Origin of the sequence: Bacteroides sp. D20 (assembly GCF_003436255.1) — a bacterium.
GTDB lineage: Bacteria > Bacteroidota > Bacteroidia > Bacteroidales > Bacteroidaceae > Bacteroides > Bacteroides uniformis.
In genome coordinates, this window is record NZ_QSOO01000004.1 from 130,835 (window position 1) to 318,955 (window position 188,121).

Annotated in this window: 178 protein-coding genes, 3 tRNA genes and 8 pseudogenes (1 of these 189 running past the window's edge); 79 read left to right on the forward strand and 110 right to left on the reverse strand. The window is 45.0% G+C overall.

Annotated features, from left to right (window positions below):
• The 18 genes from DXD78_RS05530 to DXD78_RS05615 form a co-directional block, all read right to left on the reverse strand.
• Positions 1–886, reverse strand: partial view of a 3-oxoacyl-ACP synthase III family protein gene (locus DXD78_RS05530; protein WP_117652565.1) — the 5' portion only. 173 nt of this gene lie to the left of the window's left edge; the window shows 886 of its 1,059 coding nt (coding positions 1–886); its start codon is at positions 884–886; its stop codon lies beyond the left edge, outside the window.
• An 18-nt stretch (positions 887–904) separates the two neighbouring features.
• Complete coding sequence (locus tag DXD78_RS05535) at positions 905–1,648, reverse strand: SDR family NAD(P)-dependent oxidoreductase (RefSeq protein WP_117652566.1); 744 nt, start codon at positions 1,646–1,648, stop codon at positions 905–907.
• A gap of 1 nt (position 1,649) precedes the next feature.
• Complete coding sequence (locus DXD78_RS05540) at positions 1,650–1,883, reverse strand: acyl carrier protein (protein WP_117652567.1); 234 nt, start codon at positions 1,881–1,883, stop codon at positions 1,650–1,652.
• Positions 1,884–1,900: 17 nt separating this feature from the next.
• On the reverse strand, positions 1,901–2,542 hold the full coding sequence (locus DXD78_RS05545) for a serine acetyltransferase (RefSeq protein WP_117652568.1): 642 nt from the start codon (positions 2,540–2,542) through the stop codon (positions 1,901–1,903).
• A gap of 10 nt (positions 2,543–2,552) precedes the next feature.
• The gene (locus tag DXD78_RS05550) at positions 2,553–3,161 is read right to left on the reverse strand and encodes a sugar transferase (protein ID WP_117652569.1); all 609 of its coding nucleotides are present in this window, start codon (positions 3,159–3,161) and stop codon (positions 2,553–2,555) included.
• Between the two features lie 133 nt (positions 3,162–3,294).
• Entirely contained in the window at positions 3,295–3,444 is a 150-nt protein-coding gene (locus tag DXD78_RS21265) for a putative toxin-antitoxin system toxin component, PIN family (RefSeq protein WP_227741035.1), read from the reverse strand.
• A gap of 176 nt (positions 3,445–3,620) precedes the next feature.
• A complete protein-coding gene (locus DXD78_RS05560; RefSeq protein WP_117652607.1) occupies positions 3,621–4,778 on the reverse strand; it encodes a glycosyltransferase family 4 protein in 1,158 nt (385 codons plus the stop codon).
• A 29-nt stretch (positions 4,779–4,807) separates the two neighbouring features.
• Complete coding sequence (locus DXD78_RS21460) at positions 4,808–4,984, reverse strand: DapH/DapD/GlmU-related protein (protein WP_317126636.1); 177 nt, start codon at positions 4,982–4,984, stop codon at positions 4,808–4,810.
• A 312-nt stretch (positions 4,985–5,296) separates the two neighbouring features.
• Positions 5,297–6,472 (reverse strand): glycosyltransferase, encoded by a 1,176-nt coding sequence (locus DXD78_RS05570; RefSeq protein ID WP_117652570.1) that lies wholly within the window; start codon positions 6,470–6,472, stop codon positions 5,297–5,299.
• Between the two features lie 12 nt (positions 6,473–6,484).
• Positions 6,485–7,567, reverse strand: a complete 1,083-nt coding sequence (locus DXD78_RS05575) for a glycosyltransferase (protein WP_117652571.1) — start codon at positions 7,565–7,567, stop codon at positions 6,485–6,487.
• Positions 7,568–7,575: 8 nt separating this feature from the next.
• Positions 7,576–8,805 (reverse strand): EpsG family protein, encoded by a 1,230-nt coding sequence (locus tag DXD78_RS05580; RefSeq protein WP_117652608.1) that lies wholly within the window; start codon positions 8,803–8,805, stop codon positions 7,576–7,578.
• A 347-nt stretch (positions 8,806–9,152) separates the two neighbouring features.
• Positions 9,153–9,854, reverse strand: a complete 702-nt coding sequence (locus tag DXD78_RS05585) for an acyltransferase family protein (protein WP_117652572.1) — start codon at positions 9,852–9,854, stop codon at positions 9,153–9,155.
• Positions 9,851–10,417 (reverse strand): DapH/DapD/GlmU-related protein, encoded by a 567-nt coding sequence (locus tag DXD78_RS05590; protein WP_117652573.1) that lies wholly within the window; start codon positions 10,415–10,417, stop codon positions 9,851–9,853. The genes DXD78_RS05585 and DXD78_RS05590 overlap by 4 nt, the downstream gene beginning before the upstream one ends.
• A 4-nt stretch (positions 10,418–10,421) precedes the next feature.
• Complete coding sequence (locus DXD78_RS05595; RefSeq protein WP_117652574.1) at positions 10,422–11,666, reverse strand: oligosaccharide flippase family protein; 1,245 nt, start codon at positions 11,664–11,666, stop codon at positions 10,422–10,424.
• Between the two features lie 27 nt (positions 11,667–11,693).
• Entirely contained in the window at positions 11,694–12,959 is a 1,266-nt protein-coding gene (locus DXD78_RS05600) for a nucleotide sugar dehydrogenase (RefSeq protein WP_117652575.1), read from the reverse strand.
• 33 nt (positions 12,960–12,992) lie between these two features.
• Positions 12,993–13,964 carry an SDR family oxidoreductase gene (locus DXD78_RS05605; protein ID WP_117652576.1) on the reverse strand — a complete coding sequence of 324 codons (972 nt, stop codon included), beginning with the start codon at positions 13,962–13,964 and terminating at the stop codon, positions 12,993–12,995.
• Positions 13,965–13,983: 19 nt separating this feature from the next.
• Positions 13,984–14,469, reverse strand: coding sequence for a UpxZ family transcription anti-terminator antagonist (locus tag DXD78_RS05610; RefSeq protein WP_117652577.1), 486 nt, complete (start codon positions 14,467–14,469; stop codon positions 13,984–13,986).
• A 45-nt stretch (positions 14,470–14,514) separates the two neighbouring features.
• Complete coding sequence (locus DXD78_RS05615) at positions 14,515–15,048, reverse strand: UpxY family transcription antiterminator (RefSeq protein ID WP_117652578.1); 534 nt, start codon at positions 15,046–15,048, stop codon at positions 14,515–14,517.
• Positions 15,049–16,445: 1,397 nt separating this feature from the next.
• Here DXD78_RS05615 and DXD78_RS05625 point away from each other — a divergent pair.
• The 3 genes from DXD78_RS05625 to DXD78_RS05635 all read left to right on the forward strand — a co-directional run bounded on the left by DXD78_RS05625 (position 16,446) and on the right by DXD78_RS05635 (position 18,696).
• A complete protein-coding gene (locus tag DXD78_RS05625) occupies positions 16,446–16,910 on the forward strand; it encodes a DUF4494 domain-containing protein (protein ID WP_005831367.1) in 465 nt (154 codons plus the stop codon).
• A 124-nt stretch (positions 16,911–17,034) separates the two neighbouring features.
• A complete protein-coding gene (locus DXD78_RS05630) occupies positions 17,035–17,700 on the forward strand; it encodes a YggS family pyridoxal phosphate-dependent enzyme (protein WP_117652579.1) in 666 nt (221 codons plus the stop codon).
• Between the two features lie 18 nt (positions 17,701–17,718).
• The gene (locus DXD78_RS05635; RefSeq protein WP_117652580.1) at positions 17,719–18,696 is read left to right on the forward strand and encodes a dihydroorotate dehydrogenase-like protein; all 978 of its coding nucleotides are present in this window, start codon (positions 17,719–17,721) and stop codon (positions 18,694–18,696) included.
• Between the two features lie 94 nt (positions 18,697–18,790).
• Here the strand turns inward: DXD78_RS05635 and DXD78_RS05640 are convergent, their stop codons facing one another.
• Both DXD78_RS05640 and DXD78_RS05645 read right to left on the reverse strand, forming a co-directional pair.
• On the reverse strand, positions 18,791–20,695 hold the full coding sequence (locus DXD78_RS05640) for a nucleoside-diphosphate sugar epimerase/dehydratase (protein ID WP_005831372.1): 1,905 nt from the start codon (positions 20,693–20,695) through the stop codon (positions 18,791–18,793).
• Between the two features lie 184 nt (positions 20,696–20,879).
• On the reverse strand, positions 20,880–22,205 hold the full coding sequence (locus DXD78_RS05645; RefSeq protein WP_117652581.1) for a PhoH family protein: 1,326 nt from the start codon (positions 22,203–22,205) through the stop codon (positions 20,880–20,882).
• Between the two features lie 168 nt (positions 22,206–22,373).
• Here DXD78_RS05645 and DXD78_RS05650 point away from each other — a divergent pair, with 168 nt between their 5' ends.
• Positions 22,374–23,627, forward strand: coding sequence for a folylpolyglutamate synthase/dihydrofolate synthase family protein (locus DXD78_RS05650; RefSeq protein ID WP_035448828.1), 1,254 nt, complete (start codon positions 22,374–22,376; stop codon positions 23,625–23,627).
• Here the strand turns inward: DXD78_RS05650 and DXD78_RS05655 are convergent.
• The 7 genes from DXD78_RS05655 to dnaN form a co-directional block, all read right to left on the reverse strand.
• Positions 23,595–23,969: a RidA family protein gene (locus tag DXD78_RS05655; RefSeq protein WP_005831379.1), complete on the reverse strand. Its 375-nt coding sequence runs from the start codon at positions 23,967–23,969 to the stop codon at positions 23,595–23,597. The genes DXD78_RS05650 and DXD78_RS05655 overlap by 33 nt on opposite strands.
• Positions 23,970–24,195: 226 nt before the next feature.
• Positions 24,196–25,899, reverse strand: coding sequence for a serine protease (locus DXD78_RS05660; RefSeq protein WP_009038216.1), 1,704 nt, complete (start codon positions 25,897–25,899; stop codon positions 24,196–24,198).
• 3 nt (positions 25,900–25,902) lie between these two features.
• Positions 25,903–26,643 (reverse strand): 23S rRNA (guanosine(2251)-2'-O)-methyltransferase RlmB, encoded by a 741-nt coding sequence (gene rlmB / locus DXD78_RS05665; RefSeq protein ID WP_005831382.1) that lies wholly within the window; start codon positions 26,641–26,643, stop codon positions 25,903–25,905.
• Between the two features lie 28 nt (positions 26,644–26,671).
• Positions 26,672–28,342 (reverse strand): DNA repair protein RecN, encoded by a 1,671-nt coding sequence (gene recN / locus DXD78_RS05670; protein WP_009038215.1) that lies wholly within the window; start codon positions 28,340–28,342, stop codon positions 26,672–26,674.
• A gap of 26 nt (positions 28,343–28,368) precedes the next feature.
• Complete coding sequence (coaBC, locus tag DXD78_RS05675) at positions 28,369–29,598, reverse strand: bifunctional phosphopantothenoylcysteine decarboxylase/phosphopantothenate--cysteine ligase CoaBC (protein ID WP_005832361.1); 1,230 nt, start codon at positions 29,596–29,598, stop codon at positions 28,369–28,371.
• Positions 29,599–30,369, reverse strand: coding sequence for a 3'-5' exonuclease (locus DXD78_RS05680; protein ID WP_005831385.1), 771 nt, complete (start codon positions 30,367–30,369; stop codon positions 29,599–29,601). It abuts the gene before it with no gap.
• A 138-nt stretch (positions 30,370–30,507) separates the two neighbouring features.
• Positions 30,508–31,632 (reverse strand): DNA polymerase III subunit beta, encoded by a 1,125-nt coding sequence (gene dnaN, locus DXD78_RS05685; protein WP_005831387.1) that lies wholly within the window; start codon positions 31,630–31,632, stop codon positions 30,508–30,510.
• Positions 31,633–31,819: 187 nt separating this feature from the next.
• On the opposite strand from dnaN, the gene DXD78_RS05690 reads away from it, so the two are divergent.
• Positions 31,820–32,188 carry a DUF3127 domain-containing protein gene (locus tag DXD78_RS05690; protein ID WP_005831391.1) on the forward strand — a complete coding sequence of 123 codons (369 nt, stop codon included), beginning with the start codon at positions 31,820–31,822 and terminating at the stop codon, positions 32,186–32,188.
• A 167-nt stretch (positions 32,189–32,355) separates the two neighbouring features.
• Here DXD78_RS05690 and DXD78_RS05695 read toward each other — a convergent pair whose 3' ends face one another.
• From DXD78_RS05695 to DXD78_RS05715, 5 genes are all read right to left on the reverse strand, one after another.
• Positions 32,356–33,990, reverse strand: a complete 1,635-nt coding sequence (locus DXD78_RS05695; protein ID WP_005831393.1) for a DUF3352 domain-containing protein — start codon at positions 33,988–33,990, stop codon at positions 32,356–32,358.
• Positions 33,991–34,062: 72 nt separating this feature from the next.
• Complete coding sequence (locus DXD78_RS05700; protein WP_034529604.1) at positions 34,063–34,830, reverse strand: MBL fold metallo-hydrolase; 768 nt, start codon at positions 34,828–34,830, stop codon at positions 34,063–34,065.
• Between the two features lie 70 nt (positions 34,831–34,900).
• Positions 34,901–35,887 (reverse strand): UDP-N-acetylmuramate dehydrogenase, encoded by a 987-nt coding sequence (gene murB, locus DXD78_RS05705; RefSeq protein WP_009038213.1) that lies wholly within the window; start codon positions 35,885–35,887, stop codon positions 34,901–34,903.
• A 17-nt stretch (positions 35,888–35,904) separates the two neighbouring features.
• Positions 35,905–36,753 (reverse strand): DUF4348 domain-containing protein, encoded by an 849-nt coding sequence (locus tag DXD78_RS05710; protein WP_009038212.1) that lies wholly within the window; start codon positions 36,751–36,753, stop codon positions 35,905–35,907.
• A gap of 20 nt (positions 36,754–36,773) precedes the next feature.
• Positions 36,774–37,730, reverse strand: coding sequence for an NAD-dependent epimerase/dehydratase family protein (locus DXD78_RS05715; protein ID WP_005831407.1), 957 nt, complete (start codon positions 37,728–37,730; stop codon positions 36,774–36,776).
• Positions 37,731–37,883: 153 nt separating this feature from the next.
• Here DXD78_RS05715 and kbl point away from each other — a divergent pair, with 153 nt between their 5' ends.
• Complete coding sequence (kbl, locus tag DXD78_RS05720; RefSeq protein ID WP_009038211.1) at positions 37,884–39,071, forward strand: glycine C-acetyltransferase; 1,188 nt, start codon at positions 37,884–37,886, stop codon at positions 39,069–39,071.
• Positions 39,072–39,218: 147 nt separating this feature from the next.
• Here the strand turns inward: kbl and DXD78_RS05725 are convergent, their stop codons facing one another.
• The 9 genes from DXD78_RS05725 to purU form a co-directional block, all read right to left on the reverse strand.
• On the reverse strand, positions 39,219–39,701 hold the full coding sequence (locus DXD78_RS05725) for a ferritin (RefSeq protein WP_005831414.1): 483 nt from the start codon (positions 39,699–39,701) through the stop codon (positions 39,219–39,221).
• Between the two features lie 142 nt (positions 39,702–39,843).
• A complete protein-coding gene (gene lysA, locus DXD78_RS05730; protein WP_005831416.1) occupies positions 39,844–41,004 on the reverse strand; it encodes a diaminopimelate decarboxylase in 1,161 nt (386 codons plus the stop codon).
• 153 nt (positions 41,005–41,157) lie between these two features.
• Complete coding sequence (locus tag DXD78_RS05735) at positions 41,158–42,477, reverse strand: aspartate kinase (protein ID WP_005831418.1); 1,320 nt, start codon at positions 42,475–42,477, stop codon at positions 41,158–41,160.
• Positions 42,478–42,600: 123 nt separating this feature from the next.
• On the reverse strand, positions 42,601–43,308 hold the full coding sequence (locus DXD78_RS05740; protein WP_009038210.1) for a cell division ATP-binding protein FtsE: 708 nt from the start codon (positions 43,306–43,308) through the stop codon (positions 42,601–42,603).
• 23 nt (positions 43,309–43,331) lie between these two features.
• Complete coding sequence (hisIE, locus tag DXD78_RS05745) at positions 43,332–43,937, reverse strand: bifunctional phosphoribosyl-AMP cyclohydrolase/phosphoribosyl-ATP diphosphatase HisIE (protein WP_009038209.1); 606 nt, start codon at positions 43,935–43,937, stop codon at positions 43,332–43,334.
• A 121-nt stretch (positions 43,938–44,058) separates the two neighbouring features.
• The gene (gene hisF, locus DXD78_RS05750; RefSeq protein ID WP_005831425.1) at positions 44,059–44,814 is read right to left on the reverse strand and encodes an imidazole glycerol phosphate synthase subunit HisF; all 756 of its coding nucleotides are present in this window, start codon (positions 44,812–44,814) and stop codon (positions 44,059–44,061) included.
• A gap of 49 nt (positions 44,815–44,863) precedes the next feature.
• Positions 44,864–45,586 carry a 1-(5-phosphoribosyl)-5-[(5-phosphoribosylamino)methylideneamino]imidazole-4-carboxamide isomerase gene (gene hisA, locus DXD78_RS05755; RefSeq protein ID WP_005831427.1) on the reverse strand — a complete coding sequence of 241 codons (723 nt, stop codon included), beginning with the start codon at positions 45,584–45,586 and terminating at the stop codon, positions 44,864–44,866.
• Between the two features lie 20 nt (positions 45,587–45,606).
• On the reverse strand, positions 45,607–46,197 hold the full coding sequence (hisH, locus tag DXD78_RS05760) for an imidazole glycerol phosphate synthase subunit HisH (RefSeq protein WP_008664882.1): 591 nt from the start codon (positions 46,195–46,197) through the stop codon (positions 45,607–45,609).
• Between the two features lie 90 nt (positions 46,198–46,287).
• Positions 46,288–47,145: a formyltetrahydrofolate deformylase gene (gene purU, locus DXD78_RS05765; RefSeq protein ID WP_005831431.1), complete on the reverse strand. Its 858-nt coding sequence runs from the start codon at positions 47,143–47,145 to the stop codon at positions 46,288–46,290.
• A 359-nt stretch (positions 47,146–47,504) separates the two neighbouring features.
• Here purU and DXD78_RS05770 point away from each other — a divergent pair.
• Together DXD78_RS05770 and DXD78_RS05775 are read left to right on the forward strand one after the other, a co-directional pair.
• Positions 47,505–47,578 (forward strand) — tRNA-Asp (locus tag DXD78_RS05770).
• Positions 47,579–47,820: 242 nt separating this feature from the next.
• Entirely contained in the window at positions 47,821–49,056 is a 1,236-nt protein-coding gene (locus DXD78_RS05775) for a site-specific integrase (protein WP_117652582.1), read from the forward strand.
• 102 nt (positions 49,057–49,158) lie between these two features.
• On the opposite strand, the gene DXD78_RS05780 is transcribed toward DXD78_RS05775, so the two are convergent.
• Entirely contained in the window at positions 49,159–49,398 is a 240-nt protein-coding gene (locus DXD78_RS05780) for a helix-turn-helix domain-containing protein (RefSeq protein WP_370448304.1), read from the reverse strand.
• A gap of 50 nt (positions 49,399–49,448) precedes the next feature.
• A complete protein-coding gene (locus tag DXD78_RS05785; protein ID WP_233534009.1) occupies positions 49,449–49,715 on the reverse strand; it encodes a helix-turn-helix domain-containing protein in 267 nt (88 codons plus the stop codon).
• A gap of 300 nt (positions 49,716–50,015) precedes the next feature.
• Here DXD78_RS05785 and DXD78_RS05790 point away from each other — a divergent pair, with 300 nt between their 5' ends.
• Positions 50,016–50,837: a phosphoribosyltransferase gene (locus tag DXD78_RS05790; RefSeq protein ID WP_117652584.1), complete on the forward strand. Its 822-nt coding sequence runs from the start codon at positions 50,016–50,018 to the stop codon at positions 50,835–50,837.
• 338 nt (positions 50,838–51,175) lie between these two features.
• Here DXD78_RS05790 and tnpB read toward each other — a convergent pair whose 3' ends face one another.
• From tnpB to DXD78_RS05810, 4 genes are all read right to left on the reverse strand, one after another.
• Positions 51,176–51,454, reverse strand: coding sequence for an IS66 family insertion sequence element accessory protein TnpB (gene tnpB / locus DXD78_RS05795; protein ID WP_199607937.1), 279 nt, complete (start codon positions 51,452–51,454; stop codon positions 51,176–51,178).
• On the reverse strand, positions 51,447–51,770 hold the full coding sequence (locus DXD78_RS05800; RefSeq protein WP_117652585.1) for a hypothetical protein: 324 nt from the start codon (positions 51,768–51,770) through the stop codon (positions 51,447–51,449). Before DXD78_RS05800 ends, tnpB begins: the two co-directional genes overlap by 8 nt.
• 249 nt (positions 51,771–52,019) lie before the next feature.
• Entirely contained in the window at positions 52,020–54,113 is a 2,094-nt protein-coding gene (locus DXD78_RS05805) for a DEAD/DEAH box helicase (protein WP_117652586.1), read from the reverse strand.
• Positions 54,103–55,071, reverse strand: coding sequence for a DUF1837 domain-containing protein (locus tag DXD78_RS05810; protein ID WP_117652587.1), 969 nt, complete (start codon positions 55,069–55,071; stop codon positions 54,103–54,105). Before DXD78_RS05810 ends, DXD78_RS05805 begins: the two co-directional genes overlap by 11 nt.
• Before the next feature lie 282 nt (positions 55,072–55,353).
• Here DXD78_RS05810 and DXD78_RS05815 point away from each other — a divergent pair, with 282 nt between their 5' ends.
• The 3 genes from DXD78_RS05815 to DXD78_RS05825 are packed head-to-tail and all read left to right on the forward strand — an operon-like array spanning position 55,354 to position 57,897.
• Positions 55,354–56,601, forward strand: a complete 1,248-nt coding sequence (locus DXD78_RS05815; RefSeq protein ID WP_005636637.1) for a site-specific integrase — start codon at positions 55,354–55,356, stop codon at positions 56,599–56,601.
• Complete coding sequence (locus DXD78_RS21270; RefSeq protein ID WP_005636633.1) at positions 56,591–57,127, forward strand: hypothetical protein; 537 nt, start codon at positions 56,591–56,593, stop codon at positions 57,125–57,127. The genes DXD78_RS05815 and DXD78_RS21270 overlap by 11 nt, the downstream gene beginning before the upstream one ends.
• Positions 57,094–57,897, forward strand: coding sequence for a KilA-N domain-containing protein (locus DXD78_RS05825; protein ID WP_004320828.1), 804 nt, complete (start codon positions 57,094–57,096; stop codon positions 57,895–57,897). The genes DXD78_RS21270 and DXD78_RS05825 overlap by 34 nt, the downstream gene beginning before the upstream one ends.
• A gap of 123 nt (positions 57,898–58,020) precedes the next feature.
• Here the strand turns inward: DXD78_RS05825 and DXD78_RS21150 are convergent, their stop codons facing one another.
• Entirely contained in the window at positions 58,021–58,284 is a 264-nt protein-coding gene (locus DXD78_RS21150) for a hypothetical protein (RefSeq protein WP_226766765.1), read from the reverse strand.
• 320 nt (positions 58,285–58,604) lie between these two features.
• Here DXD78_RS21150 and DXD78_RS05840 point away from each other — a divergent pair, with 320 nt between their 5' ends.
• Genes DXD78_RS05840 through DXD78_RS21160 form a run of 3 tightly spaced genes read left to right on the forward strand, consistent with a single transcriptional unit; the run spans position 58,605 to position 59,780 of the window.
• The gene (locus DXD78_RS05840; protein ID WP_004320822.1) at positions 58,605–59,165 is read left to right on the forward strand and encodes a sigma-70 family RNA polymerase sigma factor; all 561 of its coding nucleotides are present in this window, start codon (positions 58,605–58,607) and stop codon (positions 59,163–59,165) included.
• Between the two features lie 38 nt (positions 59,166–59,203).
• Positions 59,204–59,596: a hypothetical protein gene (locus DXD78_RS21155; RefSeq protein WP_007562597.1), complete on the forward strand. Its 393-nt coding sequence runs from the start codon at positions 59,204–59,206 to the stop codon at positions 59,594–59,596.
• Between the two features lie 4 nt (positions 59,597–59,600).
• Positions 59,601–59,780, forward strand: coding sequence for a hypothetical protein (locus tag DXD78_RS21160; RefSeq protein ID WP_005641974.1), 180 nt, complete (start codon positions 59,601–59,603; stop codon positions 59,778–59,780).
• 338 nt (positions 59,781–60,118) lie between these two features.
• Here the strand turns inward: DXD78_RS21160 and DXD78_RS05855 are convergent, their stop codons facing one another.
• Genes DXD78_RS05855 through DXD78_RS05865 form a run of 3 tightly spaced genes read right to left on the reverse strand, consistent with a single transcriptional unit; the run spans position 60,119 to position 61,084 of the window.
• On the reverse strand, positions 60,119–60,442 hold the full coding sequence (locus DXD78_RS05855) for a helix-turn-helix domain-containing protein (protein WP_005641972.1): 324 nt from the start codon (positions 60,440–60,442) through the stop codon (positions 60,119–60,121).
• A gap of 36 nt (positions 60,443–60,478) precedes the next feature.
• Complete coding sequence (locus DXD78_RS21165; RefSeq protein ID WP_007845189.1) at positions 60,479–60,766, reverse strand: hypothetical protein; 288 nt, start codon at positions 60,764–60,766, stop codon at positions 60,479–60,481.
• A gap of 6 nt (positions 60,767–60,772) precedes the next feature.
• Positions 60,773–61,084: a helix-turn-helix domain-containing protein gene (locus tag DXD78_RS05865; RefSeq protein ID WP_005641682.1), complete on the reverse strand. Its 312-nt coding sequence runs from the start codon at positions 61,082–61,084 to the stop codon at positions 60,773–60,775.
• A 341-nt stretch (positions 61,085–61,425) separates the two neighbouring features.
• On the opposite strand from DXD78_RS05865, the gene DXD78_RS21020 reads away from it, so the two are divergent.
• The 6 genes from DXD78_RS21020 (at position 61,426) to DXD78_RS05890 (ending at position 65,316) form a co-directional block, all read left to right on the forward strand.
• On the forward strand, positions 61,426–61,572 hold the full coding sequence (locus tag DXD78_RS21020) for a hypothetical protein (RefSeq protein WP_005641679.1): 147 nt from the start codon (positions 61,426–61,428) through the stop codon (positions 61,570–61,572).
• Positions 61,562–62,065, forward strand: a complete 504-nt coding sequence (locus DXD78_RS05870) for a DUF3408 domain-containing protein (protein WP_007845191.1) — start codon at positions 61,562–61,564, stop codon at positions 62,063–62,065. The genes DXD78_RS21020 and DXD78_RS05870 overlap by 11 nt, the downstream gene beginning before the upstream one ends.
• Positions 62,066–62,294: 229 nt before the next feature.
• A complete protein-coding gene (gene mobC / locus DXD78_RS05875; RefSeq protein ID WP_005650044.1) occupies positions 62,295–62,666 on the forward strand; it encodes a plasmid mobilization relaxosome protein MobC in 372 nt (123 codons plus the stop codon).
• A gap of 4 nt (positions 62,667–62,670) precedes the next feature.
• Positions 62,671–63,591, forward strand: a complete 921-nt coding sequence (locus tag DXD78_RS05880) for a relaxase/mobilization nuclease domain-containing protein (protein WP_004295304.1) — start codon at positions 62,671–62,673, stop codon at positions 63,589–63,591.
• 29 nt (positions 63,592–63,620) lie between these two features.
• Positions 63,621–64,382: a hypothetical protein gene (locus tag DXD78_RS05885; protein ID WP_004295303.1), complete on the forward strand. Its 762-nt coding sequence runs from the start codon at positions 63,621–63,623 to the stop codon at positions 64,380–64,382.
• A 7-nt stretch (positions 64,383–64,389) separates the two neighbouring features.
• Positions 64,390–65,316, forward strand: coding sequence for a site-specific integrase (locus DXD78_RS05890; RefSeq protein WP_005641960.1), 927 nt, complete (start codon positions 64,390–64,392; stop codon positions 65,314–65,316).
• 68 nt (positions 65,317–65,384) lie between these two features.
• Here the strand turns inward: DXD78_RS05890 and DXD78_RS05895 are convergent, their stop codons facing one another.
• Positions 65,385–66,305 carry an AraC family transcriptional regulator gene (locus DXD78_RS05895; protein ID WP_004295301.1) on the reverse strand — a complete coding sequence of 307 codons (921 nt, stop codon included), beginning with the start codon at positions 66,303–66,305 and terminating at the stop codon, positions 65,385–65,387.
• 279 nt (positions 66,306–66,584) lie between these two features.
• On the opposite strand from DXD78_RS05895, the gene DXD78_RS05900 reads away from it, so the two are divergent.
• From DXD78_RS05900 to DXD78_RS05945, 9 genes are all read left to right on the forward strand, one after another.
• Positions 66,585–67,739 carry a lactonase family protein gene (locus DXD78_RS05900; RefSeq protein ID WP_004295300.1) on the forward strand — a complete coding sequence of 385 codons (1,155 nt, stop codon included), beginning with the start codon at positions 66,585–66,587 and terminating at the stop codon, positions 67,737–67,739.
• A gap of 24 nt (positions 67,740–67,763) precedes the next feature.
• On the forward strand, positions 67,764–69,371 hold the full coding sequence (locus DXD78_RS05905; protein WP_005835705.1) for a carboxymuconolactone decarboxylase family protein: 1,608 nt from the start codon (positions 67,764–67,766) through the stop codon (positions 69,369–69,371).
• Positions 69,372–70,539: 1,168 nt separating this feature from the next.
• The gene (locus tag DXD78_RS05915) at positions 70,540–73,236 is read left to right on the forward strand and encodes a SusC/RagA family TonB-linked outer membrane protein (RefSeq protein WP_005835700.1); all 2,697 of its coding nucleotides are present in this window, start codon (positions 70,540–70,542) and stop codon (positions 73,234–73,236) included.
• A 12-nt stretch (positions 73,237–73,248) separates the two neighbouring features.
• On the forward strand, positions 73,249–74,865 hold the full coding sequence (locus DXD78_RS05920; protein WP_005641955.1) for a RagB/SusD family nutrient uptake outer membrane protein: 1,617 nt from the start codon (positions 73,249–73,251) through the stop codon (positions 74,863–74,865).
• Positions 74,866–74,874: 9 nt separating this feature from the next.
• Positions 74,875–75,477: a Crp/Fnr family transcriptional regulator gene (locus DXD78_RS05925; RefSeq protein ID WP_004295295.1), complete on the forward strand. Its 603-nt coding sequence runs from the start codon at positions 74,875–74,877 to the stop codon at positions 75,475–75,477.
• A 342-nt stretch (positions 75,478–75,819) separates the two neighbouring features.
• Positions 75,820–76,377, forward strand: coding sequence for a PPC domain-containing DNA-binding protein (locus tag DXD78_RS05930; protein WP_007845200.1), 558 nt, complete (start codon positions 75,820–75,822; stop codon positions 76,375–76,377).
• Between the two features lie 126 nt (positions 76,378–76,503).
• Positions 76,504–77,676 carry an aldo/keto reductase gene (locus DXD78_RS05935; protein ID WP_007563436.1) on the forward strand — a complete coding sequence of 391 codons (1,173 nt, stop codon included), beginning with the start codon at positions 76,504–76,506 and terminating at the stop codon, positions 77,674–77,676.
• Between the two features lie 7 nt (positions 77,677–77,683).
• Positions 77,684–78,715, forward strand: a complete 1,032-nt coding sequence (locus tag DXD78_RS05940; protein WP_005641952.1) for an alpha/beta fold hydrolase — start codon at positions 77,684–77,686, stop codon at positions 78,713–78,715.
• Positions 78,716–78,757: 42 nt separating this feature from the next.
• Positions 78,758–79,297, forward strand: a complete 540-nt coding sequence (locus tag DXD78_RS05945) for a flavodoxin (RefSeq protein WP_004295290.1) — start codon at positions 78,758–78,760, stop codon at positions 79,295–79,297.
• Positions 79,298–79,365: 68 nt separating this feature from the next.
• Here the strand turns inward: DXD78_RS05945 and DXD78_RS21025 are convergent.
• Positions 79,366–80,388, reverse strand: a pseudogene (locus tag DXD78_RS21025) (site-specific integrase); the annotation flags it as partial.
• A gap of 1,379 nt (positions 80,389–81,767) precedes the next feature.
• Between DXD78_RS21025 and DXD78_RS21475 the strand changes: the two are divergent.
• From DXD78_RS21475 to DXD78_RS06040, 14 genes and pseudogenes are all read left to right on the forward strand, one after another.
• Positions 81,768–81,977, forward strand: a complete 210-nt coding sequence (locus DXD78_RS21475; protein WP_004295287.1) for a hypothetical protein — start codon at positions 81,768–81,770, stop codon at positions 81,975–81,977.
• Between the two features lie 161 nt (positions 81,978–82,138).
• The gene (locus DXD78_RS05985) at positions 82,139–82,591 is read left to right on the forward strand and encodes a ferritin-like domain-containing protein (RefSeq protein ID WP_005641945.1); all 453 of its coding nucleotides are present in this window, start codon (positions 82,139–82,141) and stop codon (positions 82,589–82,591) included.
• A gap of 102 nt (positions 82,592–82,693) precedes the next feature.
• Positions 82,694–83,341, forward strand: a complete 648-nt coding sequence (locus DXD78_RS05990; protein ID WP_005650034.1) for a MarC family protein — start codon at positions 82,694–82,696, stop codon at positions 83,339–83,341.
• A gap of 50 nt (positions 83,342–83,391) precedes the next feature.
• Positions 83,392–83,874: a ferritin gene (locus DXD78_RS05995; protein ID WP_004295284.1), complete on the forward strand. Its 483-nt coding sequence runs from the start codon at positions 83,392–83,394 to the stop codon at positions 83,872–83,874.
• 28 nt (positions 83,875–83,902) lie between these two features.
• On the forward strand, positions 83,903–84,952 hold the full coding sequence (locus tag DXD78_RS06000; protein WP_004295283.1) for a class I fructose-bisphosphate aldolase: 1,050 nt from the start codon (positions 83,903–83,905) through the stop codon (positions 84,950–84,952).
• 13 nt (positions 84,953–84,965) lie between these two features.
• Positions 84,966–85,715, forward strand: coding sequence for a 2,3-diphosphoglycerate-dependent phosphoglycerate mutase (gpmA, locus tag DXD78_RS06005; protein WP_004295282.1), 750 nt, complete (start codon positions 84,966–84,968; stop codon positions 85,713–85,715).
• Between the two features lie 67 nt (positions 85,716–85,782).
• Complete coding sequence (locus DXD78_RS06010) at positions 85,783–86,211, forward strand: Hsp20/alpha crystallin family protein (RefSeq protein ID WP_004295281.1); 429 nt, start codon at positions 85,783–85,785, stop codon at positions 86,209–86,211.
• A gap of 85 nt (positions 86,212–86,296) precedes the next feature.
• On the forward strand, positions 86,297–86,752 hold the full coding sequence (locus DXD78_RS06015; protein WP_005641942.1) for an RNA polymerase sigma factor: 456 nt from the start codon (positions 86,297–86,299) through the stop codon (positions 86,750–86,752).
• A pseudogene (locus DXD78_RS21275) lies at positions 86,718–86,792 on the forward strand (RNA polymerase sigma factor); the annotation flags it as partial. The gene DXD78_RS06015 and the pseudogene DXD78_RS21275, both read left to right, overlap by 35 nt.
• A gap of 25 nt (positions 86,793–86,817) precedes the next feature.
• Complete coding sequence (gene pfkA / locus DXD78_RS06020; RefSeq protein ID WP_004295279.1) at positions 86,818–87,801, forward strand: 6-phosphofructokinase; 984 nt, start codon at positions 86,818–86,820, stop codon at positions 87,799–87,801.
• A gap of 13 nt (positions 87,802–87,814) precedes the next feature.
• Entirely contained in the window at positions 87,815–90,061 is a 2,247-nt protein-coding gene (locus DXD78_RS06025) for a cation:proton antiporter (RefSeq protein ID WP_005944366.1), read from the forward strand.
• Between the two features lie 21 nt (positions 90,062–90,082).
• Positions 90,083–92,641, forward strand: coding sequence for an alpha-glucan family phosphorylase (gene glgP, locus DXD78_RS06030; protein WP_004295277.1), 2,559 nt, complete (start codon positions 90,083–90,085; stop codon positions 92,639–92,641).
• A gap of 16 nt (positions 92,642–92,657) precedes the next feature.
• Positions 92,658–93,467 (forward strand): arginase family protein, encoded by an 810-nt coding sequence (locus tag DXD78_RS06035; RefSeq protein ID WP_007563471.1) that lies wholly within the window; start codon positions 92,658–92,660, stop codon positions 93,465–93,467.
• A gap of 54 nt (positions 93,468–93,521) precedes the next feature.
• Positions 93,522–94,058, forward strand: coding sequence for a methylglyoxal synthase (locus tag DXD78_RS06040; protein ID WP_004295275.1), 537 nt, complete (start codon positions 93,522–93,524; stop codon positions 94,056–94,058).
• 210 nt (positions 94,059–94,268) lie between these two features.
• Here DXD78_RS06040 and DXD78_RS06045 read toward each other — a convergent pair.
• Both DXD78_RS06045 and DXD78_RS21170 read right to left on the reverse strand, forming a co-directional pair.
• Positions 94,269–94,397: pseudogene (locus DXD78_RS06045) on the reverse strand (transposase); the annotation flags it as partial.
• 128 nt (positions 94,398–94,525) lie between these two features.
• Positions 94,526–94,702 (reverse strand): annotated as a pseudogene (locus DXD78_RS21170) (Ppx/GppA family phosphatase); the annotation flags it as partial.
• Between the two features lie 73 nt (positions 94,703–94,775).
• Between DXD78_RS21170 and DXD78_RS06050 the strand changes: the two are divergent.
• From DXD78_RS06050 to DXD78_RS06080, 6 genes and pseudogenes are all read left to right on the forward strand, one after another.
• A pseudogene (locus DXD78_RS06050) lies at positions 94,776–95,092 on the forward strand (helix-turn-helix domain-containing protein).
• A 224-nt stretch (positions 95,093–95,316) separates the two neighbouring features.
• Entirely contained in the window at positions 95,317–95,688 is a 372-nt protein-coding gene (locus DXD78_RS06055; protein ID WP_007563479.1) for a transposase family protein, read from the forward strand.
• Positions 95,642–96,106: an IS5 family transposase gene (locus tag DXD78_RS21480; RefSeq protein ID WP_005650024.1), complete on the forward strand. Its 465-nt coding sequence runs from the start codon at positions 95,642–95,644 to the stop codon at positions 96,104–96,106. Before DXD78_RS06055 ends, DXD78_RS21480 begins: the two co-directional genes overlap by 47 nt.
• An 8-nt stretch (positions 96,107–96,114) precedes the next feature.
• Positions 96,115–96,426, forward strand: a complete 312-nt coding sequence (locus tag DXD78_RS06065; protein WP_004295270.1) for a helix-turn-helix domain-containing protein — start codon at positions 96,115–96,117, stop codon at positions 96,424–96,426.
• Positions 96,427–97,364: 938 nt separating this feature from the next.
• Positions 97,365–97,847 (forward strand): polymorphic toxin type 44 domain-containing protein, encoded by a 483-nt coding sequence (locus DXD78_RS06075; protein ID WP_199607938.1) that lies wholly within the window; start codon positions 97,365–97,367, stop codon positions 97,845–97,847.
• Positions 97,835–98,218, forward strand: coding sequence for a hypothetical protein (locus DXD78_RS06080; protein WP_233534010.1), 384 nt, complete (start codon positions 97,835–97,837; stop codon positions 98,216–98,218). Before DXD78_RS06075 ends, DXD78_RS06080 begins: the two co-directional genes overlap by 13 nt.
• 313 nt (positions 98,219–98,531) lie before the next feature.
• Here the strand turns inward: DXD78_RS06080 and DXD78_RS06085 are convergent, their stop codons facing one another.
• From DXD78_RS06085 to DXD78_RS06160, 17 genes are all read right to left on the reverse strand, one after another.
• Positions 98,532–98,825 carry a DUF4120 family protein gene (locus DXD78_RS06085; RefSeq protein ID WP_117652589.1) on the reverse strand — a complete coding sequence of 98 codons (294 nt, stop codon included), beginning with the start codon at positions 98,823–98,825 and terminating at the stop codon, positions 98,532–98,534.
• A gap of 26 nt (positions 98,826–98,851) precedes the next feature.
• Positions 98,852–99,004 carry a hypothetical protein gene (locus DXD78_RS21175; RefSeq protein WP_199607939.1) on the reverse strand — a complete coding sequence of 51 codons (153 nt, stop codon included), beginning with the start codon at positions 99,002–99,004 and terminating at the stop codon, positions 98,852–98,854.
• A 15-nt stretch (positions 99,005–99,019) separates the two neighbouring features.
• A complete protein-coding gene (locus DXD78_RS06090; protein ID WP_087248813.1) occupies positions 99,020–100,180 on the reverse strand; it encodes a hypothetical protein in 1,161 nt (386 codons plus the stop codon).
• A 23-nt stretch (positions 100,181–100,203) separates the two neighbouring features.
• Complete coding sequence (locus tag DXD78_RS06095) at positions 100,204–101,079, reverse strand: hypothetical protein (RefSeq protein ID WP_117652590.1); 876 nt, start codon at positions 101,077–101,079, stop codon at positions 100,204–100,206.
• A gap of 71 nt (positions 101,080–101,150) precedes the next feature.
• A complete protein-coding gene (locus tag DXD78_RS06100; RefSeq protein ID WP_117652591.1) occupies positions 101,151–102,380 on the reverse strand; it encodes a hypothetical protein in 1,230 nt (409 codons plus the stop codon).
• A 35-nt stretch (positions 102,381–102,415) separates the two neighbouring features.
• Positions 102,416–102,625 carry a hypothetical protein gene (locus DXD78_RS06105; RefSeq protein ID WP_087248859.1) on the reverse strand — a complete coding sequence of 70 codons (210 nt, stop codon included), beginning with the start codon at positions 102,623–102,625 and terminating at the stop codon, positions 102,416–102,418.
• A 5-nt stretch (positions 102,626–102,630) separates the two neighbouring features.
• A complete protein-coding gene (locus tag DXD78_RS06110; RefSeq protein ID WP_117652592.1) occupies positions 102,631–103,335 on the reverse strand; it encodes an N-6 DNA methylase in 705 nt (234 codons plus the stop codon).
• Between the two features lie 5 nt (positions 103,336–103,340).
• Positions 103,341–103,619: a hypothetical protein gene (locus DXD78_RS06115; protein ID WP_117652593.1), complete on the reverse strand. Its 279-nt coding sequence runs from the start codon at positions 103,617–103,619 to the stop codon at positions 103,341–103,343.
• 186 nt (positions 103,620–103,805) lie between these two features.
• The gene (locus DXD78_RS06120; RefSeq protein WP_117652594.1) at positions 103,806–104,363 is read right to left on the reverse strand and encodes a hypothetical protein; all 558 of its coding nucleotides are present in this window, start codon (positions 104,361–104,363) and stop codon (positions 103,806–103,808) included.
• Between the two features lie 72 nt (positions 104,364–104,435).
• The gene (locus DXD78_RS06125) at positions 104,436–105,308 is read right to left on the reverse strand and encodes a hypothetical protein (RefSeq protein WP_158561368.1); all 873 of its coding nucleotides are present in this window, start codon (positions 105,306–105,308) and stop codon (positions 104,436–104,438) included.
• 26 nt (positions 105,309–105,334) lie between these two features.
• Entirely contained in the window at positions 105,335–106,492 is a 1,158-nt protein-coding gene (locus DXD78_RS06130) for a hypothetical protein (protein ID WP_117652596.1), read from the reverse strand.
• Between the two features lie 29 nt (positions 106,493–106,521).
• Positions 106,522–106,833: a hypothetical protein gene (locus DXD78_RS06135; RefSeq protein ID WP_117652597.1), complete on the reverse strand. Its 312-nt coding sequence runs from the start codon at positions 106,831–106,833 to the stop codon at positions 106,522–106,524.
• Positions 106,834–106,866: 33 nt separating this feature from the next.
• Entirely contained in the window at positions 106,867–107,169 is a 303-nt protein-coding gene (locus DXD78_RS06140) for a hypothetical protein (RefSeq protein ID WP_233534011.1), read from the reverse strand.
• Between the two features lie 41 nt (positions 107,170–107,210).
• Complete coding sequence (locus tag DXD78_RS06145) at positions 107,211–108,134, reverse strand: hypothetical protein (protein WP_117652598.1); 924 nt, start codon at positions 108,132–108,134, stop codon at positions 107,211–107,213.
• A gap of 95 nt (positions 108,135–108,229) precedes the next feature.
• The gene (locus DXD78_RS06150) at positions 108,230–108,610 is read right to left on the reverse strand and encodes a hypothetical protein (protein ID WP_117652599.1); all 381 of its coding nucleotides are present in this window, start codon (positions 108,608–108,610) and stop codon (positions 108,230–108,232) included.
• 23 nt (positions 108,611–108,633) lie between these two features.
• Positions 108,634–109,488 carry a DpnD/PcfM family protein gene (locus DXD78_RS06155; RefSeq protein ID WP_117652600.1) on the reverse strand — a complete coding sequence of 285 codons (855 nt, stop codon included), beginning with the start codon at positions 109,486–109,488 and terminating at the stop codon, positions 108,634–108,636.
• Between the two features lie 11 nt (positions 109,489–109,499).
• Positions 109,500–109,757, reverse strand: a complete 258-nt coding sequence (locus tag DXD78_RS06160) for a hypothetical protein (RefSeq protein WP_013617177.1) — start codon at positions 109,755–109,757, stop codon at positions 109,500–109,502.
• Positions 109,758–110,288: 531 nt separating this feature from the next.
• Between DXD78_RS06160 and DXD78_RS06170 the strand changes: the two genes are divergently transcribed.
• Positions 110,289–110,528: a DUF4372 domain-containing protein gene (locus tag DXD78_RS06170; RefSeq protein WP_147328002.1), complete on the forward strand. Its 240-nt coding sequence runs from the start codon at positions 110,289–110,291 to the stop codon at positions 110,526–110,528.
• Between the two features lie 283 nt (positions 110,529–110,811).
• On the opposite strand, the gene DXD78_RS06175 is transcribed toward DXD78_RS06170, so the two are convergent.
• Positions 110,812–111,216 carry a transposase gene (locus DXD78_RS06175; protein ID WP_233534012.1) on the reverse strand — a complete coding sequence of 135 codons (405 nt, stop codon included), beginning with the start codon at positions 111,214–111,216 and terminating at the stop codon, positions 110,812–110,814.
• A 97-nt stretch (positions 111,217–111,313) separates the two neighbouring features.
• On the opposite strand from DXD78_RS06175, the gene DXD78_RS06180 reads away from it, so the two are divergent.
• Positions 111,314–112,810 carry a hypothetical protein gene (locus tag DXD78_RS06180; protein WP_117652603.1) on the forward strand — a complete coding sequence of 499 codons (1,497 nt, stop codon included), beginning with the start codon at positions 111,314–111,316 and terminating at the stop codon, positions 112,808–112,810.
• A 317-nt stretch (positions 112,811–113,127) separates the two neighbouring features.
• On the opposite strand, the pseudogene DXD78_RS06190 reads toward DXD78_RS06180, so the two are convergent.
• From DXD78_RS06190 to DXD78_RS06255, 13 genes and pseudogenes are all read right to left on the reverse strand, one after another.
• Positions 113,128–114,487: pseudogene (locus DXD78_RS06190) on the reverse strand (transposase).
• 185 nt (positions 114,488–114,672) lie between these two features.
• Entirely contained in the window at positions 114,673–115,170 is a 498-nt protein-coding gene (locus DXD78_RS06195; RefSeq protein ID WP_117652604.1) for a hypothetical protein, read from the reverse strand.
• Positions 115,167–116,333: an AAA family ATPase gene (locus DXD78_RS06200; protein ID WP_117652605.1), complete on the reverse strand. Its 1,167-nt coding sequence runs from the start codon at positions 116,331–116,333 to the stop codon at positions 115,167–115,169. The genes DXD78_RS06195 and DXD78_RS06200 overlap by 4 nt, the downstream gene beginning before the upstream one ends.
• Before the next feature lie 1,199 nt (positions 116,334–117,532).
• A pseudogene (locus tag DXD78_RS06210) lies at positions 117,533–117,955 on the reverse strand (GNAT family N-acetyltransferase).
• 64 nt (positions 117,956–118,019) lie between these two features.
• Positions 118,020–118,606: pseudogene (locus DXD78_RS21285) on the reverse strand (Crp/Fnr family transcriptional regulator).
• Positions 118,607–118,645: 39 nt separating this feature from the next.
• A complete protein-coding gene (locus tag DXD78_RS06220; RefSeq protein WP_009038203.1) occupies positions 118,646–119,428 on the reverse strand; it encodes a Cof-type HAD-IIB family hydrolase in 783 nt (260 codons plus the stop codon).
• Between the two features lie 44 nt (positions 119,429–119,472).
• On the reverse strand, positions 119,473–120,372 hold the full coding sequence (locus tag DXD78_RS06225) for an AraC family transcriptional regulator (RefSeq protein WP_005831452.1): 900 nt from the start codon (positions 120,370–120,372) through the stop codon (positions 119,473–119,475).
• Positions 120,373–120,528: 156 nt separating this feature from the next.
• Positions 120,529–121,839, reverse strand: a complete 1,311-nt coding sequence (locus DXD78_RS06230) for a DUF58 domain-containing protein (RefSeq protein WP_009038202.1) — start codon at positions 121,837–121,839, stop codon at positions 120,529–120,531.
• Entirely contained in the window at positions 121,836–122,810 is a 975-nt protein-coding gene (locus DXD78_RS06235; RefSeq protein WP_009038201.1) for a MoxR family ATPase, read from the reverse strand. The genes DXD78_RS06230 and DXD78_RS06235 overlap by 4 nt, the downstream gene beginning before the upstream one ends.
• 11 nt (positions 122,811–122,821) lie before the next feature.
• On the reverse strand, positions 122,822–124,045 hold the full coding sequence (locus DXD78_RS06240) for a DUF4350 domain-containing protein (protein ID WP_009038200.1): 1,224 nt from the start codon (positions 124,043–124,045) through the stop codon (positions 122,822–122,824).
• Entirely contained in the window at positions 124,042–124,656 is a 615-nt protein-coding gene (locus tag DXD78_RS06245; RefSeq protein ID WP_009038199.1) for a DUF4129 domain-containing protein, read from the reverse strand. Before DXD78_RS06245 ends, DXD78_RS06240 begins: the two co-directional genes overlap by 4 nt.
• A 9-nt stretch (positions 124,657–124,665) precedes the next feature.
• The gene (locus DXD78_RS06250; RefSeq protein WP_009038198.1) at positions 124,666–125,610 is read right to left on the reverse strand and encodes a hypothetical protein; all 945 of its coding nucleotides are present in this window, start codon (positions 125,608–125,610) and stop codon (positions 124,666–124,668) included.
• Entirely contained in the window at positions 125,591–126,553 is a 963-nt protein-coding gene (locus tag DXD78_RS06255) for a stage II sporulation protein M (RefSeq protein WP_009038197.1), read from the reverse strand. Before DXD78_RS06255 ends, DXD78_RS06250 begins: the two co-directional genes overlap by 20 nt.
• Positions 126,554–126,653: 100 nt before the next feature.
• On the opposite strand from DXD78_RS06255, the gene DXD78_RS06260 reads away from it, so the two are divergent.
• Both DXD78_RS06260 and DXD78_RS06265 read left to right on the forward strand, forming a co-directional pair.
• Positions 126,654–127,379 (forward strand): RDD family protein, encoded by a 726-nt coding sequence (locus DXD78_RS06260; protein WP_009038196.1) that lies wholly within the window; start codon positions 126,654–126,656, stop codon positions 127,377–127,379.
• A 125-nt stretch (positions 127,380–127,504) separates the two neighbouring features.
• A complete protein-coding gene (locus DXD78_RS06265) occupies positions 127,505–128,080 on the forward strand; it encodes a DUF4251 domain-containing protein (RefSeq protein WP_008664890.1) in 576 nt (191 codons plus the stop codon).
• Between the two features lie 104 nt (positions 128,081–128,184).
• On the opposite strand, the gene DXD78_RS06270 is transcribed toward DXD78_RS06265, so the two are convergent.
• Together DXD78_RS06270 and DXD78_RS06275 are read right to left on the reverse strand one after the other, a co-directional pair.
• Positions 128,185–129,018, reverse strand: coding sequence for a DNA-formamidopyrimidine glycosylase family protein (locus DXD78_RS06270; protein ID WP_009038195.1), 834 nt, complete (start codon positions 129,016–129,018; stop codon positions 128,185–128,187).
• Between the two features lie 94 nt (positions 129,019–129,112).
• The gene (locus DXD78_RS06275; RefSeq protein WP_304650831.1) at positions 129,113–130,201 is read right to left on the reverse strand and encodes an MBL fold metallo-hydrolase; all 1,089 of its coding nucleotides are present in this window, start codon (positions 130,199–130,201) and stop codon (positions 129,113–129,115) included.
• A gap of 114 nt (positions 130,202–130,315) precedes the next feature.
• Here DXD78_RS06275 and DXD78_RS06280 point away from each other — a divergent pair, with 114 nt between their 5' ends.
• Positions 130,316–131,191, forward strand: coding sequence for a PfkB family carbohydrate kinase (locus tag DXD78_RS06280; RefSeq protein WP_005832412.1), 876 nt, complete (start codon positions 130,316–130,318; stop codon positions 131,189–131,191).
• Between the two features lie 35 nt (positions 131,192–131,226).
• Here the strand turns inward: DXD78_RS06280 and hcp are convergent, their stop codons facing one another.
• The gene (gene hcp, locus DXD78_RS06285; protein WP_005832415.1) at positions 131,227–132,876 is read right to left on the reverse strand and encodes a hydroxylamine reductase; all 1,650 of its coding nucleotides are present in this window, start codon (positions 132,874–132,876) and stop codon (positions 131,227–131,229) included.
• 182 nt (positions 132,877–133,058) lie between these two features.
• Here hcp and DXD78_RS06290 point away from each other — a divergent pair, with 182 nt between their 5' ends.
• Both DXD78_RS06290 and DXD78_RS06295 read left to right on the forward strand, forming a co-directional pair.
• Entirely contained in the window at positions 133,059–133,697 is a 639-nt protein-coding gene (locus DXD78_RS06290; RefSeq protein ID WP_005832417.1) for a Crp/Fnr family transcriptional regulator, read from the forward strand.
• A gap of 52 nt (positions 133,698–133,749) precedes the next feature.
• Entirely contained in the window at positions 133,750–134,439 is a 690-nt protein-coding gene (locus DXD78_RS06295; protein ID WP_005832420.1) for a Crp/Fnr family transcriptional regulator, read from the forward strand.
• Position 134,440: 1 nt separating this feature from the next.
• Here the strand turns inward: DXD78_RS06295 and DXD78_RS06300 are convergent, their stop codons facing one another.
• From DXD78_RS06300 to DXD78_RS06335, 8 genes are all read right to left on the reverse strand, one after another.
• The gene (locus DXD78_RS06300) at positions 134,441–135,721 is read right to left on the reverse strand and encodes an alginate export family protein (RefSeq protein ID WP_005832422.1); all 1,281 of its coding nucleotides are present in this window, start codon (positions 135,719–135,721) and stop codon (positions 134,441–134,443) included.
• A 7-nt stretch (positions 135,722–135,728) separates the two neighbouring features.
• Positions 135,729–136,520, reverse strand: coding sequence for a cytochrome c biogenesis protein (locus tag DXD78_RS06305; RefSeq protein ID WP_009038192.1), 792 nt, complete (start codon positions 136,518–136,520; stop codon positions 135,729–135,731).
• Entirely contained in the window at positions 136,517–137,761 is a 1,245-nt protein-coding gene (locus tag DXD78_RS06310; protein ID WP_005832426.1) for a cytochrome c biogenesis protein ResB, read from the reverse strand. Before DXD78_RS06310 ends, DXD78_RS06305 begins: the two co-directional genes overlap by 4 nt.
• 129 nt (positions 137,762–137,890) lie before the next feature.
• Positions 137,891–139,372 carry an ammonia-forming cytochrome c nitrite reductase gene (gene nrfA / locus DXD78_RS06315; protein WP_009038191.1) on the reverse strand — a complete coding sequence of 494 codons (1,482 nt, stop codon included), beginning with the start codon at positions 139,370–139,372 and terminating at the stop codon, positions 137,891–137,893.
• Positions 139,373–139,393: 21 nt separating this feature from the next.
• A complete protein-coding gene (gene nrfH, locus DXD78_RS06320) occupies positions 139,394–139,984 on the reverse strand; it encodes a cytochrome c nitrite reductase small subunit (protein WP_005832432.1) in 591 nt (196 codons plus the stop codon).
• 196 nt (positions 139,985–140,180) lie between these two features.
• Complete coding sequence (locus DXD78_RS06325) at positions 140,181–141,362, reverse strand: PepSY domain-containing protein (protein ID WP_005832435.1); 1,182 nt, start codon at positions 141,360–141,362, stop codon at positions 140,181–140,183.
• A 35-nt stretch (positions 141,363–141,397) separates the two neighbouring features.
• Positions 141,398–142,801: a DUF4374 domain-containing protein gene (locus DXD78_RS06330; RefSeq protein WP_005831492.1), complete on the reverse strand. Its 1,404-nt coding sequence runs from the start codon at positions 142,799–142,801 to the stop codon at positions 141,398–141,400.
• 43 nt (positions 142,802–142,844) lie between these two features.
• Complete coding sequence (locus DXD78_RS06335; protein ID WP_009038190.1) at positions 142,845–145,151, reverse strand: TonB-dependent receptor; 2,307 nt, start codon at positions 145,149–145,151, stop codon at positions 142,845–142,847.
• Positions 145,152–145,515: 364 nt separating this feature from the next.
• Between DXD78_RS06335 and eno the strand changes: the two genes are divergently transcribed.
• A complete protein-coding gene (gene eno / locus DXD78_RS06340; protein ID WP_005831501.1) occupies positions 145,516–146,796 on the forward strand; it encodes a phosphopyruvate hydratase in 1,281 nt (426 codons plus the stop codon).
• A gap of 355 nt (positions 146,797–147,151) precedes the next feature.
• Here the strand turns inward: eno and queF are convergent, their stop codons facing one another.
• The 3 genes from queF to DXD78_RS06355 all read right to left on the reverse strand — a co-directional run bounded on the left by queF (position 147,152) and on the right by DXD78_RS06355 (position 149,089).
• A complete protein-coding gene (queF, locus tag DXD78_RS06345; RefSeq protein ID WP_008664917.1) occupies positions 147,152–147,607 on the reverse strand; it encodes a preQ(1) synthase in 456 nt (151 codons plus the stop codon).
• A gap of 31 nt (positions 147,608–147,638) precedes the next feature.
• A complete protein-coding gene (gene queC, locus DXD78_RS06350) occupies positions 147,639–148,295 on the reverse strand; it encodes a 7-cyano-7-deazaguanine synthase QueC (protein ID WP_005831503.1) in 657 nt (218 codons plus the stop codon).
• Positions 148,296–148,408: 113 nt separating this feature from the next.
• The gene (locus tag DXD78_RS06355) at positions 148,409–149,089 is read right to left on the reverse strand and encodes a queuosine precursor transporter (protein ID WP_005831504.1); all 681 of its coding nucleotides are present in this window, start codon (positions 149,087–149,089) and stop codon (positions 148,409–148,411) included.
• Between the two features lie 622 nt (positions 149,090–149,711).
• Between DXD78_RS06355 and DXD78_RS06360 the strand changes: the two genes are divergently transcribed.
• The 5 genes from DXD78_RS06360 (at position 149,712) to DXD78_RS06380 (ending at position 158,312) form a co-directional block, all read left to right on the forward strand.
• Positions 149,712–152,945 carry a TonB-dependent receptor gene (locus tag DXD78_RS06360; protein ID WP_009038188.1) on the forward strand — a complete coding sequence of 1,078 codons (3,234 nt, stop codon included), beginning with the start codon at positions 149,712–149,714 and terminating at the stop codon, positions 152,943–152,945.
• 15 nt (positions 152,946–152,960) lie between these two features.
• A complete protein-coding gene (locus DXD78_RS06365; RefSeq protein WP_005832449.1) occupies positions 152,961–154,751 on the forward strand; it encodes a RagB/SusD family nutrient uptake outer membrane protein in 1,791 nt (596 codons plus the stop codon).
• A 28-nt stretch (positions 154,752–154,779) separates the two neighbouring features.
• Complete coding sequence (locus DXD78_RS06370) at positions 154,780–155,715, forward strand: hypothetical protein (RefSeq protein WP_034529601.1); 936 nt, start codon at positions 154,780–154,782, stop codon at positions 155,713–155,715.
• A gap of 12 nt (positions 155,716–155,727) precedes the next feature.
• A complete protein-coding gene (locus DXD78_RS06375; protein ID WP_009038186.1) occupies positions 155,728–156,855 on the forward strand; it encodes a glycosyl hydrolase family 18 protein in 1,128 nt (375 codons plus the stop codon).
• 176 nt (positions 156,856–157,031) lie between these two features.
• Complete coding sequence (locus DXD78_RS06380; RefSeq protein ID WP_009038185.1) at positions 157,032–158,312, forward strand: hypothetical protein; 1,281 nt, start codon at positions 157,032–157,034, stop codon at positions 158,310–158,312.
• Positions 158,313–158,392: 80 nt separating this feature from the next.
• Here DXD78_RS06380 and DXD78_RS06385 read toward each other — a convergent pair whose 3' ends face one another.
• Entirely contained in the window at positions 158,393–159,718 is a 1,326-nt protein-coding gene (locus DXD78_RS06385) for an OmpP1/FadL family transporter (RefSeq protein WP_005831520.1), read from the reverse strand.
• Between the two features lie 234 nt (positions 159,719–159,952).
• Between DXD78_RS06385 and DXD78_RS06390 the strand changes: the two genes are divergently transcribed.
• The 7 genes from DXD78_RS06390 (at position 159,953) to DXD78_RS06420 (ending at position 165,136) form a co-directional block, all read left to right on the forward strand.
• Positions 159,953–160,954 carry a 2-hydroxyacid dehydrogenase gene (locus tag DXD78_RS06390; protein WP_005832453.1) on the forward strand — a complete coding sequence of 334 codons (1,002 nt, stop codon included), beginning with the start codon at positions 159,953–159,955 and terminating at the stop codon, positions 160,952–160,954.
• A gap of 99 nt (positions 160,955–161,053) precedes the next feature.
• Positions 161,054–161,758 (forward strand): pirin family protein, encoded by a 705-nt coding sequence (locus DXD78_RS06395; protein WP_005832454.1) that lies wholly within the window; start codon positions 161,054–161,056, stop codon positions 161,756–161,758.
• Between the two features lie 82 nt (positions 161,759–161,840).
• Complete coding sequence (locus tag DXD78_RS06400) at positions 161,841–162,575, forward strand: MBL fold metallo-hydrolase (protein WP_005831526.1); 735 nt, start codon at positions 161,841–161,843, stop codon at positions 162,573–162,575.
• Positions 162,576–162,614: 39 nt separating this feature from the next.
• Positions 162,615–163,760 carry a DUF4468 domain-containing protein gene (locus DXD78_RS06405; RefSeq protein WP_044468423.1) on the forward strand — a complete coding sequence of 382 codons (1,146 nt, stop codon included), beginning with the start codon at positions 162,615–162,617 and terminating at the stop codon, positions 163,758–163,760.
• Between the two features lie 49 nt (positions 163,761–163,809).
• The gene (locus tag DXD78_RS06410; RefSeq protein ID WP_025834860.1) at positions 163,810–164,187 is read left to right on the forward strand and encodes a VOC family protein; all 378 of its coding nucleotides are present in this window, start codon (positions 163,810–163,812) and stop codon (positions 164,185–164,187) included.
• 29 nt (positions 164,188–164,216) lie between these two features.
• Positions 164,217–164,402: a hypothetical protein gene (locus DXD78_RS06415; RefSeq protein WP_008664928.1), complete on the forward strand. Its 186-nt coding sequence runs from the start codon at positions 164,217–164,219 to the stop codon at positions 164,400–164,402.
• Entirely contained in the window at positions 164,399–165,136 is a 738-nt protein-coding gene (locus DXD78_RS06420; RefSeq protein ID WP_035448866.1) for a bifunctional 2-polyprenyl-6-hydroxyphenol methylase/3-demethylubiquinol 3-O-methyltransferase UbiG, read from the forward strand. The genes DXD78_RS06415 and DXD78_RS06420 overlap by 4 nt, the downstream gene beginning before the upstream one ends.
• Before the next feature lie 74 nt (positions 165,137–165,210).
• On the opposite strand, the gene DXD78_RS06425 is transcribed toward DXD78_RS06420, so the two are convergent.
• The 4 genes from DXD78_RS06425 to feoB form a co-directional block, all read right to left on the reverse strand.
• Positions 165,211–165,747, reverse strand: a complete 537-nt coding sequence (locus DXD78_RS06425; protein ID WP_005831535.1) for a TlpA disulfide reductase family protein — start codon at positions 165,745–165,747, stop codon at positions 165,211–165,213.
• Between the two features lie 129 nt (positions 165,748–165,876).
• Positions 165,877–165,948, reverse strand: a tRNA-Cys gene (locus tag DXD78_RS06430).
• Between the two features lie 68 nt (positions 165,949–166,016).
• A complete protein-coding gene (locus tag DXD78_RS21290; protein ID WP_117652606.1) occupies positions 166,017–166,235 on the reverse strand; it encodes a hypothetical protein in 219 nt (72 codons plus the stop codon).
• Complete coding sequence (gene feoB / locus DXD78_RS06440) at positions 166,232–168,703, reverse strand: ferrous iron transport protein B (protein WP_117652613.1); 2,472 nt, start codon at positions 168,701–168,703, stop codon at positions 166,232–166,234. The genes DXD78_RS21290 and feoB overlap by 4 nt, the downstream gene beginning before the upstream one ends.
• 346 nt (positions 168,704–169,049) lie before the next feature.
• Between feoB and tilS the strand changes: the two genes are divergently transcribed.
• On the forward strand, positions 169,050–170,318 hold the full coding sequence (gene tilS, locus DXD78_RS06445) for a tRNA lysidine(34) synthetase TilS (protein ID WP_117652614.1): 1,269 nt from the start codon (positions 169,050–169,052) through the stop codon (positions 170,316–170,318).
• 3 nt (positions 170,319–170,321) lie between these two features.
• On the opposite strand, the gene DXD78_RS06450 is transcribed toward tilS, so the two are convergent.
• Entirely contained in the window at positions 170,322–171,155 is an 834-nt protein-coding gene (locus DXD78_RS06450) for a 4Fe-4S binding protein (RefSeq protein ID WP_034529684.1), read from the reverse strand.
• Positions 171,156–171,447: 292 nt separating this feature from the next.
• Here DXD78_RS06450 and rho point away from each other — a divergent pair, with 292 nt between their 5' ends.
• The 7 genes from rho to DXD78_RS06485 all read left to right on the forward strand — a co-directional run bounded on the left by rho (position 171,448) and on the right by DXD78_RS06485 (position 180,967).
• Positions 171,448–173,487 (forward strand): transcription termination factor Rho, encoded by a 2,040-nt coding sequence (gene rho / locus DXD78_RS06455; RefSeq protein WP_005832474.1) that lies wholly within the window; start codon positions 171,448–171,450, stop codon positions 173,485–173,487.
• Between the two features lie 133 nt (positions 173,488–173,620).
• Positions 173,621–175,087 carry a sulfatase gene (locus DXD78_RS06460; protein ID WP_005831557.1) on the forward strand — a complete coding sequence of 489 codons (1,467 nt, stop codon included), beginning with the start codon at positions 173,621–173,623 and terminating at the stop codon, positions 175,085–175,087.
• A gap of 193 nt (positions 175,088–175,280) precedes the next feature.
• Entirely contained in the window at positions 175,281–176,603 is a 1,323-nt protein-coding gene (ffh, locus tag DXD78_RS06465) for a signal recognition particle protein (RefSeq protein WP_005831559.1), read from the forward strand.
• A gap of 11 nt (positions 176,604–176,614) precedes the next feature.
• Positions 176,615–177,496 (forward strand): bifunctional methylenetetrahydrofolate dehydrogenase/methenyltetrahydrofolate cyclohydrolase FolD, encoded by an 882-nt coding sequence (gene folD / locus DXD78_RS06470; RefSeq protein ID WP_009038180.1) that lies wholly within the window; start codon positions 176,615–176,617, stop codon positions 177,494–177,496.
• A 7-nt stretch (positions 177,497–177,503) separates the two neighbouring features.
• Positions 177,504–178,649: a CapA family protein gene (locus tag DXD78_RS06475; RefSeq protein WP_009038179.1), complete on the forward strand. Its 1,146-nt coding sequence runs from the start codon at positions 177,504–177,506 to the stop codon at positions 178,647–178,649.
• 90 nt (positions 178,650–178,739) lie between these two features.
• Positions 178,740–178,813, forward strand: a tRNA-His gene (locus tag DXD78_RS06480).
• A 459-nt stretch (positions 178,814–179,272) separates the two neighbouring features.
• On the forward strand, positions 179,273–180,967 hold the full coding sequence (locus DXD78_RS06485; protein WP_008664938.1) for a B12-binding domain-containing radical SAM protein: 1,695 nt from the start codon (positions 179,273–179,275) through the stop codon (positions 180,965–180,967).
• A 61-nt stretch (positions 180,968–181,028) separates the two neighbouring features.
• On the opposite strand, the gene DXD78_RS06490 is transcribed toward DXD78_RS06485, so the two are convergent.
• Both DXD78_RS06490 and DXD78_RS06495 read right to left on the reverse strand, forming a co-directional pair.
• On the reverse strand, positions 181,029–182,531 hold the full coding sequence (locus DXD78_RS06490; RefSeq protein WP_005832480.1) for a glutamine synthetase family protein: 1,503 nt from the start codon (positions 182,529–182,531) through the stop codon (positions 181,029–181,031).
• A 141-nt stretch (positions 182,532–182,672) separates the two neighbouring features.
• Positions 182,673–183,674 (reverse strand): beta-ketoacyl-ACP synthase III, encoded by a 1,002-nt coding sequence (locus DXD78_RS06495; RefSeq protein ID WP_009038178.1) that lies wholly within the window; start codon positions 183,672–183,674, stop codon positions 182,673–182,675.
• 306 nt (positions 183,675–183,980) lie between these two features.
• Between DXD78_RS06495 and DXD78_RS06500 the strand changes: the two genes are divergently transcribed.
• A complete protein-coding gene (locus DXD78_RS06500) occupies positions 183,981–185,894 on the forward strand; it encodes an LruC domain-containing protein (protein ID WP_009038177.1) in 1,914 nt (637 codons plus the stop codon).
• 38 nt (positions 185,895–185,932) lie between these two features.
• Here DXD78_RS06500 and DXD78_RS06505 read toward each other — a convergent pair whose 3' ends face one another.
• Together DXD78_RS06505 and DXD78_RS06510 are read right to left on the reverse strand one after the other, a co-directional pair.
• On the reverse strand, positions 185,933–186,565 hold the full coding sequence (locus DXD78_RS06505; protein WP_005831576.1) for an AraC family transcriptional regulator: 633 nt from the start codon (positions 186,563–186,565) through the stop codon (positions 185,933–185,935).
• Positions 186,566–186,606: 41 nt separating this feature from the next.
• The gene (locus DXD78_RS06510; RefSeq protein ID WP_005831578.1) at positions 186,607–187,482 is read right to left on the reverse strand and encodes an AraC family transcriptional regulator; all 876 of its coding nucleotides are present in this window, start codon (positions 187,480–187,482) and stop codon (positions 186,607–186,609) included.
• Positions 187,483–188,121: the final 639 nt, after the last annotated feature.

The window sequence follows — 188,121 nt, forward strand, 5'->3', positions numbered from 1 at the left end:
CATATTGCATCAAAGAGAAAGGTATTTTGTCAGCTGGTACTTTCAACTTCTTACCTATTTTATCATCCATATATTTGTTAGCTTGATGTAAAATCAGATAATCAATATCATCCAATGAGAAATCATAATATTCCGTAAGAGATTTAATACTGGCTGGAGGTTCCTTGATGGAAAATCCAAATACATTCATACCATCAAGAACGGATTGAGTACGGTTACGAATAATCCCGGGTTCCACTTCAATCATTCTCATAGACTCTTCTGTTATCGGATGGCGCATACCACCATCAAGATTAATAATTGCATCACCTCTTGAGCCATCTGTTGCAAAATGGAATAACATAGGGCTTGCTCCTTCATTAAACTCTAAAGCGGTAGCTGTACCTCCATCACCATGCAAAGGCCATATGGTCTTATCTAATGGTGATTGCAATTGAGAAGTTGTTTCTCCTACCAATAACAACCCCTTCTTTATTCCGCCATTCTGCATAAGCCCTGCAATGACAGACAAACCGTAAACATATCCGGAACATGCTAAAGGTACATCTATCGCGTAACACTCTTTAGACAATCCAAGTTTGTCCTGGAGGAGTGCAGAAGTATGGGGAGTAAGATAATCACGAGACAATGACACATATATCAATGCCCCAATATCCTGCTTATTCCATTGAAGCCTTTCTATCAATTGCTCTGCTGCTTCATAACACAAATCCGAACAGCACATGCCTTTTGGGACCATCCTGGAGCGCTCAATATGCGTTAATGCTATCACCTTATCTGCCTCGCCAGGAGAAAAAAAACTCAAGTCTTTTATTTCTTTGACTATTTTTGGAACAGCAGCAGCAACCCCTGCAAACTTTACATTAGAAAATGATAAAAATGCCATATCTCAATTTATAAGTAATTACAATGAATATCCACCATCTATTTTTAAACTTGTTCCCGTAACCCATGATGAAGCATCTGATAATAAATAAATAATCCCCCATGCCACATCATTGGGTAATCCATAACGTTTAAGTGGATAATTGCTAATATCTTTTTGTTTTTGTTCCTCTGTAAAACTATCAATATCATTAATAGGAGTATCTACCATTCCTGGATTTACACTGTTTACTCTTATCCCCTTTACAGCTAATTCTATGGCCGCATTCTTCATGAAACCATCTATTGCACTTTTAGTCATGGAATACATTGCATTACCAATATCTACCGAATAAACACCAGAAATAGAGGAAGTAAAAACCATAGATGAACCACGTTTCATCTTTTTCTTTTTTATGAGAAATTGTGTCAGATAAATAGGTGCCAAAGCATTAGTATTCAAAATATGCTGCAATTCTTCACGCTTAATAAAAGCAATAGGTTGTTTACCACCAATACCTGCATTATTCACACAACCATGTATTTCAGGCAATTCTTTGACAAACATTTCTAATGCATCAACATCTGTCAGATCAAGAATTCTCATTATATGCCCCTCTCCTTCCAGTTGAGAAAATGTCTCTTCTAATCGTTCTTTATTTCTTCCCACTAAAATAAGTTTTGCCCCCAAACGAGAGCACTCTACTGCAGTGGCTTTTCCTATGCCCGAAGAAGCTCCTGTCACCAAAATTGTCTTGCCAGATAAAGAATAAGGATTGTACATATCAAGCTCTTTTTAATGCTACTCGATTATATAAATCTTCTATAGTTCTTGAAGCTAAAATATCGTCCCCTTTCAACTGTACATCATATTCTTCATCTGCCATCGCCATTACCGATAAAGCAATCAATGATGACCACTCGTCCAACTCTTTAAATACAGTCTCAGCAGTAAACACAATCTTTTCAGTTTCATCAAACTGTTCTGCAAAATGCTCTATAAAATCATTTAAGTCCATGATTAATTATTTTATTATTAATATTTAATTAAAGCAGCAGGATTACCCATATATGTTGAATTGTCTTTCGTAGAACGAATTATAACACTTCCGGCACCTACCACAGTATTATTTCCAACCTTCTTTTTCTGCAACACAATGGAAGAAACACCGAAATAGTTTTCATTACCAATTGTAGTCTCGCCAGAAACACGTACTCCTGGCATAAAAGAATTATAATTACCTATTACAGCATCATGTCCAACTATAACATCTCCGTTGAAAGCGTTGAAATCACCAATTGTTACATGGCAACTTATATGGCAATCCCAAGAAAAAATATTTCCCTTACCTATCTGCATATTTTTAGAATCAGCAAATCTTAAATTGGGAGCATAAATATTGGGAAATATAATATTGTCATTGTATATCCCTGAAACGATGGAAGCTACTCCATGAGGGTTACCAATGGCTATTATCACATTAAGTTGCCGAGAATAAGCATTTAGATAATCCATTCCACCTAAAACCCGACCATATTCGTTTTCATCGCCAACACTTTTTGCATCATCTATGAAACCTACAAAATTCCAAACCTGTTTTTTTTTATTTATAGCACAAAGCAAACAAGCTATTTCACGCCCAAAACCGCCTGCACCATAAATTACTACATCTTTCATATTCTTAATTTCAATTATTTCCAGTGAAGGCTTCCATCGTTACTGAAGTATTTGAACTAATATCCTTACGCAAAAGCACTTTCCTCATTGTTAAAAATATTATCTTCAAATCAAGTAAAAATGAACAATGGTCCACATACCAAACATCTAATTCAAACTTTTTCATCCAACTGATTGCATTGCGCCCATTCACTTGTGCCCAGCCAGTAATCCCCGGACGTACTTCATGCCGACGGGCCTGCTCTTTACTATATAAAGGAAGATATTGGGGGAGTAAGGGACGAGGGCCTATCAAAGCCATATCCCCTTTCAAGACATTAATCAACTGTGGTAACTCATCAATACTTGTAGAACGAATGAACCTACCCACTTTAGTCAAACGCTGTACGTCCGGTAACAGATTCCCTTCTGCATCCCACTCATCCGTCATGGTCTTAAACTTTATAATACGGAATATTTTGCCATGTTTTCCTGGGCGTTCCTGAGTAAAAAAGACTCCAGCACCTTGATTGGCAAAATGCAACCAAAGGGCAACAAGAAACAGTATCGGCCAAATCAAAGCCAACACACAAAACACAAGGATGAAGTCAATCACCCTCTTAAAAAAATGAGAGTACATGATTTAATGGTTATACACTAAGAAGAAATCGTATCTATATATTTTAAAGAATTATTCTCTGACAACAAGATGATAATAATCTTCAGAATCTTCATGTACAAAAAAGGAATAGCCCGATGAAGAAGCCAATACATCAAACTCCATTACGGTTATTATTTGAAACAACAAGTTCAACCTTTTCATCAGACAAGAAATCCAAAAGACCAGCCAATTTTTTGCCAATCAAAAAACTAATCCAAAGATTTGTATCAATAATGATTCTCGTTTTGCAGTCGCTTTTCATAATTTTCTTGTCTTACCGTTTCTACTTCAGAATCAATATCTTCTTACAAAATCTCATTTGTTTTCAAGACATCCAACAACCGATTCAATTTGATGCCTCTCACCTCAGCAGCAAGTGCACGATTCAATTCCAATTTATCTTCATCAGATATTAGTTATTGGAATATTAAAACAAAATCAGACATTATTGTCCAAAAAGCGGTACTCTTCCAATAGTGCTTCCCAAACTTTATGCTGCTCATAACGCTCTATAATCATCGGACGGGCGCGTTTTGCCATTTCTTTTACTTCTGCATTTCGATGCTCATACATCCATTTCATAGCCTTATACAAGGCTTCTTCATCACGTGGCGGAATTATCCTTCCATTCACACCGTCTTGGATTATTTCGTTGCAACCATTTATATCCGTGGTTATACATGGAACACCTAATGCACCGGCCTCCATGAGCACCATTCCAAATCCTTCCCTATACGATGGCAAAACAAACACATCAGAAGCACACATAAATGGTCTGACATCCTTTTGAATTCCCCAAAAATGAATTTTAGAATTCGAATGTATGTCTTCCTTAGTAGTTTTATCTACCGGGTTATCATTATCCTCAAACTGGCCAATCAACATCAAATTTATATCATTGTATATAGCAGACAATCTATTAAAAGCTAATACCAGTTCGTTTATCCCTTTATCTTTCACAATGCGCCCAACAAAACAGAAAACAAATCTATCAACAGAATTTGCAATAGAAGAAAGTGCCTCCAAAGAAACCATCTTCCTGTCAAACCTATCAGTATCAATACCATTGGCACTCCCATTCCAAATAACTTTCAATTTTGATGCTTTAGAAATGCCGTCTTCCATTAATGTTGCTTTTACCCCATTACTCACACAAAGAACCTCTGTGGCACAATAGCATGAGACACGCTCCATTGTTTTCAACAAAGTTCTCATCAAACCGCCATATCCCTGATACCTGAGTCCATGACACATATAAATTCTTACAGGCACACTTGTCAGTTTAGCTGCTATCATCGACAAAAAACTTCCTTTAGGGGTATTTCCATGTACAATATCAGGCTTCTTTTTGCTGAAGAAAAACAAGAACCTTATGAGACTTTTAAAGTCATTCAAAAGTGAAATCGGCCTCTCCATTGGGATATGATAAGTATCAATTCCCTCTCCCTCACCAAAGTGCTCAAGATTTTTTTTATCAGACGAGATAGCAACTACCTCAAAATCATTGCTCAAATATGCCAATTGCCCTTTAAAGAAGTTTAATGATGCAGGTACAGTAGTCACTATATAAAACTTCTTTCTATTATTCTTTTTCATCTGAACTATCTTTCCATTCCAATGCTCCATCATTTCAAAATGATTCTCGGTTTCGGCAATACCACAGTTGCATTATCGGGTACATCTTCCACCACTACCGCATTCGCACCCACTTTAACATTATTACCTATTGAAACACCGGGCAATATCTTCGCACCAGCTCCTATCAATACATTGTTTAGTATTTTTACCCCCCCCCTGTGCAATTGTAACTTGTTGATATATAATACTATTTGCTCCTATGCGAACATCGTGTCCCACTATAATCCCCTTTGGTCCATGAGGAAGGTGGGGAGGAGTTGCAAAATAAGCTCCGGAATTTAAGTTAGTTCCAAAAGAACAATTGTGATAAGCATCTGTACGTTTGATGTAATATAAATAATATAGTTTTAGTAAAAGGTAAGTTTTATCATTGGGATTAATTACGATATCTCGCCGTTTCCAATATTTTTCGTGATTATAGTGTTGAATCCATGACAAAAGCACACGTCCAAGTTTATGTTGAAAAGAAAAAGGCTTCATTTTACGATAGAAATAAGGTATTGATAAAACGATTCTCTCTTTTGTTGAAGAATAGAATCATAATATTTTTTGGCAAATTCATAGTTTCTACTTGCTTGCTTGTCTATCGCCTCTATATGGTTCAACAAGAACTCAATTTTATCGGTTAAAGCCTGCGAATCATCAACCGGAATCAACACTTGTTCATCCAACAATTCAGGAATCCCCCCCACTTGGGTACCAATACAAGGCAATCCCATAGCCATTGCTTCAATTAAGGCACGTGGCAATCCCTCAGTACGTGAAACTAACAGAAAAAGATCAGTATTCCTCAATGTTTCATCCACCTCATCCCGGCTTACATTTCCCTTAAAAATCACATCATTGGAAATATGTAATGTTGATGCCAATTTCCGCATTGCCTCTTTATGCTTACCTTCCCCCAACCATGTCAACTTACAATTCACCCCTCTGGTCTTTAACAATGCCAACGCCTGCAAAACCACATCAGGCGCCTTATACATTTGTTCCAAAGAACCTACCGACAACAGATTGTACTCCTTCTTTTTATACAATTTTTTTCCTGAAGACGGTAAATTACAAGAGCAAATCTGTACATTTGATGCTGAAATGCTAAAGACTGAATTACTTATCGGATAACGCTTTTGCAACTGATATTCTGTAACATAAAGAGCAGCATTTGCTTGAGCAACAGTCTGTTTCAAATCATGCGTCCCCCTATAACGAAAATACACACGAAGTGGATGTCTAACAGCCCCAGGAGCAAATACGTCCCATGGGTCTCCTACCACTTCCACCCCATAAGGCATCCCATTTTTTTTCAAATGCCTTGCCATAAGTGTCCCTATTTCCCCTGGAACCCGACAAATATAAACACATCCAGACATTAAATTCGCTGCAACTATCTTATTTAGCTTTCTACGTACTTTCAAATATTGTATAGGTCCGACATAATACGGCAAATCTATAAACGAAACTCGTTCATTCGATGCCAAATACTTATCGTTTATCGGATAATCATCATCAAGAAGCACACGCGCCATTACGTACACATGGCCGAACTTACGCAAATAACGTTCCCATAAACTATTAGTAAGCCCCCCATCAATACTGTACACTACCCCTGAAGACCTACGCACAAAACGTGCTTCTGTACAAAAAACCAAGTCCATAGATAATTAAGATTATAACTCTCTTCTAAATTTAGCGAACAATTCATCCGCATCAAAATGCTGTTGCGCCCACTCTTTACACATATATTCCGCTCCGTCACTCTCCCCTTTATAGATTCGTTCTATCACTTTCACAGCCCTTTCACTGTCACAAGGAGGAAGAAGCAATGAACGAATTGCAGGAGGAACCGATTCTTTTATCGGAGCTATATCAGAAGCAACAAAAGGCAACCCTGTAGCCATAGCTTCAATCAGAGCATTGGGCTGCCCTTCTGTCAGCGATGGGAAATAATATAAATCAAATAATGGAAGAATCCGAAGAACATCATCCCTATAACCAAGCAGATGAATTTGTTTATTCAACCCCATCTGCTGAACCATCATTTCGTATTTCTCTTTCACTCCTTTACCCACCAATACAAAATGAATATCTTTATACTTATGGCAAAGTTCAGAAGCAACCTTCAAAATGGTATCATGATTTTTTGCCTCATTACAGCGTCCTGTATGCCCTACAACAAAAGCATCAGAAGGCAAACCAAATTCTTGGCGTAACCGTTTCTTTTCCAGTTTTGACAACTTTTTCATGTCCATTCCATTATAGATAACATCAAATCTATCTGACGTCCTGTCACGTTTAGGAAAGAAAAAATCAAGTGCTGCTACTGAATTTGAAAGTATCTTGGTAGCAAAGACTGATACCAGTTTTCTCATACAAGCATTATAGAGTAACCGAATACGTGTCTCCCTAAAATGATTTGTAGAACCACGATAAAATGCGATTCTCTTTTTTACCCTCGCGAACCAAGCTACTAAAAGAGGTAGTCCTGCAAAATTCCCGGTAAAATCGCAAACCGTATCGACCTGCTCCCTTTTCAGCAATTTATAATATCTATAATACCGAACACCACCAAAATATGAAAAATACATAGGGATAACTCTTACCATCTGAGTATATTGGGGATAAAGTTCTCCCAAACCACCCGATTTGCAAATCACAATAGCTTCATGTTCTTGAAAATATTCCAAATATCTAAGTAGATATGTTTCAATACCACCTTGCTCTAAAGAGGTTATAAGAAAGAGAGTTTTCATCTTAATTATTAAATGGAATATCCTTCAGGATTAGTTTTTATACTTAGCAATTCTATTATATTTGATGTAAACAAAGAAAAATTCAATGTTCTATACTCCCTCCCAAGAATGAAAGAGAAAGGTCCTGATATGCAGACTATAAGACACAAACAAATCAACAACCTTTTTAAATACCACTTGAAGGCAAATGTATAAAGCGCATAAACAACATACAGTACGATTAATAGTTTGAACATCATCAAATTGCGAGAGAGAATATATGAAGATGATGAAAAAAAAAGATAAGAGAAAAACAAGATGAAAAAATTATGAAATCTTTCAAAAAAACTCCCTTTTTCAATCTTTCTATTCACAGAATAAGCAATTATCGGATAGAAGAAAAGCAATCCTAAAATAATAAAAAAACGAAGAACAGAACCAGAATACAATGCTGAATCCACTTCACCCTGAAATAGATAAGCATCTATTTTTTCAGCAATCCCGGCACCCATTCCTCCCATAGAAGAACAGATATTCATCAACCAAGCCATCAATGGAGTAAAATAAAAGAAAGCAGACATCAAACATAATGCTATAATCCAAAGTATCTTCTTCTTCACCATACAAGCACAAATGTATAATGCAACGATGGGATATAATGAAAAATGCAACAAGCAAGGTATTATCAACAATAATCCACGTTTTAGCATAGACATTTCAGATATCGTTATGATATATAAGAATATCATAATCGCATTCCCTTGTCTCATACCCGAAAACTCATATACAGGAATTAAAGCCAAGAACATGATCAGCAAAAGGAAGAATATCTTCGAAGACCTCATAGGCAGAGCGTTACACCAATTTCGTATAACTCCAATCATAAAACCATAATAAATAGATGCTCCTATGAATCCTACGATTTGATGCGTATCAATATACTTTCCTAATATCCAATATAGCAAGTCTAAAAAGAAGTCCGGTTTTTCCGATAGAGATTCATAAAAGATAAAATCCTCCAAAGAAACAGCTTGTTTCATTCTATCAAACATCACATAATGCCGGGTGATGTCCATTGTAGAAAAGGGCAAGCAGGTATAACCTAAAAGCCCCAAAAACAAAACTATAACTATGGTTGCGAATAACCTATCTCTTTGCTTAGACAGTAAACAAACGGCTAAACAAAATGCCAGAAATGGATTCATCAAGAAAAGAAACACCAAAAAGCCCCTCTTACCTAATAGTTCTCTACTTATCATAAATTGCATAGCTATAGACCATCAAAGAAATACAAGCCTTAGCCAACCAGCCATCTTCCCACTTGTGACTTACGTAACAAGAATGTCAGTAAAATAGAAAGAAGCAAAGCTACAAGGAATCCCCCCAAGGTAACCAATATGTTCCCAACAATTCCGGCATAGGCAACTTGTAATAAAAAAGCTTCAAAATAAATTGTTGAAACAAATAAATGCCCATACACAATACATTTAACTTAACAAACCAATTTGGAATATTACGCTTTTGTTTTTATACATAATACTAATATAAAATAACAACACTCCAATTGTAGCATAAATAATTTTACCCAACTTATTTATCAAAGATATTATAACCGTATGTGATAATGTATTATCTCGTAGTACAATGTTAAATGAAATAAAACAATCAAGAATAATATGCTTCCGCTAATTATTATCTTATTGGTTGCCAAATACTTTACTACTAATTTTCGATGATTCCAAATATAATAAGCCAAATAAAAATAGAAAAGATAGTACATGGTGCTTGCCATTCGAAAAGGAAGCGGAATTAAAGAAGAAGGAAAGATACTGAGGCACAATAATCCTATTAATTTTATTTCTTCTTTCATTCTTACTTTTAATAAAAAGTATGTTGCAACAAAGCACCAAAGCAACATTGGCAAGAACCACATATGCCCAAAACCATTAACTAATCCATAGATATAATTTAATATATTTATTCCCGGGGGGAATAGAAAGGAATAGAATAGAGAGAACACTATACATGGAATTATCAACCTTTTAAATTTTACTTTTATCAATTGAAGAAAAAAATATTTCTTCTTCAATTCACACACCTGATAAGCAAATAGATAGCCGGAAATAAACACAAACATTTCCAACATGCAAGCAAAAGAAAATCTTTGTATCCAAAAATAAAGTTCTACATCCTCAATCCTTTCTGGCTTTGGCCAACTCCCACCATACATGGTAAACGCATGCATTAAAACAAGCAAAATTATTACTAAAGGTCTTATGATATTTATTTCTTCCAAAATATTTTTCATTCCCGATTTTTCTCTTCATATTTTATATAAGGTTTTCTATCTAAATACTCTTCTGGGATAGACTCAATATATTTGCGTCTTTCTTCACCTTTAAGTTTATAGACATCCTTACATGCTTTGTTATGCTCTATTGTTTTTTTTACAAAATCCTCTGTCCTACCGATAACCCTCATAGGATTTCCTCCCACCATCAAGCCATCTTGTACAGATTTTGTAACAACAGTGCCAGCTGCAACAATCACATCATTGCCAATAGTTACCCCTGGTGTTATCATACAACCATCTCCTATATAAGAATAATTTCCAATTTTTATTCTTCCAAAATGTTCCAATGCACCTTTAGGTAATTTTTGAGCTTGAGCCCACACTCCTCCATGCGTATAAAAATGGACATTATTTGCTATCCGAACATAATTTCCGATTTCTATTAAATAAGGTTCTGAAGAATAATTTTTCGAAGAAATAAAACAACCGTCTCCAACCTTAACTCCTATACTTTTAGCATAATCCACTCCGCTCATATGTTTTCTTTTTATAGCGGATATTATTGATTTCAGTATCATATATTTATATTTTATTATATTTCACCCATAAATAAGTCCACAGCCCTCTCAAACACCCAGATATCGTTATACTCACAGCTGCACCAATATATGAAAAGTAGTATACTAAAACTATCGATAAAAAAAATCCTAATATAGACACACCAATAGTTATTTTCCGTATTTGTTTATCAAATCCATTCGCTATCATATAATTAATACCGTAAACATCATTCACTGCTATTGAAAAAACGTATACAGACATTATTCTCATTACCCAAATACCACCCTTATAAAATTCTAAAGTAAAGAATATACGCATTAACAAAGGTGCAAAAACAAATAACAATAACGAAAATAACAAAGCTATAGGTAACACAATTTTTACATATGTTTTATGCCTATCTGCCCTACGTGACAAAAAAGGAAAACAAACCCTAGAAAAGATTTTAACCAACTGTATTATAAGAGTTACAAACTTTCTACCAGAATCCATTATCCCATTAGCCACATCTCCTCCTACAAACCCCAATAATATAGTAGAAAACGAATTATAAAAATTGGGAAGTATATTATTGATAAATACATCAGTACTCTGCTTTATTGTTTTTGCAATTGTTCTCATAGGAACAATTTTTAATTTTATCCCCCATTTACCTAAAATATAGTACATTGCAATTACTCCTGAAAGCATAAAGCCCAAAGAAGTAAATAGTGGTTGTAAAATATAATCAGATTTATCTCTAATAAAAACAAAAACAGCTATAGTAAATAATGCTTTAGATAACACATTAAGTATTGTTATGTATTTCATCCTTTCTATTGCCTGAAAAAACCAATCAGGGAACATAATATGGCCTGGTATCATCAAAAATGATATAAATATTACAGCCATATTTTCTTTAAATTTAGGAATCAATAAAACACTAATAGACAAAAGGAGAAAAGAAATCAACATTAAAAAGATTCTTGCCCAAAAAACATTGGAAAAAATCTCAGATATTCTTTCTTTATTATCTCTATTTTTTGCAACATCTCTTGTTGCAGTATAGTTAAATCCCCAATCAGCTATGGTAATAAACCAAAGCATTAAAGCAGAAGCAAATGCAATCTTTCCAAACCCCTCCGCTCCTATTACTTTGGCCAAATAAGGCATTGTTATAAAAGGAAATGCATAACTTGCTATTTGCAAAATGGACAAATAACTAAAATTAGAAACTAAGGTATAAAGCTCTTTATTCTGTTTAAAGGATTTTATTCTTTCTATCATATTATCTCTTCAATAGGAAATCAGTTATTACAACCTCCCATCTACCAACTTCTTGTCCATCATCCACTTCACATCATAAATCACTTTTTTCTCATCAGTCAATTGCTGCACATCCAAATTCACAAATTCTTTATGTGCTACAGCCATCACTACTGCATCGAATTTTTCCTTTGGTAAGTCATTCATCACTTCAATATCATACTCACGCTTTACTATCGAAGGATTAGCCCACGGATCATAAACGACAAGGTTTACATTATACTCTTTCAGAGCATTATAAATATCAATAACTTTCGTATTGCGAACATCCGGACAATTTTCTTTAAAAGTAAATCCGAGAATCAAAATATTGGAATTGAGAACCTGAATACCTTTCTTTAGCATTAGCTTCACCACTTGATTAGCGACATATTCTCCCATGCCGTCATTCATACGACGACCGGCAAGAATGATTTCAGGATTATAGCCATACTCTTGTGCACACTGGGCCAAATAATAAGGATCTACACCAATACAGTGTCCTCCCACTAAACCTGGTTTAAAAGGCAAGAAATTCCATTTTGTTCCAGCAGCCTCCAATACATCTTGTGTATCAATGCTCATTAATGTAAATATCTTGGAAAGTTCATTAATAAAGGCGATATTGATGTCACGCTGGGAATTTTCGATAACCTTTGCTGCTTCAGCCACTTTCATGCTTGGTGCCAAATGAGTACCAGCAGTAATTACGGAAGCATACACATCATTTACCTTCTTTCCTATTTCAGGAGTAGAGCCGGAAGTAACCTTCTTGATTTTCTCCACTGTATGGAGCTTGTCACCCGGATTGATGCGTTCAGGAGAATAACCGGCAAAGAAATCAACATTGAATTTCAATCCCGAAACCGCTTCTACTACAGGAATACATTCATCTTCGGTCACACCGGGATATACCGTTGATTCGTAAACTACGATGTCCCCTTTTGAAATTACCTTACCCACGGTAGTACTTGCCCCATAAAGAGGAGTCAAGTCAGGATTGTGGTTCTTATCCACAGGAGTAGGAACGGCCACCACATAAAAATTACAATCACGAATATCTTCAATATCAGCTGTACAAATAAATCCGTTGGCTATGGCTGACTGCAATAATTCATCCGATACTTCCAGCGTAGCATCATGCCCTTTCATTAACGCATCTACCCGTGCCTGATTCATATCAAACCCTACTGTCTTATGTTTTGTAGAGAACAAACGGGCCAAAGGAAGCCCTACGTAACCGAGTCCGATTACGGCAATTTTTACTTCATTCATACCTATGAATAATTTTGTTTACTTAATAGAAGATTAAATATTATTCCAATACCACAGCACAGCCTCTTTCAACCCTTCGCGCATATTGAATTTAGGATTATATCCCAATAATTTTTTAGCCTTATCAATGCAAGCCAATGAATGAGGAATATCTCCTAAACGGTTAGGGCCATGCAGTATTTCAATATTTGCAATTTCTGAATCGAACTCACTCAAAAATTCTTTCAAATAATCTACTAATTGATTCAGAGTTGTACGCTCACCATAAGCAGTATTATAAACTTGGTTGACTGCTTCAGGATTAGTAGTAGTCATGGCAAGCATATTCATTTGGATGACATTATCTATGTAAGTGAAATCACGGCTGTACTCACCATCCCCATTAATAACTGGACTCTCATGAGCCATCAATTTCTTTACAAATAGAGGAATAACAGCAGCGTATGCCCCAAACGGGTCTTGACGACGGCCGAAAACATTGAAATAGCGCAAGCCTATGCACTCCATACCGTATGTGCGAGTAAACACATCCGCATACAGTTCATCCACATATTTAGTAATGGCATAAGGTGACAAAGGCTTACCGATTACATCTTCCACTTTAGGTAGAGATTTGCTATCACCATAAGTAGATGAACTGGCCGCATACATAAAGCGTTTCACTCCGGCATCACGGGCAGCAACCAGCATATTCAGGAAACCACCGATATTGACTTCATTCGTCGTTATCGGATCCTTAATAGAACGTGGAACTGATCCAAGAGCAGCCTCATGTAATACATAATCTACTCCTTCCACTGCTTTTTGACAATCGGATATATTACATATATCTCCAACTATCAGTCTAAAAGCTTGCGGATACTGATTTAATAAAGGAAGAAGATTTTCTATTTTTCCGGTAGCAAAATTGTCCAGACAGACAACGTGATAATCGTGAGCAAGCAAATGCTCACAAAGGTTGGAACCGATAAAGCCGGCTCCACCTGTTACTAAAACTGTTTGCATATATCTATATTATTCAAAATCAATCTTCAACTTCCTCAAACGGATAAGGATTCTCCTCAATATTCCTCAACTCCTTCACCAACTCCACTTGCTCTGCCGTCATGACTTCCTTACCCCAACCATCTATAATAGCATGAGCTTCCTGAAGCAAAGATTCCTCATAAACCTCGCCATACGTATAAGCCAACAAGCGGACTTTGAGCAAAGAAGCCGGAAGCCGACCCAAAACCTCACAAGCACGATTCAAGGCAGTCTGTTTCTTTTGCTCCTTATCCCCATCATCATAGATGGTAGCATTATACCCCATCAAAAGAGCCAGACATATATTCGCCTCCTCTGCAACATCGGAACTTTGAGCAGAAAAAAGAGAATCGGACTTAACAAGCACTTCCTTATTCAACCGGCAAAAAGTGTCGGAATAGACCGGATTACCGTCCATACCAAGATACATCAGCTCATGAGCTGCATGCTGAAGCTCAAGAGCACGGGAAGTTAAATCATTCATTATTATGATATATGATTAAAATATAAGATTATACTTATTTAGAAGTCACCCGATTATTTTCAGATAGGATTTGGGGACTTTGACACTTGCAGTCAAAAGGTCTTTAATGCGGATAACAACATATGTTTTATTGGCTTCGACGGCAACCTCACCTTCAATACCACTGAGTTCGCCTTTGATAACTTTTACTTTATGCCCAACAGTAAGAATTTCGCTATCAAGACTGACACCGTCAGGATTCAAATCCATTACGAACATAAAGTCCTCCATTTGCTTATCCGGTACCACTAGCATGGAATGTGTAGCAAGGTCTTTCATATAAAAAAGGGGGACATTATAGATGTTGGATATATCGCAGGCTGTCTGCTTGGTGGAATGAACAAATACCAAATTGCGGATTACCGGAACTTCGCTACGCTTACGCCGATACTTCAATTGAGAAATGACAAAGCGCGTGGGAAGATAATAGTCAAGCTCCAAATGCTCTTCCGATTTAAGTCGGTCCAAAGATTTCCGGACTGTGAATTCCTGCTTGTCACGGGTGCGAGCCGCAAACCAATATTTCTGTTGTTCAGTCACTTAGAAATTTTCTTTCGAATGAATTAGCTCAGTTCCGGGTGCGCTTCGCGGTTTGAACGAGACATTTTCCCACCCAAACCGTATTGTACACTTTTGCAATGATAATAAGCTATTAAAGAAGATATTAGACTCATAAAAGTGTCCAATAAACGTTCGTTTAATAAACGTCTATTTTTAAGAAAATAAGTAGAGGCATAAAAGTTAAAAAGGAACAGAACTTTAATATGTTAAATGTTAGACGTACACTGCTGCAATTCAATAGATTAATATGAAACAGAAATCACTTTGGGAATATTTTTATTAAACATTTTGTTAGTTCAAAAAATACAGCTTATCTTTGCGTTCATTAAACGAACGTTTAAAAAACACCTCATCATTTCCAATATATCATTCTACATTCCAACATCTTACCCTCATAAATGCATTATTGAAGTTTCGTAAATATACCTACTGATAAATGGGAATTTATCGCACAGAACGCAAGTGAAATAAAAGCCCACTTCCATAACCTATGGAGAGAGTGAAAGCCCATGGATTTCTATCTAAAACACAAGCATTACTTTACTTTTCGCCCTTTGTTTGTCCACTGTTGCATAGGGAATTAATAACGCCTAACGGCCATGAACAGCTCTGCTAATGGCCATGAAGCAATCGTTTAACGACCATAAGCAGGGTTGTTCATGGCCGTTAGGCGTCACTAACTCCAAGGCTTTTACAGATGAAGTACGTAGCCCGCACCTATTGCGCACAAGGCACAACCGTATTGTACAGCAACTTAAAAGACATTAGACGACTCCATTATTCATAGTCGGGCAAACTCGAAAATGCAGGAAAACTACACCGACCGATTTATGTAACCCACGCGCGGTATTATATTAGAAAATAATAAGTTACGGCAAAACTCAGACGTTTTTGGCAGGTGGAAGCAAATTTTGCTTCCACCTTTTCAGGTTGCTTCCACCGCAGGGTAAATGCCGATGGATAGGGAGATACAGGAGATGGGTGGAAGTGTGGAAGCAAAGCAGATGCAAATTTATGTTTCAGCAACACGCCTTAAGTTTTAAAAAAGATGTAGTACAAAGGCATAAAATATAATAAGTGTTACAAATACACACTTTATGCCCCGACACTCTTGCAAATGTCGAAAAAGTCCGTACCTTTGCAATGTGTTTTTCATAGTATTAGATTTAAGGTTAACAAAGGTTGGAGTACAGCGGTACTCCTTTTTTTATGCCCATACGTACCGTCCCGGTTCTCCAATAAAATTTTCACGTAAAATGCAAGGCAACTTTTTATATCCATTTAGTTTTTGGCTATCTTTGCACTGCTTTCGGCGGGCATAGGCACGCATAAAGCAGCTTAACTAACAATAAATCAATAATTAAAAACAGAAAATTATGGCAATGCATACATGGTTTGAATGTAAGATCCGTTACGAGAAAACAATGGAAAATGGAATGAACAAGAAGGTGACCGAACCGTATTTGGTTGATGCCCTCAGTTTTACGGAAGCGGAAGCACGCATCATCGAAGAGATGACGCCGTTCATTTCGGGAGAGTTCACCGTATCGGACATCAAACGTGCCAACTATAGCGAATTGTTCCCCAGCGAAGAGGAAGCTGCCGACCGCTGGTTTAAATGTAAACTGGTTTTCATCACACTGGACGAGAAAAGCGGTGCGGAAAAGAAAACCTCTACCCAGGTATTGGTACAGGCTGCCGACCTGCGTGATGCAGTGAAGAAACTGGATGAGGGCATGAAAGGCACAATGGCCGACTATCAGATAGCATCTGTAGCGGAAACCGCCATTATGGATGTATATCCGTACAGTGCAGAGCCCGACGACAAACCAGAAGTGTAACGAAGCAGAGCTTCGTAATGTGCTAATGTGCAAATATGCCAATGACCTACGGCGTGACAGCACAAGATAAACATAGCACAGCCAATTAGCACATTAGCACATTAACTCATTAACCCCTAAAAAGATGATTGCAGAGAATTTAAAACAAGTACTGAGCGAACTGCCTGAAAAGGTACGGCTGGTGGCTGTTTCCAAATTTCACCCCAACGAGGCGATAGAAGAAGCGTATCGTGCCGGCCAGCGTGTGTTCGGAGAAAGTAAGGTGCAGGAAATGACTGCCAAATACGAAAGTCTGCCCAAAGACATAGAATGGCATTTCATCGGGCATCTGCAAACAAACAAAATAAAATATATCGTTCCTTACGTAGCGCTGATTCATGGCATAGACTCCTACAAGCTGTTGGCCGAAGTGAACAAGCAGGCTGCCAAAGCCGGAAAAACCGTCAACTGCCTGCTGCAGCTGCACATTGCCCGGGAAGAGACCAAGTTTGGATTCAGCTTTGACGAATGCCGGGAAATGCTGGCAGCTGGTGAATGGAGAGAGCTCAAGCATATCCGGATATGCGGATTGATGGGCATGGCCACAAATACGGACAATGACGAACAAATCAAAACTGAGTTTTGTTCTTTAAGTAGCTTCTTCAATGAAGTGAAAGCCAAGTGGTTTGCCGATACAGAGTCATTCCGGGAACTGTCCATGGGGATGTCTCACGATTACCACGAAGCCATTGCAGCCGGGAGCACCTTGATACGTGTAGGAAGCAAGATTTTTGGAGAAAGAAACTATTAACCATAAAAAATCATTATCATGGCAACATTAGAAACTACTTTTGCAGGGCTGAAACTCAGAAACCCCATTATTGTCAGTAGCTCCGGACTGACAGACAGTGCCGCCAAGAATCAGAAACTATCCGAGGCCGGCGCAGGTGCCATTGTGCTAAAATCACTCTTTGAAGAGCAAATCATGATGGAGGCTGACTGGATGGGAGACCCGAACATGTACCCCGAAGGCAGTGACTACCTTGTAGGATATATCCGCGAACATAAGCTGGGTGAATATCTGAACCTAATTAAGGAAAGCAAAAAGGTTTGCAATATCCCCATCATAGCCAGCATCAACTGCTATCAGAATGCCGACTGGGTGGAATTTGCCGCCAAAATAGAAGAAGCCGGTGCAGACGCATTGGAAATCAATATCCTTGCACTGCAGACGGATGTACAATATGCTTACGGCAGTTTCGAGCAACGCCACATCGACATTCTGAGCCACATCAAGAAGACGGTCAAGATACCCGTCATCATGAAGCTGGGTGACAACCTGACCAATCCGATAGCTCTGATAGACCAACTGTACGCCAACGGCGCCGCCGCAGTAGTGCTGTTCAACCGCTTCTACCAGCCGGACATCAACATTGAGAAAATGATACAAGTATCCGGCAACGTATTCAGCAACGAAGCCGATTTGTCTAAAGCCCTGCGCTGGATAGGCATCGCTTCGGCAGCCGTAAACAAGCTGGACTATGCCGCTTCCGGTGGTATCCACTCGCCCGAAGGCGTTGTCAAGGCAATATTAGCAGGTGCTTCGGCAGTAGAGATATGCAGTGTGCTTTATCAGAATTCAGCTACCATCATTGAAGAATACATCCGCTTCCTCAACTTGTGGATGGACCGCAAAGGTATGGAAACCATCAGCCAGTTCAAAGGTATTCTGAACGTAAACGACCCGAAGGGAGTCAATACTTTCGAACGTACACAGTTCTTGAAATACTTCTCTTCACATGAATGAGACAAAAGGCTGACAAGAAGACAATAAAATTGAAAGGGTGATAACACTACAATGACGTTATCACCCTTTCATTTTATACTATACCGCTATCTTTTTATTTCTTCTTATCCAGCGCCTCAAAGCAGGAATTCTTGCTCACGAATTCCGGAACAATATCCTTCATGGCAGCAACAATTTTCATCTGGTCATAAGTGTAACTTACATCAATCAGCTTCTGGATACGCTCCTTCACCTCGTCATAGTCATACTCACGCACCGTGGCAATCATAATCTTCTCATGGTAGGTGGGCTTTGTAAGCTCCTTCACATTCAAGAGTTCCTCGTAGAGCTTCTCGCCATGACGGAGACCGGTAAATTCAATCTTCACATCCGTACGTCCGGAAAGGCTGATCATACGCTTGGCAAGGTCCACAATCTTCACCGGCTTACCCATGTCGAAGATGTAGATTTCACCGCCGTTGCCCATACTGCCGGCCTCAAGAACAAGGCGGCAAGCTTCGGGAATGGTCATGAAGTAACGGATTATCTCAGGATGGGTCACTGTCACCGGGCCGCCACGCTGAATCTGGTCGCGGAAACGGGGAATGACAGAACCGTTGGAACCCAGCACATTGCCGAAACGCGTAGTGATGAACTGAGTGGCATGGCCTCCCTCCTTCTGCAACTTCTTCGCAAGAGACTGCACATAAATCTCGCAAATACGCTTGGAACAGCCCATCACGTTTGTAGGGTTAACAGCCTTGTCCGTAGAAATCATCACAAACTTCTCGGCACCGTATTTCACGGCAAGATCGGCAACGGTGCGCGTGCCGAATACGTTCACCTGGATGGACTCGGAAACGTTGTCCTCCATCATCGGCACATGCTTGTAGGCGGCCGCATGGAAAATATACTGGGGCTTGAACTCCCTGAAGATATCCTCCATGCGCGTGGCATTGGAGATGTCGGCTATGATGGTCTCGGCATCGATGTCGCGCCAACGGTCCTGAAGTTCCAGACGGATGTCGTGCAGAGGGGTCTCGGCCTGGTCCACTAAAATAAGTTTATAGGGATTGAACGAAGCCACCTGGCGCATGATTTCACTGCCGATGGAGCCGGCGGCGCCCGTAATCATCACACGCTTGCCCTCCAGATGAGAGGCAACCTTATGGATATCTATCTCGATAGGATTACGCTGAAGCAGGTCCTCAATCTGAATTTCCTTCAACTGTGTGCGGCTCAGCGCCTGGCCGTTCCACTCGCTCAAGGGAGGCGCGGTCATCAGTTTGATGTTGTGCACCAGCAAGCGGTCAGCCATGTCGGACTTCTTCAGTTCCTCCATCTTGGCAGGAGAAATGATGATGGTCTGCACATCGCGGTCGTTCAGCACATCAATCAGCGTATCATCGTTGGGGAACACCCTGACACCCATCATCACCTTGTTGATAAGCTCAGGTTCGTCCGCAATGAATCCGCGCAGACGGTAGTGGTTGCGCAGATTGACACGCAATGCCTTGGCAATGTTGACCCCGGCTTCCTTGGCACCGTAAATGAACACATTGGCACTATGGGTGCCGTCGAAGTTCAGCGCCTCGAAGAAAGTCTTGACAATCACACGGGAGCATGCCATCATGGCAAAGCTGATGATATAAGACATGAACAGCACGCTGACCGGAGCCAGGTTGAACTCCAAATAGCTTTCCGTCAGGACGCTCGTTATCATCAGCAGTGCATACGACACCGTCAATGACACAAAAATGCGCATGATATCCACAAAGGAGGAAAAGCGCAACACATTGGAATACGTACGGAAAACACGGAAGAAAATCAAGTTGACAACAACCGTCCATAAAATGGTCTTGTCAATGGTAGAGGATTCCAAAAAAATGCTTCTGAAATCATATCGGAGAGCATAGGCCAACAGACTGGATATGACGATGATAAATACGTCAATTAATAGAATAGTCCATATCGGAAGCACTTTCGCGGAAAGATACCGATGAAAAAAATTTCGCTTCATTTCGCTTGACAGTTTTGTTTTAGGCGAGGCAAAGATACACTATTTTAGTCAAAACGGACAAGAAATCGATAAAAAAATGTTATAATAATTATTTATCGTCTATAAAGAAACTATCCCGCCTCCCTCGTTTTAACAGTTGGAAAGCGGGATGGAAATAATTTTACCCCAGAAAATGCGGTATCCGCTACATCAGATTACTTGCCAACTCGCTCAACTGGCTACGTTCTCCTTTCACCAGATTGACATGGGCAAACAAGTTCTGGTCCCTCATACGGTCTATCATATAAACAAGCCCATTGGACTGACTGTCCAGATAGGGTTGGTCTATCTGCTGAATATCACCGGTAAACACCATTTTTGTGCCTTCACCGGCACGGGTGATGATGGTCTTAATCTCATGCGGAGTCAGGTTTTGGGCTTCATCAATAATACAGTAGGTCTCGCTCAAACTGCGCCCGCGGATAAAGGCCAGAGCCTCGATGACCAATTGTTCACTTTTTTGCATATCCTCCAAGCGTTTCACTTCAGAGGAATTGGCAGCGAACTGATGCTTGATTACATTCAAATTATCGAACAAAGGCTGCATGTAAGGAGCCACTTTCTCATTGGCATCACCGGGAAGGAATCCAAGGTCTTTATTGGATAGGGCCACGATGGGACGTGCCAGGAGAATCTGCTTGTAGTCGGTAAGTTTTCCCAATGCGGCGGCCAATGCCAGCAGGGTCTTGCCGGTTCCCGCCTTACCGGTCAGGGCAACCAGCTTGATGTTCGGGTCGTTCAGCACCTCAAAAGCAAAGCTCTGCTCGGCATTGCGCGGCTCAATGCCATAATTCTTTGTCTTGTGGACCCGGCAAATCGAATGGGCAAAGGGATTATAACGCGCAAGCACACTGCTGCGGTCACTCTTCAGCACAAAACATTCGTTGGGACGAATGATGTCCTTAAAATCGAACTCGTTGATGTCCAGTCCTTCTTTGGAAGAATAAATGCGGTCTATCAGCGCAGGGTCAATACCCTCGAACACTTCATTCGACTTTTCGAATATATCCACATTGATTACCTTATCATTGATGTAGTCTTCGCACAGCAGACCGATGGAACGCGCCTTCATGCGCAGATTCACGTCTTTCGTGACAAGGACGGTTTTCATTTTAGGCTTTTTGGTGGAAAGCCAGTCCACTACCGACAGAATCTGATGGTCGGGGATGCGTTCGGGAAAGGAATCACGTACTCGGGGAGAGTCCACCATGCCTGCCACCACAAACAGACGGCCTAAGCCCTCTCCCAATGGCGCCCCTTTGGTGAACAGATTATCATCGGTAATCAAATCAAGCTCACGGACGAACTCACGCGCATTGAAATTAATCTGCTCATTACCTTTCTTGAATTTGTCCAGTTCTTCAAGGACTACGATGGGAAGATAAATGTCATTCTCTTGAAAATTCTTCAAACAGTTATAATCGTGAAGAATCACATTCGTATCAATCACAAAATTTTTCTTAGCTCCCATACACGTTAGATTTAAATTGTTAATACCTTTGCATAAGCTTAAGATAAGCTACACTGCAAGCAATTTCAAGCAAGCTTGATTGCGTTCGGTCTGCATTATCTTTGTCGCTTTTAAAGATAACAAATTAATAGGGAGAAAGGATTGCTTCTCCGTTAAATATTATAAAAGATGGATTATCAGGACACTTTAACTTACTTATATAACAGTGTGCCCATGTTTCAGCAAGTGGGCGGCTCAGCATACAAGGAAGGGTTGGAAAACACTCTGACCCTGGACGCACACTTCGAACATCCCCACCGCAGTTTCCGCAGCATTCATGTGGCCGGTACCAATGGAAAGGGTTCCTGCTCGCATACGCTTGCCGCCATACTGCAAGAGGCAGGATACAGGGTCGGGCTCTATACCTCGCCCCATCTGGTGGATTTCCGGGAGCGCATCCGGATTAACGGACAGCCTATACCCGAGGAATACGTCATCCGTTTTGTAGAGCAGGAACGTGGCTTCTTCGAACCCCTCCATCCCTCTTTCTTTGAGCTGACCACCGCCATGGCCTTCCGCTACTTTGCCGATGAAAAGGTGGATGTAGCCGTAATCGAGGTGGGACTAGGCGGACGCCTGGACTGTACCAATATCATCCGTCCGGATGTATGCATCATCACCAACATCAGTTTTGACCATACCCAATTCCTGGGGGACACCTTGGCAAAAATCGCAGGAGAGAAGGCAGGAATCATTAAAAGCGGTATCCCCGTTGTAATCGGCGAGACCACTCCCGAAACGAAACCGGTATTTCTGGAAAAAGCACAGACAACGGGTGCTCCCATCTACTTTGCCGAGGAGAATGACCGTGAAGACTATCCCGGAATAGAATACGAACTGAAAGGGCTCTACCAGCAGAAAAATGCCCGGACCATCCTCACCGCCCTCCCGCTACTGAAAGAAGCCGGCTACCGGCTGGACGGACAAGCAGTGCGCAGTGGCTTTGCCCGTGTGGTGGAACTGACGGGCTTGATGGGACGCTGGCAAAAACTGCAGGACTCGCCCACCCTGATTTGTGACACCGGCCACAATGTGGGAGGCATCACCTACATTACAGAACAACTGAAACAGCAGGCTTACCGCCAGCTACACATCATCATAGGCATGGTGAATGACAAGGATATACGGGGGGTACTGGCCCTGCTGCCCCGGGAAGCGACCTACTACTTCACCAAAGCCAGCGTGAAGCGAGCATTGCCCGAAAGCGAACTACAGGAGCTTGCCGAAGCAGCAGGGCTGGAAGGACATTGCTATCCTGATGTACCTGCCGCCGTGCGGGCCGCACAAGAAAAAAGCCTCCCGGAAGATTTCATCTTCGTGGGAGGCAGCAGTTTCATTGTGGCCGACTTGTTAGCGAACCGCGATGCACTCAATCTCTACTAAGGCATCTTTGGGCAGCGCCTTCACTGCCACAGCCGAACGTGCCGGGAAAGCACCGTCAAAATAAGTGGCATATACCTTGTTCATATCAGCGAACAAGGACATGTCTGCCAGGAAAACAGTTGTCTTCACAATATTCGCCATACCCAGCCCTGCCTCTTCCAGGATATGCTTTATATTCTCCAAGGACTGGCGAGCTTGCGCTTCCGCACCTTCAGCCATCACTCCGGTAGCTGCGTCAATAGGCAACTGACCTGATACAAATACCATTCCGCCGGCTTCGATAGCCTGGCTATAAGGGCCTATGGCGCCCGGTGCCTTCTGGCTGCAAATCACTTTCTTCATGATTGTCAAAGTTTGTTTTTATTAATAATCGAGTCTATTTTCCTTTTTTGAAATAAAAAAATCCGAAGTATATGCAGTATTCCGGAAATCCACGCATTTTATAAATAAAACAACGTAATTTCACTCATAACCTGTTATACCTAGACTTAACTCATTTAACACGGGGGAGTTCCCCAAAACAGAGGCTCTGCTTGCGAAAGCAGAGCCTTTATTCTATCCCATCCCTTTACTTGCAATGCTTCTCAATCAAAGCATCCACATTGGGGTCACCCAATTCCTTTGCCTTGGCAAAGCTGGCACAAGCTTCCTTGTCCTTCTTCATCTGCAGCTGGGCGATACCCATCAGACGGTAGGCCTCGGCATACTTAGGGTCTTTCTCCAGAGCAGCCTTCAGCACATTCAACGCCTCTTCGTAACGTCCCACGCGAAGATTCACCACTGCCAGTTCGGCACGGTAGGTCAAATCTTCCGGATTCAGTTCGATGGCCTTCGCCATATCGTCCAGCGCACGCTGGTACTGCTTGGCCTTCAAGGCAGCCTGCTCACGGTAATAGTAGAACATGTCGTTCACTTTACCGTTCACGGCATTGTAATAGGCGTCATAATCCAGCATGGCATTACGCGCCTGGTCTGCATTCATACGGGCTTGGGCACGCTCCAGCAAGTAAGGGGCGGCTTCCTCCGTATAGGGCTGGGTAAAGCGGGCCACACAACTGTCCATCAGAGCCAGTACCTCTTCGGCAGGTGCCTGCATCAGTTCCTTGGTCTTGGCAGCACTGAAGAAGGTAGCCGGAGAGGCCAGAATGGTCTTATTCACTTTATCATAGCTGGTAAATGCCGACGGATAGTCCTGCTTGGCAAACAGGATGTCACCCTCCAACTGGACATAAACCGGAAGCTCGTCAATGGCTATCGCTTTCCGTACCTCGTCCAGAGCCTTGTCGAGCGACCAGTCCTTATAAACTTTCTCGGGCTTGCCCAATGCATAATTATAGATTATCTTGGCCCGGTTGTAATACACATCATCTTTCTTTGCGGCAACCTCCAAAGCCTTATCCATATCTGCGGCGACCTTATCCATGGAAGCATCTTCACGGGACATGAACAGATGCTGGGAAGCACGGCGCAGATAACCGTCGGCACTGGCAGGATATTGTGCAATGAAATCGTTCAGAGTCTCCATATACTTCTCCGGAGACAGTTGGGAAGAAGCCATGTAGAGGAACACCAAAGCCTGCTCTTCGGTATCGGGCAATGCCTTCTTAATACCGATGCCCTTTAATGACATATCTCCATAAGACAATGCGGAGATATTCTGCGACATGGCGAAATTGGCATCAATGGCATAGCAGATGGTAGCCGTGTCTTGTCCGGAGGACTTCTGCGCAAGGCCGAAGACCTGCCCGTCCACAGTCATCAGCGGACAACTCACCATCTTGTCCTTCAGACGCATATCGAGCGTATAATAGGAATAGTTACCGGAAATCTTATCAGCTTCCTTTACTTTCCCGGCAGTGAAGGAACGGTCCTTCTGGGTGGAATAAGGCAGCAGATATACATCCGCACCGACGGCCGGAGCCACAGCAGCCAAAGTGAGTGCCGTGACTTTCTTTCCGGAGATGCCGACACGGAACTTGACAACATCGTACATGTCATCGGCCCCCATAATGGCCTCCACCGGCATCTGTGCCCCGTCCGAGCTCATCACAACGGCGCGCCGGGCACCTTTGAACAAGGTGTAGTCAGAAAGCGCAACGCCATCTTCAGTGACAAAAAAGCCGTTTCCAGTATTCAGTATCTTATCGTCCTGGTCGTAGGTCACCACCGAAAAAACGGCACGTTTGGCTTTGTCTACCCACTTCGGGGCTTGTGCCACACTCCACTGAGCCAATAAACAGAGAGTGAGCATCAACAGCAATTTCTTTTTCATATCTTAGTTGGTTCTTTGTTTTACCGCTTCATAAATCAAAATGCCGGCTGCAACGGAAACATTGAGGGACTCAATGGTTCCCAACATGGGAATCTTCACCCACTCGTCACACAACGCCAGGTTGTCATAGGACACCCCCTTGTCTTCGGCACCCATAATGATGCACATCGGACCGGTATAGTCGGCTTTGGTATAGTCGTAATCGCCTTTCTCCGTGGCTGCCACGATATGGAAACCACTATTCTTGAGGAATTGCAGGGTCTCTTTCAGGCTGTGTTCGCGGCAAACGGGCAAAGTGTGCAAGGCTCCTGCCGAGGTTTTCATGGCATCTGCGTTGACAGATACACTGTTCCGTGCAGGGATAATCACGGCATCTACCGCCGCACACTCGCAAGTACGGGCAATGGCACCGAAATTGCGGACATCCGTGATGCCGTCGAGCATCACAAACAGAGGATTCTTGCCCTGCTCGAAAAGGAAAGGTACCAAGTCCTCCGTCTTCTGGTAAGTGACTGAAGAGATGAAGGCAATTACTCCCTGGTGATTCTTCCGCGTCACGCGGTTGATGCGTTCCACCGGAACGCGCTGTACCGGTATCAAAGTCCCTTTCAAGACAGCGAACAGCTCTTTTGACAAATCACTCTGAATGTCCTTCTTTACCAATATCTTGTCTATCTCTTTTCCTGCCTGAATGGCTTCTATCACGGCACGAACGCCGAAAATCATTTCACTGTTATCAACCATATATGGGTATTTACTATTTGACGATTTACTATTTACTATTTGATACTTCCAGCAATGCTCTGGCATTGTTCAGTGCGGCTTCGGTCAGCTTAGCACCACTCAGCATATGGGCTATTTCTTCCACACGTTCATCGTCGGTCAGACGACGGATGTGACTGTTTGTTTCCGTCTCGTTGTCCTGCTTGTACACCTTATAATGGGCGCATCCGCGGGCAGCAATCTGGGGCAGATGGGTGATACTGATTACCTGGCGGTCCTGCTCGCCCATCTCCTGCATGATATCCGCCATGCGGTCGGCTATCTCGCCGGAGACTCCGGTATCTATTTCGTCGAATACAATGGTAGGAAGCTTGACGGCACCGGCTATCATTGCTTTGATGGAGAGCATGACGCGGGCTATTTCACCACCCGAAGCTACGGAGGAGACGCTTTGCAATGCCCCGTTCTTATTCGCGGAAAACAAGAAGTTCACAGTATCCGCCCCGTGTATGCCCGGCTCTTTGCGGGCACCTATCTCTACCTGGAAACGGACATTGGGCATGCCCAACGGAACCAGCCGCGCAGCCATCTGCTTCTCCACTTCACGGGCAGCGGCAGTACGCGCCTTGGTGAGGACGGCAGCCTGCTTTTTCACCTTATTATATAAAGCGTCGCAACGCGCTTTCAGTTCCTCGATGTGCTCGTCGGACGAAGTGATGGCTGAGAGTTTGGCGGCGTATTCATCCGTCAACGCCAGAAGTTCACCGACAGTGGAAACGCGGTGCTTCTGTTGGAGCGTATAAATCAAGTTCAGACGTTCGTTCACTTCATCCAGACGTTCGGGGTTGAACTCTATTTCATCCTCCTTACCCGACACTTCCTGCGAAATATCCTTCAACTCGATATAAGTGCTTTCCATGCGTTCGGCAAGTTCCCCGGCAACCGGATAAACCCTCTGCAGGCCGAGCATCGTATTCAGGCATTCCTTCAGCCCGGACAACAAGCCTCCTTCGTCCGAGTAGAGCGTCTGCCCTACCCGATAGAGTCCGGCCTTTATCTCTTCCGCATGGCTCAGCGTATCTGCCTCTTGCTCCAGCTCCTCCTGCTCACCGGCAGACAAGTGTGCCTCTTCCAACTGTTCCAGTTGGAAACGGATATAGTCTTCGTCCGACTTATCCTGATTGGCACGGGCAACAAGGGCCTCCAAATCCTGCTGTGCCTGCTTCCATGCTCCGAAGATATGCTGGTAAGCAGACAAGGCCTCTTCGTTATGCGACAAGATGTCCAGTACATTCAACTGAAACCCTTCCTTGTTCAGCAATAGGTTCTGATGCTGGGAATGCACGTCAATCAGCTGTTCTCCCAGCTCCTTCATCTGAGCCAATGAAGCAGGCGTGTCATTGATGAATGCCCGGCTCTTGCCCGAAGCGGACACCTCGCGGCGCAGGAGGCATTCTTCCTCGTACTCCAACTCATTCTCCTCAAAGAAAGGCTGCATACCGTAAGCGGAAATATCAAAACGGGCCTCAATAATGCACTTCGAAGCTCCTACACGAATGGCTTTCACATCGGCACGCTGTCCCAGCAGCAGACCGATGGCACCCAGAATAATGGATTTTCCAGCACCGGTCTCACCCGTTATCACCGAGAAACCGCTGCTGAAGCTGATATCGAGCTTTTCAATAAGCGCATAATTCTGTATGTAAAGCGAACGCAACATAAGGATATTGACGATTTGACGATTTACTATTTACTATTTAAATCTTTCACCAGACGGTCTACGATGTCGGCAGCCACTTCGGCTTTGGACTTCAAGGGGTAGTCCGTCTTTCCCTGGTGGTCTATGATACTGATTTTATTGGTATCGCAACGAAAACCGGCTCCCTTGTCGTTCAGGGAGTTCAGCACGATGAAGTCCAGATTCTTGCGGTTGAGCTTGTCTTCCGCATTCATCTGCTCGTTATGAGTCTCAAGGGCAAAGCCTACGAGGAGGCGCCGTTGGTGCTCTGTATCGTTCTTCAGATTGCCTAAGAAAGCGGCTATGTCGCGAGTAGGTTTCAAGTTCAAACTCATCTCCCCGGTCTTTTCACGCTTGATTTTCTCATCCGCCACTTGTTCGGGGGTGTAGTCTGCCACGGCAGCCGTCAAGATGGCGGCATCGGCATGGACAAAGGCGGCGGATGCAGCCTCGAACATCTCCTGCGCCGACTCTACCGCATGGTACTGGTGCATCGGGAAGTAAGTGCCTTGCTGCACCGGACCGGCAATCAGTATCACCTTGGCCCCTCTGGCGGTACATTCATCTGCCAGGGCAAGTCCCATCTTGCCGGAAGAATAGTTGCCGATGAAGCGCACCGGGTCTATCTTCTCATAAGTAGGTCCTGCGGTTATCATCACTGTCTTGCCCACCAGGTCGCCATCTTTGGCAGCAAAGTACATTTCCAGGTGGCGGATGATATTCTCCGGCTCCTCCATACGGCCTTTCCCCACCAGATGGCTGGCGAGTTCTCCCGTAGCAGGTTCTATGATGTGGTTTCCATAAGAGCGGAGTGTATCCAGATTCTTTTGGGTGGAAGGATGGGCATACATGTCCAGGTCCATGGCAGGCGCCACAAACACCGGAGCTTTGGCGGAAAGATAGGTGGTAATCAGCATATTGTCTGCCACGCCATTCGCCATCTTGCCGATGGTGGAAGCCGTAGCCGGGGCTATCAGCATGGCATCTGCCCACAGACCGAGGTCCACATGGCTGTTCCAGGTGCCATCGCGTTGGGCAAAGAACTCACTGATAACCGGTTTGCTGGTCAGGGCAGAGAGCGTGATAGGGGTAATAAATTCTTTTCCGGCAGGCGTAATGACCACTTGCACCTCTGCACCACGCTTAATCAGTCCGCGAATAATATAGCATGCTTTATAGGCGGCAATGCTGCCCGTAATGCCCAATACTATTTTCTTCCCTTTCAGTATATTTGCCATTTATTTCTGAGTCATTTCACGCAGACGTATCTTGGTCAGCGTGGCTTTGGTATTCAGGGTAAAATCACTGTTCAGAATCCAGCTGTAATAGCCGGGATCGCGCTTCAGGACATCGGATACCGACATGCCCTTGTACTTGCCGAAGTTGAATACTTCCACACCTTTGTCATCGTAGACCATACGACCGGCAAAGTCCACATTCTTGTTGAAGCTGGAATAGTCGGCAAGGAAAGCCACGTCATTCTGCAACTCCGGATAGCGGTCCAACTGCGACATCAGCACCTCGTAGGTGGCACGTGTATCAGCCTCTGCCGTATGGGCGTCTTCCAAATTCTTGCCGCAATAGAATTTATAGGCAGCAGACAGCGTGCGTTGCTCCATCTTGTGGAAAATGACCTGCACGTCCACAAACTTGCGGCGGCTCATGTCAATGTCCACACCGGCACGAAGGAACTCTTCCGCCAGGACGGGGATATCAAAACGGTTGGAGTTGAAGCCCGCCAAGTCGCATCCTTCAATGTCATTGGCAATGTTGCGCGCCACTTCCTTGAATGTGGGGCAGTCGGCTATATCGGCATCGTAGATGCCATGAACGGCAGATGCTTCGGCAGGAATGGGCATTTCGGGGTTGATACGCATGGTTTTGGACTCCTCATTCCCGTTGGGATATACCTTGAGGTAACAGATTTCGACAATTCGGTCTGAGTTGATATTGGTACCCGTAGTCTCCAAATCAAAAAAGACTATCGGATTTTTCAGATTCAATTTCATTGTTTTTTCGTTTTATAAGCTCTGGCTATGAGCTATAAATTATAAGTTTAACTTACAAGCCACGAGCTACAAGTACCGTGCGGCATAATTGCGCAGCCACTTGTAGCTCGTAGCTCATAATCCGATTGCTAATATTCATCAGTCATTCAGCATCATCGGCATCAGCAGCATCAGCAAGTCTTCGTTCTCTTCCTGCTCTACCGGAATAATGACACCTGCACGTGAAGGATCTGCCAGTTCGATAACGATTTCATCGGCAGAAATGTTATTCAGAATGTCAATCAGGAAAGTGGACTTGAAACCGATGCTCATCGGATTGCCCGCATATTGGCAAACCAGTGTTTCTTCGGCCGATGTAGAGAAGTCGATGTCCTGTGCGGAGATGACAATCAGATTCTCCTGCATACGGAGCTTGATAAGGCTGCTTGCCTGCGAGGAGAAGATAGACACGCGGCGCAAAGCACCGAGCAGTTGCAGACGGTCTACCGTCACTTTATAAGGGTTGTTCTGCGGAATCACAGAGTTGTAGTTGGGATAGCGTCCTTCGATGAGACGGCACACCATGCGGTAGCTTTCCAATGTGAACACAGCGTTGCGTTCGTCGAACTCGATAGTCACCATGCCTTGTTCTTTCGGCAGCAGATTCTTCATCAGCGAAGCCGGCTTCTTGGGCAGGATAAAGGCGGCACGTTCGTTACCTTTGGCAGCCAGTGTCTTGCAGCGCACCAGCTTATGACCGTCTGATGCCACCATCGTGATGTCCTCCGTTGTGATATCGAAATAGATACCGTTCATCACGGGACGAAGCTCGTCATCAGCCGTAGCAAACACGGCACGGTTGATACCACCCAGCAACACTTGTGCATCCATTTCCACACGTACGGCATTGTCACCCAACATGGCAGACTGCGGGAACTCGTCCGCATTCTGCCCCATCAGGCTGTATTTACCGTTCTGATACTGTACCGTGATTTCAAGGGAATCCGTATTGATTTCAAAAGTCAACGGTTGTTCGGGAATTTCCTTCAAAGCGTCCAAAAGGGTTTTGGCTGTGACGGCAAAACGGCCGTCCATATCACTTTCATTCACTTCGACTGTAGTGACCATCGTCGTTTCACTGTCGGAAACAGTTGCAGACAAGGTTCCGTCTTGCAGTTCAAAGAGGAAACAATCCAAAATAGGCAACGCATTCTTCGAATTAATCACACGGCTGATAGCCTGCAAATGACTGGAGAGCGCAGTACTCGAAACGATAAATTTCATATCTTCTGTATATTTAAGTTTTTTATTTTGCTAACGTCTTAGAAACCGTTTTTATCTTTTTCAAACTGACGGACAAAGTTAAAAAAAGAATTCCCTACGACAAAGAAATAGCAAGAAAAAACAGCCGAATATTCGTCTCATATTCCTAAAAAATTGTAACTTCGCCGCATCATTTAAAAAGAAAACAATGGAATTTACAGGAAAAATCATCGCTATACTCCAGCCCAGAGGCGGAGTTTCCAAGTCAGGTAACGAATGGAAATCACAAGAATATGTGATTGAAGACCATGGCCAATATCCGCGCAAAATGTGTTTTGACGTATTTGGAGCGGACAAAATCGAACAGTTCAATATTCAGATGGGAGAAGAGCTGACAGTATCTTTTGATGTAGACGCACGCCAATGGCAAGACCGTTGGTTCAACAGTATTCGCGCATGGAAGGTAGAACGCGTAAGCACTGCCGCACCCGCTCCGGGCGCTCCCGTTCCACCGCCGGCTCCCACTGCCGCACCGGAATTCCTCGCAGGGGATGCAAAGGATGACCTGCCGTTCTAAGAATATGTTATAACTCACCACAGATTGCACAGATTAACACAGTTTATTCTAGAATTTTGATAATCAAGATTTTTTAGCTGTTTTAATCTGTGCAATCTGTGGTGAGTGTGTATTTTGACTTTCCTCGTGCTTATTTTCCCTCAGCACTCTACAGAATGACCGATTAATCACCCTTTATAAAGCAATACGATATTCGGATAAACCACCCCTTCTGTACAAGTGAATTGTACTGCAAGCATGAAATGACGGAAGAAGTTGGATTGACGGAAGAAGAAGTTCGGTATCAGACGCACATACGTTTCAGGCTGGCTCAGCATCATCTCCATATCCACCATCATCACAAAATTATATATGGGTGAAAGACTGCCTATACCCTCTTCGTACACCGGTGTTCCGTCTAACACATCTCCACTCTCCACCGCCTCAATATAGGCCGAAAGGCTCAGTGCATCGGGAGCCAGCAACAGACTACCCCGATAGAAACAGGCAAAGGTATAAAGGGCAGACTCCGTGATGCCCGTCAGCTGGGTAAGCAGCGTGTTACGGGGCAACACATATTTAGGGAACTTCCTTGCTTTGGGATACAACGAATTATTTGAAACCACCTTCGGCATAAGCGGAGCATCCTCTTCCTTGGGGGTACTGTAAAGCAGAGACTGCAAGCGGCGTTCCGCTGCCAGTTCATCCTTGAGAGGGATACACATCACGGCGCAAGGCAGCTTGTCCAACGTGTCTTTAGACTGGAACAAGCAAGACATCACGCTCTCGCCCGCATGCTCATTCAAGTAAGCAATCCACTCCTCGTCGCGCTGCTTGATATAGTCTGAATAGGTGGCCTTGGCATACTCCTGACTGGCAGTAAAGCCAAACCAGGAATTTCTGTCAGACATTGCCCAGCGATCGTAAAAGAAAGTGGAAGACGGAAGCAGAGCCCCGGAAAATCCGTCCTCTACCGGCTGCTGCACCCGCAAGGCATTGATAAACGTCTGTGTGGAATCCGACCCATGGCTGATGCCGGAGCAATAAATGGCATCTTCATTGAACTTCATGTCAAACTCCGCCCAACTGCCCAGCTGCGTCTGCGAACGGATACCGTCCGTAGGCTTCCCCATATCCACTCCTTTCATACGCACATAGACCGTGGCAGCCACGTTACTCTGCTTGCCCGCGTACATAGTGCGGAAAGAAGGGAGGTTCATCAGGGACTTTTTGCTGCGCCGCGCATCAATCACATGTTCTATCAAACGCTTCTGGAAACTTACAACCAGAAAATCGGGAGTGAAGTAGGCAGCCAGGAAACGACCGTCTGCCATGGGATAGATACGTATCTCCTCTCCCTTGTAATCGAAATACTTGGAAGGAAACGAACTGGAGCAGTACTTCTCCACAAAAGACTCCACCAACTCATAATCACCCGAACCCAAACTACAATACAATACTTGGTTCATCGGTGTATCCGGCTCGTGAAAGCTAATCAGCATCTTGTTCATCTGTTTACTCAGTCCATGCGGAGTATCCTCCACCAAAGTATACAAATACTTCTTCAAGTAAACAAAAAGCTCCGATACGTATAGAAAATGATTGTCTTTGCTGCAATTCAGTTCATTGATATCTTCCACGAGGTCTGCCATACGGTCGGTTTCGAGTATGGCTGTGGCATCTTGAGGCACCAAAGTATAAAGATTGAAATCCTGCCGGTTCTCCACCGAATTCAACCGCAGGAAGGAATACACGCCAAAACCGGTACATAGCAGCACTATGGACACAACGACAGCTATCTGTATGAGGAGTCGGAGTTTCATGGCATTTATTCATCAACTTTTGGCAAAAATAGCATTTTCTACTAATAAAACAAAACAAATGTTTCAAAAAGTTTAGAAATCTATTTCAAGTCCATCGTAGGCAAAGTGTACATGGGGTGGCAACAGCTTTTCGATGTCGGCATGAAGCCCTGCATGATGGCTCATATGGATAAAATAGGTCTCTTTGGCACCAATACGTCCGGCAGCCTCCAACGCCTCCGAAATACTCTGGTGCGTAGGATGCGGCTTTGGCCGTAAAGCATTCATTACCAAAACGTCCAAGCCCTTCAATTGTTCATAAGATTCTTCAGGCATCATGTGCATATCCGTGATATATCCCAGCCGGCCGCCAATGCGGTAGCCCAGGATGGGAAGCCTACCGTGCATCACCCGTAAAGGCAGCACCTCCGTCCGGTTGATGTGGAACGCCTGCCCCGCCTCCACTTCCTGCAGATAGATACGCGGAACTCCCGGATATACTTTATCGACAAAGCAGTAAGGCATCCTTGCCCGCAGATGGGCAGCAGTGTAGGCATCGGAATAGATAGGGATATCGGCAAAACGGCCGAACGGGCGCAAATCATCCAGACCGCCCACATGGTCATAGTGTTCGTGTGTCACCAGTACGCCGTCTATCTTCTCAAAAGAAGAGGCGCGCAGCATCTGTTCCCTGAAGTCAGGGCCACAATCTATCAATATCACCGCATCATCCGTATGCAGCAGGGATGACGCACGCAAGCGGTTGTCCCGCGGGTCAGTGGAAGTGCAGACCGGACAAGTACAGCCTATCTCAGGCACTCCGGTCGAAGTTCCGCTTCCTAGTATTCTGAGTTTTCCCATTGACTAAATCAAATAAATTTCTAAAATCAGGTTATATACAACGATGTTTGGGTGCGTCAAAACTCTCTTACTATTTTATCAAACAAACTTCCGGGTGAATGTCAATGCCGAATTTCTCGCGGACAGAAGCCCGCACGGCATCCGAAAGAGCAACAATATCCGCTCCCGTGGCACCACCCGAGTTCACCAGTACCAACGCCTGCCGGCCGTGCACCGCAGCAGGCCCCAGCGCCTTCCCTTTCCAGCCACACCGGTCTATCATCCAGGCAGCCGGTATCTTTACCCGGCCGGCATCCACATCATAGTGGGGCATATCCGGATATTCCCGTTGCAAAGACTCGAACTGCCGACGCGGCACGATGGGGTTCATAAAAAAACTACCCGCATTGCCCAGCACCTTCGGGTCGGGCAACTTGCTTTGACGGATGTCTATAATCACGCGGCGCAAAGTTTCCAGATTCAGCACCGGATATTTCTCCAGCTCCTGCCGGATAGTACCGTAATCCAATGTATAATGTTCCCGTTTACTCAAGCAGAAGTTCACGTAAGTCACAAACACGGCCTTCATCTCCGGTTGCTTAAACAAGCTCTTTCTGTAGGAGTAGCCGCATTCATCCACCCCGTAGATACGCTTCTCCCTTGCCATATTTATGGTTTCCACGGATGTTATCAGGTCCTTTACTTCCACACCATAAGCACCGATATTCTGTACTGCACTTGCCCCGACCTCACCCGGTATCAGCGAAAGGTTCTCGGCACCATACCAATGTCGTTTCACACACCAAGCCACAAAATCGTCCCATACCACACCAGCACCCACACGCACCCACACGTGCTCCTCATCCTCTGACGCCACCTCCAGGCCACCGATACGTGAATGCAGCACCGTGCCTTCATAATCCTTGATAAAGAGCAGGTTGCTCCCTCCACCGATATGCAGCCAGGGCGCAACGACCTGTCCTGCCGCAATCAGCTCCCGCAGTTCATCCTCCGAACCGTATTCCAGAAATCTTGCAGCAGTAACGTCAATTCCAAATGTATTGGGTATCTTCCTCAAACCTTTCCTCCTTTATTTTAAATGCTCGTGTCTTCATATTTGTACAGCTCCCATCCCTTACTGCGTTTGCGGAAATAGAAGATATTGGAGTATCCGTTGCCTATGCCATTTACCTTCAGTATTTTGGTGTCCGACAAGTCCTCATTCTTCTGTCCGTAATTGATATTAGACAATCTGTCGGTAGGCATTACCGGACGGAAGGCATACCACTGGTCCACATCCAAAGTGGTTTCCAGGATAGAGAACTCGTCGTCAGGGTCTATGGTGATGAATTGTAGCGGATGGCTGATATGCTTGCTCTGATAGACACTGTCCGTCACAAAACGGGTATAGAATTCCACGAAGTCCTCATTTTCGCCTTTCTCCATCTCGCGCAGGTTGATGGCTTCGAGCATCCACATTCCCCGCTTCTTCTCAAAATAATAACGCTTCATCATACGCGTTTTCAAGAAAATCCACTCCACTTGTACCGATGTCAGCGTAGTATCGCCCACCATGTCCATATCCTCTTCCTTATCAAAAAGCAAGGTGTAATAGTTCTGCTTGGTAAACAGATAATCGTGCTTCCAGAAGTCCGCCTCTATCTTCAGCGGAGTGTCACGGTCATAATAGGGCAAAGGAAATACCGTCCTCTGCCTTTGCAGAGCATCATCCGAAGCATAATTGAAGATAAAATCATCAAACAGCTCGTCTGCCTCCATCGGCTTCGGTTCTTCCTTCACTTCTGCTTCCAGCAGCGTATCGGCCTTGTGACCGGCCGAATCCACCATTTCCGTAATGGTAGCAAAGGGATCCATTTTCGCCTTTTTGTTTCCACACGAAATCAAAAAGGCGAACAACAAAAATCCCAATAAAAGTTTTTTCATTCTTTACGGACCGCTTACGGTCACTTGTTTAATTTAGCCCTTAATTTCTCAAGCATGTCTACGGTCATGGACTCCAGGTCGTACTGCGGCATCCAGTCCCATTCCTCGCGTGCACAAGAGTCATCCAGAGAGTCGGGCCAGCTGTCGGCAATGGCCTGCTTCAGCGGATCAATCTCGTATGCCATCTCAAAATCAGGCATATGCTTCTTAATTTCCTGATAAATCTGTTCCGGGTCAAAACTCATGGAGGCGATGTTGAAGGCGTTGCGGTGCTTCAGCCTTGCCGGTGCCGCTTCCATCAGCGAGATGGCCGCGTTCAGTGCGTCGGGCATATACATCATATCCATATACGTGCCGGCCTTCACCGGACATACGAATTTTTCTCCCTTCACGGCAGAGTAGAAGATATCCACCGCATAGTCCGTAGTGCCGCCACCCGGAGGGGTCACGTTCGAAATAATTCCCGGAAAACGTACCGAGCGTGTATCCACACCATATTTTGTATAGTAATAGTCACTCAACAATTCAGTCGTCACTTTTGTCACGCCATACATGGTACGCGGACGCTGGATAGTGTCCTGCGGTGTCTTTACATGAGGCGTGGCTTCGCCGAACGAGCCGATGGAACTCGGGGTAAACACGGCACAATTGTACTCGCGCGCCACTTCCAGCACATTCCACAACCCGTCAATACCGATTTTCCAAGCCATGGCCGGACGGCTTTCGGCAACTACCGAGAGCAAGGCGGCCAGATTGTAGATAGTATCAATCTTGAACTGACGCGCCACCACCTCGATGGACTGACGGTCTGTCACGTCGGCAATGGCCGAAGGGCCGGATGCTTTCAATTCTCCCTTGGGCATAGCACTCGGAATGTATCCTGCCACAACATGGTCATCACCATAACGTTTGCGCAACTCCAGCGTGAGTTCCGACCCAATCTGTCCGGTAGCTCCAATTACCAAAATATTCTTCATACGAGTTATTTATAAGGTTTCGTTATTATATATGGTGCAAATATACACACTTTTTTTTCATATTTCTGCCATATTGATATTGTTTATTCCAAGAAAAATGATGTTCTTTGTGGGAAATGTAATGACAACGTATTACCTAAAAAATAAAATGCTATGTACGGTAAAATGAAAGACCATCTCAGCAAGACACTTGCTGAAATAAAAGAAGCCGGACTCTACAAGGAAGAGCGACTGATTGAGAGTGCACAACAAGCTGCCATCAGCGTAAAAGGCAAAGAGGTGCTGAACTTCTGTGCCAACAATTACCTGGGACTGTCCAACCACCCGCGGCTGATTGCCGCCGCCCAGCAGATTATGGAACGCCGCGGATACGGCATGTCGTCCGTACGCTTCATCTGCGGAACGCAGGACATCCACAAGGAGCTGGAAGCAGCCATCTCCGACTACTTCAAGACTGAAGACACCATTCTCTACGCCGCTTGTTTCGACGCCAATGGCGGTGTGTTCGAGCCCCTCTTCACCGAGGAAGACGCCATCATCTCGGACTCCCTAAACCATGCTTCCATCATTGACGGCGTACGCCTCTGCAAAGCCAAACGCTATCGCTACGCCAATGCCGACATGGCCGACCTGGAAAGATGCCTGCAGGAAGCCCAGGCACAGCGTTTCCGTATCGTAGTTACGGACGGGGTATTCTCCATGGACGGCAACGTTGCCCCGATGGACTGCATTTGCGACCTTGCCGAGAAATACGACGCGCTGGTCATGGTGGACGAATCACACTCCGCCGGCGTGGTAGGCCCTACAGGACACGGCGTAAGCGAACAATACGGCACCTACGGACGCGTAGACATCTATACCGGAACTTTGGGCAAAGCCTTTGGCGGCGCTTTGGGAGGATTCACTACCGGACGCAAGGAAATCATCGACCTGCTACGCCAACGCAGCCGTCCGTACCTCTTCTCCAACTCATTGGCTCCGGGCATCATCGGCGCCAGCCTCGAGGTATTCAAGATGCTCAAAGAGAGCAATGCCCTGCATGACAAACTGCTGGAAAACGTAAACTACTTCCGCAACAAGATGACCGCCGCCGGTTTCGACATCAAGCCGACACAAAGCGCCATCTGCGCCGTCATGCTGTATGATGCCAAACTCTCCCAGATTTATGCCGCCCGCATGCAGGAAGAAGGCATCTACGTCACCGGTTTCTACTACCCCGTAGTGCCCAAAGACCAGGCACGCATCCGCGTACAAATCTCTGCCGGACACGAAAAGGAGCATCTGGACAAATGTATCGCTGCATTTATTAAGGTGGGGAAAGAGCTGGGAGTGCTGAAATGAGTGATGAGTTATGAGTTATAAGTTATTTGCTTGTGCTTTCCCTTGCGGATATAAGCCCTTCATCAACAAATAACTCACAACTTATAACTCATAACTAAAAAAAATCCCGCGACTAAAATTAGCCGCGGGATTTTTTTAGTTTCTCTCTTATCTGCGTTCTCCCAGTTTTGAGTCAACGAAGAAGATTCCGGCATCACCGGCTTTCTTTATCATATCTACAATGCCGTCGGCAGTAGCTTCTTCTTCTACCTGCTCGCGCACGAATCCCCAAAGGAAGTCTTGTGTAGCCTTATCTTTTTCGGCAGAGGCAACATCTACCAATTCATCAATCATTTTGGAAACACGGCGTTCGTGCTGGGCTACCTGCTCGAACACTTCCAGTGGAGTACCGAAGTCATTGGGAACAACATCAATCTTGTCCAGTTTGGCCTTACCGCCACGCTTGATGATATAAGAAGCCATTTCACAAGCATGAGCTTTTTCTTCAGAAGCCTGCTTCTTCAACCAGGAAGCCATGCCGTTATAACCTTCTTTCTCCATATAGAAAGACATTGCCAGATAAAGGTTGGAAGACCACATCTCAGCCGTAATCTGCTCATTAATTGCATTCTGTAATTTTTCTGTAATCATAATCGTATTTATTTAAATTGAAATCATTACAAAAGTAACAAGAAACCTTAAAAGTTGTTCACGCAATAACATTTTTTATATAAAAACAGAAGCCTTGGTATAATAAATGCTTCGCCATTCATGCAACGCATCTCCAGCCTCTCTATACCAGCTCGTCCGACGTATATCCTTGAGGCAGCTCACGGCAGTTATAGCCCGAAGCCATAATTTCGCCATAAGCCCCTGCCGAACGGAGGGCGATAAGGTCGCCACGCTTCACCCCATTCAAATCAATAGCCTTACCGAATACATCAGAAGACTCACAGATGGGCCCTACGACATCATAAGCCTGAACCGGCGCATCCGAAGTGATATTCTCTATCTTATGGAACGCTTGGTAGAGTGCCGGACGAATCAAATCCGTCATGCCGGCATCCAGAATGGCAAACTGCTTGTTGGTGCCCTGCTTCACATAAAGCACCTGCGAAATCAATGAACCGCATTGTCCCACTACCGCACGTCCCAGCTCGAAGTGGAGCGTCTGGTGGGGACGGAGTTTCAGATGGCTGTTGTAAGTCTCGAAGTAGCTTTTGAAGTCGGGTATCGGCTGACGGTTGGGGTGACCGTAATCAATGCCGAGTCCGCCCCCCACATTGACGTGCTCGATGCGGATATGGCGAGCTTCCAGCTTATCCTGCAATTCGTTGACGCGGTTACACAAAGCCACGAAATCGCCCATATCCAATATTTGGGAACCGATGTGGAAATGCAGTCCGATGAATCTCAGGTTCTTCATATTCTGCGCAATGTCTATCACATGGTCCATATCCTGCATGCTGATACCAAACTTGTTTTCGGCCAGCCCAGTGGTAATATTGGCATGGGTATGGGCACCTACATTGGGATTGATACGGAAAGCCACATTGGCCACCTTACCTTTAGCGGCAGCCAGCTCGTTGATAATCTCCAGCTCGGGGACAGACTCCACATTAAAGCAGAAAATGTCATAATCCAGCCCCAGATTGATTTCCCAATCAGCCTTGCCCACCCCTGCAAAAACAATCTTGCCAGTGGGAAAACCTGCCTTGATGGCTGCACGGATTTCACCGCCACTTACACAGTCGGCACCCAAGCCATTCTCGCGGATAATGGCAAGCACCTTGGGATTGGCATTGGCCTTCACAGCATAATGCACCGAATAGTTACCATATCGGGCAGCTTCCGTACGGATGCACGAAAGTGTGTCGCGCAAGACCTTTGTGTCGTAGTAATAGAAGGGAGTACGCAATTCGCGGAATTTATGGATAGGGAATGTTCCTTTCATATAATAATCGTAATCTTTGTTTAGTTTAAAAAAAGGAAGATGAAAGAGGTGTCTACAAATAATTTTTCAGACGCAGATGACGCAGATTACACAAATAGGAAGCAAAAAGAATCTGCGTCATCTGTGTAATCTGCGTCTGAAAAATATCAAGAGTTATTCCTCATTGAACAGCGCATCACTGAGTGACTGCAACGCTGCCTTCTTGTCGCACTCGCGGATGAGGAAAGAGATATTATAGTTGCTACCACCGAAAGAAATCATACGTACCGGTATGTCGCGCATGGCATCCAATGCCTTGGCTTCGAAACCGACGTTTTCCCATTCGAGGTCGCCCACCACGCAGATGATGCACATGTCCTTGTCCACCGTCACTGTGCCATACTTCTTCAAGTCATCCAGAATTTCATTGAGATGCTTCACATTATCGATAGATACGGACACACCCACTTCTGAAGTACAAATCATATCGATGGAAGTCTGGTAGCTCTCGAATATCTCGAAAACCTTACGCAAGAATCCGTGAGCAAGCAACATGCGGCTGGATTTTATCTTGATGGCCGTAATGTTGTCCTTGGCAGCCACCGCCTTAATCTTACCCTTCTCCGTATCATTGGAAATCAGCGTACCCGGAGCAGTGGGGTCCATCGTATTGAGCAGACGGACGGGGATATTGGCATACTTGGCAGGCTGGATGCAGGTAGGGTGCAGAATCTTGGCACCGAAGTATGCCAGCTCGGCGGCCTCTTCGAAATGCAGATGACGCACCGGCGCAGTCTTGTCCACAATACGGGGGTCGTTGTTGTGCATGCCGTCGATATCCGTCCAAATCTGGATTTCGGAAGCGTTGATGGCAGCACCAATCAGCGAAGCCGTATAGTCGCTTCCGCCACGCTGCAGATTGTCTATCTCGCCGTAGGCATTGCGGCAGATGTACCCCTGAGTGATATAAATCTCAGCATCCGGATGCAGTTCCAGCTGAACTTGGAGCTTGTCCTTGATATAGACCGGATCGGGCTCGGCATTCTTGTCCGTACGCATGTATTCTAAAGCCGGAAGCAATACAGACTTCACGCCGCATTCCTGCAGATAGTAGTTCATCATGGCGGTGGAAATCAACTCGCCCTGAGCCAACACCACTTTCTCCTCAAACAGAGTGAAGAGGTCTTTGGTATAAGAACGGATATAGTCAAAATGTGATTTGATGAGTTCCAGGCCTTTCTGTTTATACTCCGGAGTAGCAAAGAGTTCATCAATGTGCTGGCGATATTTACTTTCCAGCTTGTTGATAATCTCGTTGGCACCTTCCGGATTCTTCTTGTACAGATAGTCCGAAATCTCAACCAATGTGTTTGTGGTACCCGACATGGCAGAGAGAACCACAATCTTACGTTCACCATCGGTAATCAATTTGGCCACTTCCTTCATTCGCTGAGCCGAACCTACTGAAGTACCTCCAAACTTTAAAACTTTCATTTTCGTTCCTGTATTAATTAGTTTATAGTTACAAGCTACGAGCTACAAGTAGGCAGCTGCGGAGCTTTATCGTTAATTTCTGTTCTTTATAAGAATCAGTAGTTAGAGATAACTACTTAACTACTAATCATGGGTTATTGCAGGGGCGTATTCTGCTGTAACATCAGTCATCAGATGGTCTGCGCACCGGTACACCTTGCCGGGAAACTCTCGCAGCAGCTGCAGGTTGTGCGTGGTCATCACCACCAGTGCGCCGGCTTCACTGATGCCGTGCAGAAGTTCTGCAATGGCATGTCCGGTTTCCGAATCCAGGTTTCCGGTAGGCTCATCCGCAAGGATTATCTCCGGAGAGTTGAGCACTGCACGCGCAATCACAATGCGCTGTTGCTCACCACCCGACAGTTCATTAGGCAGCTTATATCCTTTGTTGCTCATCCCCACCAGGTTCAACACCTCTTCTATTTTGTCCTTAATCTCCCCTTTGCTCTTCCAACCGGTAGCGCGGAGAACAAATTCAAGGTTGTCGTACACCGTACGGTCTGTCAGCAACTGGAAGTCCTGGAATACGATTCCCAGCTTGCGGCGCAACTGCGGGATGTGCTTACGCTTAATATGGAGCATGTCATACCCCAATACTTCAGCCTCGCCCGATGCAATATCCAGTTCGCCATAGAAAGTCTTGAGCAGGCTCGTCTTGCCGGAGCCCACTTTACCTACCAGGTACACGAACTCCCCTTTGTGAAGTTCCAAATTCACATCGTTCAGTACGCACAACTCCTGCTGGTGTATCTCTACGTCCGTATATCTTATCAGCGCCTCGCCCACCCCCATTTTAATTATTAATTTTTAATTACTTAATGTTTCTTCCACGTCGCACTGTGACGTTCCTCCAATTCACGCGCAAGGTCTTCAATGCGGTATCCTTTGGATGTGAGCAGCACGATGAGGTGATACAACAAATCAGCTCCTTCATAAATCAGGCGTTCGTCCGTACCGTTGCAAGCCTCAATGACGGTTTCCACAGCCTCTTCGCCTACCTTCTGTGCCATTTTGTTGATACCGGACTGGAAAAGACTGGTCGTATAGGAACCTTCGGGCATTTCATCATAACGCTTACAGATGAAATCCTGAAGAAGCTTTAGAAACATAACCGGCTGTTCGTTCTTCTCACCCCAGCAAGTATCTGTACCGGTATGGCAAACCGGGCCTACGGGATGTACCTGCACCAGTAACGTATCCCGGTCACAGTCTTCCTTCATGGAAACCACATTCAGGAAGTTGCCACTCTCCTCGCCTTTCGTCCAAAGGCGGTTCTTGGTACGGCTGAAGAAAGTCACCTTTCCAGTTTCCACCGTCTTGTCATAAGCCTCCTTGTTCATGAAGCCAAGCATCAGCACCTTAGCGGTATCTGCATCTTGTATAATCGCCGGAACGAGTCCGTTCATCTTGTCAAAATCCATTCTATTTACGATTTAGCTATTTACTATTTACGATTGATATTACTTTAAGTGACTGGAGACTTATGATTTGCTTGAGTAATCCCAATCGTAAATCGTAAATCGTCCAATCGTAAACTCACCTTCATCTTCTCATCGCAATTCCTTGGGCACAAAGATACGATTTTAATTCGGGAATTTTGATTTCTCCGAAATGAAAAACACTGGCTGCCAGGGCAGCATCTGCTTTTCCCTGCAAAAAGACGTCACGAAAATGTTCTTTGGCACCTGCCCCTCCCGATGCAATGATGGGGATGGACAATCCGTCGGCAAGGCTGGAAAGCGCTTCATTGGCATAACCGGTCTTGACACCGTCGTGATTCATGCTGGTGAACAATATCTCGCCCGCACCACGTTCCTGGGCTTCTTTTGTCCACGCAAACAGTTCCTTATCCGTTTCCACACGACCACCGTTCAAGTAGCACCGCCATCCCTTCTCTGTCTGTTTGGCATCAACTGCCAGTACACAAACCTGAGAACCGAAGTTCTTCGCAATCTCGTCTATCAATCCGGGACGGCGGATAGCTGAGGAATTGATGGAGATTTTATCGGCACCTGCATTCAGTAGCCTATCCACGTCACCCAGTTCATGAATGCCTCCACCTACAGTAAAAGGAATGCTGATATTCGCAGCTATGCGTTTCACCAATTCAGTGAAAGTCTTACGGCCTTCAAAACTGGCTGTGATGTCGAGAAAAACCAGTTCGTCGGCACCCTGCTCACTATAAGCACGCGCCAGTTCTACCGGGTCGCCGGCCTGGCGGAGGTTCACGAAATTGGTACCTTTCACTGTCTGCCCATCTTTAATGTCGAGGCAAGAAATGATTCTTTTTGCTAACACGGCGGTTTGAGTTATGAGTTATAAGTGATTAATTTTCAATTTTCACCTTTCAACTAACAAAGTTTTCCAGTTCTTTGAAGGTGATGCGGCCTTCGTACAGAGCCTTACCGAAAATAACGGCAGGTATGCCGACAACTTCCAAATGGCGTATATCATCGGCACAGCTTACGCCTCCACTGGCTATCAGATAGAGTTCAGGATGGTGCTCCAGTATCTCCTTATACAACGCTATCGATGGTCCTTGCAGCATTCCGTCACAACTGATATCAGTACAGATAACCTTACGGACCCCCTTCTCTACATAGTCTTTCAAGAACGGAAACAGTTCGCAGCCACTCTCATCCTTCCAACCATTGACGGCTATTTTATGCTCTTTCACATCAGCGCCAAGAATAATTTTCTCGGAACCATACATTTGAAGCCATTTGCAGAACAATTCGGGATTCTTCACAGCAATGCTGCCACCGGTCACCATCTGCGCACCGTTCTCAAAAGCTATCACCAAATCTTCATCACTCTTCACCCCACCTCCAAAATCAATAATAAGAGACGTACGCACAGCTATCTGTTCCAACGTACGGTAGTTTACCACATGATGGGAAGCCGCACCGTCCAAATCGACCACATGAAGTCTGCGGATACCATGAGCCTCCAGCTCCAGGGCCACTTCCACGGGATTTTCGTTGTACACCTTCTTGCTGTCATAATCGCCTTGGGAAAGGCGTACACATTTTCCGTCAATAATGTCAATAGCGGGAATCAGTTCTATCATTTTATTTACAATTTGACGATTTACAGTTCCAGGAAATTCCGCAAAATACGCTCTCCCACACTTCCACTCTTTTCCGGATGGAACTGTGTGGCGTAGTAATTGCCTTTATGCAAAGCGGCACTGAACGGATGAATGTAATCCGTCACGGCTGCCGTACAATCATTGACTGGCACATAGAAACTATGTACGAAATAAACAAACTCTTCTTTAGTAAAGCCTTTAAAAAGTCCGCTATTCGTCCGGGCAATGGTATTCCATCCCATATGAGGTACTTTATCCTCGTGCCTCTGCGAAATGAAACGTTTCACATCAGTATCAAAAATACCCAGGCAATCCACATCCCCCTCTTCAGAGTGGCGGCACATCAACTGCATGCCCAGGCAAATGCCCAATACCGGCTGGCGTAACTCCTTTATCAGCCTATCCATACCACCGGCACGCAAAAAGTCCATAGTGGTTTCTGCCTCTCCCACACCGGGAAAGATAACCTTATCGGCAGCACGTAGCACAGCCTCATCCGCCGTAATCACTGCCTCTACTCCCAGACGCTTCAAAGCATAATCCACCGAACGGATATTGCCTGCATTATATTTGACAACTGCAACTTTCATTTTTTTTAATTGAGAATTGACCATTGAAAGGTAATAATTGAAAGGTAATGACAAGTTCCCCACCATCAACTATCAATTATCAACTATCAACTAATTAAATATTACCGTTTTGTTCTTATATGCCAACACCTTGCGTTCAATATGCTTCTGAACAGCACGAGAAAGCACAATCTTTTCCAAGTCCTTACCCTTGTTCACCAAATCCTGCACAGTGTCCTTGTGTGTAATACGTACCACATCCTGCTCTATGATGGGACCGGCATCCAACTCTGTGGTAACATAGTGGCTGGTAGCTCCAATAATCTTCACTCCACGTTCAAACGCAGCATGATAGGGCTTCGCTCCCACAAATGCCGGAAGGAAAGAGTGATGGATATTGATTATCCTATTGGGATAAGCGTTTATCATTTGCTCGGAAATGACCTGCATGTAGCGCGCCAGCACTATGAAAGTTATCTTATGCTTTGCCAGTAACTCCATTTCCTTCTTCTCTTGTTCCTCCTTTGTCTCTTTGGTAATGGGGAAAAGATGGAAAGGAATACCGAAACGCTCGGCCACGTGCTGCAAATCGGGATGATTGCTTATAATAAGAGGTATCTCCACATTCCACTCACCAGCGGTGTAACGCGCCAACAAGTCGAACAAGCAATGGGACATCTTTGAAACAAAGATAGCCATACGCGGTTTTGTATCGGAGAAATAGAGACGGAAATTCATCTCATATTTCTGTGCATACAAAGTGGCAAAATAATCCTCAATCTTTTCCTGAGGCACCAGAAAATCTTTCAATTCCCATTCAATACGCATAAAAAAGATATTCTCTACATGGTCTACATACTGATCCAGATAGATAATATTACCTTTATTCACCGTTATAAAGTCTGTTACTTCTGCCAATATGCCTGGTTTGTCAGGGCAGTGTAGCAACAGTTTGGCTGTTTTCATCATCCTAAAATGTTTTTTATCATTTTTCAAATTACAACATTCTCGTTTTGAGTTCGCAAAAATAACGATTTATTGCAAAACAACGAACTTTTCGAGCAAGAAGTTTAAAACAAGCTCCGAAATGTTTCGTTTTCTCCAGGAAAGGTTTTCATATCAAGAATAAAACAGTGCATAAACGTATTTCTAAACAGTTGTTAAATTTACTTTTTTCTTATTTTTCCAATCTTCTCAATATGAGGATATAAAGCAAATACAGCACAAAACGCTTGGAAAAAAGTTCGCCATAGCTATTGCAGATATCAAAGAAATGCCTACCTTTGCAACCGCAATCAAGAGAGATAGCAACGAAAGAATGAAATAATGGTGCGTTAGTTCAGTTGGTTAGAATACATGCCTGTCACGCATGGGGTCACGGGTTCGAGTCCCGTACGCACCGCAACTCGAAAAAGCAAGATTAGGAAAAGCTCTGATTCCCAACGGAATTAGGGCTTTTTTATTGGTTTTCGGGCGGCAAAAAATAGCGTTTTAGAGAAGTTATGAGGGGCAAATTCAGGGTCCTTTTTAGGGTCACTGAAAAAAGCACCTGAAATGTATTATACTTCGCTGATTTTCATATTCTTGCATAGGATTTACCTGTTCCCTATTTTGCTAATTTTGTAACGCTAAAAACAAGGTGAAATGAAACAGGATTCAATGAAGGTTTTGTTCTTCATCCGCAAGAGCAGGCTGAAGAAAAACGGCGAGGCTCCGGTGTTCCTCCGGATAACCATCAACGGGCAACAGGATGAGATACGCATCCAACGCTCTGTACCCATCCATCTGTGGAATAACCTGAAGGGATGCAGCAAGGGAAAGGACCGTGTGTCCTTGGAACTGAACAGCTACATAGAGGCTCTGAAAGTACGGCTGTACCAAATCCATAAGGAACTGCTCTGCCGGGATGCGCTGATCACTCCCAGAAACATGCTGGTCAAACTGTTCTCTAAGGAGGAAAGACATTTGGTTGTGGAAACAATGAAAAAGTGTATTGATGACTGGCGCTCTCTTATCGGGCAGGAATACCAGCCGTCTACTATCTCCCGCTATGACAACTGCTATGAATCGCTGAAAACAGTGGTAAAGGAATTCTATAAGAAGGAGGACATCACGTTCTACGAACTGAACGGGGAATTCATCGACACGTTTGAAATGCACCTGCGGACAGAGAGGAAACTCTCGCAGAATACACTTACTAAATACATGAGCTGCTTCCGCAAGGTGTTGGGCATAGCCAGAGATAACGGCTGGCTGAACTTTGATCCGCTGGTGGGCAAACGGAAACGGCTGTTCAAGAAAGAAGAGACGTGTCCGACTTTCCTCACACTGGACGAACTGCAACGAATCATGGAGAAGGAGTTTTCGACGGAACGGCTGAACCATGTGAAGGACTTCTTCCTGTTCTGTTGTTATACCGGGCTCTCGTACATAGATGTGAGTACCCTACGTCCCATACATCTGTACAGGGACAACAACGGGAAGCTGTGGATACACAAGTCGAGGGTGAAAATCACGACGAACAAGGAAACCTGCACGAGTAATGTGCCGTTGCTACCGCCCGCCATCGCTATTCTGGAGAAATACAAGGGGTGGAATGAAAAGGATCCGGACGCACCTTGCCTGCCCATCCCGTCGAATCAGAAGATGAACGAATATTTGAAGGAAATAGCTACTTTGTGCGATATAAAGAAACGCCTGACCGTCCATGTGAGCCGGCACACCTTCGCGACCACGGTGACGCTTGCTAACCACGTGGCCATCCAGAACGTGTCGAAAATGCTGGGACATTCGTCCACACGCATGACTCAGCATTACGCGCGGGTGCTTGACAACAGCATCATGGAGGACATGAAAGGAGTGGCTGGAATATTCCGCTAAATGTTTCATGAAGTCTGAAATACTTCTCAACCGGCTGGTCTTATAACAAAACCAGAAAGGATTGTTTCTCGTAATGACAATCCTTTCTGGCTTTATATCTCTCTACCGGAATGCTTCCCGCCTGTTCTCTACAAGCAGTTTCTCTATGTCTGCTTCCCGATACAGAATTTTACCGCCTATTTGATAAAACGGGATTTTTCCTGTATTACGATATTCCTGTAACGTGCGTTTTGTCAATTTCAAGTGCTGTGCCAGTTCGGTGTCAGTCAGAAAACTTTCTCCATTCAATATCGGTCGAGTATTGGTTTCCAGCATGTCGAGTAAAGCAGATAAATGCTTCATGTCCTGAAAAAACGCAACAGCCTGCGGATCGTCACGCATTATAACCTTATTCATTTTTCTAATTCCTTCCTTGATTTATGTCTGTAGCCTGTTATGCCTACCAGTTTCATCACGTCTTTTTCCTGATAATAGATCCTGCGGTCTATCTGGGTATAAGATAGGGCACCAGTGCTCCGCAAGGATTGCAAGGTACGTGGAGAAATGCGCAATATGGCGCATACTTCCTGATTGTCCAGCCATTTGTCCAGCCGCTTGGGTAAATGCCTTTGAGATAAAGTCTCCACTTTCTTTTTGAGCAGTTCTAAAGCTATGCACATGTCTTCAAATGTTTTAGTCTCTATACATACAAATTCCATACATTTCATCTTTAGGTCGGGCAAATATATCACTTGTAACCATATTGTCAAAACTGATGTCGGCAACTGACAATTCATGACATCAAATGTCATTCCAAATTCATAGATTTAAGTTTTTCAAGCAATTACAAAGATCCTGTTTTAAATCGTATGCTGCCTTGCTAAAATCTAAATGTTAACTAAAACATTTGCAAAAGTGTGGGGAGTTTATCAAATAATCCCTATTTTGGTCCGGTGTAATATCTAATCTTACCTAACGAAATGAATGATTTTATCCTGACCCTATTGATAAACGGAGGCGTAGTCTTATGCATTGTTGGGCTATGGGCTTATGCCAGGTACTGGCGGCGACAAGCAGCCAAAGCGTTTCTTCAGCATGCGGTGGCCTGCTACAAGAAAGAAGACAGGGAAGAATTAGCCGGACAAGCCGTGATGGCCGGGAGCAGACATGCCGGTTTGTTGTATGCGCTGACGTGCCCGGAACTGTTTGACATCGTACGGCCGATGCGGGCTTTCCGTTTCGGGAAAATACGTTGCGTGTGTGCCGGCTATTATTTTCCCCAACGCTATGAAAGCTGGCTGAGGGATGATCAGGCAGATTTTGTACAGGATGTGTATGCCTTTAAGGACGGGAAAGAACTATGTGAAGACTATTTCTCACAAGCATTTGAAGTTCTTTCCGTACATGAGAATGTGACAGCGGTATTTATGCCGTGTAGTACCTCTGAACGGTATTACAGGCGTTTCGCAAAAATAGCCTGCTATTTGGAGTTCCACGGCTATGCTATGTCCGGACTGCACCTGATAGAAATCATCAGAAACCGGGAAAGCAAGCACACTGCCGCCCAACGGTCGAGCGTTGATACGGCAAACTACTCCATGTCGCTGGCATTGCAAGGGAAAAAGGTCGTGATTGTGGATGACCTTCTCACAACAGGAAGCAGCCTGGCCGGATTTGCCCGGAATCTGGAACGAATTGGCGCGGAAGTGATTGGGGCAGTGTTTCTTGCCCGCACATTTCAGGTTCCGTCATGGAGGAAGGTTTGTTGGATGGTGTGGAAAAGACTCATCTTACCTAAGTAGGTAAGAGGACAACAATTTTTTATATCAGAGTTTATACAGAATAAGAAACAGGGTAATTGAAAATCATCATCCTAAAACATTATTCGATATGTTATCTATTCTGGCATCTGAGGAAAGATAATTTTTAGCTATAACGCAAAAAGAAGCCCACCATTGACCTTTATTTTGTCAAAGACGGGCAACTTACAATGTTTTGATTTATAACAAACTCACGTTACTTACTTTACTCATATTCCTCAATTCTAATTTTAGATACATTATTCCGCCAACTCTTGGTGTAATACCTTTCTCTTTATCTTTAAATGGTGTCGATTGCAAATGTCAAGAATTTGAATATCTCAGATAATGGAGGCTGGAAATTCTTTTTCTAAATTAATTCGAGCATCTTTGAAGCGACCGGCTTCCAGACGTTTCATATACATCACCATGCCTCCATCTTCTGCATGAAGCAATTTCATGAGTTTGCGGCTGGAGCCGATGAAGATGAAGACATCACCGTTCTTCACTTCACTGTTCATCTTTTCATGTACCACTCCGCACAACGAACTGATACTTTTGCGCATATCTGTAATGCCCGGACACAGGAAGTAGCGCATAGTGTCGTTCAAGTTAAACATGGCCGCCTCCAAGACTTTTGGTCAATAATTCCATAAGTATCTCTTCAGAACCATCTCCGAAGTGGGCACGAAGACCATTGGGAAATAGTAATGCCACACCATGAGGTATTTGTTCTTCAAGGGAAGATTCCGTAGCAGCCTGTTTGAAACAGATGGGAGCCAACTCTTGCCTGACACTATTCTTGTCAACTGAACATTTTTTACGCCAATAGTGATAGGTCGAATAACTTACACCTATTTGTTGTAGGTACGACTTCAACGGCAGTCCACTTTGTTGTAACTGCAGTTCTAATTCTTCAAATTCTTGTCTGTTCATAATACCTGAGGTTTGATTGTATTTGCTATCGCAAAGCTATAACCAAACCTCAAGGTTTAAAAGGTGCATTTATTCGAATGCTTACAACTAATTCGCAACACTTTGTACTTGAATTAGTTGGTTAATTTTATGACATTTACTGAATGTCCCTACATTAGCAACTGAGTAATAGATTTCTATACGCAAACTGTTTTGTTCACAATCGCATGGACTTAAAAATCTCGTAGAATCTACTATGTATGGCTAATATTACATTATCCCTTGATAGAAATACTTGATGATAAATCTATCAAAGTCATCCAGCCCATTCACAAATACTAAAAGATTGTTTAATCCGATTCCTTTGAACTTATCTATTACAGTTGATATTTCTATACTGTCATCTTCTAGATTAATCACCCTAGAGGAATGTATCTTCTTGCTTATCATTCTGGGCAAACCATATTCTTCTAACTGGAATACCAATTTCGGAAGAAATGCGTTTGATGCGCGATGAATAAATTCAGAGATATCAGGAGTGTTAGAATATACGGCTTGCTTTATCAGATTAATAATGGAAAGAACTGAAGCAAAATTAAAGGAAATTTTACGTTCAAAATCAAACATATCCTCCATTGTAATGCCATATTTGCTAACTTGATTGTAAATATGTGGAATTGTCACAGACCATCCGTTGCTTGCAAGACAAGCATAGGTTTTTACTTGTCCTTTACGTCTAATATTGGCAATGTCTATCACATCCTCTATAGCAAATCTCCAATCCCATGTATTCCTACGTGTCAGAGCGTCATAGTTACGAGGCCAATTGGGATTCTGTTTTATTTTCAATGCAATTGCCTTTAATAATGTAGGATTGCAAGATTTTATTTGAGGATTGCTATACAGGCTATTCCAAACATTGGAACCTAGTAATGTTGCCATTTCATCTTGATACGATTTAATCAATAAAAATTGCTGGTTATTCAATCTCACACCTGGATTATTCCCATCCAGACTGCGAACCACATCATCAGGAAATTCTAATTCCAACGTTGTATTTTCCGCTTCAGGTGGCATTTCCAATAAGTACACATTCCCCACAAAATATCGGAACATACGTCCTGCTCTTCCAATGATATTTCGGTAAGTAAAATAATCAATACTTGAAGTCCCATTCTTTACCGACCAAAGAATCACGTTTTTCGCCTGAGTGTTTACACCTTCAATTATTGATGAGGTTGAAACCATGTTCGTTAAACCATCTTCTCTTTCGAAAAGTTTTACCTGCAATTGACTCAGTGAGCGATGTATCTGACCATTATGTATTCCGATACCTTTCTTTACCAAAGAATGCAATTGGTATTGGCTGCCATAATTCTTTGCAATCCATTCTGAAAATGCATTCAATATTTTCGAATTTCTTTCGGGTAAGCTATCTTTAAGAATATCACATACTGTAGAAATGTTGGAATAAGTACCAGCATAAACAAGCGTCTTACCTATATCCTGACAAATCAACTGTCTTAAAGTCATACTTTTGAATGTGTCCATATCCACATTTTGTGGTTTCCTGCGATACATCCTGTAGGCTTTGGTCACAACTGTTTTGAAATCAAGCTTCAGAAATTCCATCCCCTCTGTAAACACATTGTCTGGGAGCTTACTAATGTTAGGAGCTAGATAATAGCGTTGTCTTGCCTTCTTACCTAACTCTATCATCGTGTTCAATAGAGTCGAACTTCTGGAGTCGTCGAATTTTGCACTTGCTTTATAAAACTCATCAACAATCAATATGTCAATTACTTCTAAAGCCTGTATATATGCAAAAGCGCGTTCCTGAGGAAATACGAATATTGATTTTTTTGCTACAATAGCATCGGTTGTTGTAATAATCTTATATTCAGCTCCAAATTTATGCGTTAGTCTTCTACGCGTTTCGTCCGCGAGTGCTACTGTCGGCACAATATCCACCACAATATTTGGTCTTTTGATGGCTATATATGCATCAATAATAAAACTCTTACCGAAGCTTGTAGGAGCACTTACCGCAATACTATCACCCGACAATAGCCGCTTCAGTACAAGTGACTGGTCTAAATGCAAGGTACATTTTTCTTCTTCTCCAATATTTACTTTGAATGCCTCGTATGCAAAGCGATCCTCCCAATTGGCGGTTTGGGGATTCATGTAAGGATAGAGGCCAACCTCCCTAATTAAATGATTGATGAGTGGCATATAAAAATTATTATGCTTTTCTAAACTGTCCAGCAATTGGATTACCATCGAACGAGCTTCGCTTACACAACCATCGTTCAGTTTATCATTTATCTCAGAACATCTTGCAAAAATATCGTCATTGAGCATCTTCTCGTAATGTTTTAGCACGTGATATGAACCATTCAACTATCTCACTTTTATTCGGCACTGGAAATAAAATCAAGTGGAAATTTATCTTATCATAATCCACATAGCCTTTGAATTTAATTATTTGCTTTTTAAAATAGCTCGTTGCCCTATCATAGTGATAGGTAACGATTTTATCCTTGTATTCTTTATTTAACGTCGTCGCACCATTAGTAATTTCACACTCGTGTAATAGCAGAATGGGAACGTGTAACCTTTTCTTTATTTCATCAATGGATGTAAAGTTCTTTAATATGTTTTTTACCTTCTTAAGCATCTCAGGAATATCTCTTAACACCACATCCAGTTCGTTCAATCCTGTAAGTATTCCTAATTCTTTTCGGATGATAGCAGAATTTAGCATTTGAGCAATAGAACTGAGAGGCTCATTAAACCTTTTATCCTCCAAATCATTGTAAAATTTAGCTTCTCCTAACCATATTTGAAAATCACTATCTTTAGTGAGAACAATATGCACAGAGTCATCCCCAAAAGCATTCATGTTGTCATTCTGTTTATAATAGATTTTAGGAATTGCAGGAATTGCGTTAAAATGATGCTTCATTATTCCATATAGCACAATTTCTGCAATTTCACTACCCCTCCCTTTGTCTCTTTTCTTGACTTCTTCATCTACACCGTCCCTGTCTATAAGCCTAAGATGTTTTGCTGATTCTACTAGACAAGAATAGCTATCATCTACGATTTTCATTCTTTCTTCTGCTTTAAGGGCTGTTTCGGCTATATTATTGTAGATGAAATTCTGAAAATTCTTTTTCATCCAATGTCCTTCCTCAAAACCATTAATCAAAGAAATAAGGAAATCATTCGTGTCTGGAGTAATCTCAACGCTATTTGGATTGAAGTTGACAAAACTATCATCAATCAGTATATCAAATTTCCAAATTTTATCGCTCATAATAAGGATTATACAATTTAAAGTAAACGCAGCAAGAAAAAGCAAGGTTGATGATAATACAGCAAGAATGCAGTCTATTAAGCAGTTAGGTGTTTAACTCATAATACTGCATAAGCTGAAAAAGGAGATCCGCTAAAAACAGCGAAAGACTTCAGTTCCCATATCGTTACTGATATAACGGGAATAAGAAACGGCACAACGGGTTCTATTTCAGTAATTTGCACAGTTTTTCATACCTGAGGACAACTCGCTTGATATTAACTTTGTAACGATCAAAAAAGTATGAAAACGAGTATGAGCAGATCGACTTTCAAAATCCTCTTCTACGTGAAGAAGGGCAGCGAGAGAGCCAACGGCTATCTCCCCCTGATGTGCCGTCTTACGGTGGACGGTGAAATCAAGCAGTTCAGTTGTAAACTGGACGTACCTCCGAAACTTTGGGACGTGAAAACGGCACGTGCTACGGGCAAGAGCGCCGAGGCGCAGAAAATCAATGCGGAGGTTGACCGGATACGCGTGGACGTGAACCGCCGTTACCAGGAACTGATGCAGTCCGACGGCTATGTCACCGCCGCCAGGCTGAGGGACGCCTGCCTCGGGCTGGGCGTGAAACGCGAGACGCTGTTGAAACTCTTCGAGCAGCACAACGAGGAGTTCATCAAGAAAGTGGGACACAGCCGCGTGCAGGGAACATACAACCGCTACCGTACCATATACAGGCACCTTTGCGAGTTCGTCCCGAAAGTGTACCGCCGTGACGACATTCCCCTGAAGGAACTCAACCTGACGTTCATCAACAACTTCGAGTATTTCCTGCGTACGGAGAAGAAATGCCGCACCAATACCGTATGGGGTTACATGATCGGGCTCAAGCACGTCATCTCCATCGCCCGCAACAGCGGTGCGCTTCCCTTCAACCCCTTCGCCGGGTACATCAACTCCCCCGAAAGCGTTGACCGGGGCTACCTAACAGAGCGTGAGATACAGACGCTGATGGAGGCCCCGGTGAAAAGCGGGACCTGCGAACTGGTACGCGACCTCTTCATCTTCTCTGTGTTCACCGGACTGGCATACGCGGACGTGAAGGCGCTGACGACCGACCGGCTCCAGACCTTCTTCGACGGCAACCTCTGGATCATCACCCGCCGGCGCAAGACAAACACCGAGTCCAACATCCGCCTGCTGGACGTTCCCAAGCGCATCATAGAGAAGTACAAGGGGCTGTCCAAGGACGATCATGTATTTCCGGTACCGAGCAACGGCAGATGCAACACCATATTGAAGGAACTTGGCAGGCAGTGCGGTTTCAAGATAAGGCTGACCTATCATGTTGCCCGGCATACGAACGCCACCACCGTGCTGCTCTCGCACGGTGTGCCCATCGAGACCGTAAGCCGTCTTTTGGGGCATACGGATTTGAAAACCACCCAGATATATGCCCGGATAACCAACCAGAAGATCAGCAGCGACATGGAAATCCTGTCCCATAAGCTGGAAAAGATGGAGAAGGAAATATGCGATGCCATATGAGGAAATGGTATTTATGAAACGGACGATTTTCCCCTTCCTCATCAAAGTTCGTCCGTCCCTGCGGGACTCCGCGTTTTCCCTTCGGTTTCCGGTAGAAAATTTCCGCATGGTGAAATTTTCTACCGGAAAAACGCTCCGAAAGCGCAGGGACGGACGTAAAAGGGATTCAGAAGGCGAAAACTGCGACCGACGTAGTGCATGTGCGACAAGGAAAAGAACTGTCCGGGAGCCCCTTTTCATGCCGTACCCCGGCATGAGACCGCTTTCCTCTCCGGCTGTGGTGAAGGCTCTCCTGCTCCCTCTGCATTGCATATGCGAGTTGTTCCGCCTGTATCCACGTCAGCCGGTATTGCCTGCCCTTTCCTTGGTAGAAACGGCTTGTCGCAACAGGCGGCGTGACACAAACTTTTCCGGATATGGAGGACCATTCCGGAAAATACACCGTACATTTGTACATCGAACCAATAATAACCGAATAACCGTTAAAAGAACATGGCTAAAATTAAAGTCCAAAATACAGAAGTGACAGTCATCACGTACAATGACAAGGATTATATCTCCCTGACCGACATGGTCCGCAATATGGAAAACGGTCCCGCCCTTATTGAAAAGTGGTTGCGTAACAAGAATACCGTCGAGTTTCTGGGCATATGGGAGGAGATGTACAATCCGGATTTTAATTCCCCCGAATTCGAGGGAATTAAAAACGAGGCCGGATTGAACCGTTTCATCCTTTCCGTCAAACAATGGGTGGAAAAGACCAACTCCAAAGGTATCATCGCCAAGGCCGGACGCTATGGAGGGACTTACGCACACAAGGATATCGCGTTCGAGTTCGCCACGTGGGTATCCCCTCAATTCAAGCTGTACCTGCTGAAAGAGTTCCAGCGGTTGAAAGAGGAGGAACAGGCCCAGCTCGGCTGGAGTGCGAAACGGGAACTGTCAAAGATCAACTACCGCATACATACCGATGCCATCAGGCAGAACCTGATACCGGTGGAAGTCACCCCCGCACAGGCCGGCGTCATCTATGCGGAAGAGGCGGACGTGCTCAACGTAGCCATGTTCGGGATGACCGCCAGGATGTGGCGTGAGCAGAATCCCGGTCTGAAGGGCAATATCCGTGACTATGCCTCCATCAATGAACTGATCTGCCTCTCCAATATGGAAAACCTGAACGCCGTATTCATAGACCAGGGCATACCGCAAGGCGAACGGCTCGTGAGACTGAACCGGATAGCCATCCAGCAAATGCGTGTGTTGGAAGATGATGGCGGACGAAAACTGCTTGAATGAGAATTCCGGCAGGCAACGCATCGGCATGTCCGTAAACGGGGCAAGGAGGTGAAATGCCGCCTGATCCACATTCATGCATGGGATATGGGATACTGAAGCTACGGAACGGCTTACAGCCTGATATCAAGTGTCATAACCGTTCCGTGGCGGGGTATTGTTCGGAACACATTCCCGAATGAGGTCTTCCATGATTTTAAAAGACTCCGTATTCCAGAAGGAACAAACGTACACATACAATTTCTCCGGAACGGCTAACCTTCCTGTCACTTCCCTGTAATCCTCCCCAAAATCAACACTGCCGTATAAACCGCATGAAAGCCCGGACATGCTTCCTGTTTCCAATCCCATTTCCGCTCCTTCTGCAATATCACGTATTGCCGTTCTCATTCCATATCCTTGAATATTTCTCCAAGTATGCCGAAGACAGAAAAGCTGCATGGTATTTTAGATTCTCACCGGACAGGCAATAGACAGAAGGAATCCGTCATCCTCATTTCTTGCGGCAAAAATAGTTGTTTTTCAGGCCGGTCCCGCAAGGCGGCCCTGCGGGCTGGTTGCTCGTGAAAAAATCTTCCTCACGCTTTGCGTGAGCGTATTTTTTCACGGCAAGCCTTGCCGGAGACCGCCGAAAAACAAACTGGAGGAAGCACAAGAAATAAGAATGCCTACCCGTGTAGGCCATGTATAACTCAAAAAAATATAAGGTTATGGCAGACAAGAGCGCAGAAAAGGAAAGACTGTTCAACGAGTGGTTCACAAAATCCTATGACAGGTTGAGAGGGACGTTACGCCGGTACGGAATGCTGGACGAGGACAATTTCCATGACACCTACCTTTTCGTAAGAAGGCAGGTGCTGGTTCCCGGAAAGGACATAACGGACTATGACGCGTATTTCATCGGATGCTACAAAAAGGCGGCCCTGATAAAGATTAAAAGGGAGAACCGGTATGCACACCCTGAAGATGATTTCTTCCTCCGATGTGGCGAGGAGGCAAAATTCCTTTCCGAGGACGACCTGAACGGGTGCGAGCGGCTGGTAAGAGACATACTGCGTTTCGTAAGGCAGAAGTTCTCCTACGAGGAATACCGGATGTTCATGCTCAGGTTCTATGAAGCGCAGTTCTCGTTCAAGGCGCTGGCGGAATGCATGGGTATCTCGGCATCGGCCATATCGCAGAAAGTATGCAGGATAGTGGACGCGGTACGTACCCACAGCGGTTTCGCATGGAGAAGTCAGATGCTGGCGGTGGAAAGCTTCATGTATTGAAAAACAAAAACAGTTCAACCGATAAAAGAAGGACAATTATGGCACTGATAGTATACAACAGGGAAAACTCCCGTCCGCAGGAAGTCACATACAAGGGTAAGCGGACCATCAACCTTGACAGCAGGGGGACTGTCTATCTGTCAAAGACGATGTCAATCGAATTAGGAATCCTCGGCGGCGGACGGGTGAACTTCGCCCACGACGACGAGACGGGTGACTGGTATATCTGCCGGGCCGACGACAGCGAGGGGTTCATCGTCTGGAAGGACAAAAGATACGCAAGGTTCTCGGCGGGGTTTATCGTGCAGAGGCTCATGCGGCAGGCGAAGGTGGAGAGGAAGAGCGTGCAGTTCATGATGGCGAGGATGCCGGTAGAGATTGGCGGAGTGGCCTATTACAAGATACTGCTCTCGAATCCGATACTCAGATAGAGACATGGGCCGGAGGAGTCCGGCTGTATATGACATGACGGAGACAGGCGCATCCGACGGGACAAAAGCCCGGAGGATGTGCCTGTTTTTATGTGCCGTCATGTTTACACACGGACATGCGGTTGTCACCGGCCGGCATAAGGTCACTCCGAAAAGACCGGGAAACGGCATTGCCGGAGGATAATGATACCGGTACGGAATATGCCGTCATTACGGGAATGGATCGTCCCACCGGTACACGAACGACCCGCCCCAATTTCAGAATAACATAATGACATAATAAAATAAGGGTCTTTTTTTATAATGGAATCCCCGTATCTTATTGCCATACCGGAAAAATGTTTCCATGTCCCGCCATGTTATGCCAATGTTGTCACCGGATCATAATTCATAAAGAGAAATACTCTGTGTATAAATACTTTATGAGCAAATTAAAGTCGTTCATCCGATGGAAAGAAAACGAAGGGGCGACCGGTATGACAACCGACCGCCCCTTTATTCACGATCCCGTACGGAACATTTCTAAAGTTCCTCCGGCCTGGTTCTCGCCTTCCGGTAGCAGCCGTCAAGCAACTTCTCGATATCGGAAGAACGGTACAATATCTTGCCGCCCAGCCGGGTAAATGCAAGCAGGCCGCTGTCACGGTACTGTTGCAGGCTGCGGCGGCTCACTTTCAGCTTTTCAGCCAGTTCGCGGTCCGTATAGAAGTTCTCGCCCGCCATCGCCGGTGACCTGCCGGCAAAGAGACGCTCCATGGAAACGGAGAGACGTTCGACGGTAGAGAAGAACTCTCTTATATGCTCGCTGCTCTCACGGGTGAGCAAACGGTTATCGGTATTCATCATAAATCTCATCTGTTTGTTGGTTTGACATTTACTTTTTCAGTTTCTCATATATCGGCCCCACCCCATGACATGGAGGATATGGGGGCATCCCTCCGACATGAACCGGCACTCTTTCGTACCGATACGGATATGGCATCCCTCCCCGTCCCCGTCTATCCTGTAGAGCGAGAAACTTCCCCGCCCGTACTCCGCGTCAAGGCTGTAGGCCAGCAGGCGGTAGTCCCCGCTGGAATCCCTGAAGATGTAGAAATCGGGACTGCCGTCCAGACTTTCCCAGCCGCCTGCCAGACTGCCGGGAGAAAGTATCATCCTTTCGTTTCCCATGGCTTTTCAAATTGATTTTCCCATGCTTTCAGCCCGCTTGCGGCGCTCCTCCACTATCCGGATGATACTTTCTACGTCCTCGGGCTTGTAATAAGTCTTATGGCAGATCTGTGTATATGCCAGCGTGCCATTGTCACGCAGGGTCTGCAGGGTTCTCGGGCTGACCTTCAGCAGTAGGCACACCTCCTGGTTGTCCAGCCATTTCTTCTCTTCCATGTCACCGTACAGCCGGCAAAGGGTGTCCAGCCGATCCGCGAACGTCCGGAAGGCCGAGAGCATCGCCTCGAAGGTCCTTGCTTCAATGTTCACTATTTCCATAATTAATGTAATTTCAGGTTTGACATCTGTTTCATTCTCTTTTCGGATCCGGATTCCGTGCCGCAATTTAGTGAATTCCGGCGGAACATCCTGAATTTCAAGACAGGATGACTACCTTTGACACCATATGCGTACTTGTTTCATCCGCAAAGTAAATGATTGTTCCCGGATATGGTTCCGGCCCTTCATCAGATGTCATTATATGTCATCAGATGTCATGGAAATCTGATTTTAACATTCATTTGTTTTTAGTAAACAGATGTTCAGATCCGTTCCCGAAGAGTGGAAAATTTCCGGTGCGTATATTTGTGAAGTCATCACTGTCAGACTGATCCAACAATATGAATAACGCGGCAAACCCCGCCAATCGGACCCGTCCGTTTCACACCGTCTGTTATTATCGTTTTATTTGCTTCCGACAACCGGGCAAACGGGTAGACCGTGCCCACAGTATCAACCAGCTAAAATCCATGTACAATGAAAAGTGAACCGACTGAAAAACCGAGAAGAAAGAAAACGGTGGTATCCGAAACCGCAGACAGAAAGAACAGCCGTAGTCTCGAGCCCGGCCACGACGAGTGGTGGGAAAGACTCATGATGGAACCCGGTCCGGGGGAATCCGCCGGTACGGACGCTTCCGTGACGGAATCGATGATTCCATCCGGGCTCGTTGCGGAGGAGGTATCCGGGGAGGCGAGAAGAAAGGACACCCCGCCGGAACCGGAAGACCCCGTGAGAAGAAGAACGAGCGGCAGGCAACGCAGGGCCTCGCTGGAGGAGTACCGGGAAACGTACCTCACCATCCCGAAGATCAGGAACCGCAAGACGGTGTTCGTCAGTGAGGATGTGAGGGACGAACTGGACGCCGTCGTCCGCAGGCTCGGCGGGCGTGGCATGAGCGTTTCCGGACTGCTGGAGAACCTTGCCAGGGAGCATCTTGCCGCCTACCGTGGGGACATCGAGCAGTGGAGAAAAATCTGACAGCCTGTTACCGGGCGTGGAGTATACCCGATGTATGCACTGTTCCCTGTATACCCGCTTCAATGTGGAAAATGCGGGGGGGGATTTTTCTGTGGGGGGAGCAAGGGTATGTTTCCGGATTCCCGAAAACCCTTGCTCCCCGCGCCCGGCGGTTGCTGGGAGGGCAAATCCGCTCCCGCCGGTCGCAGATTTTGGAATGAAAGAAGTACGGACGAAAAAGAAAAAACATATGACAAACGATGTGAATGGGATGAAGAAAAAATGTGGCCGTCCGGCACTGGGCAGGACGCGTAAATTGACCAGAGGCGTGACGGTGAAGTTCTCCCCCGTCAGCTACGAGGCTCTCAGGTTCAGGGCAGGGAAGTCCGGCCGGAGTCTGGCGGTCTATATCAGGGAGGCAGCACTGGCGGCCACCGTTACGGCAAGGCATACACCGGAGGAGAACGCACTGTTGCGCAGCCTGGCGGGAATGGCTAACAACCTGAACCAGCTGACAAAGCTCTCGCACCAGACCGGCTTTTACAGGACAAGGCTGCTGATAGAGGGGCTGCTGGGAAAGCTGAAGCGGATCATGGATGATTACAGACCGAAAGGAGGATAGCCTCATGATAGGGAAGATCAGGAAAGGCCGCTCGTTCGGCGGCTGCATACGCTACGTGACGCAGAAGGACGACGCGGAAATCATCGCCTCGGAAGGCGTGCTGCTGGGAACGGCAGAAGAGATGGCGCGAAGTTTCCGGTGGCAATGCCTGCTGAATCCGGACGTGGCGAAACCGGTGGGACACATCGCGCTCAGCTTCAAGCCGGAGGACGCACCGAGGCTGACCGACGCGTTTATGGCAAGGCTGGCGGGGGAATACCTAGAACTGATGGGGATACGGAACACGCAGTTCATCGTGGTGAGGCATCACGGGACGGACAACCCGCACTGCCACATCGTCTTCAACCGGGTGGACTTCGACGGGAAGGTGATTTCCGACAGCAACGATTTCAGGCGCAACGAGAAAGTGACAAAAATGCTTAAGGACAAGTATTCGCTCACCTATTCCGAAGGCAAACAGTCCGTTAAAACGGAAAAGCTGCATGCTTCCGAAAAGGTGAAATACGAAATATACCGTGCGGTCAAGGAAGCTTTGAGGAGTGCAGATACATGGAAAGAATTTCAAAATAAGCTCTTAAAAATGGGCGTGGAAATGGAATTCAAGTACAAGGGAAACACTAATGAAGTGCAGGGCATCCGCTTTATAAAGAACGGTCTGTCATTCAAGGGAAGTGGGATTGACCGCAGTTTCAGCTGGTCAAGGCTGGATGCGGCATTGGACCATAACCATGTCACGTCCCTGGAAAATGACGTTTCCCAAAAGCAACCGTACCATGAACAAAGTCATGGTTCTGTTATTGATAACCTGGTCGAAGTCACCGGTACGGGTGGCGTGTTCATGCCGTCGGTGGCACCGACGGAGGACGAGAAAGAGGCGGAACGCCTGCGGAGAAAGAAGAAGCGCAGGAAAGGAAGGAGTTTGTGAACCATATGTATAACAAAAAACTTTGAAAGATGAAAGAGGAAAATTATCTGGAAGGCATCTACGGATGCCTTGAAAGGATCGAGAAGAAAGTGGAGACGCTGCCCGTGGAAGGCACAAGCCCCGCAGTTGGAAACCGGACCAGTTCCCCGGAAGGGATTGCGGAACTGAAAATCCGTCTGGAACGCCTGCAATCCGCGGTGGAGAAAAACGGCTTGGAAATAGCAGCTGTACGTAACCATACCGTCCGGTTGTCGGAAGGCTGGCCGTTGTCTGCCGAAACGTTTGCCGGGGAGATGGAAAAGATTAGATACTGCCTGAGTCAAGACTGCCAAGCTGTAAAGGAGACAGTGAGACGGCTGGATGAGAGAATGGTCCTGCTGAAAAAGGAACCGGAGCGCAGACTGGTGACCTACCGTCTGGAAAGCGCATCCAAGGCAGTGGTAACGACAGCTTCAGCACTGATCCTGGCACTGATCATTTCCGTCTGGACCAACTGCAACCAGTACCGCACGAACCGGCTTTTGAAAGATGCCGATTTGAAATACCGAGCCATCAGGATCTGCCTGCCGGGGGATGATCCCGACATCGCCTTCCTTGAGAAGCATTTCACCATCAAGCGGGACGAGGAAAAGATCCGGCGTGTGGAAAGGCTGGTGACCGCTTTTGAGGACTCGGTCAGGAACCGCATCCGTAACCATGAAATGGCAGCCTACAAGGACAGTCTGGCGCACCGGCTGTTCAGGGAGGCACAGGAAATCAGGAAGCAACTGGACAATCCCAATTCAAAATGACTGCACTATGGCAACAATCAGAACCAAATTCAGGTCCTCGTCCGCGGAAGGCAGGGAGGGCGCACTGTATTATCAGGTGATTCATAACCGTGTGGTCAGGCAGATCAGTACCGGATACAAACTTTTCGCTTCGGAATGGGACCAACGTTCCGAAGCGGTCATTCCCTGTCAACACCCTGCAGGGATGGAACGGGACAATTATCTTCTATCGGTAGGGGAACGGATAAGACGGGACAAAATCCGACTGGAAAAGGCTATCAGGACATTAAGCCAATCCGGTCCGTTTACAGCGGATGATATCGTCATACGTTTCCATGACAGCGGACAAGAACCTTCGTTTAACGACTATATCCGGCAACAGATAGTAAGGCTGAAACGTTTGGGAAAGATACGGACCTCTGAAACCTATACAGCCGCGCTCAAAAGTTTCAGCAGTTTTATGAAAGGTAGCGATATACTGTTTGGCGAACTTAGCTCTGACTTGCTCATGGAATACGAGGCTTATCTGAAAAACAGGGGGAACTCACCCAATACAATCTCGTTCTACATGCGCATTCTGAAAGCGGTCTACAACCGTGCGGTGGAGAACGGACTGACCGGACAGCGGAACCTGTTCAAGTCTGTTTATACAGGTGTGGAAAAGACCTTGAAACGGGCCATTCATTTAAATGATATCAGGCGTATCAAAAGACTGGACTTGTCCCTGAAACCCCACCTTGATTTCGCACGTGACATGTTCCTGTTCTGCTTTTACACACGGGGGATGTCCTTTGTGGACATGGCTTATCTGAAAAAGGGAGACATTGCGAACGGAATCCTGACTTACCGCAGGAAAAAGACCGGACAACAGCTGTTCATCCGATGGGAAAAGTGTATGCAGGAGATCATCAAACTTTTTTGTTTATCGGTTCAAGATTTCAAAGTTGTTCATTAATTGCTTTGTTGGTTATATCCAGAGTATTATTTGTAAGAGACTCTACGAATAAATGATGATAAGACCAGTTAGTTTATCGCTTGTTTTATAATTTCATTGCGATATTCGTTCGGTGTGCAACCTTCCATCTTCTTGAACCAACGTGTGAAATGTTGCGGGTATTGGAAACCCATTTCATCTGAGATTTGACTGATACTTTTTTGCGTGTTCATGATGCGCTCTTTGGCTATATCCATAATTTTTTGCTGGATATGCTTGATTGCTGACATACCGGTTTCCTTTTTTACCAGGTCACTGAAATAATTGGTGGAAAGACACAGTTGGTCAGCGCAATACTGTACCGTCGGAATACCTTTACTCGTTGGCAAGGCAGAATGATAGTAATTATTGAGTAACAATTCAAAACGCGCCAACAAATCGTTGTTGGCATTTTCCCTTGTAATGAACTGGCGGTCATAAAAGCGGATGCAGCGGTCAAGGAGAAGCTTCATGGTATCAATAATCAAAGAACGGCTGTGCTTGTCAATAGGATGCCTCAATTCTTCTGCTACATTGTTTATACATTCAATGACTACTTTGCGCTCCTGTTCTGACAGGTGCAGTGCTTCGTTGGCATTATATGAGAAATAAGAATACTCTTTTATTATATGTGCAAGGGAAGTACCGCGCAATAGTTCGGGATGGAACATCAGGGCCCATCCGGCCGGCTGGTGCAGACTGCCATCATCGTCAGAACCCATTACCTGCCCCGGAGCGATAAACAGCATGGAGCCTTTTTCATAGTCATAGAGGCTCCGTCCATAATTCATCGTACCGCAGTCAGTATCTTTCAGCAACACAGCATAAATGTTGTACAGTTTCTTTGAGTGTCTGATGGGCTGCACCTCGTAACAATTCACAACGCTGACCAACGGGTGCAGAGCTTCGACTTCGAAAAGGTCGCAGTACTGCTGAACTGTATCTATTCTTGTTATATCTCCCATAACCATCCTTTTGTTTTTTACAAAAATAAGTATTTATATTGACATTGCTGTCTGAGGAACAGCTGTTTCTTTTCTATCCCTTATTTATTTTATTCCATGACGACAAAGTTAGTTCATTCAATCAACGAACATATAACCCTAATCACAGACTGTCTTACCATTTTCACAGATAACATTTAACCCGGTCCAAGCCCGATGAAAGTGGTAATTTTATCAGTGATTGAGGTCTAATCTTCAGTATGTGAATGCTGTAATTTTGCAAGTGAAACCAAAAAGGTAAATAAGATGAAACCAAAAGCTTTATTTGTCATGTTAATCTTATGGCTTAGCTTCACTACGATTCAAGCGCGGTCAACCGAAGATGTCCCGGATAAGGGAACTTATGCAAAATTTCTGTTGGTAGGATGTTATATGAAGCCAGACGAAGAAGGTGTCAGAATGTACCGGTTTGACGGACAAACTGCCGATGTCGACTATCCGTGTGGGCTGAGAGGGATTTCAAATCCTGCTTTCCTTACATCTGATAGCACTGGTAATCGAATTTATGCCATAGGCGATGATGAAGGGAAAAGTTCGACTGCCAATGCTTTGCTTTTTGATAAGGAAAGTGGTCTGCTGTCTCTGCTTAACTCGCAATCTACAGACGGTGAACTTCCTATTTATATTACTCTCAGTCCAAAGGAATACTTTGTTCTGACAGCAAATTATAAGGGTGGCAGCATCACGGTATTCTCACAGGATAAGAAAGGAAAGTTGCAACGTGATACAAAAATAATTCGTTTTGCTGGAAATGGGCCGAATAAAAAAAGGCAGGAACAATCGCATCTGCATTGCGTGACCTTTACACCTGATGGCAAATTCCTTCTTGCTACCGATTTGGGAACAGATTGTATCTATCTGTTTCCGATAGGCAAACGACCGGAAGCAGGTAAGGCTCATTCTCTGTTGGATGAATCAAGAGTAGTCCGCATACAGATGGATTCCGGCTCAGGACCTCGACATATATGTTTTCACCCGAATGGCAGATTTGCTTATCTCATCAGTGAACTCTCGGGTAAAATAACTGTATTCTCCTATAATGAAGGCAAGTTGGAACGTTTACAAACAATTGTCTGCGACCCTTTCGTTGCAGAGGGAAATGCAGATATCCATGTTTCATCCGATGGCAAATTCCTCTATGCTTCCAAGCACTTGAAAGAAGATGGCATAATTGTTTATTCCATTGATTCCCAAAAAGGAACATTGGTTCAAATAGGATTTCAGCCAACAGGTCTTTATCCGCGAAGTTTTGCCATCTCTCCGGATGGTTGCTATTTGGCAGTGGTTTGCAGGGATGCCAACTGCATACAGATATTCGAAAGAAACCGAAATACGGGGTTACTGAAGAATACGGGAAAAAATATCCGACTGGAAAGACCGGCGTTTGTCAAGTTCTTATAAATTCATCACTAAACAGAAAGCAATATGAACAAGTTAATTACAACCATCGCCTGCCTGATATGCTGTATCGTTTATACGCAGGCACAAAACAAGGACAATATGTTAAGCAAGAAAGAACAAAGTATTGCCGCCATCAGTATGTATGCCGCACGTGGCAATCAGGACAGCCTCAAAGTGATCCTTGCCAGAGGACTTGACTGTGGGCTGACCGTGAGCGAAGAAAAAGAAGTACTTACCCAGCTCTATGCCTATTGCGGCTTTCCACGCAGCATGGGTGCATTGGTTACGCTGATGAATCTCACCAAAGAGCGTGCAGCACAAGGCATAAAGGATGAAGCCGGACGGGAGCCTTCTCCGGTAAAGAGTTCGGATATGTTTGTTGTCGGTGGACAAAACCAGCTGAAACTGTTCGGTCGTCCGGCACTAGGAGAAGTGCTGACATTTGCTCCGGCATTGGACCAATTTCTGAAAGCTCATCTGTTCGGTGACATATTCAGCCGTGACAATCTCGACTGGCGTACCCGTGAACTGTCTACTGTGGCTGCCTTGTCGGTGTTGGACGGCGTGAAGAATGAGTTGAATACTCACATTGCCCATGCCAAGCACAACGGCGTGACACAGGCTCAGATAGACGAAGTACTTATCATGGCGGCACGCTGTCGGAACGGAATGGTGCTTTCTGAATCCGATGAACCGGCAAAGACTTTTCAAACAGATCCGACAATTACTGTCCGTAAGGTCTTTTATAAAAACAGGTATGATATCATGCTTTGCGCCGAAATGTACCTCCCGAAGGATTTCAATGAAGCGCAACACTATGCAGCCCTCATCATCGGACACCCGTTCGGGGCTGTGAAAGAACAGTGTAGCGGACTCTATGCACAGGAAATGGCACGGCGAGGCTACGTGACTCTGGCTTTTGATGCTTCCTATCAAGGCGAAAGTGGAGGAGAACCGCGTCACACGGTATCGCCCGACGCATTGGTGGAAGACTTCAGTGCTTCTGTAGACTGGCTCGGACTACAACCGTTTATTGACCGCAACCGTATCGGTGTGATTGGCATCTGCGGAAGCGGCGGGTTCTCTGTCTGTGCGGCTTCTCTCGACCCCCGCATCAAGGCATTGGCAACCGTGAGCATGTATGATATGGGGCGTGCCACCCGTAACGGTTTGGGGGATTCGATGACGGATGAACAAAGACGCAAACTGTTGGATGAAGTTGCCGAACAACGTTGGAAGGAAGCAGAAACGGGAGAAGCACGTATCCGCTTTGGCACACCGGAGAAACTGCTGGGAAATGCCAATGCCGTGCAGAAGGAGTTTTTCGATTACTATCGCAACCCCTTGCGTGGCTATCATCCGCGCTATCAAGGTATACGCTTTACCAGTCAGGCGGCATTGATGAACTTCTATCCGTTTGCCATGATTAAAGAGATTTCACCACGCCCCGTGCTATTCATTGCAGGCGAGCATGCACATTCGCGCTATTTCAGTGAGGATGCCTATCAAGAAGCCAGCGAACCGAAAGAACTGTATATCGTTCCCGGAGCCAATCATGTAGACTTGTATGACCGGATGGATAAGATACCGTTCGAAAAAATTTCGGAATTCTTCTGGTATGCTTTGCGGTAATTCAGATGAAAATGGTAATGCTATCCGTGATTATGATACAGCAAAGCGAATACGCAGGAGGGTAACTTTGCAACAGAAACAATTTAAAGATTATAGTATTTGCAACCAGTTATTACTCAATATTTTGTGAGTTATAAGTCAGAAATATGGGCATAACCTTTAGGGGTACATTCTAAAAGGTGAAGATTTAACCTTTTTATTATTTCTTAACACTCAAAGAGCGGTGGTAGAGGGTATTTTCCCTCTTTTCGGTACTTTATTGATGGTTCGATGTTCCCATCTTTCCACATTGCTTGGCTCGTTCGCACAAGCCACTACAAAGGTACTACAATTTCCAATAAAGGCAAGAGGACAGCAATTCAAATCTATTATTTTTGAGGGAGTGAAATCTGCCGCTTGCCAAATTTCTCTCTGTCGAAAATAATAGTCCTCTGAAAAGAATGAAAACAGCATTGATAAAATTGCCTTATTAAGGGGGGGCTATGCTGTTTTATGCTATTATTTCGTCAGTCGTTTATCTCCGTTGCCGGATGCAGTTTTCAGCCAAGCCGATGAATAAGAAAAGGTTTTGGAGCTGTTTACTCTCCAACGGAGGACGAAACTGCTCCAAATGGTTTACCGCTTGAACTTTTCGTTTTCTAAAAGAGGTTTGGCAACCTTTGCATCCGACAAAAGGAGATAAATGACCAGATATATAACAGTAGTATTACATTAAGGTAAAGAACAACCATGGTATAGTATTATTGCAATTTAACTATTTAAAGTTTGTTTATAATCAAATCATTTAAAGATTTTTGTCCTTCTATGATTTTTTGTATTTGATAAATGTCGTAATTAAATAAAAAATATCACGCATAATGACTTTTTCTTTTTTCTAAATTTCTTCAAATGACAAATTATTGTTACCTTTGTAATGTAATGTAGTTAATGGTTGCGCTTATAAAGTCCTTGGAAAGGATTTATGTATAAAAGAGGTAGATGTTTACTCTGTTCTTGCTTGGATTATCAGCATCACTGATATGAAATAACAAAAAAAATATACAATGGCTAAGCGGACGGACAGGCAGGGAAATAGTACAGATTCCCAATCCCCCTCTTTATAATACATTGCGTATAAGATTTATTAACTGTCTGGTCTGGGGAATCTACAGAGATTTAACGAATCAAGATGGGAAGAGTCAGTCTTTGTCTTGTCATAATGTTCTTCATCTGTAGTGCTCAAAAAATTGATGCACAAGTACAGAATATCAGAGAGAAACAAGATACCATTTCGGCGACTAAATCATTAGAGCATATCAGGCCCGAGAATATCAAGAAGGGACCATTGAATAATGCTTTGGATGTATTGAGTGGTCAGTCTGCCGGTGTGAACGTCACCACTAATGGGACTGACAGGCTCGCTATGCTGAATAGTATCCGTGTGCGTGGTACCACATCCATTATGGGTGGCAATGACCCGTTAGTAATTATTGACGGAGTGACATCTGACATCGCTACGCTATCTACCATATATCCCGCAGACATCGAGAGTTTCACTATTTTGAAGAATGCTACCGAAACGGCAATGTACGGTTCCCGTGGTGCTTCAGGTGTAATTGAGATTAAGACCAAGAAAGGAACGGGGCGAGGTTTCGAAATATCATATGATGGCAACTACGGATTCGAGTCAATGTATAAACATCTGCAAATGCTCAACGGCCCGGAGTATATAGCTACAGCAGAGGCACTTGGATTAGATTACAATAATGGTGGCTACAACACCAATTTTCACGATGTAATTACTCGTACGGGCTTGATACATCAGCATCACTTGGCTTTTAGCGGTGGTTCGGAAAACTCAAACTATCGAGCATCGTTCGGTTTTATGGATCATAATACAATTGTCAAAGTTAACGATTACCGAAATTTAGTGGTAAAACTTGATGCTACACAAAAGGCTTTCGATGGTCGCTTAGTTGGCGATTTTGGTGTATATGGCTACTCGTCAAAGATACACGACATTTTCGATACACGAATGCTGTTTTACTCGGCAGCTGCACAGAATCCTACATATCCAGCAGGAACTGATGTTAATGGCAACTGGGTGAAGAACTCGGCTGCATCACACATCAACCACCCCGGAGCACTCCTCTATGAGAAAAATGACTCCGAAGAACGGAATTTCAATACACATTTGGGGCTGAAATTTAATATCCTTGACAATTTGATATTGTCGGCTTTCGGCTCTTATTCATATTCATCTACGGGAAATGCTCAATTTTGTCCTACATGGGTGTGGGCGCAAGGCAATGTTTATCGTGGAGAGTTCAAGGGTGAAGACTACTTTACAAATGTGTCCCTCTCATATAACAATGCTTGGGGAGACTCACACCTTGATGCTGTTGTTGGCGCAGAATATCTTAAACAGGTAAGGACTGGTTTATGGGTGCAGGCAAAAGGAATAACAACAAATGATTTCTCCTATAATAACATCGGAGCAACATCATCGCGTCCTTTCGGTGGTACGAGCAGTAGCTATGAAGACCCGTCACTTGCTTCAATAATGGGTAGTGTCACATATAGTTACAAGGATAGATATTCTATTGCGGCAGCACTCCGTGGAGATGGCTCTTCAATGGTAAGCGATAACAATACTTTCGGATTCTTCCCATCAGTATCACTGGGTTGGGATGTAAAAAAAGAAGGCTTCCTCTCTGATACTGACTTTATAACAATGTTGAAACTAAGAACCGGATATGGTCGGTCAGGAAATCTTGGAGGTATAACATCCTATACAACACTTAATACCGTAAAGGAGAATGGTATCGTATCCATCAACGGTGCACCTACCGTAACAATGGGAAGTATACGCAACACGAATCCGGACCTTAAGTGGGAGACTCGTTCAACATTTAATATCGGTTTTGACTTAGGTATATGGGATAATCGGTTGATGCTTACCTCGGAATTATATTACTCAAAGACAACTGATATGCTCTATGAGTATGATGTTCCCGTTCCGACCTTTGCGTTCGATAAACTGATGGCAAATATCGGCTCGATGTCTAACCAGGGTGTCGAACTAGGAATCTCGGTAGTTCCCATTCAACGAAAGGATATGGAGATGAATATCAACTTCAATATGTCCTACCAGAAGAATAAGTTACTTTCGCTTAGTGGAGAGTATAATGGTATGCATATGACAGCTTCAGATATTACTCCGATTGGCTCGCTTTATGGTGCAGGTCAGAACGGTGGAGACAATAATGTAGTATATCAGATTGTAGGTCAGCCATTGGGGGTATTCTATCTACCTCACTGCAAAGGGCTTAAAGAAAATGAACTTGGTGGCTACAGTTACGATATTGAAGATTTGAATGATGATGGCGAGATTGATTTTAGCGATGGCGGAGACAGGTATATAGCAGGTCAGGCAACCCCCAAGGTAACTATTGGATCAAACATCAGTTTCCGTTACAAGTCCTTTGATATTGCCATGCAGATAAATGGTGCTTTCGGTCATAAGATATTCAATGGCACGGGCTTGGCTTATACCAATATGTCTATATTCCCTGACTACAATGTATTGAAGGGTGCTCCTGAAAAAAATATTATTGATCAGAATGTTTCAGACTATTGGTTGGAAAAAGGTGACTATGTAAATATTGAACATATTACCATAGGCTACAATATTCCAATGAAATCCAAGGCTGTGAAGTCATTGCGTCTTTCGGCAGGCATTAGCAACCTTGCAACAATCACAGGCTATAGCGGTCTTACTCCAATGATAAACAGTTATGTAGTAAGCAACACTTTGGGCATTGACGACAAACGCACCTATCCTTTATATCGTACCTATTCGTTAGGTCTTAGTATTCAATTCTAACCGCTTACAGTTATGAAAAGATATATAAACATATTGATGGTTGCTTTGGCAACGATGATGACCTCTTGTCTTACTGAAGACCCTAGAGATCAACTTTATGAAGAAGACATTTACAACAATGCCAACAACATATATATTAATGCAGTGGCTGTGCTCTACAATTACATTGGTGGCAGTGCAGACAGTGAGGGTTTACAGGGGACCTGTCGTGGGATTTATGACTATAACACACTTACTACAGACGAAGCCATGATACCTATTCGTGGTGGCGACTGGTACGATGGAGGTTTGTGGACGAATATGTATCAGCATAAGTGGAGTCCTAATGATTTACCACTCTACAATACTTGGAAATACCTCTACAAGGTTGTTGTGTTATCGAACAAATCTCTGCATATCATCGATAAGTATAGCCATAACCTATCTGAGGAGCAGAGAGTGGCCTACGAAGCTGAGGTGCGAGCTCTGAGAGCACTTTTCTACTACTACATTATGGATATGTATGGCAGAGTGCCCATCGTAACATCCTATGAACAACCGCAGGATGAAGTTGTGCAGAGCGAGCGTAGCGAGGTTTTCCGTTTTATCGTGAATGAGTTGCAGGAGGTTGCCGAGTTGTTGCCAAATGAGCGTAGTAATAAGATGGGTAACTACTATGGTCGTATAACAACACCTGTAGCTAATTTCCTTTTGGCTAAGTTGGCTCTTAATGCCGAGATATATTGTGATGATAATTGGACTGATGGCGTTCCACGGAACGGTAAAGAGATATTTTTCACCGTCGATGGTGAGAAACTCAACGCTTGGCAGACCTGTATCAAATATTGCAATAAACTTGCCGAGGTAGGTTATCGGTTGGAGGACGATTATAGCTATAATTTCTCTGTGCATAACGAGAACTCCAACGAAAACATATTCACCATTCCGTTGGATAAGAACCTCTATGCTGCGCAGTTCTGGTATCTCTTCCGATCACGACACTACAACCATGGCGGTGCGTTGGGTGGCTCATCGGAAAATGGTACCAGTGCCAATATCTCAACAGTCTTAGCCAACGGATACGGCACAGATGATGTAGATGCTCGCTTTGAAAAGAACTTCTATGCCGGCATCGTAGAGGTTGATGGAAAGCCTGTAATGATGGACAATGGACAGCAGTTGGAGTATTTCCCATTGGAGCTAAAGTTGAATCTTACGGGAAGCTCCTATGTCAAGACAGCTGGTGCTCGTATGGCAAAATATGAGGTTGATAGGACCTCACATTCCGACGGTAGACAACCGGATAACGACATCGTGCTATTCCGCTATGCCGATGCTCTCCTGATGAAGTCCGAGGCAAAGGTACGTAATGGTGAGGATGGCTCGTTGGAGTTGAACGAAGTCCGAGGTCGTGTTGGTATGCCATATCGAGAAGCTACGCTTGAGAACATATTGAAAGAGCGTTTGTTGGAGTTAGTATGGGAAGGCTGGCGACGACAAGATATGGTGCGTTTTGGAGTTTATCACAAATCATACGATCAGCGAGTCCAACTGGCTGATGAGAAAAATGGGTATACCACAGTTTTTCCTATTCCACAAAAAAGTATAGACTTGAACCCAAAATTGAAACAAAATGTTGGATATAAATAACTTTAGCCTATGAGTATTCAATTTGACATTGCAAAACAGATTATAGCTGAAACATGCCCTAATCGCAAACTTAAGTTGGAGAATATTCGCCTTTTTGCAGATATTATTCAGCCTAAGAAATATCAAAAAGGTGATATAATTCTAAATGAAGGTGATATCTGTAATTGCCTATTTTATATAGAAAAGGGATTTATTAGACAGCACTACCTAAAGCATGATAAGGATGTGATAGAACATTTAGCATGTGAAAAAGATGTTGTCTGGTGTATTGACAGCTATTTTAACCGAGAGCCAACACATCTTATGATGGATGCTGTAGAAAACAGTGTTTTATGGGAAATTCCGCGTGATATAATGGAAGAACTTTCTGATGCTAATGGTGATATAGCTTATCTATATCGGAGTTTTTTTGAAAATTCCTTAATGTTATCACAATTAAAGGCTGACATTTTACGTTTCGAATCAGCAAATGACAGATACGCTAGATTACAGCAACATTTTCCTGAAATAACTAGAAGAGCACCTTTGACAATGATTGCTTCATATCTTCAGATGACATTGGAAACATTAAGCAGAGTACGTGTATCAATAGCTAATGCTGAGAGCAAATAAAGCAAACTAACTATTAGGACTTAACTAACATCAAAAACAGGTCAGGATATAGCGTCCTGACCTGTTTCTTTAATAAACTTAAAAGCTATGGATTAATGAGATGTTAGTCATCGTCATCATCATCGAATTCATCCTCATCGTCGTCATCATCATATTCTATTGCTTCACTTTCTTCAATAATGTTACTAAAAGCTCCTGTTAAATCAAAATGATAGTTCTTTTTATTGTTAGAATATGGAAAATAAGAAGGAAGAGCCAACTTTGAACAAGGTAACGTTCGTAAACGGTGTGCAGATTAAAAACAAAAGTGGAAAGCACTGATGTGGGATAATTTTATCTATTATGGTAAGATTAATCAAAACAGAGGCAGTCATAAGTGTACTGATGGGGCATTTTATAAAGAAATTATTGTTTATCTTGCTGTTTGTCGGGGTACTGATTGCTCCGGCAAACGCACAAAACGAAAAGAATATGTATTCGTACAAGAAAATTGGCAACAAGTATATTGTCAGCATTAACAATCATACTGAAATTGTGAAAGCCCTGAATGCTTTCTGCAAGGAGAAAGGAATTCTGTCGGGTTCTATCAACGGGATTGGTGCTATCGGAGAGCTGACCCTCCGTTTCTTCAATCCCAAGACAAAAGCATATGATGATAAGACATTCCGGGAGCAAATGGAAATATCCAACCTTACAGGGAATATATCATCTATGAATGAGCAGGTATATCTTCATTTGCATATAACCGTCGGCAGGAGCGACTATTCCGCTTTAGCCGGACATCTACTTTCCGCAATACAGAATGGTGCAGGGGAGTTCGTGGTGGAAGATTATAGCGAGCGGATAAGTCGCACATATAATCCGGATTTAGGACTGAATATATACGATTTTGAAAGATAGTTGCCTATAAATATCGCTTGGAATACAGGATAATACATCATTCAGCTTAGATAATATATATCAAAAAAAGTTTATCAATTCTGTCACGTTAACTTTGCAACAGAAATAATTTAAAGACTATCAAATATGGATAAAGACAAGGATATGAGCCGCCGGAGATTCCTTAAAATGGCGGCATTGACAGGAGCTGCCATGTGTGTCGGGCCTACCTTGAACAAGGTAACGGCAGCAGAACGGGTATGGATGGGGAAACAACAAGTTGCAAACAACATCCCTGCAGGCATGGCGGCGGTGCGCACTCGGCGAACATTGGGACACGGAAATACGGCATTCACTGTTTCTGCAATGGGATATGGCTGTATGGGCTTGAACCATAACCACAGCCAGTACCCGAGCAGGGAAAAAGAAATCGCCCTGGTGCATGAAGCTGTTGAACGTGGGGTGACCCTTTTCGATACAGCCGAAAGCTACGGCTACCACATCAATGAAAAATTGGTCGGCGAAGCCTTGAAAGGATATACCGACCGGGTATTTGTGTCATCGAAGTTCGGACATAAGTTTGTAAACGGTGTGCAGATTAAAACCGAAGAGGACAGCACTCCGGCCAACATCCGCCGGGTTTGTGAAAACTCGTTGCGCAATCTCGGAGTTGAAACATTGGGCATGTTCTACCAGCACCGCATAGACCCGAACACACCGATTGAAGCGGTGGCTGAAACATGCAGCAAACTCATCAAGGAAGGTAAAATCCTGCATTGGGGCATGTGTGAAGTAAACGTTGATACCATCCGCCGTGCGCACAAGATATGTCCGGTTACGGCAATCCAAAGCGAATATCACTTGATGCACCGCATGGTAGAGACGAACGGAGTGTTGGAGCTGTGCGAGGATTTGGGCATCGGTTTCGTTCCATACAGTCCGCTGAACCGTGGTTTTTTGGGCGGTATGATCAATGAATATACCAAGTTTGATGTTACCAACGACAACCGGCAGACCTTGCCACGCTTCCAGCCCGAAGCCATACGCGCCAACTATCGTATTGTGGAAGTTCTTAACGCTTTCGGCCGTACAAGAGGCATTACCCCGGCACAGATAGCTTTGGCCTGGCTGATGAACAAGAAGCCTTTTATCGTGCCTATTCCGGGCACCACCAAACTCTCTCATCTGGAAGAGAACCTTCGTGCCTGCGACATCCGTTTCACGGCAGAAGAGATAGAAGAACTGGAAACAGCCGTAGCTGCCATTCCTGTGGTGGGTAGCCGCTACGATGCCTTGCAGGAGTCTAAAATCCCAAAATAATCCGTGTATGAAGAAACAGATATTTTACATGACGTTCATCGCTTTACTGTCGGGCTGTAATTGTTACAAAGGGAATATTCTGCAAATAGAGGAACAAGGCAGTTTTGCCGTAGGTGGCACCGTACTGACCGATTCATTGGGACACAAATACCACGGCGACCATGCTTATGTATTTTATCAGAAACCGGTTGATGCACGGAAATATCCGCTTGTTTTTGCACATGGTGTCGGCCAGTTTTCCAAAACATGGGAGACCACTCCTGACGGACGCGAAGGGTTTCAGAATATATTTCTTCGCAAAGGTTTCTCCACCTATCTTGTCGACCAGCCTCGCCGGGGAAATGCCGGACGGAGTACGGAAGCTGTCACACTGGAACCGGTATTCGATGAAGAAGAATGGTTCAACCGTTTCCGTGTGGGAATCTATCCTGATTATTTCGAGGGTGTACAGTTCAGTCGCGACCGGGAAGCCTTAAACCAGTACTTCCGGCAGATGACGCCGACCATCGGACCTTTGGACTTCGATGTCTATTCCGATGCCTATGCTGCTCTTTTTGACAAAATCGGTCCGGCCATATTTGTCACTCATTCACAAGGCGGTCCGGTGGGTTGGTTTACTTTGCTCAAAACGAAGAACATCAAAGCCATTGTAGCATACGAACCCGGTGGAAGTGTACCCTTCCCAACCGGTCAAGTTCCCGAAGAAGGCAAAGTCTTGACACGGTCTAAAAAAACAGAAGGAATAGAAGTCCCTATGGCAGTTTTCAAGAGATACATGGAAATTCCCATCATCATTTACTATGGGGATAACCTGCCCGAAACAGACGAACATCCGGAACTTTACGAATGGACACGCCGTCTGCATCTCATGCGCAAGTGGGCCGAAATGCTCAATAAGCTGGGCGGTGACGTGACGGTCATTCATCTGCCCGATGTCGGTCTGCATGGGAATACGCACTTCCCGATGTCGGATTTGAACAATGTGGAAGTAGCTGACCTGCTGTCGAAGTGGCTGTATGAGAAACAGCTGGACAGATAGAAATTAACAGAGGATAACCCCAAAACCTAAATAAAAATAGTTATGAAACTGAAGTGCTTATTGGCAATGCTGCTCTTAACCTTCCTTTCGTGCAGCAACACTCCGGCTGTTGAAGATAAGATAGATTCGTTGCCTCACTCAGAGCCGGGGAAAACATTGATAGTCTATTTCTCATGGAGCGGACATACGCAAACTGTAGCCAACATTATCCATGAACTTATTGGATGCGACATGGTGGAGATTGAACCGGAAGAACCCTATTCTGATGAATATAATGAAGTGGTTGACCGTTTCAAAAATGAAAGAGACAATCATATTCTTCCAGCTCTGCGTACAAAAGTAGAGAATATGGATGATTATGATACATTGATTATCGGTAGTCCTATTTGGGGTGGTCTTCTGTCTTCTCCTGTAAAAAGTTTCCTGTCCGGTTATGATTTGTCCGGGAAAAAGATACTCCCATTCTGTACACATGGAGGAAGCGGAACAGCACAAAGTGTGGATAATATCCGCAAACTATGTCCCCATGCTGAAATATTGCTGTTTATGGCAGTCAAACTGCAAACTCTCGGAATGAAGTGAAAAAATGGCTGTCAGAAGCCGGATTTTCTGTCGAATTAAATTACGCCCGTTTAATAGTTTTAATACTGAAATGAAATATCCTTTGTTATCCGCACTCTTTCATCCCCTTTTTCAGAGATTTGCAGATAGACCAGTAGTTGAGATTAGGGAATATGAGATTGTCTTCCTGACAGGGTCGGTAACGCTCGATAATCTGCAAAGGAGTATCCAACAGTTTCACTTGGAACGGCACTTTTGTCTTGTACCGTTTGGACAATATCCACTTCTCACCATTCACTTCTACGATGTTGCTATTGGTTAGTTCCTTGATGTCCACGAAAGAGAGGGCAGTGAAGCTGGCGAAAACAAAAATGTCACGAATATAGAACAGTTGGACATCCCCAACTCGTGCGTCATCAACGTTTTCAGTTCATCTTCCGTCAGGAACTCACGTTCCGTCACATTAGGGCTGATGTGGAATTGGGCAAACGTTTTTTTCGGTATTAGTCCGTTAAAGTGCACACACATGACAACGCCTTTCAGCCACATGCATTTTTCCCATATCGTCCCGTTGTGAAGTCCCGCTTTCGTTGATAGGTAGGCTGCAAACCCCTTGATGAAGTCGGGCTTAATCTCCAGCATGAACATATCCGTCCGTCTGTAAAAAGACTTGATGAACGCTGCCACATGGTTTCTTGCCACCACCCGTGAACGGTGGTTGCCATTACCCTGTCTTTTCCGACACGCTTCTTGAATACTTCGTTCTCACGTCCGGACGCTTTGAGCAGTGTCTCATACTCACTGCCGATACCCTGATAAGCATTGCTCACCATTTCAGCCGTCACGAACGCTTCACGGTCGAATATACGCAGGTAGTGCTTGATGATTTGAGCCTTGATGTTGTCAAGGGCAAGGTTGATATCACGTACTTCCGCACTCTTGCCTTTCGCCCTGTTCCCTTTCACGTCCCAAAGCGTTTTCGGGATACTCTACTTATAGCTGAACTGCGTCACAATCCCGTTAATCGTTACCCGTCCTATGATGCGGACAATATCGTTTTTCTCCTTGTTGCCGTTCACGTAGAACAGCACTTTGAATGTACTTCTTGCCATACTCGTTTTTTAAGTTTAAAATTAAGTATCAATGAGTTATGCCTTGTAAACCAACCGAAGCCATACGGAGAAAAATTCAGCACGGAGTATCAAAAACCACCTTTCACGGGGTAATGATTTAGCAACCTTTCTACTTCATAAATTTACTTTTTTTTGCGTTACCTCGTTTTATGCCTTTGTCCTCATTTGTCCTCACAAACGCTTTATTCATAGCCGTTTTAAAAACATTTCCGCCTTTCTATTCCTCTTTTCCACAGATTTTTAGTAAATTTATATCCGTCTAATTTTTAAGGTCCTATGTTCAGACTCAATCTAACCAAACATTGCATAAAGTGGTACTGTTTCATCCAAATGCAACTGATGGACACGTTCGTACATTATTTTGTGCTTGTATCGTTATATCTATTGCAGCTATTATCTGTAGTTCATTTGTATCCATGGCCCATTACAGACAGGCGTTATTCAGTATGACTTATTTTTCCTCCCTGGTGTTTTTTTGTGGAGTATGCATTGCGCATTTGCGGCACCGGTCAAATATCCGGATAGAGACATAAACCGTACACGATGGAAATATATTTTTTCATTCTATGGTTTGTGGACTCCGTGACCATTCTCCCTTATATGTTAACCTATATGTATTGGGATACGAATATTGTCCATGTCATTATCCTCCTTTACATTTTTATTATTGTCAAATAGATAAGATACTTACGGAAGAGTGGGTTATGACCTATATACCTGCGGTATCATGGTCTGTTTTTCTGCTATTCTGCTATACTATATAGAGCTTAATGTACAGCTTGAGGATTTCAAAACATTCGTGACGGGCTTTGGTGGGCAGTAATTCTAAGACTTTAAATAAAGAAAAATTAAGCCACCCCTTAAAAAAAAGAGATATTTCCTTTCAAAGAATTCATTTCTTTTATTACATTTGTATTAGTCTTTTGAAAATAGAAGATTTATAGTAAAGCGTTAAGGCATTATCCAAGTTCAGGAAATCCCCAATTTCGAAACAACAATTGGATAATACATTGGACGCTCCACGTTCTATCTATATAGATTTTTGTTATATATAGGCGTGGGGCTTTGTGTATTATATGTTGTTGAGTATGGGGATACTTCTGAACGGTAATACCAAAGTTCCCACGCTTAACTTTATATAAACACAACTCCAGGGAACAGGGTTGGCTTATAATAAACATTATGAAAGCAACTTGTTTTAAAAGCGAGACAACTGTCTCCAACGACTTTCCCCCTTTGTTTGTTACTGTCTTTTGTGGAATATTCTATCCTTTCATTTCCATTCCTGTCTCTTTCGGAACATACCGTTCATTATCATACAAATTACATGCCAAAGCACTTTTCTGCCTTCTCCTGCTATGGTACTAGATAATAGTAACTCCCCCTATCACATAGAGGAAGAACTTTGGTTACAGATACTTTCTCTGTCAAGAGAGTTGCAGGAGTGTAAAGCTAGTCTGCACCATAATACTTTGGACTGTATTTCCGATAAGATTGAAGGAATAGAAAGAGAACTGGATGTCTTATTGGATATTCTGCAAGGGAGGCAAGACAAAAAGACATCATAGTGCTATTTTTTATGACAATTTGTCTACGCCGATAAGTTATCCTATTATTTAAGCCTCGTTTAAGAATTCCGTTTTATGGGTTACCCACAATCGAATGGAATTTTTATATACTGAGAATAACACATGATATTAGTAATGGATTTTCAATATTCAGAGTGATAATGGATAAACGAATAGAAAACGCCATGAATGAGTTGATCAATACAGAAATATGGTCAACCGGTTTATACCTGTCATTGCAGGTTTATTTTGAAGATGAACGGCTTCCAATACTTAGCTCCTGGCTGAACTCCCAAGCACAGGACAATATGAACAAGGTTTATCAGATGATGAATCGGATATGCCATGATGGAGGATGTGTTGTAATCAATGAAATGAAACGGGATACACATGAATGGACAACGCCATTGAATGCCTTGAATGAATTGCTTGAACATGAGCAGTACATATCACGTCAGGTAAACACATTTCTCATATTATGCTGGAATGTAAGCATGTCCTTCCATTCTTTCATCAGCGGGCTGTATGCAGACCGTATATATGTAAGTACGGCATTTATGGAATTGTTACGTATCCTCGCCAAGGAAAACGAACGGAAACTACCTTATTTTTGACGGTATGGATTTAAGATTGATGTTATGCAAAATTTAATATTGCAGAATGCTATCTGGTATGTTTTTTGCGATATAATAATCGATAATAAACTATATGTCATCATGGATATATTTGTATATTTAACATTGTGTTTCACTTCGCTATTCACCTTGATGGACCCTCTTGGAGTGATGCCGGTATTCCTGCAAATGACTGATGGAATGGATACGAAAGAACGCAGATATATCGCCTTGAAAGCATGTACCATTGCATTTATCATATTAGTCCTTTTTACATTATCGGGCAGGTTTCTGTTTCATTTTTTCGGCATCTCAACAAACGGATTCCGGATTGTGGGAGGTATCATCATCTTTAAAATCGGATATGATATGTTGCAGGCACATTTTACCCATGTGAAACTGAATGAAACTGAACGAAAAGAATATTCCAAAGATATAACCATCACACCTCTTGCCATTCCGATGTTATGCGGTCCGGGAGCGATTTCCAGTGGAATAACATTGATGGAAGATGCTTCGGAATATACTTTCAAAATAGTATTGCTTGGCGTAATCGCTTTGGTCTGCATTCTTTCCTTCTTTATTCTGTGCGCGTCCACCCAGCTTTTAAAAATCTTGGGAGAGACGGGAAACAATGTGATGATGAGACTGATGGGACTTATTCTAATGGTGATCGCCGTGGAATGTTTTATCAGCGGGATACGTCCGGTATTAATTGAAATCTTGAAACAAGCCCATGCTTGTTCTTAAAGAAGAGAGATAATTTGGATTTATTATTAACATTAAAAGTTTGATTCATCATGACTGAAAAATTGCAAAATGCTCTGAATGAGCAAATCACAGCAGAATTATGGTCTGCCAACCTGTATTTATCAATGTCTTTTTATCTGGAAAGAGAGGGCTTTTCCGGAATGGCTCGCTGGATGCAGAAACAGTCTGCAGAAGAGACCGGGCATGCATATGCCATTGCCGGGTACATGATTAAGCGTGAGGCAACCCCGAAAGTAGACAAGGTCGATGTGGTTCCACAAGGTTGGGGTAACCCTGTTGAAGTATTCGAGCATGCTTTGGAGCATGAAAAACATGTTTCCAAACTGATTGATGAGTTGGTACAGGTAGCATCCGAAGAGAAAGACAATGCCACTCAGGACTTCTTGTGGCAATTTGTTCGTGAGCAAGTAGAAGATGAAGCGAATGTACTCAATATTGTTAGTCATCTGAGGAAAGCCGGAGACTGTGCTATCCTTTTTATGGATGCAAAACTGGGTGAACGGGAGTCATAAACCAGAATAATCAATAAAAATAAATAAAATGAAAATAGTAGATTTATTGGGAGGAAAGGCTGAGTACTACCTGAACCATACATGTAAGACGATAGACAAACAACTTATCCATATTCCGGGACCGGATATGATAGATAAGGTATGGATGAATTCCGACAGGAATATCCGTACATTGGAAAGTTTGCAGGCTTTATACGGACATGGACGTCTGGCCAATACGGGCTATGTATCCATTCTGCCTGTAGACCAGGGCATAGAACATTCTGCAGGAGCGTCTTTCGCCCCCAATCCGCTTTATTTCGATCCCGAAAACATCATAAAGCTGGCCATTGAAGGAGGGTGTAATGCCGTGGCATCCACATTCGGTGTGTTGGGCGCCGTGGCACGCAAATATGCACACAAGATACCTTTTATCGTCAAGCTGAACCATAATGAGTTGCTGACTTATCCGAACAGCTACGACCAGGTAATGTTCGGTACGGTGAAAGAGGCATGGAACATGGGAGCCGTAGCTGTCGGTGCTACCATTTATTTCGGTTCGGAACAAAGCCGCCGCCAGATAGTGGAAGTGTCACAGGCTTTTGAATATGCCCACGAACTGGGAATGGCTACTATTCTGTGGTGCTATTTGAGAAACAGCAGCTTCAAAAAGGATGGTACCGACTATCATGCCGCTGCCGACTTGACAGGACAAGCCAACCATATCGGGGTTACCATTAAAGCCGATATCGTGAAGCAGAAGCTCCCATCCAATAACGGCGGTTTCAAGGCTATCGGATTCGGAAAGACAAACGAGTGTATGTATTCGGAACTGACCACTGACCATCCGATAGACCTTTGCCGTTATCAGGTGGCGAATGGCTATATGGGACGTGTCGGATTGATTAACTCGGGCGGTGAATCCCATGGGGAATCCGACCTGCATGATGCTGTCGTAACGGCAGTAGTAAATAAGCGTGCAGGTGGTATGGGGCTGATCAGCGGTCGTAAGGCTTTCCAGAAACCGATGAAAGACGGAATTCAACTTCTGAACACCATTCAGGACGTATATCTGGATTCTTCAATAACCATTGCATAAAGAAGAAGTATCCATGAAAAGAATAGTGTTATTACGTCATGGCGAAAGTCTATGGAACAAAGAAAACCGTTTTACTGGATGGACGGACGTGGATTTAAGCGAGAAAGGAGTTGAAGAAGCCTGCAAGGCAGGCGATGCATTACGGGAGGCTGGATTTTCTTTTGAGGCAGCTTACACTTCTTACTTGAAACGTGCCGTAAAAACGTTGAACTGTGTCTTGGACCGGCTGGATAAAGACTGGATTCCGGTTGAAAAGACCTGGCGGCTGAACGAGAAGCATTACGGCATGCTTCAGGGACTGAATAAGAGTGAAACAGCGGTCCAATATGGTGAAGAACAAGTACACATCTGGCGAAGAAGCTATGACGTGGCTCCCGCTCCGGTAGGCAAAGATGATCCCCGTAATCCGGGCATGGATATCCGCTATGCCGGTGTACCAGATAGCGAACTTCCCCGTACGGAATCCCTGAAAGATACTATTGGGCGTGTCATGCCTTACTGGAAATGCATCATCTTTCCCGCATTGATGTATAAGGACAGCCTGCTGGTAGTCGCCCATGGTAACAGCCTGCGCGGAATCATCAAGCATCTCAAAGGAATTTCCGATACGGATATTTCCAACCTGAACTTGCCTACGGCAGTTCCTTATGTCTTTGAATTTGACGACAGGCTGGTTCTTGTCAAGGACTACTACCTTGGAAACCCGGAAGAGATACGGAAACGGGCAGAAGCTGTGGCCAAACAAGGGATGGCTAAAAAATAAAAATCTGTCTATCAAGCAGATGCTTTTTTTTAAGTTTTAATTATTAACTTTTAAAGAGGAGGTAAAAATGGTACCTGTAAAAACAAACCAGAATTGGTTACCGAGTATTTTTAACGATTTCTTTGACAATGAATGGATGGCAAGAGCAAACGCTACGGCTCCAGCCATCAATGTGATTGAGAATGAAAAGGACTACAAGGTAGAACTGGCAGCTCCGGGAATGACCAAGAATGATTTTAAGGTAAGTGTGGATGAAAGCAACAATCTGGTAATCTGCATGGAAAAAAAGGACGAGAAAAAGGAGGAGAAGAAAGACGGAAAATACTTGCGCCGTGAATTCTCCTATTCCCGATTCCAGCAGAGTATCCTGCTGCCGGATAATGTGGAAAAAGATAAAATTTCGGCCAAAGTGGAACACGGGGTCCTGTTTATCGATATTCCCAAAGTCGTAGATAAGAAGGTTCAGGAAACCACCAAAACTATTGATGTCAAATAAGATATCTTGATGAGACTCTACAGAAGGCATTTCTTATTATCAGGGAATGCCTTCACCCGGATATTTGAATTCCAAAATAAATATAATGAGAGGATTTGATTTCGATAAAGCGCTGGTAGCCCTTCAGAATGAACTGCATTGTTTTGCATATAAACTGACTGCTGACAAGGATGAAGCAGAAAACTTGTTGCAGGAAACAATGTTGAGGACGTTGGATAATAAGGATAAGTTTGATTCCGGTACGAATTTTAAAGGCTGGATGTATACCATCATGCGCAATGCATTTATCAATAATTGCCGGACAAAGAAAATACGAGGGAATTTATATGTATTATCAGAACCTGAATATCATTTCCTGTTAAGGGACGACTCTTTCATTTTCGTGGATAACGGGCATGATGCAAAAGAGATAAGGGAAGCCCTTAAAACATTGCCTAAAGCACATTATGTCGTTTTTATGTTGTACCGGAGTCAAATATCGGGAAATAGCCGCAAAGATAGGAGTGTCACTGAGTACGATAAAAAGCCGTATCTTTTATAGCAGAAAAAGGCTAAAACAGTTGCTTTCTAATTTTGCCTGATTAATTAAAATATAAAAAACAAATTATGGATAACAAGTATATTGGAATTCTGACTTCCGGAGGGGATGCTTCAGGAATGAACGCGGCTATCCGTGCCGTGACCCGCGCCGCCATTTTTAACGGATTTAAAGTGAAAGGAATTTATAGAGGTTACGAGGGGCTGATTGCCGGTGAAGTGAAAGAACTCACGACGGAAGATGTAAGTAGCATTATCCAGAGGGGAGGCACCATACTGAAAACAGCTCGCTCCGAGACTTTCACCACTCCCGAAGGACGCAAGAAAGCTTATAAGGTCATACAGAAAGAGAACATCAATGCTTTGATAATTATCGGTGGAGACGGTTCCCTGACGGGAGCCCGTATCTTTGCGGAGGAGTATGATGTGACGTGCATAGGATTGCCCGGCACCATTGACAATGACCTATATGGTACCGATTTTACCATAGGATATGATACGGCATTGAACACCATTGTGGAATGCGTGGATAAAATCAGGGACACGGCAACCTCCCATGACCGTATCTTCTTTGTCGAAGTGATGGGGCGTGATGCGGGCTTCCTGGCACAAAACAGCGCAATAGCTTCCGGTGCTGAAGCGGCCATCATCCCGGAGGACAGGACGGACGTGGACCAGTTGGAAACATTCATCGGGCGCGGATTCAGAAAGACGAAAAACAGCAGCATCGTAATTGTGACCGAAAGTCCTGAAAACAAGAATGGAGGTGCCATATATTACGCCGACCGGGTAAAGAAGGAATATCCCGGGTATGATGTCAGGGTTTCTATCCTGGGCCATCTGCAACGGGGTGGTGCTCCGAGTGCCAATGACCGTATACTGGCAAGCCGGCTGGGTGAAGCCGCAATCCAGGCCTTAATGGAAGGCCAGCGAAATGTTATGATAGGCATACGGAACAACGAGATTGTTTATGTTCCTTTTGTCCAGGCAATCAAAAAGGACAAGCCTATTGACAAAAGCCTGATCCGGGTCCTTAACGAATTATCGATCTAAAATAACCGTTAATATGTCAGAAGTTGCTCCTTTAATATCGGATCTTGCCATAATTCTGATTATTGCCGGTATTGTAACCGTCATTTTCAAGTGGCTGAAGCAACCGGTCATATTGGGCTACATTGTAGCCGGTATTATGGCGGGTCCTTCCGTTTCTCTGGTCCCGACTGTTTCCGATCCTGCCAATATCAAAATATGGGCGGACATCGGTGTCATTTTTCTGCTGTTCGCGATGGGACTGGACTTTTCGTTCAAGAAATTGATAAATGTGGGCATTACGGCTATCGTTGCCACTGTCACTATTGTATGTGGCATGATGTTCATAGGTTATACAGCGGGGAATGCAATGGGGTTCTCCCACATGAGCAGTATTTTTCTGGGTGGAATGTTGTCCATGTCGTCCACGGCCATCGTATTCAAGGCCTTCAATGACATGGGACTTCTCCAACAGAAATTCACTGGCATTGTCTTGGGGATTCTTGTTATCGAAGATCTGGTGGCTGTAGTGATGATGGTTGTTCTTTCCACGTTGGCGGTAGGCAAACATTTTGAAGGGAAGGAGATGCTGGAAAGTATATTGAAGCTGGCCGCTTTCCTGATTTTCTGGTCGGCATTGGGTATCTATCTGATACCTACCCTGCTGAAGAAGATACGCCGTTTCACCAGCAACGAGATTTTATTGATAACCTCTCTGGGACTTTGCCTGGGAATGGTGATGATTGCGACAAAAGCGGGATTTTCTGCCGCATTGGGAGCCTTTGTCATGGGGTCCCTGCTGGCAGAGACCGTTGAAGCGGAAAAAATCGTACATATCGTACAGCCGGTAAAAGACCTGTTCGCTTCCATATTTTTCGTGTCGGTAGGAATGATGATCGATCCTGCCATGATGTGGGAATATGCCGTCCCTATTTTCATCCTGACATTGCTGGTACTGTCCGGTCAGGTACTGTTCGGGAGCTTTGGTGTCTTGCTTTCCGGCCAGCCGTTGAAAATTGCCATACAGTCCGGCTTTTCACTGACACAGGTCGGTGAATTCGCATTCATCATCGCATCTTTAGGCGTCAGTCTGAATGTTACGGACAAGTATCTCTATCCGGTCATAGTGGCAGTATCTGTCATAACGACTTTTCTTACCCCCTATATGATACGGCTTTCGGAACCAGCATACCGGTTTATAGACATCCACATGCCTGAATCCCTGAAAGATTATCTCGTACACTATACGTCCGGGGCAATGACTGTAAAACACCAGGGTACTTGGCATAAACTGATCCGGTCTATGCTGGTGTCTGTCACACTCTATCTGGTCGTATGCGTTTTTTTCATCACTTTATATTTTTCCTATGTGCATCCTTTGATTAGGAAAAGTCTGCCGGGAATGGAAGGGAACTTGTTGGGCTTCATCATCATCTTTCTTGTCATATCCCCGTTTCTATGGGCCATCATCATGAAAAGGAACAATTCAACCGAGTTCCGTAAACTCTGGACGGACAACAAGTTCAACAGAGGGCCTTTGGTATCAATAGTACTTGTCAAAATACTGATCTGCACGATTATCATGATGAGTATCATTACCCATCTTTTCAATGTTGCCTTGGGAGCCGGGTTGGTAGTCTCTTCCATTATCATTGCCGTCATTTATTTTTCCAAGCGGATCAAGAAACGGTCGCTGACTATAGAGAGACAATTTATGGCAAACTTTCAGGGGACGGACGGGAATGGACTTTCTACAGAAAGTGATACAGGCTCCACCCTTGGCAGCAATATCCCGTTCAAGGAATTACATTTGGCGGATTTCACAGTATCCCCTGATTCCATATATGTGGGCAGAACATTAAAAGAAAGCAGCTTGCGCACCTTGTTTCAGATAAATGTGATTTCAATCACCCGTGGAGAAAAACGCCTAGATATACCACAAGGGGAAGAACATCTCTATCCATATGACAAGGTTACGGTCGTAGGTACGGACCGACAGTTGGAAAGCTTCCGGACATCCATGGAGCAAAAGAAGGTAGAAAGGAACGGGAACGGAACATCCTCGCAGGATGAGATGGAAATAGGGCAATTTCCTGTCGAAGGAGGTTCACCATTGATCGGAAAGACGATCCGGGAGGCAGACATATCGGATAGCATCATTATCGGAATAGAGAGGAGTACCGTGAATATTATGAATCCAGACCCTGATACAATTTTCAAGGAGAATGATACGGTATGGATTGTCGGTAAACGAAAAATAATAAAAGGACTGAATAAAGATTAGGACTTATTTAATTAAAATGTCATGGAATATTCAAGTTATAATGTAAATACCCCTCAGTGGAGGGAGATTACAGTAGGTTCACATCTTCCTGCAGAACTGCGAAAACTTGCAGAAATCGCACATAATCTCTGGTGGACATGGAATGATGACGCAAAGAAACTGTATTGTGATTTGGATTCGGAACTTTGGAAAGAGGTGGAACAGAATCCGGTATTGTTTCTGGAGCGGATAAATTATGAGAAGCTTGTAGCGCTGGCACATGATGAGAACTTTGTCTATAAAATGGATGCCGTCTATTCCGCCTTCAAAAAATACGTAGATGTGGAACCGGATCACCAGCGCCCGTCAATAGCTTATTTCAGCATGGAATACGGCTTGGATGAAGTCCTTAAGATATATTCCGGCGGTTTGGGAATGTTGGCGGGGGATTACCTGAAAGAGGCGTCGGACAGCAATGTGGACCTTTGTGCCATAGGACTTTTGTACCGTTACGGTTATTTTGACCAGTCGCTTTCCATGGACGGCCAGCAGACAGTCAATTATAAAGCGCAGAATTTCGGGCAGCTCCCGATTGAAAAGGTAATGCAACCGGATGGGAAACAACTGGTAATCCACGTCCCCTATGCCGACAGTTTTGTGGTACATGCCAATGTCTGGAAAGCCAGTGTGGGGCGTATTCCCCTTTATCTGCTGGATACGGACAATGAACTCAACAGCGAGTTTGACCGCCCTATCACTCACCATCTGTATGGAGGCGACTGGGAGAATCGGCTAAAACAGGAAATACTGCTTGGCATAGGCGGGATGATAACGCTGAGAGCTTTAGGTATAACGAAAGATGTATATCACTGTAATGAGGGGCATGCCGCACTGATCAATATCCAGCGGCTTTGTGATTACATAAATGGCGGCTTGAATTTCGGGCAGGCCATGGAGCTGGTACGTGCTTCCTCACTTTATACCGTACATACTCCCGTACCCGCTGGTCATGATTATTTTGACGAAGGGCTTTTCAATAAATATATGAAGGGATATCCTGGCAAGTTGGGTATAACCTGGGATAACCTGATGGATCTCGGGCGTCACAATCCGGGAGACAAGGAGGAACGTTTCTGCATGTCTGTCTTCGCCTGCAAGACCTGCCAGGAGGTAAACGGTGTCAGCAAGTTGCATAAATCGGTATCCCAGCAAATGTTTGCGCCGATCTGGAAGGGATACTTCCCGGAAGAGAACCATGTGGGTTATGTAACCAACGGGGTACATCTGCCTACCTGGTGTGCGGCAGAATGGAAAAAGCTTTTCAAGGACAATTTTGATGAGAATTTTTTCTGCGACCAGTCCAATCAGAAAATCTGGGAGGCCGTCTATGGCATCCCGGATGAAGAGATATGGAATACCCGGTTAAAACAGAAAGCAAAATTGCTGGACTATATCAAAAGCAAATGCAGCAAGGACTGGCTCAGGAGTCAGATTGATCCGGCATTGAGCGTTTCCATTTTTGAGAGATTCAATCCCGATGCTCTTCTAATAGGCTTCGGACGCCGTTTTGCTACATATAAGAGGGCTCATCTTCTGTTCACGGATATAGACCGACTTGCCAGGATTGTGAATAATCCGAAATATCCGGTACAGTTCATCTTTGCAGGCAAAGCCCATCCCAATGACGGTGCCGGGCAGGGGCTGATCAAGCAAATCGTGGAAATATCCCGGCGTCCGGAATTTTTAGGTAAAATCATATTCTTGGAGAATTACGACATGGACCTGGCACGCCATCTTATCTCGGGGGTGGATATTTGGATGAACACCCCTACGCGGTTGGCAGAAGCTTCGGGTACGTCGGGCGAGAAGGCATTGATGAACGGTGTGCTTAATTTCTCCGTGCTGGACGGTTGGTGGTATGAAGGATACCGTAAGGATGCTGGATGGGCACTGACTGATAAAAGGACTTATCAGAATGAACAGTACCAAAACCAGCTGGATGCCGAAGCCATCTATTATTTGTTGGAGCATGACATCCTGCCACTGTATTACGAGCATGGGGGGAAGAACTATTCGGAAGACTGGGTCAAGTATATCAAGAACTCAATCGCACAAATCGCTCCCCATTTTACCATGAAAAGACAGTTGGACGACTACTATGACAGGTTCTATAACAAACTGTCAGAGCATTTCCACATTCTGGCAGCCGACAACTTTGCGAAGGCGAAAATGATGGCTGACTGGAAAGCAAACGTCCGAAGCAGATGGGATGCCATAGAAATCAAATCCATAGAGGCAGGGAATGGGCTGAATGCCACGGTTGAAGCCGGAAAGGAATATGAGGTGACGGTTGTCGTTGATGAGAAAGGCCTGGATGACGCAATCGGAATAGAATCGGTCATTATCAGGCGTGAAGACGGTCAGGATCACATATATGAGGTTATTCCCCTTTTGCCGGTTTCCAAGAATGGGAATTTATATACCTTTAAGGCGACATCCGGCATTTTCAACGCTGGAAGCTTCAAGCAGGCCTTCCGTATGTATCCCAAGAATGCTTTGTTACCTCACCGACAAGATTTCTGTTATGTACGATGGTTTTAATGAACAGTAAAAGGATATGCAAAAACAACGTATGAGCGGGCAAAATCAAAAAACAGATAAACGGATAGCATGGCCGATCATCATCATGAACTTCACGGGAGTGTATGACTACGAGGCGTTTGCCTGGAACAATAAATTTATATGGCTGGATTGTCGTCATCTTTATGGTACAGATGGCTACTGTGACAGGGAGGGGGCTTTGGCTTTGAAGGGGATGATTGCTGATTATCCGGCGGAGGGAGTCCATTTCATCGATTCAGGCAATTATCATTATTTGACTAAATTCTGGACAGACAAACTTGAAACTCCGTTTTCGCTGATTGTGTTCGACCACCATCCCGATATGCAGCCACCGTTGTTTGACAACATACTTTCTTGCGGAAGTTGGGTAAAGGATATATTGGACCATAACAACAACTGCAAGAAAGTAATTATCGTAGGTTCTTCAGACAAACTGATACAGGCTGTGCCGAAAGGATATGAAAGACAAGTTCGGTTTTACAGTGAAACTACGCTCATGCACGAAGAGGGTTGGCAGAACTTTTCTTCCGGACATATCAACGGACCGGTTTACATTTCCATAGACAAGGATGTCTTGAATCCGGCTTCGGCAGCAACAAACTGGGATCAAGGTTCTCTCAGCTTATGGGAATTGGAGAAACTGCTGGCTGTTATTCTTCAGAAAGAACAGGTAGTAGGCATTGACATCTGTGGGGAATGCTCCACAACACTCAATCTTTTTGAAGAAAAACGGGAAACCGTCATGGATAGCCAGGCAAACAAAGAATTGCTCAGATTTATCCGGTCATCCTCCGGCCTTCAATAGAATTAGTTTTTTTGTTATTATAATTATCATATAAAAATAAAATAATTTAGCTTTATGGAAACAATTGTTCGTAGAATTGGACTTGTTGCACACGATGCAATGAAAAAAGACATGATAGAGTGGGTTCTCTGGAACTCGGAACGTCTGATAGGACATAAATTCTATTGTACGGGTACAACCGGTACACTAATTAAAAAAGCCCTTGAAGAAAAACATCCTGAAATCAAATGGGATATCACAATCCTGAAATCTGGTCCTTTAGGAGGTGACCAGCAAATTGGTTCGCGGATCGTAGAAGGAGAAATAGACTATCTGTTCTTTTTTACAGATCCGATGACACTACAGCCGCATGATACGGATGTGAAAGCATTGACCAGACTGGCTGGAGTTGAAAATATTGTTTTCTGCTGTAACCGTTCGACTGCGGACCACATTATTACGAGTCCCTTATTCACTGACCCAACTTACGAACGTATTCACCCGGATTACACCAATTACACGCAGCGTTTTGAAAACAAGGGAATCATATCTGAAGCAGTGGAGCAAGTGAAAAAGCGGAGGAATAAAAGTGAGAATAACATTTCTAAATGAACTGTAATAAGTAGTAGAATATTTATAAGGCTATCTAAGAAACAAGTTGTTTACATCTTTCAGAATAGGTATCAGCTGAATAGTAATCTGCTAAGTTTGTGTCAAAACGTTGGCACAAACTCTTTTATATTTTACAGTTCTGCTATATTTTCTTTTGGCTATGCTGCTTTTTCCAGGGGCAGCGGATTTTTCCGGTTGGCAAGCTTTCCTTTAAGCGTATAGCCTAGCCAGTCTGAACATGAAGAATTTCAGATCAGCCACCCCTCTAAACTGGCTTCGAAGAGCTTTGATTTTAGCATTGAACGACTCCGCTGAAGCATTTGTCAATCGTTCTTCAAAATTTTAGGGGAAATACCTAAAGATACAAAAAGCCAACTAATTCGCAATACTTTTAGTATGAATTAGTTGGCTAATTTTATAGGATTTACTGAATATCCCCTAGTTAAAACAGCTATGCACAATTCCTTTTATTCCGTTTTCAGGTATATGGCATACAAATTGTCAATAATACCATCTGCTAAGCCAATGACCGGAACATGGATATACTCAGCTTTGACAATACCTGCAATTATCAGAAATATCTCAGCGGCGGGAACAATAACATCTGCACGGTCAGTTTTCAGATTAAATTCTTCCATGCGCTGTTATACCGGCACCACGAGTGACCGTTTCTCCGGATGGTATGAATTTGAAGTATCAACATAAAATCGGATTGTTATGGAAACCGTATGTTTTGAAAGGAAGGCGTTCGAGGAATTTGCCATGAAAATCGAACGGTTCATACATAGGGTGGAGGGAATCCCCATCTGGATTTGAAAGGCGTGAAGAGGACGGCTGGCTGGCTCGACCACCAGGATGTCTGCCTGAAGCTGAAAATCAGCAAGCGCACCTTGCAGACCTTGCGGGATAACGGCACGCTCGCCTATACCAAGATAGGCAACCGTACCTATTACCTGCCGGAAGACGTGGAGCGTATCGTCACGAAAGTGGAGGACAGACGCAAGGATGCACGCTACAGGGGGCACACCATTTGAAGGAATTGAACTGAAGTATCAACAAAAGACAAATGAGCAGTATGTATAATAGAGTTTATATCGAATAATTGATTAAAGCGTTCTTTGATTTATCTTTGTGATCTAAAAAGTTCAATTGATGTATTACGACAAGATTCGCCACCGTCATAGCCAAGTGCTTGCTGCGACAGGATTAACTCCTGCAGAGTTTGACGCTTTGCTAATAACTTTCAAGTACCATTGGGATGAATATTACAGCCATTTTACCTTGGAAGGTAAAGTGCGCCAACGTATATCTTACAACAGTGTTGTCTCTGATTCAGGACAAAATGTTCTTCATATTGGTATATCTGAAGATCAATCCCCTTCAGGAACTCCATGCTATTCAGTTTGAGATGACCCAGCCCCAGGCCAATAGATGGATTCACCTTCTTTCTGAGATTCTCCGGCGTACATTGAAAACGCTTGGTGAATTGCCTGACCGTAACTCCAAACGTCTGATACACATTCTTCAAGGGTGCGAAGAAGTCTTGTTGGACGGAACCGAGCGACCTATTCAGCGTCCTTTGGATGAAGACTGGCAGTCTGCATGCTATAGTGGTAAAAAAAACTCATAGCATAAAGAATAACCTGTTATGTACTAACAATCTTCGGATTGTATGGTTGAGCTCCACATACAAAGGTCATGTCCATGACAAAAAGATTTGTGATGAAGAACCTCTTCTACTTCCCAAAGGTATTAGGCTCTGGCAGGATACAGGTTTCATCGGACACAAACCGGATGGAGTTGAAATATGCATGCCCAAAAAGAAACCTAAAGGGAAAGAGCTTACTTGTGTTGAAAAACAAGAGAACAAGCGGATTTCCGGAGTTAGGATTAAAGTGGAGCATGCCATAGGTGGTATGAAAAAATGCCGTATTGTCAAAGAACGATTCAGATGCCATAAATTCGGTTTCGAAGATATGGTGATTCTTATTGCTTGTGGATTACACAACTTCAGAATCAGTCACAAAATGAGTCATATAACAAATTAATCTATATAATGTTTAATGAATTGAAAACGAAAGACGATGCGTGGATGCAGTCCATCCACGAGCGTATCGACCGGCTGTCGGCGATGATTGACGGCATTTTCGGAGATGGCGCGGTTCCGCCAAAAGAAGACGTGTACCTGTGCGACAGTGAGGTGGCGTGTATGCTGAAAGTCAGCCGCAGGACATTGGGCGAGTATCGGAGCAACGGCACGCTGCCTTACTATGTACTTGGTGGCAAGGTCTTGTACAAGAGGAGCGAGATCGAGCAGGTGTTGGAACGGGAATATAGGAGTGTCGGCAAGGCGCGGGGAAGCGGATGAAGATTCCATTTACCTGTTTTTTACGCACTTGTACAGGCTGCGGGCATTAAGACTGTCCGCATAAAGGCTGGACGTTTGCGTGCGCCAGCCACAGACTGTTTTTTAGAGGTGAGGGAGTTTGCCGTCTGGAAAAAGAACCTCTTTTTGGACTTTGGCACAAAGTCGTCCCCTGCCCGGTATCAGACTGTAATTCCTGTATGCAATCCTTTTCTGACTGTTCTCGTAACAGTCTGTTTCAATCCTGCCTGACCTTTGTTTACTTTTCATAAAGAGACTGTACCGCCTTTGTGACCGGGATATGAAACCGAAAGATTGTTTTTGACGGTTGCTAAAAAAGAAAAATCAAAGGTGTTTTGCATGTTCCGTAAAAAATCGTACCTTTACATAAAGTGAGTTGCACATCAACGCAATTGATGCAAGTATGTAGAAACCAGAACGGTTGCCAACTCGTTACCTCGTTTTTTGATGATCCGCATAAACTTTTATTCTTAGCGGATTATGTGATTCTTTCAAAAATAATCTCTATTTTGGGAATACGGCTTTCTGAATATCGGAAATTCTATGTGCCTGCCGTTTTACATCCCCTCCCTACAATCTACAACGACATGCTATCAGAACACTTCCCCATAAAATTTCTATTTTTCCTGTGAAATTATTCTCTTATTCAAAAAAAATAGTATCTTTGTCCTATAAAAGTTGTTCATAAGTATGAGACTGTAAAGTACTGAAATTAGCACAATCTCCAAATCGTTACCTTAGACTTTTCAGAACTTCCATAAGCGTTTGTCTTTCAAATTAATCCATCAAATTGATAAGAATTTATAGTAAATGAAATAAAGAAAAATGTAAATAGTCAAGTAGCTAGCAGTATTAGATATTGGACTTTAGAGGAAGAATATCAAAAAAGGTATGACTCATGGAAAAAAGAGAATATATTAGTGCAAGCCTTAACGCAGCCAGAACCTCTAAATTTAATCAAAGCTAAAATTTTGTGGACGGAAAGAGTTTTTAGAAAAAGGCCTTGGGACCATAAAGACTTAATACGGCAGATGTTTAAAGATTTAGCTGTTGAAAGAGTTAATCCGAGAACAAAAGTTATATATAAAAGTTATTATCATAAATATAAAGGCTTCGACTATTTCTATGATGTATGGTCAAACATTCATTATGGTTATGTTGGATTAAGTGTAGGTTTCGACGAAGAAACTTTGTTAGATGGTGCTGATTTAGCTCAAATAATAGATAGCCGAGCTAAAAATGTAGAAGATACAGATGATGATAAAATTTCGATAAAAATAGGATTTGCTTTATATTACAAATATGGTAGATATGCTAAAGGATTGACTGCACAAGCCATTTTGGATGCATTGGATTCTGCCCCTATGACAGAAAGTAAATTAAAACATATATGTTTAAAATGACAAAGAGGAAAAAAATATTTTTTATCAAATTAAGTATTATATTTGGTACTATAATTATATTGTATGGATATTATGTATTCCAACCAGCAATTATTTTTCATAGCCCTAAAGAAAATGGATATTTAGGAAAGATTGTATGTACATATAATGGAAATCTTGACAAAATATACATTGTGAACAAGATTGCTACATATAGGATTCCATACACATGGTGTTGGAATGAGGACGATGAAATTGCAATATTTATGCGCAATTACGATAATTTACTTCAGAAAAGGGATATAGATTTTTGGAGACTAGATATTTATTTAGATGAAAAAGGATATTATATAAGGCATACCAAAAAGAAATTTTTAGGACTTTATCCGTAGTAATATTTTTATATACAATAACGAAAACACTCAGATTTTAATCAGTAATATGTTAAAGAAGACAATTGAGGTTGGTATAATCCTGATTGCATACCTATGCGGATGTGTATCCAGTGATAAGGTTAATATAAACCAATATTATCTGATTATCCAATAATCCATATTGAGATAGTTTAACAAATCGCCTTACTTTAGCAATTGTATCATTCTATTAAATGCGAAATGTAATCTCAATTTTGAACTGTGCCTTAAAGTCTATCTAAACTTTAGATTCCGTTCAAAATTGAGATTCTCTTTATGCAATGACTAAACATCAGGTATGTATGCTCCACCCGTGAAAAGGCTCTAACAGAACCGCAAAGGACTCGTCCGGCCTGCCATGATAGAGCAGTCCGCCCTCAATGCCAATCCTGCCATCCGGATAACGCTCTCTGAAACCGAATGAATAAGGAGCAAAGTCATAATACAACTCAATCTCACAGGGACGGTTCGGATTCTTCTCCCAACTTTTCAGCCGCTCCAGACATCTTTGGAGCGTAGTGTCGCCGATGGATTCGGCGTACTGCACCACCTTGTCGTAGTGCTCCTGTCTACATAAAATTTTCATACTCGTTTTCTTTATAAGGTTTATATTCAATCAAGGACAAATTCGTCCTCGTAAACTTCCAGTTCCAATCCGTTTCCGCAGATACGAACCAGCCATGTATATGGCAGGCGCTTGATCAGTTCGATGTTGCGATACCCCTTATAAGGGCGTACCAGCGTGGCAAAGTCCCCGGCTTTCATCTCCGCATCCGTTTTTCAGTTCACCTTCACCCGGTTCAACAACTGGCCGGAAATCTCATGAAGTTCGCGGCAGCGTTCCGGCTGCTGTGCCCGTGCGAATGCCGTGATACCCTGGGTCAACTTCCAAAGCGTAGCGCCGCCTGTCACCCCGTCGTCCGGGTTATTGTTCATCAACAGCTTTTCCACTTCGCGCCCCTCGTTCTTCAGCAAGGCGCCCCGCTGTACCAGTTGTTTCAGTTCCTTGTCGAAATCCACGTCCACCTCGGCGGCTCCCTGAATCTCCACGGCCTTCTGCATGAGGGTGTCCCGGCTGTACAGCCCTTTGGTCAGGTCGGAAACCGCAGAGACGGTAGTCTGCGTGTCCAGTTCGTAAGTCTTTTGGGAAAGGGCCATCGAATCGGGCAGCTTCGCTCCCAAATGTACCTGCCGCATGACGGACTCACGCACCATCCCGTTGAGGCACGCCCCGTTGAGCAGGAAGGAACGCATGTCCACCGAACCGTTCCCGTAATCGGATGTGGAGAAACGCGCCCCGGCAAAGATGACAACCGTACCGTTCTTGCGGGTAGGGATCTCTATGGGAGTGGGCAGGATAGTCTCGCACCAGACCTTCGTATCGTTCATGTAGGCATCTGAAACGACCGCCCCCTGGTTTGCCGCCTCCCGGATGAATGCGGTCAGGATCTCCACCGAATTGAGCCTCCGGTAGGAATCGGACAATATGCCCCGCACTTCGGTTCCTACCGCCCGGACCAGCACGCGCGTCCGTTCCGTCCAGCCCGAATGCTCGTTCAGGATGGTGGCGCACAACTGTTTCTGCCATGCGGCTCCCGCCGAAAGTTCACGGAGGTATTTGGCCGGGATGCCCATCTTTTCGGAAACCTGGCCGATGGCATTGGCGTGCAGGCTGAAATCACCTTCAGGCATCGAAAGCTGCACCCGGCCCGCCGCCTTGAACGACACAACAGGACGTTGCTCTCCGTTTCTGCGGCTGACCCCGATGGGTGCGATATAGTCCTGTGCGATTTTCCCTTCTTCGAGCAGCCGGGTGATGGTGCCCATCACATCCTGTTGCCTGCCTTCGACCATCCGCCGTACCTTGTTGATCACTACCTGATTCAGTCCCTGCTGCTTCTGTACCGGCGCAGCTGCCGGCATTGTCAATGTTGCTTCCATAAATGATTCTTGTTTTAATATTGTCAGATAAAGTCTTTTTTCAACAGCTTTCGGGAGCAGCCGCTTTTGAACCGCCCCAGCATCCGTTGGTATTCTTCCTCGCTATACCCGCCAATGCCGAACAGTTCATAATATCCGGAAAAGGGATATTGTTCCGCCTCCGGAGAGTGAATGCTGACCGTCTTATGCGCAATGACGATATGACGCACAAATCGGTAACACTTGTGCAAGTCTTCCAGTATGGTATATTCACGGTCCGTATGCGGCTCATAATACCCACAGGAGATATTGGCACAGGAAACCGGAAGTCCCCTTCTTTTCAGTATATATACATCCGTTGTGGCACCCTCGGCCGGTTTGTAGCCGTATTTGGGAGCGGCGGCACACCCGATGAAGTCACGTGTACAGAGTTCCGTGCCATGTATGCGGGTGATAAAGTCCGAATCGCCCCGGCGGTCGCACTGGAGCACGAAGCGGCAGTCCGAAAAGAAAGCCATGTCCGCCTCCCGGCTTCCTATGCATCCGTTCTCTTCCTGGACGAAGAAAGCGCATTTCATCACCTTGAAATCCTCCAGACATTTCAGGCAGATCCAGATGCCGTTCTTGTCATCGGCGCCGATGCCTGTCATACGCTTGTGGCGATAATCATAGCCTATCACCATGGCATCCGCCACCACGTATGCCCCGTAAGTGCCTGTCCTGTGGCGGTGCACCTCGTCCACATGCGCCACGACGCACGGATAAGTCTTTGCCTGGCCCTTTACGGCATAAAGGTTACCCAGACGATCCTGTCTGCAAGCTATGCCCATACGCTTCATCTCCGCTTTGAGGTAACGGAGCATGGGCTTTTCCTTCCCCGACGGGGAAGCTATGTTATAGAGTGTCATCAGTCTTTCCATAAAATTGATATTTGAATATAATACATCAAGTACAGGCGTACACCCTTGCGGATATACGCCTGCGACAGCCTTTATGATATAAAAAGTTTCTCCAGTTGCAAATAAGTCCTGAACGGCGGGATCGGCCGGCCTTTCTTGAAAAGCACGGAAGGGTAAACTTTTCCTTTGTATTCCCGTGCAGTGCCTTTTATCACTTCTCCGAAAACGGTATTTGTATAGAAGGATGTCCTGCATGAGGGACAGAAAACTTTTTCGAAATCATTATGTATCCTGTTACAGTTCGGGCACACTTGCATCATGCGGACGGCGTTTCCGCTTGTAGTCCGGCAGTTGGCAATCTGTCCTTCCCCCTCATAATTTCTCAGTTCCATTTTCCCGGATTTCATGGCGATGCTGCAAAATGTGTCCATATAAGGTGCCCCTTTCTTATGCCAGCGGAAAACCGGTACTTCCACGACGAGTGCCAGTTGGAGTTCTTGTCCTGCCACAATGCCTGTTTCTTGCAGGCTGTTCAGTGCCACATATTCCTTGGTATGGTGGTAATCGTTGAACTTTCTGCGCAGGAGAATCCCGATCCGGCGTGCCTCATTCTGCATCATTCCTATGACAAACGTATGGGACGAGTATATCCGGTCTGTCAGCGAAACCGTGTCCAACCCATAGTTGTTACCCGGACAGCGTACATTCTCCCACACGATGGCACGTCCGAGCACATTGTTGCTCTCGTCCCTTGCCACCAGGATTTTCGCCCCCGCGAAGTTGGCATAGAAGTCTGCCGCATTGCGTGCCTTTTCCGGATAACGCATGCAGGAATTGTGCAGGGTTGATGTGGTATCGTCCGCTATCGGAGAATAATTATCCCCGTCGTATGCCTCGTAAATGTCCTGCATCCCTTCCAGCAGGCGCACGGTCACCTTGCTGTCCACACAGATGGCGCTGGCGAAATAGGCCATGTCTGTTTCCGGATACTCTGGCAGGTTCTTGAACTGCCTGATGAACGTGGACGGTTCCATATCCACCCGGTTTTCCGGGAACAGGGGAGCCTGCGGATTGTTGCGGTCCGGGAAATGCTCGTTGGACAGGTCCTTGTTACAGGCGGTGAACACGATGCGGATTTTCTGGAACCCGTCGCAGGATACCCGTTTGCGTTTGGTGGAAAAATGGTTGTAGAATCCCCGTACAATCTCTGTGACATCCACATTCTTCTTCAATTCGGCAAGGATGTCCCTTGCGATGACGCTCCCGTTTTCTGCCGCATGGGCCAGACGGGATTTCAGTTCATTGCTTGCATTCACTTTCATAATTTTATCTGTTTAATAATGGATTATTCATAAATTCAACACATACTGATCCGTTCGATGAAATACGGAATGAAGTCATGTTCCAGACCCAGGCTGTCGCATGCCTGTGCGAAATCCTCCGCACGGAGGTCATCCGCGTCCCTGTAGTCCAACAGGTTGCGTATCTCACTGTCCAGATACTCCTTCGCTTCTTCCGGAGTGCAGCCGCATGAGTTGCAGATCCGGGCAATAATGATTGTTGCCATAGCTGTCATTTTTTAGAATTTATTGTTCTGTTTACAGGAAGTTCCCGGCTTGTCCGGTATTCTTCCCCGCTCATCTTGGATATGGTCGGGATGCCTGTGCGAGTGAGTATCGGATTGACCAGCCAGCCGTCGTTGAACTTTTCAGGCTGCAAGCTGTCGTGCCAGATGACCTCGCCTACGCAACCGTGTATGAGCATGTTGCATACGGTCATCAGGCAACAAGTTCGGTTGATGTCCTCCCCGACCAGATAGCCGCCGAGGTTGCGTACGTGCCAGGCAAGCAGCAAACGTCCGCTGCCACAGGTCGGATCTCCCATCCGCTGTCCGGGCAGATGTTCTCCCGTATCGGTGCAGGCCGTCATGAGTTCGCAAATTGGTACCGGAGTGAAGAACTGTCCTTGTGCCTGTTTGGAACCGGCGGAAGAGAATGCCATGTAAATGTCGCCGAACGGGTCATACCAGCTGTCATCTTCTTTCAGACGGCTTTGCATGAGCCGCACCCATTCGTTCACCATGCCCATGAACGCGGCATTCTGCTGCCGCTTGTATTTCCAACTCTTGAGCGGGGGTGCGCCGGGGGAGAAACCGTGGATGACAAATGCCAGAAAATCATTGAATACGGTCAGCGGATCATAACCACAGGCATGGGAGAAATCCGTCATCAGCCTTGCCAGGGGCTGTATCTCTTTGGGAATCGGGTATTGTGCCATAGCCTTCAATTTTTAATTGTCAGTTCCCGGTTATGCAGGTAAAGTTCTACCTGCCTTGCCACCATGTCGCAGAATTTCTGTCCGTTTCCCTCCTCGCTCCTGAAATAGGCCAGCATATCCCACAGGTTGCGGTTGAAGTAAAACGTCCATTTCTCATAATAGTGCTGCCCGCAGGCTTTCCCGAAGGTTTCCTGAAAAAGCGGAAGGGTCAGTCCTTCGCTCGCATGATGATTGTACTGCCATAAGGATACAACCAGCATTTGTCTGTAGTCCATTGTGATCATATATTCTAATTTTTAATGAGACATCTGCCTGCTTGCAGGCATTCTTATTTCTTGTCGCAAATGTTGGCGTTTGACCCGGGACCGCGCAAGGCTTGGCGGGAAAAAATACCGCAGCGGAGCGAGGATGATTTTTTCCCGCCAACCAGCCCCAAAGGGGCCGCCTTGCCCGGTCAATCGGGCAAACGGCTATTTTTGCCGCAAGAAATGAGGATGACATTTGATATGATGCTTTTTATTGGGCGTTCTTTTACAAAGGCCCTTAAAATACAGGATGTCTGCTATGCAAAAATCTTCCCCACCGGGGAAAACGAGCGACTTGAGCTCTTTCAGCCCGTCACAATAGAAAAAAATGTTATCGTCTGTAGCCGGATCCACCGTTTGGGAAAGCCTGATATTCACTTCCGGATAGATGCTGCCATCATTCCAAACAATGACACAGACTGCATAATCCGGTTTACAGCCGTTATTCCTGATGAACATTTTGAAACCGTTCTCCATCTCCTTTTGAACCAGAGCCTGGCCTTCACCTGACGGCGGGTCAATAATGGCCAGCTCTTCCGCATAAACTTCCGCTTCGCTTACGCCGTTCTCTATCAGCAGCACCCGGGAGTCAAATTCCAATATTTCAGCTTCCGTTATTCCTGCATTATATTCTTCATTCGTATCAAGTACCTCATAGACGCCTGATGTTTCTCCGGCAGGGTCGTTCCAGTACACTGCCTGTTTTTCCTTGAACTTTCTCATCTTATGTTTCCAATCATTATTAAAATTATGAAAGCCCCATCCGACAGGACAGGGCTTTCGTTTTAATCACACTCAAGTCATTCTGCGTTCCGTATGTTCCGTTTCTCTCTTGACGCTCCGGAGGCGTTTCAAGAGGTGCAGGAAAATTTCACGGTCGTAGATACGGTACAGGAACCTTTTGCCCGTTTCCTTGATTTTTCCCGTAAAGGTGACGGACTCCCTGCCTGCCGGATATTGGAAGAATGTCCCGGCCGCTAACAAAGTGTAACCGTCCTTCTCCATATAATCCATGAATCGGTCCAGGTCATCGATGCCTCCCATTCCCGCGTAGTAAGTGAAATGATGTCTGCGCAGGCTTCGGAGGATACGGGCGACATCCTTGCGTGCCTCCTGAACGGATTCCATCTCTCCGGATACGGTCAGGTTGCAGATGAAGCGTGGACCGCCTTTGCCTGTAATGAAGAAATAGGCGGTTCCCATTCTCCAGCAGTTTTCGTCTGTTCCGGAAGAAACAATATTCCACTTACGGATTTCCGGTTTCAAGGTGATACGCCGGTAATGTTCGCCTATCTGACGCTGCAGTTCCTCGTGGGGCAGATTGACAGGACGGATACCGGTAAAGCACCGGCCGGATACTTTGAAATAAAAGTCATGCAACTCCCAGTAATAAGGTGTCGCATTAAAGAAGCAGTTCCGGTTCCGGCGAATGGAAGGGAAACCGCACTGTTCCTCATACCATGACCGGTGAACTTCCCTGAACGGCGCACAAAGGGATTCCATGTAAATACGGTTTTTCTTTTGCAACTCCTTCGCTCCAAAAGCATACAGGTACGGGTTATGTTCCTTTTCACGCAATTCTATGAGGGTGTGTCCGGAATCGTCACAATGTACTCCGTCAGACATGACGGTCAGGACATCTCCCCGGAAATACCGGGAATCTGCCACATATTTTCTTTTATCATGGCCCATTGTCATGCGTTTTGAAGGTTCAACAATCTTTTTGCCGCCCGCACCGCATTCATGGTCAGTTGCCGCTGCCACGCCTTGTGTTTGGGCGACCAGCGGAAACCGCTCGACTTCAGCTCCTTGCGTCTGGCATCGTCCGGAATGCCGTCGAAAAGGATCTGAAGCCGGTCAATCTGCCGGTTCCACACCAGCCTGCCTCCTTCAAAAAGGATTTCACTGTTTTCCTCCTGTCTGGAGGCCTGCATTTTCTCTCTTACACGGGCCGCCATTTCGGGGAACTGGAAGAAACGGTTGCGCGGGGTGATAATCGGCTTTTTTGCATCGGCATTACAGGTACGGATAAAGTCAACGGCTTTTTGTACGGTTTCCACTTCACCCCGGTTGACGTAGGTCATCACCTTGTTCAGGATGCTGCTGACGAAAAGCGCCCGGTTATACCCCCGGATTTTCCCGGTATCCAGTTCGTGAATGGTTTGTGCACTGTCTGCGATATCCCTTTTCAGACTTTTCCAGGCGGCTTCCTGTTTCTCCTCTTCCGGACGCGCTTCCTCCTGCATCCGCTTCATGGCGGCAAGGAATCGTTCCCGCCAGCTTTCAAGCTCCTCCTGCCTGTTCTGGCAGGCCTGCTCCGCCTTTTCCTGTTTCCGGCGGTCGATGCCTGCCGGTCCGGTCACAGCCGGGCTCGCACACCGTGACAGGCTGCCGAACAAGTCGGAAAGGCGCTTCCGGTAGCCTTCCTTGTATTGTTCCCGTTTTTCTTCGGGAATGGAAGGCAGGTCGGCACACAACTGCTTTTCATGGCGGCAGATGTCTGTCTGGGCACGTTCCTCCGGGTCAAACGAATTCCACCGGTAGGCACTGCATGCACTGTCATACAGGTCTTCCAGATAGCCGGGATATCTGCATTCGACAATTTCCCATTCCTTGAAATCCGCCGGACGGATTACCTTCTCTATTCCATCAGTCGCCTCTATGGTGTGCACATACGAATGCATTCCCATACAGCGTTTCCGGAAATGAAAAAGGACGGGAACTTCGTCCGTCCCTGTCCTTCTGATGCTTTTCGCACGGTAGGCGTTGCTCTCCGTGAGCATGACAGCCTGTTCTTTCGGAAAGCCCGCTACTTGTCCTTCACGGGGTTTCGGTGTCGTTGTTGTCATCATTGTTCTGTTGTTTTAGTTAAACATAAGTCTTATTGGACTGTTTCAATATTCATATTTTCATCAATACCGGTCATAACTTGTTGACGCTTCTGTATATTCCGGAGTGACTTGCCGTCATACAGGTTGACTGCCCGTTCCACCAAAGGTCGCCGATATGTGTCCGACAACTCTGCATAGAAACGTTCAGCCGCACCGAATACGCCTTTGTCAGACAACAGGCACCATTTTTCCCAAAAATGACGGGACATGTTCCCGTACACGATTCTGCACTCTTCCTGGCTCCAGGTATTCCACATATAGTAGAAGAAACTGGAAACTGCATTTTCTGCTTGAAAATTCATAATTCTTCTATTTGAGGTTATATATAGTTCACTTCAGAAACGTTCTTCCTTCCCGTCATATGTCCAGCGGAAAAAGCGGTCTCCTTCAGCCCATTGCATGGCCCGCATGTACAGATAGAACGCTTCTTCCAATGTCAATCCATCCGCCGGTACGGATGCCAGCATTTCACCCATACATACTTCACTGTCACCATAACCGGATTTAATTTCTTCAAATTTCTTATCGTAAAGGGTACTTTGTAGAGGGCTGTTGCCGGAACAGCACAATTCTTCTTCAAAATAGCCCTGTTTGCTTTCAGACATTCCTGCCCGTCTTGGCTCTGTTTTATTTTCCATTTTATCTGCTTTTGAGAATTATACAATGATTGTCAAATTGGTTAAGAGACAATCTTTAACGTTTCACCGAAGAAGGAGTCACATGCTCCATATACATGTTGAATGGAACATTCGGTCTCTGATTTTTCGTTGTCAAGCCTGAAGCGGAAACCGTAACGGTCTTTTGGTTTCAGTTCCAACTTTACATCCTGTTGCAATTCCATTCCGAACAGGCTGCCGCCGCCGTATATGGAACTGAATATGCCGCAATAGTTACCTTTAGGGATAATGACTTCCTTGAATGAGAATCCGATGTCATATAAGTCCTTCAGGCTTACTTTCCCGATATAGGTCAGCAGGTTTGCACCGCAACAGGAATTGATAAGTTCCTGATAGAAATGTTCGTAGGACACTTGTTCCTTACCGTACAGGCTTTTCCTGTCCGGGAAACGGCCATGTGCCGTGTAACCCTTTTCTACAAGCATCTTCTTTACCCTGGCGGGATTGAGCTTCAAGGCGTCCACCATGTCACCGAAATAGGACTTCTCGTAACGGTACCCTCCTTGTGATTCAAACCAGTTGGAATTGATGCAGTCATAATCGGAAAGCATCTCCACCCGTACCGGAATGTCATCCGTATGTTTGATCAGTTCCGTCAAAACGTCTGAATCATCACGGGCATAAATCTCGCTCCTTATTTCATCATCGTGTTCCCCAAAGAAAGTTTCCACTTCCTCCTCATCGAAATCATGGAAAAGGACGCATCTTTCCTTGAGTTTTTCCATAATCTCTTTGGCCGCCTCCCATTCGGAATCTCCGCACCATTCTTCCGCCTTTTCCCAAAGAGGTTCCGGACTTCTCTTGTCCAGGCATTCCTGGAGCAGGTCACGGTTGCCGTCAAGATTGTCCCTGTAGTCCGTCCATACCAGCGTATAGGATTCTTCCATCAGTGATTTCACCAATTCCATTGTCAGTTTTTTCTTCATCGGAGTTACCTGTGTACGGCAGGATTTGATTTCCCGTACATGATGTGTATGAAAGTGCATAAATGAAAAAAGGCGGCCTTGCGGTCGCCCTTCCGTTATTTCTCTTCCTTTTTTATTTTGGCAAGCTGCCTGAAACGTGCGGCTATTTCCCCGCATTTGCTCCAGGCAAGTTCCTTATACTTGCAGCGAATGGCGCAATATTCCGGCCAGGATTTGCCTATGAATTCATCCCGGTAGGAATCCATGCGCAGTTCGGGGTATTCCCGGAACAGCGTTTCAAACGCCTTGCGCCATTTGCGTGTCTGCCACAAGCCTTCCGCCACCAGGGTAATGAAGCGGAACAGTTGTTCGTCCGTACGTACGTCCAGCACATGGAAATGGTCGGTTCTCGGCCATACATTGTTGGAATGCTGCCACGTTTCTATTTGGTGGGTATGGGCGTTATAAACCATTTGGGTAATTATCTGATAACTCATATTTGCCTGTTGTAATTATATTGTCATTCCTGCAAATCTTCATAGTAAGGGACATTGAAATGCGCCGCCGCCTCGTCCATCTCCTCCAAACGGATTGGTTCCATATCCGGTGTTTCACCGGCATTGCCGTTTATCCGTCCGTTAATCTTCCGGTGCATACGGCGGACTATCTTGCGCATTGCCTCATCATCCGTATCCTTTGTACAGAACGGGCAGGAAAGGTTTTCAAGGTCGTAACGGGTCAGGACGGTAGTGCCATAGCGGAAAGGCTTTTTGTAAAAGGCATCGTCCGTGTCAGCCGGCTGGGGCTTGGGCGCGGGATCAAGGCTGTGGCTGAAAACAATGTAATTGGTACCGCCCCGTTGGGTCTGGTTGTTTTCCCGGAAGAAGTCCAGGTCCCATTGCGTCAGCCGGAAGCGCTTGCGGTTACCTGCCAGGTAATCCGTCACGGCTTCCTTGGAGGAAAAGGGGGCGACCAGTTCCATGCTGGCCGTGCTCAGCCAGGCATCGCAACGGTAGAGCAGCCAGATTTCCTTTTCTTCTGAAGAGGGCTTGCTTGCCCGTTTGCTAAATTCATAAATCGCGTTGTCCATGCTGCCGAATACGAAACGGACCTTGTCTATCAAAGGAAAGTCCGCTGAATGGATGTTAAAACGTTTTTCGACAAAACTGCGGAAAGTGCCGTTGTTCAAATATTCCTGCGCCTCCTTGTCTTCGGGAGCCAACACGATATCAACACCGATGAAGTCATTTTCGGAGAGTACGTGTCTTGTTAAATTATATTCCTCCTCCACTTCATATACGGCAAGTGTGGGATTTTCCGCTTCCACCGTCACTACACGTCGGAGCAGTTCTTCAATGGCGATTTTGTATTCCATATTACTTTGTTTTATGAATGGATGATTTCAAGTATTTCTTTATCACTCAGTGCGTGAATGTCCTCATCGCTCAGGAAACAGGCGAATTCTTCCAGCATTCCAGCCGCTTCCATCAGCAAAGAACCGTCAAATTCCAGTCTGGCTTCCAGCCGTTCCGTGGAGACCTTATATCCGTCCACTTCACGCACAGGATATGCTATTCCGAAATAATATACGCTGCCTGTAGGATACTTGCCGTTAATTCTCGTTTGGTTTACTTCTGTTCTCATATTTGCTATCTTTTATACAATTAGACATGACCGGCTCCCGGAGCCAGTATTTCTGTTTCTTACGTGCAAGGTTGCTTCCTGCCGGGATTGTGCAAGGCTTGGCGGGAAAAAATACCGCAGCGAAGCGAGGATGATTTTTTCCCGGCCAACCCCAACGGGGCATGGCCTTGCTCAATCCAAAGGCAGGGGGCTAGATTTGCTGTAAGAAAGAGAAATATGGATTATAATACAATGTTACTTTTCATCAATTTGAAGAAGAATTATTTCAGTAGATTATATACTTAGGATGATGTGCAATCAAAATAAAAACCGTATCTTTGCATAAAACATTAAGTATGGATATATCTCAGACGTCCCAAAAATTAGAGCGTTATCATTCCCTTAAAGGACATTCATTAATCAAATAGTAGTGGTGCGATAAAAATCTAACCACTGTTATTAAAATATTAGTATTTAGTCAAATCCAAAAGTCCATTGATTTTTTGATTTGAAATAGATTTATTAGTCTTGCTGTTCCAACGCATCAAGACTATGAATCAGGGTAAGTATATTTTCTCTCAGGTAATCGAATTTATACCACGCTACCAGTTCGATAAACTTGTAAGGTTGTATAAAGGAGATTGGCGTGCAAAGAATCTCAATAGTTACAATCACCTCCTTCATCTGCTCTTCGGGCAGTTGACAGGGTGTGATTCGCTACGAGACATATGCCTATGTCTGGAGGATCACTCAAAAAATTCTATATCATCTCGGTTTTCAAAAAACAGTTGACCACACATCGTTGTCACGTGCCAGCGAAAGTCGGGATTATCGTATTTTTGAGGGGTTGGGGATTTATCTCATAGGATTGGTAAGACCCATGTATTCAAAGGTCAAGCTATCCGAAATAACCATAGACAATGTAATCTATGCGTTGGACTCCACAACCATATCAACCAACATAAGACATGCAGCATGGACATTGTGCAAATACAGCAAAGTCCCTTCAAACATCTGTCCAAAAGGTAAGCGGCCTTTCCGCCGTGCACGCAAGCGATTGTTACCATGACGGCTATCAGGAAATCATTCTTGTCGATAACGATATGGCGCTTGATGCCTTTACCTTTTTATTGCCGTCAATGCCATTAAGTGAACGGTTATCGCCCCAACGGACGCTTTTGCTGTCCATAATACACACGCTCGCCTCGGCATTTTGATCGTTCTTGACACGCACTTTCTCGCGTAAATTGTTCAGCAGCAAGTCAAAGTCGCCTAAGGAAGACCATTTGCGGTAATAGTAATAAACCAACTCCCAAAGAGCAAAATGGGAAGGGAGCATACGCCATTGGCAACCCGTCTTGACGAGATAGAATATGGCGTTCCATATCTCACGCAAATCATATTCTCGCTTACTTTCTTGCAGGTTCAAGATTTTCTTGATAACTTGCCACTGTGTTTCTTCTAAATCCGTCGAATACATAATTATTTCAAGTGTGGTAACTTAAAAATAATCATTTTCGCGGAAAGAAGAAACACTCTTTCAATATCAAACTTTAAAATTTAAACAGGCTCTTAAAATGATTATATCTTATGTATTTCCTTTTGAACTGACACAAACACAAATGTTTGCTGATACAGAGAAGGATTTTGAAAAAATTGTTGTCAATACATCTGGCTATGTTGCCTCAAATAAGTTTTTGGTTTCATTATGGAATCAAGTGAATACGCAAATCTGTCCGAATCATAGTGTAGATAGAGCACCTTGGGCATATTTCCCAGGAAAGTTCATTGGGAAAAAGAGTGCAGTTTCTGTTCTTGGATTTTGTCAAACAACTATCGGAGAATTATACTTCGCTTTAGAGTATCACCGAAAAGGAGATATAGATTCATTATTAGTAATGCGTCCTACATCTGCACTGAAACATGATGAAATAAAAAGACTTAGGCTTTTAGTTAATGATGCTAAAATCAATATGGACAAAACAAAAAGTTTTTTATGTAAAGCGAAAATATTTGCAAAATTAAAAAATATACGTTTTGCAGAGTATAATGCAAGCAATTTTTGTATTACACCGAGCGATGGAGGTTGCAATCTTTGTTTTTATGTGAATGCAATAGATAAGTTCGAGGCAGAACAACAGGCGCTTGAAAGATTATATGAAATATGTGCATTTCTTTCTGTTGAAACAAACATCTATTGTTCGTTTGATGAGTTTACCGTGATAGAAAATGAACTATTGCTAGAAAATAAATCTTCATCCCAATTCATTGATGACTATATAGACTATTATCCTGCTATTGACAATTGGCAAATTTGTATCTCAAGTTACGCATATAAATTTATAAATGAAAATATTCTATCAATTGGTCGTTTTGAAAAAAGATGTGAGGTTGAAAAATTTTTCATCTCTGCGTGCAAGCATTTACAGATTGGTATTGAAACCGAATTGAGAATAGGGGATATTGCAATTGCTAGTATTCCATTTGGGACTATTGCTTTAAGCCAAAGAGACCAACGAAATAAGGTAGAACATATGACATCAGCACTTATGTCGTATTTGTCTGCTATAGAATGTGCAACAGCCACAGAGACAAATCACGAAACGTGTAAAGAATGTGGAGCTGTTATTTATAAGATTGCGGATAGAGTCCGTAACTTATCTACTGAGTTTTTAGGAGAACATCTTGGTAAAGTGTTTCATAAACTATATGCATATAGATCGAAATTCTTACATACAGGAAGAATGGCGTCAGATGCAAATATTGTAAGGACTATTCCCCTATTAAGTGAATCATCAGAAACAGGAGTTAAAGAATATGGCAATGTTGCTATAAAAGTAGATGGCAAGATTTATTCACTCAACATAAGTAATGTACGTGAGTGGACAACATACATACTCAGATGTTATTATCAGAAACGTATTCTCGGAAGAAAATCTTTTGCTAATGTGTTTAATGACAGACAAGAAATCATATTAGATGATTTTCCATTAAAAATTAGTGCTATTACCCCAGAAGGGAGCGAGCAAATGAAAAAAAATTTTGTTAGAAATTCAAAAGGATTGCTATTATGAAATTTGAGTTTCAGAAATCTGAAATACAAAAGATTGCCATAAAACATAGTTATACAACCAATAATATTGAAAAAGTCATTCGGCTATCATTCATTCTAATTAGAAAAACTATTATACGTTCCCTTAAGTATCTCTTAGTTAGGGATATTCAGTAAATGTAAAAAATAATAAATGGCATATGGAGATGATAGATGACAATGACTCCTTATGCCATTTTTATTGTAATTATTCTTGTTTCATAAATATTCTTATCCGTTAGGACATAACACTTCGGAAGAAGTCTGATAACCTCTTCTGATTTTTTCAGTTAAATCATATCATGCCGCTATTACCGCTTTGTTCCTGACCTTATCTACCATCAGTATGGCATTTGCCGTATGTATTCCAAAGAAAATCCAAAGGATTTCCGTCTTCCTGTACCGTGCCTTTATCCTTGAGAGCGAGTAACGTTGCTTTTGAGTGCCGAAGCTGCCTTCAAGCCGGATGGCTCTTTCTTTGGAGAGTTCCCTTCTGAGAACCTTTCTCAAGGATTCATCCTTGGCCACCCTTCCCTTGCGTACGAAGGATGTGGATATTCCATATTTTGTGTAGAACTTTCTGTTGGCATTATTGGCATATATGGAATCGGCAGCCACGCATCTTACCCTCACATGCATGAGTCTCTGCTGCATGCGAATACAGAGTCCTTCAGGCGTATACCTTCGTTGAAAGCCTTGAACGAGATGTGTTCGATGAACGATATGCCGTCTATTTGTATATTGTTCACTTTTGCACCAAACTCGACGGACTTGGTTTCCTTACTTCTTACAATGGGACGTACATAATGACGGTCAAGGCTGACGATGCGGTCACTGACCTTCCGCCTACAAACATTTCCTTTTCCTGTACGAGAACCTTTCTGATGATAGAAAGACGCTTCCGATAATCCCAGGTATAGCGGAGTAAGGTTCCGTACTCCCGGTGAATCTCATCCCTCTGTATGAGGAGCTTTTCAAGAAGTCTGATCATACGACGCTTGAGCATTCTTGTCCTCGAAGCCTTCTTTTTTCTTTTCTTGCAGTAGGACAGATAGGATGTCGCAACATCAGTATATTTGTTGCGCGGATGCCTTATACCCAGATCCCTGCAATGCCGGCAGATATGCCCGTAAAGCCATTCGAGACTTTCCCAAAGGAGCTTCATGTCTGTCGGAAAACGCATGTGGCTCTCATAGCAGGTGGCATCGGTCATGCACACATGAAGGTTATCAAGGTATGGCTTCCAGTGTGAGGCCAGTATCTCTTGAAAGGAATCAACGTCAAGACGGGATGCTATCTCATTACGGATGGCACTGATTATCTTGTAGTTGTTTATGGGAATGGACGGATTTATCATGATTCCGCAGAACATCTGGTAGTGTATGTTGCGCTGAGATGTTCCACCAGTTACCTGTCAGGGAAGCCGGTGTATGCCTTCAGGACCATAAGGACGATCTTTGCACAGGGACTGAATATATTCCTGCGGCCCAGATGGGGTTCAGACAGACCGGAGGTTTCCGCCATACGCTCAAACGGAAAGACCGAATGAAGTCTGCCCAAGCTCACTCTTGTCAAAACTCTTGCGATATTTTTCCAGAATATCAAATTCTGTAGAGCCTAGAGTCGGGTGAATTTCCGAAATATTTTGTATCTTAGCTATATCTTGGTTAATGTATTTCCCCCGTTTTGGCCGTCAAACCTTATTTTCGGGGGAATACCTAAAAGATAGGGAAAACCAACTAATTCATAACACTTTGTATATGAATCAGTTGGCTAATATTATAGTATTTACTGAATGTCCATAGTTATAATAATCAAATAGAAACAAGTTTACAGTTATGATTTTTAAAGTTTATCTTCCTGACCAGACTTCATACCCCGGAGGTCGCAATTATAAACTTTACGAAACTCTTGTTTCGCTTTTTCCATTGCAGGATTAGACTTGTTTGAAGGGAAAGACTGTGCTACGATGCGGGCACGGATTACATCATTCGAGGGGTGCTTAAAAATGGATTTTTTCAGAGTTTCACGCAACTGATCAATGGCATGGTTCGTATCCACACCTTTCAGTTCAATAAAAGTTTCTGTCCATTGTTCAGGTTCCACACCACTTATTGAACGCTTTACAAGAATCAGCTTGTCACAGCGTTGACCCTCTTTCACGATATTGCCATCCACAGCATATACCACAGATTTCTCCCTCCCTGCCGTCACAAGTGTATATCGTTTGCCTTTCTCAACCGTACTAACCTTGGTTCGAACCATGAGTGCCTGTTCTGGAGAGAAGCCTTCAGCAACCAATTGTTCGTGGGTGGATTTATATGTCACTGCTTTCTGCTTCATACTGTTGCAAACAAGACTTCGTTCAACTTACTGATACTATCATCCACCCAGTCTGATACTCCATCCAAATCGTTGCCACTGAGCATAGGCACTTCAGCATCGAGAATATTTTGGAAAATACCGTTCTCGTCAATAAAATAGCCTGAGATGGAAGAGGAAGGCAAGACACTATCTCCGTCTATCACTTCCTGCCTCAATCCTTTCTCTGTGACAATGGCTGCAAGCAAAAGCACATTCATCACAGACATAATGTATGGGCTGTGCGTGGTTACTAATGCCAGGCTCTGTTCTGAGCCGTTCTCCAAAGCTTTTTTTAGCGAGCGTACAATACTCATTACAACAAGTTTTTGAGACTCAGGATACAGATTCTGCTCGGGCTCCTCTATGAACAGTTGGGCAGATTGGTAAAACAGCCTGCGGACCGCATAATCATTATCTGTTTCACTTATCTCATTGCGTTCACGCATCGAAAGTGAGGCATTTTTCCCTACGCAATCTGTAATGTAGTTCACCATCACGTCCATTGGCATCACACTCTGCATTCCGCTGGAAGCATAAAAAGCAGGCGTTTCGCTACCGTCTTCCCGTACCAACACGTCTGCGCCAAACTTATTCACATAGCTGAAACCTCCAGTAGCAGCCAATTTGAAAGGATGTTCATTAGTGTATGGCTCTTTTGCTTCATCCCATTCATATATAAAGTTGAAAAGGACATCCCTGCCCGTAGCTTTGTATGTTTTATCTACGTTTTGAATAGCCGATACAAGATTTCTTTCAGCTGGAATGTAACACAGTTTACTGTTATACCTTTTTTCTGCAAAGGACTTCTTACGTACAATCTTTGCATTACCGTTTATGCCTGTATATTCAATACTAATGACATCTCCATCATACTTCAGTTCTGTATCAGCCCTAAAGTATTCATCGTTCAGCCTATGAAACGACTTCAAATCTTTTATGAATCGGTTATAGTGAGTATATTGGCTCACTATATCATCCGTCGAGACCATAATTTTTTTTTCAACCCAACGGCAGAAGCAGAGCACCTTCATAAAGGTACTCTTACCGGAACTTTGACGACCAATGAGCACCATTAATGGAGTCAGTTCTATCTTCGTTGAGTCCAATATAGGACCAAAGTTTTTAATATGCAATGAAGCCATACACAATTCTGTTCTTTTATAAAAGTATAAAATGCTATTTGCGTCTATCTTAATAAACAAAGTTAAGAAATAGTCTTAATTCATGGGCAATTGCATCCAATAAATTCATAATTATTAAGATACTTACCTCGTTTGAATATTCTCTTGATGCTGATTGATTGTGAAGATATTGGATTTCTTATGGCTCATCAAAAAAATAGTTGTACCTTTGCATTGAAATATTCAGCGCACTTGTTAATTACGATTTTCATACTGCGCTATAAAAGGAACTAATAAGGTCTGCCCATAGGGCAGGCCTTTTTTATGGAAATCATGGAGATATATTATTATTTATTGAAGTTCATACTTTTCCCCTTATAATCATTGCCATATCAACAAAATTTCGTATATTTGCCAAACGGAATAAGGCAAATTCCTAACAGAAGAATATAGAGGCTATATAGGTGCAAAATCGGGAGCCTTTTTCAGAGATGGTTTTACAACTTACTGAATATCAAATATTAAATTTGAGGTGGTTAGTCCCGTACGCACCGCGAAAGCAAATAGCAAATTAAAGCAAAGCTCTGAAATTCAAGGATTTCAGAGCTTTTTCTTTTTCTCGCTCCGGCAAAAATGGGGACCCGAAATATCCGGTGCATAAGCAATTTTCGAGTTTCAGCTTTCTCAGACTTACATCACAAGAATAAGAAACTGAGCAGCAATGAATGGGCAGACCGTCCTCCGGATAGGGACAAAACTGGAAGAAGGTATAGGCAGAATCCACGTATGTCCCATGCTTTTTATTATGAAGGTTCATGTAAACCCTCGTCCCACGCACGTGGGCTCGACAGTTCACGCAGGCAAACCGGCGAGCACACATGCGTGGGACGAAGTTTTGTAATAAGGTTTCGGGAATTATGCGCCAAGCTTCTCTGCATTACACACAGGACATGAAGGGAAAAAATGCCCATATACGGGGAGCAAAAGCCATACTTCCGGCACTATAGACAACGGAGTTCGCCCCTTAATCACCATATTTGCACGAAGAAAACGGAAAATAAGCCCGAAATAGACATTAACAAATGTTATTTATTATAAACGAAAAACAGAAAAAAACACGTGGTTAAATTCTTGCTGTCAGATAGTTAAAGCCGAATATGAGAAGAAAAAGTAGTGCTGGCAAAAATGATGATTTTTAAAATCGGGGTCTGACTTACGAACTACAACTGCATGTGTAAAATAGGATATTCTTTACCTTCTCCGTCCAAATCGGACCTTTTGTATACGCTAAAGCCTATATATTTATAAAAACCGACAGCTTGAATATTCTGCTCGTTCACATCGACTTTCGTTACCTGCAAATGATTTATGGCATAAGTAACCAGTTTTTCCCCAATTCCTGTGCCTCAATAATTATTGGTAATAAACAACATTTCAAGATTTCCTTCTGCAATTCTCATAAATCCGATTAAGATTCCCTCCTGTTCAAACCCGAATAGAATGACATACTGAAAATATACCGGAAGCTGTTCCTTATAGTATAGAAAATCTTCTTCTTTAAGAAAATCATGTGTACTCAATACTGCACTTTCCCAAATTTCTATCAAACGTGGATAATCCGTAACTTTAATTTTTCTAATCATAATTGTAATTGCTATTTAAAACCGCAAAGTTCGGAACTTATACATTCAATACACTGAACCCAAGTTAAAAAATACGTTTACGGATTTTGCTTAGTACTTGTGACATGATACCCAAATAAGAAGCTATATCTTTGAGTGGTATATAGTTTAATGTAATGCCATATCCTTCAATCATCTCTGTAGATAATACTATTCAGGAGAATATTTAATCAAGTCGATATTTCTTTTCAAGAGTTTACTCAGTAGTATAGCATTCAAATCTTCAAATACAGTTTTTACCTTAGGAATAGCAGTATACAGTTCATCTACTCGCTTCTTGTCTATTCGGTAAATAACGCTATCTACAATTGTCTGCACATTAAATGCAGATCTTGTTTGTAAGGTAAAAGATATGTTCGACATTGAAAACGTACCTTCTTTACAAAACCAAAAAATTTACTCTTCCCCTTTATGATTCAAAAGCCAACAACGCAACATCCCATCAAAAACGAAATAACTATATCTTTCTATTTCTCCTTCCTTAATCAAAAATGTATCTTTACTAATCAATATCCGCTCAAAATATTGGTCAAATGACTTAGATTCCTCCAAATTAAAAATATTGATGCTAAAATTAAATCCTTTAAGTAATTTTTCTAAAAAGCATAATATTTACAGACTATAGTTTTCATCAGTTTTGATAGCCGATTTTTATTCCAGAATACCGAAACGAACCAAGGCGTTCCGGACACCATTCTCATCCACCGCCTCCGTTATATAATCGGCAACGCTTTTCACAGCCTCGGAAGCTCCTCCCATAGCTATTCCCATCCCGGCTGCACGAATCATGGAAATATCATTCCCGCCATCACCAAAAGCGATGGTTCTTGAAACATCAAATCCATAATAGGAAGCAAACTCATTGATACCCATAGCCTTGTTTACTCCCGCCACATTGACATCCGCGAAGAAAGGGTTCCATCTGGAAACAGAAAGTCCGGGAAGTTGTGCCATTACTTCTTTTTCCATTTCTTCATCACAATATATGCATAACTGACAACATTCGCCTCCCATAAACTCTTTTTCGATGTCTGCCACCGGCGGTGTAGGGTGATTGACCAGCCTGGCCAATTCGATGACGGTCGGGTTGAGTTCGTTGACAAAAATACCTTTATTCGTTTCGATAGCCAGAGCAAACCCATAATGTTGAGCCAATACCAGTACCCTCTGAAAATCCTTTTCGGGAATCTGTTTACGAGATATAGGAGTGCCATCTCTCAGTACACAATCGGACCCATTCAAAGCTATCACTGCATCGTATGGAATCTCTTCAAGTTCGTGAAGATCGGTAAACGCCCTCCCAGTTGCTATTATGATTTTTATACCGGATTCATGAACTTGCTGCAACGCTTCGATAGCCGACTGCGGAACGCGGTGAGTGTCGAAACTCACCAATGTTCCGTCTACATCTAAAAATATAGCTTTGGTCTCCATTATAAAATATTTTGGTCTAATAAATTCATTCTATCTGCATCATCTCAATTTTGTGAATATCTATATTCATTCGGTGCAACTCCCGTTGCTTTCTTAAACACCAGACTGAAATATTGCACACTCGGATAGCCCAGCCGACGCGCTACGGCAGCAGGTGTATTACCGCCTTCCGATAACATTTTCTTGGCCGTGTACAAGCATTTGAACTGGAAGTATTCAGCCAATGTCTTACCCGTCTCAAACCTCAGCAAATCATCAAAGTAAGCCGTCGAAAGATTCAGTTTTTCGGCACAGCATCCGGAAGTGGGCAGCTTCCCCTCCTGCAACTTTCCGGAAGTGATATACTCGTCCAATATCCCTTCCATTTTCCCCAGAATCATCTTGTTCTTATTCTCACGGGTGATGAATTGCCGCTCATAGTAACGTGAGCAATAATCCAGCAGCAATTCGATGTGACGGGACAGGATGGTATTGCTATGCGTATCAATGGAATGATGAAGTTCATCATCAATATTCTCAAGGCAACACGTCACTTTGGCCGTTTCGCGCTGTGACAGATGCAACGCCTCCTCCTTGCGGTAGAAAAAGAAAGTATAGTTGTCGATATGATTCTTTAACGTAGTACAAAGCAATAAATCGGGATGAAATGCCAGCAGCCAACCTTTGTCCGGAAGCGTATTGTTCTTGTTCATCCGGAATATCTCGCCGGGAGTAAGAAATACCATCGTAGCATTGGAATAATCATAATATTTCCGTCCGCAGCAGTCACAATCCCCTTCACAGTCCTCAATCAGTAGGATGGCATAGAATTCAAACTTCACAGCATCCTGATACACACTAGGATTTTCCAGATTAATAATGCTTACCTGAGGATGCAACGTTTTACATCCCAGGCACCGGTTACATTCACATACGGTCTTTATGTCCAATGTATTGTCTTTCATCACCTATAAAGTCATTCTCATTATTGTAACTTCAGATATATAAAATCTTAAGGATATGTTTTCCACACCTTCACAATATACCAATTACAAAATTAGAGGAAAATCCAGACATCTTCACTACCCTTATTACGGATTATATAACCTTAGTTACTGTTTTTATATCTGGCTACGTGACTTCATCTCCAGATACTTGTTTATCACGTCCACAGAAAGATTTTCCGGTGTAGTCAGCACAGAACTGATGCCGTGCTGCTTCAAGGTGGAGACTATCAGCCGTTTCTCGAATACAAATTTCTCGGCAATGACATGGCGGTAATACCCTTCCGTATCCCTCGCAGGAGTGGCGACGTACTCTTTCAGAGCGGCATCTTCGAAGAAGATGACCAGCAACCGGTGCTGGCGGTTCAACTGCTGCAAATAAGCCAACTGGCGATTCAAGCTGCCGATGCCGGAAAAATTGGTATACAGCACCAAAAGACTGCGTTTGTTGACGCGCTTGTTCAAATGTACGCACAATGAGGAAAAGTCGGTCTCCCCAAAAGTAGTCTGCTGGCTGTAAAGGTTCTCCAATAACGCCTGCATTTGTCCGGGCTGTCGGGAGGCGGAGATAAATGTATCAAAGTGCTCATTAAACGTTACCAGTCCGGCTTTATCCTCCTTCCGCATGACAACGTACGAAAGAACCAGGGAGGCATTAATAGCATAGTCCAGCAAGGTCATCCCGCGAAATGCCTGCTGCATAATCCGCCCCTTGTCTATCACGTTATAGATTTGCTGGGAACGCTCGTCTTGATAGACATTTACCATAAGTTCGTGCCTCCGGGCGCTTGCTTTCCAGTTTATCGTGCGGTAATCGTCGCCTTTCACATACTCCTTTATCTGTTCGAACTCCGTATGATGCCCCACCCTGCGGATACGTTTGATGCCCAATTCCGTCAAGTTGTCGCTGATAGCAAGCAACTCATAACGATGGAGCATCAGATAGGACGGATATACCTTGACATCCAGCGGAGCATCGCAAGTATATCTGCGGGAAAGCAATCCCATTCTGCCTGCCACAAACACCCGAATCCGTCCGAAAGAGTAAATCCCCCGCCGCGTGGGACGCAGATGATACGTAATCGTCCTGCCCTCATTCGCCTGGAGCCTCATCCGGAAATCAATATTCCGCAACTGGAATGCAAAAGGAATCTCATCCACCACTTCCACAGCCACCGGATGCGGATAACTGCTCTCCACACGTATGTTCACGGTGTTTTCATCTCCGTTGGAGAAGCGGGTAGCACACTGGCGGAATGCCCGGATGCCGCGAATGCGATAGAGCATCACCCCATCCACCAGCGCCGACACCGCCAAAACAAAAAGCGCCCACTGCCCGATTGCAAAGAATGGAGCAAAGACGTACCCGATACCCATCAGCAGGACTATCAGAACAAGAGCAATATAGAATCGGCGGCCCAGTCTCACTTCGGCACTTCCACCTTATCAATCAGACGTTGCGTCACCTTTACCGGCGAATAGCCTTCCATCTCGGCTTCCGCTGTCAATATCAAGCGATGCTGAAGCACATACGGAGCAACGAACTTAATATCCTCCGGTGTCACAAAGTCACGTCCCTGCAACAGTGCATATGCCTTGGAGGCCTGCATCATTGCCACGGACGCACGCGGAGAAGCTCCTAAATATACAGCCTTGCTGGTACGCGTCTGCTGTACAATCAACGCGATGTACTGAAGCAGCGTGCGGTCTACAAACACGTGTTCCATCAGCCTGCGCAACGAAAGCAGTTCTTCTTTTGTGAGCACGGGCGCCAGGCTCTCCAACTTCACCAACGAAGCATTGGCGTGGTGGCGCTCCAGGATGTCCACCTCCTCCTCCAATGAGGGATATCCCATGGTTATTTTCATCAGGAAGCGGTCCAGTTGCGCTTCAGGTAACTTATAAGTCCCCTCCTGCTCCACCGGATTCTGGGTTGCCAGAATCGTATAGAGTTCTCCCATCTGATGCGTGGTACCGTCAATGCTGACCTGCCGTTCTTCCATAACCTCGAACAAGGCTGCCTGCGTCTTGGCGGGAGCGCGGTTTATCTCGTCCACCAGCACGAGGTCGGCAAACACCGGTCCTTGATGAAAGTCAAAGTCATTGGTTTTCATGTTGAAGACCGTAGTACCCAACACATCACTCGGCATCAAGTCCGGAGTAAACTGAATGCGGCTGAAGTCCGCCTTAATCAAGCGTGCCACCAGACGGGCAAGCAGTGTCTTTGCCACCCCCGGCACTCCCTCCAGCAACACATGGCCGTTTGCCAGGACAGCCGTCAGTACCAGGTCCACTATCTGCTCCTGCCCCACTATGACCGTAGCAATCCGGTCCTTCAACGCTTGTATCTTCTCGGAAAAGAGAGTCAAGTCCACCCGTTTTTCTGTGTTCTCTTCCATAAATATCTTCTTTATATATGATTGATTATTTCATTCATTTTATCGACAAGCCGTTTCATCTCCTTCTCAGAGATGCTGCGCCCTCCGTACACCACCGGCCTCACCTCGCGGATGAACGCGGCTATTTCCCCCGCTTCCATACCCGTCTTCCGGGCAATCCTGCCGAAAGAGCGCTCATCCTCTGCCACTTCCTCCACATCCACTTGTATTTCCCTCCTCAGTTCCTCCGCAAAATAGAGATATTTCTTGCGGACTAAGTCAGCATGGTCCTTCTTCTGATAATAAAGAGTACCTATCAACTCTGCAAACTCCAAAGACTTATTTTCCGGTTCGCGGATAACCGGAATGGCGCGCTGCTTCCTGCGGGCTGTAAATATCATAAAGAGCAGGATGGAAACCATACTCAAGTACAATGCCCAGCGAAGCGGCGGCTGCGAAAGGAAATAGCGAAAAGGAGACATCTGTACCTGGGCTGTTTCTTTCATATAGCCTTCGGTACGGACAATGGGAAATCCACCCATCTGGGACAATATACGAAAAAGATAAGCCGCATTCTTCCCATCCAGCACACCATAGTTCGTAAAAAGCAGGGGAGTGGAAGCCAGTATAACTTCCCCCTTTCCCCAAGAAACCGACATGGCAACCGGATGAGCAGCTTCTCCGGTAACAGTTTTTTCCGCCAACACTTTACTAGAAATGGAATCTGCAAAGAAATAAGACTGACAAAGTTGGGGATAGAAACAGAAAGTCTGCTGCGGATAAACCGCCGAATCCCCCACCCAGCACAAACTGTCTTTCGAAAGCAATGCAGTGGCATATTTTTTCAAAGCCGACGGACTGAAATAGGAATAGCTGCACTCAAATCCCAGCGTATCTTTCAAAATACGGCTGAAAGAGCTCCCCACCAGCATAATCCGGTCTCCCTGTCCCGCCATCTTCAACATCGCCTCCACATCTACATCCGTCAAATGCAGGTTATCGGTAACAACCAGTATTCCGCGGCGGAGCGTCGTATCTTCCTGCTCCAGTTCATAAAAAGTCTTTCTCGACAACGAATATCCCTTCGGCAACGATGAAGACAGCAGGCTATCGAACACGGCACAGCCGAACGGTTGCTTGTCATAATGGCTGAACGTAGGGTTCCAGACAAACTTCTTTGGCAGACGGCACTCTATCGCAAACATCAACACCAGAAAAACAATGATACCGGCTATAAACCAATGGTTCCCCTTCATGCCGCCCCTCCTTTCTCCACTTCTTTCTGCAAATCCCGCATCGCATGGAACAAAGTTTCGGTCGCTTCAAAATTTCCGTAACGTACTCGTAGAAAATGGTTGGTCATTTGGCGGAAAGCTGGCAGACGGACTTCATAGATATATTGTGTTGGCGTTTTATATAACTGCCAGTCTATACGTTTTCCATCGCTGAGCTGTTTCAGCGTCTGCAGATAGAGCAAACGCACCGCCTCCCGATAATCCGTCCGGGCAAGCGCATCGGCAATTCTTTCCGCAAAATCCACTCCATAGATGGTGTCCTCCCCCACTGTATAGGGCAGGGTACTCTTGCGCGAACGCATGAACAGTTCCGGACGCTTCTTGTACACAAACCAAATGACCAATACCAGGATAAGAACGGCAATGCATATCAATACGACCTCCGAATATTCTGCCACCAACGTATTCCCGAATATCTTGTCCAGCAGCTTGCCGAACCATCTGCTGAACCACTCAAGTACATTAATTTCGGGAGCTATCAACTCACGACTGTAAGCAAACGCCGGGTCAGACTGCCAAGCGGCAACCTGTGCAGTATCACAAACCAGTGTATCAGCCGGAGCCATATTCATAGTCCGTTATCAGAGTTTATCAAAATTGTCAATATCACTCTCCACCATCACATAATCTATCTTTTCCGAAGCATGACCGTATTGATAAGCCAGTCCCAGCAATGAGAAAATCATGGACATATAAACGCCGAATGCCTGGACCACCGCCAGCAGATAAAGCACAAAGCTATAGGCTGCCGATACAGTGGCACCGCCACCTGCATCAGTCATTGCAAAGATATATTTCACAATAGTCCCGATATACCATGGAATCATCGTCACTCCCTGCAAGATGGCGGCGATGAATCCCATAACAATGGAAATCAGTACGATACCTCCCCAGGTAGCGAAACCCAGTCGGTAGGCCTTCTTCAAGGCATCTATGATATAGATATCTTCGAACAGATAGACTGGAGCCCAAATAGCAAGTGGCACAGACACCACCACAACGAGCAGAACGAACAAGAACGCAATCGCCATGAACGGAATGACGGTGGCTATAAAACCAACAATAAGCCCTACAAACAGCACCAAAAGCACACCGACAATCATTATCAGAAATACCCTTCTGACATTACCGAACAACAAGGGCTTCAGCATCCCTAACGTCACTCCCTCCAAGCGTTTTTCCCGTTCATTGTAAGTACGGACCAATGCGTAGACCAAAGAGGTCAGCATGACAGTTCCTAGCAGATAGAGAACGGCATACAGACTGTAATAAGTCACCAGTGCCATGATGGACGCTCCGACAACAGAAGAGTCGAACGAGCCTCCGGTCATATCACCCAGAGCCATTGTACCGCTCATCAGCCCGTTCAGGCTCAGTCCCTGAAGCAGACAAAGCGGCAACATCAGATATGTGGTGAATTTCATCAACGGCTTCCAATTCTCTTTGATAAAATCAAAGGTAGCAGTTAGTTTCTCTCCAAAAGAACGTTGTACATACAGTGCGATTTTAGGTTTCTGTGCTTCCATGCTTCTTTCTGTTAGGTAAATAAATATAATAAAAAAAGATAAACGACAAAGAGAGTAGAATAAAGCCGAACCTCAAAGCATCCGGAAGTTCGGTATGGCGGGTAACGAATCCTTCTATAAATCCTGCCATGATGAATACGGGTACCGTACCCACCACTATTTTCAATCCTTTTTTGGCTCCCCGTTTGAAAGATTCCAGCCTTGAATAGGTTCCGGGAAAGAGCCATCCGTTGCCCAGGGCAAGACCGGCGGCACCGGCTACAATAATCGCCCAGATTTCGAGTGTCCCGTGCAGCCAAATGGCAAGGAAGGACTCCCAAAGCAAGTCGTGCTGATAAAAGAAGGTTTGGAAAGCCCCTATCATGATACCATTGTTAAGGAGCATGTATCCGGTGCCAAAACTGGTCAGCAACCCCATGGCAAAGCAGTTGAAGGAGACCATGATATTGTTCAGCGTGATACTCAGAAACATGGGGAACTCGGAGGAACCGTTATATACAGCCATAGGTTCACCATTAGCGATATTGTTCAAAGTCATATCCACATAGGAGTTTCCTAAAATCAAACGCACAAAATCGGGGTCTCCGGCAGCGGATACCACTCCTATCAATGCGCTGACCACAAATATAATGAAGGAAGCCACCAGCTCACGGCGTGCATCGTGCATGGCCGAAGGCACTTCACGGGTCCAGTAGGTGATAATTCTTGACCATTTCTCGCGCTTGTTTCTATAAATGCGGTTGTGCAATGCCGAGGCAAGATTGTTCAGATAGATAGTGATGCGGGAAGCGGGGAAATGCGTTTGGGCAAAAGCCAGATCTGCCGTAAGCTCCGTATATGCGTCGGCAAGTTCATCGGGAGACAGACTTTCCGCCTGCTTCACCATTGTTTCTGCTCGTTTCCATTTTTCGATGTTCTGCCGGATAAACGTCACTTCTTTCATACCCCATGACTATTTCAGAGAAGTTTTGTCTGAAATAGGTAACAAAAATAAGAGAATAATGATATATTTGCAATGAAATACTAAAAATGTTTTATCAGGAATGGCAGAATCTACAATTATCACCGGACAATTTGTCCGCATCAGTCAAACGCCTGCCAGTATCGGTGAGCGGCTCATTGCACTGGCCATAGATTATATTCTGCTCGGATTCTATGTATTTTCTACTTTGGCCTTGTTTTCACGGATTCATCTACCCTCTGATTTCACGATGCTTTTCTTTTTTGCCATTGTCTACCTGCCAGTCTTGCTTTATGCATTTCTCTGCGAAATGTTCAACCAGGGACAAAGTTTCGGCAAGCGGCTGATGAACATTCGTGTCGTAAAGGCAGACGGCTCCACGCCCGGCATAGGCTCGTACCTGCTCCGATGGCTTCTCTTCCCTATCGACGGACCGGTGACCGGTGGTCTGGGACTTCTGGTCGTCCTTTTGACCAAAAACAGCCAGCGAATGGGAGACCTTGCCGCCGGCACCATGGTAATCAAGGAAAAGAATTACCGCAAGATACACGTCAGCCTCGATGAGTTCGACTACCTGACCAAAGACTACCGACCTACCTATCCACAAGCTTCCGACTTGTCATTGGAGCAAATCAACGTCATTACCCGGACCCTGCAATCGGGTAAGAAAGACCGTACACGCCGCATTGCCTCCCTTGCGAAAAAAGTGCAGGAACTTCTCTCCATCACTCCTCATGACAGTAACCCGGAAAACTTTCTTCAGACCATTCTCCGGGATTACCAGTATTATGCCTTGGAAGAAATTTAATACGAACTTCCAACAAAACCAAAGAAGTGTTAAGTCTTACGCTTATTTAAGATTCAAGCTGCATCTTTTTGGTTTTTCATTTGTTAATTAACCAGAAGGTCTTAACTAAATAACAAAGAACAATTATGAAACGAATCATTACATTAATCACACTGGTGTTGGTAAGTGCATCGACCCTGATGTATGCACAGAGTAGCAGCGAAACACGCCAAGCAGAGCGTAAAGCCCAACGCGAAGCCCAGAAAGCACGCGAAAAAGCGGAAAATGAAAGGAACTATGCCATTGCCGTCCAGGCATTGAAAGAGGGCAAGTTTGTATTGGAAGCAGACCAGCTGGTGTTCAAGAGAGGACGGAGCGCATTTGTTTCATCGACAACAAACTTCGTTCTGATGGACGGTGAACACGCATCCGTACAAATAGCTGCCAACAATGCCCTTGCAGGCCCCAACGGAATAGGCGGCATCACAGTGGACGGCAGCAGAAAGGAAATGAAAATCACGACCGACAAAAAGGGAAACGTGAATTGCAGCTTCAGCGTACAAGGCATCGGAATATCCGCACAAGTGTATATCACACTGACCAACGGCGGCAATAATGCATCGGCAAGAATCAGCCCGAACTTCAATTCGAATACCCTGACGCTGAACGGAGTCCTGGTTCCATTGTCCCAGTCAAACGTTTATAAAGGGCGGGCTTTATAAAACACCCCTTTTGTCCGTACAAAGTATAAAGAAAAGAAGATATTCATATCGTGTTCGCATTCTGTTAATATCGTGTAGACACGATATTAACAGAATGTGGACATTTATTCTTTTATCTGTTGACACGTTGGGCAATAATATACCGAACCACCCATATAAGCCTCTTTTATGATGGTACTGCCACAACGGAGACAAGGATTCTTCCATGTTTTGGCAGAAAGAATGGTTTTGTAACCTCCGGCGTTGCCATAAAGATCTGTTTGCGTATCGCGTCCACCCTCGAACGTCATATCCACCAATGTTTCTTTTAGAGCATTAAAAAGAACTTCTTTCTGATTATCCGACAGAAATAGCACTTTCTGTTTGGGATTTATCCGTGCATTGAACAGAATATCCTGCGTTACGCCGTTACCTACACCGGGAATACGCTGATTGGTTGCTAATAGAGCTTTAGCAGAGAGGGTCTTCTTTGCTTCGGCAACGAGTTTCTCAAATTCCGCTTCGGTGTATTTATCGCTCAACGGCGAAATGCTTTCCCGACTCAATTTATAGTACTTATTGTCGATATAGCTATCAGGGTAAACATTGATAAAACCATACATTGCAACCGTGAAGACAAGGAATGAATCATCATTAAACGTCAGCAACAACTGGTAATTGGCAGGAATCTCATCTCCCGCACTATAATAACGGACACTGACTCCGTCGCCTATGTTCATGATCACATTATCCGAAAGATTGAAATTGACAAACATGCCATATCCTTCGGATGAAAGGATGGTTTTGCCTACGAGCAGTTTACCATACTCCGACGGTTCACCGTTATAGAACGTAAACTTATGCGGTTTGGTGGCATTAAATACCTGCGTGATTGTTTTACCGCTCAAGGCGTTGTTCACTTGTTTGCTCAAGGTGATAACTTCGGGTAATTCTAACATATTATCTTACTTTTATTTTCGATAGGGATATATATTTCCGTTAATAACTCGTCAATAGCCGTGTTGCCAGGTGTATTATAATCAATATCACTCATTATTTTAACCGGACCACTTCCCCTATAATAGGCATCAACACGTTCAATGAGTCTTTCTCTTTCAGATTCATGGCATTCTTCAGCGGTTCGTCCCAGCGGTGTCTAGCCAAAGCATATTTGGAATGATGAACAGTCAGAATCTTTTCCGCATTCAAGTCCCTGGCCGCTTGCCCCAAATATTGGGGCATGGTATGGATATATTTCCAATCTTCGTTATACTGCCCATTCTCCAATATGGCAAGGTCAATGCCGGGATATTGCTTGCCTATTTCGACAAAATGCGTGTCATATCCGCTATCACCACCCATATAAATCTTCTGCGAAGGGGTTTCGATAAGGAAAGAAGCCCATAATGCCTGATTTGCCTTCAACGAGCGGCCCGAAAAATGCCGGGCGGGCAAGCAATGAAGCAGAAATCCCTTATCCAGTACAGTATCTTCAAACCAATCTAGCTCAACCAGGGATGATTTGTCAAATCCCCAATACTCGAAATGTTCGCCTACCCCCAAAGGACAGACCACCTTGCCTACCCGGTTTTTCAGCTGCATCACCGTCTCATAATCCAGATGGTCCCAATGGTCATGTGATATCACCAGATAGTCAATCTCCGGCATATCGGCAGGCTTGTAGGCATCCGCCCCTTTGAACGGCTTGTTTACAAACGAAACCGGAGAAGCCACACAAAATACGGGGTCTACCAGTATACGCTTTCCGTCTACCTGGATAAAATAGGATGAATGTCCGAACCATACCAATACATTCTCGTCCTTGCTTATCTTGCTGAGGTCCGTCTTTATAACCGGAATCTCCGTTTCAGGACGCAAATCGGTTTCTTTCTTAAATAAGAATCCCCAGAAAGCTCCCAAACGTCCCTTTTGGGAAGTCATCATCATCGTACTGTGCAGATTCCGGAATTCTCCGTCTTTGTAATGAGGCGACTTCTTAATCCTCTCCAACCGTTCTCCTTGAGGAGCCCTCCCGAAACTCGGCTGATTGACAAAAACGAATCCCACTATGACCGCAACAGCCACAATACCCACTATAATGCCAACTATCATACGTACTCTTTTCGTTTTTAATGAATTCATATTCAATGAGGCTACATTTACAGCTGCAAATATAGTCGAATTGTTATTAAATCACTATCTTCGCGCCCAATTTACGGAATCAATACAATAAAGCAATAAAAAGCCAACAAAGAAATGAACACACACAGTCTATGTTGCATCGGTTATATTACCCAAGATAAAGTCGTAACCCCTAAAAATACCATATATATGCCGGGAGGCACCTCCTTCTACTTCGCACATGCCATCAAGCACTTGAATGCTAACGATTTTTTATTGGTAACAGCTTTGGCTGATACTGACATGGGCATTGTGGAAGACATTCGGAAAGAAGGTATTTCCGTCAAAGCCTTGCACAGCACACATTCCGTCTGTTTCGAGAATATTTATGGAGAAAACCAGAACGAACGTACACAACGTGTCACGGCAAAAGCAGACCCTTTCACCGTGGAAGGTTTGAAAGATACCGATGCACGGATTATCCACTTGGGCAGTCTGCTTGCCGACGACTTCTCTTTGGAGGTCATCAAGTTCTTGTCCGGAAAGGGACTCCTCTCGGTAGATGTGCAGGGATTTCTCCGCAAAGTGGATAATGAAAAAGTGCTGGCAGTAGACTGGCCGGAAAAGAAAGAAGCATTGAAGTATATCCATATTCTGAAAGCCAACGAAGCTGAAATGGAAGTACTGACCGGATGCAGTGAACCGCACGAAGCCGCATTGCTGATTGCAGACTGGGGCGTCAAGGAAGTGCTGCTGACCCTGGGAGATAAAGGTTCGCTGATATATGCCCAAGGAGAATTTCACGAAATCCCCGCCTATCCTGCCCTTCAGATTACAGATGCAACAGGATGTGGAGACACCTATATGGTGGGGTATCTGTATATGCGCAACAAAGGTGCATCCCACCGGGAAGCGGGATGCTTTGCTGCCGCCATGTGCACCATAAAACTACAATCACACGGGCCATTCTGCGGAACGGAAGAAGCGATAAATAACGTGATAAAAGGATAAAGTGATAGGGTGATATAACACCCTACCATCTTTATTTATAATCCGAATTTTTTCAAATCATCTTCCACACTACCGATACCTGCGATATGAAACATATCAACCAGTACCTTCACAACATTCGGAGAAAGGAAAGCGGGCAATGTGGGGCCTAAGTGAATATCCTTCACCCCGAGACTCAGTAATGCCAACAATACAATAACCGCCTTCTGTTCGTACCATGCTATGTTGTAGACAATGGGAAGTTCGTTGATGTCATTCAGCCGGAATACTTCTTTCAGCTTCATGGCTATCACGGCCAGTGAATAACTGTCATTGCACTGTCCGGCATCCAATACACGGGGAATGCCGTTGATGTCTCCCAAACCAAGTTTATTATAGCGGTATTTGGCACAACCTGCGGTCAGGATAACGGTATCTTGCGGCAAGGCTTTGGCAAACTCCGTATAGTAATCGCGGCTCTTCATACGTCCGTCACAGCCTGCCATTACGATAAAGCGGCGTATGGCTCCGGTCTTCACGGCATCTACCACCTTGTCTGCCAGTTGCAGTACCTGGTTATGGGCAAAACCACCGATAATCTCTCCATGCTCTATCTCCACCGGCGGCTGGCATTGTTTGGCAATCTCTATGATTTCAGAGAAGTCTTTCCTGCCTTCCGCATCCTTATCAATATACTTGCAACCCGGATAACCGGTAGAGTTGGTGATGAACATACGCTCTTTATACACTGCATTAGCCAAAGGAGGAACGATGCAGTTGGTGGTAAACAGAATCGGTCCGTTGAAGGAAGTGAATTCTTCACGCTGTTTCCACCAGGCATTGCCATAGTTGCCTACAAAATGAGAATATTTCTTGAAAGCAGGATAATAGTGGGCAGGCAGCATTTCACCATGTGTATAGACGTCTATCCCCGTACCTTCTGTCTGTCTCAATAATTCTTCCATATCCTTCAAGTCATGGCCGCTAATCAAAATTCCCGGACGATTCTTCACACCGATATTCACCTTTGTAATTTCGGGATTACCGTAAGTACCGGTATTGGCAGCATCCAGTAGAGCCATTGTCTTTACTCCGAACTCACCAGCTTCGAGAACCAGCTTCACCCATTCCTCTGCCGATAGAGACTCAACCGCAATGGTAGCCAGTGCACGCTGCATGAAAACATGAACTGTATCATCATTGAATCCCAAGCGCATAGCATGCTCCAGATAAGCTGCCATACCTTTCAAACCATAGACAAGCAATTCTTTCAACGAACGGAGGTCTTCATTCTGTTCACGCAGAACACCTACTGTCTTCGCTTTCTCGGCATAGTCGTCACGCGTTCCCTGCCAAGTCAGTTCATCTACTTGGGGTAGGAACACTTTGTTGTGCTTGGCCTCTTGAATCAATCCATTACGCAAAGCAAGTCCCCTATCCACCCGTTTCAAGATGCTTTCATCATCGAAATTCGCATTCGTGATAGTACAAAACAAAGCATCCGTCACAAAAATATTCACTTCTTCAGAGACTGGAGAATCTGCCTTGCGTAATGTATCGGCAACAACAGAGATACCCCTGACTACAAACAGTAACAAGTCCATAGCTTGAGCCGTATGACTTTCTTTTCCACATACACCTTTCAATATACAGCCGGTTCCTTTGGCTGTCTCCTGACATTGATAACAAAACATGTTTGGTTCCATATTCCTATTCATTTAAAAGTTTGCATAATCTTTTGATAAGATAAGCAGCACCTCAGCAATAAAAATAAGCAGGCTTATGTTCTATTGCATTCGATTTGCATTATCTTTGTGCAAAGATGAGAGTTCTACAACGCACAAACTGTCACGAATGTTACATCGAATCACAAAAAAGTAAAAAAAGAATGGAAATCCATACATTATTGGAAATGCCTCCTTTCCAAGACATAACAGAAGAAGAATTATTATCCCTCATCCTGGCACCCGAACATGCACACAGGCAATACAAACCTGCTGACTTCATTGCCATGCAGGGAGAAGCATATCGTTCTCTATTCATATTGTGCAACGGCAGTGTGCGTACCCAAATGGTCAGTGCGGAGGGGAAGCAACTCACCATCGAAACGCTGAAAGCCCCGCAACTGCTTGCCCCGGCTTTTGTCTTTGCCTCCGAAAACCGCTTCCCGGTAAATATCGAAGCTAAAGAGAAATGTGAGATACTCGTTATAAACAAGAACATTTTCCTGGAATTCCTGCATCAACACCCCGCTGTGATGCGCAACTTTCTGCAACTGGTATCGGACAGAACCCTATTTCTCTCCAAAAAGCTAAATGCCTTTGCCCTACAAAGTCTGAAATCGCGTATACTGAACTATCTACGCATGCATGGCACGATACTCAACCAGCAGGAAGTGGCACAAATACTGGGAGTGGCGCGTCCCTCGCTGGCACGTGCCTTATCGGAACTGGCAAGCGAAGGGTGCATCCGAATGGAAGAGAAGGAAATGCGGATAAATGCAGTCTCCGCCCAAAAGTATTTATAAAAAACGTCCGCACTTATATATTATTCTTACCTTTGTCCAAGAATAAAAAGCTATGGAAAAGATTCTACTGGATGAAAAGTACGAACAGTTGTTGTTCCAAATCCCTCTACTAAGGGATTTGCCACATAATATCAAGCAATCGCTGCTTGAGAAACTGGAATATTCAGTCTATTCTATAGACAAGAAAGATATAGTTGCCCGGCAAGGCACCCCCTGCAAGAAGCTATATATACTATTGGAAGGTAAATTGCGTGTAGATATTATAGACGGTCTGGGCAATAAAGTTATGGTAGAATACATCGTTGCCCCCCGGGCCTTTGCCACTCCCCATCTCTTCGGCAGCAACACCACACTGCCGGCAACTTTTACTGCCATTGAAGACTGTATCCTATTCACTGCCACCAAAGAATCCACCTTCAAGCTTATCAGCCAGGATCCCAAAGTGCTGCACAACTTCCTTTGCATAACGGGAAATTGCAATGCCTGCACGGTTTCGCGATTAAAAACCCTTTCCCGCAAAACAGTCCGCGAAAGGTTTGTCGTCTATCTGTTTGAAAACAGAATTTCCAACTCTACCAGCATCACCATTGCGCATACCCAATCTGAGCTGGCAGAATACCTCAATGTAACCCGCCCGGCACTTTCAAAGGAAATCAATAAGATGACCAAAGAAGGTATTATCCTAATGACGGGTAAGAAAATTGAGGTATTGAATGAAGCAGCTCTGAAAGAGTATATCTAAACTACCATTTTACAAACAAGATTCTCGGATTGATGTTGACAGATACCCAGCCCCAATCCTGCCAGCGTTTATGGTCGCCGCCTTTCACCACGTCCATAGACTTCGTACCCCGCATAATGGAGTAACCGGCAGAAAGCTTCACGTCCTTCATCACATTCCAGTCAAGCTGATAGTCCATCTCCGAACCCAATCCCTTTTTTACATCATCCAGCTTGGCAGCAGTAGCAAAATAGTGATAATTCAGTTGCATACTCACCTGCTTGGATGTCTTGAAGTTGACACCCAACTGGGCATCCTGCAAACCGGGAGCTACTCCCTGCCAAGCAGAAGCATAGAAATAGTCCATCGCTCCATAGAACTTATGATGTGTTCCGTAAAGAGGATCGAATGCTTTGAACTTGTCACCTTTCCCGTCACTGCCACTCAGATAATCATAACCCAAGCTCACACTCCATTGCTTGTCTATGGCATAGGCAGCCTTCACGCTTACCATAAAGGCAGATACACTCTGCGCATTCTTGTTCTTTCCGGTCTGATAATAGAAAGCAGCCTGCACAGGTAGCCAATTTCCCGATTCCGGCTGATAAGTCACGTAAGTACCGAACGTCTGCAAATAGCGGGTATGGGAAGTTTCTGTTTCTGCATCACCGGTTTCCAGGCCCAGATTCATGAATAACAAAGAGACATCAAGGTTGGGGGTTTGCGCCGCATAATGATACCAAAGGGTCTGCATATTCTTATAAGGTTGTGCACCGTCATAATAATAGGTACCGCCTTTTGCCTTTTCCTTGTTCTGGTTGAAGGCAAGAATGAAATGCAGTTGGTGGGCATTCTTGGCATAGCCCAACTTCAATGCATCGTGATAGCGACCGGCCACATTCCAGTCCAGCCCTCCCAAAATACGTTCGTCGTCATAAGACAAGGTCTGGCGCCCCAGTTGTGCAAAGAAACCGGCACCAAAGTTGAGTTTTGCCCATGCTTCGTTCATAATGAAACGCCCGTTAGTGTCTATCTGCGGGTCCTGCCCCCATACGCCTACATGTTGGGCCGAAATCTTCATACTCAAATCCGAACGTTTATACTCCATGGAAAGACGTGCACGGTTGTTGATAAATGAAGCAGCCTTGTCTCCCTCGAAACGTGGTAACTGTGCTCCGTTACGGTATTCTGCACGGGGTCTGATTTGCATCGACATGGTGAATTCGTTCTCTTTCTCCGAACCTTGTGCCCACAACATTCCGGGCAACAGCAATAAGCCTAATGCCAAATAAACTGTTTTCATAAGTATTTTAATTTAAGTTATACGTATGTACACTCACTCCTTGTGCCGAGGGCAAGTAATTGATGCCATACCAACACATTTGCAACAACAGAAAAGATACAAGCAAGCCAAACAGTGCCTTACGATAGGCCGCGGGGCATCCCAATCGGAAATGGATATATGCCAGATAGGAGAACCAGGTAGCCGCCGCCCAAGTCTCCTTGGGATCCCATGCCCAATAGTGTCCCCAAGCAGCTTTCGCCCAGACAGCACCGGACAGCATACCCAGTGTCATGAAGGCAAGTCCTACATAAGTCAGATTATCGCACAAAGCCATCTCATGCCGTTCAATTCCTTTTTTCTTGAACCACAGCAGGTAGACAGCCATCACCGTAGCGGCACCCAGCATGGCATAGGCAAACATATAGACAATGACATGAGGAGTGAACCACGGACTCTGCAAAGCGGGCATCAACGTCTTGTTGTGTATTTCGGGCCTAAAAATATTGATGCAGACAAACACCAAGGACAAGACGGAACTGAAACCGAGAATCCATTTGTACCTCCAACGACTGTAAGTGATGATTCCTGCCAATGGAAGAAAGAATGAATACCACAAACGCGTCTCCCCCATCGTCCGCATCGGAGGACGCTCCAAAGAAATCCACATGCCGACAATGAAGCTGAAAAAGACAGCCAAGCCCAGACAAGTCAAAGTGTATACCACTACCGGACGTTTACCACGCCATGCAGCGAAAGCTCCCAATCCCCAGAAAAGTAAAGCGACAATGGCAAACAGAGCAAAATAATCCCAACTCATACCGTCTCCTCCTTTCTTTCTTCTGTTCCTTTCGGTGCATTGACAAACAAGCAGACTGCCCCCAGCACCATCATTATGATGCCGGCATATACAGCCGGAAGCCAGGGATCGCGTACCAGTTCAAAAACACTGACATCACTCCACCGTCCTTTCGTTTCGTCATAGCTTAATTGATAAATGTTCCATCCGAATATCTTCAAAGGACGGTTCACTTCGATTGTGTCTTCCACTACCTCTCCTGACTGCGTATAAACCGTTACAGCAGAAACAAATCGCTGCGGCTCACGTTCGGGCATCACCAGACTGGTCTGTTCCGACAAGCGCAATGCCTTATAAGGAAACATGAAACTACCGCAACTCACCCATCCCTCCTTCGACTGTCCGGAGGTAGCATTCACCGCCTTCAGATAAACAGCATAGGTAGCTCCCATCGAATGGAATTCGGTAAACTTCAAGGTATCTTCCGCAGCTACAGAGGCAGCCATCGGAATGGATTGAAGGATAGAGATGTCCCAATCCAGCAACCTCCCCCGTTCTACCTTCTCTTCCAACAGCAAATGTTCCGGCACATCCTTCGGCAGTGCCTGCCCGGTCTCATTATTTATCAGCATCAGCTTGGGAGGGTATTCATGTATGGTGAATTCTTTCAGTTCAATGGCAAGCGGAAGCTCCGTCAGCTTGCCATCCTCATTCGTGGCACGCCATTCAGTCTTGCCCAATTGGGTAATCATTCTCAGTCGTTGCATATCTGCATTGCCCAGCGTTGCCGTCAAGAGGGCGACAAACAAGCCGACATGATTCAGCAGAAAAGGAATCTTACGCAATTTTAAAGGAATACATACACGGAGAATGGTCAGTCCCAAGACAGTAACCAGCCAGATATAAAGCAACACGAACGGCCAGAAAGAAAGCATCTTCGAAAAGCCGATGACATCTGCCGAAGGCTGGGTAGAAGGAACCTGCCGCACCAATCCCATAACGACAGTGACAACCGCCACACATACCAGGGAAGAAACTGCAGCCGTATAATGACTGAGCCATCCGAAACAGTACACCCGTCTACGAAATCCATGCATGCATGCCAACAATAGCAGGAACAACACCAGAACGATGACATTGACCGGCCACGCAAACAAGCCCCAACGAATATCTCCAACGCTCCACTGCAACAGCAAGCCCGTGACGAACAGTCCTGCCCCACAGATAAAACCTTCCTTATACCTCCACGGTTTCTTCCACATCTTCTGATTTACGATTTGACGATGTACGATGTACGATTGGAGTTAGATTGTTGATAGAGTCAATCCGGGATGTACATATCGGGGAGTAATCCCAATCGTACATCGTAAATCGTCCAATCGTAAATAAATTTATTTTAGTGCTAACCGGTTGTTGGCTTTGGCTTTTTCCAACCAAGCCGGTACGGTAGTCTTCAAGAATTTGTCCTTTGCAGCTCTTTCGGCATCCATATCGAGGCCGATATATTCCTGCGCCTTGTCTTTGGTAGAGATATCCGGCATGGGAACATTGTCCGTATATCCATGCTTTGCCAGCACTTTGGAGACAGCCAAACGCGCCTGCATAGCTCTATCCAAGCCGTGAGACAAGACACGCTGGATTTCCTGTGGTGCATGGAAAGCACCTCCGTGAGATGCCACACCGAAGTCCCAACGCCATTGCGCCTGGCGAATCAGTGCCAGCACTTCTTTCATCTGCTCTTCCGTAGCTCCCTTGTCCCAGGCAAATTTAGCTTCGATATGAGCTTTGGCAAGTTCCTGTTCAAGGCGGTTGCGGATTTCATTGGCCTTGCGCTGGCGTTCGTAGACATTGTTGCGCAAAGTCTCCTCACTTTCGCGATGGCAGGTTTGGCAGGTACGGTCTATCATAGCCAACGGACTTTGTATATGGTGGTCGCTGAACTTCACGCCACCTTCACTCTTATAGGGCATGTGGCAGTCCGCACACGATACGCCACGCTGACCGTGAATGCCCATCCGGGCTATTTCAAAATCGGGGTGTTGCGCTTTCAGGATGGGGGTACGGCTCAACTTATGTATATAGTCGTAGAAACCGGCCTCATCATAATAGGCTTCCATGTCTTCCACCGTAAAACCTTTGTCCCAGGGGAAAGTCAGGTACTTGCCGTCACCCTTGAAGTAATATTCCACGTGGCACTGTGCACATACCAGCGAGCGCATCTCCTGCGGAGTGGCCTCGGTAATATCCTTGCCCTGACGTTCAAAAGCTTCTATCAGAGCCGGACGGCTGATATGCAGATTCATATTTTCCGGTTCGTGGCAGTCCGCACAACCAATCGGATTTACAATTTCACCACCCAAAGCGCCCCACTTATTATTATAGAAAGCATCCACACCGATGGCTTCCATCATACGGGGGACATCGGGACTCTTGCAAGTCCAGCAAGTGGACGGTTGCGGACCATCTGCATCAGTGGCAGGCGCACCGGTACGCAGGGTTGCCGTAATATCCTCGATGGCATGCATGTGTCCGCGCGGAGTGGAATAGTCTTTGGAGAAGGCATATCCAGCCCAAAGTATCACCATTTCGGGACGCTGTTCCAATACATCCACAGCCACATTTCCATTGAATTCACTCTGGAAGTCGGTCTTGGCGGTTTCAGTCCACGTCTGATACTCACGTGGAAAGTCACTCTTGAAGACTTCGTTGCGTGCCTCAATTCCTTCAATCACAGTTTTGCGGTTATTGAATACACTTGCCAGCTCGGCCCTGCGCTCCATCAAGGCAGAAACGCATAGACCCAAGACAAATACAACGACCATTGAACCACCGAACAACAGCCATCCTTGCCACGATTTTAATCTCTTTTCCATATATATGAAGATTTATTGTTATTATTCCTTTATCAGTTTCTGCAACCACTCCGGTACGGGAGATTCCGGATAGGGTACCAGTGCAGCGGGCGTGGACGAGAGGCTGTTCATTCCACCATGAGGCACATCACGGTGGCAGTCCCAGCATGCCTTTCCGTCGCCGATGAGGGTCATCATGTAGTCTATCCTGCCGACATCCACAAACTCGTTGGTCAGTTGCGTATGGCAACGGATGCAATTATTCATAATGACCTGCGCACTGGCTTCCTCGGCTTGGATGGCCTGCGGTTCGCTTTTAGTGAGAAAGGCACCTACGTGCTTCATGCCGTCCATTCCCTTAAACATCCATTTCTTTACCATATTCTCATGAGGGACATGGCAATCGTTGCAAGTGGCATCCCGGCTGTGGGAGCTGTGCATCCAGGTTGCATAATAGGGAGCCATGATGTGGCAGTTGACACATGCCGCAGGGTCATCTCCCAGATAAGTGTGCGCCCGGAGAAGATACATAAACAAGCCTCCGCTGCCGACGAGGACACCGCAAACAATGAGTGCCGTTACTTTCCACCTGTAGGATGGAAATAGTTTACTTATGATTGGTAACTTCGCCATAAAATGAATATTTTCAGCAAAAATAGGCAGTTACAATCTAAAAAAGTGTAATCATGATTACATTTTTCCATTTATTTTTCGGTATTTTTAATAAAGCATTCATTCTCACGCATACCTATATGAAGATGTCCACAAAACACGCACGCCTGCGCATCTTGTGGACATCTTCATCCTTTTATAAAACTGCCTGCTTTTTTTAAGCTGCTTTCTTTAATTGAACATTCACTTTTCTGCCACTCTTCCGGACCAATCTTCGAATCCAAAGATAATAGCCCGTCAACGGCAGGCTTGCGCCAATCAAAGCGGCCAGAAAGCTCAAGATGCGGGTGGCCCATCCTCCCCAACTGCCTACATGGACGGAGTATATCCAGCCACGGATTTTCCCGGAAGTGTCGGCATCCTTATATAAGGTAGTCCCGGTGATTTCACCATTACGGGGATTGAACGTATAGCGGTCGGCAGCACGACGGTTGCCCAACCGATTGAAGGAGACTGTAGCAGAGCCACGCGATACGGTTATCTGTTTATAATCAGGACTAAGCTCCTTCAGTTCTTCGTAAACCTTCTGCCAGTTTGCAAAAGGAGAGAAAGGCTTTCTTTCACGATTCTCGCCACCAGACCTGCCTTGAGCCCTATCTCCTCCGTGGGCAGCAGTTTGTGCCTGAGCACCATGTCCTCCACCCCCTTGCATGGTTTCCACTCCAAAAACTTTGTAGAAGCCGGTGCGATACCAGGAGAAAGACCATGTCAGTCCCGTAAGTGCCATCGCCAACAGAAAAATCAGCGTGTACATGCCGCCTGCCACATGCAGGTCGTACCAGAACCGGCGCCAACCTTTACCGGCAACAATCTTCAGACTGTTCTTTAAAGCCTTTTTTGTACGGGGCCACCAGATGACAACGCCTGACAGCAGCACAAAGACAAGCATCAGTGTGGCAGTGCCCACAATCATTTTCCCCCAGAAGATACTTCCATCGGGCTTCATGCTGTCCAACAGCCAGCGGTGCAGGCGGAACATGGTCATGAAAAACGGCGCACGCTCATACCGGCCCTTCACCTCACCCGTGTACTGGTCCACATAGACGGAGGCACGACGAGGTTTGGAAAGATTCACCTGCCAGGCACGTTCCGGATTGGACGATGCAGTGATACCCGTCACAGAGACACTATCCGGCAAAGTAGCGGCTACTTTTTCGGCCAACCGGCTCATGGGAAGCGGTGCCGGTCCGGCTTTTTCTACATAGTAGAGGTCGCGGCGGCAAAGCTCCATCACTTCCGTCTCGAATACCAGCATGGCACCGGAGAAGCAGATAAGGGTAATCAACAGTCCGAAGGGGACTGAAAGCCATAAATGTATCTTACTGAAAATTTTCTTCATAAGTATGTTCTCTTATTCATTTCATATCAGAACCTTTATTCCAGTTTACCTACACCGTTCAGTTGGGTTGCATTGACCACCAGCCCTTTGGTAGCCGTTGCATTGGCAGGGTCTACCTTATAGATGGCAGGATAGCCGGAAGAGGTAGTGACTGCCACATATGCGTTGCCATTTTCCATGTACGGGGTATTACCAAAGCCAGAGACATCGCTTGGAAGGCCGTTCACATAAGTCAAAGCTCCGGTGGAGGCATTGAAGACGGCAAGTTGGTTGGCAACCTTGTCTGATGCCGTAATTGCCTTATCATACATCAGCAGCAGGAAATAATTACCTGAAATATACCAAGTCCGCAAGAAAGAGGCGCCATTGGCTTTCTCTTCAAGATTATAGTAATAAGCGGCATCAAATTCTTCTGCTTTGGTATCGATGCGTACAACTCCAGCAGGCAATGTAGTCTGCTGACGCGAATCACTCATGGTCTTGGCATAGCTCGGAGAAAATACATATACATAGCCGTCGTCGGCAAGCCAGTTCATCTGGTAGTACTGTGAACGGTTACGTCCGGCAGCATAACTGATTTTGTCTGTAGTGATGACCTTATGAGAATTCAGTGTCTGATCACCAAAGATAGCGATATGGCATTCATTAGGATACTGGGTCCATTGCAATTCGTCCTTCTCATAGGCACCGCTACCCTGCCCGCCGGATTCTGTCTTTATTAAATCCTCATTACCGGAAAGCACCCACTTGTAGCTACCGTCTTCGTTCTTCTGCATGCAACCATACTGGCTAAGCCCCATGGGAATGGCTGCTGCATAAACCTTACTGCCCACTTGTTCTATACCGGCCAGTGTTACGTATTCACCATTTTCAAGGAAATTTTCGGCAAGAAATGGAGTATCCTTTGTTACCGAGTTCTTTGTATAAGTCTGTTTCTCGACATCCAGATAGGAAATCAAAAAAGATTGGGGAGTATATCCATTTGCATCATTCAGTTCCGTAGGGCCGTCGCCGGTAGAAGTCGTCATTATAAATTGGTCATAATAGCCGTAGGTAGTGAAACGATTGACGTTATACTCCTGGCTACGTTTTTCCAGTTCACCGTTTGTATTCATAATGAACGACTGGGTAGTGCCTGCATTTCCCTGGTGATAGTTCAAGGCATACAGATATTTGTTTCCGTAGAACACCCAGTAAGTAGCCCCATCGTTCACAAGGCCATTGCCGGCAGCAGTAATTTCACCGCTTTCCAGTGACTCGGCTGTCAGCAGGACAGGAACGGAGCTACCTGAAACTGTAGCCGTGGCAGCTATCACATAGTTACCCTTTGAACCGGAACCGGAGCCGGAACCCGGTTCGTCTGTGTCTGTACAAGAAATTAAAGCCATTCCGGTCATTGCCATTGCCAAGAGGCCGGACAAAAGATAATTCTTCTTCATTTGTTCTTCTTATTAATTACACCTATTAAAACCATTATATTTATTAATCACCAAAATGTACACGTACCTTGCCATAGAACGCACGCCCGGCTTTCTGAAGACTGAAATTGTCGTACAAATCCTCGTTCGTGAAGTTGCGGCATTCAAACGAGATATTATAGCGGCCATTCTTCAGACTATAGCTCAATGTCAGGTTATGGGAGAACTGGTCGGGTACCATGAAATCCTTGTTCTTGCTACCGATGGCCTGCGAATAGTAGGAGAAGCTGTGCATGTACTGGTTGTCGTAAGTCACGGACAGCATATTCCCTTTCTTCCAGAGGTCGCGCCAATAGAAGTTTACGTCAAAATCAGCAAACTGATAGGGCACATTGGGAATGCGTGCCTTGTAACCGAGATTTTCCACAGAGTTGCCGGTACTGCCGATTTGCATCTTCTCATTGTCACGCACATTCATCTGCGTGAAGTTGCCGCCCACACTCAGCCAGCGTCCGAAGCCATAGCGTGCCGATACATTGTATCCCTTCGTCAGCACCTTGCCGTAGTTGGTATAAGTGGCCCCTTCTTTTCCTCCGCTCAAGTCCTGGATATTGCGCTGGATATAATCCTTCGTATTGCGGTATACCACACCGCCTTCCACGTAGACGGAATGTTTTCCAAAACTCCGGGAATAACTCAGGTTCAAGTTGATGTTGTCACTTTTCTCGGGACGGATGCCGATGTCTCCACTCTCCAGGTCTTCGTCACCAAACATCTCTTCGATAGTGGGCAGGCGGTAAGCTTTTTCATAAGAGAGCTTCGCCTGCAAGCCGGGCAGGATGAAATAGGTTCCGGCAGCACCATATCCCCAAGAGTCTACCGTACGGCTGGTGCGTACATAATTACTACCGGTATCATCCTCGGCCATAGGTCCTGCCACATACTGGCGGTAGTATTTGCCGAATGCCGAGAAGTTCCACTTTTCGGAAGGCATCAGGCGGTATGACAAACCGGAGATATTCTTGCGGGTCTGCTTGGCAATGGCATCCGTCTGTTCTTCCACCGCCAACAGTGAAGTATTATCACGCTGGAATGCACTCAACACATGATTGAAAGTCAGCATGTGGACTCTGGCAATGCGGTAATTCAAGGTCAATGTACCGTTCCAATTGTCATTATCGGCACGGGAATACTGGCGGGACTGTTCGCCGGGGCTGTTCAGCGGATGTTTCTCACCAAGCCAGTTGTATTCGTAGCGGGCAGTATCCACATTCGTAGTGGCATTGCGATTGTAGTTGGCTGTCAACACCATATCCAGCCCCTTGATTATCAAGTTGCGTTTGCTGTATTCCATCGAAGGCATCAGTGAATGGCCGAAGCGGTGCTTTTCTCCGAAGACTGTCTTCTGGCGTACACCGGTCTGTATGTCCTTGTACATGTGCGAATAGGTGAAACCGAACATCAGCCGGTCTGCCCAACTTTTGTCCACAATACCCGCTTTGGCCACAATGGCTTCGTTGTGGTAAGTATCATTGAAACGCTTCACGCGCACCTTCTCACTTTCGTTGAAACTGCCCGTCTCAAAATCCTTTACCGGCGCATCTACATGATAATCGTTGTCCGAGTAGTTTTGAAAGGCATTGATTTCATAGCTGAAACCGTTCTTGAAAGTCTGTCCGAAGTTAACGTATGAGCGGTGGGTATTGAACGAGCCGTAAGAATAAGAAGCATCCAGGAACCAGTTCCGGCGTTTCTTGTTGGTAACAATATTGATGACACCGCCAATGGCATCCGTACCGAAGCCCACGGGAACTACACCCTTATATACCTCTATACGGTCGGCAAAGCTCACCGGAATATTGTTCAGGCTGAAGGAGCTTCCCACACCTTCCTGCGGCACACCGTCAATGAACACCTTGACGTGCTTTCCGCTAAAACCGTCCAGCATCAACTGCATGTCCGAACCTACCCCACCCGACTCACGGAGTTTCATGCCCGGAGCCTTGGTCAAGGCATCGCTCAGATTCTTCGTGGTGTTCTGGAGTTCCTTTGTATCGACTGCCACAGCATTGAATGCCGACCTCTTCACCCGGCTTACTCCGGTAGAAACGATAGTCACCTCGTCCAGCTGTTGCGTTTCGGGAGCGATGGTTATGTTCAGCTTCATCCGCTCATCATTGACCAGTTTCACCTTTTTCTCCACCTTTGTATAACCTACGGCAGACACCACCAGCGTATAGTCGCCGGCAGGCGCCTTGATGTGATAGAGGCCTTCCTGATTCGTGGTTCCTCCATAACTCGTCCCTTTCAGATAAACAGTCGCAAAATCCACCGTTTCTTTTTCCGTAGAAATGATTCTACCCGAAATCATCCCTCCTCTCCTCTGCGCATGTACAGACAGAGAAGCCAACAGAAGGAAAAACAGCAGCGAGAATTTAAGTGTATATGCTTTCAATTTTATAATAATTATAATGTTGTTAGTAAACCGGTGCAAAGGTCATTATTAACAGCCAGCTGTGCAATCACTTATTGTAGGTAATTATATGGAGTGGATTTATCGTATATATCATATTATGCAATCACCATTGATAGGTATTATCAATAATAAATCTAAAAAAAGAGGAGCCGGGAAATGAAAAACCCCTATTTATAGGTATTGCCCAATATGCCTTTTTGTACGACCTTTGCTGCAAATTAAAACAAGACAACGGACAATAAATTATTAAAGTTTAAGTATGAAAATTGAAAAGATTGTAGCCCGTGAAATCCTTGATTCACGCGGCAATCCCACAGTAGAAGTGGACGTTATTCTGGAATGTGGTGTTATGGGACGCGCAGCAGTGCCTTCCGGTGCTTCTACCGGCGAGCACGAAGCGCTGGAACTTCGCGATGGCGACAAGCAACGCTACGGTGGTAAAGGTACACTAAAAGCAGTAGAAAACGTCAACAAGATAATCGCACCGGCACTGATTGGCTGGTCGTCACTGGAACAGCGTACCATCGACCACAAGATGCTTGAGTTGGACGGCACGCCTACCAAATCCAAGCTGGGTGCCAACGCCATTCTGGGTGTCTCACTGGCAGTAGCCAAAGCCGCCGCCAATTATCTCGATATACCTTTATACAGATATATCGGTGGAGTAAATACCTACGTAATGCCGGTCCCGATGATGAATATCATCAATGGAGGTTCACACAGCGACGCTCCTATCGCTTTCCAAGAATTTATGATTCGGCCGGTAGGCGCCTCTTCCTTCCGTGAAGGCCTGCGCATGGGAGCCGAAGTATTCCACGCCTTGAAAAAAGTGTTGCACGACCGCGGCCTCAGCACTGCTGTAGGCGACGAAGGCGGTTTTGCACCGGCACTGGCAGGAACAGAAGATGCGCTGGACTCCATCATGAGCGCCATCAAGGCTGCCGGCTACGAACCGGGCAAGGATGTGAAAATCGGTATGGACTGTGCCTCATCCGAGTTCTTTAAGAACGGTATCTATGACTACTCCATCTTTGAAGGCGAAAATGGTAAAAAACGTACTGCCGACGAACAAATAGCTTACTTGGAAGATTTGATTAATAACTACCCGATTGACTCCATCGAGGATGGCATGAGCGAAAACGACTGGGAAGGCTGGAAGAAGTTGACCGAACGCATCGGCAACCGTTGCCAGCTGGTTGGCGACGACCTGTTCGTGACTAACGTGGAATTCCTTGAAAAAGGTATTGCCATGGGCTGCGCCAATTCCATCCTTATCAAAGTCAATCAAATCGGTTCACTCAGTGAAACGCTGGATGCTATCGAAATGGCACACCGCCACGGTTATACCACAGTGACTTCTCACCGTTCCGGCGAAACCGAGGACGCCACCATTGCAGACATTGCCGTTGCCACCAACAGCGGACAAATCAAGACCGGTTCTCTGAGCCGCTCCGACCGCATGGCGAAGTACAACCAACTATTGCGCATCGAAGAAGAACTGGGTAACCTTGCTGTCTATGGCTACAAAAGAATAAAATAACCCTTTGTAGTGAATAAGTCATAAAGAGGGAATAGCGTCTTTGGGAAAAGGCGCTATTTTTATTAAAGAATCGTCTATATCTTTGCAAAAGTCATCCCCTACTATCCTCTATAGGAAAGATTCTTTCCAAGATGGTAGCAGGTTAATGTTTCATTGACTAAAGACTATTCGTCCGACAGTCGTTACATTATCGTCCGACATATGTTTAATTATCGTCCGATAGCTGTTGGACGATAATTAAACATATGTCGGACGAATAGTTTTTAGTAAGCAAGAATATAAAATATAGCGGCGCAACAATCATTTGCTCCCAAAGCCTCCCTTTATTATTTACGGAGGCCTTCAAAAACAGTCCTCATTCACGGTTCATCAAACGATGCTCTGCCATCTGCTCGAACTTCGTGCCGGGACGTCCGTAATTGGCATACGGATAAATGGAGATGCCTCCGCGCGGGGTGAAGATACCCGTCACCTCAATATACTTAGGGTTCATCAAATGAATGAGGTCTTTCATTATGATGTTCACGCAATCCTCGTGGAAAGCACCATGATTGCGGAAGCTGAACAAGTAGAGTTTCAAACTCTTGCTCTCTACCATCTTGACATCGGGGATATAGCAAATACGGATTTCTGCAAAGTCCGGTTGCCCCGTGATGGGACAGAGGCTGGTGAATTCGGGGCAGTTGAAACGCACCCAGTAGTCATTGCCGGGATGCTTGTTATCAAATGCCTCCAATACTTCGGGGGCATAGTCCTGACGGTATTCTGTCTTTCTCCCCAAAAGGGAAAGTTGGTCTTTCAATTCTGTCATAGCCATATATTTTTAGTGATACAAGTGTGCCTCATTTAGTAGAAGCCAAAAACTTTTCCAATCCTTCTCTGCGCAACGTGCATGCCGGGCAGTGTCCACAACCATCTCCCGGGATACCGTTATAACAAGTCAGCGTTTCGTGACGTATAAGTTCGAGCACTCCAAGCTCGTCTGCCAGCGCCCAGGTCTCCGCTTTGTCAATCCACATCAGTGGTGTGTGCAGTACGAATTGCTCGTCCATAGCCAGGTTCAGCGTCACGTTAAGCGACTTGATGAAAGCATCCCGGCAATCGGGATAACCGCTGAAATCGGTCTGCGACACCCCCGTCACAATATGATTAATCCCCCGCTCGCGGGCGTAAACGGCGGCTATACTCAGGAAAAACAGATTGCGTCCCGGCACAAAAGTATTCGGAAAGCTGTCTGCCGGCTTCTCCTGGTCCATCTCCATGCCGGCATCTGTCAATGAGTTATGTCCCAGCCGGCCGATAAAGGAAACATCCATTACTTCGAACTCCACACCTGCCTTACGGGCAATGGCCCTCGCCAAGTCCACTTCCTTCTGATGTTTCTGTCCATACAGAAAACTCAGCGCATACACTTTCTTAAATTCACGTTTTGCCCAAAAGAGGCAAGTGGTCGAGTCCTGCCCGCCACTGAATACCACCAAAGCAGTGTCCCTATTCATCTTGTTAAAAGCCTCTCCCCTTGCCCTCCCCCGTAGGGAGGGAAACAGAGAGGGCATTGCTAATTATTTGTTTGACATAATAACTGATTTCCCCTCACTACGGGTAAGGGGCTTTAAATATCGCCTATTTTCCATACTTTATAGGAGATGCCTTCATCATAGACATCACTACCGTCTATCCGCTTAATAGCTTTTACCACACGGATAGTCACAGGCAGTATCAATACCTCGTACATGGACTTCAGCAGAATCTGGATACACATCATCACCAGCAACTCCCGCCATGCAATGATTCCTCCGAACGCCACCGGAAAGAAAATCAACGAGTCTGCCGTCTCACCAACCACCGTCGACCAAATGGCACGTGCGGAGAAATTACGCCCGTTGCTTGCCAGTTTCATGCGGCTCATTACGTAGGCATTCAGAAAAGAGCCCACCAAGAATGCCGTCAGACTGGCTATGACAATACGGGGCGCCATTCCAAAAACAAAATTGAAATGCGCGGCACCATCCCAGAAAGGGGCGGCAGGCAACGCCACGGCTATCAGTCCCAGCATTACCACAAAAAAGTTCATGGCAAAACCGCTCCAGATAATCAGGCGGGCTTTACGAAAGCCCCAAACCTCGGCTATGCAATCGTTGATAATATAAGAAATCGGGAAGACCAGCAATCCGGCTGTTACGGTAATACCAAAAACCTGGATAACTTTAGTCTCAAGAAGATTGGCTGCAATCAAGCATACATTGAACAGAATGCCCAGCAACATAAAAGGTACAGATACTTTTTGTTTCATACTCCTGTTTTTTACGTGGTGTTCTAGAATACACGACCGCTATTCACGGCATCATACATTTTAAATCCGGTTGCAAAGGTACAACAAGTTTTGCAAATGAACAAACAACATATATTTTAACTAAATCCCAAGCAAGACAAAGCTCCTTTTTTTTATTCGAAGTAATTACAGACAGTGCATATTTAGTTAACGAGACTTAAATAAGATTTCCCAAACCAAGAATATTATTTACAATAGTTTTAAAAAACATAAACCAATAGCATAAAAATCAATATATTAACTGATTTTAGCACAAAATCAAAAACATGCAACCAAGTTTGCTCTCAAACAAGATTTCATTCACGCAAATTTCTTAAGCAAATAAAATAATGGACAACATATTTTAATACATACGATTCTATATTTTAAATAATGAAAATTAGGATTATATTTGATAACAACAATCCGGAAGCTCTGGAAAGCACATTGATATTAACCAAGAATATACCATATTATATATAGTAACCTTAGAAAAACAATGAATGCCTATGATTTACCCGAAAGCCCCAAGACACTATTAGTGTCATCTTCTATTCAACCTATTTATTTTGAGATCCATTAGCTTAAACAAAAAACATCTATTATGAATGAAAATCGTAAACGAGGAACATCGAACAACAAAATCCTCACAGCAATTGCCATCGCCTCCCTATTTATAGGAAGCAGCAAAATCATGGCAATAGAGACCTATTCGGAAAATTCATTCGGAGTGACAGAACAGATGCAGGCACAAACAGCCCGCGGTATCATTGTCGACCAGAATGGAGAGCCTATCATCGGAGCAAGTATCTTGGAAAAAGGTACTACCAATGGAGTTACTACCGACTTATACGGTAAATTCTCGCTAAACGTAAAAAGAGGTGCCACCCTGGTCATTTCCTACATCGGCTATAAGACGCAGGAAGCCAAAGCAGATGCCAACATGAAAATCACCCTTACAGAAGATTCCGAACTACTGGATGAAGTAGTTGTTGTCGGTTACGGTGTACAGAAAAAGAAACTTGTCACCGGCGCCACTGTACAAGTGAAAGGGGAAGACATAGCCAAGCTGAACACTGTGGATGCCCTGGGCGCTTTGCAGAGCCAGTCACCGGGTGTCAACATCACACAGAACAACGGCTTCCTGGGTTCGGGCTTTAAGGTGAATATCCGCGGTATCGGTACTACCGGAACCTTCTCCCCGCTTTATGTGGTAGATGGAGTTGCCAACGGTAGCATCGACGGGCTGAACCCGAGTGACATTGAATCTTTGGACGTCTTGAAGGATGCCGCTTCTGCCGCCATCTATGGTGCGCGTGCTGCCAACGGCGTTATCCTGATTACCACCAAACGAGGTAAAACCGGCGTTGCCGAAGTCAGTTACGACGGCTATGTCGGCGTGCAGAACCTTTACAAAATCCCTACTATCCTCAATGCCCAAGAGTACATGATGATGCAGGATGAAGGCCGTGTAATGGACGGATTGAGTCCGTACAACTGGGCGACCTATATTCCGGAAAGGGATTTGCAGGCCATACAGAACGGAACATGGAAAGGGACAAACTGGCTGAAGGAAGTGCTGAATGAAGATGCATTGGTACAGAACCACGCAGTCAACATCACCGGAGGAACAGACCGTTCCAGATATGCCATAGGTATTTCATACACCAACCAAGAAGCCACCATGGGAGTTCCCGGCGAATTTCCAGAAATGAACCGCTACAACTTCCGTGTCAACTCGGACCACGTAGTCATGAAAAAAGGCAATCTTGACTTCTTGAAAGTGGGCGAAACCATCAACTACAAATATTCGCAAACGCAAGGTTCATTCGGAACCGGCGGCATTTATTGGAACGGAGTGCACAATATGCTCATCATGAGCCCGTTGATGCACCCTTACAATTCAGACGGGGGCTACTACCTCTATGCAGACCAGGAAAAGGATAACTACAAATGGGATATCTCCAACGGAGCCAATAAAAACCCGATAGCTTATCTGGACTACTATATGAACCAGAACCTAAGCAAGTCCCATTACATGCAGAGCAGCTTCTATGCAGAACTGCAACCCATCAAGAACCTGCGTATCAAGAGCCAGTTCGGTTACATCATGGGAGCCTCCAGTTATCGTTCCTATTTGCCGAGATTCGATTATCTGAGTGCGTCACTCAACAACGCAGAAGACAAGGTTACCCAATCCATGTCTATGTATAACCGTTGGTCATGGGACAATACAGCCAACTACATCTTCAATATCGATGACCACAACATCGACGTCCTGGTAGGTCAGAGTATTGAAAAATGGGGTATGGGAGAAGAAATGAGCGGTTCAGCCATAGGCTCAAACTTCTATGATTTCAAGCACGCTTATTTGTCCAATGTTCCATTGACCGCCAACAGTGTGTCCTCCTTGACTGGCAAGCCTAACGGGGAAGGTTCCATCGCCTCCTTCTTCGGACGTGTCAACTACAACTATCAGGAGAAATACATGGCTTCTGTCATCATGCGTGCGGACGGTTCCTCCACTTTTGCCCGCGGACACCGCTGGGGATACTTCCCTTCAGTATCCGCAGGATGGGTTATCAGCAACGAGTCCTTCATGTCAGGAATCAAATGGCTGGACTTCTTAAAGCTACGCGCTTCCTGGGGGCAAAACGGTAACTGTAATGTATCTACTTTCCAATATCTTTCACTGATAACTTCCAACAACGGATATGGCGGTTATACGTTCGGCGACTCCATGGACCTCATCAGTACCGGTTCATACGCCTACCGACTGACCAACCCGGACCTTACCTGGGAAACACAGGAGCAATTGAATTTCGGTATCGATGCACGCTTCTTGAACAACCGCCTGGGCTTTGAATTCGACTGGTATAACAAAAATACCAGAGACTGGCTGGTTACGGCTCCGGTACTCTCTTCCTTCGGTGCCAATGCAGTGTCCGTCAATGGCGGTAATGTAAAAAACACGGGTATTGAAGTAGGACTCCACTGGAACGACAACATCGGAAAGGATTTCCAATATGGAGCCAACCTGACCCTTGCTCACAACAAGAATGAAGTGACCAAGATTGCCAACAAAGACGGAATCATCCACGGTAGCGGCAGCGTTCTGTGGGAAGGAGCCGAAGAGTGCTTCCGTGCTGAAGTAGGCAAACCCATCGGCTACTTCTACGGCTACAAGAGTAACGGCATATTCCAGAACCAGGAACAGATAGACAACTACAAAGGTCCGAAACTGAATGGCGACAAGACACAGCCGGGTGACGTAATCTGGGCAGACACCGACAATAGCGGTACGCTCGATGCCAATGACCGTACTATGATAGGTAACCCGAATCCCGACCTGACAATGGGACTTTCCCTGAATGCCAGCTGGAAGGCCATTGACTTCTCAATCACTACTTACGGCGCATTCGGCCAGCAGATTCTGAAGTGTTATCGTGACTTCTCCTCCTCACCCTTGAATAACTATACAGCAGAGATATTCCAACGCTGGCACGGCGAAGGTACGTCCAACAAGTTCCCGAGACTGTCCAGCGCTTCCAGCTCCAACTGGAACAGAGTATCAGACATTTACATCGAAGATGGAGACTATCTCAAGATAAAGAACATCACTGTGGGATTCGACTTCAAGAAAGCATTCAAGAAGTTACCGGTACAACAGCTGCGCCTGTATCTGACCGCACAGAACCTCTTTACCTTCACCGGCTATTCCGGTATGGACCCGGAAATCGGTTACGGTGGCGACGATTATGGTTGGGCATCAGGCATCGACCTGGGCTACTACCCCAGTGCACGTACCTATATGATAGGCTTAAATGTAAAATTCTAATTAACCGAAGAAATTATGAAAAAGATATTATTCATAGCATCAGCAATACTGATTCTTCTTTCAGGATGCGAAAACTTCCTCGATTCGGAACTTCTGACCGAAAAGACAACCGCCAACTTCCCGGAGACAGAAAAGGATGCCCAAGAGATGGTGACGGCCATATACGCCCATCTGTTGTTTGAAAGTCCTGAAACCTCTTCCCAGTATTACATTGCCCAGTTGGCAGGTGACGACTGTCTGGGAGGCAACCTCTCCTACTCCAACAACTGTGCCACCAACTTCCTTATGTACAGTGGCAATCTGAATACATTTGCCGGCATCTGGGACCGTTGCTACACCCTTATCAACCGTGCCAACAATGCCATCAACACAATGGAGAACGTGAAATCATGGTCCAGCGAGAGCGAACGCAACCGGCTTTTCGGTGAGTCCTACTTCCTGCGTGCCATGGCTTATTATGAGCTGGCACAAGTCTTTGGCGGAGTTCCTTTACGCACCACACTGGAAAGCACCAACCTGCCGCGTGCATCCGTAGACGAAATCTACGCCCAGATTGCAGCAGACTTGAAAAATGCTATCGAAATGATGCCCGCAAAGATTTATCCGAAAGGCTCAGACATGACCGGACACGCTACAAAATATGCCGCCGAAGCCATGATGGCACGTGTATTCCTTTTCTATACCGGACGCTACGAAAAAACCGAGCTTCCCAACGGAACTACCAAAGAGGAGGTCATCTCTTGGATAGATGACTGTGTAAACAACTCCGGTCATAAACTGGTGTCCGACCAACGCAACATTTGGGCCTATACCAACGATGCTACCGAAGACAATACCGAAGGGTTCCGTTACCAATACGTCATCAACCATAACTTGAAATGGGAAGGAAACAGTTCCGACGAAACTTTGTTCGCCAACAAGCATAACCTGAAATCCGACTGGACCTATACTTGGTTCTCCAACACTTGCGCCCAATTCTATTCACCGTCTGCCGACAACTATTCCAACAAAGACAGCTACCCCTTCGGCACCGGTTGGGGAGCTGGCCCAGTATCTCCGGCAATGGTCAACGAATGGAAAGACTGGGCCGCCAAGCAGACCTATACGGACGGTTACAAGGAGGATCCCCGTCTGACCGGTTCCATATGGTCGTACAAAGCACTTGATCCGAATGTTGCCGGCAACGTACTGATGGACTGCACCATGGACGAGGGTGAACCGGAATATACCGTATCCTATCGTTACTATGAACAAACCGGCTATTTCCAGAAAAAATACATCAATATCAATTCCTACAATGAAGGCAAAATCGAACCTTTCGGCAAGCAGATGTTCCCCGGAATATCTTCGCAGACATCCCAACAGCTACTCCAAATTGCCGACTTGATTCATATCCGTTTTGCCGACGTCCTGCTCATGCAGTCCGAGCTGAAGCAAGACGCTACGGGTCTGAACAAGGTACGTGCCCGCTCCCACTTGGCTCCGGTGGCCTACTCCCTGGAAGCCATCAAGCAGGAACGCCGCTGGGAACTTGCATTCGAGTCCATCCGCTGGTGGGATATCCTTCGCTGGTCGGGTCCTTCGCTTGAGGAAGCCGGTGACATACTCAACAAACAGACCGGGTTCAATATAATAAATGCCGCTACGGTGGTACCGATGGTAAAATTCGACTATAAGAAACGCCTACAGGCAACCCAAGGCTACTGGCCCATTCCGCAAGACGAAATCGACATCTCCAATGGAGTCCTTGAGCAGAATCCAGGCTGGGATGCATCTGCCCAGTTCTCGGATTGGAACAATATGTAAGGAGTATTAACCTATAAATAAAGACAATATGAAAGCAACAAAAATATTGATAGCAATGCTTGCTTCAGCCTTCATCGTTACTGCATGCGATCCTATCGAAGACGAAGACTTGCGAGACAAATATGTGACTGATGCCGGTACACCCATAACCAAGGAGGCATTACAAGCCGCCATATCCATTACCCAACCCTTCCCCAACCAAGACGGAGTAGTGGAAGGCGACCAGTATATCGCCCTGAAAAACTCCCGCCCGGACATTGGCGGTTCATGGCACATAGAATGGGGGGGCGAAGGAAGTAAACAAAGTAAGACTCTGGTCACGGACAACGCTACGGTCATCATGGAGTCCAATGCGGACTATTCCATCTACTATATGGGCATTTCCGCCAATCAGATTATCAAGACAGATCCGGTTGTAGTGACTGTGACCAATGTATTCGACGATTGGTCCACTTACTTCACCGGTGCAACCGACAAGAGTGACAAATCTGCCAAGAAGACCTGGAAATTCCGTGAAGTCAGCTGGGGTTCCGTCTGCAATATGGGGGCTCATGGAGGCTGGAAATATACCAGTGCAGGCTATACTCCCGAATCAAATTTTGCCTGGTGGGCCAATGTCACTGCCGCCGAAGCGGGAGACCAGTCCATGGTATTCGAATTCGACGGAAACAAGATGAAAACCTATGATGCCAGCGGAAACCTGAAGGCAGAAGGTACTTTCTCCTTCACACACGAAAAACCGGAAGACGGAGTACTGGGTGAACTGATAACGAGCATCCCCACCATCGGAGGGAATTATGACGACAACGGACAAAGCGTAGGCAGCAACAAATTCTGGCTGCTGACACTGGATGAGAACTATATCACAATCTATCATCCCGGCAAGTATAGCGGTGGTGTGGATTGGGACGACAGCGGCTGGTATGCTTACTTCAAGACTGAAGCAGGAACCGATTCTGAATAATATGCACTCTCTATGAAAAAGAAACTGCTATTTATAATAGCTACTGTCTTTCTAGTAGCCGCATGTCACAATGACGACTACATTCCCGGACTGCCAGCTCCGGGAAATGAAGACAACGAGACCGAAATGGCCGAGCAGGTTGCAGGCCGGGTTGCATTGGGCTACGTCACTTATTATGGCACATCCATACCCGATGCCAAATACCTGACCCACATAAACTACGCTTTTGCAGAATTATATGTTAAAAACGGAATTTATGAAAAGTTTGGCCTGCAAGGTGATAAATCCCGTTTTGATAAGGTAAAGAAAATAAAGAGCCAGTATCCACATGTGAAGATATTACTCTCTTTTACCAATAGCGTTTCCAATTCTGACAATTCCCAGGACGGAGGCTTCTCCGCCCTGGCGAAGAGTCCGGAAATGCGCAAGCAATTCGCACAAGACTGCAGAGCCTTTGTTCTGAGTGAGGGCATAGACGGTATTGACATTGACTGGGAATTTCCCGGTATGACTTTCAGCAGCAATGCCTATGACGAGTTGGTAGATGTGGAGAACTTCACCCTATTGATGAAAGACTTGCGTGCAGAGTTGGGGCAGTCCACCCTATTGACCTATGCAGGTTATTGCATGGACAAGCGTCCCCAAGGCGAAGGCTACAAATATATTGATGTAAAGGCTGTAGACCCGTATGTAGATTTCGTCAATATCATGGCCTATGATCTGGTTGGTGCCCCCCAGCATCAATCAGCATTGAACAAGCCAAGTAATTACTGGGACTGCCAGCGTTCCGTAGACGAATACCTGAATGCAGGGGTATCTGCCGACAAATTAGTGTTGGGAATTCCGTTCTACGGAAGAGCCGATTTCAATGCCGGCGGCAGCATCAATTATCGGGATATTCTCAACCTGAGTAAGGATGACGGCTATGTCATCGAAAATTGGGATACAGAAGGCAATGTCCCCTATGTCACCAAAAACGGCAGTTTCTACTGTGGTTACGACAATCCCCGCAGTATTGCCGCAAAAGGTGAATGGATATTAAAAAATGGCATGAAAGGCATGATGTTCTGGGATTATGAAGGCGATGACACTATGGGAACTCTACGCAAAGCGCTGTGGAATGCCGTCATGAAAAAATAAGTAACTTAACACACATTCTCAGGAGGTTATTCCGGAAATTAGGGTAAGGGTAATTTTGCATACGATCTTCATTCAAGGCAAGAATACTGACGGAATAACCTCCTTTCCTCCTCCAAGACTACAAAACCTTTTTTCATTTAAGTTGTTGAAAGCACATTCATCAAAACCTAACTTAAATGAAAACAATCTTAAAAGCAATGTTTCTGTTGTGCGTAGCCGGACTTCCCTTGTCCACTATCCATGCACAAAAAAAAGAGATCATCGATGACGAAGCCCCCAACGGCATTGTCATAGTTACCATCGACAAAGCGGGCGACGAGATTATCCGCATCATGAATGAGTCACAATTGCCTTACATCCATGACCCGAAAGCTCCCCGCTTCCTATTGATGGACAAACAAGGCAAATTCGCCCTGGGTATCGGAGGGTATGTCCGTGCCACCGGCGAGTATGATTTTGGAGGTATTGTGGATGATATTGACTTTGTTCCTGCCAACATTCCAAGCATTAGTAAAATCAAAAATCAATTTCAAATGGATGCCAGTACGGCCACTATCTTTCTGAAATTAGTCGGACACACCCGGCTATTGGGTGACTTCACAGTCTATACAGCCGGAAATTTCCGAGGAGGAGACAAAACATTCCAGCTACGGAATGCTTATATGTCATTCCGAAATATAACGGTGGGATATACTTACGGCGGTTTCATGGACTTAGGCGCCCTCCCCTCCACCATTGACTTCCAGGGGCCCAACGGTGCCACGTTCTACCGCGCTACACAATTGTCATATACTTATAAAGGGCTGAAAGACTTTCGTTTCCAAGCTTCCATCGAGGCGCCTGCCGTTGACGGCACAACAAGCAGCCAATTCGAAATTGCCCAGCAACGCATGCCGGACTTCACAGCTTCGGCACAATACAGTTGGAACAGCAGCAGTCATTTGCGTGTAGGAGGTATCATCCGCAGCATGACATATACCAGCACGGAAAGGGACAAGGCTTCCAGCGTCACCGGATACGGTGTACAAGCCTCAACGACCTTTAACCTCGGTAAAAAATGGCAGGCATTCGGACAAATCAACTATGGTAAAGGTATCGGGCAATACCTGAATGACATCAGTAATCTGAACGTCGATATTGTCCCCAATCCCGAAAAGGAAGGCAAAATGCAGGCATTGCCCATGCTGGGCTGGTATGCAGGTCTACAATATAACATTTCTCCAAAGGTATTCCTTTCAAGCACTTACAGCATGTCCCGCCTTTACTCTGAAGACGGTTATCCCAACGACCTGCCAAGTACCTACCGCTACGGACAGTATTTCGTAGCCAACGTATTCTGGAACGTAACCCCGAACATGCAGGTAGGCGCTGAATATCTGCGTGGCTGGCGCACCAACTTCGACAATTCCACCAACCATGCCAACCGTATGAACCTGCTTGTACAGTATTCTTTCTAATCCAATATAAAATAAGAAAGAAGCCGCCTCAAATCGATATTTGAGACGGCTTCTTAATATATAAAGGTAGGATTGTGAAATCAGAACTTATAGTCAACACCAAGACCAAACACTTTATTAGTACGGCTATAAACATTCTTGGTGGTTTCACTTATCTTCTTTGTATAATCATCATAGTTTGTCCAAAAATAGGCTATATTCATAGTCAAATGCTTTGTCATTTTGATGGCAGCACCAAACCCCAGTGAATAAGAGTCACATGAAAAACTTATATCACTCTGAAAATCATCAGCCAAGCCATAATCTGTACGCTGATAACCACCACTGATGGTCAGCTGTTTAGCTATATCCCATTCTGCACCAATCAAAATTTCATGTGTGCCATGCTTCAACGCTTTCTGCTTATCATTGGCCATCCCTGCCGCTTTATCAAAAAAATGGTGATATTCCAGCGTTGCACGAAGCGTAGGAAGGAATTCATAACCAACAGCTGCAGTCAATAATGCAGGGATATCACTCGGAGTATTCACACCATCCTTATAGTCAGCCAAAGGATTCCCTTCATCTCCCATAGCAGTTCCCATTGCACGCACTTCAGCTTTTTTGGTTTTATTTTCGAGATTAAGACTTGTCATAAACTCGTACTTCAACCCAATATTCCATTTGCCCAACTTCACATCAGCTCCCAAGATAGGGGTCAATCCCCAGCCGGTCTGGTCGCAGTCTAAATCGATACCAACCAATTCCATGCCACCATAAGTAGGAATATTACTGTGTGCTGTTGCAGTCAGAAATCCTTCATACCCACCGGTAAAATAATTCATACGTCCACCGGCAAACACACCTAACCAATCATTAACTTGATACGACAACCCCAATTGCACACCATAAATAAACTGGCTTCCATCCATTGCACTATTGATAGAATACATATTGGGAGTGATTTGACCACCCGAAATAGTATGGACTTGTCCCATCACCATTGAATCGAACATACCCAAACCATCATCAAACGATGCCTTACCGCCACCACCTACAACAGCAAAGCTACCGGAAATAGTCCAGTCTCCTTTTTTATATGCACCTTGAAAACTAGGAATGAAAGGAGCAGAAGCTTTTCCTTTATAATAACGTGTATTCCCATCTTCAATAAACAAGGGAAATGTCGCTTTTATGTTACGGGTCTGATAAGCACTTTGTCCATTCAAAGACAAATAGAGACCATCTTCCGGCAAAAAGGCCAAACCGGCCGGATTAGAATAGACACCGTCAATATCAATGGAAGCACCACGCGCTAACATTCTAAGAAAAGATACATGCTGATTTGTATTTGTTAGGATACCACCCGCAAAAGTTGGAATTGAAACGATTAACATCGCAATGCCAATCAACGAAAATTTTCTCATCTAAATCTTTTTTAATTGTTTTCGGGCGCAAAGGTACAATAATATTGCACATAAAAAATAGTTTTGTGCATAAAGTTATCCTAATATAATACTTTCATTGAAATACCAAATAGTTTCTGATGAAACAAATGGAAATAATTATCATTTTATGAATCCTTCCGGCCACTGAACCATATCAACTTTCCACTTGTTATCTCCCTATAATTATGTAACATTTAAAAAACAACAAATCTCATGGCATACACTATCGCATTTTTTGGCAGCAAACCTTATGATGAAGCGTCTTTCAACGAAAAAAACAAGGAATATGGTTTTGAGCTCCGCTACTATAAAGGGCATCTTAACAAGCACAACGTTATTTTAACCCAAGGAGTAGATGCAGTCTGTATTTTCGTGAACGACACGGCCGATACCGAAGTTATCCGTCTGATGGCAGACAACGGCGTGAAATTATTGGCGTTGCGCTGCGCCGGCTACAACAATGTAGATTTAAAGGCAGCTGCCGACTGTGGCATTACCGTAGTGCGTGTCCCTGCTTACTCCCCTTATGCCGTAGCAGAATATACCGTTGCCCTGATGTTATCCCTCAACCGTAAAATTCCACGTGCCACCTGGCGGACACGAGACGGAAACTTCTCGCTGCACGGACTTCTGGGCTTCGACATGTACGGAAAAACTGCAGGCATCATCGGCACGGGAAAAATAGCCAAGAAACTGATATGTATCCTGCGTGGATTCGGCATGAATATTCTTGCCTACGACCTCTATCCCGACTATAATTTCGCCCGTGAACATCAAGTGGTATATACCAGCCTGGATGAGCTATATCACAATTCGGATATCATCTCCCTGCACTGCCCGCTGACTGAACAGACCAAATATCTCATCAACGACTATTCCATCAGTAAAATGAAGGACGGAGTAATGATTATCAATACCGGACGTGGACAACTCATCCATACCAACGCCCTGATTGAAGGACTAAAAAACAAGAAAATCGGCTCTGCCGGCCTGGATGTGTACGAAGAGGAAAGCGAATACTTCTATGAAGACCAATCGGACAAAATCATTGATGACGATACCCTGGCGCGGCTACTGTCCTTCAATAATGTCATCGTCACTTCGCACCAGGCCTTTTTCACACGCGAGGCACTGGCAAACATTGCTTCGACAACCTTGCAGAACATCAAAGATTTTATGAACCATAAGCCACTGGAGAACGAGGTCAAGGCATAGTCCCCACTCATTTATAAATTCTTAGACATCGGTTTTTAAACTTTATAGCTTTCCAAAGCGTTACTAGTACATAAACCATTTTAAGAAAAGGAATAAATTATGAAAAAAGTTATAGACAAATCAGACAGCAGAGGTCATTCCCTATATGATTGGCTTGACAGCCACCACACCTTCAGTTTCGACGAGTATTACAATCCCCGCCGGATGAATTTCGGCGCCTTGCGTGTACTGAACGACGACCGTGTGGCTCCGGGAAAGGGCTTCGGCACACATCCTCATAAAAATATGGAAATCATCTCCATTCCCCTGAAAGGGAAACTGAAACATGGGGACAATCATCAGAACAGCCGCATCATCATTCCGGGAGATATACAAACCATGAGCGCCGGCACCGGCATCTACCACAGCGAAATGAACGGCAGTGACACTGAAGCGGTAGAATTCCTGCAAATCTGGGTGATGCCCGAAAAGCTGAACACACCACCCGCATACCAGGACTTCGACGTACGTCCACTCCTGCGCAAAAATGAAATGGCACTAATAGTATCCCCTGACGGCGATGCTCCTGCCAGACTGCTACAACAGACCTGGTTCTCTATCGGTGAAATAGAAGCCGGAAAGAAGATTGACTACCACATGCACCAATCGCATTCCGGTGTATACATCTTCGTAATGGAAGGTGAAGTCAAAGTGGACGGCACAATACTCTCACGCCGTGACGGAATGGGAGTATACGAAACCGGCAGTTTTGAGCTGGAAACATTGAAAGACTCTCACATTCTCTTCATAGAAGTACCGATGTAGCGTGCTTTTGCATAAAATAACAGCTTAAACCGGAAGTTTGTGTAGCGTTTTTTGTAATATTGCGCTATAATTCAATCCGTAAATGAAACTTGATTACATCTACCATAGCGGCTTCGCGATTGAAGCGGACGGAGTGACGGTCATTATCGATTACTATAAAGATTCCTCGGAAGAGGTTTTCAATAAAGGTATCGTGCACGACTATCTCTTGGAAAAGCCGGGCGTACTCTACGTACTATGCTCGCATTTCCATCCCGACCACTTCAATCGCGAAGTTCTTTCATGGAAAAAACTGCGGCCCGACATCCGCTACATATTCTCCAAAGACATCCTGAAGCACCGCCGCGCCTCAGCGGAAGATGCCACCTACATCAATAAGGGCGACACCTACGAAGACGAACATATCCGTATCCAGGCCTTCGGTTCTACCGATGTGGGTATCTCCTTCCTGATAGACCTGCAGGGCAGGCGACTGTTCCATGCCGGTGACCTAAACAACTGGCACTGGAGCGAGGAATCTACTCCGCAGGAAATACGCAAGGCCGAAGGTGACTTTCTGGCCGAAGTGAGAGAGCTGCAGCAAACTGCACCTGCCGTAGATGTAGCCATGTTTCCGGTGGACAGCCGTATCGGAAAAGATTATATGCGTGGAGCAGAACAATTCGTGGAACGAATAAAAATCACTATATTTGTACCGATGCACTTCAGCGAAGATTATCAGGGAGGCAACGCCTTCCGGCAGTTTGCCGAGAGCAAGGGATGCCGCTTTCTGAGCATTGCACACCGTGGTGAAAGTTTCGAACTCCCCAACTTGTAGCCCATAATTCGTAAATTAATAATTAAAACACATACTATTATGAAAAATTTGACACAACTTCTTTTTACACTGTTTTGCCTTTGTCTGCCGGCCATGCTGCAGGCGCAGGATAAGGACGACAGTAAATATCTGGCCGGTGCTGTTCCCGAGGTGGACGGCAAAGTGGTATTCACCAAAGAATTCAGCATCCCCGGCATGTCTCAGGATGAAATCTACGAACGTCTGCTCGGCTGGATGGATGCCCGTCTGAAAGAGAATGAAAATACCAGCCGTGTAGTATTCTCAGACAAAGAGAAAGGACAAATTGTAGGTATCGGGGATGAATGGATTGTATTCAGTTCTACGGCTCTGTCATTAGACCGTACCAAAATCCTTTACCAGCTGACTGTGACCTGCCAACCCGAAAAGAGCGTGCTCGAAGTAGAAAAGATACGGTTTAACTACCGCGAAGGAAAAGAAAAATATACCGCCGAGGAGTGGATTGTAGACAAGTATGCCTTGAACAAGGCGAAGACCAAACTGGTACGCGGACTTGCCAAGTGGCGCAGAAAAACCGTAGACTTCGTTGATGACCTTTGCCTGGGAGCAGCAGAAGCATTGAGCGCCACCACTGCCAAAGCTCCGGTAGAAGAAAAGAAGGAAGAAAAGAAAGAGGTGAAAGCTGTCGTCAATTCCGGTCCGACGGTAATCACCCCGAAGAAACAAGTTACCGTGGAACCTGCCCAGGCTGCTGAAAAGGCATCCGAAGGCATCGTGAAAGATGCCCAAGTCATCGAAGTGCCCCAAGTCAAGAAACCTGCCGCACTGGTTCCTGCCCAAAAGAGCCAGCAGCAAGAATACAAGACCATAGCCCCCGAGCAATTGTCAGCCGATGCCATCCAGACCGGAGCAGGCAAATTGGTTATCGTCATCGGCCAAGAGCCTTTCAACATGACCATGATGACAGCAAACTCCGGAGGTTCTTTGGGCAAAGTCAACGGCAAACCAGTTGTATTCAGCATACTGTCGCCCGACCAGCCGTATGAACAAATGGAAAAAGCAGAAAGCTATACCATCCGTTTCTATCCTACGGGACAGACAGAGCCTACGGTTATTCTGGAATGTAAGAAGCTGCCTTCACCGGCAACGATGGAAGGTATGCCACGCACGTATGTAGGCGAAATTCTGAAAGCAATGGTCAAATGACCGCACACGCAGACTGCAAATTGTAAATAATCAAATCAGGAATAAACAAATGGAAATAAAAAGTAAATTCGACCATTTTAATATCAATGTCACCAACCTGGAACGTAGCATCGCATTCTACGAAAAGGCACTGGGCCTGAAAGAACATCATAGGAAAGAGTCGTCCGACGGCTCTTTCACTCTGGTCTATCTGACCGACGGCAGTACCGGCTTCCTGCTGGAACTGACCTGCTTGAAGGAGCACCCACAAGCCTACGAATTAGGAGAGAACGAGAGTCACCTCTGCTTCCGCGTATCCGGCGATTACGACGCCATACGCCAATACCATAAGGAAAACGGATGGGTATGCTTCGAAAACACTGCAATGGGACTGTACTTTATCAATGACCCGGATGACTATTGGATTGAGGTACTGCCGGAGAAATGATATTTTACATCACTAAAACAACGAAATATATGAGTATAGAAGAAGCGATGATGGGTGGTATTGTCTTCAAAGGCAAAAAGGACAAACCTAAAGAAGAAAACAAGATAAAGACCAAAGCCAAGAAGAAAACCTACATTACCGGGCAACACGGTTCCGCCTCAGCCAAAATGAAAGCAGAAATCCGCCGCAAACGCGCTAACAGACATAAGAAATGATAAATACAGCCTTATTGCCTGCCGACAAGGACCCGATGGGCGCAGCCATAGCCGATTACTTCAAACGGCATAAAGCCGACCGCCTACGCGTGTTCTCTTCACAATTCGATGAGGACGAAATTCCCGTCGAAGAGCTATTCCGCACAGAAAAGCAAATGCCCTTGCTGGAGCGTACTGCTCTGCAAATGGCAACCGGAAGGATTTTGGATGTGGGTGCCGGCAGCGGTTGCCATAGCCTTACCCTGCAAGAAGCCGGAAAAGAGGTCCATGCCATCGACATTTCCCCGCTTTCCGTGGAAGTGATGAAGCAGCGAGGTGTGCGTAGCGTGTCACAAACCAATCTGTTCAATGAACAGTTTGCCGATGAATACGACACTATCCTAATGCTGATGAACGGTTCCGGCATTATCGGAAAATTGGAGAATCTGCCTGATTTTTTCCGGAAGATGAAGCTGCTGCTCCGGCCTGGAGGCTGTGTTTTAATGGATTCCAGCAACCTGAGCTATCTGTTCGAAGAGGAAGATGGCAGTATTGTTATCAACCTTGCCGGTGATTACTACGGAGAGGTAGACTTCCAGATGCAATACAAGAATGTCAAAGGCGACTCCTTTGACTGGCTCTATATCGACTTTCAGACCCTGAGCATCTATGCTGCCGAAAACGGCTTCAAAGCAGAGCTGGTGAAAGAGGGTACACATTATGACTATCTTGCCAAACTATCCCGACAAGCATAAAAGTGAAGTGCCCCCTAAAAGTTTTTGTCTAACTTTTAGGGGGCACTTCCTTTTTTATATCTTGCCTATTCCTACTATTCAGAAAGCATCCCGTCAATCTCCTTCACCAGAGAAGCAAATTCTTCAGGGTTATACAGACGTGTCAGCTTCACAATACGCCCTTCCTTATCAATCAGGACATTGCGTGTGATACCTGCCTTGCGGAGCGCATACTTCGCAAATATATCCGCTCCCGGGTCCAGACCCAAAGGATAAGTCACTCCGGTTGACTTACCAAAAGCAATCACTTTCTCCAACGGCTCGTCACGGTCGATGCCAATCAGCATAAAATCCGGATTCGACTTATGCTTCAGCCATATATCCTTCTCAATGAAAGGCATCTCCTTACGGCATACCCCACACCAGCTCGCGGTAAACTGCAACATGACCACCTTCCCACGAAGTCCCGAAAGGGTAATGCTTTTCCCATCCGTCAGCTTCACTGTAAAATCTGGAGCCATCTCCCCTACCTTAACGATGTAGCCGGTACTGTCCGCCACTACATCCTGCGCCTTGCCTGCCATGCTGCACATAGCAAACAGACAGAAAATCAGAAATCCAACTTTTTTCATTTTATTCAATCTTTAATAAGTAAGCTGTAACTATTCAGCGAATGATATTTTATAGAATGGGTAAACAATTCCCTATAACAAAAAACTCCGAAACACTTTTAAAAAGCAGTTTCGGAGTTTTATTCTTCGAGGTACCTGGCAGATTCGAACTGCCGTACACGGTTTTGCAGACCGCTGACTAAGCCACTCATCCAAGGTACCGGTTCTTACAAGAACTCTTTATTTCTCGTTTGCGGATGCAAAGGTAGCACTTTTTTTGAAACTACCAACTATCCGCAACAACTTTTCTTCTTTTTTTTCGTCACTCCACTACACTCTGCACGCTTCTTATCATACAAATTCTTTAGTTCACAGCCACTTGCACAGCTATCACACGGATTATCATTTTCTTTGACCCTATGAAAAAAAGAATAAATACTCATTCCAATCCGCACAGCGCAGAGCAACAACAATAAGGCTACTACCCACTCCTGCCAACTATTCATCATAAAAACAGACCTCCTATCTGATAAATTGCGAAAGACATCAGCCAGGCCAGCGCAGTAGTATAAAGCCCCGCAAACACAGCCCACTTCCAACTGCCCGACTCCCCTTTAATGGCTGCCAACGTGGCGATGCACGGAAAATAAATCAGCACAAACACCATGTAACCGAAAGCCACCAGGGGCGTTATCGGAATGCGTTCACCCAAGCTTACGGCATCTGCCTCGGCATCGTCGGCATAAAGCACTCCGAGCGTGCTTACCACCAGCTCCTTGGCGCCCACGCCGGAAAGGATGCCGATGCCCAGCTTCCAGTCGAATCCCAACGGTTCGATGACCGGTTCCATGGCTTTACCAATCCGGCCGATGTAGGAATTCTCCTGCTGTTCCGTCACACTTTCATATTCATCGTGGTTGGGATAATATCCCAATGCCCAGATAACGATGGATGCCACCATAATGATGCCTCCCATCTTGCGGAGATACTGCGCCCCCTTCTCCCACGTATGGCGGAAGATGGCCTTGGACGTCGGCATACGATAAGGCGGCAGCTCCATGACAAACGGCGTATCATCTCCTTTCACCAGAAAGCGGCAGAAAAGACGTGCCATGACCACTGCCAACAGAATGCCGATGGCATAGATTACTAACAGCACAAAGCTCGCATTGTTCGGGAAGAAGGCGCCTACCAGCAATAAATAGATGGGTAGACGAGCGCTGCACGACATCAGCGGATTGATGAGCATCGTCACCAGACGGCTCTTGCGGTTCTCGATGGTACGCGAAGCCATAATGGCGGGCACATTACACCCAAAGCCCATAATCAGCGGAATGAAAGACTTTCCATGCAGCCCCATTTTATGCATAATCTTATCCATAATGAAAGCGGCACGTGCCATATAGCCCGAGTCTTCCATCAAGGAAATAAAGAAATAGAGCAACAGAATATTCGGCAGGAAAACAATGACACCGCCCACACCTCCGATAATACCATCCACCAGAAGGTCCTTCAGCGGTCCTTCGGACATGTTGTTGCGTATCAGGTCGCCCAATTCGCCTACCAGCCATTCAATCCCCTGCATAGGATAGTCGCCCAGCACAAAGGTGCCTTCGAACATCAGATAAAGGAAAAGGAAGAAAATGGGATAGCCCCATACGCGGTGGGTAACGATTGAGTCTATGATTTGAGTGGTCCGCGACGTATCCTGATGATTGTCCACATAGGTCTCGCGCAGGGCACCGGCTATAAAACCATACTTGGCATCGGTGATGGCCTGCTCGCTCTCCTCGTTCACCACCTCGGCAATCCGTGCCTCTTCCCGGTCGCGGACGGCAAGAATCTCCTTTCCATTGGGCAACTCTTCCACAATCTTTTTCAAGTCTTCGTCGTTCTCCAGCAACTTGATGGCAAGGAAACGCGTGGAATATTTGTGGCGGATGTTCTCATTGACGCTGATGACGCGCTTCACCTCCTCAATGCTACGTTCCAGCTCGGGACCGTGATTGATATGGATATGACGGTAGAAGCCACGCGGCTGTTCTATCTCTTCTTTATGGCTGCCGAAGTCATGGTCGGGAACATACTCCTGATGCCAGCTGCGAAGGTCACTCAATATCTCGCTGCGCATCCTGCCCTTATGGTCGAGGAAGTCGCCGCCTTCGTAAATATTGATAATCACATGGAACAGCTGTTCAATGCCTTTTCCGCTACGGCTGACCGTAGGCAACATCGGAACTCCGAACAACTGGCTGAGCTTCACATAATCCAGCGTGTTTCCACTGGCTTCCAGCTCATCGTACATGTTCAGTGCAATCACCATGCGCACGTTCATGTCAATCAGCTGGGTGGTGAGATAGAGATTGCGTTCCAGGTTGGAAGAGTCCACAACATTGATAATGATATCCGGCGTTTCATTGATAATGTGCCGGCGGACATAGATTTCTTCAGGGGAGTAGGCCGAGAGGGAATAGGTTCCGGGAAGGTCGACAATACGGAAGTGGTAACCTTGGAAATCAAAATACCCCTCCTTGGCATCTACCGTAACGCCACTGTAATTGCCCACATGCTCGTGCGAACCGGAAGCGATGTTGAAAAGAGAAGTTTTACCACAGTTGGGATTTCCCACCAAAGCCACATTTATGGTGCGGCGTTTGCCGAGGGCCAGTTGCTTCAGCTCATCTTCGCCCAGATGCATGTTTTCGCCCAACCCCTCGTGGTAATCGGGCTGCACAGCCTGCTCCTTAGCTTCCTGCTCACTGATAATCTCTATCATCTCAGCCTCCTGCCGACGAAGAGAAATCTCATATCCCATTACTTTGTATTTGATAGGGTCGCGTAGTGGGGCATTCAGCAAGACCTCCACTGTTTTACCTTTAATAAATCCCATTTCCACAATCCGTTTGCGGAAACCACCGTGTCCCAGCACTTTTACGATTACACCTTTTTCACCGGTATTCAATTCGGACAAACGCATAGTCTTTCTGCCTTTCTTTTCTATTTTGGGGGCAAAGATAATACTTATGTCCGCAAGGCACAAATAATTTAGAATGTTTTTAAATAAGAGACACTAAACAATAATGCCCAGAAGGCAGAACACTACTTCCAGAGATACTAAATCGTAACTTCACCACACCTTTGTTCTTTTCTTACCACAGCTGTGGTAAGAAAAGAACAAAGGTGTGGTATGCATAAAACACAGCTGTGGTAAGATTAGCTTTTAGCAAATACGACCTTAGCCGATAGAGATTCTGAAAATAGATACTTGCAGATATGGCAATAAAAATCGTTTGCACTATCTTTGCACCACTCTATAGTTGAATATGCAGAAGGTAGTACAATACATCGAGCGCCACAAGCTCTTCTCGCTGGACGACAAGATACTTGTGGCACTGAGCGGCGGGGCGGACTCCGTGGCGTTGCTGCGCCTGCTCCTCAGCCTGGGATACACATGCGAAGCCGCCCATTGCAACTTCCATCTGCGCGGAGCGGAATCCGACCGCGACGAGCACTTTGTACGCCAGCTCTGCCTGAAGCACCGGGTGACGCTGCACACCGTCCACTTCAACACGGAGCAGGAAGCAAAGGAACGGCATATCTCCATCGAAATGGCTGCAAGGGAATTGCGCTACGCGTGGTTCGAAAAAACAAGGGAAGCATGCAGTGCAGCTGTCATTGCCGTCGCCCACCATCAAGATGACAGTGTAGAGACATTGCTGCTCAATCTGATTCGCGGTACCGGCATCAACGGATTGCGGGGTATACGCCCCCGAAACGGACATATAGTCCGCCCCTTGCTCTGCCTGGACAGAAAGGAAATCGTCGGTTATCTGGAAAGTATCGGGCAAGCCTACGTGACGGACAGCACCAATCTGCAGGACGAATATACCCGCAACAAAATACGCTTGAACCTGCTTCCCATGATGCAGGAGATAAACCCCTCCGTCAAGGAAAGCATCCTCAAAACGGCAGAGCATCTGGACGATGCCGCCTCTATATATAATATAGGTATAGAAGAAGCCAAACTGCGAGTCAAGACACCGGAAGGCATAAGTATCGGCGCCCTGAGGCAAGAAGCGGCACCGGAAACGGTCTTATTTGAAATTCTGCATCCGCTTGGATTCAACGCCGCACAAGTAAGGGACATCTGCCGGACATTGGACGGACAGCCCGGCAAAGTCTTTGCCACCCCCGGCTGGCGTGTCATCAAAGACCGCGGCTCGTTGTTGATAGAACCCGTACAGGAAGCCGTAAAGCCCTTATTGGAAATAAAAGAACATCCTTATACACCGGATTTCATGATTCCACGCAACAAAGCCACCGCCTGCTTTGATGCCGACAAACTCCAGCATCCCCTCTCGCTACGCCTTTGCAGGCAGGGAGACAGCTTCGTGCCCTTCGGCATGAAAGGCCGGAAGAAGGTAAGCGACTACCTGACCGACCGCAAGTTCTCCCTTCTGCGCAAAGAACGGCAATGGGTGCTTTGCTGCGGAGATGACATCATCTGGCTGGTGGGAGAACGGGTGGACAACCGTTTCAGAATAGACGAAAAAACCCGGAAAGTGCTGGTCGTATCAACCATCGACCAGTAGCCATCACAGAATGATTCTGTCCTCCTTCTGTTTCTTGAAGCAATCGGAAAGCAATACGGCAAACGGCATGTCATACGTGCGCGCCTTCTGCGGACAGCCTTTCACACAAGCACAACATTTGATGCATTTCTCTGCAACCGTATTGCACTCGTCTCCTTTTATAATGGCTCCTGCAGGACAATGCTTCACGCAATATCCGCAATGCGTACAACGTTCCGCATCCACTTGCGGAGTACGGGGCATAGGCACCCCACTCTTACGCAACTTGACGACTCTGCGCAAAAAGCGGAGCAACGGGAAGAAAGGCTGGCGCGGACGCTGGATACGGGTCACATCCACCCCATACAGTTTCTCCATATCTTCGGCCGCCGCAATTTTAGCACGTATTTTTTCACCAAAAAGCTTTGCATACTCCAAGTCGTCCGCATCCGGACGTCCGGCTGCCACCGGATATTTCTCACTGCTATAAGAGTGCTCTCCTACAAACGTAGCACCTGCAATTACCTTGAAGCCCAACTTCGTGACAAAAGCATCCAATTCCACCAAAGCCTTCTCATAGGCCCGGTTGCCGTACACCACCACAACCACGGCAGGTGCACCGTCAGCATGAAGCTCCTTCATCCGCTCCAATGCCAAAGGAGCCACATGGCCGCCATATACGGGCACCGTGATGACCGCCAAAGCATGGGAAGGTACCTCCCTTTTACCCGCCGCCTCCAAGGTGAGGTCCACTTTGGAGACAGACGAAATTCCCGTTCCGTGAACAATTGCCTCTCCCACTTGTTTAGAGGTACAAGTAGGTGAAAAAGTTATCAACTGTACTTCATCTATATTCATAAACCAATCCTTCATGTTGTTGTTAATACAGCAAAGATAAAGTTTTAAATTTAAAAAAAAGATGATTTGTTTATGAAACCAAAAATATTTATTACCTTTGCACCGTTGAAACATTCTGCGACTTCTTGCTGTGGCAAGAATTGTTTATCAGATTTCCGGTTCAATAATAAATATCCCATATAAATCATATATCACAAGGTAAACTTGCCCAAGTTGCTTCCTACAACAACTGCAACTGTGCACTTATGCCTTTCAATAAAAGTAAATTTTAAACCATTCACATATATACTGTATGTATAACATCATTCAACTGAACGACAAAAATTTGTCGGAACTACAAACTATTGCCCAAGAACTGGGTATAAAAAAAACAGACTCACTCAAAAAAGAAGAACTTGTTTACAAGATACTTGACGAACAAGCTATCGCAGGCGCTACCAAGAAAGTTGCCGCCGACAAGCTGAAGGAAGAGCGTAAAGGGGAAAAGCAAAAACGCTCGCGCGTCACTGTAAAGACCGTAAAAAAGGAAGGTGCCGACAAAGTGTTCTCAGCCAATAAAAACGGAGACCTCACCAAAGCCAAAACAGAGGAAGCACCGGCTGCGAAAGAACAACCCAAAACTGTGGAAGCACCCCAAGAACCGACCATAGAAGCTGCAACGCCGGCGCCAGCCAAAGAAGCCGCCGTACCCAAACGCAAACCGGGACGCCCCCGCAAGGTAAAGGAAGAGACTGCTGCACCCCAAGCAACGGAAACCCCGAAGGTTGCCGAACCGGAATTGAACTTCGAGGCTAAAGCTCCGAAAACAGAACCTCAGGCAGAAGCCAAAGCAGAAAAGAATATCGTACCGGACGAAAGCCCTATCCTGGCCGAAGCGGCAGATGACTTCATCCCCATTGAAGACCTCCCTACGGAAAAAATAGAATTGCCATCCGAACTCATCGGCAAATTCGAAGCGACCAAAGCGGAAACTCCCGCCACTCCCACTCCTGCCGCTGCCCCAGCCGAACCGCAACAGCCACAACGCCCGCGCCTCCGCGCCCGCGACAACAACAACCCATACAATAACAACAACAATAACAACCGCAACGGTGGCTATAACCAACAGCGCCCCGTGCAGCAGCGCCCTGCACAACCGTATAACAACGGAGAGAACTATCCCGCCGCTCCGGAACGCAAACCCGTAATAGAACGCGAGAAGACGTACGAATTCGATGACATCCTCACCGGAACCGGTGTATTGGAAATCATGCAGGATGGCTACGGCTTCCTCCGTTCCTCCGATTACAACTATTTGTCCTCACCGGACGATATTTACGTATCACAATCACAAATCAAATTGTTCGGCCTGAAAACCGGTGATGTGGTAGAAGGCGTAATCCGTCCCCCGAAAGAAGGCGAAAAGTACTTCCCGCTGGTAAAAGTATCCAAAATAAACGGACGTGACCCGGCTTTCGTACGCGACCGCGTACCGTTCGAGCACCTCACCCCCCTCTTCCCGGACGAGAAGTTCAAGCTTTGCAAAGGCGGATACTCCGACTCTATGTCGGCCCGTGTCGTAGACTTGTTTGCCCCCATCGGCAAAGGTCAGCGTGCCTTGATTGTGGCACAGCCCAAAACCGGTAAGACCATCTTGATGAAAGACATAGCCAACGCCATTGCCGCCAATCATCCGGAAGTCTACATGATTATGCTGCTCATCGACGAACGCCCGGAGGAAGTTACCGACATGGCGCGTACCGTCAATGCGGAAGTAATCGCCTCTACCTTCGACGAACCGGCAGAACGCCACGTGAAGATTGCCGGCATCGTCCTTGAAAAAGCAAAACGCATGGTGGAATGCGGACACGATGTTGTCATCTTCCTCGACTCCATCACCCGCCTGGCACGTGCCTACAACACCGTATCCCCGGCTTCCGGCAAAGTGCTTTCCGGTGGTGTGGATGCCAACGCATTACATAAGCCCAAACGCTTCTTCGGTGCAGCACGTAACATCGAGGGCGGCGGTTCACTGACCATCCTTGCCACTGCCTTGATTGACACTGGCTCAAAGATGGACGAGGTTATCTTCGAAGAATTCAAGGGTACGGGTAATATGGAGTTGCAGCTCGACCGCAACTTGTCCAACAAGCGTATCTTCCCGGCTGTCAACATCGTTGCCTCCAGCACTCGCCGCGATGACCTGCTGCAAGACAAGCAGACACTGGACCGCATGTGGATTCTCCGCAAGTACCTTGCCGACATGAATCCGATAGAAGCCATGGACTTCGTAAAAGACCGTCTGGAGAAGACCAAAGACAACGACGAATTCCTGATGAGCATGAACAGTTAACAACAACTGCATACAGATATTGTACAAAAGCTTCCATTTACGTTCATAAACGTAGGTGGAAGCTTTTTTTATATCCGTTTTTTCATACATTTGCCACCATACAATAACCTTGAACAAATAAAATCCAAATCTGATGAAAACGATTCACTCTTTTATGGGAATGGCATTGTGCAGCTTTCCGGTAATGGCACAGCAATCGCCCAATTTTCTTATTATCCAATGCGACCATCTGACCCAGCGGGTAGTAGGCGCATACGGTGCCGACCCCAGCTGCACTCCACCTATAGACCGAATTGCCTCCCAAGGTGTAACATTTGCCAACGCATACGTGGGATGCCCCCTCAGCCAACCGTCACGCGCTGCCTTATGGAGCGGACTGATGCCGCATCAAACCAATGTACGTTCCAACTCGGCCGAACACATCAATCCTCCGCTACCCGACAGCATTCCGACCCTGGGAAGCCTCTTCACCGCCAACGGTTATGAGGCCGTCCACTTTGGCAAAACCCATGACATGGGTTCTCTAAGGGGATTCCGCCACAAGGAACCGGTTGCCAAGCCCTTCACCGACCCCGAATTTCCCGTCAACAATGACAGCTTTCTGGATGTAGGAACCTGCGAGGATGCCGTGGCCTATCTCAGCAATCCGCCGCAAGAACCTTTCATCTGCATAGCCGATTTCCAAAACCCGCACAATATCTGCGGATATGTAGGCGAAAATAAAGGGGAGCACATAGATAGCCCCATCAGTACCCCACTCCCGCTACTACCCGAAAACTTTGAAGTGGAAGACTGGGAAAAACTTCCGTTGCCCATTCAGTACATCTGCTGCAGCCACCGGAGGATGATGCAAGCCGCCCACTGGAACGAGGACAATTACCGGCACTACGTCGCCGCCTTCCAGCATTACACGCGGATAGTGGCCAGACAGATAGAGAGTGTACTAGAAGCCCTCTACTCCACTCCCGCCGGCAAAAATACAATTGTCATTGTACTGGCAGACCACGGAGACGGAATGGGGTCACACCGCATGGTAACCAAGCAGGTCAGCTTTTACGAAGAAATGACAAATGTGCCCTTCATCATAGCCGGTCCCGGCATTCATCCCCGTCAAAAACCAGTGGAAGATTTACTGACCCAACCCACTATCGACCTGCTGCCCACTCTCTGTGAACTGGCAGGCATTCCGGTGCCTTCCTCCAAGCCCGGCATCAGCCTTGCCCCTTTTCTGAAAGGCGAGAAGCAAAAGAGACAGCACCCCTATGCAGCCTCCGAATGGCACAGTGAATACGAAGTGACCGTCAGCCCGGGACGGATGATACGCAGTCCCAGATACAAATACACACACTATCTGGAAGGCAACGGGGAAGAACTGTATGATATGCTGAAGGATAAAGGAGAAAGACGAAACCTTGCCCATGACCCCAAATACTCAAAGATTCTGGCCGAGCACCGGGCACTGCTGGACGACTACATCCGCCGCACACAGGACGACTACCGAAGCCTGAAAGTTGAAGCCGACAAGAGATGGCGCAGCCACGCACCGGGATATCCCAACCACGAAGGACCCTGCGCCAGAGACATTATCAATAGAAAGTAAGCAAAAAGAACTAAAAAAAACAGAATAATATAGATGATTATCAGTGCCTTGACCGGCACTTCCATTCTTTTCGCCCATCCCGCTGCAAGTCTTCAATAATATTCTGCTTCAAAAGAAGGCAGTTAAAGGGATTTTTTGTACTTTTGCGCCTCAATAAGAGTAATTTGTAATTTAGTAATTGTAATTAGATACTATGTTCGATAATTTAAGCGAGAGACTTGAAAGGTCGTTTAAAATTTTGAAAGGTGAGGGCAAAATCACCGAAATCAATGTTGCGGAAACCCTGAAAGACGTACGTAAGGCACTTTTGGATGCCGACGTGAACTATAAGGTAGCCAAAAACTTCACCGATACCGTTAAGGAAAAAGCCTTGGGACAAAACGTGCTGACAGCCGTTAAGCCCAGCCAGCTGATGGTAAAAATCGTACACGATGAACTGACCCAGCTCATGGGCGGCGAGACTTCTGAAATAAACCTCGACTCCAAGCCTGCCATTATCCTAATGTCCGGTTTGCAAGGCTCCGGTAAAACAACTTTCTCCGGAAAGCTGGCCCGCATGCTGAAGAGCAAGAAGAACAAAAAGCCGTTATTGGTGGCTTGTGACGTGTACCGTCCTGCCGCTATCGAGCAGTTGCGTGTACTGGCTGAACAGATTGACGTACCGATGTACTCGGAACCGGACAGCAAAAATCCGGTAGCCATTGCCCAAAATGCCATCCAAGAAGCCAAAGCCAAAGGTTACGACCTTGTAATTGTCGATACAGCCGGTCGTCTGGCAGTGGATGAGGAGATGATGAACGAGATTGCCGCCATCAAGAAGGCCATCAATCCGGACGAGATTCTGTTCGTAGTGGATTCAATGACCGGTCAGGATGCAGTGAATACCGCTAAGGAATTCAACGAACGGCTCGACTTCAATGGTGTAGTATTGACCAAACTGGATGGTGATACCCGCGGTGGTGCCGCCCTTTCTATCCGTTCGGTGGTAAACAAGCCCATCAAGTTTGTAGGTACCGGTGAAAAGCTGGATGCCATCGACCAGTTCCATCCCTCACGTATGGCCGACCGTATTCTCGGTATGGGTGACATCGTATCTTTGGTGGAACGTGCGCAGGAACAATATGACGAGGAAGAAGCCAAACGCCTGCAAAAGAAGATTGCCAAGAACCAGTTCGACTTCAACGACTTCCTGAGCCAGATTGCACAAATCAAGAAAATGGGTAACTTGAAGGAACTTGCCTCCATGATACCGGGCGTAGGCAAAGCCATCAAGGATATAGACATTGACGACAATGCCTTCAAGAGCATTGAAGCCATCATCTACTCCATGACTCCGGAAGAACGCAGCAATCCGGCCATTCTGAACGGTTCACGCCGCCAGCGCATTGCCAAAGGTAGCGGTACGAATATTCAGGAAGTAAACCGCCTGCTGAAACAGTTTGACCAGACCCGCAAGATGATGAAGATGGTCACTGGCAGCAAGATGGGTAAGATGATGCCGAAACTTAAAAGATAAGATAACAGCCTATGACACTGATTGATGGAAAAGCAATTTCAGAGCAAGTAAAGCAAGAGATTGCAGCAGAAGTAGCCGAGATAGTGGCTCGTGGGGGTAAACGCCCGCATCTGGCCGCTATTCTTGTAGGACACGATGGAGGTAGCGAAACCTACGTTGCCGCCAAAGTAAAGGCATGCGAAGTTTGCGGATTCAAGTCCTCACTTATCCGCTACGAGGCAGACGTTACCGAAGAGGAGCTGCTTGCCAAGGTACGCGAATTGAACGAGGATGCGGATGTGGACGGTTTCATCGTACAGCTTCCCTTGCCCAAGCATATCTCCGAGCAGAAAGTGATTGAAACCATCGACTACCGCAAGGATGTGGACGGCTTTCATCCCATCAATGTGGGACGGATGTCCATTGGCCTTCCCTGCTATGTATCCGCTACTCCCAACGGTATCCTCGAACTGCTGAAGCGCTATCAGATAGAGACTTCAGGCAAGAAGTGCGTGGTGTTGGGACGCAGCAACATTGTAGGCAAGCCCATGGCTGCCCTGATGATGCAGAAGGCTTATCCCGGCGATGCCACAGTGACCGTATGCCACAGCCGCAGCAAAGACCTGGTAAAGGAATGCCAGGAAGCGGACATCATCATTGCTGCGTTGGGACAACCGAACTTTGTTAAGGCGGAAATGGTCAAGGAAGGTGCTGTCGTTATTGATGTAGGTACTACCCGTGTGCCCGATGCCTCCAAGAAATCCGGGTTCAAGTTGACCGGTGATGTGAAATTCGATGAAGTAGCTCCTAAATGTTCATTCATTACCCCCGTACCAGGAGGCGTAGGTCCGATGACTATCGTTTCCCTTATGAAGAATACATTGCTCGCCGGCAAGAAAGCAATCTACCAATAACAACGTAATGAAAACGCTCGCCGTCTTCATGGCTGTCTTACTGTATAGCGTAACCCTTTCCTCCCAGGAAAGGATTACGCTATTATTTGTCGGTGACCTGATGCAGCACCAGGCACAAATAGACGCAGCACGTGTATCTGAAGGAAAATATGACTACTCCTCCTGCTTCTCCCTCATAAAAGAGCAAATATCCCAGGCAGACCTCGCCATAGGAAATCTGGAAGTCACATTGGGGGGCAGGCCCTATCGGGGCTATCCTATGTTCAGCGCCCCCGATGAATATCTTCAGGCCATAAAGGACGCCGGATTCGATATTTTACTGACAGCCAACAACCACTGTCTGGACCGTGGAAAAAAGGGAATGGAGCGTACCATACAATTACTTGACTCCTCCGGTATTCGTTACGCAGGCACCTACAAGAATCTGTCGGAGCGCAGGCAACGCTATCCCCTGTTCATCAACAGAAACGGCTTTCGCATTGCCCTACTCAACTATACTTACGGCACCAATGGTATCAAGGCTACCTCTCCCAATATCGTAAACTATATTGATAAGAATACCATCCTGCAAGATATCCAAAGTGCCAAGGCACGCCAACCGGATGCCATTATTGCCTGCATGCATTGGGGAGAGGAATATCAGTCCCTTCCCAACCGTGAGCAACGCGAACTGGCCAACTGGTTGCTCCAACAAGGCGTAACACATATTATCGGTTCACACCCTCACGTCATTCAACCGATGGAACTACGTACCAATGGTACCGAACAGCACATCATAGTCTACTCCTTGGGAAACTTCATTTCCAATATGAGCAAGGCCAACACTGACGGCGGCCTCATCTTCACTTTGCAGTTGGAGAAACATCCTCTCCCCCAACCCATCCGTCCCTCTTACACCGGTCAGAGTCAGACGCCTCTACCAGACTCCAATCCTCTGCCTTTTCCATACTGTCGTGTTTCCTATTGTGGATATAATCTGGTCTGGACCGGCCGGCCGGAACTTACTAAAGAAAAAAATTACATTCTTTATCCTGCCAGTTTTCCTACAGAACATTTAACGCCGGAAGCTCGTAAACACCTGGAAATCTTTGTCAAAAGCTCTCGAAAGCTGCTCCAGCAGCACAATATAGGTATCTACGAGAAGAAAAAATAATGCAGAAATCTCAAAAATTTTCGTCTCATTCTTTGCAATATTAAAGATTATCCCTATCTTTGCACCGCATTTAAGAAATGCACTAACATGGTGGCTGTAGTTCAGTTGGTTAGAGCGTCAGATTGTGGTTCTGAATGTCGTGGGTTCGAGTCCCATCTGCCACCCGCAAAGAAGAGGAAATTCGAAAGAATATTCCTCTTCTTTTGTTATTGTCCAAACAATCCCCCAAAGGGAGGCAACGTGGAATCAATGTAAAAAATTGTAGGGATACTCCTCACAGAGTATCCCTACATCATAGGAAGGAATCAATTACCTAAACCAGTCCTTGTACAAAAGAGTTTACTTTCTCAAAATGTTCAAAATAGCTGGAAACTTATTCCGATATTTTGCATTCTGTATCAATCACACTTAATAGTACTTCCTTCCTTACTTTATCAAGCCAGTGATAAGACAACCCGTTATCACCTTATAGAAATAAGAATACAAAAGAAATATTTCATCTTTCAAAGAACATTCTATACCAACACTTTACTATTTTCGATTTCCGTCATGCAAATATAACCCTTTTTGTTTATACGAAAAGCAAAATCAGTTATCTTTGCAAAGATGAAACTCAATTAAACATGAAAATTCTTTGGATAGACCTCAATAGCTCGTATGCACACTCTTCGTTGGCACTCCCTGCACTGCACGCACAAATAGCAAAAAACAATTCCGTAAAATGGGAAATCGTATCTGCCACCATCAATGAAAACGTAGGAATGATTGTCGACGAAATATACCGGCACCAACCCGACATCATTGCCGCAACAACATGGTTGTTCAACCACGAACAACTGTTGCACATAACAGCGAGATTAAAAGCATTGCTTCCCAATAGCTGCTTCATCTTGGGCGGACCTGAATTCTTAGGAAACAATGAAGACTTTCTGCATAAAAACCCTTTCATCGACTGCGTATTCAGGGGAGAGGGAGAAGAAGCATTCCCCCAATGGCTGTCTTGCTGGAACCAGCCGGAAAAATGGAACAGTATTCCGGGACTCTGCTATATGAATCCTCAAAAGCAATATATAGACAACGGCATAGCCCGTGTACTTAACTTTTCCCGGCTCGTACCACCGGAAAACAGCAGTTTCTTCAATTGGAGCAAACCATTCGTACAACTGGAGACTACCCGAGGCTGTTTCAACACATGCGCATTCTGCGTCAGCGGTGAAGAAAAACCGGTGCGCACACTGTCCATTGAAAGTATCCGTGAACGCCTTCAAATTATCCACAGTCATGGAATAAAAAACGTACGCGTCCTCGACCGGACCTTTAATTATAATCCGCGCCGTGCTAAAGAATTACTGCAACTTTTCCTGGAATTCAACCCGGACATATGCTTTCACTTAGAAATACACCCTGCACTATTATCCGAAGAGCTGAAAAATGAATTGAAAAAGCTACCTAAAGGATTGCTCCATCTCGAGGCCGGTATTCAAAGCCTGCGCGAACCGGTCCTCCAGAAAAGCCGTCGGATGGGAAGCCTGGAGGACTCACTGCAAGGTCTTCGTTTCCTATGTTCCCTACCCAATATGGAAACACACGCCGACCTCATTGCCGGCTTGCCTCTATACCGCCTATCCGAAATATTTGAAGATGTGCGTACACTTGCCGGATACAATGCCGGCGAGATACAGCTTGAATCCCTGAAGTTACTTCCCGGCACAGAAATGAGAAGAAGGGCGGAAGAACTAGGCATCCGATATTCTCCTCTCCCCCCTTATGAAGTGCTTCAAACAAATGAAATCAGTGTCAACGAGCTTCAAACAGCCCGGCAACTGTCACGTCTTCTGGATGGATTCTATAACACAACTGCTTGGCAAGCCATCACCCGCAAGCTGATTCTGGATGACAACGACTTCCTACGTCGCTTTCTGGAATTTTTAATCGATAAAAATCTTATAGACCAGCCCATGAGCCTGGAAAAGCGAGGCCTCGTACTCTATGAATTCTGCAGTATGCATTATCCGGCCTATAAAATCATGGTCACCATTGCCTGGATAGAGGCAGGCATGTCATTAAAGAAAAAACCAGCAGAGAAAGTCAAGACCAAGCGCCAGATGCCACCGGAATATTGGGAAGTCATCTATGGAAACTACAAAGAAAGCCTCCGCTTATGTTTTCTACCCATTGACGACAATACCCAAAATGGTTATTGGTTCGGCTTCGAATCGGAAATACAAAAAGCAGAACCAGTATTCAAAGCCAAAGAAATAATGGAGAGGTGTCAAAATACACAATCACCGCAGATTAACACAGATAAAAGTTCTTGATTATCAGAAATTCTATAGCAATCTGTGTAACCTGCGGTGAGTTATGCCCTCATTTCTTCTCCTATCCGCAGTGGAAATACTTCTCGACCAGTTTCAGCATCTCCTCCGGACTGTCTTGTATCTCTGCACGCAAGGTTCTATCCTCGTAAGAACGCAGTTTGGAAATAACCCCATCAACCATTGCAGGACTGAACACATGATATTGCTCAAAGACAGCACGCTGTCTTTCCAAACAATCGGCAGAAGCGGCACAACTATCAGGAAGCTGTTCCAGTTGTTTCAACTTATCTTCATTTTCTTTCTTGTGGATATTTACATTGACATATGTTTTTTCTGCAATTCCTAAAGCATCGTCTATCTCAAATCCATAACGGCAAGCTACAGCAAGTCCGGCAATCAATTGATACAAATCGGCCGAACCGTCAGGCGAACGCATTTCCACCGTCTGTTTCTGTGTAGTATCATAATGACTTGGGGTCTCCAACGGATTTGCCAACATGCACATATCCGTTTTTGCCGACCAGCCCAACGGAACGCGTACCAATACCGAACGGTTGCGGTCGCCCCAGCAAATGTTGGTCGGTGCTTCCTGATGAGGAACCAGACGAAAATAGGAAGTAGGATTTGTATTACCGAAAGCTGTAATGGAAGAAGCCAGCTTCATCATGCCCGCAATGGCCTTACGGGCTGTTTCAGAAAGTGCCCCATCTTTCAGCATCTGGTTCTGCCCGTCCTTCATGATACGCATATGTATATGTAATCCGGAACCGGCTTTTCCTGCCGTGATTTTCGGTGCAAAAGTAATGTTATATCCATACTGGCTAGCCAGATTACGAATAACCCATTTTGCTATCACCAGTTGGTCAGCAGCCTCCTCGGCACGCACCGGCAGGAACTCTATTTCATTCTGCTCATAAATCTTATCGTCCAGCGTAAAATTACCGACTTCAGAATGCCCATACTTTATCTGTCCGCCTGCCTGCGCAATATATGACATACATTCCGTACGGAAATCATTGAACTTGGCATAAGGGGCCGATTCGTGATAACCACGCTGATCGGTAGCCGGGAACAATCCGTCATTTTCAGAAATTACATAATATTCCAATTCTCCCATAGCCTGAAATTCCATCCCCGTAACCGTAGTGAATGCCTGACATGCCTTACGCAGGGTATATTCCGGAGAACTTTCCAGCGGTTCACCATCCTTATTGAAATAAGAACAGAGCATTGACAGTGTGGGCAATTCAGAAAAAGGGTCTATAAAAGCGGTCCGGAAACGCGGCACTACATACAAATCACTGCTACCGGCCTCTATAAACGGAAACAAGCTGGAACCGTCTACGCGTTCACCACATGTAAGTATGGCATCAAGGTATGCCTCATTATTGATGACAAAGTTCAGTGTCTTCAGTCTCCCGTCTGCCGCAGGATACATGAAGTTCACCATACGAATGTCGTTCTCCTTTATATAGGAAACAATGTCTGCTTTCGTAAATTCGGAAGCCGGTTTTTGAAGGGCAGCCACCAATAGATTGGGGCTCATGGATAATTCCTGGTTCATAATACGCTGGTTGTTTTTAGTTTTCTATATGGTTAACAAAACACATGCAATTTTCTGTCACAATAAAAAACTGCTGTTTCGCAAAGATACTAAAAGTTGTATCAGAAAAGAAACAAACAACCTAAATCTTATCAGTGAGCCTCAACCTTTTCCGTCGTATCCCCACTTCACGTAAATAGCTCCCCAGGCAAATCCTGCTCCGAATGCTGTAAAAATCAGTTTATCCCCCTTTTTCAGCTTATCCTCGAAATCCCATACACACAATGGAAGCGTGCCGGCACTTGTATTTCCATACCGTTCTATATTGACCATTACCTTTTCGGGAGATACTCCCAAGCGTTGCGAAACAGCAGTAATTATACGCATGTTTGCCTGATGGGGAATCACCCAGTCAATGTCCTCCTTCGTCAAGTGATTCCTCTCCATGACTGCCTCACAAACATCCGCCATATTGGCCACAGCATATTTAAAGACTGTACGTCCTTCCTGATAAATATAATGCATCCGATTGTCCAGTGTATAGTAAGATGGAGCACATACGGAGCCTCCCGCTTTGATATGTAAAAAAGGCAGACCTTTCCCGTCTGTTCTCAATACGGCATCCATTACTCCCATACCTTCCCGGGTGGGTTCCAGCATGAAAGCGGCAGCACCGTCACCAAAAATCGGACAAGTGGCACGATCGGTATAATCAATCACCGACGACATTTTATCAGCCCCTACTACAATGACCTTCTTGTATTTTCCCGAACGGATAAAATTGGCTCCAGTTTCCAATGCATACAAAAAGCCACTACAAACAGCCTGCATATCAAAAGCAAAAGCATTCTTAAGCTTTACTCTCTCACATAATATGGATGCTGTTGAAGGAAAATGATAATCGGCCGTTGTAGTGGCCACAATCACCAAATCAATATCATCAGGATTAGATTTTGTACGTTGCATTAATTGTTTTACAGCTTTACGGGCCATATACGAAGTCCCCAATCCTTCTTCGTGCAAGATACGTCTTTCCTTTATACCGATACGCCCCATTATCCACTCATCTGTCGTATCTACCATTTTGGATATTTCTTCATTGGTCAGAATATAGTCAGGAACATACCCTCCCACTCCCGTAATTACTGCATTTATTTTCTCCATTAATTCTAGCTAGTTTAGTATTGGAATCGGCTCAAAGATAATATTCTTAAAACGCCGAGCGCAAATATACTGAAAAGAGGGTAAAATCCAATAAAGGAAGAACAAAAAGACACTCCCGACAAACTATCACATGGATATACAAAAAAAATCAACTGTCCTTTTTCTATCATTCTTTTGTCAATTTTGTATCAATGAGTTTGAGCAATACAGACTAAATTTGCATAATAAAATGTATCGGGCATTTAAAGAGCTAGTAACTAATCAAAAATACATACAAATAAAATTAACATAACATTTTTATATCTTATGAAACAAAACCGCTTAATTAGTATTGGGACTTTCATTTTAGTGCTTGCACTTTCAGGCCTTATGACAGGTTGTATGGAGAAAGACGTATACGACCCGAATCGTAAAAAAGAACCTCTTCCTGACCCGGATAAATATTTCGGCTTTGAGATGCGCAGTGATGTCCGGCTTTCTGTCAACTATGACATTTACGGGTTTACTCCTTTGATAGAAATTTACGGTGAAAATCCGATGGAAACAGTGGAAGGTACGCCGATAAAGAAAGAGGGTATAGAAGCCTTGTTCAAAACCTATACCGACAACAGCGGTAAGTATGAGGGAAAAATGCAGCTTCCTACCTATCTTAATAAAGTTTATTTATATACTGCGACATGGGGATTGCCGGGATGCATAGAACTTGAAATTAAAGACAATGTTGTCATTTTTGACATGTCGGCAAAATCAAATCCTAAAACAAAGTCTGTCACTCGCGCTTCGTCTGATGTACCTTATTTAGTAAACAAATCCCAAAATCTATACTCACTGTGCTATTGGGGAGAAGGAGGTCAGCTGGACAGCCAATATATGACAAAGGAAAAAAATATTGGTGATGAAAGTGTTTTGGATTTGACAGACCGGATGAAAACATTCTTCAATAAAGGCGGACAAGACAATTCAAAATTACTTGGTAATGGAAAAACTATTAATATTTCGATAAAGGAGGACAACACCGCATTAAATCTCATTTTTCTCAATCGAAGTGCAAGTTATAATAATACTTTCGGATATTATTTTTATAAAACCGGAACGTCCGTCGATGTAGACCAAGTGAGGAAATACATTATATTCCCCAATGTGTCTTTTGACTGGTATGGCGGCCAAATATTGATTTTAGAATCCGGAAATAAAGTTCGTCTGCTTTACTTCGATGAAGACGGCCAAGCCCATGATACATTCCCAGCAGGATATACAGTAGGCTGGTTTCTTTATGCCGACGGTTTTAAGAACGGTTATGGAAATAATTTAGAAGATTATCTTAAATTGCCTGATTTATATAATCCATACGATTCAAATCTTCGCACTTCCAATCCCAAAAACAACATGCCAGCCTTTGTCTCTGTTAAAGACCCCAAAAGCGGCAAGACGATTCTTGGAGCAGAAGATGGTGTAAATCAAAGCTACTGTGACCTTTTATTTTATGTAGATGCTACTCCGGGAAGTTCTATTGACGATCCTGAAAGGCCGTCTATTCCCGATGAAGGTGATAAAGAAGAACCAAAACCCGATGAAGATGAAAATGTTACCGGCACACTGGCATTCGAAGATATTTGGCCTTCCGGTGGCGATTATGACATGAATGACGTAATTGTAGAATACGAACGCAAAGTCTATTTCGACAAAAAGAATATAGTAACGAAGATCGTTGACGAATTCACTCCGGTACATGATGGCGCTACATATGTTAACGCATTTGCCTATCAGATAGATGCAGCACAAATTGGCGATAAAATCACTTTGCCGGAAGGTGCAATATTGGAAAAAGAGACTTCGTCCATTATCGTAATGTCCAATGCCAAACAGAATATAGGCAATAAATATGTAGTCACCAGAGAATTCAACGGTTCTTTCCTAAAGAATCAGCTATTGTCCTATAATCCATACATCATCGTAAAATATTCACAAGGAGAACAGAATCGCACAGAGGTTCATCTGCCCAAACACAAAGCTACAGCTTATGCCAATCAGTCATTGATTGGCAGCAATGATGATGCTTACTATATCGACCGTAAAGGAGCATATCCATTTGCTATCGATATACCGATGCTAGGGTTTACCCCGGTAACAGAAAGGAACAGAATTGACAGCCAATATCCCGGTTTTACTACATGGGCAAAATCAATGGGAAATGACTGTAAGGATTGGTATAAAAAATAACAGAACAAAAGACAATGAATCATGTGTGGAGTGCCCCCTTATTCGGACGCTCCACCTGTTTTTTTTTGAATTATTGCATATTGACTTGGAGAAATATTATATTCTGCCATGAAACACCTGGAAAAATAAGAAGGATTGGAATAGCCTACCATATACATTACTTCCGATACAGTGAATCTGCCTTGTAATAAAAGTGTAGCGGCTCTTATCATCCTAACACGCCGAATAAGGCTTACTGGAGTAACCCCCGTCAACTGTTTAATCTTTCGATACAACAGTTTTCGATTCATTCCCAACAGTTGACAGAGCATAGCAACATTAAACTCTGTATTTTCCATATGCTCTTCCAACACTGAAACAAGCTTGTTAAGCCAAATTCGTTTCAATTCCAGTTGTCTGTTTTCCAATGGTTTGCATGAATCCATTTTCTCCAATTTTAATATTCCTTCTAAGATCTGTTTGGCTTGTAGTGAGTCCATACCAACTTGATTTTGCAAAGCCTGCAGTTCATTTTTATCTGGTAAAGACACAATAATATTAATTAAGACTCCAGTATCATTTTCCTCACATCTTATGTCAACCTGGCCTTGATATAGATTAACAAATTTGGGAATTAAATGTAACCCCACAAGAGCGATTATTTCATCTATTATTTTAAGATATTCTTTCATATCTTTCTTGCCTTTTGGTATAAGTACAAATTATCCAAATATCAGACAAACATTCTCTCACGGTATTCTGACGGAGTAGTGCCTGTATGCTTACGAAAAAAACGTGTCATCGTAGAATTCGATTGAAAATTAGTTCGTGAAACCACTTCCTTTATTTCAAGATTGGAGTCTTTCAATAAGACTTTTATCTCAAGTATGGTATATTCCACAATCCACTCTTTAGCCGAACGACCAGTATTATCTGTTATTAACATTGTCAGATATTTAGGTGAGATACACATCTTATCTGCATAAAATGCCACATCACGACTTATAGTATGATACTCTATAACCAAATAAAAGAATTCAAAAACCTGCTTCTCTTTACGTACAAACTTCACGGAAGCCATAGCCTTGGGGTTACTCTTATAGCCCACATACAAGTCCCAATAATAAACCCTCAATAAATACATCACCGATTCCCTCCTAAGAAAGGCACAAGATAAATCTACACGGCATGACAATATATGACAGAAATGAACAAAGCGCTTATACTCTTCTTCACTGAGCGGAGAGCTATAATATTTCCTCATATAGAAAAAATAGTCAAGTGTAAGCCTACCCAGCCCATTAATGGTATCCATAAACAATTTCTTTGGTACTTTAAAGAAAATAACGGCAAAGTCTGTACTGATTTCGGTTATACTTGCCAACTGATAAGGAAAAATAGTTATCAAATCATTCTTCACAACCCTGCGTTTATTAGAAAACACATTAAAAAGAGCAGAGCCTCCGGTACAAACTCCATTTATCCCTTCTTCTAGATATGTCGGAATCCCGTCAAGAGGCAAATCAATTACCTTTGTATAAATATTGAACTCCTCTAAATCAAACACACCACTTGAAAAAGGCCTATTATCTTTTGTAGCTTTTACCATATTTGTTTTAAATATTATGCTAAGTTACAAAAAAAAATCATTTTTAGATTATTTGTTCTAAAATTGCACATATATACTGAAGTTCAGTCAAAACTAAAGTATAAATTCTTATTCTATAAAGGGCTAAATAATATCCGATAGGGCAGAGATAATGGAATAAAAAAAGTCCCACAAATCGTTGAATTTATGAGACTTACCTATTCATTATCCAGTTAGTTCAGCGGAGAGAGAGGGTTATGAACCTACTCCCCCATATCTTTCAAATTCAATGTGTTATCAATATGTCAAAGCCTTAGGGGTACAACTTAGGTTACAAGAATAACGCTTTTCTGTCACTTTTTGGCTGTTCGTTGTCTGCCTAAAACTACGGTTCAAAGATACGGCTTTCTTTTGATAAATGCAAATCATTGAAAATAAATATTCTGCGGTTAGTGCAAGGTGCAAGCTATATATAGATATATACTTGCACCTTGCACTAAAAACTACCCTGTAATAAACAAGATACTACTAAAATAAGTACCTTTGTAAAATGATTCAAGAGGAGTTCAAATTTTACAAGCCATGTAAGTTGCTGCGACCTTATATAAGAGCTGAATTCAACTTGCAAATGCAACAGAATTCTGATTAATAATTTGTTTA

Bases quoted from the DNA above. Each gene is read 5' to 3' on its own strand.
- DXD78_RS05630 (WP_117652579.1), top strand. From the start codon at position 17,035: ATGATTGCAGAGAATTTAAAACAAGTACTGAGCGAACTGCCTGAAAAG.
- queC (WP_005831503.1), bottom strand. From the start codon at position 148,295: ATGAATAGGGACACTGCTTTGGTGGTATTCAGTGGCGGGCAGGACTCG.
- DXD78_RS05905 (WP_005835705.1), top strand. From the start codon at position 67,764: ATGAACAAGTTAATTACAACCATCGCCTGCCTGATATGCTGTATCGTT.
- DXD78_RS05810 (WP_117652587.1), bottom strand. From the start codon at position 55,071: ATGAGCGATAAAATTTGGAAATTTGATATACTGATTGATGATAGTTTT.
- DXD78_RS05815 (WP_005636637.1), top strand. From the start codon at position 55,354: ATGAAAACGAGTATGAGCAGATCGACTTTCAAAATCCTCTTCTACGTG.
- DXD78_RS06355 (WP_005831504.1), bottom strand. From the start codon at position 149,089: ATGAAACAAAAAGTATCTGTACCTTTTATGTTGCTGGGCATTCTGTTC.
- DXD78_RS05595 (WP_117652574.1), bottom strand. From the start codon at position 11,666: ATGATAGAAAGAATAAAATCCTTTAAACAGAATAAAGAGCTTTATACC.
- DXD78_RS05825 (WP_004320828.1), top strand. From the start codon at position 57,094: ATGGCTAAAATTAAAGTCCAAAATACAGAAGTGACAGTCATCACGTAC.
- DXD78_RS06085 (WP_117652589.1), bottom strand. From the start codon at position 98,825: ATGAAAATTTTATGTAGACAGGAGCACTACGACAAGGTGGTGCAGTAC.
- DXD78_RS05740 (WP_009038210.1), bottom strand. From the start codon at position 43,308: ATGGGGGTGGGCGAGGCGCTGATAAGATATACGGACGTAGAGATACAC.
- DXD78_RS06505 (WP_005831576.1), bottom strand. From the start codon at position 186,565: ATGAAAGAATATCTTAAAATAATAGATGAAATAATCGCTCTTGTGGGG.
- DXD78_RS06110 (WP_117652592.1), bottom strand. From the start codon at position 103,335: ATGGCACAATACCCGATTCCCAAAGAGATACAGCCCCTGGCAAGGCTG.
- DXD78_RS05865 (WP_005641682.1), bottom strand. From the start codon at position 61,084: ATGGAAATAGTGAACATTGAAGCAAGGACCTTCGAGGCGATGCTCTCG.
- DXD78_RS06040 (WP_004295275.1), top strand. From the start codon at position 93,522: ATGGAAACAATTGTTCGTAGAATTGGACTTGTTGCACACGATGCAATG.
- DXD78_RS06385 (WP_005831520.1), bottom strand. From the start codon at position 159,718: ATGAGAAAATTTTCGTTGATTGGCATTGCGATGTTAATCGTTTCAATT.
- DXD78_RS05885 (WP_004295303.1), top strand. From the start codon at position 63,621: ATGAAAGAGGAAAATTATCTGGAAGGCATCTACGGATGCCTTGAAAGG.
- DXD78_RS06390 (WP_005832453.1), top strand. From the start codon at position 159,953: ATGGCATACACTATCGCATTTTTTGGCAGCAAACCTTATGATGAAGCG.
- DXD78_RS05580 (WP_117652608.1), bottom strand. From the start codon at position 8,805: ATGATAAGTAGAGAACTATTAGGTAAGAGGGGCTTTTTGGTGTTTCTT.
- DXD78_RS06365 (WP_005832449.1), top strand. From the start codon at position 152,961: ATGAAAAAGATATTATTCATAGCATCAGCAATACTGATTCTTCTTTCA.
- DXD78_RS05575 (WP_117652571.1), bottom strand. From the start codon at position 7,567: ATGAAAACTCTCTTTCTTATAACCTCTTTAGAGCAAGGTGGTATTGAA.
- DXD78_RS05550 (WP_117652569.1), bottom strand. From the start codon at position 3,161: ATGTACTCTCATTTTTTTAAGAGGGTGATTGACTTCATCCTTGTGTTT.
- DXD78_RS06300 (WP_005832422.1), bottom strand. From the start codon at position 135,721: ATGAAAACAGTTTATTTGGCATTAGGCTTATTGCTGTTGCCCGGAATG.
- DXD78_RS05610 (WP_117652577.1), bottom strand. From the start codon at position 14,469: ATGAATGATTTAACTTCCCGTGCTCTTGAGCTTCAGCATGCAGCTCAT.
- DXD78_RS05700 (WP_034529604.1), bottom strand. From the start codon at position 34,830: ATGGGAAAACTCAGAATACTAGGAAGCGGAACTTCGACCGGAGTGCCT.
- hisA (WP_005831427.1), bottom strand. From the start codon at position 45,586: ATGATAGAACTGATTCCCGCTATTGACATTATTGACGGAAAATGTGTA.
- DXD78_RS05535 (WP_117652566.1), bottom strand. From the start codon at position 1,648: ATGTACAATCCTTATTCTTTATCTGGCAAGACAATTTTGGTGACAGGA.
- DXD78_RS05715 (WP_005831407.1), bottom strand. From the start codon at position 37,730: ATGAAGAATATTTTGGTAATTGGAGCTACCGGACAGATTGGGTCGGAA.
- DXD78_RS05890 (WP_005641960.1), top strand. From the start codon at position 64,390: ATGGCAACAATCAGAACCAAATTCAGGTCCTCGTCCGCGGAAGGCAGG.
- DXD78_RS05650 (WP_035448828.1), top strand. From the start codon at position 22,374: ATGGATTATCAGGACACTTTAACTTACTTATATAACAGTGTGCCCATG.
- DXD78_RS05800 (WP_117652585.1), bottom strand. From the start codon at position 51,770: ATGAACAGACAAGAATTTGAAGAATTAGAACTGCAGTTACAACAAAGT.
- DXD78_RS06115 (WP_117652593.1), bottom strand. From the start codon at position 103,619: ATGATCACAATGGACTACAGACAAATGCTGGTTGTATCCTTATGGCAG.
- DXD78_RS06175 (WP_233534012.1), bottom strand. From the start codon at position 111,216: ATGTATTCGACGGATTTAGAAGAAACACAGTGGCAAGTTATCAAGAAA.
- DXD78_RS06360 (WP_009038188.1), top strand. From the start codon at position 149,712: ATGAATGAAAATCGTAAACGAGGAACATCGAACAACAAAATCCTCACA.
- DXD78_RS05560 (WP_117652607.1), bottom strand. From the start codon at position 4,778: ATGAAAAAGAATAATAGAAAGAAGTTTTATATAGTGACTACTGTACCT.
- DXD78_RS06275 (WP_304650831.1), bottom strand. From the start codon at position 130,201: ATGAATTCATTAAAAACGAAAAGAGTACGTATGATAGTTGGCATTATA.
- DXD78_RS05725 (WP_005831414.1), bottom strand. From the start codon at position 39,701: ATGATTACAGAAAAATTACAGAATGCAATTAATGAGCAGATTACGGCT.
- DXD78_RS21290 (WP_117652606.1), bottom strand. From the start codon at position 166,235: ATGATGAATAGTTGGCAGGAGTGGGTAGTAGCCTTATTGTTGTTGCTC.
- DXD78_RS05880 (WP_004295304.1), top strand. From the start codon at position 62,671: ATGATAGGGAAGATCAGGAAAGGCCGCTCGTTCGGCGGCTGCATACGC.
- DXD78_RS06080 (WP_233534010.1), top strand. From the start codon at position 97,835: ATGTTTAAAATGACAAAGAGGAAAAAAATATTTTTTATCAAATTAAGT.
- rlmB (WP_005831382.1), bottom strand. From the start codon at position 26,643: ATGGTTGATAACAGTGAAATGATTTTCGGCGTTCGTGCCGTGATAGAA.
- DXD78_RS06140 (WP_233534011.1), bottom strand. From the start codon at position 107,169: ATGGAAAATAAAACAGAGCCAAGACGGGCAGGAATGTCTGAAAGCAAA.
- DXD78_RS05680 (WP_005831385.1), bottom strand. From the start codon at position 30,369: ATGAAATTGAATCTGAAAAATCCGATAGTCTTTTTTGATTTGGAGACT.
- DXD78_RS05545 (WP_117652568.1), bottom strand. From the start codon at position 2,542: ATGAAAGATGTAGTAATTTATGGTGCAGGCGGTTTTGGGCGTGAAATA.
- DXD78_RS06155 (WP_117652600.1), bottom strand. From the start codon at position 109,488: ATGGAATACAAAATCGCCATTGAAGAACTGCTCCGACGTGTAGTGACG.
- DXD78_RS05570 (WP_117652570.1), bottom strand. From the start codon at position 6,472: ATGGACTTGGTTTTTTGTACAGAAGCACGTTTTGTGCGTAGGTCTTCA.
- DXD78_RS06475 (WP_009038179.1), top strand. From the start codon at position 177,504: ATGAAAACGCTCGCCGTCTTCATGGCTGTCTTACTGTATAGCGTAACC.
- DXD78_RS06310 (WP_005832426.1), bottom strand. From the start codon at position 137,761: ATGTGGAAGAAACCGTGGAGGTATAAGGAAGGTTTTATCTGTGGGGCA.
- DXD78_RS05645 (WP_117652581.1), bottom strand. From the start codon at position 22,205: ATGGGAGCTAAGAAAAATTTTGTGATTGATACGAATGTGATTCTTCAC.
- DXD78_RS06105 (WP_087248859.1), bottom strand. From the start codon at position 102,625: ATGGCAACAATCATTATTGCCCGGATCTGCAACTCATGCGGCTGCACT.
- nrfH (WP_005832432.1), bottom strand. From the start codon at position 139,984: ATGGCGAAGTTACCAATCATAAGTAAACTATTTCCATCCTACAGGTGG.
- DXD78_RS06380 (WP_009038185.1), top strand. From the start codon at position 157,032: ATGAAAACAATCTTAAAAGCAATGTTTCTGTTGTGCGTAGCCGGACTT.
- DXD78_RS05690 (WP_005831391.1), top strand. From the start codon at position 31,820: ATGGAATTTACAGGAAAAATCATCGCTATACTCCAGCCCAGAGGCGGA.
- DXD78_RS21270 (WP_005636633.1), top strand. From the start codon at position 56,591: ATGCCATATGAGGAAATGGTATTTATGAAACGGACGATTTTCCCCTTC.
- recN (WP_009038215.1), bottom strand. From the start codon at position 28,342: ATGTTGCGTTCGCTTTACATACAGAATTATGCGCTTATTGAAAAGCTC.
- gpmA (WP_004295282.1), top strand. From the start codon at position 84,966: ATGAAAAGAATAGTGTTATTACGTCATGGCGAAAGTCTATGGAACAAA.
- DXD78_RS06135 (WP_117652597.1), bottom strand. From the start codon at position 106,833: ATGAATTTTCAAGCAGAAAATGCAGTTTCCAGTTTCTTCTACTATATG.
- DXD78_RS05900 (WP_004295300.1), top strand. From the start codon at position 66,585: ATGAAACCAAAAGCTTTATTTGTCATGTTAATCTTATGGCTTAGCTTC.
- DXD78_RS06460 (WP_005831557.1), top strand. From the start codon at position 173,621: ATGAAAACGATTCACTCTTTTATGGGAATGGCATTGTGCAGCTTTCCG.
- DXD78_RS06500 (WP_009038177.1), top strand. From the start codon at position 183,981: ATGAAACAAAACCGCTTAATTAGTATTGGGACTTTCATTTTAGTGCTT.
- DXD78_RS06425 (WP_005831535.1), bottom strand. From the start codon at position 165,747: ATGAAAAAAGTTGGATTTCTGATTTTCTGTCTGTTTGCTATGTGCAGC.
- glgP (WP_004295277.1), top strand. From the start codon at position 90,083: ATGGAATATTCAAGTTATAATGTAAATACCCCTCAGTGGAGGGAGATT.
- DXD78_RS05640 (WP_005831372.1), bottom strand. From the start codon at position 20,695: ATGAAGCGAAATTTTTTTCATCGGTATCTTTCCGCGAAAGTGCTTCCG.
- pfkA (WP_004295279.1), top strand. From the start codon at position 86,818: ATGGATAACAAGTATATTGGAATTCTGACTTCCGGAGGGGATGCTTCA.
- DXD78_RS06375 (WP_009038186.1), top strand. From the start codon at position 155,728: ATGAAAAAGAAACTGCTATTTATAATAGCTACTGTCTTTCTAGTAGCC.
- DXD78_RS06250 (WP_009038198.1), bottom strand. From the start codon at position 125,610: ATGGAAGCACAGAAACCTAAAATCGCACTGTATGTACAACGTTCTTTT.
- eno (WP_005831501.1), top strand. From the start codon at position 145,516: ATGAAAATTGAAAAGATTGTAGCCCGTGAAATCCTTGATTCACGCGGC.
- DXD78_RS06295 (WP_005832420.1), top strand. From the start codon at position 133,750: ATGGAAAAGATTCTACTGGATGAAAAGTACGAACAGTTGTTGTTCCAA.
- DXD78_RS21155 (WP_007562597.1), top strand. From the start codon at position 59,204: ATGGCACTGATAGTATACAACAGGGAAAACTCCCGTCCGCAGGAAGTC.
- DXD78_RS06245 (WP_009038199.1), bottom strand. From the start codon at position 124,656: ATGAATATGGCTCCGGCTGATACACTGGTTTGTGATACTGCACAGGTT.
- DXD78_RS06055 (WP_007563479.1), top strand. From the start codon at position 95,317: ATGAATATTACAGCCATTTTACCTTGGAAGGTAAAGTGCGCCAACGTA.
- DXD78_RS21480 (WP_005650024.1), top strand. From the start codon at position 95,642: ATGAAGACTGGCAGTCTGCATGCTATAGTGGTAAAAAAAACTCATAGC.
- DXD78_RS06200 (WP_117652605.1), bottom strand. From the start codon at position 116,333: ATGGCTTCATTGCATATTAAAAACTTTGGTCCTATATTGGACTCAACG.
- DXD78_RS05585 (WP_117652572.1), bottom strand. From the start codon at position 9,854: ATGAAAAATATTTTGGAAGAAATAAATATCATAAGACCTTTAGTAATA.
- DXD78_RS05870 (WP_007845191.1), top strand. From the start codon at position 61,562: ATGAAAAGTGAACCGACTGAAAAACCGAGAAGAAAGAAAACGGTGGTA.
- DXD78_RS06450 (WP_034529684.1), bottom strand. From the start codon at position 171,155: ATGAATATAGATGAAGTACAGTTGATAACTTTTTCACCTACTTGTACC.
- DXD78_RS06370 (WP_034529601.1), top strand. From the start codon at position 154,780: ATGAAAGCAACAAAAATATTGATAGCAATGCTTGCTTCAGCCTTCATC.
- DXD78_RS06290 (WP_005832417.1), top strand. From the start codon at position 133,059: ATGGAAATCCATACATTATTGGAAATGCCTCCTTTCCAAGACATAACA.
- DXD78_RS06010 (WP_004295281.1), top strand. From the start codon at position 85,783: ATGGTACCTGTAAAAACAAACCAGAATTGGTTACCGAGTATTTTTAAC.
- DXD78_RS05660 (WP_009038216.1), bottom strand. From the start codon at position 25,899: ATGAAAAAGAAATTGCTGTTGATGCTCACTCTCTGTTTATTGGCTCAG.
- DXD78_RS21160 (WP_005641974.1), top strand. From the start codon at position 59,601: ATGGGCCGGAGGAGTCCGGCTGTATATGACATGACGGAGACAGGCGCA.
- DXD78_RS05605 (WP_117652576.1), bottom strand. From the start codon at position 13,964: ATGCAAACAGTTTTAGTAACAGGTGGAGCCGGCTTTATCGGTTCCAAC.
- DXD78_RS06035 (WP_007563471.1), top strand. From the start codon at position 92,658: ATGCAAAAACAACGTATGAGCGGGCAAAATCAAAAAACAGATAAACGG.
- DXD78_RS21175 (WP_199607939.1), bottom strand. From the start codon at position 99,004: ATGAAAGCCGGGGACTTTGCCACGCTGGTACGCCCTTATAAGGGGTAT.
- DXD78_RS06130 (WP_117652596.1), bottom strand. From the start codon at position 106,492: ATGATGACAACAACGACACCGAAACCCCGTGAAGGACAAGTAGCGGGC.
- DXD78_RS05840 (WP_004320822.1), top strand. From the start codon at position 58,605: ATGGCAGACAAGAGCGCAGAAAAGGAAAGACTGTTCAACGAGTGGTTC.
- DXD78_RS05895 (WP_004295301.1), bottom strand. From the start codon at position 66,305: ATGGTTATGGGAGATATAACAAGAATAGATACAGTTCAGCAGTACTGC.
- DXD78_RS06335 (WP_009038190.1), bottom strand. From the start codon at position 145,151: ATGATTTCGGGTAGAATCATTTCTACGGAAAAAGAAACGGTGGATTTT.
- lysA (WP_005831416.1), bottom strand. From the start codon at position 41,004: ATGAAAGGAACATTCCCTATCCATAAATTCCGCGAATTGCGTACTCCC.
- DXD78_RS06150 (WP_117652599.1), bottom strand. From the start codon at position 108,610: ATGAGTTATCAGATAATTACCCAAATGGTTTATAACGCCCATACCCAC.
- DXD78_RS06170 (WP_147328002.1), top strand. From the start codon at position 110,289: ATGAATCAGGGTAAGTATATTTTCTCTCAGGTAATCGAATTTATACCA.
- DXD78_RS05625 (WP_005831367.1), top strand. From the start codon at position 16,446: ATGGCAATGCATACATGGTTTGAATGTAAGATCCGTTACGAGAAAACA.
- DXD78_RS06180 (WP_117652603.1), top strand. From the start codon at position 111,314: ATGATTATATCTTATGTATTTCCTTTTGAACTGACACAAACACAAATG.
- DXD78_RS05925 (WP_004295295.1), top strand. From the start codon at position 74,875: ATGAGTATTCAATTTGACATTGCAAAACAGATTATAGCTGAAACATGC.
- DXD78_RS06225 (WP_005831452.1), bottom strand. From the start codon at position 120,372: ATGAAAGACAATACATTGGACATAAAGACCGTATGTGAATGTAACCGG.
- DXD78_RS06405 (WP_044468423.1), top strand. From the start codon at position 162,615: ATGAAAAATTTGACACAACTTCTTTTTACACTGTTTTGCCTTTGTCTG.
- DXD78_RS05805 (WP_117652586.1), bottom strand. From the start codon at position 54,113: ATGCTCAATGACGATATTTTTGCAAGATGTTCTGAGATAAATGATAAA.
- DXD78_RS05915 (WP_005835700.1), top strand. From the start codon at position 70,540: ATGGGAAGAGTCAGTCTTTGTCTTGTCATAATGTTCTTCATCTGTAGT.
- DXD78_RS06145 (WP_117652598.1), bottom strand. From the start codon at position 108,134: ATGAAGAAAAAACTGACAATGGAATTGGTGAAATCACTGATGGAAGAA.
- DXD78_RS05600 (WP_117652575.1), bottom strand. From the start codon at position 12,959: ATGAATGAAGTAAAAATTGCCGTAATCGGACTCGGTTACGTAGGGCTT.
- DXD78_RS06255 (WP_009038197.1), bottom strand. From the start codon at position 126,553: ATGAAAGAAGTGACGTTTATCCGGCAGAACATCGAAAAATGGAAACGA.
- DXD78_RS06395 (WP_005832454.1), top strand. From the start codon at position 161,054: ATGAAAAAAGTTATAGACAAATCAGACAGCAGAGGTCATTCCCTATAT.
- kbl (WP_009038211.1), top strand. From the start codon at position 37,884: ATGTACGGTAAAATGAAAGACCATCTCAGCAAGACACTTGCTGAAATA.
- DXD78_RS06160 (WP_013617177.1), bottom strand. From the start codon at position 109,757: ATGAGAACAGAAGTAAACCAAACGAGAATTAACGGCAAGTATCCTACA.
- hisH (WP_008664882.1), bottom strand. From the start codon at position 46,197: ATGAAAGTTGCAGTTGTCAAATATAATGCAGGCAATATCCGTTCGGTG.
- DXD78_RS06090 (WP_087248813.1), bottom strand. From the start codon at position 100,180: ATGGAAGCAACATTGACAATGCCGGCAGCTGCGCCGGTACAGAAGCAG.
- queF (WP_008664917.1), bottom strand. From the start codon at position 147,607: ATGACAGAATTGAAAGACCAACTTTCCCTTTTGGGGAGAAAGACAGAA.
- DXD78_RS05710 (WP_009038212.1), bottom strand. From the start codon at position 36,753: ATGAAAAAACTTTTATTGGGATTTTTGTTGTTCGCCTTTTTGATTTCG.
- DXD78_RS06220 (WP_009038203.1), bottom strand. From the start codon at position 119,428: ATGGAGACCAAAGCTATATTTTTAGATGTAGACGGAACATTGGTGAGT.
- DXD78_RS05655 (WP_005831379.1), bottom strand. From the start codon at position 23,969: ATGAAGAAAGTGATTTGCAGCCAGAAGGCACCGGGCGCCATAGGCCCT.
- DXD78_RS21475 (WP_004295287.1), top strand. From the start codon at position 81,768: ATGGTACTAGATAATAGTAACTCCCCCTATCACATAGAGGAAGAACTT.
- DXD78_RS05945 (WP_004295290.1), top strand. From the start codon at position 78,758: ATGAAACTGAAGTGCTTATTGGCAATGCTGCTCTTAACCTTCCTTTCG.
- DXD78_RS06025 (WP_005944366.1), top strand. From the start codon at position 87,815: ATGTCAGAAGTTGCTCCTTTAATATCGGATCTTGCCATAATTCTGATT.
- DXD78_RS05935 (WP_007563436.1), top strand. From the start codon at position 76,504: ATGGATAAAGACAAGGATATGAGCCGCCGGAGATTCCTTAAAATGGCG.
- DXD78_RS06325 (WP_005832435.1), bottom strand. From the start codon at position 141,362: ATGAAGAAAATTTTCAGTAAGATACATTTATGGCTTTCAGTCCCCTTC.
- mobC (WP_005650044.1), top strand. From the start codon at position 62,295: ATGACAAACGATGTGAATGGGATGAAGAAAAAATGTGGCCGTCCGGCA.
- DXD78_RS05775 (WP_117652582.1), top strand. From the start codon at position 47,821: ATGAAACAGGATTCAATGAAGGTTTTGTTCTTCATCCGCAAGAGCAGG.
- DXD78_RS05990 (WP_005650034.1), top strand. From the start codon at position 82,694: ATGGATATATTTGTATATTTAACATTGTGTTTCACTTCGCTATTCACC.
- DXD78_RS06270 (WP_009038195.1), bottom strand. From the start codon at position 129,018: ATGTTAGAATTACCCGAAGTTATCACCTTGAGCAAACAAGTGAACAAC.
- DXD78_RS06280 (WP_005832412.1), top strand. From the start codon at position 130,316: ATGAACACACACAGTCTATGTTGCATCGGTTATATTACCCAAGATAAA.
- feoB (WP_117652613.1), bottom strand. From the start codon at position 168,703: ATGCGTTTGTCCGAATTGAATACCGGTGAAAAAGGTGTAATCGTAAAA.
- DXD78_RS05635 (WP_117652580.1), top strand. From the start codon at position 17,719: ATGGCAACATTAGAAACTACTTTTGCAGGGCTGAAACTCAGAAACCCC.
- DXD78_RS06410 (WP_025834860.1), top strand. From the start codon at position 163,810: ATGGAAATAAAAAGTAAATTCGACCATTTTAATATCAATGTCACCAAC.
- DXD78_RS06305 (WP_009038192.1), bottom strand. From the start codon at position 136,520: ATGAGTTGGGATTATTTTGCTCTGTTTGCCATTGTCGCTTTACTTTTC.
- hisIE (WP_009038209.1), bottom strand. From the start codon at position 43,937: ATGGATTTTGACAAGATGAACGGACTCGTTCCGGCGATTATACAAGAT.
- ffh (WP_005831559.1), top strand. From the start codon at position 175,281: ATGTTCGATAATTTAAGCGAGAGACTTGAAAGGTCGTTTAAAATTTTG.
- DXD78_RS06495 (WP_009038178.1), bottom strand. From the start codon at position 183,674: ATGGAGAAAATAAATGCAGTAATTACGGGAGTGGGAGGGTATGTTCCT.
- DXD78_RS06100 (WP_117652591.1), bottom strand. From the start codon at position 102,380: ATGAAAGTGAATGCAAGCAATGAACTGAAATCCCGTCTGGCCCATGCG.
- DXD78_RS05590 (WP_117652573.1), bottom strand. From the start codon at position 10,417: ATGATACTGAAATCAATAATATCCGCTATAAAAAGAAAACATATGAGC.
- tilS (WP_117652614.1), top strand. From the start codon at position 169,050: ATGCAGAAGGTAGTACAATACATCGAGCGCCACAAGCTCTTCTCGCTG.
- coaBC (WP_005832361.1), bottom strand. From the start codon at position 29,598: ATGGCAAATATACTGAAAGGGAAGAAAATAGTATTGGGCATTACGGGC.
- DXD78_RS06015 (WP_005641942.1), top strand. From the start codon at position 86,297: ATGAGAGGATTTGATTTCGATAAAGCGCTGGTAGCCCTTCAGAATGAA.
- DXD78_RS06000 (WP_004295283.1), top strand. From the start codon at position 83,903: ATGAAAATAGTAGATTTATTGGGAGGAAAGGCTGAGTACTACCTGAAC.
- DXD78_RS06265 (WP_008664890.1), top strand. From the start codon at position 127,505: ATGAAACGAATCATTACATTAATCACACTGGTGTTGGTAAGTGCATCG.
- DXD78_RS05790 (WP_117652584.1), top strand. From the start codon at position 50,016: ATGAATGATTTTATCCTGACCCTATTGATAAACGGAGGCGTAGTCTTA.
- DXD78_RS06400 (WP_005831526.1), top strand. From the start codon at position 161,841: ATGAAACTTGATTACATCTACCATAGCGGCTTCGCGATTGAAGCGGAC.
- DXD78_RS06260 (WP_009038196.1), top strand. From the start codon at position 126,654: ATGGCAGAATCTACAATTATCACCGGACAATTTGTCCGCATCAGTCAA.
- DXD78_RS06240 (WP_009038200.1), bottom strand. From the start codon at position 124,045: ATGAAGGGGAACCATTGGTTTATAGCCGGTATCATTGTTTTTCTGGTG.
- DXD78_RS06195 (WP_117652604.1), bottom strand. From the start codon at position 115,170: ATGAAGCAGAAAGCAGTGACATATAAATCCACCCACGAACAATTGGTT.
- DXD78_RS05995 (WP_004295284.1), top strand. From the start codon at position 83,392: ATGACTGAAAAATTGCAAAATGCTCTGAATGAGCAAATCACAGCAGAA.
- DXD78_RS06120 (WP_117652594.1), bottom strand. From the start codon at position 104,363: ATGAGAAAGTTCAAGGAAAAACAGGCAGTGTACTGGAACGACCCTGCC.
- tnpB (WP_199607937.1), bottom strand. From the start codon at position 51,454: ATGTTTAACTTGAACGACACTATGCGCTACTTCCTGTGTCCGGGCATT.
- DXD78_RS05780 (WP_370448304.1), bottom strand. From the start codon at position 49,398: ATGAAGCATTTATCTGCTTTACTCGACATGCTGGAAACCAATACTCGA.
- DXD78_RS05540 (WP_117652567.1), bottom strand. From the start codon at position 1,883: ATGGACTTAAATGATTTTATAGAGCATTTTGCAGAACAGTTTGATGAA.
- DXD78_RS21265 (WP_227741035.1), bottom strand. From the start codon at position 3,444: ATGAAAAGCGACTGCAAAACGAGAATCATTATTGATACAAATCTTTGG.
- DXD78_RS05985 (WP_005641945.1), top strand. From the start codon at position 82,139: ATGGATAAACGAATAGAAAACGCCATGAATGAGTTGATCAATACAGAA.
- rho (WP_005832474.1), top strand. From the start codon at position 171,448: ATGTATAACATCATTCAACTGAACGACAAAAATTTGTCGGAACTACAA.
- DXD78_RS06420 (WP_035448866.1), top strand. From the start codon at position 164,399: ATGATAAATACAGCCTTATTGCCTGCCGACAAGGACCCGATGGGCGCA.
- purU (WP_005831431.1), bottom strand. From the start codon at position 47,145: ATGATGAAAACAGCCAAACTGTTGCTACACTGCCCTGACAAACCAGGC.
- DXD78_RS05785 (WP_233534009.1), bottom strand. From the start codon at position 49,715: ATGTGCATAGCTTTAGAACTGCTCAAAAAGAAAGTGGAGACTTTATCT.
- DXD78_RS05920 (WP_005641955.1), top strand. From the start codon at position 73,249: ATGAAAAGATATATAAACATATTGATGGTTGCTTTGGCAACGATGATG.
- DXD78_RS06485 (WP_008664938.1), top strand. From the start codon at position 179,273: ATGAAAATTCTTTGGATAGACCTCAATAGCTCGTATGCACACTCTTCG.
- DXD78_RS21020 (WP_005641679.1), top strand. From the start codon at position 61,426: ATGAATAACGCGGCAAACCCCGCCAATCGGACCCGTCCGTTTCACACC.
- DXD78_RS06095 (WP_117652590.1), bottom strand. From the start codon at position 101,079: ATGGAAAGACTGATGACACTCTATAACATAGCTTCCCCGTCGGGGAAG.
- DXD78_RS05855 (WP_005641972.1), bottom strand. From the start codon at position 60,442: ATGATGAATACCGATAACCGTTTGCTCACCCGTGAGAGCAGCGAGCAT.
- nrfA (WP_009038191.1), bottom strand. From the start codon at position 139,372: ATGGAAAAGAGATTAAAATCGTGGCAAGGATGGCTGTTGTTCGGTGGT.
- hcp (WP_005832415.1), bottom strand. From the start codon at position 132,876: ATGGAACCAAACATGTTTTGTTATCAATGTCAGGAGACAGCCAAAGGA.
- DXD78_RS06065 (WP_004295270.1), top strand. From the start codon at position 96,115: ATGTTTAATGAATTGAAAACGAAAGACGATGCGTGGATGCAGTCCATC.
- DXD78_RS06510 (WP_005831578.1), bottom strand. From the start codon at position 187,482: ATGGTAAAAGCTACAAAAGATAATAGGCCTTTTTCAAGTGGTGTGTTT.
- DXD78_RS06490 (WP_005832480.1), bottom strand. From the start codon at position 182,531: ATGAACCAGGAATTATCCATGAGCCCCAATCTATTGGTGGCTGCCCTT.
- DXD78_RS05735 (WP_005831418.1), bottom strand. From the start codon at position 42,477: ATGAAAGTTTTAAAGTTTGGAGGTACTTCAGTAGGTTCGGCTCAGCGA.
- DXD78_RS21165 (WP_007845189.1), bottom strand. From the start codon at position 60,766: ATGGGAAACGAAAGGATGATACTTTCTCCCGGCAGTCTGGCAGGCGGC.
- DXD78_RS05695 (WP_005831393.1), bottom strand. From the start codon at position 33,990: ATGAAACTCCGACTCCTCATACAGATAGCTGTCGTTGTGTCCATAGTG.
- dnaN (WP_005831387.1), bottom strand. From the start codon at position 31,632: ATGAAATTTATCGTTTCGAGTACTGCGCTCTCCAGTCATTTGCAGGCT.
- folD (WP_009038180.1), top strand. From the start codon at position 176,615: ATGACACTGATTGATGGAAAAGCAATTTCAGAGCAAGTAAAGCAAGAG.
- DXD78_RS06415 (WP_008664928.1), top strand. From the start codon at position 164,217: ATGAGTATAGAAGAAGCGATGATGGGTGGTATTGTCTTCAAAGGCAAA.
- DXD78_RS05930 (WP_007845200.1), top strand. From the start codon at position 75,820: ATGGTAAGATTAATCAAAACAGAGGCAGTCATAAGTGTACTGATGGGG.
- DXD78_RS21150 (WP_226766765.1), bottom strand. From the start codon at position 58,284: ATGAGAACGGCAATACGTGATATTGCAGAAGGAGCGGAAATGGGATTG.
- DXD78_RS06235 (WP_009038201.1), bottom strand. From the start codon at position 122,810: ATGGAAGAGAACACAGAAAAACGGGTGGACTTGACTCTCTTTTCCGAG.
- DXD78_RS05940 (WP_005641952.1), top strand. From the start codon at position 77,684: ATGAAGAAACAGATATTTTACATGACGTTCATCGCTTTACTGTCGGGC.
- DXD78_RS06330 (WP_005831492.1), bottom strand. From the start codon at position 142,801: ATGAAGAAGAATTATCTTTTGTCCGGCCTCTTGGCAATGGCAATGACC.